Raw genomic sequence first — 230,686 nt, 5'->3', positions numbered from 1 at the left:
AATACATTGCAAATTTATTTTTTGTTAAAGACAGCCATAATAAATTACAAATCAGAAAGAATCTGTTGAAATATGTAGAACATAATACCAGTGCTACTGATAATCGCTTTATTTACGCACTAAGCTACTTTATCTTTACACTCTATGATGGAGATTCAAAAGACAATAGCTATAAAATCTTCGACGAAGATCCTTCTAAAAAATTTACTCCTGTAGAAAAAGCCGAAATAGTAGCCAACATTGCCAATATCGAAAACCCTGCTAGAGAAAAATATAAATCTCCAGAATCATCAGATGTATGGAACATTCCTGGTTCTTCATTATACAATCTTTCTGTTTCACACCCTGAGGTAATCAAAATAATAGAAGAACACAATTATTTTGGTTTACCAAAAATGAAAGAGATTATTGCAAAACTACAGGAAGAAGCACCGCCTACAGGTGCCGACCCGGAATAGGTAAATTATTAACTAGAGTAAATCCATATGCGTGTTATGAGTTTACTATTTAAGCTTCTTAATTACACTAATGGTGTATACCAGTAAATAGGAATACACCATTTATCGTTTCAGTTAGCTAACCAGCAACTTATATTATCGCACCCTCGGTTTATACTACCAAAACCATATTTATCCGCAGCCAAAACCCATACTAAATGCATTATTTTGGCTGTTGATATTTATTTATCCGCAGCCAAAATTGTATATTTTAAGTATATTCTGGCTAAGGATAATTTTATTAATAGGGCGGGTTATATGGCCAAGAACCACAAGCCACTCACCAATAAACCCGGTAGCAGCGGAAATCCTTTTTATTGCATAAGTGCACCCCTCCTATTCTTGCTGCTGGTTGCGTAAAATTTGCAATAAAAAGATTGGAGTGCATAACGGGGCTACAGCGCCCACGGAGACATGAATGTTCGTTTTCAAATAAAAATGCACAACTAATTGCAGCCTAGCCCAAACCTGCCGATGAAAATCGGAACATGTAATAGAAGGTATTTTTAATAGTCGAAACAAAAAACATTTGTCCTTCGACAAGCTCAGGATGACAACGTTTTTTGTTCTTCTAATTTGCAAAATAGCCCCCAACCCCTACAAAATTATGAGGGAGTTGGAGGCTACAAATAAGGTCTTCGACAGGCTCAGACTGACATTTTTAAAAAAAAATCAACTAAAAGCCGAAACCCTCTGATACAACTTCCTGTACCTTACTTTTACGGAACTCTTTCATTGATTGTGGCTCTTTGGCCTCAAGCGTGGCAAAATCTACCACACCCGTTCTTTTTGCCCAGTCGAAATAGGCTACCGATAACCTGCTCACCACATCGTGGTTTTGCCTGGCTACGTTGGTGATTTCGCCACGGTCGGTTTCTAAATTATACAGTTCCCAATTGTAGCCTGGCCAGGTAGATACCAGTTTCCATTTGCCAGCACGCACTGCACGATTGCCTGCACGTTCCCAAAATAGCGGTTCATCGCGTTTCAGTTCGTTATCTTTACCAAACAATACCGGCAACAAACTTTTACCGGCCAATGCATTGGGTGTAATGCCCTGATAGCTTTTAGGATAGGTAGCCCCGGCCAGATCGTAAAATGTTGGGGCAATATCGATAATATGCCCGGTGCCTTTTTTAATACTGCCCGCTTTAATTTTAGCGGGGTACCAGGCAATAAACGGCGAGCTGATGCCACCTTCGTACATGTAATCTTTAAAGGCTTTTAATGGCGAATTTGAAGCATAAGACCAGTTTTTACTCTGCGACTCGTACGAACCAATGGTACCTACAGGGCCCGAATTGCGCACCGCACCTTTATACCATTTTACCAGATCTTCTGCAGGGGCACCATTATCAGAAATAAACAGGATGATGGTATTTTTATCGGCGCCGGTTGCTTTTAACTTATTTAATACCTGGCCAATGCCCTGATCTAAACGATCGACCATGGCGGCAAAAATCTCCATCTTTTTGGCCCACTGGCTACGCTGATCGAACGATAGTTTGTTCCAGTTGTAGATATCGGCATCTTTTTCAGAGACCGTAGAATTACCATCAATAATACCCAGTTCTTTTTGCTTTTTAATTCTTTCGGCACGGAGCACATCCCAACCTTTATCGTAGCGGCCTTTGTATTTGGCAATATCTTCTGGCAGTGCATGCAGCGGCCAGTGCGGCGCGGTATAGGCTAAATACAGGAAGAAGGGTTTGTCTTTAGCGCTTTGATCTAAAAAGTTTACTGCATTCTCGGTAATTACATCGGTTTGGTAAAATTTACCCGCTTCTAAAGGATAGGGTTTCCCGTCAATGGTGTAGGCACGCTTTTTACCCCCTTCGTAATCGCCCTGATCGAAATAACTTCCATTTTCGGACATCATTACGTGATCGAAACCACGCTGCCAGGGAAAACTCACTTCTTTACCGGCAACATGCCATTTACCCGACATTAAAGTATTGTAACCCTGGGTTTTTAAAACCTCTGCCAGGGTAAGCGATTCTTTATTAAGATAACCCTGATAGGCCGGAAGCCCAAGATCGTTGGCGAAATACCCCACTCCTGCTTTATGCTGGTACTGCCCTGTTAATAAGGAAGCACGGGTTGGCGCACAAATGGAATTGTTATAAAATTCTTTTAACCGAAGGCCCTCGTTGGCGAGACGATCTAAATTGGGTGTTTTAATTTCTGAGCCATAGGCGCCAAGATCTGAATAACCCAAGTCATCGGCCAGGATAAGGATAATATTAGGCTTTGACGGCCTGGCATTTTGTGCAAAACCCTGTATGGCCAATAATGCGCCTACACAGGTTAATATAACTTTGTTCATCTTTTTCTTTATTTAATGCTAAAAATTCTGATTGCCTCTATTATTTCCTTGTGCAGGCCGGGCGGGTGCGGTTTTAAGCAATTCGTAATCTACTACCCCATTTTCTGCAGCCCACTTTACATAAGCGGCTTTTAACTGTGCTACTATTTCGGGGTGTTGAGCGGCTACATCGGCATTTTCGGCCCTATCTTTTTCGATATCGAAAAGCTCATATTTTTCGGTTAAACCTGCCGGAGAAACGAGTTTCCATTTGCCCCACCGTACGGCTTTGTTGCCACCACGTTCCCAAAACAAAGGTGCAGCGCGCTGAACGGTATCGGTTGATCCGCTAAGTAATGGCAACAAACTTTTACCAGCGAGGGCATTGCTGGTTATGCCGTTTAACTGTTTTGGATAATTGATACCCGCCAGTTCGTAAAAAGTTGGGGCAAGATCGATCAGGTGACCTGTGCCTTTGGCAATTGTTCCGGCTTTGATTTTATTCGGAAACCAGGCAATAAAGGGTGCACTAATGCCACCTTCGTACGGAGCACCTTTATAATTACGGAGTGGCGAGTTACCCGTTTGCGACCAATTGCTGTTCTGCGTTTCGTAAGATCCGGCTGTACCAACGGGCCCAGTGGTGCGTTGGGTATAAGGTCTGGTACCATTGCCGCCCTGAGCACCATTATCTGAAATAAAAATGATGAGGGTATTTTCGTCCTGCTTAAGTTCCTTTAATTTAGCCAGCAAACGGCCAACACCCTGATCTACATGATCGATCATAGCGGCGTAAACTTCCTGGCGGGTTTGCCAATATTCCTGTTCATCATAAGTTAATTTGTTCCAGGGTTTTACCTGGTCATCATGCACGGCAATTTTCTGATCACTACCGATAAGGCCTTTTTTAATGGCATTGCGGTAACGTTGTACGCGTAGCGAATCCCAACCTAATTTATATTTGCCTTTATATTTGGCAATATCGGCAGGAAGTGCCTGAAGTGGCCAGTGCGGTGCATTGTAGGCCAGGTATAAAAAGAAAGGCTTTTTAGCTTTTTGCTGATCGTCTAAGAAACCCAGGGCGTTATTGGTAATCTCTTCAGTTAAATATTTTCCTGGTTCAAGAAAATACGGTTCGTTATCTTTAACCAAGGGTACGGTTTCAGTTCCTTTTTCTCCGATTTCGTAATAATTGCTGGCGCCACCGATAAAGCCAAAGAAATGATCGAAACCGCGTTGGTTTGGCCATTGGTTCCGATCGTCGCCCACGTGCCATTTACCCGCCATAAGTGTGGTGTAACCGCCTGATTTAAGTACCTCGGCCAGGGTAAGCGATTCGCGGTTCAGAAAACCCTGATAGGCTGCCAGCCCAAGGTTATTGTTAAAAAAGCCAACACCAGCTTTATGCTGGTACTGCCCGGTGAGCAACGATGCCCTGGTTGGTGCACAGATCGAATTGTTGTAAAATTCTTTCAGCCTTAAACCACCTGCAGCGAGTTTATCTAAATTGGGGGTTTCTATTTCAGTTGCCCCGTAAGGGCCAATATCTGAAAAGCCAAGATCATCAACCAGTACCAGTACGATATTGGGTTTTTGCTTTTTCTGGGCCGAAGCAACCTGTACAGCCAATAAGCCAAAAGCCAACAGGCATGCTTTCGCTATGGGCAAAGTGGAATATTTTTGTTTAAAATTCATGTGATTAAATTTTATTATCCGAAATAAGACGATTAATAGTTTACCCAATCTGGGTTCTGTTTTAATTTAGGGTTGAGGTTAAGCTCGCGTTGCGGAATAGGGAAATGGATGTGGCGCTTGGCCGCTAAAGTTTTTCCGGCTGCTTTGAGTGTGGCTACGTAATAATCGGCTCCTCTTCTGGCCAGATCGAACCAGCGCTGGTATTCGAAAACCAATTCCTTTCTGCGCTCCTGAAAAACAGCATCTCTAAACTGATCTACAGTTAATGCCGGAGAAATATCGGCCAGTTTAGCAATACCTGCACGCTGGCGTACTTCATCTATTGCGGCATAGGCTGCTGCATTTGGCCCATTATTTACTTCATTTAAGGCTTCAGCATAAATTAAAAGTACTTCTGCATAGCGGATAATGGGTAAATTTTTAGAAGACTGCGATTGATTCCCTACCACTGCCGGATCGTAATATTTATTAAACTGCGGCGAAAAAGTGTATAACTGACCATTTGTAGGGCTTACCATCTGCGTAACAAAGGTTATGGCCTTTCGGGTATCGTTATCGGCAAAACTGGTATACAAACCGCCAGCGGTGTGCAGGGCATCGGCATAATCGCCATTAATACCGGGCACATCTGCCGGGGCCGAACGGCTGGCCAAACTGTTGCCCTGAAAACCTGCGTTACCTACAAACTGTGCCGAGAAGATATGCTCTTTACCATTTTTGGTGGCTACATTAAACACATCGGCAAAATTTGCAAACAGTGAATAGTATTTACTATCGATTACCTCTTTACTTTTTTGTAAGGCATTTGCCCACTCTTTATGGGTAAGGTATACTTTTGCCAACAGACTTTTGGCTGCGCCTGAAGTTGCCCTTCCTAAATCTTTGCTGCTATATTCTGCCGGTGCAGGTAGCGATTCTGCATCTTTTAAATCCTGAATTATCTGTGCATATACCGCAGCCTCGGGCGCATTGGGTACATATAAATCTTCGGGTGCTAAAGAAGTATTTTCGTGCAGTACAATGGGTACATCGCCAAACCAACGCACCAGGTTAAAATAATGTAAAGCCCTTAAAAACTTCGATTCGTTAATTAAGCGTTTTCTAACAGTTGAGCTAATTTTCGCCTCATCAATCAAAGCAATTTTATCGATGGCAATATTTGAAGCATTAATGGCATCGTAACTTTGTTTCCACAGCTGCTCCATCCTATCGTTCGATGAATCGTGAGTTAAGCCAGATATGGCCCTAACGTGTGCATTTCTGGCCCTTGGGCCTGCTTCATAATCGTCGGTAGCCATTTCTACCCCAATCTGCATTAAACTGTTGTAAAGCGATTGGCCACTTTCGTAAAGTTTACGGTAATTGGCCGTAACAGCAGAAACCGCCTGACCTTCGTTTTGGTAAAACTGTGCAGTAACAAGCACAGCATCGGGATCTTCTTCTAGCTTGGAGCAGGCCGAAAGTGCTACTGCTAAAATGGATGCATATATTAAGTTTATCTTTTTCATTGCGATATAGATTAAAATGTTAATCTTAAGCCAGCCCTAACCGATCTGGCGATGGGGTAAATCCCGGCATCAGTTCCTGGCGATACATTACTTCCAGAGGTAATTTCGGGATCGAAGCCTGAATAGTTTGTCCAGGTAAGGAGGTTCTGCCCGGCTACATAGAAATATACATTTGATAACTTTGCCTTAGCAGCGATCTTTTTTGGCAAGGTATAACCCAGTGATACATCTTTTAACCTTAAGAAAGAACCGCTTTCGATAAAACGATCGGAAAACACAGGTGCAGGATCTAATTTGGCCCTTGGAATGGTTTGACTTGGATTACTTGGTGTCCACCGGTTTAAAGCGGTAGCTGAGGCATTTTGCTGCCCGGTAAACAGCTCCAGGGTTTGCATATTCGAGTTTAAAATACTGTTGCCATACGAGCCTTGTATAAATATTAACAGATCGAAACCTTTATATTCAAAATTATTGGTTACGCCAAAAATGAAATCGGGTTGTGCATTGCCAATAATGGCTTTATCTGCAGCGGTTGTAAACAAACCATCGCCATTAATATCTTTGTACAATCTATCGCCAGGTTTTGGCACGGCGCTACCCGTATATTTACCTTTAGTAACTTCTTCACCAGTTTGCAGGATTCCATCGGTTACATTACCATAAAAGCTGCCTAAGGGTTCGCCAACTTTTACAATGTAGTTCCCGCTGATGTACGACTGTGCGCCATTACCAATACTCAGCACTTCATTCCGGTTAACAGAAAAGTTTAAATTGGTATTCCAGATAAATGCGCCGGTAAGGTTGCGGGTATTCAGGCCAATTTCAAATCCTTTATTCAATACCGATCCATAATTCTGTAGCGATGTACCATAACCAGTTGTCCAGGGGATCTCTACATTTAATAATAAATCTTTGGTTTTCTTGTAATAACCATCTAACGTTAATTGGACGCGGTTGTTAAAAAAGCCGATATCCAGGCCAGCATCGTATTGATGGGTAGTTTCCCAGCCCAGTTTATCGTTCGCAATGCGGTTAGGTGCAAAACCCATGGCGGTGGTGCCACCAAAAACATAGTTGAGACTGTATAAAGTTGCCAAAGACTGGTATTGACCAATCTCCAGGTTTCCTGTTGTACCGAAACTGGCACGGACCTTAAGCTCACTGATTGTTTTTTGTAAGGACTCGAAAAATTTCTCATTACTGATTTTCCATGAAGCTGCTGCCGAAGGGAAGTAACCCCATTTGTTTCCTTTCCCAAAACGGGAAGAACCATCGGCACGGATGCTCGAGGTTAAGAAATAACGGTTATCGAAACTGTAATTTACCCTGGCCAGGTAAGAATGTAATACCCATCTCGTGGCATCAGAATAAGGCGCTACCAAGGTTGCACCACTTTGTAAGCTGTTAAAGGTTAAATCGTCGGTTACAAACTTCTGGGCATTTGCCCTGGTGGTTTCACTGGAAAATTCCTGTTGCGTAAAACCGATTACAGCATCTAAAGCATGTTTACCAAAAGCTTTATTGTATGAAAGGGTATTCTCATTTAACCAGGAATAGGAATTATAAGTTCCCTTTCCGGCAGAACCACCAATGGTACTTCCTTCATAAATGGTTGATGGGATATAATTCTTCTCATTTACACTATTTACATCAGCACCAAGCAATACTTTTAAATTCAGTCCTTCAATAATAGTGTATTCTCCAAATGCTGTTCCCAAAAATTTATTGGTGGTTGATTTATTAATTTGCTCTTTTAATGAGGCAATAGGGTTGGCAAATATATTTTCGAAAGGATTACGGAGGGTGTAAGCACCAGAAGCATCGTAAATGGAAGCAGTAGCAGGCATAATCAACAGGCCATTGATGATCCCCGAGGGAGATACATTGGCATCGGCCTTACTTCCGGTAATACTTGCACTTACTTTAAATTTTTCGAAAGGCTGGGCATCTACATTGGCCCTGATACTGATCCTCGAATAATCGGTGTTCTTTAAAATACCGTCCTGATCAAAGTAATTCCCCGAAATGAGATAACGTGTTTTTGGGTTACCGCCACTGATGGTGAGTTGATTGTTTTGTGTTGGTGCACGTTCGAATGCTTCAGCCTGCCAGTCTGTTCCCGCTCCTAACTGATCAATCTGCGCCTGACTCAAATACTGGAAACGGCCTTTGGTTGGGTCGGTATCGTACAAAGCATCGTTCCGGAGCAAAGCAAAATCGTGTGCATTTAAGAGGTCTAACTTCTTTCTTAACGATTGCGTACCATAACTTCCTTCATAGGTAACCGCACTACGATCTGCTTTTCCTTTTTTGGTGGTGATGATCACGACACCATTAGCTCCCCTCGAACCATAAATAGCCGTTGCAGAAGCGTCTTTTAGAATATCAACCGTTTCAATGTCAGAAGGATTAATACTGGCCAAGGGATTAAGTGGCGTACCACTCAACGTGCCTGCCGAAGCCGAACTATTGTACAAAGGAAATCCATCAACTACATATAAAGGTTCATTTCCGCCTTGTACAGAACTTCCGCCCCTTACACGGATACTTACGCCACCACCCGGCTGACCGGATGTTTGGGTAACCTGCACACCGGCAGCAGCACCCTTTAACAATTGATCTACCGAACTTAAGGGTTGTTTCAATGCCGACTTAGAAATGGAAGAAACGGAACCTGTAATGTCGCTTCGCTTCTGCGTGCCATAACCCACTACCACCACATTATCAAGTTGGTTGGCAGCTTCTTCTAGTTTAATTTCAATCGGACTTCCATTTGCTATGATTTCGATGGTTTTATAACCAATGTAACTTACTGTTAGGGTATAAGGAAACTTCTGTCCGGTTACGAACCTAAATTTGCCTTCATTATCGGTTGCTGCAGAGTGGGTAGTTCCGTTAATGCGGATCACTACACCTGGGATTGGCTCTTTAGTTTTCGAATCGGTAACCAAACCGCTGAGGGTAGAGTTAATGAGCGGTACGGTTTGTGCTTTAACCGCAATTGAAAAAATAAATTGAGCGATAATCAACATTCCTAAATGGCGCAAGGTGCGTAAGGAACGGACTGATAATCTGGATCGAACAGGCTTTTCCTGCCCGAAAACTGGTAACGAGACTTGCGAAGCCGACCCATAGGGCCACCTGACTTCTTCAAATTTTTGCATACTTTTGTTTAGGGTTAAGTGGTAAATTGATTCAGGTGCCAACGCCAATTGAAGACCTGTTTCGATGATTTAATCCAGGGGAGATACATTTGTGTTTCCCCGTTTTTATATAGTTTAGTTTATAAAATTCTTATATGCTATCCTCCTATTGTTTAATGGTTTGTTTTTCCTTTATCAATACCATGCCTGCTCATTTCTTTCCAAATGAATTTTGTTCTGCGTATCTGTTAAGTAATATCGGATCTGGCTTGAAAAAACCAGACAAAGGAATGATTACAAGAGATGTCCTGTAAAATAAGGCAAGGTTCATAATAAGGGTGTAAATTTGGTTTTTGACTAGTTAAGTCAAAGCATTATTGTTGAGCGTTTGGCCATTTAGAAAGCCATTTTACTATAAATTTATGCGCAACAACAACGCATTCGCATTGATTCGTGGTAATTCGAACAGTAGATAGCGTAGGTAGAAAATGAAAGAAAGTAAAATTTATTCATATCGTTATTTGCAGGTGGCAGGCAAATATAATATTTAATTCTATAAATCCTATAGAATTTATAGATTAATAAAATTTTATTTACTCTAGATTGTTCAGTATAAGGATTTAACGTCTTAAAACATTCCTCTAATTAAGGTTAAACAAAAAATGTCGAGAAAACACGATATGCATCTCGACAATCCAAAATAGAAGCTAAAATACCTCTACTTACCTACTTCTATAATTTTAAAGCTTCCAGGAATACGATGTGGACGTTGGTTGGCATCCGTACTTTTTTCGAAGGCTGCCGTTGGCAGAAAAAGGTGATGACTAGTCAAATCAATGGCAATGGTTCTTGCTCCTACTTCTGTTTTTACAGTTTCCTGTACAATAAACTTATTAGCTGAAACCTCTTTTACCACTGTTATGTTGCCTTCTCCATTAGCACTGTAAGCTAATTTAGTAGCCGGATCGAAGACTACACCATCACAATTATTACCAATCGGTAACGAGGCAATCTGTTTGCCTGTTTTGGCATCCAGAATAAGCATCACTTTGTTGGCACAAACCGTAAACAGTCTTGATGTTACACGATCGATAGCTAAGCCAGATGGCTCTTCTCCACCCTTTAGCTTGTACCTGGATAAAACTTTATTGGTATTTGTATCAAAACAAACAATTTCTCCGGTATCTTCAATATTTACATATACTTTTCCTTTCCCATCTGAAACCCCAGCTTCGGGTTTGCCACCTAAGGGAATCGTTGCGATAACCCGATCAGTTTGTGGATCGATAATGCTGGCATCACTACTTTTGCCGTTGAATACGATTACTTTTTTGCTATAATCATCAAAGAAAGTAGCATCAGGATTCTGCCCTACTTTAATTTGCGTCGATACAATGAAGTTATTCAAATCGAAAACGGTACAAGTGCCTGCTTTGCCATTAGTGGTGTACCCTTTGCCGAACGGGCCTGCAATTGCAATTCCATGTACACCAAGTGTATTGTGGATCACACCTACCGAATCGCCATTGTTCTTATTTAATATATTTACCTGATTGCCATGAGAAACAAAAAGATTGTTGTGCTGCTGATCGATGCTCACATAATCCCAACCCCCATCGCTTTGTATTTTATGGACTGCCAATACATGCAGGCTACTTTTTTGTTGGGCATTTGCAGCAATTGACATTGCAAAAAGAACCACAATGCTTAATAATTTCTTTTTCATTTTTTTAGTTTTAATATTCTGAGGATATGGATTTAAAATCTATTACGCTTCAACTGGATCTCCTTCAGGTTTGGCCGATTTGTAGAATCGCCTGATCAAGCTTGGTAAAGCAATGAGCAATAAAGGCATGGCTGCTATAAAACCGCCAATTACGGCTATAGCCAACGGTTGATGCAATTGTGCACCAGCTCCAATACCTAAAGCCAAAGGCATTAAGGCGATAATTGCCCCAAGTGCAGTCATTAATTTTGGTCTTAACCTGGTAGAGATGGCAAAGGTTATGGCATCATCAACACTTTGCTTGGCAAGGGATTCTTTAAACTGTAAAAAGGTAAATATGGCATTCTCGCCGATAATACCCACAATCATAATCAACCCTGTATAACTGCCTACATTGAGTGGTGTATGGGTTAAAAACAAGGCTAAATAACTCCCTGAAATGCCCAGTACCGAGATCAATAAAATGAGAAAGGCAATTTTAAAATCTTTAAATAGAAATAAAATTACGCTAAACACCAACAAACTCGATGCGATAAGAATGGTGAGCAGTTCGGAGAACGATTGTTGCTGTTCTTTATATGCACCACCATATTCGATGTGGTAACCCGAAGGCAGGTTTACATTGGTATTTACAGCTTTCTGAAGATCTTTCATTACACTTCCCAGATCGCGGTTATCGAGCCTTGCGGTAACTACCCCAATGGTTTGCAGGTTTTCCCTAGCCACTTCGGCAATTCCTGCTTTAAGATCAACCCTGGCCATTTGCTGAATGGACACCGCTGTTCCATCAGGCAAGAAAATTTTAAGCTTGTTGATATCGGCCACGCTAAAAGTCCTGCTTCCGGGGTACACCATGCGGATGGGTGAAAGCTGTTGTTTATCGTATAAATCGCCTATTAAAGTCCCCTGCATTGCGGTTTGGAGCTGCGATTGAAAAGATACTGGACTAACACCATATTGTGCCAGCATAGTAAAATTCGGTTGAATATTTACCGTTGGCCCTGAGCGCACAATACCATCAAACACATCTGCTGTACCACTTACGTGCGAAACCAGATCAGCTACCTTTTTAGATAAAGCCTGCAGTTTTTCCTGATCATTGCCAAAAATTTTCACCTCGATGGGTTGTGTGGAACTCATTAGATCGCCTAACATATCACCAATTACCTGCCCGAAATCGATTACCAATGCAGGTTGTGTATTTTCGATATGCGTGCGGATCTCCGAGATCACTTCTTCTGTGCTTTTTGTCCTGTTATGCTTCAGCTGGATCAGGTAATCGCCAGTATTTGGTTCGGTAATAAAAAAGCCCATCTGTGTTCCCGTTCTTCGCGAATACGCCTGAACATCTGGAATTTTAACAATCTCCTTTTCTACCTGTTTAAGCATCCTGTCGGTTTCTTCAAGCGAAGTACCTGGAGGTGAAGCATAATCCAATACAATGCTACCCTCATCCATTTCGGGGAGAAATCCGGTTTCTAAACGCGGGAAAACGAGCACAATCGATGCGATCAGCACGAGCATAAATATGATCGAGATATAAGGTCGTTGTATAAAATAACGCACCCAGTTTTGCGATTTAACCTCATGTACCACTACTTTTTTGCCAGTTGCTGCGTGACTACCCCCTTTACGGGTAAGCAAAAGATAAATCACAGGTAAACCAATCCAGGTAACAAAGAAGGAACAGACCAGGGTAATGATCATGGTATTGGTCATCACCTGAAAATAAGAACCTGCAACACCCGTCATCAGTACAAAGGGAACGAATATCACAATCGTACTGATAGAAGACCCCAACATGGCCGGGAAAAGATAACTCACCGCCTTGCTCAACAACCTCATTGTAAGCTCTTCGGGGTGTTCTTCATGTGTGCGATGAATCTGCTCTACCACCACTATAGCATCATCTATAATTAAACCTATGGCTGCTGCAATGGCGCCAAGGGTCATGATATTGAGCGAATACCCAACAAAATAGAGTACAATTACAGTTAAACAAAGCGTAACCGGGATGGTGATTAAAATGGTAACGCTTGCCTTGAACGATCTCAAAAAAATAATAGCCACCAAAATGGCCAATGCCAAACCAATTAATAAACTATCGCGTACACTTTTTACCGATTCGTTTACAAAATCGGCCTGTACGTAATAAGGTTTAATGCTTACGCCGGCCGGCAGAATATGTTTCAGTTGTTCTACTTTGGTAAACATCTCATTGGAGAGATCGACCAGGTTGGCATTAGGTTGTTTGATTACTGCAATCAGGATTCCATCTTTCCCGTTGGCATTGATGCGGGTATATTCTACACTTTGCTGAATATTTACCTTAGCAATATCCATTACTTTAATAATCCGGTTACCTTTTCTGCTCAACACCAGATTTTCCAGATCGCTTTTGTTTTTTACAGTAGCATCGGTTACAGATAGGTACAGGTAATTGTGATCGGCGAGGTAGCCGTTAGATTTTATAAAATTGGTTTGGCTGAGTGCATTGCTGATCTGATCTGGGGCGATACCCAGCGTCTGCATTTTCTGTACATCAAGCTCCAGCCAGTATTCTTTACTCTTACCGCCAATTACACGGATCTCGGAAACGCCATCAACCTGCGAAAGAAAGGGTTTCACGGTATAGGTGGCAATTTTTTTAAGTTCAGCAGACGAATAATTGTGACTTTCTAAGCTGTATCCACTTACCGGAAGAATCGATGGATTCATCTTCTCTACCGAAATGTTAACCCCAGCCGGCAACGAAGCACTGATTTTCGCAATCTGCGATTCTATGCGCTGCTGACTCAGATCGATATCGGCACCGGGGTTCATAAATGCAGAAAGCTCACAACTGCCCCTACTGGTGGTACTCCTAACCAATTGAAGATCGGGCACTTGTTTTACCGCATTTTCTAAAGGCCTTGTTACAGTAACCACCATCTTATCAACCGGCTGCAATTCTGCATCGGCAATAATCTTGATCTTTGGAAAGGTAATTTCTGGAAAAAGTCCTGTTTTTAGCTGACTGAAAGCATATACTCCGCCAACCAGTATAATGAGCAATACTGCCAGGATTGGGTTTTTATGGGAAATAAAAAACTTGTTCATGGCTACTTCTGGATTTTAACTTTGGCAGTATCTGCTATTCCATAATTCCCAGATGTAATGATCCGGTCGGTTTTCGAAAATTTAGGGCCGATCACTTCAATTGTATTTTGGCTTTCGATGCCTTTTTTCACGTTTATCTTTACCGCTGTTGAATCATTGATCAGTTTCATTACCCAAAACTCATCTTCAGTTTCATTAGCCAATACCGCCGATTTTGGCAATACCTGGGCCTGTGCATGATTTACTTTCGTTAACCACACTTTCGCAATCAAGCCTTCGGGAATATCTTTACCAGCCCCCACTTTAAGAATATAACGTTGGGTCTGCGCTGATGAATCGACAGCAAGCATGGTTCCTGAAACCGTTCCGGTCATTTTAGTTCCATCCGGTAAGCGGATAACCAGACTTTTATTCTGACTGATCAGCTGATTATATTCGTAAGGCAGATCGAGCAAAAAAACCAGACTATTGCGGTTACTGATGGTGGCCAAAGCTTCTCCATCCTGCACATAATCTCCTTTTTGATGATTTACCTGAATAATTGTTCCAGCCTGATCGGCTCTGATATTGGAAATACCAGAAAACTTAAACCCGGCATCGAGCTTATTTACGCTATTGCCAATCGATTTTGCTTCTTTGGTAATTAAACTAAACAACAGTTGATGGCTCCCCACCTGCTTGCCTAATACGACTCGGGTACTTTCTACATAACCGTTAATATTTGCCTTTACAAAACTTTTCTCCAGATACGCCGAAACTGCCGAAAGCTCCACAAATTCTGAAAGAGAACTATCTCGAACCGTAGTCACCTGAACTGGGGTAATTGGCGAGGGCTCATCTACAGTTTCTGCAGGGGCAGAATGATGACATCCCGAAAAAACAAACAGCGTGGCAATACCACTACACATTAATTTTAGATAGCTATTCATGGTTATCGGTTCCAGTAATTAAATTGGTTGATCAGTTTTAAACGGTTAATATTGGTTTGGCGCAACAAATTTTGAGCAGCCATATAGTTGTTGATCGCAATAACAAAATCGGCCACTTTTAAATCGCCAGTATGCATCAATTTACTGTCTACCTCGATCAACCCTCTGCTAAAACGGATCTGTTCGTTAATTTTTGGAAAGAGTAAATCGGTCTGGTTAATCTGCTGACGGATCAGGTTTAGCTGTTGTTGTTGCTGGCGGGCAAAAAAATCGCGGTAACTGGATATGGTTTTAGCAGAAAGACTGAGTTTATTATACTGCATTTTCTTCTGATGGCCATCGTAAATAGGAACGGAAAAAGTAAAACCAATACTTGCCCCCAAATTTTTATAAGGCTGTAAAACAAATGAAGAATTATAGCCCCCATTTGCATATATCCCAAGTTTGGGTTTATAGTTAAAGTTAATCGCTTTTTTTTGATTGCTGTTTTTTAAACTGTCGATATCAAAACGTTTATTAAAAAAGCCTCGATCCATTGAGGTGCTGGAGGTCTGCAATTGGGGATCAGCTAACTTAACCTGTGTGGTGTCGGCAATGCCTGCTAAATAATTTAACGTGGCGTAATCATTTTTAAACTGCAATTCGGCCTGTTTTACTACCAGTTGCTGTTGCTGTAAAGTAACCAGAAAAGTTAAATACTCGGATTGTTTGTAAATATTGCTTCTGGTTAATTTTTTAAGCAGTGCTTCTTCTTGTTCGAGCAGTATAACCACTTCCCGATTAAAATCTACCTGCTCTTGACTGGCATAGGCTAGAATATATTGATCGGCAATAGATCTTTGCAAATCATATAGCGACAATTGCCTGGCATATTTAATGGAATCGCTTTGGATTTTAATACCCTCGAGCTGGTTATTGATGCGTTTCTTGTTCAGCAGATCATAATTCACATTAAGTAGTACTTCTAGTGCCTGTCCGTTGGTAAGCACTTCATCGTAACCATAACCATGTACAATTGGCGCATACATCCCTGCAGAACTGGCCGTAACCTGTGGTCCCCCGGTTGCACGAACAATCAAACTATCTACCCCAGCAGAACGCTGTTGATTTTGAAAATCTTTAAGTACAGGGCTTGTAAATTCAGCCTGTTTTAAATAATAACCGAGACTTTTTGAAGGGACTTGAGCCACCGCTCCCATTACCCAAAAAGTAACCACGCATAAAATCAGGTACTTCAACTTTATATTCATTTTTGGATGATTTCAACTCAAAAAATATTGAACAATATTAAAATCTGCCCGAAAGCATTAAACCCGTGCTACCTTGTTGGTGGAAGGGCATAAATGTAAAATTCCCATCTTTTTTTGTAGTGAAAAGGCTTTTGATATATGGATAAACAAGATAAGATATCTTTGTAGAAGCAATCCCGAATCCGGCACCTGCCACCACATCACTAAACCAGTGTTTGTTATTATACATCCGCAGTGTTCCAGTGGCAGTGGCGACAAAATAACCTGCATAACCAATCCAAGGGTTAACATCTTTATACTCCTGATGCAGAAATTCTGCCGCCATAAATGCAGATGCGGTATGCCCTGAGGGAAAAGAATTTTCTCCATTTTCATTTGGTCGCTCTCTACCAACGCCCTGTTTTACAAAATGAGTAGAAACACCCATAATTGCAGCGGAGGTTACATATAACATCGAAGCATCAAACAGGTTATGCTTGCCTTTTATACCCGACAAATTAAGTGCGTATACTGCAGCCGCTGGTGCAAATTGGAGATAGTCATCAACATGAGCGGCAAATAAAGGATGGTCTTCCTGTAATTCTGCCTTGGTACTTACATCCAGTTGTTTTAATGCGCCATGATCGTAAACAGCGGCAAAACCATAACCCGCAAGTAAAACAGGCGCAATAAATGCCGTTGCCTGAAACTTTCTTTTTTGCATCGACTGGTCAGTGTACCATCGTCCTAGAGAATCTGCAGGAACATTTTTAACCGAATCTATATTTTGAGTGTACCCAATAACGGCAGCAGCATAAGTATGACTTCTATAACTTACCATAATCAACAACACCCCTAAAAACCTTTTCATAGTTTAAATTTTAATCAAAACTATAATCGAATTATGGAGAAATTCTGAAGTTATGAATGAGTGAAACTTTTTAAATTAGATGTTCGAAATGGATAATTCGATAGTGACAGGTGGCAACACCTATCACCACATCAGCAAGGGGTAATCGATAGTGACAGGTGGTAACACACAATCACACCTAAAAAATCTGCGGGCAATAAAAAATATGACAAATGCTTCATCTTAAGCCTCCCGCAGATGTCGCTGATCTACGCAGAATGTGTTTATTATTTATAATGACGGTGGCAACACCCACCACTCTTGCAATTCAACCACATAAATAACTAAAAAGATCCTGACCAAGAAGTAACTATTAGACCTTCAGCGCCATAAACACAACTAATAAAACAAGTTCGGCATGAAGAAGCGTAAAAAAATGGGCAGATTAATCACCAAAATAAACAGTAAAAACATGTTCACCACTTTCTTCGTGATAATCAATACGAAAGCCATAAAGGTTACAGATCTGTTTGGTTATGGCTAACCCAAGCCCTATGCCTTCAGACTCCACAGATTTTGAAAAACGATCGAATATTTTGGTTTGCAGATGACCGGGGTTTCCTGAATTGGAAATGGTTAGCGCCTGTTGATCAAGTTGGATATGAATGTGTCCACCACTTACATTATGCCGCACTGCATTGCTAAAAAGATTGTTTAGCAAAATATCAGCAAGATACCTGCTCATTTTGATTTCCACAGGTACAAGCTTTTCAGTTAACAGCAGTCCGTCCTTTTCTAATAGCTCCTGAAACTGACGGCTCTTAGCTTCTGTCATTTCTTTGAGTTCGATGTTCTGAAAATCGGGAATCAGGTTATTTTCAATTTTGGCCAACAATAATAGTGATTGATGCAATCTCGATAATCTGCCTGTAGCATGATAAATATCTTCCAATAATGCGCCCTGCTGCTCGGTAAACGACTCTGTTTGCAGCAAAGAATCTAATTTAGAATTAATTACGGCTAATGGAGTCATCATTTCGTGCGAGGCATTATCGGTAAAACTTTTAAGTTCCTTATAGTCTTGCCGCACTCTTTCGGCCATGGCATTTACAGACTTGTTAAGCTCGTTAAACTCATCAATTTTAGTTGGCTCTTGTTCAATAGTATCCATTCGGGTTACTTCGAAAGCTTTCATCTGGTTCAAAATAGAATAAAAGGGACGCCAAAGCCTGCTCAGTACAAATCTGTTGATCAGCAATAAGGATAAAAGCAAAACAACCGTAATTCCGAGTGTTATTAAAAGAATTATTCTAATAAGGTCTTCTGATTCTACCCTCGATTTGGTTATGGTTACCTCAATGGTTTTACCATCTAAGTGTAGAACCGTAATCAGACTTCTCCCAGGTTCGTTTTCACGTTCTTTTGGGTTAAAATAAATTGTATTTAGAAATTCTCTTTCAGAAATAATCCCACTTAGTGTTTTATAAGATATCTGTTGATCGAGGTAACTTGCAGGCAGTGGGAGTTTATGAAAAGTGTTTACATACTGGTTAATTTCATTTTCTTCAACGGCTAAATCGCGATCTAATTTTTCGGTTAAAATAAAATGGATTACAACATAGTAAATAATCCCCGTAATGATTAATACAACGATAGAGGTTAAAATATTTGCTTTGTTATAACGGTTGGAGAGTTTCATAGATCACCAAATTTATAACCAATCCCATAAACAGAGCGAAGATAATCAGCCGCTCCTGCCTCAAGCAATTTTTTACGGAGATTCTTGACATGGGTATAAATAAAATCAAAATCATCCGACAGGTCCATTTCATCGCCCCAAAGATGCTCGGCCATGGCATTTTTAGTGACTACTTTATTGCGGTTAGAAAGAAAATACACCAGCAGATCGAACTCTTTTTTGGTAAGTATTATCTGATTGCCTTTAACAGCAATTTTCATTGCCGAAACATCCACCGTTATCTCGTTGAAAAGAATAACATTGTCGCCATCAAAATTCTTTCTGCGGATAATAGCACTTACACGCGCTTTAAGTTCTGACAAATGAAAAGGTTTGACTAAATAATCGTCGGCGCCAAGATCGAGCCCCATCAGTTTATCATCCAAAGAATGGCGCGCAGAAATAATCAGCACCCCATCTTTTTTTTTCAATTGTTTAAGCTTGGTTAATAATTCCAGTCCTTCCCCACCGGGCAGCCCTAAATCTAAAAGAATACAATCATAATTATAAAGCGATATTTTCTCATTGGCAGCGGCAAAATCCGAAGCGTGCTCACAAACATTCCCTTCACCGGTAAAATAGGCAAGTATACTCTCTAATAAAGCCTGTTCATCTTCAATGACTAAAATTTTCATCGGTTAATCATTTTGTTATTTAATTGGATATAAAGTAGTCATTAAAACCAGAAAATCAAACCTGTTATGTAAAACCTTTAGGTAAATCGCTGTATCAATTTTTCGAGGTTCAGATTCTTTTTTTTCTGCAATATTTGTTTACCAAAGGCGGTAAAGTATTCGTGCCCCGTAAGCATTTTGATGTTGATGGCATCCCATTCCCGATCTGTGTATACTAAACGAAGGTTTTCTTCCCACTCTCTTTTCAGCCGCGCGGCAAAATCAGTATAACTTTGAAGTGAAAAATGATAAAAATCAGCATCACATATTATTTTTTCTAAATCGGTATCTGGCAATTGAGGGTATTTTGTAGCAAGAATGCAGTTGCTTACCACTTCTATCTGATCGCGTTTAAGACCATTTTCCAGTAAAAATTCATATGCAATTTTGACACTGGCTAGCTCATGGCCAATATATTGTTTAATATAGCCCACATCGTGTAAAAAGGCTGCTAAAATAAGTGTCAGCAATTCATTTTCACTTACACTATTTTGCTTACCAATAATTTTAACGCCCTCTACAACTAACAAAGTATGCTCAAAACTATGAAAGTACATGTTTTTTGGTAGCTCCTTTTCAAAAAGTTCTTTAACAAAAGTTTCAACCTTTTTTAGCAATATTCCCTGCTCTTTTTCCATTTATCAATCTTCAATAAATAGTACAATATTATTGGCCAATTCTGAAGAAAAACTGTAGCGATGATACTTATGGGCAGTTGTCGAACCAGAAATCGTTTTTCAACAAATTCATATTCTATTCAGAATTTCATTCAGATTGGATTATACCTATAGGCTTTAAATACGAGTTAAGGAGATAAAAAGGGGGTTGACTGGTACATCTTCAGAATTACTACAGAATTCGAATATATATTAATACCGCATAAACAATCTTTTTATTCCTTAAACCAAATATGATGAAAAAATTTTACAACATTATTTTTGCAACACTATTAGCAGTGCTATTTACCAATTGTACAAAAAAAGAGGTAGCAGCTGATACCAAATTAAGTTACAGCTTTAGTGCAGGTAATTTAAGCGCATCGTTAAGCAGTAATGCAGCGGCAAGTGGAGCAGTTGTAGCGCCAGGCACTAACGGAAGTATAAACTGGACTACGGCGAGTATTAATATCGCAAAAATAGAGTTTAGTGCTACAAAGGCAGGTACACCCGTATCTTTAGAATCTAAAAATCTATATCTCGTTAACGCATTAAAACCCGATTCATTATCAGGAACAATTGCGTTAATAGCAGGTGTTTATGAGCACAACCAGTTTAACTTAACCATGAGCAGTTCGCTTACCAACCCACCATTATTATTGACGGGAACTTATATTGAAGCTTCTGGAACCAAAATCCCGGTTAGATTTGAAATGAACCAAACGCAATCGATCAAATTAGAAGCCGCCAGAGTAGAAGTTACTTCCGGAACATACTTAGCGAAAGTAGCCATTCAACTTAACGCATTGGTAACTGGGTTAACAGCAAGCGATTTCGGCCAAACTACACGTACAGGCACAAATAACACAATTATAATTTCGAACACAATAAATAAAGCCTTATACGAGAAACTCATTGCTCGATTTACGTCAACACTGAGCGTTAACTTTTCGAAACAATAACAAATCGAATATAATACTTTATTAAGTACAATACTTTAATGTTACCTTTAAACCCTAACCAAACCTTCAGGATTCCTTCAGAATTGAAAACTAACTTCGCCATTTATTATACAAAGTGTGGCGAGAAAAGTTCAAGCTTTGGATTCACCTTTAACTATGAGCATTAAAGAAAAAACAAATAAATTACTCCATCATAGATTTGGACCAGTTTTTTTAGCCACAGCGCTATTGTGCAGCATATCGTTGATTACGAGACTTGCCTTATTAATTTACAGTGCATCTGGTGTTGATTGGTCGATACTGAATCTCCTTAAAATCCTGGTTATTGGTCTGTTTTACGATCTTGCTGCCGCATCTTTTGCAGTAATTCCGATTATAATTTACTTATGGCTGCTCCCTTCTAAATGGTATGCCAGTAAATTCAACAAGGTATTATTGTTCATTTATTTTTTCTTTGTTGTTTTCACGCTCATTTTCAATGCCATTTCAGAATGGTTCTTCTGGGAAGAATTTTCTGTCCGTTATAACTTTATAGCGGTCGATTATCTGGTATATACCACAGAAGTTATTGGAAATATCCGCCAATCGTACCCCATTAACAGTATTATGGTAGGTTTGGTTATCGTTACCTTGTTAATCGTTTATTTCTTAAGAAAGTTCATCACCTCCTCTACAACCAATAAAACCAGTTTCGGCAAACGCACCATAATTGCCCTGATTCTTTTGAGCCTGCCAGTGCTTACTTATTTTGGTGTAAGCCATAAATGGAAGTATCACAGCAAAAATCAATATGTAAACGAGCTTTCAGGCAATGGCATGTACGATTTTGGATTTGCATTTTGGAACAATCAGCTGGATTATAATACTTTTTATAAAACACTCCCGATCAAAAATGCAGAAGCTATTCTGAGTCACTTACTGCAACAAGATTCTACTGCAAAGGGAGAATTTAAAAATACCTCCAGAACCATCAATAATTCGGGTACCGAGAATAAGATGAATGTGGTGCTGATCAGTGTAGAAAGTTTAAGCGCCGAGTTTTTAGGTACTTTTGGCAATACCCAGCACATTACCCCACAGCTCGATACGCTGGCAAAAGAAGGTTTGCTCTTTAACAATTTATACGCTTCGGGAACGCGTACGGTGCGTGGTCTGGAAGCACTTTCACTTTGCATCCCGCCTACCCCTGGACAATCGATCGTTAAACGGCCAGATAATAAAAACCTGTTTACCTTAGGTAGCATATTCCGTTCAAAAGGTTACAACAGCAGATTTATTTATGGTGGTTATGGGTATTTTGATAATATGAACGAGTTCTTTTCCAACAATGGTTATCAGGTAACGGATAGAAGTGCACTTCAGGATTCAGAGATCCATTATTCAAATATCTGGGGGGTTGCCGATGAAGATTTATTTACGCTTTCGTTACGCGAACTGGATAAAGACTATAAAGACAAGAAACCCTTCTTTGCGCAAATTATGACGGTTTCGAACCACCGCCCCTATACCTATCCAGAAGGAAGGATTGATATTCCATCGCACACGGGAAGAGAAGGCGCGGTTAAATACACCGATTACGCTATCGGTAAATTTATACGTGAAGCAAAGCAAAAACCCTGGTTTTCGAACACCTTATTCATAATTGTAGCCGATCACTGTGCTTCTAGTGCTGGTAAAGTAGAATTACCAGTAGATAAATACCACATCCCAATGATTTTTTACAGCCCAGGGCACATTGCACCAGGCAAATTCGAGAAACTCACCGCACAGATTGATATCGGCCCAACCATTTTGGGTTACCTCAATTTCAGTTACGACAGTAAGTTTTTTGGTCAGGATGTATTTAAAATGAAAGATAGCGAAGAAAGGGCATTTATAAGCACCTACCAGAGCTTAGGCTACATTAAAAACAATAAGCTGGTTATTCTCGATCCGAATAAAAAAGCAACTACTTACAAACCCGATTTTACTAACGGAAATGCTATAGCCATACCAGCAGATCAGAAATTGATTAATGAGGCTATATCCAATTACCAAATGGCATCGTACCTCTACCAAAATGGCTTGTACGGTTTTGAGACTAAAAAGAAACCCTAGTAAATTTAATCATGGGCATAAATATTGGCTTATTGGTCTGGAAAGAGATGAAGGCAAAATCGATGAGTAGAGATCAACTTGCCGAGAAAATAAGTGTTAGCAAACACCGGGTAGATACTTTACTTAAATCGGCCTCGGTAGATACCAATTTATTAACAAGGATCTCTATTGCGCTTGGTATTAATTTTTTCGAATACTACCGTAAAGATGAAGACCTGGCTCAATTTGAAATCGATATCCTTGCCCAAAGTGATGAGGAGCTTAATGAGCTTAAAAATTTAATCAAAGAAAAAAATAAATTGCTCGAACTTTACGAAGAAACCATTAAAAGCCAAAAGAAGATTATTGGCACACTAGAAAATCTTCGGAAACACTAACAATAAATTTAATTTAGCTTTTAACTGCAGTAAGTTCAGTTTTAATGAACTTGCTGCAGATATTTAACCCTAGTTCGATTAATATTTACTCGTTGTGATCAATTTTAGTCTCTTTTTCCTAACGCGATCGTCATGCTGAACTTGTTTCAGCATCTTTCCTGCTAGATAGACCCTGAAATAAATTCAGGGTGACGATGGTGAGTTGAAAATATCTATAGAGGATCTTTAAAAGCATGTTATTAATCGAGTTCAGGTTATCAGGCTTCCAGTTTCCACTTTTTTGCCAATTCAGTATTAAAACCATCAGTTTCTTTTGGATTTGGCTCTCCCTTTCCTGTGGTAATCAACTTATACAAGCTTTCTTTTATATAGTTAGTCCAGGCTTCCCTGCAAATTTCATAACATTCGTACTGCGGCACCAAGCCCTCGTGCGTAAAAGTTACAGCGGTTTGTTCGCCTTTTTTAGTAATATCAAAAACCAACTTCGTACCAATCCATTCGCTTTTATCGGTTGTAAACTTAAAATAGTTATCCAATATCAGCCATACTACTTTTTGATTTGGAATCATTTCTACCAATTTCATTTTACAGTAATGAATATCTCTATAATGATAAACGGATTCGGCGTTAATGATATCGGTAGCTCCTTCAATGGCTTCCGACCACCATCCGCTAACATTGGTAATTGCATTAAATACTTCATTCGGGCTTTGATCTACCAAAATGGTGGCTGTAAAATCTTGTTTTTCCATGGTTATGCTGTTGTTTAATTTAAGATTGATTAGAACAAAACAAAGTTAACCGCAATATGCGATACAAGCAGGGTGTAAAATAGACATTGTAGCGGGTTGATTTGGACAGCTTTAAGTTTTATCTTTACTATATAAAATTAGCAGATTGATGCTAAACCAACATGATGTAAAACCATTAAGATGAAACACATTACCATTCTTGTGCCCGACGGACCGAACAACTTAAGTAGTATTGTTGGTTCTTACAAAATACTAAGCAGGGCTAATGCCTATTGGCAGGAAAACGGCAAAACACAGTTATTCAAAATTGAGTTGGCAGGTATTTCCAAAGCCGTCGATTTTTATGATGGTTTGTTTTCGGTGAAACCGCACAGGCATATTTCAACTATCACCAAAACCGACCTTGTGATTATCCCTTCTTTAAATCACAACTACCAACAGGCAATGGAAGGGAACAAAGAACTAATCGAATGGATTGCCGCGCAATATAAAAATGGCGCCGAAATAGCGAGTGTTTGCACTGGTGCATATTTACTGGCATCAACTGGTTTATTAGATGGCAAAACCTGTTCTACACACTGGATTGTGGCTGATAATTTCAGTAAAATGTTCCCAAAAGTAAATTTACAACCCGATAAACTGATTACAGACGAAAATGGCATTTATACCAATGGAGGGGCGTATTCATTCTTAAATCTCCTGCTGTATCTGGTTGAAAAATACTTCGACAGGCAAACCGCCATTTTCTGTTCAAAGGTTTTCCAGATTGAAATGGACAGGCAAAGCCAATCGACCTTTATTATTTTTAAAGGACAAAAACTGCATGGCGACGATATGGTAAAGGAAGCTCAATTGTATATCGAAAACCACCTCCAGCAAAAAATATCTGTAGAAGATTTATCAACCAGGTTTGCAGTTGGCAGGAGAAGTTTTGACAGAAGATTTATCAAGGCAACGGGAAATACGCCAATAGAATACTTACAACGCGCTAAAATTGAATCGGCCAAGAAAGCCCTGGAAACCAGCAGAAAAACCGTTAACGAAGTAATGTATGAGGTTGGTTATACAGATGTAAAGGCTTTTAGAGAGGTATTTCGCAAAATTACAGGAGTATCTCCACTGGAATATCGAAATCGGTACAACAAGGAAATGGTAATGTAAAATCATCAGGTAATACGCTCCTGCTGCCTGATGATTAATCTGTATTTTACTAATCCTTGAAAAATTATGCCTGAACAGTCCGTTGATATAGGTAAACTTTTGGATATTGGTCCATAATCGGTAACCTTCTAGTTTTTCAGTTTTAGAAAGTTACGAATAAAAGTGTTATTGATAATGGTACAAATGCAAAAAGCCTCACATTTCTATGAGGCTTTTCGTGAACCTCACTGACATTTTCTCGAACCACTTTGTGTCAGATTTAAAACGTATAATTAATTTGGCTGATGAATTAGATGACAAGTAATGAAAGTTCTCTAGTAGAGTTTTTTGTGATTTCACTACTATGGTATATTACAAAGCATGTTTCAAAAATTAGACGCCTTGGTTTTCACCCCAAACAAAATAGCCATACTATATTTAAATGATGTTTTACGATTTTAATGCGTTTGCCCTTGTAAGGTTTGAAGAAACCTTTTTTATATCTAATGTTTATTATAACTTGTTTCCTGCTAAAATATAAACTGGATAAAATAGGCTGAATCGTTCTTCAATTTGTGTAACGGCTATTCCTAATTGATCTTTTTCCACATCTCCCATAATCATATGCTTAAGAGCGTTTTCGTTCGTAGGAAAAGACGCGTGAAGTTGTTGTTCCAAGTCTATTTCCATTTTGTAATTATCTCCACGTATATTTTTTAGTCCGCTTGTCTCAAAGAGTTCCTTAAACTGAGGAATGGAAAGCACCGCTACATGTGAAGGATCTCTTAATTTTTCCATTTGGTCGTACTTCAAAGTGCAAGCTTCAGGAACTGCAACATCTGTAACCATAACAGCGCCACCAGGTCTACAAACTCGGATCATTTCTCTTAATACTGCTTCAGGATCAATAAAGTGATGAAAACTAAACCGTGTAACGACAACTGAAAAAGTGTTATCAGGAAATGGCAGCGCATCCGCTTCACCTATCACCCATTCAACATTGACGATCTCTTGCTGCTGTTGGCATTTCTTGGCTTCCCTAAGCATTTCCTCAGTGATATCAACTCCTGTTACATGAAGAGCCTGTTTTGCAAATGCGAGAGAAACAATCCCGGAGCCACAGGCAACATCCAAAACGCTTTCTTCTGTTTTTGGTGATACAATTTTGATTAACTTATCTAAAGCATCACTGTGAGATGCAATAGCCGTATAACCGGCAGCTTGATTTGTAAACTGAGCTATAATCTGTTTTTTATGATCTTCCTTATTCATAATTATTTTTTTTGTAAATCTCAATCATTTCATTGTGTCATAATATCTATATTTAGACAATGAATAATAATTATCGGACAGTTATTGATATTGACCTTGGTTTTGAGGTAAACCCCAACAGGCCATTTTCCATATACTGGGAAAAGGTTTCTAATGCAAGATGTATGGCGGCTCATAGCCACCCGAGAGCGCAGCTGATTTATTGTGACACAGGAATAATGGAAATAACTGCTGGTAAACAGATGTGGATGGTAAATCCACTACAGGGTATCTGGATTCCGGGGAATGTTGAACATCAGGTTTTTTTTTCCGAAAATGCGAACATTAACACCATTTTTATTGATCCTTCACTTACAGAAAATTTACCAGATAGTAGTTTTGCGTTTGATATGAGCCCATTTTTCAAAAACTTAGTATTGAAAATCATGTCTGTCAAAGATCAGACTAACCTTTCTATCCAGCAGCAGAGGATTACAGCGGTATTATTAGACGAGCTTATGGTTATTGGGCCAAGTTTAACGTTTTTACCACTGAGCACTGAACCAAGGTTACGAGCCATACTTGAAGAAATTCAGAAGGATTTGAGTTATAGGCTCCCTATTGAGTATTTTGCCAATAACGCGGGTATGAGTAGCCGCACCTTATCCAGGTTGTTTCTAAAAGAACTTGGTATAACTTTTAGTGATTGGCGAACAAGAACCAGGCTGCTGGAAGCGATTAAGAGACTTGAAAACAAACAAGCAGTGAAAGAGATCGCCTTTGAAACTGGTTATGAAAACGCCAGTTCATTTATCTATACTTTTAAAAAATATTTCGGCAAGACACCAGGAAATTATTGGAGTTTGGGATTAATTTAGCATATATATAATGGCTGATACAATATTGGCCCACCAGATGAATTCCGAAGATGAAACAACGGTTAAGCGCAGCCCTGAAACTATGCAGCGCATATTAAGGAGTTTCTGAAAATATATGGTAATTTTTCTTTTGAAGTTACGGAGTTAATGGCAGAGAATGATAAAAATAGATCGGCTTGGTTTTGAAAAGCAGCTACAATCTAAATAGAGGTGAGCATAACATTGTTTAGATAACTATTGAAAAAATGAAAATCATTAACAATTCCAGCCTGCCGATATCTGTGCAAATAATTAATTGTGAAAATTGCCTTTTGTAGGTAATAAAGATTGGCGACACCAGTTTGTCGAAATCAAAGTCCCAGAACAGAACCTTAGGAAGGTCTGTATAGTTTCATTTTTATGATCCCATAGGGTTGACCTTACATACATCGAACACAAAATCTGCGTTTATAGCATTTCAGGCGACACTGCAAATTATTATAAAAACAGAAAACCATCTTTAAGATAAATAAAGATGGTTTTTGAATTTCTGTGATCCCGCTGGGATTCGAACCTAATTCAAAGATCAGCGTTTCTGGACTTTCGTCTTATCAGGATTTTTAATGTTTGATCTTCCATTTATCTGCTAACTCGGCATTAAAACCATCAGCATCTTTAGGGTTAGGTTTTCCCTTGCCGGTAGTAATTAAACTGTATAAGCTATTGTTAATATAGTTCCCCCAGGCATCGTGGCAAACTTTGTAACATTCATATTCTGGCACTAAGCCTTGATGAGTGAATTTTACCTTTGTTTTCGCTCCTTCTGTAGAAATATCGAAGATGAGTTTAGTACCGATCCATTCCGTTTTATCCTTTGTAAAACTGAACTGATTGTCCAGAACCTCATAAACCAATTTTTTATACTGGACCATTTCTATGAGTTTAATTTTGCATATATGGACGTCCTTATAGTGATAGACGAATACTTCACCCAGCTTATCTGTCTGGCCTTCTATTTCTTCAGACCACCAGCTGCGAAAGTTGCTGATAGCCTCGAAAGCTACTTTTGGGTTCTGCTCCACTAAAATGGAGGCTGTGTAATCTTGCTTTTCCATATCTTTCTGTTTTAAATGGGTTACTTTAACCTGATACTTTGTTTCGGTCATTTGCTTTGAGCAATTGTTCCAGTTTGAGAGCAATAGTGTCGTCAAAAGGACGGCTGTCAAATTTGATGCAATCATTTATTGTCTTTAGTTAGGTAATTTATTATTTAATAAGGTTTCCAATTTTTTCAGTTTCGATGTCCAGAACTCATCAAAGTAGTTCAGCCAGGCCTGCAATTCTTCAAAACCGTCCTTTTTCAGCGTGCAATAGCGTTCCCGGCCCAGGTCCTGAATAGAAATAAATCCGGCAGTTTCCAATATCTTGACATGCTTGGATACCGCTGGGCGGCTCATATCGAAATTATCGGCCAGGCTGTTGATGGTCAAACTATTCTCCGAAAGGAGCATCAGCATTTTCCGCCGGCTCGGGTCTCCGATCACCTGGAAGGTATCAAGCGTTGGTATGGCCATGTGGTTCTGTATTTAAAAGTTTTTCGATTTTTTGGAATTTCTCCAGCCAGCCATGCAGCAGGCCATGGTACATATCCAGATTTTCTGCCTTATCGAAGCCACGGTGGTCCAGAAATACTTCGGTGCCGTTGTTCCTGGGTTCGAGCCTCCAGGTCACAACAGATTCAAGCGTGATTGTGCCCTCACCAGGGCCGCAATTCCAGGAATAGCTTAGTGTTTTTAGAGGTTGAATATCCAGCACCTTGCAATAAAAAATGCCGTCAAAATTCAGGCTGGCTATGCTGCCGGTCCGGAACTGAAATTCATGGCCTAAAACAGGCTGAAAATCATTTTTCATGAGCCATTGTGCCATGAGATCGGAATTGGTTAAATACTCCCAAACCGTTTCAAGGGGATGGGCGAAGAAATACTGGTGTTTAATAACTTTTGCCATAATGAGTAACTTAAGAGTTACTCAAATATATAGGTAACTTCTGAGTTACGCAAATTTAATTTCTATTTTTTTTAGATCGGAATCGTCAGGCAGTCTATTTTCCCACAAGACAATAGCAAAAACACCATTAACAAACAGCTAGAGGAGACAGCCGCCTTCCTGGTTTCTGAAAATAGGGTAGCTTTCAATAGCCATGTTGTCGATTTAGATTGTGGAAAACTAAATTTATTATAATACATTTATTGGGCGGAATCCGGTAAAGCAGGACTATCCACAATACTGCCATTCTTTTTTAGTAAATGATGAAAGAAAATTTAATTCAGTTTATTCAGCAGGTATTGCCCATGAGCACCTCCAGGGCTGAGTTGGTCGTGGCGAAATTTAAACCTGTGAAAATTGAAAAGAACGGATATTTTTTGAAAGCAGATTCGGTTTGCAACGCATCTCATTTTATGGAAAAAGGCATTGCCCGGTCTTATACCTACGATCTCGAAGGCAACCAGGTTACAACCGCGTTCTATCCGGCAAACACTTATGCAAGTGACCTGCTGTCCTTTTTTAAAAGAACGCCTGCCAAAGAATATATCCAGGCCATCACCGATTGTGAAACCTGGTCCATTACTTACGAAGATATGCAGGCCAGTTTCCATGCCATCCCGGAATTTCGTGAATTCGGACGGTTGAATATTGTCAACCAATACAGCCTGCTTAAAGAAAGAATGTTATCGAATTTGCAGGAAACAGCCGACCAACGCTACAGCGATCTGATTCATTCTCATCCGGAAATCCTTCAACATGTCCCCTTAAAATATATTGCCTCTTACCTGGGGATTGCCGATACTTCCTTAAGCAGAATAAGAAAAGAGGCGGTAAAAAAATAGCCTGTTTCATTTCCTGTCCTATGTCAAGTGGAATTTAAGTTAATTGCCCTTTCTTTGCTTTCATATTAATCGGCAACTCAAATGGCAAATTTCATTTCAGGCGCGCCCATTTTGGTGATCGTGCTATTCATCGCAAGTTTTCTTTATTCCATTGCATTCCTCACAAAACGGGTAAAACAGGCAGCTTTAGATGCTGGATTGACGCTGCCTAAATCCAGGAATATACAGTTCTGTATTTTTGGTTTTTATATGCTTTATCTGGCTTATGTTTCCGTACTTGCTTTAAAGGGTATACTTGATGTTAATTCTTTACCGCCTAAAGTGATGGTTTGGGCGGGTATGCCCCTATTGTTCATTTTATTCGGATTCATTGGAAATACTGGCTTAGTCAAGACATTACTTCACTCAATTAAACTGGAGTCCCTGATCGCGATCCATATATTCAGGCTGGTCGGAGTATTTTTTATCATCCTTTATGGCAATCATTTACTTCCTGCCGAATTTGCTTTTTCAGCCGGGCTGGGAGACATCATTACCGCGCTTTTGACCCTACCGGTGGCAAGGATGGCCTCCAAACAAAAACCAGGGTGGAAAACCGCCGTTTATGCCTGGAATATCTTCGGCATGCTGGACATTATCAACCTGCTGGTGATCGCGGTGATCACCGGTGCGAATGGGAATCTCCGGGAAATGGCGATATTTCCGTTCGTTTGGTTCCCCGCATTTGCGCCAGCTACCATTTTGTTCTTACACACCTTAGTCTTCAGAAAATTACAACAGCCCAAAGGTGATATTCATGGGAATTAGTTGGTGATTTTTATTGATTTTCCTGATATGCTTTTTGTAGAAAACCCGTTTAAAGGATATTTTTAACAGAAAAGGCGCAATCTCTTGCGCCTTTGGTGATCCCGCTGGGATTCGAACCCAGGACCACTACATTAAAAGTGTAATGCTCTACCAGCTGAGCTACGGAATCATTTTGTCCCTTTCGAGGCTGCGAAGTTAGAAATTAAATTCATTCCCGCAAAGAACAAAGTCAATCTATTTAATAAAAACTTAACATTAACTAAATAAAAAACAGTTAAACATTTAGGGTTCACAGGGTTAAGCACCTTAAAAAAATATCTTTTTTCTTTCTTTTCATCTGCTTTGTTGTAAAAGCCGACAAATAAGTTAAAATAGCCTTCGTGTAGTTATCCAAATATTATTTCACGCTGCTATAAACGCAGTGATGCAGCAAACGTTTGCGCAACAATTTAGAATTAAAGTCTACCAAAAAAATCTATTTTTATTGTAGATTCTAGCCAAACAAATACTTCCATGAAAAAATCTGCATTCATCATCATCTTGTTAAATATTAACTTTTTTGCATTCGCTCAAAAAACAACCACACCGGCACGCCCAAATATTATTGTTTTCCTGGTGGATGACATGGGTATCATGGATACTTCGTTACCGTTTTGCGACAGCATTATGCCATTGAACAAACGTTACCATACACCAAATATGGAGCGCATGGCAAAAGACGGGATGAAGTTTGTTAATGCTTATGCCCAACCTGTATGTACTCCTACAAGAGTAAGCCTAATGACAGGTATGAATGCCGCTCGTACACATGTTACCAATTGGACTTCGCCTCAAAAAAACAACAATACCGATGAAAAAGATGAGCAATTCTCACCTTTAAGTTGGAATATCAATGGTTTTAGTCCCGATTCGGATATAGAAAAGGCTGTTAAAGCGACTCCTTTCCCAAAACTGCTAAGGGATGCTGGTTATTATACTATACATGTAGGGAAAGCGCATTGGGGCTCGATGGGAACGCCTGGAGCCAACCCTTATAACCTTGGCTTTATGGTTAACATTGCCGGGCATGCGGCAGGCCATCCGCAAAGCTATCTTGCTGAACAACGTTATGGCAACATGCCTGGGAAAGCGCAGGCACAGGCAGTACCCGATTTAGAGGAATATTACGATTCTGACACTTTTTTAACAGAAGCACTAACCATTGAAGCAAAAAAAGCCCTTACCATTCCAATAGCCAGAAAAGAACCCTTCTATCTTAATATGGCCCACTATGCTGTTCATGCACCCATTATGGCCGATAAAAGATTTGTGCAAAAATATTACGATGCAGGTTTAGACAGTACTGAAGCCAAATATGCCAGTTTAGTAGAAGGAATGGATAAAAGTTTGGGTGATATCATGGATTTCCTGAAAGCAAAAGGTATGGATAAAAACACGATGATCATTTTCATGAGCGATAACGGCGGTTTAGATGCACACCAAAGAGGAGGTCCTGTAAACACACACAATTATCCTTTCAAATCGGGTAAGGGCTCTGTTTACGAAGGTGGTGTACGCGAGCCAATGATTGTAAAATGGCCCCTTGCCGTTCCTGCTAACTCGGTGAATCGAAACCCGGTAATTATTGATGATTTTTTTCCGACCATATTGGAAATAGCTGGAATTAAAGCGCCAAAAATCATCCAAAAATTGGATGGATTAAGTCTGTTCGCCACATTAAAACGCCCAGAAGTTAAACTTCAGGATAGGCCCTTAGTTTTTCATTTCCCCAATAAATGGACTACTGTTAAAGATGAAGCAGTACTTGGAATAAATTATTACAGCGCCATTCGCTTTGGCAACTGGAAATTGATTTACCAGATGCGCACACAAAAATTTGAACTCTACGATTTAAGCAAAGATATTGGTGAGCAGCATAGTCTTTCATCAACTAATCCCACTGAAATGAAAAAGCTGGCTATACTTTTAGGCAAAACCTTAAAAGAACGTGGGGCACAAATGCCTGTAGAAAAAGCGACCGGAAAAGCAGTACCATTTCCTGATGAGATTTTTGGCAATTAAGTATGTTTATCGTGATAAAGCAAAAGAGATTGTATCATAAAGGCGATGTCACCTCAGATGCTGTCATGTTGAGCTTGTCGAAACAACTTAAAGGGTATTTAAGCAAATCCTTCGACAAGCTCAGGATGACAAATCTATATTTATGATACAATCTCTTTTCCTTAAATCTTATTATAAACCCCAGCCATATCTAATACGGGTTAATCCCGATTGATTGGTAGTTGTTAATGTAATATTTGTTCCGCTTCCGCCGCGGTTCTGAATACTATAACTGTCGTTATCTCTAAGCCCTGGCCAGTACACACTGGCAACCTTATCGTTTCTAAATACATTGGTAGAACCAACTATATAGGCAATTTCATTATCGCTACCAACAGAACCGGTATAATTTTTACCCGTAGTCATGGCTGCACCGTATTCGGTAACCACGGTACGGCTTGCATAATTACCAAAACGGTTTCGCCAGTCAGCTTCCCAGGCCGATTGTGTTCTGGTAGCCCAAAATGCATAGTTATGCAGGGATAAGAGGCAGCTCGAAAATCGGCTATCAGCGCCAACGGCTGTTACATTTTCCGAGTAGCCAGTACCACCTAGAAGAATCCGGCCTTTGCTTACATTGGGGTAACGGGAAAGCCATTCGGCATAAATAGTGGTTAATTGGGCCAATGTATAACCATAGGGTTCATTCATGGGTTCGAAATACACGTTTGCATTACTTCCATATTTATTAACTACGGTTTGCCACATGGCCCAAAACTGAGTAGTGTCATCGATAGTACCATTATGGGAAGATGCACTCTCCCAACAAGCAAGTATAACCTTCATGTTTTTACTTAAAGCGCGATCTATTGCCCCGGTATATGCGCCCCACCACGAATCGGATACACTTGGCGGGTTAATTGGTAACCTTACCGTATTTACACCCGGCATGTTATTTTGGAAACCCGTTAATATTGCATTTGCTTTTGCTGATACCGTGGTGTAATCATCACCAGCGGTTAACCCTGAGGGGATTACCCAGCCATCAACAAAATTGTCGCGGCCATCTGCCCAATTTACACCTGCAATTCCTGCAGCACCAACCGATTCTGCGTCTGCTTTTTGAGCATCCGTGACCTCCGTTTTTTCAATTTCGAGCGGAGTTTCTGTTAATTCTTTTTTTTCACAGCCCATTAAGCACGCGCTTAACATAACGGCCATTGTTGCAATTGACGTTTTAATTTTCATAGGTAATGATTTAATATTTGGTTAGTGAGGCGTTAACCAGAAGAAAATCAAAATGTTATTTATTTTTTAACTCATTTAAAATAGCTTTATCTAAACTGGTTAATGTATGCTGTGTAGGTTTAAGCAGTTCGAAAACTACAATTTCATTCTTTCCTTTTTTTAACCATTCTGCTGGCAAATAAATGGTTTGTTGAGGTCCAATGCTCCAATATTTCCCCAAATTATGTCCATTAACCCAAACCACGCCTTTGCCCCATTTGCGCATATCTAAATAAGTATCTGCTACTTTTGTTAAATTAAAAGAAGCAGTTTTAAGTACAGCGGCCGATTGGCTAATTACCTTAGGCAATAATTTTTGAGTGTTTACAGTATCAAATGGCAGTGGGTACATTTTCCACGATTTAATCTCAGTACCGTTGAAGGTTACGCTTTTGCTTATCCCCTTATTATTTTTAAGCAGGTAAGGCCCAAAATTAATCCTACCCATGTTTTCTACTAAAATATCCAGTTGTACATTGCCAGCGGGAAGATTAACTGTTAAACTATCCTGGTAAAGCCTTCTATCTAAAACACCAACAAGTTTTTTATTGATATATACCAGGCCATAATCGCGCAGCTCGTTGATTTTAATTATGCCTTTGCGTCCACCTTTTATTGTGCTGCTGTACAATACAAAACCATAAGGTTGGTTAAGGGCTTCGAAGGTTAATGGTTTTTCACTTAATTGTGGTTTCCCAATCAGGTTAAAGATGTCTGTTGATTTGGTAAAGGTAATTACAGGCAATGCAGCTGCCGGCTTGGCGGCAGGTACAACAGGAAGTATTTGGTTTGCGGGCAAATTCTTTTTAATCGCTTCGCGGAAAAGCATAAATTTCGGTGTCGCGTTACCTGCCTCATCTAAAGGTGCATCATAATCATAACTACTAATCTGCGGTTCGTAAGCTGTAGAATCGTTATAATTTGCCCCATTCATAAAAGCTCTGGTTGTACCGCCATGAAACATATACATGTTAATAGAAATCCCTCCTTTAAGTACAGTATCTAATTTATTGGCATACGTTTTTGGATCTACCTGATGATGTTTTGTACCCCACCAATCGAACCAGGCCGGATACCATTCTGGCACAAAGTAAGGTCCGGCACCATTGTTATATTTATTGATCAGCGTTCTGATCTGCGCAGGACTATCGATGCCATTTACGCCTGGAAGCAAACCCGCTAAATGACCACCTTCTAATGCAGGAACAGGATCGCAGGTAGAAAGCACGCCGTCAAAACCAGCATCTTTAAAGAGCTGAGCATTGATCTTCAGATATTCCTTGTCATTTCCGTAAGAGCCATACTCGTTTTCTACCTGTACCATTAAGATGTTGCCACCATGGTTAATTTGCAATGGCGCTAACCGTTTACCAATCTCTGTAAGGTATTCTTTATATTCTTTTAAATATTGTGCTTCTTTACTCCTTACCTGTAAACCTTTAATGTTCTGCAACCAAAATGGATAACCACCAAATTCCCATTCGGCACATACATACGGACTAGGGCGAAGCAATACCCATAATCCTTCTTCTTTTGCAATACGTACAAATTCGGCAATATCATTATTGCCCGAGAAATCGAATTTATCTTTCTGTGGTTCATGTACATTCCAAAATACATAGGTACCAATGGTGTTTAAGCCCATCGCTTTAGCCATTTTCATTCTATCGCGCCAGGCTTCTCTTGGTATGCGGGGGTAATGCATTTCGCCAGATATTATTTGAAAAGGCTTATTATCAAGCAGAAAAACAGAGTCTGCAAGTTTAAAAGTGTGCTGAGCCTGTGCAAAAGCACCTAAGCTGGCAAAACAAGTAATTAAAATTACCTTAAAAATGAGGTATTTGAAGGTATGTTTCATGAAGATGTGTATTTATGTTTTATAAAATTATATGCACAGTTTTCCTTTCCCTACATAGATAAGGTGCTTTGTTCCAGAGAACAAAATTGGAAAAGGATTAAATTTTGGATATTCAAGCATCCCCAAACTGGGTTTACTTACTTACTATTGTGGTAATAGATTTAGCCGGAACCCTAATACCCTGGTTAGTTTTATATTGCTTATATGGTGATAAATTATATTCTGCAGATGTAACATAGGTTTGCACCACATTTGGTTTACTTCCTTTTATTTCCATATCCAGGTCGATATCTTGTTCACTAGTATTAACCGCTACAGTAACCAGATTGCTATTATCCAGATATGCTGATATGTAAATCTGTTTTTCTTTTCCGTTTGTTATACTAACCCCAACACGTTTACTACCAGCTTTAATAAAACGGCTATAATTGCCTAAAGCCCATAACATTTTACTATCATAAACCTGCCCGTCTGTTTTATTTTTATCAATATATACCAGCCCATCTTTATAATCGCCAGCCGATACGGCCAACCACCACTGCCATGATGTAGCATTGGATATCACTAAATCATGATGGATGAGCTTTGCAATAAACAGTGCGGTTACCATACCCAAATCACGCTTTTCACCCTTTAGCACATCATCACCAAGAACACAATATTCAGACATCCAATACCTTAAACCTTTTATCTGAGCTACTGCTTCAGCTGTTTTTTTACGGATATTAATAAATTTTTGTTCAGGACTTGTTGTAAAATAGCTATGAGCAGAAATAGATTGATCAATATTGGATAAGTTGCCAACATAATTCGGAGATGAAGCATTAAAGAACTGATATACCTGATTTCCCTTTGCGGTGTTTCCATTATCGTATAAATAATCGAGCTGGCCGGCCTCTCCTATCTGTATTTTGGTTTTGATCTGATTTTTCGCAAACGCATCATTTACGCCTTTATAAAGCTGAGCAAGTTCAGTATTGTTATAAGGACAACCTTCCTGATTGTGCTCATTCCATTTCCACTGTGGCTCATTTGCCGGACTAAGGTAATCCAATTCGATCCCTGTATTTTTTTTCAACCCTTTAATTGTGGCTACCATATCGGCTGAAAAATCGGGAAGTTTATCAAAATTCAGGTTGCAGTTACCATCAGTAGAATAAGCTTTTCCGTTTTTGGTAAAAAGCACATGCGGACTGTTTACAAAGCCGATAAACTGTTTTACGCCACGGGTTTTAGCGGCCTTTAAAAACCAGGTTTGCCCTGGCATCGCGTTCCAATCATAACTGCCATCTGGTTGCAGAAAAGCGTATTGGCGACGCCATTCGTCGCCAATATCGCTTGCCTTACCTTGGGCGGCACTGCCACCACCAATACTGAAACGCCACATATTAAGGCCAATACCAAGGGGCTGACCCGTTTTTGCAATTTGGGTACTAAAAAGCAAATCGGCCATCTTATCCTTTTTCTCTGCAGGCCATAATCCGGCAAATTGACAAGTCCATGCATCAGATGCCCCGAAACCTTCTATTGTTTGAAATTGAACCAATGGGTGAATTTCAATCTTTACAGTTTGCTGGGCCGCAGCATTACCATAGCAAAACAAAGAAATGCAAGTAAGAAAGTAGCCGATTTGTTTATAATACTTTATCATTGATGGTTAAATTGTTTTTTAATAACCAGTGTTTTGCTGCAATTTACCACCTGAAGCTAAAATTTCGGCCCTAGGTATTGGTAACCAATAATGTTTAGTTTCAAACTTACGCCCGTCTAAAGCAACTTTAGGTGTATAAGTAAATCCCGTTCCTGTTTTGGTAATAATCATTCCAGCAGCAGGTTTATTTTCAGTTACATCTGCAATTTTCCATCTTCTTACATCGTAAAAACGATGTTCTTCGAAAGCAAGCTCTACCCTACGCTCATAACGAACCGCATCGCGCATTTGTGTTTGGGTAAGCCCAACGGCCAATTCAGGCATATTCACACCTGGCCTTGCTCTTACCATATTAATAGCTTGCCTTGCCGACATTGTTGATCCGGAAGGAACGGCATCAGGGCCATAAGCTTCGTTTGCAGCTTCTGCATAATTAAGCAAAATTTCTGCATATCTAAAATAAATCCAAGGCTGAAACCCTGCATTACCCCAAGGATTTTGCAATGGATAAGCATCATTCATGAATTTTTTAAGGTAATAACCTGTTTTGGTTGTATTCCAGTTATCATTTCCATCTTTACTATCTTTTCCTCCCGGGATAAAGGTTTCTACATTACGCTCACGATAAGCTGCACCATTGTATAAAATAGTGGCTGCAAAACGAGGATCACGACCTTTATATGGTTCGTTGTTATCGTAACCAGATGTAGGATCGGTAATGGCTTTGCCGTTGGCCATTTCATAATCATCTACCAGGTTTTGCAAAGGTGTATTACCAGCCCAGCCGCCATAACCGTTCGGTCCGTTGGCAATTTCTAAATGGGTATGGTTTGCATTTTTTGTAAACAACCTCGCGAAAATAATTTCATTGCTTTGGTCGGTTAAGAATAAATTTCCATAACCGCCCGTGTAAATTCCATATTTATTTAAAGAAATAACTGCCTGAGCTGCCGTAACAGCTGCCTGCCAGGTACCAGCATTATACAACGGACTAGCAGCATATAAAAGTAAACGGGATTTTAGCGCAAGTGCTGCGCCTTTTGTTGCCCTTCCTACCATCCAGCTACTACTATTATCCAAAGGTAAATCTGCTGCAGCCTGGTCTAGCTGTGCCGTTACATAATCTATAGATTCTTTAATCGAGGCGCGCTGAAACAATGCCGGATCCTGCAGATTATCGGTCAGGTTCGTTACCTTATCGCCCATCAAAACTACGCCACCATAATTCCGGATCAGATCCTGATAACGGAAAGCCCTAACAAATTTAAGTTCGGCCACTAACTGTTTTTTATGTGCTGCACTCATTCCAATTTTACCAAGCACTTCGAGTGCATAATTACATTCTCTGATGCTTTTGTAGCTCCTTCCCCAATATACACCAGCACTGCCTAAATTTTCAGGTGCCAGTTGTCCTCTTTGGATCAACCAGGTGGCATCATCATTATTATAAATAGATTCATCGGTAAATGAGCTCCACATGCTATATTCAAAACCTCTGCCAAAACCCGGTGAAGAACCGTCGCCCTCCTTATCCTGCAATCTACTGGCGATATAACGGTTGGTTACATAGGCTTCAAAAACAGCTGTATCTGTTTCTATAGCAGATGTAGAGATCCGATCTGTTGGTTCTACATTTAAAAAATCTTTTTTACAGCCTACAATACTCGTTGAGATAAGAGACAGGCCTAAAAGTGATATATATATTGATTTGTTCTTCATGATGTTTAAAATTTAATATTGGCGCCCAAATTAATAATGCGTTGCTGTGGATAAAACTGCCCACTACCACTGGTTCCTTCAGGATCGTAATCTTTTACTTTAGAAATGGTGAACAAGTTAAATGCACTCGCATAAAGCCTTAATCCCGAAACATTGATCCGATTTAAGAAACTGGCCTTAATGTTATAGGCAATTTCTACATTTTTAAGCCTTAAAAATGAGGCATCATTAAGCCAAAAAGTATTGTTAAACTGCCCACCGCTAATCGCATTCGATGCACGGTCAGTTACCCTTGGGTAAGTTCCAGTCGGATTAGATGCACTAAATCTGTTATCGGCCCAACTGCTATAAAAGTTACCTACGCTACCCGATTCTGGCAAAACATATTGGCTTACCTTGGTTTGTCCGGCTAATACCATTGATACATCAAAGTTTTTATAAGATGCACCAAGTGTAAAACCATAAGTGATTTGAGGAATATTGCTATATGGCGTTCTGGTTTGGTCATCGGCGGTTATTTTGCCATCATTATTATAATCGAGGTATTTAAGATCGCCAATTTTAGCGCCACTTACATGTGGGTAAGCATCTAACTCCTGTTGCGTTCTAAATATGCCAATGCTATTGTAAAGCAGATTAGCATTTAATGGTCTGCCGGTTTGGCGTTGATAATCTAGTGTACCACTGGCTTCATCTATAAAAATTACTTTGCTTTTTGCGTAAGTGATATTGCCTGATGCATTCCATTTAAAGTTTTCGCCATTATGGTTATAACCTAAAGTAGCTTCAAAACCAGTATTATTAACTTTACCAATATTTTCTGAAGGTACCAGCGGATCAGAACCGAAAGGGTTTACAATTCCTGAAGAACCTGGCAATGATGCATTACGGGTGGCCAAGATATCAGATCTTTTTTGTTGAAAATAGATGGCTTCGATACTGAAGTTTTTAAATATAACGGCATTGAAACCGATATCGAGTTTTTTGGCTACTTCCCAGGTAATATTCGGGTTTGCAAGTTTAACTAAATTTACGCCCGGCTGTATGGTTGATGATGTTGCACCTGGGCTTTGGGCTACAAATCCATTTCCAACAAGAACATAATTATCAAAGTACTGGAAACCATTTACGTTATCGTTACCAAGCGCTCCGTATGAAGCACGGATTTTTAAATTATCAACAAATTTAACGTTTTCGTTAAACCACTTTTCTCTTGAGATTACCCACCCTGCAGAAACTGAAGGAAAATAACCATACTGTTTACCCTGAGGAAAAATTGATGATCCATCTACGCGCAACTGCCCTTCAAAAAGGTATTTATCATCGTAACTGTAAGCCAAACGACTAATTATACTTCGGCGGTTATAATTTGTGCTATAGCCTGAGTTTAAGAAATCCGTAGCAGCAGTACCTCCCTGAGAAAGTTCAGGCAACGAAGTAGAGAGAAAGTTAAAGCGTTGTGCATCGAAATATTCTAAATGATTTTCACTCTGCTCATACCCCACAAAGGCATTGATGTCGTGCAGGTTAAAACGACGAGCGTAGTTTAGTTTAATATTAGAAGTAAGCAACGATTCATTTCTATGACTTTCGGTCAACGTAGCTTTTTGGTTATTGCCACCAACAATAACACTATTATAGTTTTTAGATGTAGGATCATATTGATACAGCAGATATGGTTTGCTGAAACTTTTGGTAAATACATTGGATTTATCAGCAGAAAAGAAACCATCAACAGAAAGACCCTGTACTCCGGGAATAATAAAACTAGCTCTTAGAATGCCATTTAAAACCTGCGTTGGCGATTTATTTGTTCCGCCTATATCTGTAACCTGTACGGCTGGATTTGCATTTTCGATACCGGTTGTTGGTAAACCATTTGGATAATAGGCCGATACAATAGGTTTTGCCCTATAAATGGATCTGAAAACATCGCCAGCCCCTACCTGAGGAAACAGACGGTTTTCTTGCCTGCCTGATACCGACAAGCCAACTTTAAGGTATTTAGAAACGTTGGCATCTATATTTGTGCGGAAATTATACTGATTGTATTTGGTTACCCCATTTTTATACAAACCATCTTGAGAAACAGTACCTAACGACATGTAGTATTTTACATCCTCGCTGCCCCCGTTAACAGAAAGACTGTGTTGGCTTTGCAGCGCAGTTTTTTCCAAGGTTTGGTCAATCCAATCAGTATTGGGATATAACAATGGGTCGGAACCATTACGAAATTTTTCGATCTGATCTGCCGTGTACGACTGATTAAGACCACCTGCAGGATTCGAATCAAAACCAATTTCATTCATAATCTGTGCATAGGTTGCCGCATCAGCCATTTTAGGCAATCTTGTTGGCGAGCTAAAACCCTGGTTAAAACTATAGTTGATGGTTGGTTTACCAGTTTTTCCCTTTTTTGTAGTCACTAAAATTACCCCGTTGGCAGCTCTATTACCGTAAATAGCAGCAGAAGCATCTTTTAATACCGAAACACTTTCAATATCGTTGGGATCTAGTCGTTCTAGACCACCAATTTGTCCGGGGATTCCATCTACAACAACTAATACACTGTTGCTCCCGGTTGTAGCCAAACCCCTGATGGTGATGTTCGAACCATCAAAACCCGGCTCACCGCTCCTATTGTTAATTACCACCCCAGAAAACCGGCCGGCTAATGAATTGGATAAATTCGGTTGCGGACTCTTAACCAGGTCGGCTCCTTTTACCTGCGAGATTGATCCGGTTAATGTTGCTTTTTTCTGTGTTCCATAGCCAACCACTACCAATTCGTTTAGTGTTTTGGTATCAGAACTAAGCTGAACATTAATGGTTGTTCTATCACCAACCGTTTGCTCCTGATTGGTATAGCCCACATAAGAAAAAACAAGTACATCTGTTGTGGCTGCAACACTGATACTAAATTTACCTTTTGCATCAGTTTGCACTGCTTTTTCGGTTCCCTTAATCTTAACCGCCACACCTGGAAATGTAGCGCCAGTTTCGTTTGTTACCGTACCTGTTATCACAATTTCTTTAAGCTGACTCTTTATCCCTGTTTTAACAGAAACTAAAGATGCCATTGCCGGTAAACTGATGGATACGATAAATAGAAATGCCAGTGTTTTAATTGTAAAGAATTTTGGCAAAAATCCTTTCAGAACTTTTCTTCTCATATTGGTTTGCAAGTTTAATATTTGGTTAGCAGATCAATTTTACAACCTACCCAACAGAACCCTCTATCGGAATCGCGATTATAACACTGCTTTATGGAAGGCTAAATTAGCGCCAACAAACAACTCCCAAGGGGTACAAACAGTCCAAATTAGAGGGGTAAACAAACCGAAAAAGCCCCAAAACAATGCTTTGGGGCAGATTATTAAAAATAATAGATGAATGGCTACTTGCTATTTACCTTTTTTAACTGTGGTATTAATGTTATTGGAAAACGGCTTGCGGAATTTTTTAATGTACTGCGATGGGTTCATGTTAAAGAGCTTATAAAACTGCTCTCTAAAATATTTCGGATCGTTAATGCCCACCATGTAAGAAGTTTCCTGAATGGTTTTATCGGTATTGATAAAAATTTCCGCAGCTTTCCTCAACCTGATGAAACGAATAAAGCCATTCGCTGACTGACCAGAAATGGATTTTATTTTGCGGTAAAGATTAGATCTCGACATACCGATAGCTGCAGTCAGTATATCGATATTAAAATCGGGATCGATCAGGTGTTCTTCTACAATACGGATACAGTTATCCAAAAACTCTTTGTATTCTGCAGATATTTTGGTGTTATTAGAATTAAGGGTAATCTCGTTATAAAAGTATTTTTGCAGCGCATTTTTACTCTTTAGTATACTGGCTACCCTCGCTTTTAAAAAATCTTTATCAAAAGGTTTGCTGATGTAATCATCGGCCCCGCCTTCTATTCCTTTAAGTTTAACCTCTGGCGCAGAAATAGCGGTCAGCAGGATAATAGGAATATGAGAAACGGCTACATCTTCTTTTATTTTACTACAAAGTTCTATCCCGGTTATACCATCCATCATTACGTCACATATCACAATATCGGGCAATAGTTCTTTTACCATATCGTACCCGTCTTCTCCGTTGCTCGCTTCATAAAGGTGGTAATCCATTCTGAAAACCTGTTTCAGGTATTCTCTGATCTCAACGTTATCATCAATAATCAAAAGTGTTTTTAAATCCACAGCGAGCTGACTATCAATCAATGGTTCTTCTGCTGCTTTTACAATATTATTTGCCGTTATTTCATCCTCTATTAACTCTTTAAATAACGATGAATCAGTATCAACCAGTTCCTCCTGCAAAATTACCGCATCTTTAAAATGGCTTATTCCTTTTAATAAAGCAATATTAAATGCCGTGCCTTTATTTTCAACGCTGGTATAACTTATCGTTCCACCATGCATTTCTATAAAATTCTTAGCCAGGTACAAACCAATACCAAAACCTCCTTTTGCTGATTTATTTCCTGGATCCTGATAAAATTTTTCATAGAGTTTTTCTCCTGCAAAGCTGGTAATACCACAGCCTGTATCTTCTATAAGCACATTTATATTTTCCTGATTACTTTTTACAATCATTTTAACCGTACCGCCTTCGGGCGTAAATTTTATGGCATTTGCCAGGAGATTAAAAAACACAATCTCTATTTTTTCCCTATCAGCATAAAATGGGATCAATTCATCGGCGCATATAAACTCAAATACAATTTTTTTAGACCTGGCCTGGTGCACAAAGCAAAGAAATACTTCTTTACACAAACTCATCAGATTTACGGGAGCTACTTTTAATTTTCCGCCATAGGTATCTGCTTTTCTGAACAATAACAATTGATCTACCAAACTTAAAAGCCGTTTTGCATTCCTGTAAACAATATTTAAATCAGTGGTATCAACATTTTTATCATTCTTGTATAAAAGCTCTTTAACCGGATTGATAATTAGTGTAAGTGGCGTACGAAACTCGTGCGATACATTGGTAAAAAAAGAAAGTTTCTTCTCGCTGAGTTCTTTCTCTTTTTCACTTTCTACATGGGCCAGCTTCACCTGGAATTCGAGGTTTGCTCGATGCTCACGGTATTTAAGATAGGCATAAATTATCCCAAAGAAAGCCAGTCCATAAATACAAAAAGCCCACCAGGTACGGTACCATGGCGGTGTAATGGTAATTACGATAGAATTGCCCTCCATATTCCAGATGCCATCGTTATTTGATGCCCTTACCTTTAACACATACTTACCGGGATTTAAATTGGTATAGGTGACTTTATGCTCACTGCCACTGTAATTCCATTTCTTATCAAAACCTTCGAGAAAATAAGCATACTTGTTTTTTTCGGAAAGTGTATAATTGAGTGCTATAAAACCAAAAGAAAGCACACTCTGGCTGTAGGGCAAAGTGATCTCCTTGGTCATATACACCGGTAGTTTTAATGGAGAATCATCACCAGGCAGAATTAATTTATTGAAAATAGAAAAATCGGAAAAATAAACCGCCGGAGCCGTTTTATTATATTTTAGCTGTTGTGGATTAAAGTAAACGATACCTTTACTTCCCGCCAGGTAAATTTCTCCTTTCGCATTTTTACAGATAGCGGCATTGGCATAAACACCGTCTTTCTCATCGTAATTTTTTACCATTTTGTTTACCGGATCAAAGAGTGAGATTCCCTGTTCGGTTGTTACCCATAACCTGCCATTGTTATCTTCTACCAGATCGGTAAAAACATTGCTGGCAAAACCGTTTTGCTTTGAATATATTTCGAAAGTATCTGTTTTAACTACATATTTATTCAATCCATCGCGGGTGCAGATCCAAACATTTTGGTGCGAATCCAGATAAAGGCTATTTACAATGTTATTGCTAATGCCACCTTTTCTTGAATTATCGATCATGTAATTGCTAAACTTTCTGGTTTTAGGGTTAAAGCGGCTGAGCCCACTTCCGTATGTCCCGATCCAAACATTGCCCTGCGCATCTTTTAAAAGGCAGTACAAATGGTTATTACTCAATGAAGCCTGGTTTTTAGGGTCGTTAAAGTAATGTGTATAACTGCCGTTTTTTTCGTTATACACTTTCAAACCAGCATCGGTAGCCAAATAATATTCGTTATTGTTTACCTCAATTAAATCTCTAAAAACATCTTCGTTAAAAAAACTACCAAGTGCCGAACGGTGATGATGGTGAACAAATTTATTCTCTTTCTCCTCGTAACGGTCGAAACCATTTTCGCCCATTACCCATAGCCTGCCATTTAAATCGGTAGATAGGTTAATAATATCAGAGCTTGATAAACTATTTGCATTACTGGTATGCAGCAGTTTAATTACTGAACGATTATCGGGATTATATTTAAACAAACCTTTGTTTGTGCCTACCCAAAAATCCTTACCATAACTGATGATGGATTTGATGTCGGCCTGCCCAAAAGGAAGGGAAATAAAATTAAACTTATATTGGTTAAAGTCTATTTTACTGAGACCATTTTTACCACAAACCCATATCATTCCTGTTTTATCGCTGTATAGACCTCCGTTGGCAAAAAATTCGAGTTCTTCTATTTTCTCCCATTTATTTATTTCGGTGTTTACCCAAAATAATCCGGAGTTTCCGCCAACCAGCATTTTTTTTGCGCCTAAATTTAATATACTAAATACTGAAGCGTTACCAGTGCCTTTACTACTGTAGGTATTGAATTTCCCTGTTTTCGGATCGAATCTGAACAGATCACCTTTCCAATAGCAACCAACCCATATCATGCCATCGCCATCTATACTAAGTGTCCAGATATCGTTCGGGTTTTTTTCGCCCGCTATTTCCTTTTGTGTATAATTGGTAAAGCGACGTGTCTTTTTATCAAATTTATTTAGTCCTTTGCTCCAATTGCCTAACCATAAATTCCCTTCTTTATCTTCTGCAATGGCATTAACCGATTTTCCTTTAATGGCATTTGGATTTTTAATGTCGGGCTGATAAACTGTAAAAGATGCTGAGTTTTTGTTAAAAAGGTTAAAACCATCGTCGGTACCTACCCAGAGCTTATTTGTTTTATCAATGAGTAGCGACCATATTTTATTATTGCTCAACGATGTTCTTTTGTTTTCTTTATGATAAAAACGCTCAAACTTCTCTGTTACAGGGTCGAATTTATTTAAACCGTTCATGGTAGCCACCCAGAACACACCATTCTGATCTTCTACAACAGCATTGATATAGTTATTGGTTAGTGATGTTGTATCGCCGGGGATATTTACATAAATTTTAAAAGAATAACCATCAAACTTACACAAACCGTTTTCGGTACCAACCCATATAAATCCCCTTTTATCTTTTAAAGCAGCTGTTGTATTTTTTGAAGGCAGTCCTTCATTTATGCCGTATGTTTTAATTACATAATGGCCTGCTATTACAGGCTGGTTATCGACATGGGATACCTGCGCTTTAACATGAGTAAAGAGGAAAAAAAATTGTAGAAGAAAACAAGTTAGACTAATTAATCTCATAGTTGAACAACAAAATTTGATGGGAGAATGCCTTAGCTAAACCCTGCCTCTTTTGAAATAGACGAGTTGTAAAGATACACTTTGCAAACTTATTACCGAATCTATTCTTGTGTTCAAGTTAGTGCCAATAAAAAAGAGGCCGATTAAAAACCGACCTCTTCGCACTAATCACTACTAACTAAAATTTAACTGAATTGAGATTCTTATCTACTAAAATGCCTTCACTAATCTTAAGCCCGAACTGTAGTTTGCGTTTTGCCTTTAATTTCAGGATAAACAGATCGGAAGTTTCGTTTAAAGCATCTTTGTTGCCAATGTTTAAAAAGGTTGGATACAAAACCTTAGCGCCATTGGTGTGCAGGCGGTCGTTGGTCAGGTTATCCATCTGTTTGATATTTAAAGGCTGAACGCTTACAAAATCATAATCCTGTGCATTGTATGGTAGGGCAAAACTTAAAGCATTTACTGATTTCAGGTTTATTCCTTTTACTTTGATTTCGATGATTTCGTCTTTGTTGTAAGCTTGTTTAGCCGTACTGATTTCCAGTTTACCTGCAACTTTATCAATTTTAGCATTTTTTATACCTCCTTCAAGTTGTGTAGCCACAACTGAAATATCGTAGGCATCAATCAAATTGTTTTTATTGATATCGCCATTGCTGATATAACCTTCAAAATCAGCATCACCTTTTCTTAAACCAGTATAATTGATGTAAGAAGTTAAATCGTTCTTATCAATTAAACGGTCGTTATTGATATCGCCGGGAAGATAACTTTCGGTACCAGGAACTTTAAATACATATAGCTCTCTACCTGAACCAAAACCACCTACACCATCAGCAACAGCAATTTTGAGGTAACGTGCAGCAGGATGTGCAGTAAAATTGAATATTTTAATTTCGTCGTTATTGGCCCATTCAAATGCACCAGCTTCTGTCCAGCTTTCTTTATTATTGCTATAAAACACTTTACCTTTTAATAAAATCCCGTTCCCTCTTCCTGTGCGTGGCAGGTAGTGGAATTTATCCAGTTGGTTGATCGATTTCAGATCAATGATCATATCAAAAGGAACTGCCTTAACACCCCATTTGGTATGCCAGGTATTACCTTCATCATAATCGAACAATTTATTGATACCAGAACCTCCTTGATTTTCCACCGTAGTTTCGGCAACAATACCCTGAATAGCAAACTCTAAAGGATTGGTTTTAGTAGTTGCTTTAATTTCGGTCCAATCAGAATAACCATCTTTATTTACTGCACGCAGTTTAAAACTGTAAGCTGTTTCGGCTAATAAACCATCAAACAACAAAGCAGTATCTCGGATAGTAGTATAATGCATATCGTTAAAATCAATTTCATAAAAATCTGCATTGCTCACTTTACTCCAGCTAGGGCTAAGCGTATAGGCTTCTCTGTTTTTATCACTTACCCTTGCATTAGCAGGAGCAGTTAATTTACCTGTTGATACACGTTGTTTATCTACGGGCTCGAATTTAAAACCGTCTATACTAAGTATTACCGGATTGATGGTAATATCGGTAGATTGAAGTTTAACCAACAATTGCGGGTTTTTAACCATTGCCACTTTTTCAAACTCACTTCCTTTTGTAGCAAAACGGTTTAAGTTCGGGGCTGCATCGTAGAAATAAACATTAGACTGTTTTAAAAACTCGTCTTTTGAGTTTACTTCTGATAATTTTATTTTACTGTTCCCAACTTTTGCCGTTAACCTTTTTGGTTTTTCGGTAACGTTAATGACGAATTCAGTTGTTTTCTCTTTCACAAAGCCATCGAAATCGCCCTTTGCAGGATGAATGGTAACCAGGGCATTGTTTTTCTGATCTAGTGCTGATTCGATTAAAGTAGAAGCACCTTTTCCTAATTTATAGGCTTCTGTTGCACCGTCATCATCATATTCGGTAAATGAAGTTTTTCCAAAAGGATATAATTCATAAATACGGTTTGCTTTATTGATTTCAGCAACATTGTTATTCGGATTCGTCATCGGAATAATGGCGCCATTTTTCACAAAAACAGGCAATTTCCATAATGGGGCATCAAAACTGTTGAGAATGCTGTTTCCAGTATATTTTTCTCCAGTGAAATAATCAATCCATGTTCCCTCTGGTAAATAAATACCATTGCGGATATCGTTACCTTTTTCGTCTGATTGGGTAGCCTGATAAATTGGCGCCACTAAGAAAGAAGGTCCATAGAGGTATTGATATTGTGTTGAAGTCCCTTTGGTATAGGCATTTGGATATTCCAGAAACATTGCCCTGATGATCGGCAATCCGGTAACCGCTTCTCTAGCAACGCTATAAGTATACGGCATTAACTCCGATTTCAGTTTTAAATAGTTGCGGTTAATCGAAGTTACAGGCTCACCCAATGCATGTGGATATTTTTCATTAGCTCCCCAACCGTCCATATTTAATTCCATTGGCGTAAAGGTTTTCCATTGGAAATCGCGGGTATTGATGGTTAGATTTTTACCGCCAAAAATACCATCCATATCGGAAGTAATATTCGGTTGGCCAGATAAACCGGAACCTAAATAGGTAGGGATGTGGAAACGGATATATTCCCAAACGCCACCAGTTTGATCACCCGACCAAATACCGGCATAACGTTGTGTACCCGCCCAGCCATCTAACGAAATGATAAACGGGCGGCTACTATTACCATAATAAGGCATAATCTGGGCTACATCGGCAACACCATTCAACCCGAATGAATAACCGGCTCCAACCCATGCTACATCGGTTTTTAATACACGAACGCCTGCATCTCTGGCTTCCTTAATAATATCGCGCTGCAATAACGGACTTACTTCTGCTTTAGGGTGAAGATCAGATTGTGTCCAAAGACCGATTTCCACGCCGTTTTTACGGGCATAATCGCCAAAACTCTTTAGGTTCTGAATGTTGCCATCCAATGTTTCGGTTTGGCCATAACCTGCGCCATAACCATCATTTGGAAGTACCCAGCCCAAAGGCATATCGTGTTTTTTATAACGGTCGATCACCGCACGTGCTGAAAACTGATAATTGTTTTTTTCACCGTTAAGCGATTCTTTTATACCGCCGTTATCTTTCTGACTTTCTTTGTAACGTTTTCCATCTTCAAATAAAGTTCCCTTTTCGTCTTCTTTCCAAAAATCTCGGTTGTAAGCGTTTAAATGTCCCTGATAGAAACCAAATTTCGGTAACAAAATAGGATTTCCGGTAAGTTGATAAAAATCGTTCAATAAGGGTACCGCACCATCGTTAATCATAAAAAAAGCATCCAGGTAATCGGTTTCATGTGCCAATTTCACCAATCCTTTTTCTTTAGCACCAAAATTGTAATTTCCTTTACTGAAGGTATACCACATTACAGCATAACCGTTGGTAGACCAATAATAAGGTGTTGGTGAAGCTACTCCCCCATCCGTCCAGCTGTTTTGGTTTTCGATAGAAATGGCTCTTCCCTTGTGAGAGAAACGGCCGTTCTGTACGCCACCACCATAAAAATACTCCTGTGGATTTTCTTTCAAACTAAGGGTTACTTTCCCTTTTTCGAACTGAATCGGAGCTAATTCTTCCACAGCAACAGCTTGTGTAGCAAGGTTGATAATTTTGATCAGCGAAGTATTTTTATCGAAAAGAACCGTAATCTTACCAGTAGATATGAACAGTTGATTGTTCTCATCTTTAATATCCAGTTTTGAAACTGGCCTGCGTGGGTTTTCGACTAAAATTTTGGCTTCTGGTTTTGCTTCCGGATCGCGTATGAAACCTCCTGTAGGGTCTTCGAAAAGACGGAAAATATTATCGCCGTAAAAATCTAATGTTAAACGTTGATTATCAGAAAGCAATAATTCTACTGTGGTGGTATTGATCTTTTTTGCACCAAGCACTTTGGTAACCTTTTCGGCTACCTGATTGGTTTTCTGAGCAGCTGGTTGAGCAGAAACAAAAAACGGAGCGGTAATTAAAAAAAACGCACATGCCAAAACAACGCGCTTAGGTTGGTTTTGGGGATTGGTTATTTTAAAATGTTTAAAAAAATAATGCGGGGTCATTAAATTTTGATTTGGTTATGTGTTTAAGTTAAGCAAGCTGATAATTTAGTTGCTATGGGATAAAGTTAACAAACACATTAAAGGAAATGGTGCGTTTTTAGGCACAAAAACCGCGCAATCGTTTGCCTATCTAATTTTTTACCAGAGATAGCGTGATGTTTTCTATCATTAAGAAATTAAGGGCATTAAGGTTGTAGAAGATCGATTTTATAGAACAGATTCAGCGATCGTCCTCCTGAACTTGTTTCAGGATCTAAAATTGCATCATTCTAATCCGATAGCTATCGGATTATTTCAGAATCTTTATAAATAGTTTTTTGCTACGGAAATGCAGATTTACACGGAATTTAATTTTGCTTTCAGCTTTTGCCTTTTCTACGAGTAGTGAAGTATTTTAGCCATCGCCTTATAAATCCTGATTTTACCTATACTATCAAAAAAAATACAAAGCACACAAATAGTTTATTTTTAGCACTATTTGACCATAAAACATTGATTAGTTATATTTTAAACAAAGCGTTTTTGTATTACAAACTTAAAAAATAATCGAATGGCAGGCATTTTGTAAGTATTTGTAAAATTGCTTATTACAAATGAATTTCCCTCTATCACAATCCTATAGCTGTGTAATTATAGATGACAGCCAAATGAGTATAAAAACACTTGAACACTTTATTTCCAAAATAGACAAACTCCAGCTAAAGAGAAGTTTTACGGATGCAATAGATGCCATGGCCGCCTTTTGGAAATACGGAAAAATTGATTTCCTATTTCTGGATGTCCAAATGGAAATATCAGGAATTGATATAGCCAGAATGCTTCGAAACAGCGTAAAATTTGTTGTATTTGTAAGTGCCGATGACAATAAGGCCATTGATGCCTTTGATAAAGGCAATTGTTTTTTATTTAAACCACTCGATTTTGTAAAATTTGAAGAAACGGTGAATCAGTTGATTCTGACTGAACGTAAGAACAAAGAAATACTTTTGTAAATAGCTCGCTAAAAATATCCATCTTTTTTTTCTATCATTAAGTAATTAAGAACATTAAGATTTCATAGTTCGGTCCCGCAGCCGTCTCCATGAACTTGTTTCAGGACCTAAAATTACGTGATTCTGAACTTCTGAATCTTTCTGGTTAGTTTTTCTGCCACGGAAGCGCAGATTTATACGGAATTTTACTTTGCTTTGAGCTTTAGCCTTTCAGCTTTTACCTTTCTTACCATTAAGCAGTTAAGAACATTAAGATTTCATGGCTCAGATCCTGCGGTCGCCCTCCTGAACTTGTTTCAGGATCTATCTGGATTGGATTATTTTTTTGCCACGGAAGCACAGATTTACACGAAATTTAATTGCTTTGAGCTTTAGTCTTTCAGCTTTTACCTTTCTTACCATTAAGCAGTTAAGAACATTAAGATTTCATGGCTCAGATCCTGCGGTCGTACTCCTGAACTTGTTTCATGATCTGTCCAGCTTGGGTTATATTTGCCACGGAAGCAAGGGTTTAATTTAATTTGCCTTTTGCTTTCAGCTTTAGTCTTTTAGCTTTAGTCTTTCAGCTTTTACCTTTCTTAAAAATCTGAATAGTCTGTCGGGTAAACAAATTTAGTGTCGTTTTTAGAAACATTGTGCTGATACTCTGGCATTGCAGAAAGCTTTTTCCAATATTCATCTGCCGAGAAAGACTTCCAGTGTGCATCTCTATCTACCTTATTTTCGAAAGTAGTTAAATACATTAGATTAGGCATTCGGCTACCAGCGACTACTTCTCCATAAAATACTGCATTGAAATTAAGTCTTTTAAACAACCCGATTTCACCGCCCTTATTAAACATTTCAACTTTATTCTGAAAATACTTCTCCGTAGGTGCCTCGTAACTTCTTAATTCGTACACCCTTTCTTTCATCGGCGATTTTAGATTAGGCAGCATAAAATGAGGAGCATCCTCAAAAGCCTTTAAAACAATAGATTCTAATCGCTCGTAAGGAGTCTCGGTATAAGTTGCATCAAGGTAGGTTTTACCATCAATAGCATATTGTTTATCTTTTGCTAACTTTTCATCCAGTTCCAGAACGCCATTGAACGATTTCAAAGGAATAAATACATAAATAAGCTTTTCTACAACCACAGCCTGATCGCCTATAATGGGTTTAAACACGCCTACTTTTGTAATTCCATTACGGTGTAATGCGGGTAAATATGCATTTTGAAGATAATCATCCACTGTTTTTTCTTGTGCATCGGTTTTCAAGTGGTAAATTTTGATCTGATAGAAATCCATCTTCGATGCATTGCCCGCAAACGCACTGAACAGTAGAACAAGTAAAAACAGACTGGATATTTTAATTTTTTGCAACATGTTTAAAGGATGATTAGATAATGTAGCAAAATAACAATTATTTTTAATGATCGAATGAGAGAAAGATTGTGTTATTAAATTTTGAATGAGCAAATGGCCAACAAAAAAGTAGCTAATCACTTATCAACCAACGACTATTGAACCAAAAAATTCGGGTTTGGTGGTTCGGCATGCAATAAATGTTTTACAAAGAAGTCGCGTTTACGCCTCCGTCCGTAAATACCACCATCGCTATGGCCCATACCCGGAATGCTTAATATATCAAAGTCTTTATTTGCTTTGATCAATGCATCAGCAAGTCGGTAGGTAGATTCTGGGGGTACATTTTCATCCGCTTCACCAACAATTAAAAATAAATTACCCTGTAATTTTGGTGCATTGGTAATGTTAGATTGTTCTCCATAGTGCGGCCCTACGGGATAGCCCATCCATTGTTCGTTCCACCATTGTTTATCGATGCGGTTATCGTGACAACCACAGGCAGAAACCGCAGCTTTATAAAACTCGGGATGAAATAACAGTGCACCAGTTGAGCTTTGCCCACCCGCCGAAGTGCCATAAATCCCCACTCTTGAAATATCAGCATTTGGATATTTCACCGCCATGGCTTTCATCCACAATATCCGGTCAGGGAAACCTGCATCTGCTATATTTTTCCAGCATACATCATGAAAAGCCTTAGACCGGTTGGCGGTACCCATTCCATCAATCTGTACTACGATAAAGCCTAATTCGGCAATGCTCTGCATTTCACTGGCAGGTAAGAAACTTTTGGGCACAAAACTATCATGAGGACCTGCGTAAATATTTTCGATAACAGGATAAGTTTTGTTCGGATCCATTTTTGAAGGGAAGCAAACAATGCCCCAAATATCGGTTATGCCATCTCTTCCTTTAGTCACAAAAACTTCGGGCAGTTTAACTCCTGTAGCTAAATAAATAGCCGTTTGGCCATGTTCTATTTCGCTTATTTTTTTGGTACTCGCAGCTAACCTTAACTCGCTAACAGGCGGTACATTTACCTGAGAGTAAGTATCGATATAATATTTGCGGTCAGGAGAAAAACTGAGGATATGATTACCTTTTTCGGGCGTAAGATTCACCAGTCCCTTTCCATCGAACCCAATCCTATAATAATGGATAAAATAAGGATCTTCACCAGCATCCATTCCATTTGCCCGGAACCAAATCTGGCGTTTAACCACATCTACACTATCGATATCCCTAACTACCCAATTGCCTTTGGTAACCAGCGTCTGTTTTCCTGTTATGCCATTAACCAGATAAAGGTGTTGCCATCCATCCTGCTCACTGGTCCACAATATTTCATTTGTTTTAGGTAAGTAATGGGTATAAATTCGCCGCTCATAAATGAAGGTTTTTGTTTTTTCGTCGATAATGTTTTTGGTTTTTCCGGTTAAGACATCTACTTCAATTACCCTAAAACGTTGATGACCGCGATCTACTTTCTCATAGGTATAATACCTGCTGTTATTATTGCGCCAATGCAATTCTGGTGCACCAAAGAAATCTATCGGTTCTGCATCTACTTTAATGGCAGTTTTAGCTGTTACATTAAAAACATAGGGCTGATAAGCGGTAAAATCGTCACCAGGCTGTGCATACTCTCTCGATTTTAATTCACCACGGGTAGTGCCAGGAACCGAACTTAATACATAATGTACTTTTTTAGTCTCTTTCGGATCGATTTTATAGGCAACAATATTTTTTCCATCGGGCGACCATGCAAATTCGCCATATGGTTTATCGGCACTACCATCGGTACTCAATTGGCTTTCTGCTTTGGTAGCTAGATCAAGCACGAATAAGTTGCCACCACGGATCAGGATTTCGCTTTTGCCGTCAGGCGATTTTCTGGATTCACGGTTCCGTTGCCAGCGCGATCTGCTTTGCTGCAAAGGTCTTTTGGCATTGTAACGATAAATTGTTGTGTCTTTCGTGTCCGCTAAACTGTAATCGCTCAAGTTTAATTCATACCATTTATCCTGTATTTTTAGTTTTGCTGTATTACCCTGATCGGCGAAATACAATTCAGCAAACTGAAGTTTTAATGGATTCTGCTTTTTACCCGTTATCTTTTCTATATTTTCAGCCAGTTTATTGTTATCAAATGCCGCGCTACGTTTACCTGTTGCAGCATCTACATAATAATATTCCCATGTTCTGTTAGGAAGGTTCTTTTTATACCAAAATGCACTTCCGTCTTTTTTCCAAAAGGGAATAAGATCATTATTGGTTGGGATATTGCGTAATGCGGTATCCAGCTTAGTAGATAATTGGTAAGCATTTGCCATTTCAGCAGCACTTGGTGCATAAGGATGCAAACCCGCTTGCTGTGCCAGTAGCTGAGAGGAAACAAAACTTAATAAGATGATCGCTATTGCTTTTTTAGCGCTTGGATAAGTGGTCATTACAGATTTTTTGTGGTAAATATAATGCTACGGTTTTTCTGATTTCCTTTAGATTTTGATGAATAACATCAATATTTTAACCGTTCACATCAACCGCTTCTTTTGCTTTCGAATCCTGGCGGGCAATACTTCCTTTAATCAGGTAATAAACCGGTATACCAATTAAAGTGATGATTAATCCAGGCCAGGTAAATTTAGGTTTAAAAATAATCAGCAATACACAAAAAGCCAGCCCCATTATCATATAGATGATTGGCAGCACAGGGTAGCCAAAAGCTTTGTATGGCCGCTCGGCATCAGGTCGCTTTTTACGGAGGATAAAAATTCCGAAAATGGTGAGCATATAAAACATCACCACTACAAACGAAATCATATCCAACAGATCGCCATATTTTCCGCTGATACACCATAAACAAGCAAAAATACACTGAATCCATAGCCCAAAACCAGGAACTGCATTTTTGTTGAGTGTACCTACTTTTTTAAAGAAAAGCCCGTCTTTGGCCATTGAGTAATATACCCTGGCACCAGCCATAATTAAACCGTTATTGCAACCGAAAGTTGAAACCATAATCATTAATGCAATAATGATGGTACCGGCTGTACCGAAGATATGATTGGCAGCAGAAACTGCAACCCGATCTTTATCAGCATAGGCGATATCATGTAATGAAAGTACCCCGGTATACATCACATTCGTAAGGATATAGAGTACTGTTACGATAATCGTACCTAAAGCTAAACTCAAGCCAATATTACGTGCAGGGTTTTTAATTTCACCCGCAATAAAGGTAACGTTGTGCCAGGAGTCGCTACTAAATATAGAACCCACCATCGCCGCCGCAATGGCACCGAAAGCCGCCAAAGTGGTGTAAGAGCCGATATTTCCATCGGCAGATAGCGGTCCTAAAACCCACATATTTTCCCAGTTGGTTTTCCAGATTCCTTTATCTAAAAAGAAAAGTCCAAATGCGATAAGACCAAACAGACTTAGCAATTTAGCCACTGTAAAGGTGGTTTGGATCACTTTACCGCCATTTACCCCCCTATTGTTAATATAGGTGAGTAATATAATCACCCCAATGGCCAATAGTTGAGCGGGCGAGATGGTAAAGAAACCTAAATCGATGGCTACTAAATCTTCACTTAGTGCAGGCACGAGATATGCGGTAAACTTGGCAAATGCCACGCCTACTGCGGCAATAGTTGCCGTTTGGATTACCGTAAAAAAACTCCAGCCATATAAAAAACTGATCAGCGGATTATATGCTTCCTTCAAATAAATATATTGTCCGCCCGCCTTTGGGAACATGGCACTTAATTCGCCATAACTCAAAGCAGCGGTAAGTGTCATAAAGCCTGTAATTAACCAAACCACTAACAACCAACCAGAACTGCCTACATTCCGGGTAATATCGGCACTTACAATAAAAATACCTGAGCCGATCATACTTCCGGCTACAAGCATTGTTGCATCCATCAATTTAAGTGAGGGTTTAAATTGTGTGGTTTCTTTTTCAATCATGTTTTTTGTTGCTTGGTGGTTCAAATGGTTTGGTGAGTTTATTTATTTAAGCTGGCCGTAAAAATGCCATGAGGTAGTGAAATCGCGGGTTAGGGGCTGATTGGTTAAAGTAGCCCTGATCATTTCTACAGGAATTAAGTTCTCTTTAATCACCGCATCGTGAAAAGCTTTAAAGCTCATCTTACCACTATCAACCAGTTCTTTTTTCAGGGCAAAAAGCTGAAGACCGCCGGTAAGGTAAGCCACCTGGTATAAAGGACTATAATCGCCTTTGAAAGATCTTCGTACTTCGCCTTCTGCATTGGCGCGTTCGTGCCCTACACGATCGACCAGAAAATCGACACACTGTTGAGGAGTCCATTTACCCAGGTGAAAGTTTAGCGAAAAAAGAATCCTGGCACAACGGTGCATGCGCCAGAAAAGCATGCCCATTTTTTCTTCGGGAGTTTTGGCAAAACCTTTATCGTAGAGTAAAAGCTCCCAGTATAATGGCCAGCCTTCTACACTAAAAGGGGTTTTAAAAGGATCGCGATAGCTTTTATAACGGTTATTGATAAAATACTGATAATGATGACCAGGCAAGAGTTCGTGCTGTACCGTTCCCCTTGAAAAATAAGGATTGTTACCACGCATACTCATTAACTTATCATCTTCTTCCATCGAATTTGTTGGATAAGAAATACTGATTTCGCGCCCACCAGTAAAAAATGGATTTACCAATTGGCGTTCTGCCGACATCATGACCATACCCCAGGTTTCTTCAGCAAGCGCCGGAATATTGATCAGATCGTTGGCTTTTATAAAGCTTAAGGCATCATCCTGTAGTTTTACAATCAACTCTGGCTGTTTACCTAAGGGTACGTAGCTATTCTTGATTTTTTCCTGAGCTTTTTTCCAGTCTTTACCGAAGCCCATTGCTGCTGATGCTTTTAAAAGTTCTTCGTCGCAAAACTTAAATTCTTTTTCGGCAAGCTGAATCAGTTCTTCTGGTGTATAAGGAATAAGCTCTGCATTTAATTGCCTGATCAGTTCTTCCCTTCCGATGGGATTTCCCTTAATTTCTGGTTTGTTTGATTTTGCCCCAGCTACAGGATCTCCTTTATCGTTAAAAAACTTAGCGTAATTGGTCAAAGCAAGATCTAACCTTTCGTAAGGTTTAGGTGCCCACCAGGTAAAACCAGGTTCATAATCCATATAAAACTGATAAAAACCTTTTAAACGGTGTTTTAAACTCAAGGTTATGGCCGTTGCCATTTTAAGCTGATCGGGTTTGAGGCTTGCTTGCTTTGTGAAATTTTGGCTCAGGGTATCAATCTGCTTCGCGATTTCGGTCATCTGGACAGCCAGTAAAGATCCTTCTTTATAAGTGCCCCTTCTTCTTAGTTTTTCGAGTGCATAAATCGCATCGGCGAAGGTGAAATATTTAGACAGGGCATTATATTCTGTTTCCTCTTTGCCCAAGAGCCAAACAGAAGATTCTATCTGTTTTTTAAGGAGGATATAATCTACTTTGCCATAAATACTAAAGCCTTCAAATTTGGCTGATTTTAACTTACTTAAATAATCTTTATTGATGTCTTGCAGGCGTTTTCTTTGTTCCGGGCTTTTAAAAGTAGTCATCGGAAAAGAATAAGTACCTCCTGCAGAATAAGGATAGTAGAAATCGTTAATGGCATCCATATCCCTTTGGTAGCCTACTATCAGCGTACCCATTTCGCTGGTTTGTTCGTACAAACTTTCGTTTGAAGTTTGGGCTAATACAAAAGTACCTGATAACAGGCTTACCATTAACAAAAGGGCAAAAAACTTCAATTTGTTTTGCATTTAGAGTTGGTTAAATTTAACGAATAGCATTTGCCTCCATTTGAAAAAATGGCTAGCTTTTTTTAAAAAAATAAAAGTGTTTTTTGTTTAAGCGCCTACGTAGCTCACCCTGCTCACATTATTATAAGTATCGATGTATGCTCTTGGCGACTGGCCAATAATACTTTTAAATACCCGGTTAAAATTGGTAATACTATTGAAACCAGCTTTATAGGCTACACCTGAAATGCAATCGGCTTTCTCACCCGAAATAAGGCTTTTACAGGCATCGTTAATTCTAACTTCGTTTAAAAAGGACACGAAAGTATGTCCGGTATGTTTCTTAAAATACCTGCAGAAGGCCTGAGGAGTCATAAACGCGGCATTGGCTACATCTTCTAAAGAAATTTGATTGTTGTAGTTTTCGGTAATGAAGTTAATGATCTTGCTCAATCGCATCCCTTCATTTTCGGTTACGTTAGAAGAATACATATCCGAACATAACGATTCTACATTCTCATTTAAATCCTGAAGACTGTTAACCAATTTCAAGAAGTTAAACAGCACATCAACTCCTGATGCCTGGTGAACATTGAACATTTTGGTYACCATGTTTTTAGTAAAAGCAGCAGGAATTTTGAAACCATGTTTGTGTTTAGCTAAAAAACCACTTGCCATCTTCATTTCGGGAAGATTGAACAAAGCAGCTAAAATACCGTTAGGATTAAAGTAAATAGAACATGCTTTGATTGTTTTATTGTTATCAGCAGAGAAATATTCAGGGTTGCTTTTAAAAAGATGTGGAAGTTTTGCCCCAATTACAAAAATATCACCCGATCGGAAAGCATGCATGTCATTCCCCGCAATTAACGTCCCCTCTCCCTTTTCTATGTAAGTAATCTGCCACTCATCATGTCGGTGCAGATACTGGTAAAAATATGGAAGTTCAATATGTTCCGATATCACACTCTTGTCATCAGGAACAAGCATGGTAAATGGTAATACTTTCATAATTTCGGTTTAGTTGGTTGAGTTTGATTACGAAATGAATGTATAAATATTAACTCAAATAAACCAATAAAACTTAAATAAGGTTAAAATACTGCTATACTTTGATAATATATGACGGATTTGATGATGAATTCTGCAGCTTGTAAATCACTATATATTTAGTTAACCTGCTGTAAAGCAAGATCTAAAACGATTAATTTAGACGGGCGAAGTTTGCTATTTTTAGATTAGCGATGCATTTCGGCGTTTTTTGGGGGAATTGTGAAGTTAAGTCAAGGAAGTCAAGTTTTAAAAACTTGACTTCCTTAGTATATTATCGAACTACTGCAAATGGCTCCATTTTTAGATCAGTAGCCATGCCCGAAGCAATCTGGCTAACCAACAAACCCGTTGCGGGACCTAAACTTAACCCCATCATACCGTGGCCCGTAGCGATAATTAGATTTTCTCTTTTTTCGCTTCTGCCAATGTAAGGCAAACCATCAGGTGATGACGGACGGAAACCATACCAGATATCTTTTTCTGCCGGAAGTGCGGGGTTTAAATCTGGAAAATATACTGGAACCGATTCTACAATCCCTTTAACCCTTTGCATATTAATGCGGGTATTAATTTTATCTAACTCCATTGTGCCGCCGTACCTAATCTGCCCGTTCATTGGTGTTATGGCCACCCTGGCTTCACATAACAATGCCGGAATAGTTAGCCGTTGCTGAGGTTCCGGTTCCATAAAAGAATAACCTTTACCTGGCATTAAAGATATTTTAACATCGGCCATTTTAGCCACAGCAGGCGACCATGAACCAGTTGCCAAAACGTACTGATCGGCTTCCCAGGCAGTATTGCCTGTAAAAACCTTCATAATGCGATTGCCTGCCGTTTCAATTTTATCAACCTCTCTGCCACGTTCTATCTTAACACCATTGTTTAGTAAATATTGAAGCAAAGCATTCATCAACTTTGTTGGGTAAAGATGTGCATCGCAACGATAATGTACTGCGCCTAAAACATCTAATTTTAAATCGGGTTGTAATGCGCGGCATTCTTCGGCTGTTAATACAGCCATATCCAAACCCAGTTCAATTGCCCTTGCAGCTAAATGCGCTTCTTCTTCTCCTGCTTTTTCTGTTTTATAAAATGCCAGAATGCCGTTGTTGGTTAATTCGAAATCGAAATCAGGCTCTTTTGCCAAGCCTTCATATAGTTTTTTGCTCAGTAACGATAAATCGCGTAAAGGTGCTGCCGATTGGCTTACGTGTTTTGCCGTGGCATGCTTCATAAATTTCAAACCCCAGTTAATGAGGTTCCCATTTAAAGATGGGCGAACATAAAAAGGGCTTTTGCTGTCAAACATCCATCGGATACCCTGTTTTATCATGCCCGGTGCAGCCAAGGGTACAAAATGGCTTGGTACAATCATCCCGGCATTACCAAAAGAGCAGTTGTCGGTAATATCTCCTTTATCTAAAACTGTAACTTCGTAGCCTTTTTTCTGCAGATAATACGCTGAAGTTAAACCTACTATTCCACCACCTATAATTAATACTTTCGACATTCTTTTAATTTATACTGCTGATATTCTTTTAAAAACTCACTAAATCACCTGAAATCCATATGCATATGGATCATCTTCGGCATCTATTTTAATGGTATTGTAACCATAAACTTTTGCCCAGCCCTCTACACTTGGTATAATAGCTTTAATTCCGTTTAAGTCTACAACTTCTTCTACTCTTCCGATAAATTTGCTGCCGATAAAACTTTCGTGGATAAAATCTTCTCCTTGTTTTAATTTTCCTTTAGCAAACCATTGTGCTAAACGGGCTGAGGTGCCTGTTCCACATGGCGACCGATCGATGGCTTTATCGCCATAAAAAACTGCATTCCTGGCGGTTGATGTAGGGTCGATTGTTTTACCGGTCCACAACACATGGCTACAGCCATTTATCGTCGGGTCTAAAGGATGTACAAAAGTATATTGTTCGTTGATGCGTTTTCTGATGGTCTGGCTCCAGGTAATCAGTTGTGAAGCGGTGTAGTTTTCCAGTCCCGGAAAATTTTCCTGTGGGTCTACAATGGCATAAAAGTTACCCCCATAAGCTACATCAAAAGTAAGTGTACCTAAATCCGGGCATTCTACTTCTAAATTTTCTGCCGCCAAGTAAGAAGCTACGTTTTTCAGCTTAACCGATTTAACCTTTTTACCTTCTTGCTTATATTCAATTAAGACTAATCCGGCCGGGGCCTCCATTCTGATCACACCTGGTATTTTGGGCTGAATCAATCCTTCCTCTATGGCAATAGTAATGGTACCGATAGTACCATGGCCGCACATTGGAAGGCAGCCACTGGTTTCGATAAAAAGCACAGCTACATCATTGGCTGGATCGTGAGGCGGATAAAGAATACTGCCCGACATCATATCATGGCCGCGTGGTTCGAACATTAAACCTGTTCTGATCCAATCGAATTCTTTCAAAAAATGCTGACGCTTTTCGCTCATATTTGAGCCAATAAGCTGAGGGCCGCCGCCTGCAACTAACCTAACCGGATTTCCGCAAGTATGTGCATCTACACAAAAAAAAGTTTTACTCATGAGATTTCGTTAATATCTGGTTAACCGTTCTGAAAATACCTAAAGGATTTCCGTCTTTCAATTCATCAGGCAACAATTCCTGTTCCCAATCCTGATAGGCCAATGGCCTTGCAAAACGGTTGATTGCTGTTGAACCAACTGAAGTAAAACGACTATCGTTGGTAGCAGGAAACGGTCCACCATGTTGCATAGCTGCACAAACTTCTACGCCTGTAGGCACACCATTTAAAATAATCCTTCCGGTTTTATCAGTCAGCTTATTTACCAAAGTTTGATAGTGCTGAAGCTCCTGTTTTTCGGCCATTAGGGTTACGGTAAGTTGTCCTTCCAGAACATCAATGGCTTTTTCAAGTTCAGCAATATCCTGAGCAACAACCAACAACGAATATGGGCCAAAAATTTCTTCACGAAGTTTTGGATTTTTGATAAAATCAGCAGCACTTACCTGAGCAACTTTCGCCTCCGATTGATTTTGAAGTTCACTATTTTTTACTGTTGATGCCGATAAAAGCGCAACGCCACCTTCATTTACTACCTCAGCTGAAAGTTTACCATAATTATTGGCAATACCCTCGGTAAGCATAGTTGCAGATGGAATAGTTGAAATTGCCTCTTTTAAAACGGCTTTAAAATTTTCGAGTGCCGGCGATTGAACCGCTAACAATAGACCCGGGTTGGTACAAAACTGACCAGCGCCCAAAGTAATTGATGCAGCATATTTTTTACCCAGTTCTTCTGCCTGGTTTTCTATTGCCTTGGGAAGAAAAATTACCGGATTAATGCTTCCCATTTCGGCAAAAACCGGAATAGGTTGTTCGCGCTGTTGAGCAAGATTAATCAAGGCCATTCCTCCTTTAAACGAACCTGTAAACGTTACTGCTTTAGTTAATGGGTGCTGAACCAAGCTTGCTCCAATGTTATAACCATCATCATACAACAAAGAGAAAACACCTTTAGGCATTCCCGTTTTTTCGGCAGCTTTGATAATGGCACCGCCTACCATCGCACTGGTTCCGTAATGTGCGGGATGTGCTTTAACTACTACTGGGCAACCAGAAGCTAGTGCTGATGCTGTATCGCCGCCTGCAACTGAAAAAGCAAGTGGAAAATTACTTGCACCAAAAATCACTACCGGCCCGATTGGGATCAGCATTCGTCTAATATCAGGCCGTGGCAAAGGCTGTCTTTCAGGCAGTGCAGTATCGATAATTGCATCAACCCAAGAGCCTTCGGCAACCAGATTGGCAAATAACCTTAACTGGCCTGTTGTTCTGCCCAGTTCGCCCTGTAAACGACCTAAAGGCAAACCGCTTTCTGCCGAAGCCCTGTCTACCAACTCTCCGCCAAGATTAGCGATTTCATCGGCAATAGCATTTAAAAAAGCGGCTTTAAGATCTTTATTTAGGCTTCTATAGCTTTGGAAAGCCGATGTTGCTGATGTTAAGGCATCATTAACAAGGCTATCGTTCGCTTTAAAAAATTCACCGTCAAGCGTTAATCCCGTTGCGGGATTAATAGCTTTAAGGCTTCTTTCATTAACTTCTACATAGGTGCTTGCTACAATATTTTTTCCGTTCATATTTGGTTTTTAAACTATTTTCCCCAGCTACCTGCAGGTAGTTCCGGACGAACAGCTAATGCATCGTTAATAATTTTCAATACTTTTTCTCTCTCTGCGCCACTTATTGGTAAACGGGGTGCACGAACTGCTTCTGTTCCTAATCCGGTTGCTACCTCAGCTAATTTAATGTACTGTACCAATTTTGCATGAATATCCAGCTCAAGTACAGGCAAAAACCAGCGGTAAATGGTTAGCGCCTCAGCAATGCGGTTTTCTTTAATCAGTCTGAAAATGGCAACTGTTTCTCTCGGGAAAGCATCTACTAAACCTGCAACCCATCCGTGAGCCCCCATCACAATACTTTCCATCGCCAGTGGATCTACCCCTGTAAATATTTTGAAACGGTCGCCAAAGCGGTTGATCAATCGGGTTACGTTCGATACATCTCTTGTTGATTCTTTGATCGCCTGAATGTTATCATATTTTGTCAAAACCTCGAACATATCTAAGGTTACTTCGATTTTATAATCAACAGGATTGTTATAAATCATGATCGGCAGGCTTGTGCTTTCTGCAATGGCACCAAAAAAGGCCAAAGTTTCATCTGGAGCAGCATTATAACGCATTGGCGGCAACAACATTAAACCCTGTGCACCAAGCGATTCTGCTTTTTTAGCTACTTCGATTGCTTTTTTTGTAGTCGACTCTGCAATGTTCAATAAAACCGGCACTCGGCCATTTACAACAGTTAAGGTATGCGATAACAGACCGAACTTTTCTTCATCGGTTAATACACTGGCTTCGCCAAGCGATCCGCCTAAGATAATCCCTTCAGCACCTGCTTCTAACTGCGCTTCGATATTTAAATCGAAAGCCGGAAAATCTAACTCATCATTTGCCGTAAATTTTGTTGTTACAGCAGGGAAAACCCCAGTCCATTTGATACTCATTGTAATGTTATGTTTTTAATAATTATGATTCAAAAAATTAATCTAGCCCGTTTTAACCCAAAAGCCGGGTAATTGGCAAATCATCATTTAATTAAATATCGGTAATAAATCCGTTAAACGACATTCAAAGTTAGGTGATTGCTAAACAGTAATATTATTGGATTTTAACCGATATTGGTTATAAATGCGCCATTTGAATCAGACACAATTGATTTGGAAAAGCTGAGGCTCTTGTAGGAGAAATGAGATATAACAAAAAAAGGTATCCTCACGAAAAAGAATAGCTTAATAAAATCTGTCGGATGGTAACATCCAACAGCACTGTAATAAAAGCAATTTCTCCTTAGATTATGTCATGTTGAGCCTGTCGAAACACCTTAAGAGGTATTTAAACAAGTCCTTCGACAAGCTCTTGATGACAAATCTATAATTATGATACAGCCTCTTTAATACCCTACTACGCAACCTATTTGATCAATTATTTTGTGTTTTTCACCTCTAGGTAGTACATAAATTCGATACCCGATTTTGTAAAAAGCGCATCCTGACCTTTAGCCAACGCAACCTGTTGCCAGTTTTGCGATGGGATAATTTTAAGCGCTTTAATGCCTTCTTTTTTCAGGCTTAAAGGCAGATTGAACCCTTTAACACAATTGCTGTATCGGTAAAAAGCTTTGCCACCTTTGAGGTAATATTCGAATGTAGGAACTTGCACCGTACGCAGGTACTGATCAAAAACTTTTGAAAAATTGTAACCCGCTTTTTTTGAAACATAATTTTCGATCTGAGTGGTGGTTACCGTTTTATGATAAAAGGTTTGGTTGAGCCCACGCAATATGGATCTAAAAAGTTCGTCGTTATTTAAACTATGCCTTATGGCGTGTAACATGTTCCCTCCCTTTGGATACATATCGCCACTGCCCTGTGCATTTACGCCATAAGGGGGAATAATAGGGCTATCATTCCGGATGCCTTTTCTGATCCCAAAATTGTATTCATTCCCAGCTTTATTGCCAAAAATGTAATCTACAAAAAGTGTTTCACTATAGTTGGTAAAACCTTCGTGCACCCACATATCGGCCAGATCATTAGTGGTAATGTTATTGCCGAACCATTCGTGCCCGCTTTCGTGGATAATGATGAAATCCCACTTTAAGCCCCAACCATCGCCCGACATGTCTCTACCTCTATAGCCAAACTTATAACCATTGCCATAAGATACTGCCGATTGATGCTCCATTCCTGTATGCGAAGCATCGATAAGTTGATAACCATCTTCATAAAAAGGATATGGCCCAAACCAATGCTCCAGACTTTTCATCATTTTATGCACCTGGTCGGGCATATAAGTTTTCGCTTTTGGATAATTGTAATCGAGTACCCAATAATTCACATCTAATGCACCTTTTTCACCAGCATATTTCTCCTTAAAATTTACATATTTGCCTATGTAAGGAATGATGCAATAATTACTGATCGGATTTTTAACATTGTACTGGTAAGTCACGGTACCATCGTGATTATCCTTCTTGAATACCAGGCGCCCATTCCCTACCGCTACCAATGTATCGGGAACAGTCATCGTTAAAGAAGCGCCCAGATTAGGCTCGTCGCTTTGATGATCTTTATTCGGATACCATACTGAAGCGCCTAGGCCCTGACAGGCCACCGTCATCCATGGGCGCGAAAGCGAATCGGTGGTGAAGATAAAACCACCATCCCAGGGCGCTCTTTTAGCCTGATGAACCTTTCCATGGTAAAAAATATGAACATTATTCAGTGCAGATAACTTTTGCGCTGGGACATGCACATACCAAACACTGCCAACATGTTCGAATTTCACCTTCGAACTTCCGTTGTATAAAACACTATCAATAATTAATGGCTCCTGCAAATCGATCTGCATGCGCATATTACCACTATTATGCTGCACTACTTTGTATACGATTTTATTCGAGCCCGCTATACTTTTATCATTATAATCGGGTTTAACAGAAAGTTCGTAACGCTGCACATCCCACCAGGTACGTTCGGCATTTAAGCTTCCCCTTAAGGTATCGGCCAAAGTGTAAACCTTTTTTGGGCTTTGCGCAAAAAGCATGGTACTAAACGTTAAGAAAAGTACGGTTAGGGAGGTTAGTTTTTTCATATGTTTTTGCTGGTTATTATGTTGAATAGGTTATTATTAATTTGAAAAGCAATTGCAGTACTTATCGGTTAGCTCAATCCTGTTATCCCTCCTGCTCCGATGAAACCTGTGAAACAAGCAAGCACACAATAAAAGATAAAATATACCGTGCTTAAATCGGGAGCATCCGTTCTATCAGGTTTATTTAACCCTGGTTCTGTGCTTCTGTCCAAGGTATCTAGCCCTGACAGAAGCGGGCATCCCGTTTTTTATCGGGATAAAGCGGATGGCAGGACTATCCTTTAAAAAAAACGAAAAGCCCTGCGCTCCAAAACAAAAAACAACAGTTATTTTAAAAGATCTATGTTCCTTTTAATAGCTCTTTATTAATTGTGATGTTGTTATTTTAGCAAAATATTAATTTAAAAAGCAGTTTCAGTCTTTCATCGGTTATGGCAGTCCTGCTATCCCTCCTGCTCCGATAAAGGATCGGGAGCATCCGTTCTATCAGGTTTATTTAACCCTGGTTCTGTGCGTCTGTTCAAGGTCTCCACCCTTTAAAAAAACCGAAAAGCCCTGCGCTCCAAAAAAAAGCAGTTATTCCAAATAACCGCCCTAGCTAATAAGCTTCACTTCTAATCGATTCGATTTCATCTGTGGTTAAGGCCAAATGTTTACCCAACATCCTGCTTCCGCTTTCGGTAACCAGAAAATCGTCTTCAACCCTAATGCCACTAAAGTTTCTGAACTGTTCCAATTTATCGTAGTTAATAAATTCGGCAAACTGGTTGGTGGCTTTCCAACGGTCTATTAATTCGGGAATAATATAAACACCTGGCTCTACCGTTAACACATAACCTGCTTCGAGTGCTTTACCCAACCTTAACGATTTCAATCCAAACTGGGCAGTGTTTTTAGTCAGTTCATCGGTATAACCTACATATTGCTCACCTAAATCTTCCATATCGTGCACATCTAAACCCATCATATGGCCTGTTCCGCATTGAAAAAACATGGCATGCGCACCGGCTTGCACCGCATTGTCTATATTACCCTTCATCAGGCCAATATCTTTTAAACCCTGTGCCAGCATTTTACACGAGGCCAAATGCACATCTAAGTATCTTACACCCGGCGCCAACATGTTTTTGCCATGCGTGTAAGCATTCAATACAATATCATACACATCTTTTTGCTCGGCACTAAACTTTTTGCCTACCGGAAAAGTACGTGTAAGATCGCCTGCATAACCTAAAGCTGTTTCTACACCAGAGTCGTTCAAAACCAGCTGACCTTCCTTTAGCTGATTGCCATGATAGTGGTTGTGCAAAATTTCGCCACGAACGGTCAAAATAACCGGATAAGCCAGATTACCGCCCGAAGCCAATGCAGCACCCTGAATTTTTGCCGCAAGTTCGCGTTCGTACATGCCAGGTTTTGCCTGTTGCATTACCATTAAATGGATATCGGCCGATATTGCTGCTGCACGGTCTAATTCTTCAATTTCTTCAACAGATTTAATCGATCGTTGTGCCACAACGGCTTTAATAAAACTAAGTGATGCTTTTTCTTTAAGCTGATCGACAGGCAAATTAAGCCAGCTGGCCAATTTAATTTTATTCTCTGAGCGGTAAGGAGGTAAGAAATGAACCTGACGCTTTTTGTCTTGGTATTGCTTAAGATAAGTATCCAGTTGCGCTAAAGGTAGAACTTTGGTTAAGCCGGCATCCAAACTTTTTTCTTCCAATGTTTTCTGTCTGCCCATCCACACGATATCGTCAATTCCCATTTCATCACCGAAAAGGATTACCTGATCTTCATCAAGGTCGATGATAGCGCCCAAAGATGGCTCACTTATCCCAAAATAGTATAAAAAGGTACTATCCTGCCTAAAATGGTAGGTATTGTCTTTATAATTCATCGGACTTTCTTCATTACCCAAAAAGAGTAATATTCCCGAATTTATCTTTGATTTTAGTGCTGCTCTTCTTTGGAGGTAAACTTTCTTTTCAAACATATTATTTTGTGTTAGGCAAATATCCCAAAAGCTATTTTTATTCAATAACAATTAAATATAATGGCTAAAATATGGGAGGTATCTGCAAATTATAAGCTATGGTTATGGCACAAAAATCACAATAAATTTCAGGTTAGCGAAAAATAAGGGTAAAATCTGCACATTGATAGGATGATTAAAGAAAGTTTATAGATAGCGTTAACAATTTTTAGCTACGGGAGATATAGATGGCACGGAGTATTTATAAGTCGTTCCATCATTCCAACTTGATTGGAAATCGTGCTTAAGCTTTAACATCAGCTTCGCTGAGCACATCATGGTTCCCGCCTGCGCGTATCGTGTGGACACATCTCTCTTTATTTACATTTGTTTTTAGCGTCGTTGCCTAGGTCGATCGTCATGCTGAATTTATTTCAGCATCTTTCCTGTAATTAACAGCGCTATGTTCCGAAAAAAATCGTCACGTGGAAACAAATATTGATTTTTCCGCTCTTTGCCGCAGGGCATGGTACTTTGGAGCGCCAAAGTACCCAAAGCGCTTTGTCAATCCAACAAGGCGGCTCAGCACAATCCAAGCACATCAAAAAAATAGCGGCACTTCGTTTTGTGTTCAATTTTCGTAACATTTTGAAGCAGCGTTTATGAACACAAAACCACTACGTTTAAGGTTTGGTAGTGCTATTTTTTCTTTTGTGTAACTATTTTTTTGATTTCTCCGCCACTTGGGATTGACGGCGTTCTTCGGTAAAACCTTTGCTTTATTAAAGTTGGTTAGCAAAACGCATAAAAACCCAAACCAAAAGATATGTCTACACGATAGGCCTGCGCGAGAATGACGTCAGTTGGGTTTACAAATAAGCACGTTTTTATTGGCGATAAAATCGCCTTTCTCATGCATCCTCGTTATAACGAGGACGATCTACTAAATTTAAATGGATTATATTATTATTAAATTATATATTTTTTTGAAATACAAAAATATAAACTGATTAACATGAAGTAATTATGTAGCTATAAATAGAACAAATTCAATGGTTTTCAATCTATAAAACATTCCTATTAAGTTAAATATTTAAGTTTAATAATTTGATATACAATTAATATGAATAACTTATATCAATTTATAATACTGATAAGACATACATATAATTGATTATCAATATAAATCAACAAAAAAAAAGCCCCGTAAATTTTAGTTTACGGGGCGGAGACGATAGAAAAATTGATATTATCTTTGAAGAATGATTTCAGTTGTATGCTCTTTTGCAAGCGGTAACTCGTATCCTCCCCTTTTCTTAATGCCATTGCCTTTTACAGCATAAGAACCGACGCCATTAATTTTTGCAGGCTGTAACAACCTCAACATGGCATTAGGTGTATATTCATTTGCTTTGCTCAGTTTTAAGCGAATTTCGCCATTTACAGTATTATAATTTACCTCATCAATGGTACCCGCATCAAGGCTGATCCAAAGCCCTACAGCAGCAATGTAAACCGATGATTTTGCTGCCGTAGTTAATTTAACATTGATGTTATTGCCTGTTTTGTTCAAATTGCCACCGAAAGCCAACCAACCAAATTCAGGATGCTGTAAGATATACGATGATGTATTAACCGCGTAGCCAAAAAAACCGGATCCGTAATCGCCGGTAATGCCGTCATTTTTTAAGGTTGATGGATAAGCATGAAATGCTGCAGGCGCAAAACCTTCTTGGGTAATATTGGAAATCGAACCCAAAAGTCCACCGTAACCAGCACGCAAAAGATAGAAATCGCCGGGATTTTTACGGTAATCCATTAATACAGGAATGGCATTGAGTGCTGAACCATAATGATGGATCATCCGTTCGATACGCGAAAGTTTGCCTCCATAAAGAAAATCCCAGTACCGACGGGCATTACCATTATAGGCCCAATGCGGCACCACAGGCATATAGGCCAATATCGCATCAAGCGTTACATTTGCTTTGTCTTGATAGCCAAAATAGCTCGACCATACATAAACTTCTTCTTGACCTGTAGAGTCCCAAGGCATTTCACTTCCAAAGGGATATTGTAGCGAACGCCAGTGGTTGGCCCGCTTCTTCATTTCATTTTCTAACCTGGCTGCTTCTTCTGTTAGTCCTTCGTTTTTAAGGTCATTTAGGATGAGATAGAAAACTGTGCCTTCCATTTGGCCGAACTGTGCGTAATAAGGGGCAATATTAACCATGGCCATGCCTGTTTCAGCAGCATCTATAAGGTGTTGTTTCCAGCTCTGCTCCTCCACAAGGCCGCTATAATTACGCGCCAACCGATACATCACCCAATGGGCTGCTGCAACATGCGGGTAGTTATAAGACCGGCCCAGGTTATCAGCTTCTTTTTTGGGCCATGCAGACCATGTTTTAAAATTTATATTTGCGGCATAAGTATCTTTAGGGAGCGAATCTGGTGCATAGTAGAACAAGCTCTTTTTTACCCCATATTTCTGAGGACCGTTTTTAAGTTGTATCCGCCCAAACATTACACTATCTACAAATTGTTTCAGTTTATCAACTTCTTCTTTCTTGGGTTGTACCAATTGCTTCATTATTGCCCCCAACCACGAACCTGCACCACCTTCATCGCTTAAACCTGCAATCCATGCCCTATTGTCTTGTGTTACCTGCTGTTGCTTTTCATTATCGTACGTAATAGCTGATGGACTTCTTTTAAAAATAGGGTCGGCCTGGTTAAACCATTGCTTGGTTGTTAAAAAATTGCCATAACTAGCAATCACATCACTTTCGGCTTCAATTACCTTATAATTTATACTTTGCTCCAAGCCATCTTCGTAGGTGATGGACAACCTTGCTCTTCCCCAGGTATTTCCCTTTACAGTATAACTTTTCCAGCCATTTTTGGTTGAGGCCAATGCACTTACTTGTAGGGCATTTTCAGGCTGAACTTGAATAGTTTTAATCTTTTTAGGGTAGTTAACAAATAATTTCCCTTCCACATCTTTAGGCAGTACATAACCCGGAACTGAGATTGCTACTGGTCGTTTATTTTCGATCAGTTTGCTTTCGATATCTTTTGCTGCTCCAGAAAGGATAAACTGAAGGGCATAACTTCTGGTTTCACCAGGTTTTAAAGTGGTTGAAGTCGGTGTATTCCATTGCTCGGCATTTTTCCATTCGTTTTCTGCATAGGCTTTACTGTATACCATCCACTCATAAAAACCTTCAAACGCGATTCCTCTTGGTGTTCGATCATCATTAAGCGGGTTATAAGCCTCAAATGGCGTATGTCCCAGTGGCGCAACGAGCAAAGAAGGTGCATGACCGCTTAACCGCGTAACTTGCAGATAACCGGCGTCTTTACCGATATAAGGATCGTAAAAAACATTTTTTGCATGGGTTTGCTCCAATGTCCTGCCTTCGAGAATATTATCGAAAATCATCGGAATACCCAGTGCCCCGATTTCTACGTTTTTATTGGTCTTATTTTTCAGTTCGAAGCGGAGCACAAGCTTTCCGTTAAACATTTCCCACATCCGTTTAACCTGCAGCGGCATATCAGCCGGAAGTGTTGCAGCAAGATCGGCAGCAGCGAGTACGTTTTTACCCATAGAAATATTTTTCACAGGGCTTCTTTTGGCGGCTGTGCTGTAGCTTTTCCAGGCTTCTTCGCCAATGTAGCGTAACTTCAAATTGATATCGCCCAAGTGATATAAACCATCTGAACTACGCACTTTTAAACTGTCGCTGGGTGCAAAATCGAAATCTTTAACCATTTTAGGCTGTAGGCCCGCTACCGTTTGTGATGACTTAACAAGCTTTAGATTAAATGCTCCGGCATTGTAAGTCGAAAATCCATTTTCCAGGCCCAAAGTAGATGTTTTTTTGCCTAAAGCAATCCAAGGCGATTGGGCTAGAACTACCTCAATATTTAGGAAAGATAAAATACAGCAAAATATTGCTTTAAAAGTTATTATGGATAAGGTTCTCTTCTTTTTTAGTTCGATAATCATGATCATAAAGGAAATTTAGAAATGTGGTTAAATCAAAATTAAAATTTAAAAGATAAAGCAGGCATCGAACTTAAAAATAGCGCAAAATCGGTAAAGAATTGGTGTATTTACTGGAAGTTGGGCGCGAGGCGGTAAACGGATGGCGGATCGATGGTGAATAGCAGGAAGCATGATGAAAAAAATAGGTTCGCAGATTACGCAAAGCACGCAGATTAATAACACATGAGGGGAAACCTAACCCATTAGCACTATATCGGGTACCTAAACGTGATTGCAGCGGCAGCTCCCGAAGTAAGTCGGGACTACAGCGGAAAGCGCGACTGACGTGGATTGAAATGCAGGAATTGCTTTCCTATATCAAATTATTAATCATATAAGAGATATAAGATCATTTAAACGATTATTTTACTAATACAACATAGGGGTCTTCGACAAGCTCAGACTGACAACTATTATATTAAAGACCCACCTATTTATTTTCCTTCAGATTACGCAAAGCGCTAAGATTGTTCGCATTAAGATTAGCTGCTGAGCACTTCGTGGTTCCCGCCTGTGCGGGAATGACGACCGTTCTTTAGAATCATTGGTAGACAATGATTAAACAGGCTGACATTTCACTTTCAACCATTCAGCTTCTTCATCAGATAAAAGGGGTTGAAGCTTCCCAAACACCATTTGATTGTATTGATTTAACCACTCAATCTGATCTGGTGCCAAAAGTGTTTTATTGATAATCGCGGTATCGATAAAACATAAGGTTAAGGTTTCGAAAGTGAGAAAATCGCCAAATTCGCTTTTTCCCTTAGGGATACATAAAACAAGGTTTTCGATGCGTACACCATGTTTTCCCGGACGATAAATACCTGGTTCGATGGAGGTTACCATTCCTGGCTTAAAGGCAATATCTACGTTGGCTGGACTAATATTCTGAGGTCCTTCGTGTACATTTAGGAAAAAGCCAATACCGTGACCCGTTCCATGACCAAAATTTATGGCATGTTCCCAGAGTGGTTTTCTACAGATGGAATCGATTTGATAACCTTTGGTACCTTCTGGAAAAATCAGTTTAGAACCTTCAATCAGGCCTTTTAGCACCAAGGTATAATCATCGGCCTGGGTTGATGAGCAATTACCAATAGGCATTACCCTGGTAATATCAGTTGTACCATACAAATACTGGCCTCCTGAATCGACAAGAAACAAACCATCGGCTAAAATTTCCTGATTGCTTTCTGCTGTTACACTATAATGCGGCAAAGCTCCGTTGGCATTGTAACCAGCTATGGTATTAAAACTTAAACCTACGAAAGATGTTTGTTCAGCCCTAAATGCACCCAGTTTCTCTGCTGCAGACCATTCTGTAATTTTTTCTTTCCCTAAATGATCTTCCATCCATTTAAAGAACCTGGTTAAAGCCACTCCATCATTTAGCATTGCCTTGCGGATGTGATTAATCTCAGTATTATTCTTTAAACTTTTTAGATGTGTGCTTGGATTAATGCCTGAAACGATTTTGGCACTAGAAGGCAAGCACTGATACAAGCCAAAACAGGTACGTTTAGGGTCGATAAAAACCTGCGCGCCTTTTGGTAGATTTTTTAATGCCTCAGCCACCTCAGCATAAGGATGCAAAGTTACGCCCTGCTCATTTAAAGTATCAATATCTGTTTGCGACAATTTTTGTTCGTCGATAAAGAGTTTTACCGCTGCAGGAGTAATTAAAGCAAAACTTAAGGTAACAGGATTATAATCTACATCTTTTCCCCTTAGGTTAAAAAGCCAGGCAATGTCATCAAGCGATGAAATAAAATGATAATCTGCTCCATTTATTTTTAAAGCAGCTTTTACCTCGTTTATTTTAGCCGAAATGGTAAGACCCGCAGCTTCCTCGCCTATTAAAAAGGCATTTTCTACAGGTAGTCCTACCCTATCGAGCCAAATCGTGCTGATAAAATCAACGTCAATTATTTCTATTCCACGCTGGGTCAAACTGTTCTGTATCTCGAGGGCCAAACCTACCGTAATAAGCTGATGGTTAAAACCTACTTTTGCATCCTTTGGCAAAACCTGGCACAACCAATCGATGTATTCGGGCGTATGTGGCACTTTCAACTTTACCAATTCGTAACCAGTATTGTTTAATTGTGTTTCTGCCTGCGTAAAATATCTCGAATCAGTCCACAGACCAGCAAAATTCTGAGTGATGACCAGCGTGCCAGCCGACCCTGTAAATCCACAAGCAAAAGGAATAGCTTTATAATGTGCTGGTAAATATTCACTGATGTGAGGATCTGCCGCGGTAATAATATAAGCATCTACTTTTTGAGCAGCCATTAACTGGCGTAAGGCCTGCAGTTTTTCTACAAAGGTCATGTTGAGGAAGAGTTTTGTAGGGCCAAATTTAAATATTACATTGACATCAGCGCTTAAAACAAACAAGAATTAATATAAATTTTGAAAACGCAGCAGATTCCGCTTGCGTTGGAACCTGTGTTTACCTTTAAAAATATTCAGGACAAACATTAAACGTACCGATCAATTGCAGGCGCTTTAAGCACCTCATAACAATCTGATTTCTGAAAGCACCGTACTTTAAAAACAAGCGCAGATTCTCTCTGTGCAAGCGCATGGATACCCAGTGTAAAACGTTGTTTAAAACGTTTGAGACAAGCCTCTTTATGGCAGATTATTTCGTAACGGTCTGCATTTTCTACGACCACATCAAGCACATACTTTGGCCACTGTTTTTTGATCAGATTCGGCAACCAGCTAAACTGTTGCATGTTAATAAAATTCCCCATCCCTTCAATTGCTTTTGGTGGAATATCTCCACCTATAATCTGGCTCCAGTTCCCTTCAACTTCATCAATAATCCCCAGCACTTTACATCCAGACAGCACCAACCATGGGTCTTCCATGCTTGACTGTATTAACTGATAGGATACATCTTCTAAAAATTCCTGTTCAAAAAGGTAATTAAGTTCGATCATAAGCTATTTTCATTTTTAATCGGCAGATTATTAAGTCGTATCAGTTTATCAATGGTGCCAGTAAAACGTTTCATTGAGATCGGTTTGCCAAGATAACATTCAAAGCTAGAATCTATTTTTCTTACCTCATTTTCGAGGTGGGCGGATGCGTAGATCACAAACCTGGCTTTCGAGCGGAGATGCTGTGATAGTTCAGTTCCCTTCATTCCATCCATATCTATATCTAGAAAAAGAAAATCGATTTTATCGCCGGCACTAATTGTTTTTAAGGCATCAAATGGATTATTAAAGGCGCTAAACAGTTTTAAAAAACGGATATCTTCAATATAATCGTGGAGTACATCAATCGCGTGCTGTTCATCATCAACAATTGCACAACTGTAATACATAGGCAAATTAAGATAGGCTGTACAAAGCTTAACAATGTAAACCTCAATTCCTATAGCCATGCAAAAAAAGGGTAAAAGTACGGTAGTAATGAGCATACTAATGAGACAGTATATCAACTTGCATCTTATTTCATGGTATAAATAGCCATGAGTCAATTGACACATGGCTAAATGCTTTAAAGTTTAATTTTAACAAAGTATAAACGGTTTCTATCAACCGAATTTGTTAAAGGCAATATTTTTTGTGCAAAGCCACTTGCCCCGTTATCCACCACACCAAAATCATCATCATTAGAAATCGCGAGGATGTTGCCAGGCAGTAAGGCCAAACCTTCTGCTTTATCGTGCGGATAAATGGAAGGTAGATCTTTCAGCAGGTCTAAAACGATGGTTTTGCTTACCGGGGTAATTCCCGCTGTGTTTAAACCTGCTGCGTTGTTCAGTTCTTCCACGGTTTTGCCGCCATAAAGTTTACCTGTTACACCATTGCCGGAATCAGAAATATCGGTAGCACCACTCAGGTCTATTTTAAAAACTTTTTTAAATGTTGCCGGGTTGCTTGCTGCACCGCCATACAATCCGTCACGCTCGATGGTTAGGAAAGTAGTGCTGTTAACGGCAACAATATCGCTCACACCTGTTAAAGTAGTGTTATCCATCAGGTAAGCGTATTGCTTGGTTGCTCCGCTTGCGATATCAAAAGTCAAAATTCTTAATACCACCGAATTGGCAACTGCAGCTTTAGACGGATTGTACATTGGCGACTGCATCATGCCTACCAGCGTTTTTCCATCTGGAGTAATGGCCAAGCCTTCCATGCCACGGTTTGCTCTTCTATTGGCAAATACAGCCGGAATAGTGCGTCCACCGGTTCCAGTTCCGAATGGATTAATGCGTTCTATTGTTTTACCAGTTGCATCGAAGTGTGCAATGTGTGGGCCATATTCATCGCTGATCCAAAATGATCCGTCAGCTGCCCTTACCAAACCTTCTGAGTCGATTCCATCGGCACTTGGCGCAATCACCCGTCCATTTAGGTCGTAAGCAGTTTCACCAGAAGCCCCCATTCCTGCAGGGTTTGGAAGTCCGTTTAATTTATTACCGGATGCATTTTTAAGTTCGATGGTTTGTTCGAGTACCAATTTCCCATCTTTCAGCCTGAATTTCCCAATCTGTGGATCAAAATCAGGTTTTCCTATGATAATTGAGTTTGCGAGCTGTCCGGCAACGTTCGAACCCCTATCGGTTAGCATATAAAAAACATCCGGCGAGTTGGGGTCGGCGGCAACAGCTGATCCAAAACCTCCGTTGTACACTTTTACACCAGCAGCAGTTGTGAAAAGCACCGAAGGATCGGAAACTTCTGCAACGGCAGGATAGCTAAATTCTAAAGGGGTTTCTTCGTGACTTTTCTTGCATGATACCATACCGATAGATATGGCTACTATTAGAGTGAGTAATTCTTTTTTCATTTAATTAGGAATATTTTTAGAACAAAGCAAGCATACAGGTATGAAGCCTGTGTTAAGGCAATAACAAGAATAGTTCTCCCATAAGGTTATGCAATCTTAAAAAGCAACTTTTATTTTAATTGCTTTCGACCATTAAGAAGCTAAGGACATTAAGCTTATTAGTAAATTCAAATGCCGGCGTCATTCCCAACTTGATTGGGAACCACGGAGTGCTCATGAATGCCTCTGAATAAAGGAAAACTGATGAATAATCGTAATGCCATGACCAGGCACTATTGCATTAAGATCCCCGTCTGCACGGGGATGACGAATCTTGAAAATTTATATCATCAATAATTCACATACTGCTCTTCAAAACTGCCATCAGCATGTAAATCGACCAGTCCATAGCCTGGGGCGGTTTCTCTCCTGTTGCCTTCCCACCAAGCGCCTGATACAGCACCGTTACAAAGATAGGTAACACCGTTGTAAACCACTTTATCACGCATGTGCAAGTGGCCACTTAAACACAGTTTTACATTAGGATGTTGATAAAAAAGATTAATAATTTTGCTCGTATCGGTATGCATATCACCACCCAACATGGTCCATTTGTTTACAATATCATCTTCTATCATTAAAAGCGCGGTAAGGATTGGAATGTGCGACATTACCATTACGGGCATTTCAGCACTTGTTGTTTCGAGTTCGTTTTTTAACCATGTTAACTGCTCATCGCCCAATTTTCCAATATACCAGGTATTGTCAATATCCAGGTGGGTACTATCCAGCACAATAATCTTCCATCCGTTCTGCATTAAACTATAATAAGGCTTAACCAGCTGCAATTTATCTATGGCATATTTCTTCCCGTAAAAAACATCGCCCCTGGTGTTTTCATTCCACCAGATATCGTGATTGCCCAAACAGTAATGCACAGGAAGGTTACATTCGTTCTTCATCGTCTCGTTTACCAGTTTCCATTGATCATTAATGGTATTGATGTTTTCTTTGTTCATATCAAAAACGACATCTCCTCCATTTAGAACCAGGTCTATCTTGGGCGATTGCGACTGTAAATGGTGCAGACATTTAACAAACCTGGCGGGCGCATTGAATTGATTTTTAAGATGCACATCAGTGATGTGTGCCACTCTTAGCACCGTTTTTTTATCGGCTGACGAAGAAAATGCAGGTAGGGTTGGCAGTAAAAACAGGCCACCTATATTCTTAAGTGCGGATCTTCTTTCCATAACATTCTTTTTATTGTTTCAAAATTAGCACTGCCACGTTGCTTTAACGTTAAGAAAAAAGCGGTGCTGTGGTATACAGACACCGCCTTGCAGATTTTTGGTATTTTAAAGATTTATCGAGTTTTCTTTAAACGATAAGCTTCGATGATTTTATAAAAAATCTGATGATTAGGATATACCCCGATAAAGGCATCCGAACCAGGACCGTAAGCAAATACAGGCACCATGATATTGGTATGGTCATCTGTACTGAAATTGCCACGAACGGTTCCTTTTCTATAAGAGGCATCCAGAAGCGACAGTCCTCCGGTTTCGTGATCGGCAGTTACGATTACCAACGTTTCGCCATCCTGGTCGGCAAACCTTAAGGCTTCACCCACCAAACGGTCAAAATCTTGTTGTTCGGTTACCGCGAAAGGCAAATCGTTTGCGTGTCCGCCATGATCAATCTGTGCCCCTTCTGCCATGATGAAAAATCCTTTTTTATTTTTCGAGAGCAGTTCAACCGTTTTTAAGAACGAAATCTTCAGCATTTCTCCCCGGCCATCCAATACTTTCCGCGTAGCAGAATCGTCTAAAAGTACCACTTGCTTATCTGCATTTGAGGCAGCAAAACTTTTTAGGTCTTTCTGTAGTGTATAACCCTTGGCCGAGATTTTATCCATCAATTTTTGATCTGGATTCTCGGTAAAACTTTTGCGTTTCGAACCAACCAGAACATCAACATGTCCGTTCTGAAAATCGGCGGCAATTTCCTTCGTCATAGATCGTTCAAGCTGATGAGCATAAAATGCTGCAGGAGTAGCATCGGTAATATCACCACTGCTGATGATCCCGCTTGTAAGACCGTAAGGGGCCAAAATATCAGGAATAGACTGAAGTGCTTTACCTGTAGAATCGACGCTGATGTAACGGTTATTGGTTTTATGTCCTGTAGCCATAGCCGTTGCACCTGCTGCAGAATCAGTAAAATCTGAATTGGAAGCTTCGGTGCGCGAAAGGCCAAGATGTTTAATCGTGATGATGTTGGATTGACCAAAATTAGCACTCAAACCTGCCTGAATCTGTGCCAGTCCCATTCCATCCCCTATTAAAAGAATTACATTTTTGGCTTTGGTTTTTAATCCGTCGCTTTTGTAAGTTGGCTGATAAGGTGTATAAGCCTTCGGGTTGCTGTACTCGAGCTTAGCCCTGTTCTGGTAAAAATCTTTTAGCAATGCGGGATGATCCGTTCCGATCCAATCAACCCCCATATGTTCCAGTTCTTTCCAGCTGTTCGGACTATCTTTAGTTGCCCAAAAACGGAAAGGTTTACCCAGTGCATGTACTTTGGCAATTACCGCTTTCATTTTTTCTAAATCGGTTGGTGTTGGGGTACCTTTTCCATTCCATACCGAATAATGAGAAATATCATCACTAATCATCCCAATGTGCTCTAACTGATCACTTGTGTATTGATTTGCGGGACGGCCATCGAAACTAATGAGTGACGGATAATTCTTAAACTTTTCGGCAGGCGGAACAGCCCCACTCATTACAATTTTAATGGCTGAAGGATTGATCTGTTGATCGAAAACAGATTCATTACCTTTTAAATCGGCCAATAATTTCGGGATCACGTGTTCATAATCCTCCTTTATATCGATAACCAGCTGAAGTTTTTGTTTCGGATCAGCATAAGGATGATTGGCATGATCTTTAAAAAACGCCACCAATGGATCGATATATAATTTTTTCAATGTTTTGCCTGAGGTGATTTCGCTGCTTTCGTGGGCAACAAACAATTCTCCGTTACGGTAAAACACATCTGCCTCTATAGATCCCATGCCAGCATAATAGGCCTCCAACAAAGGAATCTGCTGCTTATAATCATTATGGCTGTGTCCATTAGCGGCATTCAGTTTCTGCTGAGCAGAAACTGAATGTACACCTAAAGCCAATAATAAAAAGAGGATCAGTTTATTCGATTTTACCATCCTGGATTTTGTTTAATTACACCTGCACTGTTATCAATTTCTCTCTGTGGTACGGCCCAAACATCATGTACCTGTGGATTGAAAGTTCTTGCAGGCCAAATTACGCTCCCATCAAAATCGTGTAATGGTTTGGCATAAGTTACCTGAGCATCACCCCATCTTACTAAATCGCGGTGACGGTCGGCCCATTCTCCTGCAAGTTCGTTACGGCGTTCGCGTTTAAGGTCGTCGATAGTCATTCCTGTTTTGGTACCTAAACCTGCGCGTAGCCTGATTTTGTTCAGTTCGGTATCGCCTGCCCCTGCACCGCTAAGGTTAATTGCGGCTTCAGCTTTGATCAGTAACACTTCAGCATAACGCATTAAAGGCACATTTAAATCTGTTGTGCCATTATCTCCGTTCGGATTAACATGCGTTGGAATTGGATTAGCATATGAAAACGGCTCCATATATTTTTTAAACTGGTAGTTTGAAGTTGCTCCTCCATCTTTGGTAAAGCTGCGCTCAGCACCAAAGAACATAAATTTATCGCCAGGTTTTAAAATGGTGGCTTCACGGCGCTGATCGCCAGTTTCGTAAGAATCGTAAAGTTCTTTGGTTGGCAGGTAATAACCCCATCCGTTATAAATTCCCCAGGCTTTATTGGTTAACATTACGCCCGGAAGTTTACTTCCCCAGCCGGTGCCACCACCACTTGGCGTACACACCACCGACCAAATGTATTCTTTTGACCAGTTGTTGGCTGCTTTAAATACATCCGCAAAACCTGTATTTACTAAATCGTGTTGCCCTGAAGTGATGACCATATCAGCATACTTAGCGGCATTGGCATAATCTTTTTTGTACAGGTACACTTTAGAGAGGTATGCCCAGGCAGCTGTTTTATGTGCTTTACCGTAATCTGCTGGTTTCATTGCCGAAAACAGGGGAAGGTTATCAGCTGCTTTTAATAAAAGTGAAATGATATAATCGTAGTTTTCATTTACATTTTTTGCACGGGCAATAGGCTGAGCGGGATCGCTTTCCGGCGTTACGATCGGTACCCCTGCTTTATCGTTACCGTAATTGGCGGCCAACTGGAAGTAAACCAGTCCGGCATTAAAATAAGCATCACCAATAATCTGTTTTTTCAAGGTCTCATCCATTGCGATGGCCGGCACATTGTTAATAATATCGTTAGCCCGTTTGATAATGGCATAACGCATGCTCCATTGGGTTTCGGTATAACCTCCACCAACATAGGTACGGTTAAAATTTTTGATATTATCGGCCTCTGGCTTGTTACGTCCGGTAACCATATCATCGCTGGCATTGATAAACCAGAACATCCCACGACCATAAAAGTCTTCTGCATTGTAATTTTCATACATCCCAGCTTCTGCTTTTATGGCATCTTCTTTGGTTTTCCAGAAATTTTGAGCCGATGGAGATCCTTCAGGTACAATATCAAGCTCTTTTGTACATGAAGAGAAAAAAGCAAGGGCGGCAAATGCCATATATTTTAAATTCGTTTTCATTGTTGTTTTGTGATTATAGATTTACGCTTAAACCAAGAATAAAGCTTCTGGCCTGAGGATAACGGCCAACATCCACTCCATTGTTGTCCATTCCGATTTCGGGATCAAAGCCTGAGTATTTGGTAATGGTAAAAAGATTGTTTGCCGTAGCATAAACCCTTACCGCACCTGTTTTTAATTTATTGGCGATTGATTTTGGTAAACTGTAACCCAGGGTAACGTTACGGATGCGCAGGTAAGAACCATCTTCGATATAAAAATCGGAAGCATTAAAGTTCCCATTGGCATCACTTGTTGAAACAATCGGCACTTTACCACCGGGATTCTCTGGCGACCAGGCATCTAGGATACCCACCAGTTTGTTGTAAGATGGCCCACTAGCACTATAAGTAGTACGCTTTACCGCATTAAACAATTTATTCCCCTGTACGCCTTGCGCAAAAATATTGAAATCGAAATTTTTATAACTTGCATTAAAGCTCAATCCGTAAGAGAAATCAGGATAAGCGCTGCCAGCGAAATAACGGTCTTTACCATCAATAGATCCGTCGCCGTTGATATCAACAAATTTAAAATCACCTGCTTTCGCATTCGGTTGAATCTTAGTCCCCTTGGTATTTTTATAATTATCAGCTTCTGCCTGGCTCTGAAAAATGCCGTCGGTTTTTAACACGTAGTAACTGTACAAAGGTTGGCCAACCCGAATGGTAAGCGGCGCAAGTTCATTCCGGAAGTTGGTACCCACAGCAATGTTTTCCAATCCCGGTGCCAGTTCCTGTACTTTGTTGTTAATTTTGGTTAAAGTAGCGTTTACGGTATAAGTAAATGCTGCATTTTTATCGCTATTATAAGTTAAACCCAGTTCTATACCTTTATCTTTTACAATACCAGCATTTATGGTCTGCGTATTTAAACCTGCTGTCCCTGGTAGCGACCTGGTTAAGATCATCTTATTGGTTTCTTTGATAAAATAATCAGCATTAAGGCTTAATCTGTTGAGAACTGTCATATCAAGACCAAAGTTCGTTTGCTTTGATTCTGCCCATGTTAAATCTTTATTGGCTAAAACATTCTGTACATAACCATTCTGTAAAGTTGGTGTTTGCCCGAAATAACTTTGAGTAGCACTTAACAATGGATTTACAGCAGAGGCATTAAGCGATCCTAAATTACCCAATATGCCGTAACTGCCCCTTAGTTTCAGTTCATTTAACCAGGTTGCATCTTTAAGAAAATCTTCTTTGCTTACCACCCAACCGAGGGAAGCTGACCCGTAGTTTTTCGTCCTGTTATTTTTACTTAACAGCGATGATCCATCACGACGGCCGATTAGCGACAATAAATATTTCTCTTTGTAATTATAATTGGCCCTTAAAAATAATGAAGAAAGTGCCTGTTCATACATCGCGCTAACCGACGGCTGAATAACTGTTGCGTTAACCAGGTATCTGTATTGAGGCGATTCGTCGTCAAAACCTGCTCCTGAAGCTGACAAGCTATTGCTTTTAGTTTTCTGGAAAGAATAACCACCGGTAAGATCTAGTTGGTGATTACCAAAGGTTGCTTTATAACTTAAAACCTGCTCAGCAAGAAAATCATTGGCACGGCTGCTGCTTTCCTGTAAACCATTGCTCAATACTGGTTTTCCTACCTCTGGCCTTTTTGGCGTAAAGCTTTTAAATGCAGCATCGGTTTTAGTAATGCTTAAGTTAGATCTAAAGGTTAAACCTTTGGCCAGTTTAACGTTGGCATAAGGATTAACCACAAGCACATTTACAGGATTGTTTATATCAATACGTTGCAGATCGGCAACTGGATTAACAATATCACCATAATCGCCAGCATACTGTCCGCCTGGTAAACCGGCAAAACTGCCGTCGGCATTATATGGCGTTCCGTTGGTTGGATAATAGATAGCCGATAGTAAGGCACCAGTATAATCGCTGCTGGTATTTGCACCATTACCATTGGTACTGCTATACGAAAGGTTTTCGCCAACTTTTAACCAATTGGTTACTTCGTGCTCGGTATTGATCCTGAAGTTATAGCGCTTAGTTTTGGTATTTAACACAATGCCTTCTGCATTACGGTAATTGAAACTTAGGTAATAATTAGATTTTTCGCTACCACCGTTTATTGCGGCATTGTAATCCTGTAACAATCCATCTCTAAAAACCTCGTCCATCCAGTTGGTGCGTGTAATCTGTCCATCAGGATATTTCGAAATATCAAAAGCTGGTAATATGGTTGTACCACCGTTTTTGGCAGCAGTTGCGGCCACCTGCGCGCGTTGCTGAGCGTTTAATGGCTCCAATTTCTTCCATGCGCTTTGTTGCCCAAGTTTGGCATCGAAACTAATCTGCATTTTACCGCTCTTTCCTTTTTTAGTTGTGACCAATACCACACCGCCTGATGCCCTGGCGCCGTAAATTGCCGCAGATGCATCTTTTAATACCGAAATAGATTCGATATCGTTAGGATTAAGCTGTGGTGTACCTGAAAATATAGACCCATCGATCACATACAATACATTTTCTCCGTTAATCCCTCCCGCACCGCGGATATTAATGCGTGGAGCAGAAGTTGGATCACCACCCTCGTTAGTTACAATTACACCTGGCGATTTTCCAGCCAATACCTCTCCTACACTATTTAATGAGCGCGAAGAAAGTTTATCCAGCCCAACAATGCTGATTGCGCCTGTTAAGGTTTCTTTCTTCTGTGTTCCATAACCTACTACCACCACATCGGCAAGCATCGAACGTTCTTCGCTCAACACCATATTAATGATTTGGTTTTCACTCACTTTTACTTCTTTGGTACGGTAACCGATCATAGAGAACGATAACACCGCGTCAGCGCCTACTTCAACGCGGTAAGCACCGTTTCCATCGGTTACAGTGCCGCTTTGCGTGCCCAGTACCTTCACCGAAACACCGGGAAGCACTAAACCTGTTGAATCGCGCACAATCCCGGTGATAACCCGGTCTGGTTTATTCTGAACGGCGTTGTTTAAAATTACATATTCACCTTTTTCTAAAACCTGTAATCCAAGCTTATCCAATAGTGACCTTACAGGCTCTGTGGTAAAATCGCCACTTACAAACATGTTTTTTTGTTGCAGCTGATCTGGATTGTAAACAAAGCTAAGTCCGGTGCGCGACTCGATTTCTTTGATAATTTCGGTCATCTTACGGCCTTTATTAATCGTAATACTGACTGTAGTTTTCTCTAACTTTTGTGCCATACCAGCCGAGGCCAGGATTGAGCTGCAAAATATGCAGAGAATTGAAAATGTTAAACATGCGTATTTCATGATCTTATAAAGAGCTGATGTCCTCTTAGCGGAGGTTGGTTTCATTTGTTTGATTTGTTTTTTAAAGCTTTTAATTACCCTGGCCCTTTGGCCGGAAAGAAAGATTACGGTGGCCAGTCTAACTGGCACCGCTAAGTATTTCTATATTACCTGCTCATCTCATCTGTATATATTAAATGTTTTATGATTTTTTGATCCGTTGAATTTTAGGTGGTGCAGGCTGCAGATGATATCCAAAATCTCTTCAGGCGATTGTTTGCTACTGAAAGAAGCAGTGGTTTTAAGTTTGGCCAAAGCACTGTCATTCAGCAAAATTTTAATGCTGTAGGCATATTGGAGTTTGCTGATTACCTGTTCTAAACTTGCTCCGTCAAAAGCAAGTTCGATATAGGTCGCAGATTTATTTTTGCCAATGTCAGCTCGACCGGCAGTTTTATCATAGATTAAAAACTCATCTTTAATCAATGTGCCCAGATTTACTTTTTTGTTGCTTACGGCAACCTTTCCGGTAATTACGGCAACTTCGATGTGTTTGCTGGCCTGATACGACTTAACCTTGAAAGAGGTACCCAACACCCGAATGTCGACCCCAGATGCAGTATGTACCGTAAACGGTCTTTTTTCCTGATGGGTAATATCAAAAAAAGCTTCGCCCTCTTTTAATGCAATCTGGCGGTTGTTTGAAGCAAATGCTTTAGGATAACAGAGTTTTGCAGACGGACCTAACAAAACCACCGAACCATCTGATAAGGTAATGTGCTTCCGTTCTGTACTTCCGGTAACTACGGTAACCTGATTTTCGAGCTTCACTGGGATATTGAGTTTCCAAATGCTTATTCCCAGTGTAATGATGATGAGTACGGCGGCAGCAACCCTGATAAAAGGCTGTAATCTGAATACTTTGCCATGTTCTGGCTTTTGGTGCATAGCGGCCTGAAGATGAACAAACATTTGCTGCCCTATTGCTACTTTCCGGTCGGCTGCCAATTCAATATTTTCCTGATTGAGCGTGGCATACCACTCTTCAACTTTTTTTTGCTCTTGCGGACTTGCCTGCTTATTGAGATATTTCTGCAGCAGTTCCTTTGCCTGTTCTTCTGTCATTTAAATACATGTCAGTTGAAAAGCAGATCGGTACTAACCAAGAATGTTATCTATAAATTAACTTTATGTTAAGCCGATTAAAGCCGCAATGAGCAGGATATAGGAAAGGCTTTTTTTGAGCAATTTTAGTGCTGCAGAAATCTGGTTTTTTACTGTCTGAACCGAAACATCAAGTTCTAAAGCTATTTCTTTGATGGATTTTTCCTGTTTTCGGCTCATCGAGAATACCAATTGCATTTTTACGGGCAAAAGTGCAATGGCGGCATCAACTTCTAAATGAAGCTCTTTTAAAATCAGTTTATCATCAGCTGCTGCAATATGCTGCTCATTCATTAGTGTTTTAAGTGCAGTTTGGTGATATTCTTTAATGCTGCCTGACCTGAAATAATTAATCACCTTATATTTTACAGCACCATAAAGATAGGCACCGAGGCTTCCTGTTAGGCTAATCGCTGTTCGGTTCTCCCAGAGGGATATGAAAATATCCTGTGTAATATCCTGTGCCAATGCCTCATCACCCGTTTTTTTAAAGGCCGCATCAAAAACATTCTCCCAGTAGGTCTGGTAGATTTCGTCCATAGCCCGGTGGTCGCCAAGTTGTAAAGATGAAAATAATGAATTGTCCAAGGGATGCCGCTTTATAAAGCGCAAAGCTAAGGGGCCAATATTCCCTTAGTATTAACAAATCTTAAAGAGTAGATGATGTGGATAATAGAATTGGGGCTTTAATAATGGAAGATGAAAAGATTCTGCGCGCATCAACGATATCCGCGGGAATATTATTCGATTGATTTCCCGCAGATTTAAAAAGATTGCCGCTGATGATTTATAGTAGAGTCTTAATGCCCTTAACTGCTTAATGGTAGGAAAGACTAAAGCTGAAAGCAAAAAGAATAAGTTTAATTCCATGCAAATCTGTGCTTCCGTGGCAGAAATAACCCAAGTTGGATAGATCCTGAAACAAGTTCAGGAGGACGATCGCAGGATCTGAGCTACGAAAATCTTAATGTTCTTAACTGATTAATGGCAAATTGCAATAGGTTCTGCGTAAATCAGCTATCAACGGGAACATGATTGATTTGTACGCTACAATTACCCAAACAACCCGGCAAAAATTCTATTCGAATGCAATTTTGCCTGATGATCGTAAATATGCGAGGTGCTCATGATCTCGTTTACGCCATGTTTTGCAACAAAAGCTTCTAAATTCCCGCTAATGGTTTCGGCACTACCAATAAAAGAATAATACAACATTTGTTCTACAGCTTCTTTTTCCAACTGATCCCAATATTGATTGATATCATCAACTGCAGGCTTTAACAATTCTCTTTTACCTGTAATTACACCCAGGAACATCCGCTTTACCGAGCTTGATAAACGTTCAGCTTCTGCATCGGTATCGGCAGCAACCACATTTACGCAGGCCATTATATAAGGTTCCTGTAAAAATGGGGAGGGCTTAAAGTTATTTCTATAAATTGCGATGGCTTGTTCGAAATAAGCTGGTGCAAAATGACTGGCAAAAGCATAAGGGAGGCCTTTTTCTGCTGCTAAGCGTGCGCTATCTGTGCTCGAACCTAAAATCCAGATCGGGATATCCAATCCTTCTCCCGGAATGGCCCTTACACTCGCACGATTATTATTCGCAGAGAAAAACTGCTGTAGTTTCTCAATATCCCTGGGGAAACTATGAACAGCACTAAAATTTTCGCCACGGATGGCCATTGCCGTAACCTGGTCGGTTCCGGGTGCCCTGCCCAAGCCCAGATCGATACGGTTGGGATAAAGAGAGGCCAAAGTACCAAATTGTTCGGCAACAATTAAAGGTGCATGATTGGGTAGCATAATGCCTCCAGAGCCTACGCGGATGCTATCGGTGCCACCAGCAATATAACCAATAAGCACAGCTGTTGCCGAACTGGCAACACCAGCCATGTTATGGTGTTCAGCAAACCAGTAACGTGTATAACCTAAAGTTTCAGACTGTTTAGCTAAATCGAGGCTTGTTTTAAAGGTATCTGCAGCAGTAAAACCATCTAACACGGTTGCAAGATCGAGAACGGAATAACGTATATTTTTCAATAAGTGATCAGCCATAAATTAATAGGAATAAAATCTATGCTGCAAAAATATCCTTAATAAAACCAAGTCTGGTTTATCTGAATATATATGACGTTTAACCAACACTAATCTGCACAAGTGGGTATTATGCAAGGAATCTGTGCAAAGTGAAAACCCGATCAGACAGCAGAGACTACACGGATATAGAAGTATATATCTTATTGTAACAAAACGTACAAATCTGCGCTCTTAGCTTAATTAAAACTTGTAATTCGATTAGCAAAACCATTAAAGGAGGAGTATATTTCTTTACCGGTATTCTAGAATATTTTTATGGATTATAGCTATTGCCTGCATCTTTTAAACTTAATTGACACATTTTTGCGTTAAATTAGTAAATAAGAAAAGACTTTAAATTAATCCGTACAGATAGTACCCTTTTCGGTACGAAAAGGCGTAATTTCGTTATAAGAGAAACAGATTTTTGAAGATGATTAAGTGCATAGCCATAGACGACCAGTTCAGTTCCTTAGCGGGGCTACAAAAATATATTGAGGATACCCCGAACATGCGACTCGTCCAGCAATATACTGATCCAGTTACTGCTTTAAGGGAGCTAGCCAACTCAGACACAGTCGATGTAATTTTTATGGATGTGGAAATGCCCCAGATTTCCGGTCTGGAACTGGCTAAGGCCATCCGCTTTAGAACCAGAAAGCTCATCTTCACCACTTCACACCAGGAATACGCTTTTGATGCTTTTGAAGCAGCAGGAGATGCTTATTTGCTTAAACCATATAGTTACGCCAAATTTGCCACTACCATTACGCGTCTTTTTGGACAGGAAATGACCGGTGGTGCCAACGAAGATTACTTTCTGGTTAAAAACAAAGAAGAGGAACACCGTGCGGTAATGGTTAAATATGAAGATATTATTGCTTTTGAAAGTTTCCACAATTACATTAAAATACATACCGTAGAAAAAGTAATTATTGCTTATTTAAGCCTAAAAGATGTTCGGGAACAGCTTAGCCTTAAGAAAGGTTTTATACAGTTACACCGCGGTTATATTGTTGCTATTGATAAGATTTTATATGTGGATGGTAATCGGATTACGATGAATAACCACATAAATTTTACCGTTGGAGATATATATTATAATGAATTTAGAAACTTTATTTCTGAAAGGTTAATCATTAGCAGCCGTAAAAAATAACGGCTACTAATGAAATGCTTGCTGAATTTAAATTACACATATGCCTGTAGTGATTACAACGGTAGTTGGTTCGGAAGTACTTATTGGTTCATTTATTTTTCCATTATATTTTTTTTTAAATACAAAAAGTGTTCTTTTAGCTAATTTTTGAGTTTTCATATCTTTTTTTTCGAAAACTAGCCGCGATAGCACGCTATAACTTTAATCGTTACACAAATAGTAAATAAGTCTTTATGAATAGTTTAAAATGGAGCAACAGTATGTTGCGAAACTGGCTGTATACTTACCGGATACACATAATTGCTTGGACTGTATTTATCATTTGGGAAACGCTGATGGTGCTTTATTTTGCAGGTATCTTAGGAACGTTCGGCAACTACGCTATTCACTACTTGATTAATATGACCTTATTTTACACCTATCCTTTACTGATAGAAAAAGCCATAGAGTTCCCTAGCGGAGCGGTATGGAAGGTTCCTCTGGTAGTTATCCTCGCAATCTTGGCCTATTTGGGCATAGTTACCGTAGTTGATATTCTATTAAATACTTATACCAATATTTTACCGGGGAAATTGCCAAGTTTTAGGATCAGAATATCCAGGGTACTTTATAGGGGTTCGTTTTTCCTTCTTTTTTCTACAGGTTACTATTTCTTAAAGCGGTTCATCAAAGAAAAAGCAGAAAAATCACGTATCGAAAAACTGCGTTTTCAAATGCTTATTGATAAGGAAAAAATGGATAAGGAACTAGCTATGTCTAAGAATGCTTTCATGAAAGCACAGATTAATCCACATCTGCTCTTTAATACTTTTGAGTTTATACACCAGAAACTAAGCACCTACTCTCCAGAAGACGCCAAGGTAATGCTTTATCTTTCAGATATGATGCGTTTTGCTGCCAATACCCAACATAATGAAGGCTACGTATATTTAAGTGAAGAGATTGCACAATGCGAAAACCTGATTGGTTTGCACCGCATTACGCAAGGTGCAATTTATATTGAGCTTGCTAGCGGCCCTGATCTTGATGAAATCAAATTAATTCCGCTTGTTTTGCTTACTATTTTAGAAAACATGTTTAAACACGGCAATCTTAATAGCATAGAAGATAAGGCCACTATAGATGTTTATACCTTTGATGACAAACTGCGTATCGAAAGCCGAAATTTACCCAGATTAATACAAAGCAAGGTAGGCTTTGGTTCAGGAATGGACAATATCCGTAACCGATTAAAATACGCTTATCACCAAAATGCCGAAATAACTGCAGGAATAGACGAAGAAGGCTTCTATATTTTAAGCATAAGTATTTCCTTAAATGCATTAATAATAGAATCAGAAGATAAAAAAGCTGAACAAACTATCCCTCTTTAACAATTAAATTGACCCAATAAGAACCCCTTCTACATTCTCACCATCAATAAATATATCGATTTCCTCAACTCAATGTAACAAAATTATTACTATATTAAACCCTCCTAATTGACGTTCTAATATTTAAATAAATCTTCATTGAAGAATTAAGGGTAAATCTTAACAAAACAGATAAAAAATGAGAAAGGGTACAATATGCTATGTAGATCAAAATAGTGGACATGGCATTATTAAAGATGAAAATGAACAGAAAATTCAATTCTTTTTAATGGAACTCCAGGAAGAAATCAGGCTTAATGATGAAATTTCTTTTGAAATAGAGCTTACAGCAAGAGGTCTTGCTGCAACAAAAATACATTTAGTTAACACTGCAGAATTAACATCTTAATAGCACCTTAATTAAATTTTGACGCCATACTAAATCCAATAAAGGAAATTATATGTGATATTTTAAATAGTTGAAATTTAATATGAAGCAGAATCCCTGCTTCCAATATAAGATTACCATTTCTGAATAGGATGATAACTGGATTTTTCTTCCTTGCGGCTTAGTTTCTTTATAAAATCTTCGCCAAAATCGTGGTTGTAAACTTTGAAATTGATTGCCCACTCATCCTTTATCATGGCAGGTACAAATTTTTCAAACATTTTTTCAAATGATCTGAAATTTACAAAGGGCTTGCAGACCACAATATATTCAGTATCTGAATTCACTATAATTTCCTCAATAAGCTTTGGCCATCTCAATTTAATCTCGATAGGCAAATTTTGATATTGCTGCCGATCAATAAACAGTCCTATACTTTGTATAAGTTCTTCGGATAGGGAACTGCCTAGCAATGTTTTCCATTTCCCACCTTCTTTTATTATCCTTTCCAATACCTGTTTATGGTCAAGAACAGTCCACAGCTCACCTCTCGAAAGCCGGATAAGCTGAAAATGCATGATATCGCCATTAGGCAGATTAAAGAAAAAGTCGAGTTCGATCATCAATAATAAGGTAATACTATATATCGCGAAACCAAAAGTATAGAACTATTTCTTAAGCACAAAAAAGCACAGAATTAAAAACCTAATTGCGAATTCTTTTCCGTAAAAATCCAATCTGCTAAGCCAAAGAATTGCGTGTGTTTTTTAATTATTAAATACCTGTTAAATAAAAAATTGATTTTTATCATCAAAAAAAATCAAAAACACCTTAAAAACGTAATATTAAACATACAAAAAATTTAATTTTAGCAATTATACATATATCTTTGCGGCATGAAAAGTATCAAATCATCCGCTCTAGTATTCCTTGTAATCACTTCATTATCTTGCTTATCAATTCATGTTCTTGCTCAAAACAAGCCAACAAAACTAGCTGATATTTTCGAGAATGTAGATAGATTGAACGGAAACGATATGATTGAACGTTTAGCTGCTCAGCGCTGTGCATATAATAAAAACCGTTCGAAAAATAGTCTTCCAAAGGCAGAATACATCATCAACAGGAATAACTTAACCCTCATTAGCTTTAATGGCTTAGATTATTATATAAAAAACAATAGGGTAATAGGCATACAAGGACTAAATCTTTCGGACGAAGTATTGAACCAGATTACAGACAAATTGGTTCTTTTAGACAGCATCCAGTTTAATCAAAGTGAGCGGTCGAATACCGAACATTTTAATCCAAATGTTGATTTTCAGAAGATCAGGAATATCGACCGTCAATTTATGCTTACACTTAAAATGTTATCGAGCACAGTAAGAGACATAGCTGCACTTACTAAAAGTGAAAATCCATCTTTAACTGTCGAGGCCAACGTTGCAAAAATGCGTTTACCAAATATTGATAAGGCTGCAGAAAAATCAAATGTGCAATCGCTGGTATTATTGTCGAAATAACAGCATTTATATATCTTATTTCAGTAGAAAAGAACAATAATTAATCTGCTTTCTTTTCCGAATACACTTCTGCAATCTGAGCAGAAAGATATTTGAAAGCAAGCGGCATTTCTACAGCAGCATTTTTGATACTTCCTTCCATAAAGATGAAACCTTTATAGTTTATTTTGTGTAAGGCTCTTAAATAAGGCTTAAAATCGTCGCCCATAACACCTGGCAACGACCTGTTTTGTTTTTCGGCAACCTCAGAAAATGCAATTAATGTTCCGGCCTCAATAATTTCATTTGGGGACTCTCCTTCACGCATCATGTGAAATATATCAGCATTAAGCCTGAAATTTGGATGATCAATCTCCCTTACAATTTCTGCAGCTGACTTTAACGAGGTGATGAAGTTAGTTTCGGTGGTTTCGAGATTTTCTAGCAAAATTGTAACCTTATATTTCCCGGCAATTTGCGCTAGTTTTTTGCCCAGGCTAATAAAATCTGATTTTGCCTTAACGACATTATAATCAGCCGGAATACTCCTTGCCCCCGAGCTGCCCAAAACAATAAACTTGATCCCCGCTTGTTGAGCTCTTGAAAGAACAGTTTCGGTATAAGTTAAAACCTTCGCTTCATCTACCTCTGGGCCAGCTATTTTTATACTCGCCGGATAGAAAAGGTTACAGGTTAATACTTTACATTTTGCAGCTTTAATCTTTACCACGTTGGCAAGAAACTGATCATCTGTTAATGCAGGTGAAAGCATCTTCGGAACAGATTCGCCAATCATTTTAAAACCAGAGGCATAAGCTAAACTGTCCTGTGCTAATCCAGATACAATCCCTAAACGCGGATATGCCTGTTTATCAGAAATAAAACCACAAAAACCGGTATAAACCAGGCAGATAAAAAAAGCCAGATAGCTAAATTTTGTACTTCTCATATTGTTATTTAAACGATTTGGTCAAAAAATGAAGTCTCAAGCTCCCCTTCTCCTAATTAACTGAACAACTTCCTGGTGAGTGTCTAAAAATTCTCCCTTAAAGATAATATAAAATCTAATCATTAAGTTTTGTATCAGCAAAATCACAGATTCCGAAGAAAACGGAATAAATGGAAGCTCCTTTCAATCAAATACAAAAATAACTTCTGCCATTGGGCACTTTTTAAATCCAGTTCGTCGACAATTTAGCGGTGTTGGCATAATAGCGGCATTTCTACTGCAACGTTTTTGGGGTAAAAGCGTCTTACACATTAAGATTATTCATTTTTGCATATGTTTTTAAAGGCATTCATGAGCTCAATCGTTCGGTTATCTTCGTTCCTCGCAATTGACGACTTTCCTATAGGAATCTGTGAATGATAGCGTAAAACCCAATTCCTCACTTATTTAAAATCAGGTATAGGAAATAGATATCCGCCAAATAAAATATACGACCATAAGAGGGTCCAAAATATGTTAAATATTTGTGCTGTAACAAATGTAAATGCGGGTTTACCGCCCTGAAGTTTTACCAGTGATGAAAATTTAGCTTCCATACCGATTGAAATAAAAGCGATTGCAAACCACACTGTACGTAAGCCGTTTAAGGTTGGTCCAACACTTTTTGCAGTTGTGGGAGATAACAGAAAAGAAAACACCAAAGATGCTGCAACAAAACCCAATACAAATTTCGGAAATCGCTCCCACACAATTTTCAACCCCGGGCGCTCTGCTTTGAAGGGTATACCATCTTCACTTTTAGGTTTTTTATAGGCCCACCATATAGCTATAAAAAAAGCAGCAACACCAATAAAAACATTTTGCGAAAACTTGGCTATAACACCTGCTTTAACGGCTATTGGCCCAACCAAATCGCCTGCAGCGGTTACGGTTGCCGTTGTATCCAAGGTACCACCCAGCCATGCCCCACCAATCACCTCAGGTATATGAAAATACTTTACCGCCCAAGGCAGAATAATCATCATCGGGATAGCCATAATCAATACCAGCGTGGTTACATAAGATAATTTACGTTTATCACCATTAATAGCGCCTGCAGCAACAATTGCTGCAGAAACACCACAAATAGATACGGCTGAGGCCAATATTACGCCAAATTCATCATCTACTTTTAACTTGCGGCTTAACCACATCGAAAAAAACCAAACTACAGTAACAACAATAACGGCCTGTATTATACCGGGTAAACCAGCTTTGATCAGATCGGCCGATAAAATAGTGGTTCCTAATATCACCAAACCTGTTTTAATATAAAACTCAGACCGTACTGCTTCTTTTAGCCAAGATGGCAACCTGATCAGGTTGCCCAATGCGATACCGATAAGCAATGCAAATACCACATATTCTAACCCAAAATAGGATACACTTTTATTGCCTCCGATAATAAAAGAAACGATAGCTAAAAAATAGATGAGCGCAAAACCGCCAGCAAACCGCGCAACACTGCCTCCAGATAAACCTATCGCTACCGAAGCTAAGGCCAGAAAAACTGCCCCCATTTCAACAATTAACAATAAGTTGGATGCTGATAATATTTTACCCAAAAGGTCTTCACTGGTTGCCCATTTAAATGCAGGTAAACTTATTACAGTACCATTGTTGGTTAAATAAAGTACAGTGGCAATAATAATCGTTCCCAATATAACAGCCCACCAATCTTCGGTGAGTGATTGTAAAAATGTTTTCTTATCCGGGCTTATCCCAGCATCTGTTAAGGCTCCAGTAGTATCGGCTGCGTTGTTTCGATTCGACATAGTTGATTAATTATGGTGTTAATTTGATTTCATTTCTAAAAATATTGGCGGATACGATCAATAAACCGTAAACGAATACCCAATATCGAAACTAAAGTAAATATTCAGGAGGATTTTATCCGTAACAAATATCTGACTTTGATCTACACATTTATTAGTGGGCCTTTTAAGTTAAAAATGCATCACAAACTAATATTTAAAAACAAATTCATTCAATTGTCTAATTCAGGATTCAATTTGTCTGGTTCAGATCCATTCAACTGGTTTTTGGAATGTTTATGCAACATTTTTGGGCAACTTAAAAAAAATATTATGACACTTAAAACAACAAAAACCATTTATTGGATCGGTGCCTCACTAACTTCGTTATGGTTTGGCACCAGCGGAGTTTGTGAACTCACAAAAAACCCTATTGTTTGGGACATTACATTAAAACTGGGATATCCAGCGTACTTTATTTATGTACTTGGTGTTGCTAAATTAGCCGGAATCGTGGTTCTACTAATCCCCAACAGATGGTTAAGGTTAAAAGAATGGGTATTTGCAGGGATATTCTTTGATATCATTTTTGCATTCTGCTCAAAACTAATTGTGATCGGTCCGCTAGCCACTACTGATGCCATTATAGCCTTTGCTATCGTTACAATAACCTACCTGATGTTCCAAAAACTTTATCCTACCCACTATTCTAATCTAACTGCTATTTAAGGTTTGAATAATTCTAATTAAATCAGTTTTCACATAAAAAGGGCGCTAGTAGCGCCTTTTTTATTGGTGAGAAATTTTACCTGGTACAGCATCTGTAATCTATAAAACAGCTAAACATCCAAGGCTGTGAATGCGTCACTAATCTCTTTGTTTGATGCTAAAGCACAGCGCAAATTATTTTTAAATAGAAAAGTCGCCAAATATATGGCGACCTCCTAACTAATAAACGTTGCTTATAAATTAGCAACTAGATTTATGTTATACAACTGGCTCATTCTCCAGTCCTTTCTCTTTTTTCTTTCCGATGCTTTGCACCATTTCACATTGCTGTGGATTTTTTTCAAATGGGGGGCTAACCAGAAAAAGTGTCGACATTAAGCTTGCCAATCCAACTAATAAACTGTTGGTTGTGGTATTTTGATGATTTTCCATGATGATAAATGATTAAAATGTTGTTGATGCATTTACTGCTGAAATTGCGCCTGTTGTTTTATGCTGAACCATTCCGATTACTTCCCATTTTTCGGCACTACTATCTTTAGGGATATTCAATACCGCAGTTCCAGATTTTGCATCCTTTAGAGACAGTGTTAAGGTTTTCCGTACCATTTGGATGTGGGATAATTTAAGTCCTGCATTCTCCCCACGCTGTACATCGGTACTACCGCTCTTTTGTACCAGTGCAAAAAGGAGATCGTCGCTAGCCTGAGTACCTTTGGTTTCGTAATTTATTTTCAGTACATCCCCATCCCTTTTCGTATCGAAGGCTAAACTGGCTGTATACCTTTTATTCAGAAGCTGTTCATTAATGGCATTTCTTACGTCGTTTTCATTAGAGCCTATAAATTCCTGAGCGCCGTTAATAACCAATTGAGGGGTATAAACCTGTGCGTTTAACCAAGCACTATATTTTTTTTGCCTTTTTGTGTTTTCCTGACTTCCAAAAACATCCTTCCAACCTAAATTATCAAAATAATCAACATGATATCCAAGCACATACACTGGTTTCCCATTAGATTCTTTCTCTATTTTGGCCAACAGTTCTTCTGCTGGCGGACAGCTCGAACATCCTTCAGACGTAAATAATTCCAAAACGGCAAAGCCTCTCCCATTAACGGGCTGCTCCACTTTTTTTTCTTGTGCAGATCCTACCCAAATAAATGCGCTAAGTGCTATTACCGCCACAATGACTGCATTTACGATCGCTATTCTTTTTAGTGTTTTCATAATTTCTATTCTTTTTTTATCAAAAATAAGCGGATAGTATGCCTGAAATTAGGTGGAAAATAGCTGAACCGGACAAATTGGTGGAAGAGCTAGACAGGAAGCCGATAAATAAGACAAATTAGTTACGAGCACGCCTTAAAGCAAAAAAGGCCAGAAACGGATATCCGTTTCTGGCCAAGCTTGTTACCTAATAGCAGATAAATATTGATTTTTCTTACCTATCTTCCATCCAGGAAAGAAAAGCAGGTGTTTTTTCCTTATTAATCAGCAACTTATCTGGAGTTTCAATCACCAGTTTAACAAACAATTTTCTTAAGAAATAATGTTCTATTTCTTTAATGGCTTTAAAGTTAACTAAATATTGGCGGTTAACCCTGAAGAACTGTTTAGATGACACCAATGCTGTAATCTGATCAAGAGATTGATTTAATGCAAACTCTTGTTTATCGAAGCACATAATGGTTGAAGCATCATTTCTGATGTAAAAGAAAGCAATATTCTCGGTTTGAACAGTGGTATATTTTTGGTTTTTAAACACTAAAAAGCTCTCTTTTCCGGCAGGACTGCTCAATTTCGCCAATAAATTGCTTAAATCGGGGATTACTTTTTGCTGAAAAAAATTCTGAAGGCCGTCTACCTTTTGAAAGGCCTCCTGGATATCTGTTTTGGAAAAGGGTTTTAACACATAATCTACTCCATTACGCTTAAAAGCTTCTAACGAGTACTCATCGAAAGCAGTGCAGAACACAATAGGACTGTTTACTTTAACCTGTTTAAATATTTCAAAACATAATCCATCTGCCAATTGAATATCCATAAATATCAAATCGGGCTGTGGCTGTTCTGATAACGCTTTTACCGATCCTTCGATGCTCTGGTACTGCCCTACTATTTTCACGTCGGGCCTCAGGCTCAAAATTATATTTTCGAGTGATTTAGCTGTTTTCAGCTCATCCTCAATGATGATGATGTTCATGAATTAATGGGAGTTTAATTTTAAAAATTTGGCCATCGTTAATAATTTCGATTGGTTTTTCAAGAAGATGCTGGTAGCGCAACATGATATTTTTTAGTCCAACCCCCAATGAGTTGTTATCTGCAGTTTTTAAACGTATAGGGTTTTCCAAAACAATTTGCCCATCTTCGGCATACAAGCTGATGTGCAAAGGTTTATCCAACGAAACTACATTATGTTTGAGACAGTTTTCGATTAACAGTTGCAGCGTAAAGGGAGGAATTAAAGTGTGCAATATTTCTTCGTTTAAAGTAGAAGTAAAACTAAAACCACCATCAAATCTTGCCTGTTGTAAAAATAAATAGGCATTGAGTATTTCCATTTCTTCCGCAACGTGAATCAGGTCTAATTTACGGCTTTCGAGGGTATATCGATAAAAATTAGAAAGTTTAAGGATAAAATCGACAGCCGCTTCATCGCCGATTTCTACCATAGCCTTTAGTGTGTTGAGGCTATTAAAAAGAAAATGAGGATTAACCTGCTGCTTTAGCAATTCGTACTGCGCGCCCAAACTATCACTTTTGATTTTCTCCAATTCCATATTCACCTGTTGATTTTCGTAATTTTGTTGCAACAGATGAAGGAACATATAAAAAATTAAATTGATCAATATTCCCCTTACTTCAACCATCAACATCACCGGACCGAAATTAATGTGCGAAAGGATCAATTGCTGAATCCACGCCAGGCAAAGCATAATACCAATACCAATTAAAAGGCTTTTAAATAACCTGGAATAGGAAATCCCCTGTTTGTTTGGCCTACTGCTCTTTCGCGACAGCATGTAAATATTCAAATACCACATCAGCAAAGCAAATACCGAGGTAATACCAGCATTAACTGCCGCTTCGGCTGCATTAAAATGATGTTCTGCTATTTGTGGAACAGAAGATAAAACTCCAAGAAAAATGGAACTTACCCAGATAATGGCAGGCGAAATCTTTAAAGGGTTTTTGGTCATATCAGTTTTTAGCCAGGCTAATTAGGTGGGTTGGGATAATCAAAAATAATATTTTTTTAAATATGATGGCTGCACCACATATATCTCTTCTTTTTTCACCTAAAGTAACCACGCAAATCTTATAGTTAAACATTTTTAAGCCTGAACCAGACAGATTCGGCGCTTAAGCAGACAATGCCAGGTTTAAATCAGCACAAGAATTGTGTTTTTATTTCGGTAAGATCCCTGTTTCGTTAAAATAGTTAACAAACGCATAAAAAGGCTAACAATAGAAAATGTATCAACACGATAGCCGGCACAAAATGATACCCATTCCTTTGAGTTCAATTATAGTCTTACTCAGGGCTAACAATGTATAAGTCAAAACCTAATTTGTCTATTTCATCCCGAAAACACTAATCTCCCCTTTCCATCCGCATTAATTTTGACATACCTAACGGAGTAAAACATTAATTATCAACAAATTTTAGCAAATGGAAAATCAAAATAATTATAGCCGCCGGCGCTTTTTAAGTTTAGCAGCATTAACCGTGGCCGCTGCAGAACTTGGTGGATTAAACCTTTTGAACGCCAAAGGAATTACAAAAAATAAATCCAGCAATAATAAAATCAATGGCAATATATCCTTCGATAGGATAAAACAGATTAATGCCGGTGTATTAAACATGGGTTATGCAGAAAGCGGCCCAGCAGATGGCGAACCAGTTATACTGTTACATGGATGGCCTTATACAATTCACAGTTATACCGATGTGGCCGCCCTGCTTTCTGCAGAAGGATACCGGGTAATCGTTCCGCACCTCCGCGGCCATGGCAGTACGCAGTTTCTTTCGGCAAAAACACCGAGAAATGGACAGCAATCGGCCATTGCTGCAGATATTATTGCTTTGATGGATGCCTTAAAAATAGATAAAGCAGTAATTGGTGGCTTTGATTGGGGAGCAAGAACGGCCAATATTATGGCTGCCTTGTGGCCAGAACGTTGTAAAGCAATGGTTTCGGTAAGTGGATACCTCATTGGAAACCAGGAGCTAAACCAAAAACCATTATCGCCAAAAGCTGAGTTATCATGGTGGTATCAGTTCTACTTTGCAACTGAACGTGGCCGTTTAGGATATGAAGCTAACCGAAAAGATTTTGCTAAACTGATCTGGCAAACCGCTTCTCCAGAATGGAAATTTACTGATGCTGTTTTCGAAAAGTCGGGAGTTGAATTGGATAATCCAGATCATGTGGCCATTGTAATTCATAACTACAGGTGGAGATTGGGGCTGGCAGGTGGGGAAGCACAATATGAAAAATATGAAAAAATACTAGCCACATTTCCGGCAATAACGATTCCAAGCATTACACTCGAAGGTGATGCAAATGGTGCACCGCATGGCAACCCTGATAATTATGCAGCTAAGTTTAAAGGTAAATATGTGCACCATAATCTTAGTGGAGGCATTGGACACAATCTTCCTCAGGAAGCACCTAAGGCATTTGCGGATGCCATTATCCAGGCAGCAATGATGGCGTAAAAAAAAGCTAAAATACTCTTCTAATAATTTTAACAATCATAATAAATTTTAAAAAAATGGAAAATCAAAATGTAATCGAATCAGCAAATACGTTAAATGTAGTGATCAACAAAGTGCTTTACACAGGAAAAGTACATGTAAATGGCGGTCGTGAGGGCTTCGCAAAAAGTAGCGATGGAGCGCTTGACACCGCACTATCATCTCCTGGCAGTGCAGGAAAAGGAACTAACCCTGAGCAATTATTTGCTGCAGGCTGGGCTGCATGTTTTATTGGTGCAATGAAACACAATGCTCCCCAACTTAAAATTGTACTTCCTGCTGATACTGCAATTGATGCAGAAGTTGATCTGGCTTTGGCCGATAGTGGTTTTAATCTTCAGGCAAGATTAAATGTGGTTTTACCCGGGCTTACCTACGAAGAAGCAAAAATAGTGGTTGAAGCTGCTCACCAAACCTGTCCATACTCTAAAGCTACCCGTGGTAATATCAATGTCCAGATCAATGTAGCGATATAAGCTACCATAAACCAAAAAAGCACTCCAGGTTAAAATTGGGGTGCTTTTTTGATTTATTAATTTAATGATCATGCTATACAGGAAAAGCAGTTTCGCGTTTAGCCTGCTTAATTACAAGCGAACTATTAAGGGTACCTATATTATCCAAACGGCCGAATTTATTAATTAAAAAATCGTTATAAGCAATCATATTCCTTGCAACAACTTTTAACATAAAATCAAAACCTCCTGTTGTATGGTAACATTCCAGTACTTCATCAAGTTTGCTTACCTCCTGCTGAAATAACCGGAAGGCATTAACAGAATGATTGGTAAGCTGAACCTGTAAATAGGATATCATACAGTTCTCAAATTTATTAGGATCGATTAATGCTACTATCGAAGAGATAAATCCTAAACGTTCTAAGCGTTTTACACGTTCCTGAATGGGCGATTTTGACAAATGTAGCATAGCAGCCAGTTCCTTATAGGTTAGCCTTGCATCTTTTTGTAATAGTGTTAAAATATCTCTGTCTGTTTGGTCAGGGCTGTATAATTCCATTATAGTGATTAGTCTATTTATTTCTTTTCTAGGCTTAGTTTATAATGAATACCCAAATATATAAATACTCTCCGTTAAACCCTTAAGCGGAACACAAAAAAAGAACAAAATTTTGGCGAAAAGTATAATTAAAACTACCAACAGAATTAAATTCCGAAAAAGCCTATTCAACAGGACATTTTCCGTATTTATCAGCCACCTTCGTTTTAATTGTCAATGCGACAGATATTTGTTTAACGAATGAAACAACCGCTAACAGCAGTGCGTTGATTTAGTTTAGTTAATGATAACAAGAGCGCCAGCGCGATGCTGGCTCTTTTGCTTTTTAAATTATACTATAATTCGATGCAAAGCCAAGGTAAATAATCGCCCTTTTCGCATTTTTAAGCCTGGCGGATCTCCAATTTCTAAGCCCAAAACAAGAGCCGAAAATATCCACTCGCAAAAATCATCAATATTTTTTTGGAATATTCAGTTTTTAGCTTTTACTTTGAAATACAAAGCACTTTACAAAACATAGAAATATGACGCAATTTAACCCATCAGGCTTACTAGCTCTGCAATACTTTAGCATAAAGTTTCGTCCTTGGATTTTATTGTATTATCAGCAGGCTTACTATCACTTGCAGCTCACCACTATTTAACCAGCAAGCTATGAATACGGAAGAGAAAAAATTAAGGCTACATTCCAAAATATACGTCTGTACAATCATTGCCGGATTGACAATAAGCGGATTAACCGCTTTTCCGTTAGAAACTGAAATGGCTTATCTGGTGAAACACAGTACAATTTTACCAAGTTGTCTTCAAAACTGGATTGAAGCGGTTTATCAGGCCCTTAAAGCTACCAACTTACGTTATTCATTTTTAAGTTATGGCACCGATTGGCTGGCTTTTGCACATATCATGCTGGCCGTGCTTTTTATCGGCCCATTAAAAGATCCTATCAAAAACAAATGGGTAATCGAATTTGGTATCATCTGTTGTATCTCGATTATTCCATTGGCCTTAATTGCCGGAAACATCCGCCACATTCCAGTATTCTGGCAAATGATAGACTGTTCTTTTGGCATCATCGGCGTTATCCCGCTGATACTATGCCGCATCAACATCAAAAAAATTGAAATATTAGAAGAGCATTATGGATTATGGACTTTGTAGATAAACATTCTATCGTAAGGAAAATATGGGGCAACACAGATGTTGTGCTTTTTATTTTTGCCGGCGCCGCAGCAGAATTTAGCCTGAATAAAGCTGTTGATTGGTTGTATTTTACAGGCAAACTACCTAAAGATCCGCTGGGAAGATTGTTTTCTACTGTTGCCTATGCGCAAAAAATCGTGTTTTCCACTTTAACTGAAGCTAATGCAGCGATAGATCAGATTACCATGATCCATCAGCATGTTGAAGCTGGAAGAAATGCTAAAATTCCAGATTGGGCCTATAGAGATGTATTATTTATGCTGATTGACTATTCAATCCGTGCTTTCGACGTACTGGAAAGAAAACTCACTTTAACAGAAAAGGAGGAAATATTTACTACTTTCTATCAAGTTGGATGCCGCATGAAAATAAATGGACTTCCTGGTAATTTTGCGGCCTGGCAGATGATGCATGAACAACAGTTACAGGAAAATTTAATTTATAGCTGCTTTTCTCATGATCTTTATGATCAGTACAAAAAACACCTGGGTGCGCTGAGGTATTTATTAATGCGAAAAATACAAGCACTCATCGTCCCACTTAAAGTGAATGAATTGCTTAAACTGGGGGAAGGAAAACCCATTAAATCAATACTTACTTTATACAAAATAAGCAGGAAACTGAAGGTGAACAAACCGTTAAGAAACTTAATTCTTCCTGCAGCGTACAAGACACAGATTTTGAGCCTCGAAGCTTTTTAAGCATAATAAAGCTGTATCATAAATTTAATTTCGATTCGTATGTCACATTGAGCTCGTCGAAACGCTCTGCCAAGGTTATTTAATCTAGTCTTTCGACAGGCTTCCATAAAAAGGTCGTCATTGCGAGGAACGAAGCAATCTTAATGCGCACGCTGGTAGCGATCGTTGTAAGATTGCTTCGTCGGCTGGAAAAGCCTTCTCGCAATGACGATAATCTGAGGAGATTTAATCTCTTAAACTCACCTGTAATTAATATTGATTTTTGTACCATAAATTACCCTCAGGTACAACACAGCTTTATTACAACCTTCTATTTCCAATCAAACGGTAAATACCAGTTGGCTGGATCCATTAATTTTTGTCTGGCAAGGCTTGCATTAGGGTTGCCTGCTTTTAACAGCTTTTGGTAAATGCGATCTGCTAAAAAGGCCGGGTTGTTCTGTCTGCGGGCAATACGGACCAAATCAGGCCAGCGGTTACCTTCAAAAGCAAGTTCCAATGCGGCTTCATCAATTAATTTGCCTTCTAAGCCTATCATATCCGTTTGGTAACTTATATCAATAGCGTTTACTACTGCCCTACCTCTAATGCCACAGTTACGGTACCAGGTACCCGAAACATCGTTATTTTTTCTGGCATCGAAATAATATGGTGAAGTTTGTGGATAAGGCGTTATCATGGTATTTAACTCGGCTACCGAAACTGGTGCCTGGGCGCCAGCTGTAAACGTACCTACATAATAAGTATTTCTGATCCCCGTGTTTAACAATGCCCAGCCTAACTTGGTCTGCCCATCTCTATTGGCAGCTTCCGAAAAACGCAGGTGTAATAGTGACGCACGATAAATGCCCCATTTCCCACCGTTATCGGTTAATTTGGTGATTTCTTCGCCCATGGCCGAAGCATTGAACGATAATTTGCTCCTCGGATCGAAAGGAACACCACTAGTGGTAACCTGGCTATTCCACAAGTCTTTTATAGCCTGCGAAGGTTTTATCTGATAGCTTTTAAGCGGCGAACACAAATCAATCATTGGGTTTACAGGTTTAAAGGCGGTATTATAAGGCATGGCCCATAACCACTCGGTGCTCCATGGGCTCGAGGTGGTTGGCAAGGCAAAAATAGCACGCCAGCCTGCATCTAAACTGTTTATCAAACTACTGGCATCTTGCCCGCTTCTGCTAAACAGAACAGCTAAATTAGCATAAGCCACATCACCAGAGTTATTGATTTTGTAAAAGTTAAACCTAAAATTATCATTCGCATTGCCATTTTCGGCGTTCATCAGCTTGGCATAATTTTCGGCTGCTTTAATATAATTGCCTTTCCATAAGTAAAGATCGCCTAACAGAAAGGCTTTGGAAGCAAACAATTTTTGGGTACTATTGGCATCAATGGTAACCAGTAAGGATGTTCCTGTTGGATAAGCATAAGCTTCCTTATATGGCAGGCTCTCGTTAAAGGCAATTAATTTATCCAAGAGCTGATCAAACGGTGTTTTTGGGTAATTGGCCAGGTTTTTCAAATCATCTACCGTTTCTATCGCATCGGTAATATATGGTACACTACCATATTGAATACCTAAATGCAGATAAATCCAGCTCCTTAACGTGGCAATATCTGAATAGCGTTTGTTGTAATCATCAACACTCATCCGGCGATCATCGACCATCATTTTAAAGTTTTTGAGCACATCGTTACAATTCACAATCACCTGATAATATGGTCTTGGATCAACATATTGATTGTTTTTTGTTTCGGTATGTGATGATAACTCCTGCAGATCGGTACTTGATCTGGAGGTAACATCCATTAAATCTCCACGTAGTTCGTTCTGCAGGATGTATAGTTTTTCCAAGCCCAAAAATTGGCCGTAAATACCGATAACCGCCGCATCTGCATCAGATACTGTTTTAAAAGCATTTACACTATCCAATTTATCTTCGGTTGGTACGTCAAGCATTTTTTTGCAAGACCACGAACCTGCCGATAAAATACCCAACAGCAAAAGGGATGCAATTTTTTTATTTAAGTTCATTTTCATGAGTATATCTTTCTTAATTATAATCCAACTCTAACACCTAGCTGAAACGACCTGAACTGGGGCTCAAGGGTGGTATCTACGCCCTGGCTAAATAAACTTCCGGAGTTACTAAATTCCGGATCATAGCCTAAATAATTGGTTACAGTAAACAGGTTATTAGCCGTAGCATAAATTTTTGCGTACTTAATGGCTTTCAGTTTTAAGGGTACATTATAGGTTACATTAATGGTTCGCAAACGTAAATAAGAGCCATCTTCTATCCAGCGGTCAGAAAAACGGGCGTTCCCTACCGGATCGCCATAAGTAGCTTTTGGTACCGACGTAACTTGTCCATCACCTTTCCACCTGTTGCCAATATTTGGTGTTTGGTTGTAATAAGTACTTCCAGATTCTAGCTGTGCCCTCGTATAATTGTAAACGTCGTTACCGCTAACAAAAGTGATTAAAGCATCTAAACTCCAGTTTTTGTAAGTGAAGGTGTTGTTAAAGCTTCCAAATAAATTCGGATTAGGATTACCAATAACAGTGCGGTCGGCATCGTCAATAATCTTATCGCCATTGCTATCAGTAAACTTTACATCGCCCCCTGTAAATGGTACAAGTGCTCCCAAACTGTTGCGGCTAGATAAACCTGAGGCAGCGGCCTCCGCATTGGTCGCAAAAACACCATTGGTTTTATAACCGTAAAACTGATTGGCCGACTGACCAACCTGGCTGATGTAAGCACCACCTGCATAACTGGTTATAACTGAATTTCCATCAGGTAAACTGGTAATTTTATTGGTTGATGTACCGATGGTTAAACCCGCATCCCATTTTAATTTTTCATTTAGAATCCGACCGTTTAAGGCTAAATCTAAACCATTTGTCTGCATGCCACCATTATTGTTGATAAAAGAAGCACTACCCGTAACAACACTCAGCAATTGATAGCTTAACATATTTTTAGTGCTGTTTCTCCAATAATCTAAGCTGATGCTTAGACGCTCACTAAAAAAGGAGCCATCTATACCAGTATTAAACTTGCGTACGGTTTCCCATTGTAGATTGGGGTTAGCAAAATTTCCGGTTACGATACCCCTGATGCCCAATACATTTTGAGAGGTATAATATTTTCTGGCGGTATAATTCCCAACATCATCATTTCCAACTAAACCATAGCTCATTCTTAATTTCAAAAGGTCAACACGGTGTAAATTGCGCATAAATTTCTCTGAAGAGATTACCCAGGCAGCACCAACAGCGGGTAAAACGGCATAACGGCTTCCATTAATCCTCAAACCATCATCGAAGTTTAAGAAACCCTGATCGGCCTTTGCACCAAAGCGCGAAGATCCATCAACAGCCATTGAGAAATTAACCAGGTATTTATCGGCATAGCTATAATTGGCAGACAGGTAATTGTTCAGCGTACGCCATTTCCCAATATCACCGCCAAATGTTCTAAAAGCGGCATTACTGTTACCAATGCTGATCAATTCATCTGTTGCAGAGTTAAAACCCAAAGCATAGTCCTGCTCGCTTTCGCTCTGCGAATAGCGTGTACCTACAATTGCATGTAATTTACTATATGAGCCGAAAGATTGATCGTAAGTTAAACGCAGATCGTTAAACACATTAAAAAACCTTCCTACCTGCGTACCCAAACGGCTATCGCCTACATAATTGGAAAGCGTATCGTTGGTTACCCCTTTTCTTGGAATAAAAAGCGTTTCCTGTGTTTTATCGTAAGTTACACCACTTAGGTTAGATAGTTTAAAGTTTTTGTTGAAAGTAAAATCGAAATTGATGTTTCCATAAAATCGATAAGCCTTTTTTAAATTTTGTCCTTTCTCGATTAAAGCTCTTGGATTACTCACCTGTAAGGTATCGTAATCCGCTAAATTTGGTGAAACTGCCCCAGTCGAATTTATTTCATTTCTGGCCATAAAAGGCGATTTAACCAAAGCTAAAAACAGTGGGTTGGTTACAGGAGCAATTCCCTGGTCTTTTAAACGCTGCTCTGTATAGGTAAATGATAAACTGGTGCTTCCCTGCAGTTTTTTAGTCAGGTTTAAATCACTATTAAAGCGCGTACTGTATTTTAAATTATCAGTGCTATCAATTACGCCCCGATCTCTGGCATAAGCAGCAGAAAGTGCATACTTCGCAATATTATCGCCACCGGTTACCTTTAAAAAATAGTTCTGATCGAAACTGCTTTTTAATACTTCATTCTGCCAATTCGTTTCATTGTGGTATTTAAAATAATCGGGATTGGTTGGACTGTCGTTCATATAAGGTTTTGCGGCAATGGCACTATTGCTTAAGCCCTGACTTTTTAAAATATCAGAAAGATATAACCTATAATCAGAAGCCCCCATTACAGGTAAGTTTTTAGGCTTGAAATTGAAACCTGCGTAACCAGAAAAATCGATATTGGTGGCCAGATCGTGTGCACGGTTGGTGGTAATTAACACCACCCCATTTGCCGCTTTCACCCCATAAGTCGCTGCCAAAGCCGCATCTTTAATGATGCTGATATTTTCAATATCCCGAACATCGATAAATTGAAGCGGGTTGTTAACATGACCTTTAATTAGCGAAGTACCGTAATTATTGGCATCGAAAATCATTCCATCAACCACATATAAAGGCTGATTTGTAGCATACAGAGAGTTAAATCCTCTGATGAGCACATCGGCACCTACACCAGGCGTTCCTGAGCGCCTGGTAACTTTAACCCCTGCTGCCCTGCCCTGAACGTAACTCATTACACTTTCAGAATTACTGGCCCAGTTGCCTTGCAAACTCACATTACTGATGGCGGGTATTGCCCGCGCCTGAGAAACCGTACCTATCGGCGTAACTACCTCGTTGTAAACCGAGGCAAATGATAACGGGTAAAGTTTGGTTCTGATTTCTTTGTCTTTATAAACCGGTAGCACCTTGGTTTGGAAACCATTACCCGAAATAATAATGCTGGCCTTATAATCGGGTACGACTACAGTAAACCTTCCTTTTTCGTCGGTAATGGCGGCATTAAAACCAGTAACCGTGATATTAATGCCCACTAAAGGCTTATTGGTATTCCCATCGAGCACAACTCCCCTTATTTTTTCACCCTTAACTGCGCGGGCCTTTACTTTTACGGTAGTGGTATCTGTTTCGGTTTTCATCGAATCTACTTCCTGTGCCTGTGCAGCTAAGCCAAACACCAGTAAGCAAAGTAGCATGCCCCAAACTTTTTTTATCGTTGTAAAATTATACATAGTATTTTTTTTGAAAGCAAGATTCATAATTAAGGTAAAACTGGTTCGAAGCGTAGATAATCCAATATGAGTGTACTCACATTTACATTCGTACTGTTTGCAGCGGTTAACCTCACCTGAAAATTGCCAAACTGTGCTGGCGTGTATTCTCCTAAGTAGGTTTCGTTATAGGTTAAGGGATTTACCAGATGGGTATAAAACAAAGTATAACTTACTGTGGCGGGGTTAAAAAAGAAGTAACGCTGTGTAAATGCCGCCACCTGTGGGTCGCCAGGCAAACCAGAAATGGCCCTTGCGTAAACTTTATATTTTACCACAGGTAAATTGGCTTTAGTATAAAACACACCAAATTCGGCATATTTATGGTCATAAACCTCGATATCATTAAAGGTTTTCCCTAAATTATCGAGTTTTGTGCGGTATAAAAGTGTACGTGCAGCACTAACGAATTGTGGTTTTTCACCTTCGATTTTAAATTCTGGTATTTTATCTTTTAAACGGAAAGGCAGTGCATTTACAACATGCACCATCCCGTTACTGGCCCGGTAGGAACGGATAATATTAGCCTTATTGACTGGCACTTTTACGCCTTGTAAAGAAATCAGTGTATCTGGCAACTTTTCAATCGGGTAAACGCCTTTAACGGTTAAATCTTTTACCAAGAAGTAGGAAGCATTCAAATTCGGATCTACACTTGGATAATAGGTTGAAAGTTTTGCCGATTCGGCTGTAAAAGCAGCATCCTGTAATATAAAATAAGTGTATTGCTGGCTTTCGTCTCTCAAATCGGCTACATTTACCCAGTAAGTATTTCTGGATATCATTGGTGGATTGGGGGCAAAAATTGGATTTCCCAATGCATTATAACCAATAACAGTAGCGTTTGCGGTATCGATAACGGTAATCGACAGGTTATTAATGTAGTTTTTTTGCAAAGCACCATCAGTACTATTGAGCATATAATCCCAAATATTCTGTTTGGTTGGAACAGCCTGATCTACGGTATACAATACTCCATTTTTTACGAACTGGCCAGCAACAGAAACATTGCCTTCTTCAAATTTAGTGCTGGTAAAAACACCAAACTTATTATTAAGCAGTTTCAACCTTGTGGTATCGCCCTCTTTGTTTAATGGGAAAGTAGATAGTGCAATATGGTTGGCAACAAAATCTTTTAATTTTGCTGGATCAGAAACAATTGCTGCATCTAAACTGGCTAAAGCCTGATTGGTTGGTGCCCAAACCGTATAATTTTGCGCAGCTGCAAGCACCTTATCATAACCCGTAGTTTTAACATAACCGTTAAAAACACTTAAGTTAGACTGGGCATCGAGCTTTTGTGCAAGATCTAAACTGTTATCTACATTGGTAAGCTCGTTATGAAGTTCCAGGTTATCTTTACAGGAATATAAAACTGCACTGATACTGAGCAGGGCAACATATATTATATATTTTCTAGTCATTATTTATATTATTAGTTCTATAGCTCAATTAGTTATGGGCGTTTATAAATCAGGCCCGACGGACTAAATCTTGGATAGTTCTGATCATCATCAATTGGAATAAAGTGAATCATATCCATATTCATAATTCCACTTCCATTACCACGCAGGGTAGTAAACCTAACCCAGTGTTTATCAGTTGTTTTAATATCTACTACCCCGGCCAATTTCCCGACCATAACCGACCATAAATTATTCTGTGAGATGGGCTGTAAACCATTTACACCGTTACTTACATCGGCAGTTGTGGCCATATAGCGTTTAAAACCGTTGGTTAACATCAATCCATCTGCAGAAGGCAAGGCTGCATTGGCAGTAGGTACCCCAGAACTGGTTAATGTTTGCGCAAAATCGACCAGATTTGGCAATAACTGCTCTTGTGTTGTACCCACATCTACCCCAACCTGCGTAAGTGGTCCGGAGCCATTGTAGGTATAACAGATCCACACTTTGTATTTACCTTTAACCAGCATAGGAGTTCTGATTTCCATCCAGATAGAGCGTAAAGTATTACTGGTGGTTGGGTTAAACTGAATTACATCCCTGTTGGCGTAACTCCGACCATCAGATGCACCGATTGGTGTTGACGACACGGCATAAACAGGGCCAATTGTTCCCGACCGGTAAGCATCGAGCCTGATGCCTGCTGTAATCAATTTTCCGTTTTGTAAAAGCTGAATGGTTTGTCCGGGGGCCCGCCAGGCCGCTAATAATTTTAATTCTGGCTGATCGCCTATATCGAAGAAAACACCCGTAGGTACCCTTGGTTTAATTTTGTAAAAACCTTTCGATTCGTGTAAAACCCCATTCGAAGTAGTAACATTACTAAAAGTTCTGTTTACTTCTACTCCGGGCTCAATCACCCCATTAAATTCATCGTCATTTAATAAGATTTTGGTTCCCACTAATTTTGTGGTTACAATTTCACTAGGCACCAAAGTAGATAACGAAGGTGAAGAAACAATATCAGGCGTATAACTTGCACCTGTTGAAATATGGTAAGCTACATACATCCACAAACTATCAGTATGGCTTTTCGGATTACCTGTTTTTGAAAGTTTGGCTTTTAAGGCCGCGTAATTACTAAAACCTGCAGCTTGTAATGCAGAATCGGATTCGAGAATTACCGTTTGAAAACGACGGGTAGTATCAGGAATAGCCGATTGCACATAATTCAACGAATCATAAAATCCAGTTTCTTTTAAGGCTTGCGTAAAAATACTATACCTGTTGTTCGTTTCTATACTTGCTGCCAATGTTTTGGTTGATGGTATTAACACATGATCGATAACGTGGATAATACCGTTACCTACCCTTACATTAGATTGTGTAATGAGCGCCTGTTTGTTGATGATAAAACTACTTACACCATCTTTAAAAGTAACACCAGTTTGCAAATACTGACCATAAAGGGTGATCTGGGTTAGCTTCCCATCGGTAAATTTGCCTGTAGCAACGGTATCTGGCAAAACGTGGAAACGAACAACGTCTTTCAGTTCTGCAGCTGATAATTGATCGACTGCTGTTTTATTTAAACTTTTCAACCAATCGTTAACTGCATTATTATCAGGAGTAAACATGGTGTATTTGCCATATGCTGCCAAATAACCTTTTGTACCCGATCTTTCTAAGATTTGGGTAAACAAAGAAAATTTTTCTGGATTTTTCTCCAAAAATCCGGTAATGTTTACATCATCAGTAGTACTTAATGTTAAACTTTCTCTTTTACAGGCATTAATCACGAAGATTATAAATGCACTGAGTATAACCAAATAGGTAATGTTGCGGATGTCTAATTTCACTTTCATATCACTTATTCTATTTAGTGTAAAATGGATTTTGTACGAGATTAGGATCTGTAAATAACTCACTTTGATAAATCGGCAAGTAATGGCTATTGGGATCTCTAAATTTGGTAATGGCCGATTGTTGAAGCGTAGGCGATACTGTTTTGGCTGCAAGATCTAACAAAATATCAATACGGCTATAGTTATTGCGTTTGGCGTGGCGTAAAAGATCGAACCATCTTTTGCCTTCAAAAGCAAATTCTCTGGCACGTTCGGCCAAAATATAATCGCACAAAGCTTCAGTTTCTGAAGGGTCTACAGTAACTTTCGTAGCATTTACAGCATTACGTCTTAATCTCAGTTCATCAACTAATGCCAAAGCTTCTACACCACCTCCGGTTAAGGCCAAAGCTTCGGCTTTAATCATCATGATATCTGAATAACGGTATGCTTGCCATTTTACGTAAGAAGGATTTTCCGTGCCGTATTTTTGAATGGTAAAAGCCGCATTATAATAAGAGCCAGGTCTGATATCATAGTTATTATCCGGATCAACGTCGTCTGGAATAAAGATTTCGGTACTCAAAAACGGGGAACCGATAAAACGTCGTCTGGTATTTACCAGTAAAGTATAAAACGGGTTTTCAATCGCCTGGTCAAATTCAAATATGGTTTCGATGGATGAACCTTTAAAAAACACATTATTATACCAGCCAGAACCTGCACCAACCAGGGCAAATCTTTGCGAACTGATGATTTTATTACATTCGGTAATACAGTTCGGATAATCTTCCATCCATAGGTACACATCTGCCAGCAAAGCATTTACAGTAAATTTGGTTACCCTACCCTTATCAAATCTTGTGCTACCATAAGTGGTAACCGCTCCTTGCTCTGCTTTTTTTAAGTCGGCAACAATCTGTTTTAAAATATCGGCCTGTTTGGTTTTCGGCAGATCCTGTAAATCGGTATCTTTTACAGTAGCGGTTAATTTTAAGGGTACATCTCTAAAGGTACGCAACAGGTAAAAATACATAAGACTTCTTAGCGTAAGCGCTTCTGCCACATAACCGTTCAATGCTGCATCGGTAAAAGTGGGATCGGTAGCTTTAACGCCAGGCGCAAAATCGAGCACCGTATTGCAGTAGTTAATGGTACGGTAAAATGCTGCCCATCTTGCTGTTGTATTATCCTGGGTAATATTTACATTAATAATATCCGTTTCTTCTGTTGTAATACTAGGCCCGCCTGCAATCATATCGGCCCTAAGCTCACCATACATAAACATGTACTCCAATAAAGATTTATCACCAATACCCGGAGGAGGCGCCAGTAATGAGGTATAACAACCAGAAACTGCTGCTAAAACATCTTCTTTCGTTTTCCAGAACTCTTGTCTGGTAATTCCATCTCTAGGTTTAAGATCGAGCCATTTGTTGCAAGAGCTGCTCATCACCAGCATCATTACCAAACAAGTGCTATATAAAATATTTTTCATCAGTTTTGAATTAAAAGTTAGCAGTTAAACCGAAAGTAATAGTCTTAATTGGCGGCGTGGTAGAATTATCTATCACTGTGTTCGACCCGTTTAACTTAATCGGCACCTCTGGGTCCTGACCAGTATATTTAGTAAATGTTAAGATATTCTGAACGGTAAGATTGGTGGTAAGCGATTTCATGCCCAATCTCTTCATAAAGGTTTTGCCAAAATCGTACTTTAAAACCACCGAGCTCAATCTTAAAAATGATCCGTCTTCAATATAGCGGTCGGAGCCTAAAAAGTTATAACCTGTACCGTACATGGCTCTCGGCATATCGGTAACATCGCCCTCTTTTTTCCACCTGCGCAATACCGCTGTACTTTGGTTATTAAAACCATACATATTGGTGGTGTTAATTTTAGTACCATTGATAATATCGTATCCGGTACGGAAAGTGAAATTAAAACCTAAACGAAGGTTTCCGTTGATGGTTAGGTTAGATCCAAATCCCCCTGTTAGTTTCGGGTTACCATTACCCAGGTACACAATATCTTTATAATCGATGTTCCCGTCGTGGTTAATATCTTCATACATGGCATCGCCCGGTTGGAAAACATAATCAATAGATGGATAAGCAAAACGCATGTAAATTTTATCGCCGTTCGGTCCAACAATCTGGTTTCCGTTCTCATCCAATGCAACTGTTGCGTTTTTATCAGGATATACACCTTTAAACTTGAAACCGTAAAACGATCCGAAAGGATTATTTTCCTGCACAAATACTTTGTACACATTGTTGCTGGTTACCCTACCTTTATTTTCTCGAGGGTATAGCGGAGAAACCTCGCGGATTACGTTTTCGTTGTGTGCAATATTGAAAGCAAGATCTAGTCTTATCTTTTTCTTTTTGATGACGGTAGCATTCAGGTTTACTTCCCAGCCTTGGTTATCCATTGTACCCACATTCATATCAACACCGCCATATCCGTTATAACTCGGTACTTGTAAACCTGGATAAAACAGATCGGTAGTACGTTTACGGTATAAATCGAAGTCGATATTTAAATTTTTAAAGAGGTTTAAGGTAATACCGAGATTGGATTGGGTAACCGTTTCCCACCTTAAATCGGTTAATTCCATATTGGTAGAATACACACCGGCATTATCCAGGTAACTAAAACCGTAATTCTGATAAATATTGAAGTAAGAATAATCGTTACGCGGAACGTTACCACTTTTACCGTAGCTGGCCCTTAAACTAAAATCATCTACATATTTGGCCTTTTTCATAAAAGGTTCTCCAGATATCCGCCAACGGCCAGAAACTGAAGGAAAAATACCATATCGGTTAGCAGCACCAAACCTGGAGTTACCATCGCCCCTAATGCTACCATTAATGATATAACGGTCTAAAAATTTGTATTGAACGTTAGCCAATAAACCAACTGACCTGGTTTGTCCTAAAGATGAGGTTGCAGAACCTGTGTAATTGGTACGGCTATCAACAGAAGGATCGGATAAATACGATGATGCGGTATTGGTTGAAAACAGGTATTGACCAGTTCTGCGGCTATCTTCACTATCGAAGCGTAAAAAGCCAATAATATCATGTTTATCATTCAGTTTTGGGGTATAAGCCAAAGTCATACTAGTGTTCATGGTGAATGAATCGCCATCAGCATCTGAAGCAGTATTGACCACCGATTCGGTATAAGGCCGCCCTGTTGCAATTTGAGGAAGGAAGGTTTTTACTTTGGTGTTGTTAATGTTTACCATAAAACTTCCATTCAGGCGTAACACACTCGGTAAAATTTCGTACTGTAAACTAAATTTTGGTGTAATACGTTCGCCCAATTGGTGGTTACTACCTGCTGATGCCATTGCCAATGGATTAAAAGTACTGGCATAAGCGCCCTGGGCAGTTGCGGCAGGACTAAAAAAGTTTGATGTTAAATTTCCATACTCATCATACTCATAAATACTTTGGTTAGGCATTTTGGTATAAGCAACGTCTCTAACCCGGGTATTAAAAAGTCCGTTCTGATCGATATGTGTATAAGAAATATCAGAACTGAACCTGATTTTGTTCGACACCATATAATCTAAATTCACCCTTGCCGAAACACGGTTTAAATCGGTGCCAATGGTAGTACCTGTTTGGTTAAAATAATTTACCGAAGCACGGTATCTGGCTTTTTCACCACCCCCCGAAATAGACAGGTTATGATCTTGAAGGTAACCTACCCTCGTAATGGCTGATAACCAATCGGTATTGTTGCTGTAATTATAGTAATTATAAGGATCGTTCGGATCATATTGAAATTGCTTTGCAAATTCTGAAGTAGAAAACTGACGGCCCGCATTATAATATTCTTCCAAAACGAGTGATGAATATTGGTTACCATCCAACATCGGGATCGGACTTGGCTGTTTAGAATACGAACCTTTAAAATTATAGGAAATAGCTGGCGGACCAATTGAACCTCTTTTTGTGGTAATGATCAATACACCGTTTGCTGCTCTCGATCCCCAAACGGCTGTAGCCGCAGCATCTTTTAGCACACTAATTTCTTTAATATCAGATGGGGCAATATTTAATAACTGACCATAATTGTTCTCATCAGAGGTGGCAAAGTTAAAATCAGAAGGGATGGTAATATCGTAAGGCATACCATCCAATACAATTAACGGATCGGTTGCGCCATTAATGGAAGATGTACCGCGGATACGGATCTGCATCGGCGCGCCCGGATCACCCGTACTGGCGGTAATGTCAACCCCTGCCATGCGGCCTTGCAAAGCCTGATCGATTGATGCCGATTGGAGGTCTTCGAGTTCTTTGGCATCAATGGTAACCGTAGCCGAAGTCTGATCGCGTTTATCGATCGTCATTCCACTTCCATTGTTCGTTTTGGCTTTCGAAACAATCTGAACCTCATCCATCTGATTTTCAGAAGGTTCCAACTGGAAATTGATTACTGCTTTATCGATATTAACAGGTGCTGAAGACCTATAACCAATATATGAAACCGATATCCGATAAGTTTTATCTGCTACCGGTAAAGAATAGTTTCCATCAATATCTGTCGAAACGCCTTTAATTACCCTTTTGTCTTTATCAACAATTACAACAGATGCACCAATAATGGGCTGCTTATCTTTTTTATCAATTACCTTACCCTTTACATAGTTAATTTGTTGTGCATAGGTTAGGGACGATACCAACAAACAGCATAGTAAAATAAAAAAACTATAATTATATCTTTTAGTCATCTCGGTTTAGAATTGATATTTTAAATAAGAATTGATTTGGTGAATCACCGTTCTGTTAGATAACACGTTGCTCCTATCGGTTGTACCCAGCAAAACATTCACAGAAGTATTGGTTACATCTCTTAGCGTGAGCGTATTGGTGGTATTGGTAAATACAGTAACCTTGGCTGCATCTCCCGAATCGTTTTTAAGCAAACTTTCAAAAGAACCTGTTTTCTGTCCGTCGCTTGCTACTGTGCTTTTAATAATATGGTATTGGATAAATTTGGCCACCTTGCTAATATCTCCGGCGTCTGTTGGCGCATAATTTGGCGTTCCGTTGGCTAGTTTTGGTAATAATCCAGCGGTTACCGCAGCTTGTATAGCCGCATTTGTAGGAATGAAAACGGTGTAAGGGCTTCCATCGGTAACCCCTTGAATTGCGCCTGTAGCAGCTGTATAAAGCGTAACGTTATTTTTAAGGTATTGAAAGAAGGAATAATAAGGATCGGTTGTTAGCGTACCATATTTTTCGATATGCTTGCTTACCGGAAGTACAGTATACATCAGTACTTTGGCAGCATAGGCATCAGCTCCATTAACAGCTGTGGCAACCGAATCGATCTTAATACTTTTATCGGCAACTGCGGGTAAATCTTCTGTGCCAGCTGAAGAGAAAAACCCGTTGTTGTACTTAATGTATTCACCACCAGAAGTTTCTAAAATACCAGCTGTTGTAGCAAAATTTGGTACAGCACGGTCACCCAGTGGGATAATATGCGTTTGCAAGAGTCGTCTTAAAATATTGAGGTCGCCCCTAATTGGCGACGAAGGATAAAAGGGATCGTATGAAAATCCTAAACTTACCAGGGTGGCATCAGGGATGGGAATAACAATGTATTTTAAAGAGGCTGTTTTAATCGGAATAGCATAACCCAATACATCAAGCGCCTGTTTCATAATGTAATAGGTAGGATCTAAATTTACCTTCCCATATACGGTTGAAAATACATTGGCATTTTGGGCAGTGTTTACGCCGTAAAACAATCCATTACTTAAAAACTGCTTGTCTACAACGTTTGCAGGCGTAAGTTTAGTGGCTTCGCCCAAAAAGCTGTTAACCGTATTAAACTTGCTTGGCCATACTGTAGTTCTATATAAATGTGAGTTGATAAAATCCCTGATGATATCGGATCTTAAAGAAAACAGTTCGTTCAGCTGTGCTTTATAGTTTCCGGGCTGCAACCTGTTTTTTGCATAATATTTTAACAGCACTTTTGCATAGGCCTCAACCGCGTCATCGGTTGGTGCAAAAATGGTATACATGCCAATCTGTGCATCGTTGGCATCATCTTTCAGGTAATTTTCGTTATTAGGCGAAAAACCAAGCAATATGCTATAGTTTTTAACGTAAACATTATCACTTTTACCCGTTAACACCTGATAACGATGGGTAATATCAGTATTCACATTATAGCTTACATATTTATCCAAAAGGGATTTGAAAGCACCATACTGTGATTTAGTGTCAATATACTGATCAATACTTTGTGGCGGGGTAAGCACTTTATCTACGATGTGGATTACGCCATTTTCGGCTACAATATCTTGTTCGATAATTTTTCCAGGGCCAACATTTTTTCCGGTATACTCGGTATTGGGATAAAAATAATTATAATCTAAAGCACTAATGCCTGCAAAAGAGATGAAGGGGGCAAGAAAATAGGGTAGGTTTTTATTGTTAAAGTCGGTTGGTAAATAAGTTCCGTTTCGGTTACCCGCAATTACCTTTATCGCTTTACCATCATTGTCTACGCCATCGTAAACAAAATCGTAATAAACGGTACGTCGCCTAAAACCAACATTTTTAACGAAACCTTTTGCCGTTAAATTATCGCTTAAACGTTCTACTTTCTCTCCATCATAGGTCATTGAATAACGTACAATTGCCGAAGCCAGCGTTGCATTTATCTCGGTTAAGTTGTTTTCGGACATGTAAGTGGCAAAAGCCGCATCTGTTGGTGCAAAAACCGTCCACGAACCTGCTTTGCTTAAGGTTTCTTTATAGCCCGATTTATCTATACAATCTAAAAATCTGGTAAAATTCCCTTTGGCCTGAAGTTGTTGATAAATCGGATCGGCTAATGTTTCAGGACGGCCATAGAACTCATCAAATTCTTTTTTCCGGCAAGCGCTGAGAATGAATATAACCGCCAAATTAACGATTAAAAATTTCTGTAAAATTTTACTCATAGCAATTTCATTGGATAAACGGCCATTAAAATACTGGGCAATAAAAAGCTATGGATCTAAATCAATTAGAAATTAAAAAATGCAAAAACTGACTTAAAGGGTGAGTAGATTTTTACTGCATAGAATCGTATTAACGTTCGTTAATTAAATAGTTGGTTAAAAAGTTATTTGGTTAGTGAATTATTTCTTAAATATATAAAGGCAGAACAAAATTCCCATCCTGTACTATCCTGTCTTCTTACTATAAAATATTATCATAAAAAGATAATATCGATCTTCAGCATACCTAAATCGTTTTAAGCAAGCCTTAATGCCTTTAAAAAAAATTAAACAACAGCGTTAATGATCAAAAAAAACATTAACAGTACAACAAATAATACAAAATATGAGGACTATCCTGCAATTCGCAGTAGCATGTAATGTTGTTTAGTTTAAAGTTATTTGATATTCATCCATCCTTCCGGGATAGCAATCACACAGATATTCATGGATCGGTTGTCTTCAGATAACATCGCTGACTGGATTTCGATTTTTTTACCATCAGGGCTCATGGTAGGATGCGGATGATCTGCCGCTGTTTGCTTATGCCCTGCCGAGAGCAGTTTCATTTCATGTGTTTTCCTATTAATCAGATAAATGCTTCTCGAAAAATCGTCGCCTACGGCCCACTTTCCGTCTGGAGAACCGCTTACATGCCAAAGCCCGCTGCCCGTTGGCGTTTGTCCTTCAATTCTCATTTCCCTTGTTCTTAAATTTACAATGGCCAGCCCGGTAGGTTTTTCGCGGGTGCCTGATGGTCCCCAGGCATTTTCTTGCCCGGGATTGGCACCGTTCACTTCAGTTTGGGGGGCAGATACAGCACCGGTTCCAGGTATAGGCCTGTGCCCCATAATGGCCATGGCTACCTCATCACGCGAAATTATGGCTTCATGGGTAACCCATTCATAATCGGCTTCTGGATATAGTGGCCGTAAGCCTGTTCCATCAGCCAATACGGTCCAGGTTCGCTGTGGGGATTTACCTCCGGTTTCCCAGCAAAAAACAATTTCGCCGGCAAGCCAAGGATTGGTCTGTATATGCCCTATCTGAAAAGGAACCGAAATTACATATTTGATTTCGCCGGTATGGATATTCATCCCTGCTATACCCGATGGGCCAGCGCCCATTTTCCGCGGCCCAAAGTTTGGTTCCAGTTTAATTCCTGCTGCAAGATGTTTAGCCGCTTCTTCTTTACCCACCCTGAAATAGGCCCAGTTTTCGTCGCCATCAAGCGCCATATCGCCACCAGCACCAATTTCTTCGGGGGTGGTTCCACAAACACGCTCATAAGTTGATACAGGTTTCATTTTACCAGATTTACTATCTGCAAATACCTTAGCCAGATCCACCTCTATAATTTTTACTGCGCCTCCTATGCGTTTGCCCGAATCAATATTCCGCATAAAATATAGTTTCATCGATTTTCTGGCCACATTCAACATTCCGGTATAGCCACCTTCGGTAACCTGAACAAGATCTCCCGTCTGCTCATTTACCGCCATTGCTTCTCCTTTAACCCTGCCCGATCGGAATATCAGCCATCGTCCATCAGCAGTCCATTGGTTATGTGTCTGATAAATTTTCGAATCTCCTGCGGGCCTACTGGTTAAAAAAGTAAGTACAACACCCGTAACGGGATCTTTAACAACTTTTCTTTCCGAAGGAAAACGTTTACCTATCTGTGCGTAGCCAGCGTGATGGTTAAATACTAAAATGCAGGTAAAAACGGCAATAATAAATGAACAGGGTATATATTTCATCTTTATTTTGGTTAAATGCGGTGTTGATTATTTATACATCTGTACCGAACTATCGTTTATTACGAAAGGATGCTCTTGTAACAAACGATAAGTTTCTGCTCCTGCTAAAAGCACCGGACCATAGCTATGTGCAGCAAAAACATTTACAGGCCTGTAATAGTAAAACGCAGGATCGAAACCCATGCCCGTACCCACACATGTACCTTCTACCTGACCGTTTGCATTTATTTTAGTACTCACGGCATTCCAGGCCAACAGCGCCATAGGACCATAAGCTTTGGCATCAAGCCAGCCTTTGTTTACTGCGCGGGCAATGCAATAACTATAAATAGCGGTAGCTGATGTTTCCAAATAAGAATCGTTACGATCCAAAAGCTGATGCCAAAAACCTGTTCCATCCTGTAAAGCTGCCAAACCTTTTACATGTGCTTTTAACATTTGCAAGATATAGGATCTACCTGGATGGTTTACAGGCAAGGCATCCAGCAGTTCTATTTTGGTCATAAGTGCCCAGCCATTTGCCCTCGCCCAATGAAACTGCGGATGAGGATCCATATCCTGGACCCAACCATGCATATACAATCCTTTTTCTGGATTAAACATCCGTTCGGCAAACAATCTGTATTGTTTCACCGCTTCGTCAAAATATTTCGTATCACCAGTTAGTACGCCCATCTGGGCAATTGCCGGCAGGCTCATGTAGAGATCATCAAGCCATAACGTATTGGGTTGCGGCCTGTTCCTGGCCAATGTACCGTCTTTCAAACGGAACTCTTTGGTCATGATGTAATTTAAATAATGATCAATAACCGGGCGGAGATCGGCTTTCACTTCTCCTGTTCGCTGCGCCTTAATCATTGCAGCAGCAATAGAACCTGCATCATCCAGTGCATGTGGATCTATTACCGAACGAACCGGTGTTACTGCCCCTTTATTTGTTTTTAAATATTTTTGATATGCAGAAACAACATTTGCCAAAAAACTAACCCGCTTAACGGTATAATCTTTAAATTTTTGATCTCCTGTTGCAGTAGCAACCTCCAGCATGCCAGTATAAGTAACACCCCATTCGTAACTCGTTAAACGATAGTCTCCAGGTTTAAATACCGAACTGGAATCTGCTTTTTTTAAATCCGAAATCACTTTTCCCGAAACCTTATCTATCAGTTCGAAAGGAGTGGTTTTATCAAGGTAGTTAAAAACGCGATCCAGCGATACTTTAATATCTGCCATTTTTGTTTCACCATAAGGTGTAACATAGGCCGGTTTTAACAGATGTAGCGGCGCGGTAACATCATTCCCTTTATGTTCTACATATTGAGCAAAAGCAGGCACACCGGCGCATATCGTAATACAAAAGAATAATATTTTAGATCCCGAAGTTTTAATCGGATTGGTAAAAACAAACATAATAGATGGCTTAAACTATATCATTGCTCCCAAATGGGGACAAAACATATAGGGGTTTATAAATGGTTAATCAAGCCAATCTATCACATTTAAAAAAAAGAAGCGACCTGCTCTGTCCTGCTTCTTCCGTAAAGAAATTATTACAGTATTATAGCGCATGTAATTAAATAGGATTTACAACTCTAAACTTGGCGTGTATTAAACAGGCTGTACAGCTACGAGCTGCATTTCTTTTTCCTTTCCGCGAAGCTTAATTGCACCTAACATTTGCGTGGTATAACAATCTGTTAACTGTAGTTCTTCAATTAGCGCTATCGATACCAGCATCTCCTGGTTAAACTCCTTGCACATATTCTGAATTCTTGAAGTGGTATTCAGTACATCTCCAGAATAGGTAATATCGCGTTTTATAATCCCCACTTCGCCTGCTATAATCTTTCCGCAATGAATACCTGCTTTAAAAGCAGGTATTAAACCATACTTTCCAATGTACTTATCCCTCAGAAGTAACAGATGCGCTTTGATATCAAAAAAACAATTGATGCATTTATTGTTTCTTAATCCTTCATCATAACGCCAGGCAATTACCACTTCATCACCTACATATTGGTATATTTCTCCCCTATTTTCTAAAATAGGATTGGTAATATCGATAAAGATGTCTTTTAATAATTCGTGGTATTTTTTATCTCCGAGGCTTTCGGCGATGGAGGTTGATGAATTTAAGTCGAGAAACATAAATATCCTTGATTCTTCTTTAGGTGTATTGTATTTTCCACTGATAATATCCCAGAAAATACCTTGCCCAAACTTACTGTTTATCTGCAGCAGCAACTGCGTTATGGAAACCACAAAGGCCCACACCAATCCGTTTTTTAAAAATCTTTTCGAATCGCCCAGTTCATAGAGGCTCAGTATCTCGTTTACAATCAAAATAACGCCTAAAAACGATCCGGCAACAATTAAGAGGGTATAACCATAAGGCTTATCGTTATATTTTACATTTACAAAAAATACGAGCAAACTTCCTCCTAACAGTGCCCCAAACAAGCCAATAACTGCATTTAGTACAATTGAAGAAAATAAGGTATAGCCTGGTGCTGGCCCTAAAGAATTTCGGGTATGCAGCACAAGGTCCTCAAAAATGGCAATTACCATCCCAGCTGTCGTCCAAGCCAGGATAATGACCAATAACTGCTGAAGTTTCTGCTGTGTTTGCCGATTAATTTTTACTGACATCGTGATTTCTATTCAAAACGACTGATTCAATATACTTTAACTTTTACTAAAATAATGAATATAATCTTACATGTGCCCTAATAAACAATTGAAATAGCAATTACCTGCTAATACACAAAAACTGTTCGCTGCCGCACAACTACTGTTCGGAAATGAACATACCTAAACGAATAATAAGCAAAAACAACCCTTACAAAGCGATTGAGGTGACATTTGCTTTTTGGCACCCGCTTAGTTAACCACGAAACTGAATAATGTTGGTACAAGCTGATTTTAAATAGTGCACCATCATAAACTTAATAAATTTTAACATTTAAATAAAAAACACAATGAAAACTTCAATTAAAACGCTAATCGTTATTGCATTAGCAGTAATTACTTTAACGGCCGCCCTTCCAAACAACTTAAGGGCTACAGAAAAAAACACGACGATGCTTTACAAGATTCAAAACTTTAGAAGGATTGTGATAAAGGGAAATGTAGAAGTGATGTTGGTACAGCGGCCCGCAATTGGAATATCTTTTGCAGATGATAACACTGGAAATGTGAAAGTTACCCAGCAGGGCGAGGTACTACGCATTACCAGCCTCGATAAAGAGAAGTGTAAACTTGTTATTTATGTAAACGATATCTACCGCATTGAGGCTGATCAAAATGCTGTTGTAAAAACAGAAGCAAAGCTCAGCACTAAATTTCTCCAGATCATTCTTAAGGGGAATGCCTTTGCCGACATCAATACCAGTAGCGAAGGTTTATATACTGAAATTCTCGACAATAGTACATTAAAACTCAAAGGCAATACCAATCGCCATACGCTGATTATGGGCAAAGCACCAAATTTGACTATCGATCGTTTTGCTGCCACCCAAACAGATGTTAGCCAGATAGAAACCGCAACAGAAGAAATTGTTGCCCTTGTTCCATCCTCAGTTCAATAAATGGTAGGAGATTGGGGTTTAAAAGTAAATCATTCTGCCCAATAATTTTGCTTATTACACAAACAACCAATAGAGACAGTTATTTTTTCTATTTTGCATTCAAAACAAAGTTTACCTCTAGACTAAATAACATCATTAGCAAATGAAACTCTCTGAAAACTTACAAAAGTTATTGCCGTATGGTTACCTGTTCCTTGTGGTGATGGGGATATTAAAAGAAAGCATTTTTTACTATCAGATTGGTATAAACATTTTAAAGTACACCACGATTATGGATGTATTAATCAGTCCGGTGGCAACACTAACAGCTCATCCGGCGGTATTAATCGTTACGACAGGTTTTATTATCCTCGCTTATGCTTACCCGACCTATCTGGCAAAGCGAAGGGATAAAAAGTGGGCACAAAATCTTTCTGGCCTAAAAAATCCTGAAACACTTAGTGAAGAGGAAGTAGGAAATCATTTTTCGAAACTTTTCACTATTGTTTTTGCCATTGGGCTCCTATCACTGTTTTTGGGAATCGGACTTGGACAAGGGAAAAACTTATCAAAACACATCCGCAATAACGAACTCCAATACGACCGCAAGCTGAATTATTCGAACGGTGAATCTGAAGACATTTATTTGATCGCCACAAATAGTATTTATTATTTCTACCTATCCAAAGGAAACAGATCAATTAAGGTTGCTCCAATTGGTGCTATAAAAAATTTAGAAATCCCACTAAAAGCTTCGATTAGTGCTAAATAGTAATCTTATTTCTGAATAAAGTGTTCAAGTGTTTTAATTAAAAAATACGCATGAAGAAATTATTGATTCCAAATGTGCCATTTACTTAAAAATGATAAAAAAGGGAAAAGTTTTTAAGAGGACTAGGCTTCGAAGAATCGTCATTGCGAGAAGGCTTTTTCAGCCGACGAAGCAATCTTACAACGATCGCTACCAGCGTGCGCATTAAGATTATTCATTTTTGCAGTTGTTTTTAAAGGCATTCATGAGCTCGCTTCGTTCGGTTATCTTCGTTCCTCGCAATGACGATTTTTCTACTGGGGTCTGTCAATGGTAGCGTAGTCGAAGGGCATTTATTTGCGATTTATCAATCTTAAGAAGTCTTCGACTACGCTCTCCACAGGAGTCCTTTGGACAGACTGACGACCGCGGTGCTTATTTAACTTTGCTCAATTTCCTTCAGGCTATTCATTTTCTTATAAGCTAAGAATCCTTTTATATCTTCAAAGTGTTCACGAACGCGTTTGTTGCCAAATTCAAACACTTTTTGTGCTAATCCATCTAAGAAATCCCGGTCATGCGATACCAAAATCAAAGTACCATCAAAATCTTTCAACGCGTCTTTAATAATATCTTTGGTCTTCATATCCAAATGGTTGGTCGGCTCATCCAGGATCAATACATTTACGGGTTCTAACAACAATTTAATCATGGCCAAACGGGTTTTCTCGCCACCAGAAAGTACCTTAACCTTTTTTGTGGTATCATCGCCACTGAACATAAAGGCGCCTAAAAGGTCTTTGATTTTTATTGAGCCGTCGCTTAACGGAATTTGATCAATGGTTTCGAATACCGTTAGGTTTTCATCCAATAATGCGGCCTGATTTTGCGCAAAATAGCCAATCTTAGCATTGTGCCCTACTTTTAAACTGCCTTCGAAATCAATCTCACCCATAATGGCTTTAATCATTGTCGATTTACCTTCGCCGTTTTTACCGACAAAAGCTACTTTTTCTCCTCGTTCGATCACCATAGATGCTTTTTCAAATACAACATGATTGCCATAAGTTTTGGTAAGCTCTTCTACCATTACCGGATACTGACCTGAACGTGGTGATGGAGGAAACTTCAATCTTAATGCCGAAGTATCCACTTCATCGATTTCGATTACTTCGAGTTTCTCGAGCATTTTTACACGCGATTGCACCTGTAAGGTTTTAGAATAGGTTCCTCTAAAGCGGTCGATAAATTCCTGGTTGTCGGCAATAAAACGTTGTTGTTCTTCGTAAGCTTTCAACTGGTGTACACGACGCTCAGCACGCAGTTGAAGATAATGGGTGTATTTGGCCTTATAATCGTATATCCTGCCCATCGTTACCTCAATGGTGCGATTGGTAATGTTATCTACAAAGGTACGATCGTGCGAGATTACCATCACGGCTTTTGCCGAATTGATCAGAAAATCTTCCAACCATTGAATACTTTCGATATCCATGTGGTTGGTAGGCTCATCCAGTAAGATGAGATCAGGTTTCTTTAATAAAATTTTGGCCAACTCGATACGCATACGCCATCCACCCGAAAACTCAGAAGTTTGGCGGGTAAAGTCTTTACGCTCGAAACCCAAACCTTTTAACACTTTCTCTACCTCTGCATCATAATTGGTTTCTTCAATAGAATAAAATTGCTCACTTAATTCAGATACCCGCTCGATAAGCTTCATATAGTCATCGCTTTCGTAATCGGTACGGATAGTAAGTTGTTCATTCAGCTCATCAAGCTCTTTTTGCATCTGGTTTACCTCGGCAAAAGCTTTCATGGTCTCCTCAAAAACAGTAACATTATCATGAGTGAGCAAATGTTGTGGCAAATATGCAATCACAGCTTCTTTCGGACCTGTTACGCTACCAGAAGTAGGTTTAGCTACATCGGCAATGATTTTTAGAATGGTCGACTTGCCTGCACCATTTTTACCCATTAAGGCGATTTTATCGTTCTCGTTTATCGAAAAGGTTACATCGCTAAAAAGGGTGGTTCCGCCAAATGAAACGGAGATATTATTTACATTAATCACGATTGGGAATATTAAATTCGCGGCAAAGATAAAGGAAAGCGCGTAAATTATCGTGAGAATTTTAAGACATAAAAAAGGTTTCAGTTTTATACTAAGATCTTTAAAAATTCTTGATCTATCACCATACTAAACCTAACCAATTTATGGATGAATTAATTGGACTAAGATTCCGTTTACAAATAAAATTCAGGGTAAATAATGATCAATCGATAATGCCATTTTTTGAGATGATGTTCCCAGAAATTTCTTCACCGTTCAATTCCTTCAAAGTGGTTTCGATCGTCAGGCACATTGCATTTAGGGCGAGGTCGTTCGATGCTGTGCCGAAAGGCTGTTCTATCTCATCTGCAATGGCCTCAAAGGCTACAAAAGTATAGGCAATAAAGGCTACAATAAACGGGGTAAGCCATTGGAGGCTATCAACCAGCCCGAAGGGCAACAAAAAACAGTACAAATAGACAGTACGGTGCAACAACACCCGATAACTATAAGGAATGGGGGTGGAAATAATACGTTCACACCCACCAACAATCTCGGCCAGTTTATCAAGGTTTTCATCGAATCTCATCTGCTGTATAGTGTCAATGCGGCCAGTCTGGTGTGCATTAGCTACCCATTCGCCCATCAGTTTCGTAATCATAACAGGTTTGTACTTTACGGAGAGGATAAAACCATACTGTGTTTCGCTAAGCCGTGCTTTAAGGTCCGGTTGTGGGTCTGTATCCCTTAGCTGATGTTTGAGGGCATAGGTAAAAGAGACGAGAAGATCAATAAATTGATGCGAAAGTGATCTGTCGACTGGGGGCTCTGGAAGCGTAAGTGCTTGCCGGGCCAATGAACGTGTGCAATTTAATAGGGCTCCCCAGAGTTTCCGCGCTTCCCAAAACCTATCGTAACTAACATTGTTACGGAAACCGAGGAACAATGCGAGTACAAATCCAAATAAGGTTAAAGGTGTTGGATTTAAAGGGATTTTGAAGGAAAAGATTCTACCATTGAAGAATACAACACCAACTGACAAAACAAAAAGTAACGCGAGTCTGGGAAGGAGCTTTGGAAGAACAGAACCATGCCAAACAAACAGCATTTTAAACCAGTTTTCCTTATTTCTAATGATCATACTATATTTTGGCTTTAAGCATCTTTATTTATAACGTGGTCGTTCCTGTCTATTTTCAGATTATAACTGAACAGCCTGTTCCAGTTTTTTCACCCTTTCATATATCCCGGGGTCATGTTTTTTAATCCTGATCTTTACATATTTCGATGCAGGCATATTGCTTTCTTTCACTACATTGTTGATCCCTACCAGGACATTTGTTTCCGGGAAATAGGTAACGGCATTTTTTTCAGGAATCTGATAGGAAACAATAATAAACAGTGGTGCTATCCGCTCTATTCCATCATCATAGTTGAATAAGTCTACCTTATCTCCTGCTTTGAACCCTGCACCATCAATGTCGTTCTGGTTCATAAATACTACTCTACGTTCATTCTTTATGCCCCGGTACCGGTCATCAAGCCCATAAATGGTGGTATTAAACTGATCGTGTGTACGAGTGGTAGCCATCATATATTCCCCATCTTCCAAGTTGTTTTCAGGCAGACTGGTTAATGTAAATGGTGCTTTTTCTCCAAAATCCTTTGTAATAAATTTCCCGTCCCTTGCGAGATTAGGCAGATAAAATCCTTCCTTACGCCTAACCTTTTCATTGTAGTTTTCAAAACCTGGGATACATTTTTCAATGTCATCTCTTACGGCATCATAACTTTCTGCGTAACGTTTCCAGTCGATGACCGATTTATCGCCCAAAGTTGCAATCGCCATACGGCATACAATCTGTGTTTCATTGATGAGATTGTCTGATACCGGTTTCAGCATTCCCTTTGATGACTGCACTACTCCCATCGAGTTTTCTGTAGTGATAAACTGATGCACACCATTTACCATATCAATATCGCTCCGGGACAGTGTTGGCAATATCATGGATTCCTTTCCATGAACCAGGTGGCTACGGTTCAGTTTTGTAGATACGGAAACGATTAAATTAAGTTTTCGTACCGCATTGGCGGTGTAGTTTGTATCTGGTGTTGCAGATAGAAAGTTCCCTCCCAAGCAGAATAAGACTTTGAGTTTCCCTTCATGCATGGCTTTAATTGCCCTCACCACATCATACCCATGTTTACGGGGAGGATTAAAGCCATAAAAATTCTGAAGACGGTCTAGTTGGGCATCCGTAGGTTTTTCATCAATCATCATGGTCCTGTTTCCCTGAACATTACTGTGCCCACGAACAGGACAAACACCTGCCCCGGGTTTACCAATACTGCCTTTTAACAACAGGATGTTGAGCATTTCCTTAATCATATCTACACCATTGGGCTGTTGGGTGATTCCCATTCCCCAGCAGATAATAATTCTTTTTTTAAACGCCAGCATTTGTGCAGCATCATAAATCAACGCAGTAGAAACCCCAGATTCCTTTGCAAGTTCTGCTAATTTATAGGTTTCGAACTGCTCGATAAAAGCACCATAGCCAACTGTTTTTTCGGCAATAAAATCATGATCGAATACCGCTCCTGGAGATTTTCTTTCAAATTCAAGCAGAAGCAGTTCAATCGCTTTCAAAAGGGCCATATCGCCATTTATTTTTACAGGCAGATAAATATCAGCGAGTTTTCCGCCAGTACCCAGCACACCACTTACCTCCTGAGGATTACGGAATCCCATTAATCCTGCTTCAGGCAAGGGGTTTATGGCAATGATCTTACCTCCGTTCTTTTTACATTTTTCGAGGGCACTCATCATCCTTGGTGCATTGGTTCCCGGATTCTGGCCTACGATCACAACTACGTCGGTATCGTAGAAATCTTCGAGCTTTACGGTTCCCTTTCCAATACCAATCGTGGGGCGTAGTGCAGTACCTGATGTTTCATGGCACATATTGGAGCAATCGGGCATATTGTTGGTCCCATATTCTTTGGCAAATAACTGGTAAAGAAATGATGCTTCATTACTCGTTCTTCCCGAGGTATAAAATGTTGCCTCATCTGGTGTTTCCAACGCATTCAGATGGGCTGCAATTTTCGAGAATGCATCTTCCCAGGAGATAGGTTGATAGTGGGTGCCTCCCTGTGGCAGGTACATTGGTTCGGTTAACCGCCCCATTTTCCCTATGGTAAAGTCATCCAGCTTTGCCAGGTCAAAAACAGAATTTTCCTTAAAAAATTCGGCAGTAACCCTTTTGGTTGTAGCCTCTTCGGCAAGTGCCTTTGCGCCATTTTCACAATATTCTCCCAATGGAGAACGCTCATCATCCGGATCCGGCCAGGCACAGCTCGGGCAGTCGAAACCACCTGCCTGATTCATTTTAAACAATGCCCTCGTCCCTCTTAAAAGTGTTTTTTCTTCAATTAGATCTCCGAATGCGGCCACCACTGCGGGTATGCCAGCAGCCCATGTTTTTACAGGTGTTAGTTTAAGGCCTAACAATTTATAGGGATTTTCTGCAGCAGGTTCTTTTTTATCGTTCTCCATACCTTAACTATTTAAATGGGGATTGGGGTAATTGTCGCTTTGGTCCTCTTCTACATTATCCAGGCAGGTAAAGTCCTTTTCTATCAACAAGCTAACAGGCCCGCTCAGGTTACTAAATCCTACCTTATCTGTATTGACCAGTTCTTTTACCATTTTCTTGGGCATGTACAGCACGATGCGGTTATCAATAAAATCGGCACTTAGGTTGTCATCACTTGTAGTTGTTATGGCGTATTCCAATGTTTTGCTCATGAAATGGGAACTTTCGGAGAGAAACCCAACAGTACCCAGGGCCTCCACTTCTGATTTGGTTAATCTATATCTTAATGAATTGCCTTTAATTCTAATTTTCATGCGATGTCGGGGTTAGTATCTTATCGTTAATGGTATATATGTTAAATCTGTCGTTTCTAAGAAAACCAAGCAATGTAATATCGAACTCATTGGCCAATTCTACGGCGAGGGTTGATGGAGCACCAATTGCAGCCACAATAGAAATTCCGGCCATGGCTGCTTTCTGGATGAGTTCAAAGCTGGCCCTTCCACTCAAAAGCAATATAAATTGACTTAAAGGAAGCATATTCTTATTTAGCGCAGTACCGATTAGCTTGTCCAATGCATTATGACGCCCCACATCTTCACAGAGTAATAACAATTCGCCTTCTATGGTAAAGAGACCTGAAGCATGGATACCACCAGTTGCTGCAAAATTGCTTTGGGCCAGCCTCAATTTTTCGGGCAAGCTGTAAAATACATCTGGAGATAAACGCATTTCCTGTTGATGGGCTAAATTTGAATAAGGGCTTACTGTTCTAATGGATTGTATAGAACCCTTGCCACAAACTCCACAGCTTGAGGTGGTATAAAAATTCCTGTCAGATTGCAAAAGATTGGGCATAAACCCTTCAGTCAATTCTACACAAACAATATTTTCTTTTTGCAGTTCACAGGGCATGGATATATGGCTGATGGCTTTAACATTTCCATATGAAGAGATTATGCCCTCTGTAAACAAAAACCCAAGCGCAAGTTCCAGGTCATTTCCGGGTGTGCGCATCGTGATGGAAATATTCTTTTCAATCCGGTTCCCTGCCGGTCCATATACTATTCTAATTTCGAGTGGCTCTTCCACTGATAATATATCCAATGAAGGCGAAGCGATGAAACCTGAAACTTTATTGACAGGTAGGTGCTTAATCGAAACTGATGGAACATCCCTCATAACAATGATTGGTAAAGTCAGAAATTAACACTAAATATAGTTATTTTGAATACAAAGCAATTGTTATTTCATGATATAATTATTGAGCCAGCAGCGTGCCCAAGCCTACTAAGCTTGCAGCTATGGCATATGATTTTACACTGATAAAGCCTCTTATTTTGTGAGGCCTTGCCATTCCGAACCAATTATAATTTAATTATATTTAACTTCAAAAGAAGGAATATTAGTCAGACTAAACGCTTAAAAAATATAACTGTGAATCAATCTCAAAACGTAACAGACTATCCGAATAACAATACCATTTTTACGGTTTGGAAATTTAAAGATGGAGCAGCCATCAGGCCGGCCTTCAAAAGGCTTTGTGCACTGGTAGAGAATATGAACCGTTCTTATGCCGTTAGGGTGGTAAAAGGAAGAACGAGCTGTGTACTGGGCGTGGGCTTTTCGGCCTGGCCAAAACTGGGATTACCCTTGCCTCCTCCTAAGGAACTTTGTAATTTCGAGCCAATTATCGGCGCAAAACATATCGCAGTATCCACTCCGGGAGATATCCATATCCATCTTCGGGCGCTTGACATGGCAATATGTTTTGATATGGCGAGTGACATTGCGAGCATCATGCTGCCAGTTGCCGATTGCCTGGAGGAGATACATGGATTCAGGTACTGGGATGGCCGTTCGATCCTGGGTTTTGTTGATGGAACGGAAAATCCAATTGGTGATGAAAGGCCTTTTTTCGCTCTTGTTGGAGAGGAGGACCCAGCATATAAAAACGGGAGTTACCTTTTTGTGCAAAAATATTTACATGAAATGAAAAACTGGGAAGCGCTTTCAACGGAGGATCAGGAGAAAGTAATCGGTCGGTATAAAATGAGCGATATCGAAATGACCGATGATGTAAAACCCAGCAACTCCCATAGTGCCCTTGCAGGAATTGAGGATAAAGCAGGAAATGACCTTAAAATAATTAGAGACAATATGCCTTTCGGACATCCTTCAAAAGGTGAAGTTGGAACCTACTTTATTGCTTATTCTAAAAATTTCAGTACCGTTAAAGAAATGTTAACACGAATGTTCATTGGTTACCCGCCTGGCAATTCAGATCGGATCCTTGATTTTAGCACTCCGCACACAGGCACCTTATATTTTGCACCAAGCCTTACCATGCTACAGGCTTATGCTGAAGAAGGCATGTAGCTAATTCTTGTGATGATTGATGCGAGGTAATACGAGACCGGGCTTGAACCAAAAATCACCGTTCCTTACCGATAATGTGCATCAGCTAATCGTTGATGGTTTGGAAATTCCCAAAAGCATCTTTGCACATTTCTCACTCTTTAAATTTTGAATATTGTCCTCTTTCCATTTTTATATTTAATCGTTGGTAAAATTCAACAGGATTAAATGCTATTCGCTTATATTCTGTTTGTACGGTTGTTTTCCCTTGATTTAGTTTATCCTGGTTTTCCCAAACGGCAATTGTTATAATGATCAAATTGCCCGCATTGTCTTTTTGTTCGAAAACCTGATCACTTATAAAGCCTGGCAAAGTTTTTATAAACACCCTGTTATAATTCATTCTCTCTACAAACTCTTCAACTGATACTTTGGGAACTGAAAACTTATCGACGAAGTATATCTCATCACGATTTTCTTTTTTATTGGATAAATTTGTGAGGTCGATGGGTAAGACACCCAATTGTTGTAAAAAGCCTAAGCGGTCCGTTTGTATCTGACTTCCAGTTATTTTGCCATTTTTAAATTCATAGGTTGCTATCCCGTCAACAGAAACAGTTTTATTGGTTGGCGGAATATTCTGAAATTGATTTTTATGAGTTCCACTAAATTTTTGTTTTACTACTACTTTATTTCCATCAGCAATTATCTCTTTTACTTCCCATTGAGCATCTGGAAATGCTTTTGTTAACTCAAATATTGTTTCTTGAAAGCCAGTGGCGCCCTTGGCTCCAAACTGATTTATATAATCCGGTGAAATTATCTCTGATAACTTCTCATACCGTTTTTTTAAAAATACCGTATCGTAGAGGGAATAAATGAGCTCCTTTTGTTTATTGTTATCCATCTTGTTTGATTTTTCTAATGACCTGTTAGTAACTTGGGAAAAGCTATTTTGCTTGCACATCATTACGGTGCATAATGCGAAGGTTATTCTGAGTATTGAAGTCATCGGTTATATTTTTTATACTTCAAATTTCAGAACAACTCAAGCCAAATCATTGTAAAAAATCATTGAATTACCAAAAGTTAGGCGATTTATAGAACGCTGATGGTGTTTGCCCCGTAAACAGTTTAAAGTCTTTATTGAAATGAGGTTGGTCGTAATATCCTGCGTTAAAAGCTATGCCTGCCAGGCTTTCTGCTTGTTGTTTCTGCCTCACAATTGCCTCCATCCTTATAATAGAGGAGAATTGTTTTGGCGATGTGCCAACTGTTTTCCTAAACCTCTTTTCAAAAGCGTCATTGCTGATACAAAGCGTGTCTGCTAATTCTTTTATTCTGATTGCACCTTTTGTTGAATGAATTATTTCTACCGCTGCTGAGATTAATCTGTCAGGTGTATGGCTGTCTAATCGTGATAATAAAAACTGCTCAATGATGGCAATCCTTTGAATATTGTTTTGAGCTTCGGCTAATTGTTCTTCAATAATTTCAATTGTATTTCTCTTAATGAAAGCATCAAGAGAAATACTTTCTTCAAAGAGTTCATAGAGCGGTTCGTTAAAAAATGCTTTAGCCCCTGTCTCTTTAAACTGAACAACTATGGTCGCGGAATCTTGTAAATAGTGGACGAGTCTTACCGATTTTCTTAAACCAGAAATAGTTGAAACAGGCAAAAGTTCTTCTCTATCGTCTGATAGGTAACTAACCTGTCCCTTGTAACGAAAAGCAACAACAAGCGAAGTGCCTGGCAAAATCCTATTTGTCATTTCCACTTCACTTTCAACAATTCTGTATGCCTTGATGAAAGGTCTCAGTAATTCGGTCGGTATATACTCTTCAATTTTCATTTTTGCTGTTGGTACTGATAAAAATACAGCTTCTATTTATGCTGTACAAAATTTTTCTCGGATATATATCCCTCCAATAATTTGGGAGGATACCAAGATAAAGTAAAATACTTTGGAGAGTCAGCAGATATTGATTTTATGAACTTCATCATCATCGAAAAACTTCAGTAAACAATAAGTATTAATCCCTCCTATTTATCGTAAATCCTACACGTAACTGGAACGGTTTTGTTGTAAAGCAAGAACCACATTATGTTGACTTCCCAAATGGTCAGCCCTACAATGTGACCTATACAGGTTACAGGTTTTATAAATATTACAACCAACAGGTACAGGATGCGCAGGGACAGGACATAAGCGATTGCCCACTGTTCAGAATGGGCGAGATATTGGCAAACCACGCTGAGGCTATGTATGAACTGGGAACTTTTACGCAGTCAACGGCAGATGCGACCATCAATAAACTCAGGGCAAGAGGTGCGGTTGCACCATTAAATTTAAGCTCGATCACCAACGATCCAAACAGAGACCAGAGCATCAATCCCATTCTCTGGGAGATAAGGAGAGAAAGAGCGATCGAATTAATTGGTGAAGGATTCAGGTTTGATGATCTGCGCAGATGGAAGAAAATGGATTATGCGCTTAAAGAAAAACTCGGACGGTACATTACAAAGGGAACAGACGTACCTGCAAATAGTATCATTCCGATTCAGAACGGAGCAACTGCCGGTTATATTTCGTATCTGGGAATACCTCCCAGCCCCTTTCCAGAATATTATTACCTGTACCCGGTTCCATCGAACCAAATTGTACTCAATCCAAAAATCGTGCAAAATCCCGGATGGAAATAATTCAACGATCAGTAATTACCGCCCCGTCAAAATTTAGGGCGGTAATTTTCTTCATATATCATTTATTGTTTTTTTTATTTTCGTTCCTTTATTTTTAAATATGAAAAACCGTAAAAACAAAACGCTGATCCTTAGTTTCCTCATTATTTCTTTTTTCTCATTCAATGTTAATGTATATGCTCAGCAAAAACCAAACATCATTTACATTTTAGTGGATGACCTTGGTTATGGCGATCTTGGTATTCTGTTTCAGAATCAAAGGAGTAAAAGCCTTCCTGCTTTAATGTCCCCTCATTTAGATGAAATGGCAAAATCAGGAGCCATATTAACCCAGCATTATGCCAATGCCCCTGTATGTGCGCCATCAAGGGCATCTCTAATGACCGGAGTAAACCAGGGAAATGCCATCATACGGGATAATCAGTTCGATAAAGCATTGGAAAATAACCACACCATAGCCACGGTATTAAAAAATGCAGGCTATACCACTGTTGCCATCGGGAAATGGGGTTTACAGGGAACCGATGAAAAACAAAAACCAAACTGGCCCGCCCATCCTTTAAAAAGAGGTTTTGATAATTATTTTGGCTATATGCGCCATGCAGATGGACATGAGCACTATCCTGTGGAGGGTGTATATAGGGGCAAAAAAGAAATTTGGGCCAACTATAAAGAAGTTTCCGAAGGATTACAAAAGTGTTATACCACTGATTTATGGACTGCAAAAGCAAAGGATTTCATTATAAATTTTGAGCAGAAGAACCAGGACAAAAAACCTTTTTTTATGTATCTGGCTTACGATGCACCACATGCAGTACTCGAGCTGCCAACACAAGCGTACCCAACAGGCGGTGGGCTAAAGGGAGGGCTGCAATGGACCGGTCAAAAGGAAAAAATGATCAATACCGCCTCTGGAGATGTTGATAGTTATGTCCATCCTGATTATGCAGAGGCTACTTACGATGATGATAAAGACCCAAATACCCCGAAGGTTCCATGGCCAGATACCTATAAAAGATATGCAACAGCGGTAAGGCGTCTGGATGATGCCGTTGGCGATATCAGAGAGCTACTATCAGATTTAAAAATCGATGACAATACACTTGTTGTTTTCACCTCTGACAACGGTCCATCGATAGAATCTTATCTACCCAAGTCTTTTGTACCTGTTAAACCAACTTTTTTCAGTAGCTATGGTCCCTTTGATGGAATAAAACGTGATTGTTGGGAAGGTGGCGTACGTATGCCCGCCTTAGTGGTTTGGCCAAAGCGCATTCCTGCTGGCCAAGTTGTAAACACTCCTTCAATGCTCTCGGACTGGTTGCCAACTTTTGCAGGAGCCGCTAAAACCTTTGCACCCGTAAGAACAACTGGTGTGTCTCTACTCCCTTCATTGACCAATATCGGAAAGCAGGATAAAGCTTTAGTATACAGTGAATATTTTGAGGCTGGTAATACACCGAGCTTCGATCAATTCGAACCTGGGCACGCAGGCAGAAAACGTAATCAGATGCAGCTCATCAGAATGGGAGATTTTGTAGGGGTACGGTATGACATCAAATCGGCTGATGATAAGTTTGAAATTTATAATGTAGTAAAAGATCCAAAGGAAAAAAATAACCTTGCTGGTAAGAAGGGCTTCGAAAAACTGCAAGCAACCATGAAAGCTAAGGTATTACAGTTAAGAATTTCAGATTCAGATGCATCCCGTCCCTATGATGATACACCGGTACCTGGTATAGATATTCCTAAAAATGCAGAAAAAGGTCTGAAATGGTCATTTTTTAAAGGAGATTTTCAATTTATACCATCTTTAAATCCTCAAAGCGCTGATCAATCGGGCCGCACCAAATCACCTCTTCCAATTAAAACGGCCAAAGGGATGATTATGTATAAAACCTTTATCAAAATTCCAAAAAGAGGATTATATACTTTTAAACTTATTTCAGATAACAGTGCATTTGTCAAGCTTCATGAATTTAATTTGCTCGATGCTGATTTTGATTATAAAACCGGGGAAGTTGTTCAAAGGGCTGTCACACTTGACGAGGGATATCATCCCCTCACAATTTATTGTTTAAAAGATCAAAATGTTAAAAAAGGTTTCAAATTGCAAATTAAAGCTGCATCTGGTAAATGGGAAGATCTAGGGGAGAAAAATTGCTTTTATTAGTGCGGGTTATCCACCACAATGGGGCGTTAATCTGCATTTTGGAATATATCAAAATTAGCAGAATAACTGTCGAACTATTACAATAACATAAAGATATAAATATTAGATATTTGAAAATACCTGAGTTTAAAAAAGTTAAACCCCAATGGTACATCGAACACCAGAAATCAGCCTCAAAACACGGATTGAGAGGAATTATCAAAAAATATAAATTTTAATAAAAAAAGAAAGTGCCATAGGAGATTCCTAAGGCACCTTTCTTAAGACGGGTTGCACATTGTATTGTTGTCGACCGATTTTATAGCTCAAATGAGTGCAATCGCTGAATTATCTGATAGAATTGAAGATAATCAAAATCACCAACCCTCAATTTAATTAATAAACCACATTGTTCCGAATAATCAAAACCTTTTTCAACTTCAACATAATTACCAAAGAGCTCATCTCCTGGCTGATGAAATTTGATGGTGGGCTGAATGCAAGCTGCATCACCCTTTATAAAGTACTAGCGTTAAAAATTATGCCTGTCGGAGAAAACAATTTCGCATCCGGATTAAGAATTAACAATATCTCAGGGGTTAATGATAAATATCTACCGAAAAACCAAAGATGACGATGATGAAAAAGCATTATTATAGGTGATCAAAATCCCGGTTGGCATGACATAATTCCAATGAATGATAAATCATGCTAACGATAGTTGGATCGGGCAATCAGTTTTTCAATGTTCTTAATCCAGATTTTCCTGCCATCTGTATAAAGGATATCTTCCGACTTTAACTCTTTAAGGAGCCGGATCACATTCTCCTTCGCCAGCCCGGCAAGGTTAGCCAGGTCATGTCTTGAGATATTGATCAGAATCTCTCCATCGGTGTTAAGGTCGTGTTTATACTTTTCTCTGAGAAAAATGAGCGCTATGGCAAGCCGTTCTATGGCCGAACGCTGCGAAAAAACAGAAATACTGTTCGCCAATACTGTATATTCATGGCTTAGTGCCTTTAACATACGTGAGGTAAGTAAGGGCGAATTGTTCAGCACCTGAAGAAAATCTTCTTTAGGTATAAAGCTAAGAACGCTCTCTTCTATAGTAGCAGCCGAATCCGGATACCGCTCTTCGGAGAGCACGGCATGGTAACCGATGAACTCTCCCTGGTTAGCAACGTATATGATCTGCTCTCTCCCACTATGGTCCACTTTATATTTTTTCACCTTACCCTTATGGATAAAGTAGATCCCCGAAGGCACAACTCCTTCCCTGAAAACCACCTCTCCTTTTCCATATTTCTGTTCAGCCTGTCCTGAAATCAGGAACCGATACTCCTCTTCGGTCAGTACATTTAATATCGAGTGCGTACTGAAGTTCCATTTATCAATGGGAAAAATTCCTGATAAGCTCATATATAAAGGTACGACTTATATTATTCATTACATGGAGTTTCCCTCCCAGGGGACTATCTCTGGGCACAATCCCAAATCAACTTTTATTTTAAGGCTTTCCTTTGGATTTCCTTTTTTAACCAGGCCACCGTAATGTTTTTCAGACATATCTTCGCAAAGGGAGCGCATCAAAGTCAAAATTATCCTTTGATATACATTTTGAGCTCAGGATGATGGCACTGGGCAATGGCCTTATAGGAAGGAGGGATTTGCCCTGTTACGGTATGATAAGTAACCAATCTGCATCCTTGTGGCTGTGCCTCGAGTTTCTTATAAAGCAGCTGGCTATAAAAACGGTAAAGATCATAATTCCTGTTAACGGTAGAGTCAATCCCACCTTCGGTATTGATGTTCTCATAAAAGGAATTGAAAAAGTAAAGGCTCCTGTATTCCTTAAGGTCTACATCGGTTATGTTACCATGAATGAAATCAACGTTAGAAAGATTAAGATTTTCCTTCGTTTCATTTGCATATCTGATAAGGTCCCTTCTCTGGTCTATACCATAAAAAAATGTGCCGGGATTAAAAAACGCTGCGGTCAGACAGAATTTGCCAACACCGCAGCCAATGTCCATCACCTTATGGGCAGGATATGAAAGAAATTCAGATGCCTTTCTTGCAATGTCAAGCGGTGTCCAGTGAACCTTGGAAAGTTGTTGGATATGATCGGGATATAGATAATCGAAATGAATATCATGATCAAAGTAGGTATTTATCATTTATTTATTGATTCGATAATAAAAAGCACAAAATGGAATGGGCAATCAGTGGCTTTTGACATACATATTTAAAAGACCGTTAAAAGTACTCTTGACTAAAGTAAAATTTTCAGGCACTTCCTTGCCAGACCCCTGAAAGCTAACCAACCGGGTCCCTTGCGGCATCCTATCCAGATTTGCGCTTAGGTACTGTGTATAATACTTATATAAAGCCAGTGAGGTTTCTACAGAATCGTCGATCCTACCAATAAAATCCACATTTTCGAAAAAAGAATTATAAAAATAAAAATGGTCGAAGGCCTTAAAGTTTACCTGGGTCATATTGGCATGGATAAATTCCAGATTATCCAGTCTGAGAAATTCCATGGCAACATTTGCATGATGCACCAATTCCTGCCGCTGTTCTACTCCGAAAAACATGGTTGCAGGATGCTGCCTTGCTGCTATGAGACAGAATTTTCCGATGCCACTACCGATATCGAGCACTTTTGAACCTGGAAGGGCAAGAAATTCAGCAGACTGTTGCACTATACCTATCGGGGTCCATTGTTTTTTGGATATCAGTTGAAAATGCTCGGGATAGAGCCAATCGAATGTTTGATCGTCCTCGAAAATTTTATTTATCATGTTCACGCCTTAATCTTAATTGGTTCCGACAGATAGCGATACAAGGCTATTGCCAAATCTACATTTCAAGCTCCTGGGTTAAGTATAAGCTAAAACGCCCTCACCATCTATCTTGATTGTTTTAATTTTCCGAGCCATCGGGATTCTATGATCTGCGTTAGCCGGCCTAACAGGCCAGGCTCAATCTGCATACATCCCTCAACAACCTGCTGCCTCCATACACGCTCCTGATCAAGGATCAGTTTATGGTTCTTTCCTTCAAGAAGTATATCAACCGAAATCTCCTTTTCCAGCAACAACGAAGTCACATATGAAATAACATATAATGTATAGACTTTGTGACCATAGGATACCGGTAATGGAATTCCAATCATTTGCTTAATTCTTTTTATCTGGAAGACCACCACATATCTCAATACGATAAACTGTCCATACAGTTGCGCAGGTACCCCTAGGTATTTCTTCCAAATAGCTGTTTAAAAACAGTACTTCTTTTATTGATGTTCTCCTCCTTTAAAACGCACTGTTGACCGACCGATAAGACAACAATGGGAAGAAGGTTATTTATCGAACCCGCCCAGAGATACTTCCATTCATGGCCATACAGGTCCTTTAACAAAACCGAAAACAAAATTATAGGGTAATAAGCTATTTTTTCCGACAAAATATCATGGAGAAAAATGATAATTATCAGTTTGACTGTGCAATGTAAATTCAATATATTTTTGCCCAGTCGCCTCCAGCTGTGTTGGCAGTTAATCTAGGGATGTGGTCCGATCTTCCTTTTCACCGCGCTTGCGGTCCTGTTATAATACCTTTTGGCCCTGACCCTGAATACATCATAAAGCAATACGGAAACAAGAATTGCAAGCGGGGCAAAAAAAGAAGGGAATCCAAAATGTTTGAAAAGATAAGCTCCTGCAATTGCCCCTGCCATGAAGAAAAAAATAATAGCAAGCCGAAGCCTGATCTTCGATTTTACAGTCTTGCATTCCAGACCTTCATTACGCAGTACCTGTGCCAGTTCTATCCCCAGATCCGTAAAAGTACCCGTCAGATGGGTAGTCCTTACGACAGAGCCGGACACCATGGACACCAGTGAATTCTGCATCCCCATGGCAAAAAGAAGACTTCCGGCAAACAACTCCTTTGAGAGAAGCGTTCCATTGTAGCTTCCCCCGAAAAATGCTGAAAACAGCAATACACCGATCTCGATGAGAATGGGAATTGAGTAAGAGTAACGTTGGTTATGACCTGTAAAGGACAAGATCAGACCTGAAATAAATGCACCACCAAGAAAAAGCATCATCCATAGGGCGATAACCCGCGCTGTGTCCCAATCCTGAAAGGCTATCCTTTCAGCAAAAAGTGCAGCATGTCCTGTTACGTTTGTGGTAAGAATGCTAAATCCAAGATAGCCTTCAGCATTGACAAAACCAGCAGTCATGCCTAACAGGCTTGCCAATCTGAGATTATGCCCATATGTCCTTTTTGGTCCTAAGTGTCTAAGCATTATAATGAAATCTGATCGCGCCCAAATAAATTACGCTCCATGATATGCCCCTAAAGAGAAGTGATATGGCCGGTTTAAAATCATAAATGGCAAAACCTTCTAGGACAGGAAAGCAATTTAAAGCAAGGCCATAAAACTGTCGCCCAAAGTTCCAAATAAATCCAGTCGAATGAATCTGATAAATATCAGTATTCAAGATGATTTCTTACCATGAAGGGGAGCATACATTTCCGATAGCTTTGCAAAGATTGAAAACCGTCTGCTACTGATCAAATTTTCTGAACAGCAATTAACTCCTGGAAAGCGACAAATTACTTTGCCGCTTTTTTTTGCGCAAAACAATTCCTTTTACCTTAATTGCCCTCCAGCCCGTAGCATCTTTGGTAATTCAGCATCGAATTACGGAAGATCTGCATGGCATTCCCCTTTATCTCCTGATTATCAAAAGCCCCATAGACAGTATCGAACTCAAGGTCTGCCGTCCTTTCAAAGAAGACATGGAATTCATCCCTGCCAAGAAGGATCTGATTGGGATAGCTATACATCACGCCGAGATGCTTTCTACTTCGGGATACATAAAGGCTATCACCGCACAAAACACTACCACCAGCAAATGCCATAACCACTATATCAGATGAAAAAACTAAGCAAAAAAGAGCTGCGTATCCATGCGTTTTGCTGGAGCATTTACATTTTCATGGAAGTTGTCCTTGCCTGGGCGATGACTGGAAAATTCAGCAATCCGCTGCACTATTTCTTTTTCTATGTACTTAATATCGGTATGTTCTATTTTCACTCCTTATGGATCATGCCGATATTGTACAGCAGCACCAGTTATCGAAAAGTGAGGTTCAGCCATGGGTTGTTATCTGAAATCCTGCTCTATCTTGGGGCAGCATCACTGATCAATCTGCTGCTGACAGGCCTGGGACAAAGAGCGACAGCACTCGTATTCAACATACGCTATATCGGTGTCACCATCTGGAGGGCAACATTTTTTATCATGTACGGTACCGGCTTTTTCTTCCTTAAAAACTACCTGAAGAAAAAAGATATGGAGATGCAGAAAGCGCTCGAGATCGAACGGCTCAGGCTCCAGCTGATTACAGCCGAAAAAGACTTTCTGCGTTCCCAGATCAATCCGCACCTGCTCTTTAACACCCTTAACTTTATCAAGAATGCTACCCGGCAAAATCCTGGAAATGCACGCAAGGCCATAACAGGCCTCAGCGACCTAATGGAATATGCACTGGAAGACAGTAAAAACGATGTTGTATCCCTAGCCAGAGAGCTTGAACAGGTCGAAAATATGATCCAGCTCAACCAGCTTCGTTTTGAACAACAGCTTAACATGAGCTACATTAAAGAAATCAGTGACGGACAGGCTGAAATTATCCCGATCGTCCTGTTGACCCTCGTAGAAAACATATTCAAACACGGCATATTCAACGATCCAGATTACCCAGCCATTATTGAGGTTCGCAGCTCAAACGGGGAAATCTATTTTGCCACCAGCAATCTGACCAAATATTCAGGAGAGAAAAGGGGCAGCTGTACCGGCCTGAGCAATATCAGCGCCAGACTAGCACCGGCATATCCGGGCAGATACAGTTTTGAATATGGAATGAACGGGGCTAATTTTGAAACCGAACTAAAGATTTCGCTTCAGTCGATGGCATAAAAGTTCCATGCGATTGTTTTCCATAACAATTATTTTAACTAGATGTATGGATCAAATGTATCGGATTACCGGCAGGCAGACTAGGGGAAATTTCCCGTATTTGTAGTGTAAGTTTTCCCGTTTTTTTCTGGAACTGGCTTACTGATCATAAGAAGACAAGAAAATTTCCGGTGAATTTTTGGCCTCAGAAAACTGATGTATTACCATATGCCATTATAAAACGCCATTGCTGAAACTTTGAGATATTTTATTTATCATTGAGGCTTAAATTTTGTAAATTTAAGAGTGATAATTATTACGAATGGCATCTAATTCCCTTCCCGATGAAAGTGAAATATTGACTAAAATGGCCGAGGGGGATCAATATGCTTTTACTACACTTTACAATTCCTATAGCAAGCAGTTGTTTGCCAAGATTAATCATATGGTCAATGATGAAGAAACTGCAAAGGAACTGCTTCAAGATGCTTTCTTCAAAATTTGGATTCAGCGAAAAAATGTTGATGTTAAAAAACCATTCAGATCATTTTTATTTACCATTGCGGTAAACCTTGTTTACGACCATTTTCGGAAGCTGGCAAAGGATCGAAAATATGCTCAGACTGTTTTGCAGAATGCAGTTGATTACTATACACATGCCGAAGAGGCAATTCACAGTAAGGAGAGTATGAAGTTAATCCAGCAGGCAATTGATCTGTTGCCGCCTCAGCGAAAGCAAATCTTTATGCTCTGTAAGCTAGAAGGGAAAAGCTATGATCAGGTGGCCAGTCTCCTTTCCATTTCTACCTCAACAGTCAAGGATCACATTGTAAAAGGCAATAAGGTGGTGAGAGATTATTTGCTTAAGAACCCAGACTTAGTGGTCCTTTCTTTCATTACTGCCACTTTATTAAAATAATTATAAAATATTTCATTTTCGAGCAGACCTATTTCTTTTCTTCAGCGTATTGATTAAAAAGGACAGGATTGAAAACTCAAGAAGATATAGAACAATTATTTCGCAAGTACCTCAATCAGGAGTGTACACTTTCTGAAATAAATGAATTACTCGACTACTTTGAAATCGATAAAAATGAGGCGTTGCTGAAACAGTCAATTGCCAGTTATTTTAATTCAGATAAGAAGACTGGAGAAACTAACCAACATCTTGATGCTGTTGCTGAAGTAAGAGATAAACTAATTCATCGAATCCGGGAGTACAACGAGCCTAAAAAGTCAATTAAACTTTGGCCCCGTATCGCTATTGTAGCTGCTGTTTTTATCATAATTTTTAGCATTGGATTATTATATGTGTTAAATCAACAAACTAAACCAAAAAATCCTACTGCGCATGTTAACGATGTTGCCCCGGGCAAAGAAGGCGCCACACTTACATTGGCAAACGGAAAAAAAATTCTAATTAATGATGCGCTATCAGGAAATATAGCTAATCAATCTGGTGTAAAAATATCTAAAACCAAAGACGGCCAAATTGTATATGAAGTATTAGACCAAAAATCTGATGGGATACACTACAATACACTTACAACGACTAGAGGTGAACAGATTAGTGTTCGCCTGCCTGATGGCACACTTGTATTTTTAAATGCAGCTACTATGCTTAAATACCCTACCAGCTTTGCGAAAATGAACAAAAGAGAAGTTTCTATTACTGGTGAAGGATATTTTGAAGTTTTTAAAGATAAAACCCATCCCTTTATTGTAACTACTGCCAACCAGCAAATTGAAGTACTAGGTACCCATTTTAATGTTAATGCCTATACTGATGAACCTTCTGTTAAAACAACTTTGTTAGAAGGGAGCGTAAAAGTAAATAGCAACTCCCATTCAGAAATACTTCAACCAAATCAACAATCTACCTTAACAGGCAATAAAATAACCATAAAAGAAGTGGATACAGAAGAAATTGTTGCATGGAAAAACAATGAATTTCTTTTTAAAGACGATGATTTCAAGACCAATATGCGAAAAATTGCCAGATGGTACAATGTGGATGTGATTTATGAAGATGATGCGCCCAATAGCTTTAAACTCGGTGGATTTTCTTCAAGGTCAAGAAGTCTTGCAACAATCTTAAAGCTAATGGAACAAACAGGTAAAGTTCATTTTAGAATTGATGGGAAAAAAGTATACGTAAGTAAGTAAATATATTTTTATTAAAAATCAACGAACCACTAACCTAAACATTAAAAGATGGAAAAAAAAATACGACAGAAAAGCTGAGGCTGTAAAAACCAAATCCCGATGGTGATCGGGAGATGGTCGATGTTTGGCATCGTTAATAATTAAATCAACTATTGAATCGTAGTAGCCCAAAGTTTCGAAGCAGCAGGCTCGCTACCTAACCAAACGAACAAATGTATAAAAAATATACTAATGAAATTGGTATGCCCAGATGGCATACCGCTAAAATATGGCTCATGATGCGATTAACCACCGTTATATTAATTGCTAGCTTAATGCAGGTCAGTGCCGCAAGTCTTGCACAACGCATTACCTTAAATCAAAAAAAATCAACACTCGAAAAAATTTTCCGGGACATTCATAAGCAAACTGGTTACGATTTTATTTATGATAAGGAGCTTTTAGATCAAACAAAGCTGATCAGTATTGTCGTTAAAAATGAACCACTGGAAACGGTTTTGAAAAAGTGTCTTGAAAACCAATCTTTAGACTATTTAATCGAAGATAAGTTAATTGTGATTAGAGAAAAGCTAAAATCGATAAAAAAGGATGAGGGTCAAATACAAAAAACAGATATTAAAGGGAAAATTACTGATCTTATCGGTAAGGGTATCCCTAGTGTAAATATTTCAATAAAAGGGACCAGTAAAGGTACTTCTAGTGATAGCAACGGAAATTTTTCACTCTCCCTTGCAGCAGGTGAAAATGAAATCATCATTTCTGCGGTTGGATTTGAAAGCCAAACTATTGCTGTAAATAATCAAACCAATTTTAATATTGTACTTAAAGAAAGTTTATCCAAACTGAGTGAAGTTGTAGTGGTGGGTTATGGTACGCAAAAAAAATCAAACCTAACGGGGTCGGTCGTTACAGTAGATGCTAAACAGATCAAAGACCGCGGTGTTGCTAATATTTCGAATATTCTTGCTGGCCAGGCACCTGGTGTTACCGTTCTGCAACGTGGTGGCCCTCCGGGTAGAGACATGGGTACCATTAACATTAGAGGTATAGGTACTTTAGGAAACGCCAATGCGTTGCTTATTGTTGATGGTATACAAACTACAGATTTATCTCAGGTTAACCCAAATGATATAGAAAGTGTTTCGGTGTTAAAAGACGCAGCCTCATCGGCTATTTATGGTATTAATGCCGCTAACGGTGTCATTATAGTAACGACAAAACGGGGCATAGCAGGTAAACTAAAGGTAAATTACGAAATGCAAGGCGGATTCTCCGACCTCGGTAAAGTACCCCAAACTGTAAGTTCTGCCGATCTGGCCACCATGTATAACGAGGCACAAACCAATGACGGCATACCAACTTCAGGTTTGAAATTTACTGCACAGGATATTCAAAAATTTAGAGATGGCTCAAGCCCGTTAACCCATGCCAATACCAATTGGGTGGATGCGGTTTTCCCGAAGTCTGGAAATTGGCTTTCACATAACTTAACCTTTAATGGTGGCAATGAAGATACCAAGTACAACGTATCATTAGGTTATTTGGATCAGGATGGACTGATGAACAATACAGGTTATCAGCGTTATAATTTTAGAACTAATTTTGACCAAAAAATTTCAAGCTGGTTAAGTACAGGCTTTAATCTGGCTTTAAGCCTGAGAAATGTAAACGATCCGCCTACGGTTTCAGGTGTTGGTGGAGAAAGCTGGTACCTGCATCAAGCTTTTCAACAATGGCCAAACGACCCTGTAAGCTATCCAGATGGTCGATATGCTTACCCAACGTGGTCTAGCTTAAATTCAAACCCTGTGGCCTATAGCTCAACCATTAACGGTTATTCAAAAAATGCCGATACACGTTTAATAGGTTCTGCTTTTGCTGAGATTAAAATTATAGATGGTTTAAAGCTAAAGGGCGTTGCCTCAAATACTAGAGACTACAATTATGCTTCAAATTTGGGTTTGGGGGTAGATTTGTACCGGATAAATAAAACAACAGGAGAAATTAGTGCAACACCAGAAAATGCAGCTTCTATCCCTGCTTTAACCACGACCAGAAACGTGTCAAGAGGATTTGATCGTTATAGTGACCTTAACCTTCAGCTGCTTTTGAATTATGATAAGACATTTGACAAACACGGTATAAAGGTTTTGGCCGGATATGAGCAGCGTAAAATTACATCAGAAAGCGAGGGAATTACCCGTATAAATTTATCAGACCCATCCTTAACACAAATTAACGCTGCCGATCCTTTAAACCAATCTACTTATGGCAACACGATAGATTTTAGATCAAGGTCTGCCTTTGGTAGGTTGAATTATATCTATGATGAAAAATATCTTTTCGAAGCTAATTTTAGATATGATGCAAGTAGCAGGTTTCCTGCCGGAAAAAGGGCAAAACTATTTCCTGCTTTTTCTGCCGGATGGGTTTTGTCAAAAGAAAACTTCCTGAATTTGCCAAAAGCAATCTCAATGTTAAAGGTTCGTGCGTCTTGGGGTCAACTGGGTAATCAGGAAATTGATAATTATAGGTTTTTATCAACCTATGAGTTTAACGGACAGTATATTTTTGATGGAAACAAAGTTGTTGGTATTAGAGAAGGTGCACTTGCCAACAACAACATAACCTGGGAAACCACAACCTCAAAAAATTTAGGTCTTGATTTAGGTTTGTTTAATAATAAACTAACCTTAACTGGTGAGATTTTTAAAAGGGATACAAAAGATATTTTACTCCCGTTGCCACAAGCCTCTATTCTAGGTGCGGCGCCACCAACATCCAATGCGGGTGCTGTAAGTAATAATGGTTTTGAAATTATAGCAACTTATAAAGACCGTGTAGGAGAAGTAGGTTATTACCTTAATGCAAATATTGCTCAAGTAACCAATAAAATAACGGATCTAAAGGGTACAGATGTTCCCGGAAAAAGGGTTGGCGATCCGATATACAACTTATTTGGCTACCAAGCAGACGGATTGTTTCAAAATCAAGCCGAAATTAATGCAAGTGCTAATCAGTCGGGTGTTGGTAGTACACCAAAACCTGGAGATATAAAGTATAAGGACATCAATGGCGATGGATTTGTCAATGCACAGGACCAGGTAAATCTGGGTACATTTTTTCCAAAAATAAATTATGGTTTCTCTTTCGGGGCAGATTATAAGGGATTCGATTTTTCTACCGTATGGCAAGGTGTGGCTCAAGTAAAAGGAATTTTAAACGGTAGGCTTGCACAGCCATTCGGGTCTTTCGGGTCAGCACCAATTGTACAACAATTAGATCATTGGACAACAGATGGAACCAATGCAAATGCCGCTTATCCCCGCTTAAGCTTTACCGCAGCGGCTAATAATGTCCTAAGTTCTTATTGGTTACGGAATACTGCTTTCCTTAAGCTAAGGAATGTACAATTGGGTTATAGTTTGCCTACTGCGCTGGTTAATAAGATCAAGCTTTCTAGGGTACGCTTTTATTTAAGCGGAGAAAACTTATTAACCATTTCACCATTTAAAATAATGGATCCGGAAAGTATTACCGGTTCAGATCCGTTTTTTGCTTACGGTGGCTCTGGTGCCTATCCTGTTACCAAACGTTTTTTGGCTGGTCTTTCTATAACCTATTAAATTAAAACATCATGAAAAAGATATTAACTATAATATTTACAATTATCTTTTTTACATCTTGTAAGAAAGACTTTTTAAACGTTGCACCTGGCGATAGGTTGTCTAATACCACATTTTGGCGTAATGCTGATGATGCTGTACAGGCGACAACTGGCGTTTACAGTAGCTGGTCCTCATCGCATATCTATCAGCAATATTTTGCCGATGATTGGTCTGATGATGCTATACCTTCAGGCTTTTGGCAGGGCTTTTATTATTTTACTTGGGGCAAGGGTAATATTTCTCCCTCCAATGGGGATATAAGTGGTTATTGGTCAGCATTATATTCTGTTATTCGAACTAGCAATGTGTTTTTAGCCAATGTAGATAAATGTGTGATGGACGATAACCTTAAAGCAAGGTTAAAAGGAGAAGTTCAGTTTGTAAGAGCATATGAATATTATTTACTTTATAACAATTGGGGTGAAGTGCCATTGGTAGACAAACCTTTGAGCCCAGGCGAGGTAAATATTGGCCGGGGTGCTTTGGGTTCAACTGTTGCCTTTATATTGGCCGATCTAAATGCTGCAATCCCAAATTTGCCTACCGTTGCCTCGCAGGCTGGTAGAATTACAAAAGGAGCAGCGCTAACTTTAAAAGCTCGAATTCTACTTACCACTGGCCAGTATGCTGAAGCTGCTACAACAGCCAAAATGGTTATGGATCAAGGAAATTACGAATTGCTAAGAACTACTGCAGGTGATGGCTATAAACAATTGACAAATACCAAACAAGCCAACAACAAAGAAGAAATTTTGGCTTGGCAGTTTGATGGCTCAAACGTAAACAATGATTTTATCAGTAATGTTAATGGATTGTCAGGCTCATTGGTTTCGCCCACAAAGGCACTAGTTGATGCTTATGACGGTTATAATAAAACCACAGATATGGTTGTACCCGTTAATGAAACTACAACAACAAGTAGGTTTGCAAATCGCGATCCAAGGCTCGATTTTACCGTTGGCCACACAGGCTCAGTAGTAAAAGGCATAACCCTCAATTCAGAGAGCGGAGAACTGGCAGCACACGCTACTGGTTATGGCGTAATTAAATATATTACTAACGAAGTAATAAACAATACACCCAAATATTCTACAGATTATATGCTGATGAGGTATGCTGAAGTATTGTTAATTTATGCAGAGGCCAAAATAGAGGCAGGCCAAATAGATCCATCGGTGATAAACGCTATTAACGATGTAAGATCAAGAGCTTATGGTACTGTGCCAACGGATATTACCCATTACCCGGAAGTTATATTGGGTACACAAGCTGCTTTAAGAAATATTGTACGCAATGAGCGTAGAGTAGAATTGGCCTTTGAAGGCTTGAGATGGTTTGATATTAAACGTTGGAGCATCGCTGCGGGTACAAACGGCACGATGAATGGAACTGTTTTAGGAGCCTATTTGAGCAGTGGTACATATAAAGTAGCTGGTGCCAGACAAATGGATAATCCAAACCGCGATTATTTAAGGCCCATACCTCAAGACCAAATTAATTTGATGGGTAAAAATTTATTACCTCAAAATCCAGGTTACAATTAAAATTAGCTATGCTAAGCATACAGAAAGGTCGGTTAATTTTGATCTCCTGTATGCTTGTTTAATGGTTTTTCTTTAGATTTTATGATAGCTTCATTACTGCTAAAAACAAATTAAATTCAATGAAAAAAAAGATAAAACTTACCAGCCAAATTTTGGCTGTACTGCTACTGCTTTGCAATAATTTTTTATTTGCAAGCGAGGTAGATGAAGTTGGAGAATTTAAAAAATTGCTTGCAAGGGTGGTACCTAACCGCACACAATATTTTGAAGTAGAAAAGCTAGCCAGTAATAATGATGTATTTGAGTTGGAGAGTAAATACGGAAAAATAATTTTAAGGGGGAATAATAATATCGCCCTATCTGTTGCCCTAAACCACTATCTCAAATATTATTGTAAAACATCGGTTTCTTGGTATGCAAATGATCCTATAATACTTCCAAAAGTGCTACCACAGGTAACCCAAAAAGTAAAAAGGGATGCACGTGTTTCAAAACGGTTCTTTCTTAATTATTGCACTTTTGGTTACACCATGCCTTGGTGGCAATGGAAAGACTGGGAACGATTGATTGATTGGATGGCATTGAACGGAATTAATACTCCTTTAGCGATAACAGGGCAAGAAGCCGTTTGGTATAACGTTTGGAAAAAATTTGGACTAAGCGATGAAGAGATAAGAGGCTACTTTACAGGCCCGGCACATCTGCCTTGGCACCGGATGTCTAACCTTGATCATTGGCAAGGACCATTACCTATGTCGTGGATTAAAAATCAAGAACAGCTTCAAAAAAAGATACTTGCAAGAGAAAGACAGCTGGGCATGAAACCAGTTCTTCCAGCCTTTGCAGGTCATGTGCCTCAAGCTTTACAAAATAAATATCCAACGGCAAAAATTACAAAATTGAGCGAATGGGGTGGTTTTGAAGATAAATACAGAAGTTCGTTTCTAGATCCTTTTGACCCCTTGTTTACCGAAATTCAGCAAGCTTTTTTAAAAGAACAAACCGCAATTTTTGGTACAGATCATATTTATGGAGCTGACCCTTTTAACGAAGTAAAGCCACCTAGTTGGGAGCCTGATTATTTAGCCAAAGTTTCTAAAAATATCTATGAAGGAATCAATTCTATTGATAAGGATGCCACTTGGCTAATGATGACCTGGGTATATTATTTTGAGAGAGAACATTGGACAAACCCACGCATCGAATCGTTTTTAAAAGCAGTGCCACAAGATAAAATTATGCTATTGGATTACTACTGTGAAAAAACTGAAGTATGGAAAATGACTAATTCATTCTTTAATCAGCCCTTTATTTGGTGCTACCTCGGTAATTTTGGTGGTAATACCATGCTTGCTGGTAATGTTGACGAAGTGGAAAAAAGAATGGAAAATGCATTGGCTAACAATAAAAATTTATGGGGCATAGGTTCTACTTTAGAAGGTTTTGACGTAAACCCAATGATGTATGAATATGTTTTTGAAAAAGCTTGGAATACTAATTTGGCAGACACCAAGGATTGGATTAAAAATTGGGCAAATAGAAGAACTGGATCGGCAGACACAAATGTAGAAAGAGCTTGGGAAATATTGCATCAAAAAATATATAACCAACCTGCAGAATTAGGTCAAGGAACATTAACAAATGCCCGGCCTACATTAACTGGAAATGGAAACTGGACTACTGTTAACAAAATTGATTATAGTAATAAAGCTCTTTTTACCGCATGGGAACTTCTATTAAAAAGCAAAACAATCAATAGCAGTGCCTATAAATATGATTTAGCGAATATAGGACGACAGGTTTTGGGCAATTATTTTACCCAATTGAGGGATGAATTTAACGAGAATTATAAAGCTAAGAATATAGCCGGTTTAAAATTAACAGGCCGAAGCATGAAAGCTGTATTGGATGACATTGATTTGCTGTTAAATACACAATCTTCCTTTCTGCTAGGCAAATGGTTAAATGATGCAAAAAAAATGGCCGCCTCAGAAAGCGAACGCAAATACTACGAAGAAAATGCCCGTAATATTATTACTACCTGGGGTACAAAAGCACAAAGCTTAAATGATTATGGTAACCGCACTTGGGCAGGTTTAACCAAAACATATTACCGTAAAAGGTGGGAGATGTTTATTAATGATGTCATCTCATCAGTAGCCAAAAACAAAGATTTTGATGAAAAATTATTTCTTGAAAAGGTTACCCAATTTGAACTTGACTGGACTAAACAAAGCCAGGTTTTTATAGACAAACCACTAGGAGATAGTTATAGAATTAGCAAAGTATTGGCATTAAAGTATAAAAACAAAATTCTCACAAATTAATATGAGTAATAATCAAGAATATATAGAAAAACCAAAAGCAAACTATACCTCTGCAATGCTATCTATAGGTATATTATTTTTTATTTTTGGCTTTATCACTTGGATAAATGGAGTTTTAATTCCATTTCTACGAATCGCTTGCGAGCTTACCGAGACAGAGGCTTACTTTGTAACCTTTGCTTTTTATATTGCCTATACCGTAATGGCCATACCATCTGGCAAGATGTTAAAAAGAACAGGTATGGTTAGTGGTATGCGCATAGGTTTATACTGTATGGCAGTAGGTTCAGTTGTATTTATTCCTGCTGCTATTAACAGATCATTTATACTTTTTCTAGCCGGACTATTTATTACGGGTACTGGATTAACTATTTTGCAGATTGCTGTAAATCCTTATGTAACCATCTTAGGCCCTGCCGAAAGTGCAGCCAAAAGAATTAGTATTATGGGTCTGTGCAATAAGTTCGCAGGAATATTGGCTCCCTTGATATTAGGTAGTATTTTATTAGGTAAATCGAATACAATTGTGGCTAATATAGCTACAGTGTCTGCTTCGCATAAAATACAAATGTTAGATGATTTGGGCAGATCTATAATAATACCTTATGTTATTATAACGGTTGCATTATTGTTACTGGGGTATTTATTGAAATACGTAAGTCTACCACAAATAGATGAAGAAGAGACTAACCGGTCATCGGCAATAATTGCGAAAAAATATACTGGACAGATAACTGCGGGTTTTGTAGCCGTATTTTGCGCAGTTGGTGTAGAAGTAATGGCTGGGGACACCATTAGTAACTATGGCTTATATCATGGTTTTTCCCTAAGTATGGCTAAAAACCTTACCTCATATACCTTAAGTGGTATGCTTATTGGTTATTTGCTTGGGATCATATTAATACCAAAGTATTTAAAACAAGAACTTTCCTTTTTGATTTCTGCTGTATCTGGAGCCCTCATTACTGTTTTAATTATTATCCTGCCTAAAGAAATATCTGTATTTTTATTAGCAGCCTTAGGTGTTGTCAATGCCTTACTCTGGCCTGCTATTTGGCCTACTGCTTTAAGAGGGTTAAGTGTTTTACAGATAAAAAGAGCGTCGGCTATATTAATTATGGGCATTGCTGGTGGTGCTATAATACCACTTGCCTATGGTTATTTGCTGCATTTTTCCAACAACCAGTTATCCTATATCATTCTTTTACCTTGTTACCTGTATCTAATTGCATATAGCGTTAACAACCATTTTATTAAACCAAATAACTAATAATATGAAATCAGTATTAGTAACCATTATTTTGATAGCATTATATTCTTGTGCAAAATCAACCTATAAAACTACCGGTTCGTCATCCCAACTTTTGGTAATTAAATTTGAAAACTGTTTAACAGATAAGGGCAGTTATGAAATTGGCGAAAGCGTTAAACTTTCCTGTACAATCAATAATTCTGGCGAAAAGCCAATTAATCTGAAAACAGTTAAGGTTAAAATTAGAAACATATCAAAAGATAAATCTTTTTTTACAGAGACCAGTTTGCCGAGCGGTATAACAATTAATACTGCAAAACAATATGCCGTAACCAACCTGCCGATATGGACTGTGCCAAACGATGCCAGTACCGATGCCTATGGCGTATACCTGGTTTATCACGATGAAAACGGAAAGGAAAAAGTGCTTTATCAAACATTTTTTAGGGTAGTTAACTCTAAAATTTTAACCGTTTATAATATTACAGAAAATAGCTATAAAGGTTTAAATATGTACGCTTTGGATGGCGGAATGAGTGCTGAATATGTTGTAGAAAAATCAATAGAAAACCTAAGTGGCGGAATTTCGCATTCTTGGCTAGTAAACGGCCCAGGTTCTGGCCCTAATCCTGTTTATGCAACTCCTCAGTTTTTACAAAACTCGGTAATCAAAACGGTTGATTCCTATAACAAGTTTTTAGGAGAAAATACTACTTTCGAAACGGTAATTCTGTCAACAGGTTTTCCGGCAATACCAAATATAAGTAATGTATTAAAAGCTCCTGTTTTGCCCCTTCATTTTTTGGTAACAACCAATAATATCAAAGAGATAGAAACCATATTAAGTTATTCAAATAATAATGGTTATCCATCTTACAGTACGCTGGGCTACGATCATTCGGTACCTGATGCCGTTGCGTGGGTTAAATTGTTAGATCTGCCTAAAGAGTACATCACTTTTTTGCAACAACACCATGTAAAGAATATAGTTATAATGGGTTCTACTGGAGTAACTGGTGGCGAAACAAAGGCAAAACAAGTTCTGGATAATGTAAATGGAAAATACAAACCAGGTAGTATTTATATCTTGTATCCGGGCAACAGCGCAGATGATGTAAAAACTTTACAGCAAAAAATTAGAGATTATAATGATTTTACCTTACAGACTGACTATACCTATATTTCTGATTGGGAAAGCGGTGTAATAGAAGATCAGATAAAAAACATTACCAGCAACAAGAATATAATAGGTATTTCAAGTTACGCCATAACATCTCCAGACTTATTGGATATGTATAATTTGGGCACAACATCTACCTTAGCCTATTTCAAAAAGAATAATTTAACACCAACTGGTGTGGCAATAAATCCTTATTTGATTGCACACCCAGCTTACGAAGTTTATAAAGGCTACATTCCTTTGCACTATTGGCAACTGGTGCCACCACAAAGTACAGTTGATAGGATTAAAACTATTGTAAATAAGGCAGTGTCTGATTATTATCCAGAACTCAAATTTAGTCAGTTTAATATGTGGGTAAATTCGAGTAATAATTTTGGGGCAGCTGCCGCAGCTGGTAACCTTATCACTAGCCTCAAGGCAAATGGCTTTAACAATATCAAAGAAAATGATTACAGTAAAGATGAAATTTGGGATCCAAGTGATGGCTTGTATGCACCTAATGAGGTAATTGTTAATGAATTGGTTAATAACGGTACCTTAAGCCAGTTTCAAGCAGCAGTAAAAGCCTTAAAACCACTTTCTTTAAATGAGCTTGCACAAGTAGCTCAAAAATTTCCACAAATATCTATTTCTAAACTAAATTAAGAACTTGTAAATCAATGAAATTAATTGCCGATAGTGGTTCTACAAAAACGAATTGGTGCCTTATTACCAATAACAGTCATAAGTTTTATTTTGATACAGAAGGTTACAATCCATTTTATGTAAACAGTGAATATATAATAAATTCAATCAATGAGAATTTACCTGATACAATTTTGCGGGATGAAGTAATGGAAATTAGTTTCTATGGCGCTGGCTGCGAAATTCACAAAATAGAGTTGATAAAAAATGCAATGCAACAGGTTTTTAATAATGCTATGATAACTGTAGACACAGATTTATTGGCTACAGCCAGAGCACTACTTGGCAATGAACCAGGCTTTGCAGCCATATTGGGAACAGGAACAAATACATGCTTATACGATGGAAAATCGATAACCACCAATATAGATTCTCTCGGTTTTCTATTGGGGGATGAAGGTAGCGGCGGTGTTATTGGAAAGAAAATAATCACAGATTATATAAGAGGAGAAATGGACGAACAAACCAACTATTTATTTTATAGCACCTATAAAATAACACCTGAAAAACTTTTAGAAAACCTCTATTCAGAACCACTTTATAACAGGTTCTGTGCTAGCTATTGTAAATTTTTAAGCCTTGAGACCATAAACCCAGATTATAGGCGTCATGTTGTACTCCAGGTTTTTAATGCCTTTTTTAAAAATCTAGTAAGTAGGTATAAGAATTATAATGCTTATACATTCAATTGCGCAGGTTCGGTTGGTTTTCAGTTTAAAGATATTCTGATAGAGGTTGCTGAAACGTTTGGTATGGAAGTTAAATTAATCACAAAATCAGTAATTACTAATCTTGCTGATTATCACCTTCATAAACAAATTAAATAGCAGGGAATACTTCTATCATGGCAAGATTAAATTTATTAAAAGAAACGCGGTTTGAAAAGCTTCCGGTTACAGTTTTTAATAACCCTAAAGAAGCATCATTAAATGTAGCAAACCGGATTGCTCAAATTATTAAAGGAAAACAAGCTGCTGGCAAAAAAGCGGTACTAGGTTTGGCCACAGGTGCCACTCCTGTAGCAGTGAGATAACATAAATTATTAATCAATATCGTAAAAGGTGGAGATGATAAAAAAGAAGTTGTAATATTTTTTTTTAGGGAGGGAGGCGCTAAAAGTGAATGTACACGATGGAGTGTACATCTTTTTTCTTTATAAACACGGAACATTTCGGTATACATCAGGCCAACCCCATAATCATCAGCTTGGCAACGCAGACTCGGGTCCGCTTCAAGTTTTTGTGTCCAAAGCTGACCAATAACAAAATTTAAATCCTGCTAATTCAGTGCATCTGCCCCCATCTTTGCAAATGCTGTACAAAGGTCAAAAGCCGTTTGGTTGTACTTCAGACCAGCGCCGTAAATAATGGAATTGTAGCAGGTCTTCAAAATCATTACATCGAAACGGGCTTATACGCGGCGTTATGATTTTGCATATGGGACCAAAGGGAACCACTTTGAGATGCAATTGGCAATCACCTTGAATTAAAACAACCAAATGGCTCCCGACCGTTTAAGAACGTGGCGGAATAAAGAGGATCCGTCCAGGCTCCAAAAACAGTTGGGCTGAAGAGCAAGAAGGAAACTCGCCGCGCTCAGCGTAAAAACAGAATAGCCTATCGGAGATTCAATGCCAAATGAGAGGGCCATACAAAGCGCAAAGCATAAGCTCAACAGTCCGCTCCCCATCGCAGCAGCCCGAGTAAACAAACCGGCCAGTAAGAGCAGTCCGAATAATCCTTCCAAAATGGTGGCAATTACCGCAAGTACCGGCACAAGGTGATGCGGAAGCATCGACATCACCTCCCCTGCGTACTTCATAAAATGATCCCAATCGACGGCTCTTCGGGATCATCGGGTGGTGGCGGAGGAAACACCTACACATCATCTCCCCCTGCCCCATCGAACCTTCCGGGAGAGGACAAAAACCCTGTCAATCCCAGAGAGATGATGGAATGTTTTTCAAAGATCCCAAGTACAAATGCAGCATTTGTAGTAAGGGTGTATGTTGTTGAACCGCAGCCTGGAACCTCTTTTAATGTCGGCGCTAACAGTTTCGGCCATGTGGCTATTTCTTTGAGCAAAACAAGTGGAGCCACAACCATCACACAAGCTGTCGGATTTTACCCTACCGGAACAGGAATGGATAAACTGTCCTCTAAATCGCAAATTCTTGACAACGGTGGTCCATACCTTTTTTTTCAAATAAAGTAACTGGCCAACAATATCAAATCGAGAGAAATGTTTTTGTGTATCCGTTAAAGGTTCTAAAATCCCTACAATGAGATTTGATAAAATCAATGGCACTTTTTTGTCAATAAATAAATTTAATAATTCCATTGGTTTATCGAGAATTTGAGCCCATGACCCAAAGCCAAAATAATTTAAAGTAAGAAATAGAAAATAAAGTTTGATATTATTCATCACAATCTAACTTATCGGTAAAATCAGTCAAGTTGAGGAAAGTGACTAGGCATTCTTGAGCAATTCGGATGACTGCTGCACCCAATGGATAAGTGAAATCTAAATGAATAGGATCAGAAAGATAAATACGCCGAGTTTTTTTATTGCTGCTTGCTTTACTATATATACTTACTTAGCGGATTGATCAAACCCGTCGCTAAAGAACTCAGCAAGGGTAATATCCAATGCTGAAAGCACTTTCAACAAAGATGAGAAATACAGATCTTCACCATTTTCATAGCGCCAGAGCTGCGTACGGTTAAGGTCATGTTTAAAGGCAAATTTTTCATAGTTCCGTTCCCCTTTCGCTTCTCTAAGGGAACGAATCCGTGCTCCGACCAATTTCAAAACTTCCTTTATGTGCTCGCTCTCCTCTTCGTTTTTGGCTCTACTCATAACGTAAAGTAAACCAAAATGATGCGAGAGAGGTACTTCTAAAAAGAAACATCACAATAGATACATCTTATTAGAAACAAATTTATTATCTTTATAAAGCTGCAGATATTAAAAAATATATGGAAAAGGAGGAATTATTACAGACCCCTATTGACAGGCTTGGTTTTAGTGCTGAATTCTGTAAAGCTTGTCGTTCAATGCATTTCAGCACATTGAACGACATCACATCTCTTTTGCCTGAACGACTGATAAATAAAGAAGGGTTTAGCTATAACTGGCTGGGTGAACTCAGCACATACTTAGATAAGAGAGGACTGTTGCATTTATTGCAACGGCCATAGGAAAAAAATTACGGTTGATCCGCAGCACCATGCGCTGTAATAGATCCCGCACACGTGCGGCAGTATGCTGGTCAATACTGTAAAATTCTTTACTGAGGCTTCCAGGAGAAATAACAGCTTGTCTTTTACTTTGACAGTGACCAGCGAAACATTTAAAAATGAACTGAAGGTTTTGAGTGGCGAAGACACTTTCTTCGTACAGTAAACGAATCAGGCAGGACAGGTGTGCAACTGACATTTCCAGTGGTATTTTTGGAACAGCAATTTCGCTCCCCTTGCTCAAAGACTTTTTTGTTACCAGAATTTCTTCCTGGAGCCAGTCTCCCAACATAGTTTTTAGAGATGGCCATGAAATATTATAAGCTATATGTTTCACTTCAGGAACAGATGCCACCGTAGCCTTTTGATTATGTAGATAGTTGATTTTGTCGTCTAAACAAATAAAAGCTTCCAATTCTTGACGGATCTTCCGTTGTCGGTAAACAAAAAAAGAAAGATGATTAAAATTCACACCAGAAAGATAAAAGATGAGATTGTTTTCTGTCTCGTCGGGGAGTGTATCAACCAAAATCATTTGCTTGATAACATACTTATAATAGTCTAGTGTACCAAAAGAATACCGCCTTGCGTTGTTGTCTGCTGACATCTCATCTACCCAGTTTAAGATCAAAATTTTCAACCCCGAGTTTATTTTCGCGTTTTTAAGATTTGTTTTCACCAGGTGAATATCTGCGCCTGATTGATTAACTAAACGTTTATGAAAAGCGGCAGGTGCCACAGCATCTCGATTGAAATAGTTCGAAAAGTATTGCTTTAAATGATCAAGCAGGAATAGAAGATAATCATGTAGTTTATTAGAAATTTCAATCTCCGGCATTTTACAAAGGGTATCCGAAATTTTCAGGATACCCTCAAGCTGATAATAAAAATAACGCCTTAAGCTTTTATCAGAAATCTCCGAGAAAGCCATCATTTTCCATCCTTCAAAAAGTTGTTGAGATTTTGATTGGAAAGTCGATTCTACTGCAATATCGTTACTTGAATTTCCCCAGGCAGACAGCAGTTCCTCGATATCATGTAGTTCATTTTTAAGCATCAGGTGTAATCAATCCAATACCTTTGTAACTAATTTTTTAACAAATGGGTACTGGTTATGCTGGTGGTAATACTGGTCGTATCAGTTTCAGGATTTTTGAACTTACCAACAATTGATTTAAAATTGCTCACTGCGATAGTTTTTTTCTCGGGAAGTTTAATTGAAATTTTCATGATTTTATATTTTTTATGGTAAATTAAGGCTTTGTGAAGTTGCAAAAATCTTTATTACAGATTCATACAGTTTGGGAGTAAAAAAAGCGTTCATAGCACAGAATATGTTAAACCTAGAAGTAACAAAATTTTCAAAAAAATATTTTCTAATACATATTATCTGCTGGACATTGTTTATCACCTATGAACTGACAATGGTCTATATTGCCTTAGGAACCCTAGAAAAACTTTACATTTATTTAGTTTTTTACGCTATCAATATTTCATTCTTTTATCTTTTTGCAACATTATTGGATTATGTTTTCGAAGAAAGGAAACGTCGATATTTCAAAGGCATTGCAGGTTACCTATTATTGCTCAGCCTATACATGATAACTAAATCTGTTGCTGACTATTTGGTTAGTAGTTCGCCTGCTAACCCATCCAATTCCATCATTTATATAGAAGGTTTCTTGCAGCGAAATATCATGAGAGCATTATACTTCTCTATTTTGGCCATGTTTTATTGGGCTGCAGGTCATATATCCTATTTTCGTCGGCAGGCTGCGGAAGCTGAAAAGCGACAGTTAATTATTGAAAAAGAAAAGGCAGAGCTGGAAACCCAGCTTACCAAGTCCCGTAATGCCTATCTTCAACAACAGATTAACCCTCATATGCTCTTCAATGCGCTAAACTTTGTTTACAACAGCACACAAAAATATTCCGATGATGCCGCTAATTGCATTTGGCTCCTATCGGAGATTATGCGTTTCAGCCTGGAAGAAGCTGGTCCGGATGGAAAAATCAAACTGGATAGAGAAGTTGAGCAGATTGAAAACCTCATCGCGATCAACCGCTACAGGTTTAAAGAACCTCTATATCTTAAGCCGGAACTGCATGGTGATTTCAGTCGTTATAAAATAATTCCGCTGATCCTGCTTACGTTGACTGAAAATATATTTAAACATGGAAATTTAGCCGAATCCGATTCGCCAGCTTTGCTCAAACTGTTTACGGATGAAAACGGTCAGTTAACTTTTCACAGCAGAAACTTAAAAAAATCAAAGAACGGACATCTCCGTCAGCGAAAAGCACTGGGTCTGCAGAACATCCGGCTCCGCATGGATTCATTTTATAAAGACAACTATAAGCTGGAAATCAACGAGCCTGGCGAATTTTACGAACTCACTTTAACCCTTAAATTATGAGTTTAACCTGCTATATTATTGATGATGAATATCATTCAATTGAAGTACTCGATAAGTACATCAATCAAACCCCAGGCCTGGAACTGGTTGGCAGCTCCACCAACCCGCTTTTAGCGCTGGAAGAATTATGTACTATCCCAACACCCGATATTGTTCTTTTAGATGTCGATATGCCACAGCTCAATGGCCTTGATGTGGCAGACCTTATAGGTTCAGCGAGCAACATTATTTTCACAACCTCCTACCGGGAGTACGCACCGGAAGCGTTTGAAAAAGATGCAGTAGATTACCTGTTAAAGCCCATCAATTACGCCAGGTTTTTAAAGGCAGTTACCAGGGTGCGTTCAAATCTCACCAGTCAGACCAACCAAATCACAGCTAGCCCATTTTTTTTCATCAAAAGCAACATTAAAGGAAAATTTAACCGGATCACTATCGCAGAGATCCGTTATATCGAAAATATAGGCAACTATATCATTATCCATATGAATGATGAAAAAGTAACTACTTACCTCACTTTAGCGGAAGTCCTTTCCAAGTTACCTGTTGAAGGTTTTTCCAGGATCCATCAGTCTTATATCGTCAACCATGCAGCTATTCATTCGTTAGAATACGCCCAGGTAAGACTAAGCGGAGAGGTGAGTATTCCGATTGGAGGGACTTACCGTACCGCGTTCCGGGAAAAAATCCAGCCGGCTCTACTCGTCAGTAAAAGAGACAAAAGTGATCACTAGACTGAAGTCTTTTCGCGGGCCAAACGTGAGCCGGCATATTTTTGCAGGCAATAGTAAACGAGCAACTCCTGTTGCCTTTGTCTAACGGAGAACGTCCGGTTCAGTTGCATATGCACCAGGTCAGCCAAAAGCTCCATTCTATTATCATTTGAATAGCTTCTTGTAAGCCCATCCAAAACAGACATCTGCTTTAACAGTGGCGAAAGATGCTTTGATAATGCTTTACTTTCCAGCAAGTCCGCTATCATTAATTTCTTCTGCCGGTATTTCTCATCCATTGCGACTTTAAGCGTTTTATCTGCCCTGAACTCTGCCATAAACTGATCCGTCACCTTACCAAGGTAATCCAGGGAATCAATCAGAGATGGAAAAAAGCAACTGATCATGCGATGGGCAGTTAGCAAGGCCAGTTCAAACTCGCTAGGTTCGAAAAAATTGTTCCCCTTTAAAGTTAACGCAAGGACAGTAAGATGGCTTCCCGCGCAAAAAAGTTCTTCAACATGTGAAATGAGATCGGGCCCATATCGTTCGATTTCTCTCCGGTAAGTATCTCCCTGGAAATCCCGGATGAGTTTATCATGTCCGGATGATTCAATTTTTTTACGCAAGGCGACGAGTATCGCGCCAAGATCATCTTCCTCCGCCTGTATGCGCAGACGCAGATGATAGCCTTTATCGCTGTAACGGATGAAAAACCAGTTTTTGATCCGCTTCTTCTGTCCTTTGATGAATGGGAAAATCACCCTACTAAGGATTTCATCCGAAGCGCGTGGAATGCAGAAAATTTTAAGGTAAAGCCAGTTACTCCCCATTAAAAAGTCGCGTTGCTTTTCACCGTAAACAGTGATATTTTCCTTTTTTGAAGGTTTATAAATATTATTCCCGTGGGCAAGAAAAGCAATCATCTGCCCCGCAAGTGGCTTTTTACCGGACAGAACGGAACGATCAGGCAATAAATATTCCTGAATGGTTATCCGCTTTAAACCGTCAATGCACTGCAGAAAAAACCTTGCCTCGGTGGAATTGGCCAGATCAAAAACCAACTGCTGGTCTGTTGCCCCTATGGTGATGTACCGGGGCAGGTGGTGCTTTCTGCGAAAACCATCCAGGGTTTTGATGGGATCAGTATTGTCCCCTACGGATAAATGCTTTATGTCTGACTCCTTAAAATTCCATTTCGCCAGACAGAGGATCACCCTTCCGCAACAGACCCGTGGATAAAAAGTAAGGCCCGGAAAAAAGTTTTCCAGGCTAAATGAAAGTCCTGCCTGTACACCCTGAAATTGCAGGTCACACAACAACCGGAAAACCGGCGAGTGGTTATTCCGAAAGTTATAGGCGGTCGCCAGACGGGGAATTACTCTTTTGTTCAACTTAGACGACTCTAATATCAATTCACCGCCTTTAAGAGAAAGCATGAGTTCGCCTGGCAGAACCAGTTTTTCAACTGGCTGCGAAGGAGATACGTTCAGGGGTATCTCGTGTGAATAAATGGGCTTACGGCGATTGATATTATCCACATGGCTATCAGACTGCTGTGCAATGTCGGCAAAAACAACTTCCGGGTTTGCTGTAGTTTCCTTTGCGGCAAGCTCGCGGCAAAACTGGTGTACCGGGTCACTAAAGCAAGAGAACCTTCCGATCAGCGAAGCGGCAGTTACACCGCCCGAACTTTCGATGATCAGGTGTTCGCCCGTCGAGCGGTACATGAGCGCCTGCGTCTGGGGCATAGGCAATACTACCTTTTTATGATTTTCCAGTTTAATCAAATCATCTTCGCTGATCTGAAGGGGCGCCCAGGGATCGCGAAGGGTGTCCCCTATCCAGAGTTTGAAGATAAACTGCTGTGAGGCATGCCATCCAAGTGTTCTATTTTCATCTTCCGGCACGGGGAAAGGAATATTCTCCAGGATATCGTGATCAGGCATGGATGGCTCCATCTCGCCATAATGCAATCCCCCGTCGGGATCTAAGGCTAGCAGTAAAGGCACCCTTTCCTGATCAAAGCGGGCACGGAAGTCACGGATAAAACGCGACAGATCAGCAGGCTGCTCAGCATTTGCCAATAACTGCAGCACATGGACAGCTTTGGACAGTTCTTCCTGTTCAGTGCTATTTGGTCCCCCAGTTTTGTTCGGCCTTTCCAGGGCTGCATAAAATGGCTGTCCAAAAGGTTTATTTTCCTTTGCAATTTTTCCGATTTCCCCGGCCAAAGCCGATAGGGATGCTTCACCCGATATAGGAATCATCGTATAATTTTTCCAGAAACCGTTCCAGCTAGGTAATCCAAAGAAGTTCTCAATGATCTCATTACTGATTACTTTGCCCTGAGTGCCATTGAAAACCGCTCCGGCGTCAAGCAGAAATTGGATGTATTCTTCCGCTTCTGCATCTGAGCACTCACTGTGCTCCATAATCCACGTCAAGAGGATGTTTTTGGAAGTCTTCTTTGAAGATAAAAATGAAAACAGCTGTACATTGAATTTTACGGCTGCAATCCCTTCCAAGGAAAAGCTAAACCTCCCCTTATCATCTAAAGATGATTTGGTGTAGCGGAAAACGTCATTAAACCGGTACAGCGCGGGGTTGACCATCAATCCGTCTGACAGATCAGCCTCCGCCCTGTTCTTCAGTTTCCTTAAAAATTCCTGATCAGGCAACAAATGAAGGATCGACTCATCGCTTCCGGCAAGCCTGATCTGACCACCGATTCCCCAATGAAGTAAAGTAAAGGAGGAGAAGCTTCCAAAAGGGGTTGGCCTGAAGCACATCCGGTTATAATATTTATAAAGGGTATGTTTTTCCTTGTCTGCTAATTTATCGAAATCAAATTCCTTTTTTTCAAGTAAGGCATAAAACGCTGCGCTCGCCAAAAAAACTGCATTGCGGAAAGCCTGTTCCTGCAACACTTCAGGCAACCGCGAGAGATCATAGCCGGTAAAGCTATAGTACGGTGCCCGTAAAAACAACTGCGGTAAAAACCGGTAGACCATTGACCTGCTTTCTTTCATCAATTTATCACTTTAAAGGGTATAATACCCATCTCATACTGTTTTGGCTTTTCTATTCACCGTTAATTCGTTTCATAATTCTTTTACCATGAAGGCAATTTTAAAATCAACCGTTCCACCGTTGCTCGTACTGCTATTTGTTTATGCTGCTTTGAGTAAGCTGCTAACTTTTTCAGACTTTGACCAGCAGCTTCACAACCAATCTTTTCCCAGCTGGCTTGCTGATTTCCTACTGTATTTTTTGATCCCTGCCGAAATCATCACTGCGCTGCTGCTGTGTTTCAAGCGGACCATCATATCTGGTCTGTTGTTCTCATCTGCACTGCTACTGGCCTTCACATCCTACATCGCCATGGTCATGCTTCATTTCTGGGACAGGGTTCCCTGTTCATGTGGGGGCATTCTGAACCAAATGGGCTGGACCACACATCTAATATTCAACAGTTTCTTTCTGATCCTCAACCTTCTCGCTTTGTACCTCTATACCGCTGAAAGGAAAGGATTGAATACGTTCAACATCATCACCAACGACCAAACAGGGCCAGCTGAAAACCTGCGAAAAGAGTAAGCATCATTTTTTCACTAAAGTTTTTCTGAATGTTTTTTGATGTAATAAAGCATTCGTTTCCTATGAAAAGGATCAAATTAAACTTTGCTGCTATCGCCTTCCTACTTGGAACAGGCGTAGCAGTAGCATCTACTGCTCAAAAAGCCAATGTTAAATGGGGTTTCAATGGCACCTCTTATGAAGAGGTAACTGGCGACTACAGCTGCGAATCCTCCGACAACACTTGTACCCGCACCTATCCAGCAGGTCAAAATCCCAATGTCAATCCAATCGGCTACATCGAGCAGGAACTTGGCAATTTTTCACAGTAGTATCTGATTAACCTTTTGAACCAGCAACCGGCATCGCGCCGGTTGCTTTTTTATTTACCGCTCATTCTGCGGAATCCCGCTGGCGGATATTTCTTCAGCCGGAATGGGCAGCACATAACGTTTATCACCAGCGATTAATGTGAATACCTGCCCTGAAACCGTGCGGATTATACTTTTTGCAAAGCGCGGATCTTTATTGAGCCGCCTGAGGTCTCCCCAGCGGAGTCCCCTGAAGGCGAGTTCCTTACGTCTTTCTTTAAGTATAATCTTCAGGGCCTCTTCTGCGTCGTTCGCACTCAGGAGCTGGTAGGTCCCTTTGGCCCAGCGCGTAACCAGCAGGGTGTTCAGTTCTTGCATCGCCTCGGCAAAACTGCCCATCCTTGCCAATGATTCGGCGCGGATGAGGTACATCTCATCCACACACAATCCCCCAAAAAGCTGCAGGCGGAAGCCTGTATACCGCCCCTTGAAATAAAAAGGCGCGGGGCCTGCAAAGAATATGCTTTTTCTCAAATCCTTGTCTGCATAAAGCTGGTATAACTCATCTGCTACCGTGGTCCTGGTAGAGGAGCTAAATCCATAAGGTATGAGTTTATCATAAAAGATTACCTCGGGATTATCTGCTGCCGGAGAAGAGGGAAATGGATTGGTTGCGGTCTGGCTGATGGTATTGTAATCCAGCAGAGAATGGTTAAGCGCAAGAGATGCTGCCGCATATTTACCAGCCAGTTCATAATTTTCCATATTCAGGTATACCCGAGCTAATAGTGCATTCGCTGCAGCCTTTGAGGGACGGCTTTTGAACTGCGTCAGCTGGGGCAATAACTTTTCTGCCTCTACGAGGTCACTGATGAGTTGGTCATATACCTGCTGCACGGAAGCCCTTCCCCCCTTCGCATTCACATCTGGAGTGAGGCGCAGGGGTATTCCCAGATCTAAGCCGGCCGTGTTCTTGTCATAGGTCTTGGAAAACAACTGCATCAGGTTATAAAAAGCAAATGCCCGGTGGAAAAGTGCGCTTCCTTTAGTGGTGTTCCAGTTGGTCTTCGAACCTTCTGCCCCTTCCAGATCCTTCAGACCATCTAATATGATATTGGCATAAAAGATCTGTTGATAAGGAAGGTTCCAGTCTGCACAAGTCTGGTTCTGATAGAGATCTTCAGCCCACAGGTAGCTATTTTTTTGGACCATCGTGGTGAACCCAGCCACGCCGGCATCATTGGCGTAATAGTCATCAGCTGAAATTTCCTGCAGCGAGGGGCTGGTGTTGAATATGGTCAGGTTATCCATTAAGGCATTAAAATCGTCCAGGGTTGTGGGAATGAGTAGTGCCTTATCAGGCTTTTTATCCAGGAATTCCTTTTGGCAGGAACTAAAAAGCAGGCCGGAGAGCAAAAGACCCATCAGTAAAAATATTGTTTTCATAATAGTCAGTTTCGTTATCATCATTTTAAAAATCAGCTTTAATGCCTACAGCAACCGTGCGGGCGGGCGGGTAATCAGCAGTGGGATAATCTGGGTCAAAATGGGTTTTGGTTGACTTCCAGATGATCCCGATGTTATTGGCATAGAGATAGACCTGCAGTTTACTGAGTGCAAGCCGCTGCAATACGTTTTTACCAAACTCGTAAGCAAGGCTAATGTCCTGCAGGCGGATATTATCTGCCTTTTGTACCGTTGTGGTAGAAAAATTATAGAAACTGTCCCTTGCCGCATTAATGCCGGCAGGCATCGAAGGGATGGTGGTGATCAGTTCATCTCCAGGCTTCTGCCAGCGCTCGCTATACCTGCCCTGAAAGTAACCCTGTCCGGAAAGAATGCTGGCGTAAAAAATGCCCGGCTGCCTGAAATAGTAGCCCAGGCGATAGCTGATATTTGCAGAAAAGGAAAATTGCCTGTAGCTGAATGTGTTCCGCAGGGCGCCGTAGCTTACCGGCCGGGCAGGGCCACTGTAAATCAAGTTATCTGCGGTCGCTGAAGACAACAACTGCCCATAATCTTTGCTTATTTTGTCGCCGAGATAACCCTGAGGGTCGCCGTTCTGTGGATCGAGGCCTGCGAAGGCATAACTGTATACGGCATAAAAGGGTTTCCCCTGTAAAGGATAAACTTCACTGTCGGAAAACTGTGCATATCTAACTGCCGGTTGCTGGAGCGCGTAATCCACAACCTTATCCTTTACATAGCTAAAAAAGAAACTGGTCTGCCATTTGAACTCACCGGCCAGATTCTGGCTGTTTAAACTAAGGTCGATGCCTGCGCCACGTGTATTTGCCGTATTGCCCCGAAAGGTAGTGATGCCCGAGGAGGGTGCAAAGGCAATATCCCCGATCAGATCGATACCCCGCTTGAGGTAAGGCTCTATGGTGCCGCTGATGCGGTTGTTCCTCCCCGCAAAATCGATCCCGATGTTGATCAGTCGTACACGTTCCCACCTCAGCTCGGGGTTTGGCGGATTGATGACCTGCGCATATACGGTATTGATGGCATTGCCTGTGCCGTATAGCGCTGTTGTGAAGGCAGAAAGGCTTTTATTCACATTGCCATTGTAGCCGTAGGTCAGCCTCATTTTTAAATAGGGTAGCCACTCGAGGCCGTAAAAAGGTTCTTGATCAATATTCCAGGCGAGTCCCGCGGAATAAAGGGGCACCCCCTGTTGATTGGTTTTTACCCCGAACAGGTTACTCCGGTCGAGCCTTGCACTGGCAGACAGGGTATAGCGGTCAAGGTAGGTATAGGCCGCATTCGAGTAATAAGAAATATTGCGGTCGGTCAGATCGGTCATGCTGTTATAAAACGGGATAGCTGCCAGCGAACCGGGGATTGCATACTGGGGAAACTGGCTGAGGTAATCGACCCCTAAAGCAGTTGCATGGCTGTCGTCATAACCATAGGAGCGGTTGCTGTTCCCCACCGTATGGAAATCACGAAGTTCATATCCTGCAATGGCCGTGAGACTATGTTTATCATTCCATTGACGGTTAAAATTCAGCTGGCCCCTAATGCTTTGACTGGTGGCGGTGAGGTCATTCAGATCGAGTATTGCGCCGCGGGGAATGGAGTTAGTGAGTTTTCCGTTAGCATCAACTGCCGAAAAATTGTTGATCAGGTTCCGGGTAAAATAGGTTTTTTCGCTCCGCAGGTTCCGCCCGTTAGCGATACTCTGTCCATACTGATAAAGTAAGGACAGCGAAAGATAAGGCTTGATTTTATAACTGGCGCCAAAATTCAACCGGTAATCGATCAGTTTGCGGGTTTTATCCGCCAGGAAGATTTCTTCCAGGGGCTTATAGCTCCAGTCGAGCAATCCCTGTTGCTGCGCGGACTGAACGAAACGCTGCCGGTAGTCGTGCGTGATTGCAATGGGATTTCCCGCGGCATCGACAAGCCTGGCATAGGGATATAGCGAAGGGCCGTTACCGGTGTTGAGTCCGATCAGGCTTGTCCCGGGATTGTTGGTAACAGTATTGCTCTGGGTATAATAAAATCCAGTCGTTATTTCCAGTTTTTTACTAAGTAAGTTGATGGACTGTCCGCCGTTAAAGGTATAGCGGTCAAAACCGTTTCCTACCAGGTTATCCTGGTTATGGTCATATCCTCCCGACAGGTTAAAGCGCTGGATTTCGCTGCCACCACTAAAATTCAGGGCATACTGCTGGTTAATACTTTTACGGTAAAAATAGTTGTCAAAGTCATTCCGCACATCATTTGAAGCTAAAGCACTAATCTGCGCATCAGCCTGATCCKCTGAGATTTTACCATCCCTGCGGGCAATCAGCAGTTCCACTACCGGCGTTATCGCGGGATTATTAAAGCCAGTTTCGGCATTAAGGTAAAAGCCTTTGTCAAAAAGTGCTTTTTCGACGCCTATGAAATCTGCAGCAGACATCCTGGGCTGATAAAAAATATCTGGTTTATCACCCATTGTCGCATTGGCATTAAAGCCGACTTTCAGGGGCTGGCTATAACGTCCTTTTTTGGTTGTAATCACAATCACACCGTTTCCGGCACGGGAACCCCAGATGGAAGCCGCAGCAGCATCCTTGAGCACTGAAATGCTCTCTACATCATTGGGATTAATATTATTGATATCCCCATCATATGGAAAATTATCCAGTACAATCAATGGACTGGAATTGCCATATATGGTATTTTGTCCCCGCACACTAATCAGGCCCGCCCCTGCCGACCTGCCTTTGTTGAAAAGCAGGCCAGGAGTGACATCTTCCAGCCGTTCCAGCACGCCTGTGCTCACCCTGCGGTTGAGCAGTTTGTTATCCACCTGAACAAAAGATCCTGTGGCCCTGCCGGCAGGCAGAGTCTGATAACCGGTAGAAACGACCACTTCATTTAATTGTGCTGTTGCAGCAGCCAGTATAATCAAGACCGGCTTATCGTTAGCGGATACCTTCAGGCTCACCTGCTGATAGCCAAGATAGGTTACCTGTAGGTTGACGCCGGAAAGTGTGGTCTTTAAAGCGAAACTTCCCGTCTGGTCAGTCAGGACCGCCTCACCGGATTCTTCCATTTTAACGGTGGCTCCAATCAGGGGAATCCGCCCGTCAGCCGCCACAACTTTGCCCTTTATTTCTTTTATGGGCTGTTGGGCATTGAGCGGTAAACTGTAAAGCAGAAACAGCGTAGCGAGATATAGTATAATAATTTTCTTCATAATTAAAATTTGTGCGTTAGCGTTTACGGATAATGAGCATTTCGATCTCTGCAGGCTTTTCAACAAAGCGCAGGTCATAGCGGGCGAGCGCTTTATTGATCTGCTCAATACTGCCCGTATTGGCCGTGAACTCCAGGTCAACCATGCCTGTATATCCGGTCTGGTCAATCATCGGAAGTGGATTCCCTTGTAACGGAACCTGTAACCTTTCAATGAAAACAGAGAGGAAGCAACTCGTTAATTTGCATCCAAAGCCGTCTACGTAAACCGAGGGCTGCCCACCCGAGGTACGGAGTTTATCTGTTGAAGAGGTGCGCACCAATGCCAGCGCCTTTACTTTCCTTTTTTCCAGTCCTACCCGGTAATCCGAGAAAAATCCCTTGAGCTCATCCTGCATCAAGGCATATGTCCGAGCGCTGGATTGCTGGTTAATCATGAGCTCATAACAATATCCCCTGCCCTGCTTCAACCAGTCCAGAAAATCTGCGCTGACTAGCTTTTTGGGCTCAAATTCTTCCACCAGTCCATCTTCGAGCACCGTTTCTTTTTTTTCTTTTTTATAGGCTATCCGGAACAGTTCGGGAATGGTCAGGTTACGCCCGGTAATGCGTCTCACAGGTCCTCCTGATTGTACGTCTACGTCTTTATAGATCCCGCGGCCGATATTGGTGATATAACCTGAAAGCTGAGATCGAAAAATACCGTTATCGAGATCCTCTCCCTCAAAAAACAAAGGCTTACTGGTATCATAAAGCATTTTCTCATCCTTTTTAACTTTCAGTTCTAACGATCCTGCGGCTAATAAGGCTTTTATATTTTCAGCAGAGATCGCCTGCCGGTCGGTTATGGCCTTTACAACACCATCCCCGCCTATCCATACATAATGCGGGAGGGTCTGATGGGGAAAAAGCCGGACCAGTGTCGTATCTGCTGTAACCATCGGCAGCGACACAGATTTACCGGTCTGCTGCTGCAGCTTTTTATAAAAGGCATCGACCTCTTTAAAGGACTGATAAGCTACCGGGAGGAACTGCACACGGCCGTTAAATTCTTCCTGTAAGGCCTCCATTTTAGGAATCATGGCAATACAGGGCGCACACCATGTTGCCCAGAAATCCACGATGAGCAGTTTGCCCTTAAAGGCTGAAAGCGGCAGGGCTACCGGCGTTTTATCTGATCCATTGAGGCCTGAAATATTCTGTATAAGTACATCCGGCGCCTGCTGCCCTATAGCTAATCCTCGATTATTTGCAGCCCCTGGGGTAACTGATAAGTTTTTATCCTGGGCATGCACCCAAAAAACTGGGCATAGCAGTAGCAGGAAGCATAATTTAAGCTTCATTTTGATTGATTTAAGACGTAAAAAAATTAGAAATTGAACTGTAAAGTCCGTCTATGCCCCTATTCCTTCAATCTTGCCTTGTTCCATCAGCGTCCGCACGGCCGTGACCAAATCGATCAGGCCATCGAAAACATCACTAACTTCCTGTTCACTGATATTAAGTTCCAGAAAACCCTTCTTATCATTCAAGGCGTAACCCTGAAACGACTCGAGCAACGTCAGCTTTATTTTATGATCACTATAGTGTCGATAAAATAATTCCAACACCTGTTGAGCTGTTTTCAAAGAAGGGCTTCCAGAATTATAATCAGATAAAGTCATGAATTGATGGTTAGGAAAAAGTGTTAGTTGATTAAAGCAAGCGCAAAGTTTGACTACTTTACAGTAATATATGGCAACCGGATTTCAGCAGTGATCGAAAAAACCCCGGCTGCCAAGGTGGGTTTATTCCGGACCTTTAATAATATTTTTGATAGGATTTTGGAGCGAAGGTGAAATAAAATCAATGTAAGAATATATAACCAAGCTCACATTGCCATAAATACAACAGAAACATGTCAAATCATCCGGACCCGACTTCACCCCGCCTATATTCCGCGGTACCTGCCCGGACTCATACTTATTTTTATTAATCAGTCCCTGCCTGCTACGACCTATAGGCCAAATGCTCCATACCGCCAATGAGCTATATAAAAAAGCCCAACAGAGAAAAAAAAACGGCAAATAACTACTAGTGGTCTTCATATAACAGGATTAAAAATGCTAAACTAAAAATTGATCAAAGGCAGTCGCCCAAAGTACCCAATTGTGGAAGAGGCTAAGTGGCAGAAAAACTCCCACCCTGGCCCAAAATCCGGACATACCAATCCCACTACGGCAAATCCGTTTATTCTTTAAAACACAAAAAATAGAGGAAAGATGGGCAAAAAACATCCCAATAAACCAGGTCCAAGCTCCAAGCAACAAAAAATGAGGCAGGCCATCATTATTAAGAACCTATTTTATTTTCGACCATAAAGGTCAACCTGCCCCATCCAAAAAAACTACTCAGGATTCTTTGGCTTCAAGGCATAAAGCCGATCAAACGGACAAGTTAATAGGGACTGATATAAAAATACTTGAAAATGATGAACAATTAAAATAACATATTGGAGCATACTCACCTCAGTAAGTACCAACCAGTTAATCCAACTTATTTTTTGTCTGCTCATAATCCTATGTTATGAGTCTTGGCGGAGAGAGGAAAAAGTGGGCTTCCCAAACCATAACCTCATAATGTTTCTCACGCCTTACGTTGAAATGGAATTACAGCAGAAGCCCACTCTTATTTTGGAAAGCTAAAGATAGCAATTCCGCTATAAGAAATGGGATAAAATCTGCTGTCCTGCTCCAACGGCGTGAGATTTGAGGTTGCAAGACTCTTAATTTTACCTTACTGGTTTTATTTTTTTATTACGTAAATGTAAATAAAAAAAAGCTTAATGTCAAGTAATTGCATGACGATTTTAAATAAAATATAAAAGACATTGCCAATTATATTTTTATTAGCAATAAAATGATTAGTGAGAAAGAAAAAATAATCCTGAAAAGATTCGGTCAGCATTTAAAATCTTTAAAAGAGAAACAGGAACTTTCTTATCGCGAATTTTACAAGAGAAGCGGGGTTAATACCGGAGATATTATTAAATATGAAAATGGAGAAACCAGTCCAAGTTTTATTACATTATTGAGATTGGCAATAGGTTTAAAAATCCATCCAACAGAACTTCTGGATTTTAATTTTGGAATCGACTTTAGCGCCGGGCTGGAATAACATAAGCTGTTATGATTAAGTGGCAAATCTGAAGATCATAAGCAACTAAAGAAAGAAGCGGCAAATAATGAAATGCTGATCATTATATCACCTAATGCACATTTAAAAAATCTTTACCACAAAATAGGATAGTTTGTGGCCCCATTCCCATTCTTTTTTCATCACTATCCATCATTTAGACCAAAAATTTTTGTGGTTAATTATGTATTTCAGTTTTTACCGGACACTAATGATTTTGTTTATAAAAATTCCAGTGTTGAAGGGAAAAGATACTTAGTTAGCTGCCTTTTTCCTGAAAAAAGGTAACAATGGAGACCGATATCGAACACTTTTGGTCAACCAAATTACCGAACATATCTACCTGAAAAACAAAAAATTAAGAGAAAAAAAATGGGGCAAAAATCTTCGAAAAAATCTTTGCCCCACTGGGGTCGGCAAAAGTTCGGATAAGCAATAAATTCATAGCCGATTTAAAGAGAATCGCAGAATTAGACACTAAAATAACAGAGTACGATGAGCTGGGAAGGCTCTTAAAAATTAGGAAGGAACAAGAAACACTAATCCCGAAAGTCATTGACAAAAAGAAAAAAAATTAGAGCTAAAAGAAAATCTAGAAAGGTCTTACTTAAAAAGTGGATCATTAATATTTCGGATGACTAATAAGTAACTTCTCGAAGAGTCACTCTACGCCTCGATTCAACTGACATAAGTAGGTTACACTTTTTGTCCCGAAAACCTACGGTACTTAGTACCACGCTTCGCTGGGAGCAGGTCCAGTTCATTGCCCGATTGCTTGAACCTGTTGTAATACTTCAAAAAACTCTGCGCATCAGTATCATGCGCAGAGTAGAAGTCTTTTACAAGTTTTAAATTGGCGTGCAAACCAGCTTTTACCTGTTCATATTCTGTGATCAGGAAACGGTATTTGCTCAGGTAATTACGCTTTAAGGTAAGATCATTCGTGTTTATTCGCATAAATCAATCACTAGCTAATACAAAACTAATTCTGTTACCGAATTACTAAACCCTTACAGCAATGACGATTTGCTATTACAATAACCTATAAAGCAATCATTTTATCAAAATAATAATCGAACTCTGGTTGATAATAAAATCAGGTGTTTTCTCTTAAATAGTTTTACTTATAAGTCGCCGCTAGTTTTAAAGCGTTATAAGCATTCACAATACCACCCGTTACACAAATTTCTGAGAAAGGTACACTAACTGGCGCTCCGTCTTTTAAAGAAGTTACATTATGGTTAATTTTTACAACCGATTTTAAAATGATTTCCTTTACCTGAGCTGCTGTTAATTTAGGATAATAAGAACGAATTAAAGCTGCCAAACCTACTACCACTGGTGCTGCCATACTAGTTCCGCTTTCCGGTTTATAAGTGTTTTCGGGAGTTGTTGAATTAATAAGTACCCCTGGGGCAAAAACATCGACACTTGTTTTTCCAAAATTAGAGAACCCAGCTTTTAAAGTTTCGTTATCTTTAAAAGCAGATGCTCCTACTGTAATATATGAACTTGCAATTTCTCCATTTAAGTATTTTCTTGAAGGAAAATTACTTTCAACATCTATATCTTTATTTTCATTCCCAGCAGCTTGAACCAATAATACATCTTTACTTACAGCATATTTAATTGCTTCATCTACTGCTTCTTTATCCGATGAATATGCTTTACCAAAACTCATGTTAATTACTTTAGCCCCATTATCTGCTGCGTACCTAATAGCGTTTGCAACATCTTTATCGCGTTCATCGCCATTTGGTGTAGTACGAACTCCCATAATTAACACATTATTCGCCACCCCCATAATGCCTAAATTATTGCTACGATCTGCACCAATTATACCCGAAACATGGGATCCATGCGAAGCATCAGGACCTTTTACATCATTATTACCATAAAATCTTTCCTTGCTGTTATTAGGATCATCACCTACAATACTACGAGGGTTATAATCAACATTGTAGTCATAATTAATTTGATCATCAAGATGCTTCATGTCTTTAGCTAGTCGGTCATTATAAAAAGTCTTGAAGTCCGTATCTTTTAAAACATTTAATAGAGTTGCTTTTATTCTACTTTCTCTCTCACTCTCTGGTTGAAAAGCTTCAATATCATTAGGCGTTGGATTTTCCTTCCCAATTTTCTTAATTAAAAGATCTAATGCGCTTTTAAATCCAGAAATCCCAGCAAAATTACTTTTTGCTGTAGTTAACTCTTGATCAAGCAGTGATCGATTCTTCATAAAATCTTCGTAACTTGCTTTATCCTTTTCGGCTACTGTTTCGGCTGTAAGGTTAGCAAAACGAGCTTTATCACGACGAACCAAACGAGTTAGCTCTAAGTTTTCATGGTCAATTGAACCCGTTGCTCCGCCTAAAAAATTCCAACCATGAATATCGTCCTTGTACCCATTCTTATCATCGTCTACTCCATTGCCTTCGATTTCCTTTTTATTGGTCCAAATTACTCTTTTAAGGTCTTCATGATTTAAATCAACCCCACCATCTAGTACTGCAACCACTACTGGCTTCGATTTTTTACCTTTTAGCAGCTCTTTATAAGCTTTTTCTGTACTGATACCAAAAACGGAGTCAGTTTTAAGATCCAAATTTTGCCAATTCGCCTTTTGAGCAAGTGAAAGTAAAGGAAGCACACTAAAACATGATAATGCGATTATTTTTTTTAAAGAATGGTTATTATTCATACAGTTTTTAATAAATTATTATTGACTAGTTTCAAAGAATGGCTTTAATGCCGTTTTATTATTAACCTTAGTTCGATTAATTTTTACCCGTTGTGATCAATTTTTAGTCTCTTTTTCCTAACGCGATCGTCATGCTGAACTTGTTTCAGCATCTTTCCTGCTAGATAGACCCTGAAATAAATTCAGGGTGACGACGGTGAGTCGAAAATATCTACAGAAGATCTTTAAAGACATGTTATTAATCGAGTTCAGGTTATTAAGTTAATTATCGATTAAAATAATGTTATAAGTGGTTAATAGCCCAGTAGTGGAGAATTTAGCTTTTCGAAGTAAATTTCGTTCTGGATCGATGGTAAAGTTTACATTAATGGTTTAATTGCATGTTAGGATTAAATAATTTGACACGAGTAGGGATTTCAAAAGTATAATTAGGGCTTTTCGGTGCTAATGTTCCTTCTACTGCTAATGTCTTTGTATTAATCCTTTTCACCTCTGGCATTCTGCCTTCCTGATCCAAACGCTTCATATCAAACCAGCGAAGACCACTATAAGCTCCTTCTCTTCTTCGTTCTGCCAGTACTTTAACTAAAGCTTCTTCGCCTGTGGCCGCACTTTGATCAACATAAGCCGCAGTTTTAACCCTATTTTTACGTAACAAGTTCACAATGGCCATGGCTTCATTAAATTGGCCTTGCCTTGCCAACAATTCAGCTTTAGTTAAGTACATTTCTGGGAAGGTTATACCGAAATTATATTCTCCTGGTAGCGGTGCCCGTACCAAACCATCATTGTTTATTATGGTTAAGAACTGGTAACGAAGATCGTTGTTGTCAAAATAATTTTTTAAGTCGGTAGAGTAGAGCATAAAACTAGGAGAGCCGCTAACTGATGCGCGTTGCCAAAGTACTTCAGAACTTAATTCGGAAATGGGAAGAGCAGTAGGTATGGGGGGGTAAGAATTATAATTTAACAAGGTGTGTGGCGCAGTTAAGGCTAAATCGTTATACTTTTTAGCATTGGCAAAATCTGCCATATACAAATAAATCCTGGTTAATAAGCCATAGGCTACATATTTGGTTACCCGATACCGGTTTACATTACTGTTGGGTAAAGCCGGAATTGCCATAGTTACATCGCCTATAATCTGATCTAATGTAGCTTTGAGTGATGATCTGGCAGGAGCCTTATCATTTACATTGGTACTGGTTACCAAGGGAAGGCCGGGATCTGTGCCTGCCGTTGCAGGATTATAGGCTTTGGCAAATACTGTTAATAGTTCGAGATAACAATTGGCCCTGATTACTAATGCTTCACCTGTAATGCTTTGTTTCTGTACATCGGTACCTTCGGTAGCAGTTGGTATTCCATTGATAATCACATTCGCAGAATAGATACAACGGTAAGATGGTCCCCAAACATCGGGACTGACCAGTTCATTCTCCGTTAAAATTGGTCTCCAGAAATAACCATTGGCAGCTGGTGAGGTAGTGGTTGCTGTAAATGAATTTAAATTATCGTCAGTAAAATCGAGTAGATTTATTGAAAATGTTTTGGTTAGCGAAGGAGAATTTAAGATTGCTTCGTAATCTGTAACTTTTTCTGGTAAGATGATTCCTTTAGGTTTTACATCAAGAAATTTTTTGCATGAAGAACATGCCAGCACGGTAAGAATTAACAATATGATATGTTTATGTTTCATGGTTTCTAAAAGTTGGTAGATAAAGTTAAACTGTATAAAGGTTGAATTTCCAGCTTGCGGACACCTGAAGTTCGATCGATTGCATCTGGATCGATATCGTTTCCACTAAAGGTGTAGCGGAAAGGATTTTGCGCCTGAAAGCGTAGTTGGGTGTTTCTTAATCCTGCTTTTTCCAAGAATTGGGCTTTAGCACGGTAAGTAACCACTACATCCCTTAGGCGAATATAATCGGCCTTGCGCACAAACTCAGAGGCATATTGATAACCATAAAGTGCACTAATCTGATAGTAGCCTGGAGCCGAAGGCGAAGAGCCAGTATATCCAGGAATACGAGTCGTGGTTTCATCGCCTGGCGTTTTCCAGAAATTAGCGGCACCTTGTAATGGAGTAGGACTCAAGAATCCAATATTATTAGGATTTGGCTGTTCCACCCGCATTACATGTCCACCATAATACATCAATAAAAACGAGATATCGAAAGCACCCAAGCTAAATTGATTATTCAAGCCCAATACATATTTCGGTGTTGTTGTACCACTATAAATCAGGTCATTTTTGGTTACATCGATTACGCCAGCACCCATATCTGAATAGGTCATTACTTTTTGGTTGCCAAATCTATCTAACACATAAGGCTGTCCATTACTGTTTAAACCTCCATAATTATAGCTGTACAATGCACCTATTGGAAGACCTTTAACAGGCGTGGCTGAACTCGTAATCTGCTGTGAGGTAGTAAATTCGGTAGCTTTAACTTCCAATACCTTATTTTGGTTAAATGAAGCGGTTAATTGTGTTCTCCACTCAAATTTGTGCTGTCTTATATTAATGCTGTTTACTAAAATCTCTAGCCCTTTGTTCTCAATTGCTGCTGTATTTGCATTATACTGGTTAAAACCTGTTGTAGGATCTGAGCCATATTGTCCGAATACATCTTTGGTTTGTTTAATATAATAGTCTACAGACCCCGAAATCTTGCTCTTTAAAAAACTATAGTCCAAACCAAAATTATAGTTCTGTGTGGTTTCCCATCTCAATGATTGATTTTCCGGGCTGAGCACATCATTATAAGTTAATGGTGTACTTAAAGCTGTATTTAATCTAGATTCGAGAATTAAAAATTTACCATTGTTACTTGATGGCACGTTTCCGTTAAAGCCCGTCGCAGCCCTTAATTGTAATTGGTCTATCCAGGTTTGCTTCTTAATAAATTCTTCTTGTCCCAAGCGCCAATTTAAACCAGCAGACCATAATGGTTTATTTCTATATTTTGGGTCTACACCAAACAGATTTGATTTATCAAACCTTAAACTGCCTGTAGCTACATATTTTGCCTTATAGATATAAGTTGCCTGGCCATAGTAAGACATGAATCTTCTATCATTAGAAGTTTCGTTAAAATACTGTGTGCTACTAAACGCTGATCCAATACCAACGCTATTTATTGGAAAGGCTGGTCTGGCTGTAGCATTTAAAGCACCCATATTAATGGGTTTTACAATCAGCGATTGCCCATCGTAGCCAAAAAATGAGGTCAAGTATCCTTCACCTACGGTCTTTTTTTGTTCTGCACCCATTATTCCAGACAAGTTATGATCAGTACCAAATGCATGACTGAAGTTTAATTGCCCCCGTAGGGTATAATTGGTAATTTTTTGAGTATTTCGCCTTAAAATATCCCCTTTAGGCATATTGGTGAAAAGTGCTTTTCCTGTAGCAGGATCTCTTAAGGCCATCGAATTGATTAAACTTTTAGCTAGAAATGCATCTTCGGTCTGTAATTGATCAAACCTCACATTCTGGTTTTCATAATTCCCTCCCAAATCAAGATTAAGCCAATTGGTGATCTTGCTATTTAGTCTACCTTGAAACTTGATTAAAGAATTTTTTTGTGTGTTCTCATTGCTAGTCAGTTCCTGATAGGGATAATAAAACTGGTTGTATAACCCGGCAGCTTGTAAGGCATTATTAGTAGCTGTAGTAACAGAAGAAGTAAGATAGTCCTTTCTTGGCCCTAAAGATACAGGCAACGGATTTCCATTATCGTCGGCATAACGCTCGTAAGGGAAAATATCGCCGTAAATAGGTGTATTTGCAGTAGTGTTAATTATATTAGTGTAAGTTCCTCTAAAGTCAAAATTGAATCGAGAAGAAAACTGAAAGGTGTTCGCCAGGTTCAAGTTAAACTGTTTATTTTGTGAGCCTTTATTTACTGGTGTTTCTCCAATATAGTTCAAGCCCATCATATACGTATTACTCGGACTGCCACCACTTACATCAAAATTTACATTCTTTGCCTGTCTTTGTTGATAGAACAAACGTTGGTACTCATTTAGGTTGTCGTAAGAGCCTAATGTAGCCAACTGCTGATCTACCTGAGCCTGAGTTAATGCTGGAGTAACCACACCCATTCTTGGTCCCTTAAAAAGAATTTCTTGTGCAGGATTCATTTTATAGATACCCAAATCATACAACATAGTGTTAGGCTTAGCGATATAAAAATTATCACGTTGTAACTGCACAAATTCACTTGAAGAAATATAGTTCATGTAACTAAAATCTGGCTTATCTTGAATAGCTAGTGAGCTGTTGATCGTAAATACGGGTTTACCTAACTTACCTCGTCTTGTTTCTACAACAATTACCCCATTTGATGCTCTAACCCCATAAATAGAAGCTGCAGCCGCATCACGCAAAACAGTAACAGAAGTAATGTCGTTTGGGTTAATTGTTCTCAGGTCTACTTCTGTAGGGAAACCATCGAGTACAATTAATGGTTGCTTTACGGCATCAAAAGTAGAAACACCGCGGATGGCGAGTTCTCCGGTTTGCCCGTTATAAACCAGACCTGGAATCTTTCCTTCTAAGCTCTCCAAAAAATTTCCTGTTATCGCTGTGCGCTGCTGATACTCCTTTTCATTAATACTAGATGCCGCTCCTGTTAATTGATCCTTTTTGATCTTTTGATAACCCGTATTGATAGAAACATTAACTTCTTCAAGTTTACTCGTGCTTCGCACCATTCTTATTGATCCCAAATTAGCGCTAGCTTTAACTTCTTTCAATTCATAACCTACATAGGAAATCTCTAGCATTGCATTTTCACCAACTTTAGAAAAATTGAATTCTCCTTTATAATTTGTAATCACAATGCGTGAAGTTCCTTTAATTTTAACGGAAGCACCCACTAGCACTTCTCCGTTTTCGCCCAATACTTTTCCACTGATATCGATTTCTATAAATCGCTCTACAAGCCGCTCAAAAAAAGGTTTTTCCTTTTGTTCAATAAATATGGTTTTGTCGTTTACCGTATATTCAAGCTCCGTTCCATTAATAATCTGATTAATTACATTATTAACTGGTGTATTATTAAACGCTACATCTATTTTTTTTGAAACATCTAGCTTTTTGCTCCTCAGTAAAACATCGTATCCGGTTTGTTTACGGATTTCAAAAAACACTTTTGCAATGGTGATATTCTTCTCTTTGAGCGTTAAATTTTGCCCAAAAGTTGATGCACTAACCTGCATAAGTGTAATGATTAGCAAGAAGGCAGTTAATTTAGCTCGCATGATCCATTTTCGTTTATCAATCTCACTCATCCGCTGAAAAAGCGAATCCTTACTTAATAGTATTTTAAACATGTAGCCATAGGGCTTCCATAAAAAATTAGTATAATTTTTATACATTTGACATTAGTCTGTTATGGCGTTGTGTCGATTTTTAGAAGGATTGAGCACTTCACCAGGTTTAAGAAATTTGTTTAATCAATATTTCTGAATGCAGCTAGAAAGGGCTTCGACCACGAATCGAGGCTCTTTTTTGCATCAAATCACCATACCCTTCAAGGTCCTTGTTTCTGATTTTTCATGTATTTTGGTTGTTTAGGTTTATCAATAGATTTTGCCTTTGTTTATAAGATTCAAACCGTTAGTTGTTAATCACTTTGAAAGGTTTTGTTAAACTGTTGATTAGTGAGTTATTTCTTTAAGCTAATCGTAACCACATCTTTATCAATTTTAAATGTTGCAAGGCCACTACGTTCTAATACATTAACAAGGCTTGATATTGTTTCATACTTGCTAATTGTACCAGAAATGATTTCGCTTTTTAATTTAGGATCTTCATATATTACTTTTACGTTATACCATCTCGCAACACGTTTCATGATACTTTCTAGATTCTCTTTGTTGAACATAAAAAATCCTTCCTTCCAATCCACAAAAAACTGAGCTTCTACATCCACTATTTCCATTTTAGTTGCAGAATTAATTGCTTGTTGGTTTGGCTTTAAAACTTTAATTATCTTATTTTTTCCAGTAATTTTTATCGAACCCTCCAGTAGAGTTGTACGTGTAAGGATTTCGCCAGCATAACTATTAATATTAAACTGTGTTCCTAAGACTTCAACTTCTTGGCGCTCTGTTTTTACAATAAATGGATGTAATTTATCTTTGTTTACATTAAAATACCCTTCACCAGAAAGTTCCACCATTCGTTTTTTCTTTTTTGTAAAAGAAGTTGGATACTTTAAGCTAGATGCTGAATTTAGATACACCACAGTTCCATCGGGTAACCTCACCTGAGTTTGTTCTCCATTTGAGGTTTGTAGGGTATTAAATCCACTGCTAAACGCACTTTCGCGATCATTAATGGTGTATATAATTTGTCCATCAGCAGTTTTAGAAATACTTATCCCTGGTTCATTTGCAAGCACACCTGTTTTCTTGTCTGAGATATAGATTTTTTTTCCATTGGCCAAAGTCAAGATTGCGCCATTTTTACCTGGGCCTTTATCTGCAATTTGTTCAATCCCATTAAAATGGGCTATATTTCTAAAATACCCTATTCCTGCACCAAATATCACCATTATAATAGCCGCAGCAGCAATTCGAGGCCATAATGAAACTCGTTTTGTTGGTTTGATTTTTAACAATATCGCTTCAAACATGCTTTTGTTTAAGCTGTTTAAATCTTTAGCAAATTGCTCGGGGATAAAAATCTCTTTATCCTGATCAGCATTATACCATGCTGCAAATTCCTTTGTTTCTTCTGATGTAATTGATCCATCCTTCCATCTGGAAGCCAAGTGTTTAAAGCGATCTGGCGTATTTAACTTCTCCATATATAAAGGTTTCTATATATAAGTCAGCTAAAAACAAGTTATCCCTTGCTTGTAAAAGGAAATAAATTAAAGAAGTGTTAATAGGAAGGTATTTAGACCTGTTTTGAGCGATTTTATTGCTTTTGTTAAATGGCCTTCAACCGTTTTCTCAGAGATCCCGAGTTTTTCGGCAATTTGCTTTTGGGAATGTCCACCGTCTCTACTCAAAACAAATACAAGTCGGCACTTTTCTGGCAATTCCGCAACGAGTTCGGCAAGTCTATCTTTCAATTCCATAAACGCTAACCATTGTCGAGTAGAATCGTCAATATCAGAAATACGAAGATTATCCAAATAAATTTGATGGTTATTTTTTTTGTCCAACACATTAATTACTCGATATTTTACAGAAACCGCAAGGTAACTGCTTAGTGCTCCCCTAATCTCCAATTGTGTTCTGCGGTTCCAAAGGCTGATAAATATATTTTGTACAATTTCTCGGGCTTCCTCAAGATCGCCGATTTTATTTGCAGCAACAGTAAAGAGCTTCTTCCAGTATCGGTTGTAAATTTCAGTAAAAGCAAGTTCATCGCCAGTTTTTAACAAGCTGATTAATTCTGGCTCTGAAAGTTTACTGTGTCTATTCATACGTTAAAATCCTGTCTCAGGATAATAGTAGACTGATCAAATCTAAAGAAATTATCTCATTATCCTATAGTTATGAGGCTCAAAAGCTTCTTTCCTGTACTAATCGATCAATTTATAACCTTGTCCCCTGATATTCAATATTTCTACATGAGTATCTTTAACAAAGTATTTGCGCAACCTGCTAATGTATACATCCATACTTCGGGCATTAAATATATTATCGTCGCCCCAAAGCTTTAATAATGCAATATTTCTATCTAGTATGCTATTTTTATGTTGTAACAACAGCGCCAATAAATCAGCTTCCCGTTGAGATAATGCAATTGTTGAATTTTCAAACATCAACTCCAACTTTTTGTGGTTAAACTCATAAGGTCCTATCTTATTTGACACTTCCAGTACTGGAGAGTTGGTTATTATGCCTGGAATTTTTCTGCGCATCATGCTTTTTAGCCTAAGTATTAGCTCTTCCATGCTAAATGGCTTTTTCATGTAGTCATCTGCCCCAGCCTCGAATCCCTTTAATACATCTTCTGTTTGAGACTTTGCCGTTAGAAAGATAGCAGGAATAAATTCATCTACTTTGCGGATATCTTGAAGCAAAGAGATGCCATCCTTTCTGGGCATCATAATATCAATGATGCAAATGTCTGGCTTTAGCTGATTGAACATGCTCCAACCCTCAACACCATTCTTAGCAATCTTGATTTCAAAGCCTCTTTTACCAAGTGTTTCAGCAATAATCATTGCCAGAACATCTTCATCCTCAACCAATAGTACTTTAATTTTATCCATAGATAGGGAATTTTAGGATAAAAGTTGTTCCGACACCTTTACTGCTCTTTACGTCGATCTTTCCATTCAAAGCAGCAACAAGCTCCTTAACATAGTTTAGCCCTAGTCCGTATCCCTTTACGTCATGAATATTGCCCGATGGCACCCTATAAAATTTATCAAAGATATAGGGCAAATACTGTTCATCGATCCCTTTTCCATCATCCTTTACTTCCAGTTTCCAATGATGATCTGTTAGTGCAGCAATTATATTAATCTTTACCTGTCCTTCTGTATACTTAATAGCATTGTCTGCCAGATTGGTTAGCACGGTGTGGATAATATACTTATCTGTATTAACATACGCATTAAGAGGCAGATTATATTGGATTGAAACATGATCATGGACAGAAAACTCGGCTATTGTTTTATTAATGAGTGCCAGAAGATCTACCTGTTCTATATTTACTTGTTTATCACCATGCTCATACCTGGTGATATCTAAAAGCCGATCAACATTACTATCTAATTTATCCAAAATAGCAGTATTGATCTCAAGATAGCGAGAAGTTATTTCTGGATCTGAAGATTCACCGAATTTATGAAGAGCCTCGTGGGTCGACTTCAGAATAGAGATCGGGGTACGCAGTTCATGGGCTATATTGCTAAAAAAATCATTCTTCATAGAATCCAATTTCATCTGTCTTCGAATAATGATCCACATATAATAAAGACTAGCAGCAGATAAAAAAATCAATAACAAAGAAATTAAAGCTGGGGCCAAGATTCGCAGCAATAAATATTGACCCTTATTGGTGATATTTACAACAATAACATCGCCATCATTAGAAAAGCTTACAAATACGGCAGCCTTATTAAGGGGTAGTGTTTTTTGTTTCTTGAGCAAAACAAGCTTGAACGAAACATCCAAGTTGTTCTTTTGGAGCTCTCGCTGTAAGAACGAACTTAACACTTCAATTTTCAACGGTTTGCCAAAATTTCGGGCTATTAGCGTAGTAGTTGCCAATTTCATTTGCGCGACATCTGGAGGGGTGTTTTGAGAATTTGGAAACCTAACTATAACTCCCTCTCCTGCTGGGGCTGTTTCGAGCCACCTGTCACGTTCAGCGGGAACTCTCACAACCCCATTGATTTTTGAAAGAGAAGGTGAATCTGTCTTAAAAACAATCTGAGGGCCAATCTCTTTTAACAAATAAGCGCCAATGCTTCGTTCCAATGAAAAAGTTACCGAACTATAAAAATTACGTTCTTCTGCCTTATAAGAATTATATACCCAGTATACCTGAAACACAATAATTCCTGTTATTGTTATAATAGCCAACAACCATACAAAATGCATTCTTTTCCTCATGTAAATTATATTTCTTTCTGTAATGCCGTATTCAGTAATGTAAAGATACCTAATTATAGGCAGCCGAACAGTAGAGTTAACACTAGTTAACACTAGTTAAGACAGGGTTAACATAAACTACAAGCACCACAAAGTAGTTTTGCTTATATCAAAATATAAAATAAATTTAAATTTAAATTCACATGAAAAATTATTTAATGTTAATAACCCTGTGTTTAATAGCTAGCCTTGCTAGCGCCCAGGGAGGAATGCGCAAAGAAGACATATTCCCAAAAAATGCAAAATACTTCGTTAAAGGAGGAGCAGAAATACCTTACGCAAAGATTGATAGTGTTATGCAGTCCTGGGGGGGGAGGTTTCAAATGGAGAAGCGTACAGAAGGCAATGAACAACGCATCTATTTGGTAAAAGTTGACACCTCGAAGATGAACCAACGACAAGAACAAATGGAGCAAAAAAATGAGATGATGGCAAAAGAGACTACGGGAAAAACTGCACCTCCCTTTGAACTAAGTGACATTAATGGAAAAAAATACGCGTTGCAAGATCTGAAAGGAAAAGTGGTTGTACTTAACTTTTGGTTTGCGGCTTGCGTACCATGTCAACATGAAATGCCTGAACTCAATAAATTAAAAGAAAAATACAAGGGCAAGGATGTTGTCTTTCTTGGCATAGGAAATGACAATGCTAAGGAGATTAAGGAATTCTTAAAAACAAATACCTTCAATTACACACTATTGAGTGATGGAAATAAAACAGCCCGTGATTATAAAGTTTCCTCATATCCAACTTCAATAGTAATTGACAAAAGTGGCGTAATCAAATATTCGCAAATTGGCGGAGAGAATATCGCTGAATCTTTAACAAAAGAAATTGATAAACAGCTCTAGTCTAATAAACTACCTTATATTCTACTTCATAAAAAAGGTGTATCATAATCAGAGAACACTAAAAAAGTCTTTTTAAATATTTGAAGTCCAAAAAGAGCAGAAAAAACTATGGTTATCTGCTCTTTTTTTATACCAAAAAAAGCATCCCTAAAGCCATTATTTTCAGAACAAAGACAAAACTCCATGTGGCCAAAACAGAAAATGGCGATCTGCAAACCCTTAATGGCACCATTCACATGCTTGATTATATGGCGCAGAAACCTATGATACTTCATGCGAAAGTCCATATCAAAAAATGTCCAGGCAGCAGCCAGATCATTGTCTTCTACAAGCTTTCCCCTAAACCATTCACAGCTGTGATATGGCTGAAGCTGAATGCACTATGGGCGGGTTTTAAATGTTCGGGATAGTTATTTCAGAAAAATGAAAAATATGGCAAAATGCTCATGGGCAGAACGGCATCCTTTTGATACAAAAGATATAGCGGATTGCACGGCCTTTAAAGCCTTAATCTACATATACGATTAGGACTAGTCCTGATTAGCATCAGCTTCTAAAATACATTGGATAAGATATCACATTGGATATATTCGTTGTCTTATTGTCATAGTAAAGAAAATTCGGTAAATTGTATTATTGAAATAGAGGGTTGAGTCTGATTGAAAATTAACTTACTAAACATTTAAAACAAAAAACATGAAAAAATTATTTTCTCTGGTAGTTCTTTTGGGGTTTTATATTAGTCTGTGTGTTGCCCAGACTACCGCACCTGCACAGTCAGGTTCAGCGAAAAGTAAAAAGGAAACCAAAGCTAAAACTAAAAAAGAAGCAACATCAACTGGTGCAGCGAAATTAAAGAAGGACGGTACGCCTGACAAGCGTTATGCTTCTAAAGCAGGATCAGCGCTTGCAACAAGTAAAACTGCACCAAGTTCCAGTGCCAGCGGTGCGAAACTAAAGAAAGATGGCACCCCTGACAAGCGTTATGCTTCTAAAGCAGAAGCAGCTCCTGCAACAAGTTCAAACGCCAGCGGGACGAAATTAAAGAAAGACGGCACGCCGGATAAACGTTATGCTTCTAAAGCAGAAGCAACTCCTGCAACAAGCAAAGCTGCACCAAGTGGAAATGCCAGCGGTGTGAAACTAAAGAAAGATGGCACCCCTGATAAGCGTTATGCTGGTAAAACAACAGCTCCAGTAGCAAATGAAGTTGCACCAGTTCCAAACACCACAGGTTTGAGACTGAAGAAAGATGGCACGCCGGATAAACGTTACAGTGCCAGCAAAGAAAAAGCAGCACCTGTAGCACAAGCTGAAACGCCAGCGGTTAAAAAGCAAAACGCTCCGAACACAGCTGCTACAAAGAGCTATACACCCACAGTAGACAGAACTTTAGCAGGCCCCAATGGAGAGGAAATAATAACAGGTCCCCGTGGTGGAAAATATTACATCAACAAAAATGGTAATAAAACCTATCTCAAAAAACAATAGTTTAATTTCATTAGCTGATTAATAAAAACTAAAGGCCCCTATCCAGATTGGACAGGGGCCTTTAGTTTGGGTATTCTATTGTTATTAAAGTTGAAGAAAAAGGAGTGCATACGACATGGAGCAGCTCGGATTGGTAGGTGAACAATACCATGCCTTTGGTCATGAGCGCGCTCTTCAGGCTTAAATTCACATACGATTTTCTCTTTAACATCTTCGTCTAATCGCCCCCAAGGTTTCCTGGTTGCAATTTTTGTCTTGTCTTTGCTTTTTGTTGCCATTTTTCTGTTTTTAATGAGAAGCTATAGCAGGACGAGACACATTTTTGCCGAAATACCCATTTTAGTAACTAACCTTGTAGTCTTTTGGAGTTTGTTTTCCAGACCAAGCTTTTTTCGATGTCCAATTTGCAGGAGCATCAGTCCAAAAAGTATTGTCAGCAGGTAATCCCAGTGGCAAAAATGCCAATGTTGCCATATACAGGCTTCCCGTCGACGTGTACAGATCGACAATATCAGGCTGAGCGCCACAAAATCCTAAAACCAGCCAACCCTTATTATCAAAATTATCACATTGATCATACATGCGGTGCATAACGGCCGTTAGACCACACCTTACCTGTGCGGGTGTAATGTTATTCAGTTTTTCCATTAGAGCAGTTTGAGCTAATGCCTGAAAAGCACCTGTACGATAAGTCATTGATCGGCCAAAAACAGGAAAAGTACCATCTGGCGCAATCATACGCTCCAAAAATTCAGAATAACGCGCCATACGTTTTACGGCTAAATCATAATCCTCTTGTGGATACATCTTTTTCACTGTAACTATACCTAATAAATCAACCATCATAGGATGCATCACAAAGGAATTGTAATAATCGACACATAGTTTTGATCCGTCACTGTACCAGCCATCACCGCTATACCATTCGGTTGTTTTTCGTATGGCATAGTCTATTCGCACCGGATCATAATCTGCTCCAACTTTCAATAAAAATCCTTCGGTTATTCCAGAAAATAGTAACCAATTATTAAAAGTTGCTTTCCGGTTGCGCAGGCTTTTAAATTCCTGGATAACTCTTTTCTTTGTTAAAGCATCCAATGGTTCCCACAATGCTTTGGGTGCACGAATAAAAGCATGTGCCATGTAAGCGGCATCTACAATAGGCTGTTGCTGTTTCGAAAAATTCAAATAATCCTTACTGTTAGGATCAACTCCATGGGCGATCCCCTGCAACAATTCTGTTCTTAATTGTTTGCGCATTACACCCTCTTTAGTATTGTCATCTGGTAAAGCAAGCCAAGGCGCAACTCCTGCCATTGTTCGCCCAACAGCTTCTAAATAAGAAACCTCACTGGCAACCATTCCGTATGCTTTACCGTAGTCGGGAAGCGTCTCAAGCGGCATATTCTTTTTTAAAGTTTCTTGAGCTAAATTATGAATCACCGGATAACTCATTTTATAGAGTAATTGACTCCAATATTCACGGTCACTCTTGCCATTACCGGCATCAGTTGTCTCAATCCGCATCTCATTCGTCTTTGTCTGTGCATCAACGCCTGTCGTAAATGCAAGAAAAAACGACATTAACAACGAAAAGCTGCTCAATTTTATTTTTATAGAATAAATCATAGTTTTTAACTTTTATTTGTTCTGTGGAATTATAGTCGATCCTGGTATAGTGAGGCAATTACAAATACCACTTTTTATATCTTAAAAGAGCCTCCAGGTAATAATAATCTGCATAGGTAAGCGGTACATCGATTTCCGTTTTATTTGGCATATGCCCAACGCTGTGTAAAAGTAAAAAACCACCATTTTCACCCAATTTTGCACGGTATTTATCAGATGCCAGTGATCTTAACATCGTTTCGGCAGTGTTGATATAGAGTTTCTTTTCTTTCGCTCCTGTATATTGCCCTAATTCCAAAAGAGCTGAAGCAATCAAAGCCCCTGCAGACGCATCTCTATATTGGGTAGGTGTATTTGGAGCATTATAGTCCCAATATGGGATTTTATCCGCCGGAAGATTTGGATGGTTGATCAAAAAAGCAGCAATTTTCCGGGCCTGGTCCAAATAGTTTTTGTCTTTTGTAAAACGGTACATCATGGTATAACCGTACAGCCCCCATCCCTGACCACGCGCCCAGGCAGAAGAATCTGCCAGTCCCTGCCAGGTTATTTTTTTAATAATCTGGCCTGTTTTCAAATCATAGTCTACCAGGTGATATGAACTATTATCGGCTCTAAAATGTGTTTTTAAAGTAGTATTCGCATGGCTTATTGCTATTTCTTTAAATCTCTTATCACCCCCATTGTCGCTTACCCAGCACAGCATTTCCAGGTTCATCATATTATCGATAATAACAGGGCATTTCAACAACTCATTACTGTCCCAGCTCTGAATCGATTTAATAGATGGGCGATAACGGGTCGCCAATGACATTGCCGAGGTATCGATGGTCGCTTTATCTTCTGCTTTATGAAAAAGGCGATAAGCATTCCCAAAACTGCAATACATCATAAAACCTAAATCATGATTTCCCAGATAATGTTTTTCTTTCTCTAGAATGGCCAGGCGTTTTTCGGCTTCTACCTTTATCTCCGGATTTTTGGTATACTCGTATATATAAAGGAGAGAACCCGGGTAAAAGCCACTGCACCACCACTTTGTATCGCTGGTTACAACCTTGCCAGTGATAGGGTTAAATGTTCTGGGCATCTCACCTGATGCAATATTATGCTTTAATACCCCATACTGCTCTACAGCAAAATGAAATTGCTGGTCGATAAGCACGCTCATTTTTTGCTTTTTTTGTGCAAAAAGCGAACCGCTTGCCATTAATAAAATAAAAATAATTTTTTTCATAGTCTTGGTTTAATCAATGATTTTTTGATATCTCGTCGTTTTAAGTTTCTTCAACAATCATTGTGCAACCACCTCTGGCCAGTAAATCCAGTTTTAACTTAGAAGCCGAAGTTACTTTCATCTTTTCTATCTTCACATGAGTCGGCGTTTTCACTTTTTCTCCTCCATCCGTGTAAATCGTTACCAGATATTTTTTTGATGGATCCAGGAAACCGAACGAAAAGTCGATAGTACGCCTATCATTATTGGTCATACAGCCTACAAACCATTTTGTGCCACTACGGCGTGCAATTGAAATAGATTCTCCTATGCTTCCGCTCAAAACCTTAGTGTCATCCCAAACCGTTGGCAGTTGGTCAAAAAACTCCAGTTCTGGAACATCCAATACATCAGACGGACTATCATACCAATACAAAAACTGTAACGGACTATAAAATACAACAGAAGTCGCCAACTGATGCCCTGGAGTATTTTTTAATAAACGATTTTCATTCATGGTGTTTGGCTTAAACTCCTTTCGGGCAAAATAACATACCGTACAATCTGCCGGACCGCAAAGAAAACGGGTAAAAGGAAGCGAAGTATTATTGTTTGCATCCGGAAATTCTTCATTTCCGCGCACGCCTTCCTGGGTTAGCAGATTAGGATATGTCCGGCTAAAGCCTGTTGGGCGGTATTCATCATGGATATCAACCATCATATTGTATCTGGCACATTTTACCACAGCCTCGTGCAACCAAGTTGTCCACCTGTAACTCCCAACACTAACAAATCCAAATTTAATTCCTGCAATACCCCACGATTTATAAAGCGGGAGGATTTCGTCAAGATGATCGGTAAGCGCCCTTTGGTTGACATATACCCAAACGCCAATACCTTTGGATTTTGCATATTTGGTTACCTCTTCCAGATTCAGATCATTCGCCAGGGAACGATCGGGATCTACATGTTTATAATCTAACGGATCTGAGCCCTTAAGTGTTTCGGCGCCATACCACCCCGCATCAAAATGGATATATTGCAATTTTCGCTTTTCGGCAAAATCAACGGCAGCTTTGGCATCCTTCGTGGTGAGTCCTACACGAATAATCTTTCCCGGTTTGATCCAAGCGGTATTTTTGATTTTTGACTCTGGATTTAAATTCAGGTAAATATCATTATTGGCTAATAAATCAGTAGGTTTTTCGGCAACCATAATTACTTTCCAGGGCATTTCAAGCGTCGCAAATTCCTCTACGGTATCATACATCGAACTGCGGATGATATTTTCTTCACCTTTGTCAACCCTGAATTTGGTCCGGGAAAAGTTCGTTAAAGCAGCTTCTCCCAATGCCCCATAAAGCCCATTGCTAAATTTTAAGGTCAAAGGCCGTTCTGCCTCCTCTTTCCAATCTTTAACTGGCATCAGTTCTACAACCCCTTGTGCCGAATAAGTAAGATAACAAAAAGTCTTTTCAGGAACCCGAAAGGTAGTTTGATCGGCGCTGATTTTCATAAAATCTCCACCTCTACCATATCCTGTTGCATTTTCACGCTCGGCAAACACATATCTAAAAGCGATTCCCTCATTATAGGCACGAACGATAACATGCAATTTGCTGCTTTTCCCTTCTTGCTTCACAAAGAATATGGTTTGATTATAATTATCGTGTATCTCCGAGCGTTCGCCATAAACCGGATTCCAAATCTCATTACTTGTCGTTTTTTCTTCCTTTTCTATAGTAAACCCATTATCCCAGCCGTTTACACCCATATTGGAGTTTAAGATAACCGGAGCTCCTTTATAGGAGATACTATAGATCAATTCACCTTTGGCGGTTGGAGAATCAGCTGTCCGAATACTCAGCTTCAATTTGCCGTTGGGCGAAACAACTGTATAAACATCTGCAGCAAGAGATTGATGTGCAAACAGCGCCATTAGGGCTATTATAAAAAACGTCGTTTTTTTCATTTTTTTTTATTTAAAAATTATTTTCCTTGTAAATCACTACCATTAATCTTATAGACATTTCAAAACAGTTCCGGATCATTAGGTATATAAATACCACTTCTTATACCGTAAGAGCGCTTCGAGATAATAATAATCAGCATGCAAGACTGCGTTTTTTATCCATTTTTAGTTTTTTTTATTATTGAATAAGTGCAGTTATTTTTCTGATAGGTCTGCCTGTGTTATGTCCGGATCTTTTATTTATCAACTCGTTACTACTGTCCTTTTCTTCAATTAAAATTTAAAATTTGCATTATCTCATTTTAACAGGTTATCTTCATTCTTCCTACCAAACTCTTATTTTCTGCTTTCCGGTCTGTAATATCTCAAACGGTCCGGGTGAAGGATTTAGCCTGTTGCGGGCATTCCCTAAATAATCAGCATCAATTTTCAGCGGAGTGCCATCCACATTTTCAAATGGAAGATTTGGAATAACTGCTTTACCCAGTGTCTCTGTTGAGGCCATTTTTCTTTTTTGCTGGAGCAGCCAATTTTTGTCCAGGGCAATTTCCAGGTACATTTTATTCCATTCGGGAATCAGCTTTGCCCCAGCGTCAAAATTTTCATTTACTATAAAATTCTTTTCCACAACGTCTTTAACCGGCATGTTTTTAATCTTTTCTAACACTTCGTCGCTTACATGACCATATTTTATTTCTTTATTACCCAAAATCGCCCTTACTGATCCTTTTGTATAGACATTACCATCGAAGATTACCGGTAGTATATTTTTCTTATAAAGGCTTGCGTCTGCTCCGCTCACAAATAAATTATTAATGAATCGAATATCGCCTGCCGGGTTATCATGCAATGCTTCAACATAAGTGGAATGTGGTTTGTGATAAGGAGTTAAGCGAGGGTCATAAGGTTTAACGTCGATATTACCTGCAAACAGGTTGTGTACAAATGCAACTCCGTTTGAGATCATGAGTAAATTTTCTTTGGAAAGAAAAATATTATTGCTTAGGAGCGTTGGTCCATGATTTACCTCTAAATAAATATCCAGGCCGTTGTCATGCAACAGATTATTTTTTACCTGCGCACCCTGCGCCATCCAGTCGAACCAGATCCCCATATTGGTTTTATAAATATGGTTGTTACGGATCTGCACATCCACTCCACCATGAAATTTAATAGCTCCCATTTCCGCACCACTAAACAATTTTCGTACATGGATATCATGGATCGTATTACCCTCCACAACGCTGAAGGCACAACCCATACTGCCAACAATGCCGGTTTGCTCGCAATAGGCGACCGTATTATTGCGCACCAGATGTCCGCCTACTGTGCCCTTGTTCCATCCAAAATTTAATGCCCTGTTGATCGTACCTACATATCCCTCTGCCGATTCGGTACCTTTATTGTCAAAAGCATCACCATACTTACCTAGCGATATACCCACAGATTTCGAATATTGGACCGTGTTATTTTCAATGATCCAGCCTTTACTCCAGTTGGTACCGATCAATCCCATTTGTTCTGCTGTTGGCGGTGCCCAATTGGTGGCAGCCTGTTCCATCGTAAAGCCACTAACAGTTATGAAATTGATAAACGGTCTGTCCGGGTAAAAAACCTTTTGGCGTACATTGATCTCGACCATTTCTTTATTGGGATTCACGTTTTTAAACTGTGCCCAAATAGTGGTGGTCGTGGAATCAACATCTGCCCACCAGAGCGCATTTTTTTCCTCGGCAGCTTTCATGACATTGTCTCTGGTTAATGCTTCCATCAACCAATCACCATTGAGATACACTGCTCCGGTACGGAACTTGCTCTCTTTGGGCGGCCAATACCAGTCACCATGGATTAAATCCTTGTATGGATTAAATTTTCCGAAGAAGCCATTCGGAATTTTTACCACCCAGGTATCATTCTCTGTTTTTTGCCAGCCCTTTATTACCTCGGATCCTTTGATCTCTACTTTCTCTCCCTTGGCTGCCCGATAGGTAATCCGTTCGGTTTCTGAATTACCACCGCGGGGCGGGGTAATCTGTTCGCGATAAATTCCTGTGTGAACGGTAATTACATCCCCGGGCATGGCTGTATTTGCGGCTGCAGAAATGGTTTTAAATGGCTTGACCAAACTCCCTCCATTTGTATCACTGCCACTTATTGATACGTGATATTCTTTATGGCGGGTTTTACCGGTTTGCCCGAACACACTATAACCCGCCAGGCAAAACAATACAATTTGAAATACTTTTCTCATACAAATAATTTAAATTGTGATTAATCTCAATTGATTTTTTTAAGTTTAATGGCAGATAAACTTGCTTTTTCTCTATCCCCACCTAATAATGATACTGACAAAGTATATTTTCCGGGATGCTCAAACTTCATCCAGCCCATGGGATACCAAGAATAAACTGGAGAAGAATTTTGTTGGTTTTGAACAATCGCCCCTCTGCTGCTTTCAATTTTCCAAACCAAGCGCCCTACTCCCGTATAATTTAATTCAGTTTGATAATAACCAGGCTTTAAAACTTCAACTTCCCACTCTAATTTGCTGTTGGTAGTCCATTTGATGACTTCATTGATATGTTTCCATTCACCAAATTTTTCCATCCATGATTTTCCATTTTTCTCACAGTTTATTGCTGTTCCAAAATCGGCATGAATTGTTGTTTCAATTTGGGGGTCTATACTTTGTATTGAATTTGCCTTTGGGTCGCCGTTGACCGTTATTTCTACCACTGATGCCAGCATTTCTGGGGCTTTTGCTGGCATAAGAATATCTATCCAGCCCTCTTTTTTAGTAAACACCAAAGGTTCATTTTTACCATTGTTTAATAATTTTACAGCAATCACTTCAGACAATAATCCAGGAAGATAAAGATGCCCTGTTACAGGCCAATCATAGACTAAAAGCGAAATTTTATTGCCCTGCACTGTTGCATCACCCCAAGGCAAAGCGTGTTTCCAAGGAGATGCCTTTGCTCCATATATAGTTTGGGGGTATTTTTTGATCCAGGTGCCCGAATTTCGCAATGCCATTGCCGCCTGCTCAGGTATTGTGCCATCCGGTTTAGGACCAACATTTAACATGTAAGTACCTCCTCTGGCTACGGTAGAAAGGGCTCGCATCAAAATTTCTTTGGCACTTTTCCAATTCTGATCATAACCTGCGTAACCCCATGAATCATTTGTAACATCTACAGACTCCCATAATCCTTCTATATTCTGTTTAGGGACTTCCATATCTCCCAGAGTGGTATAGTCACCCATATTATGCCCAACACGTCCGGAAACATAGGCTCCGGGTTGGTTTTTATGTACCAGTTCGACTAATTGCGCTGCATATTTTTTGTCCATATCTCCAGGGGTATCAAACCACACCAGTTCTATAGGACCATATTCAGAAGTGATTTGCTGCACTTGAGGATAACACTTCTCTTTGAAAAAGTCATCAAATGATTTTTTGTTTCCCTGTTCATCAACCTTGGGACCATCATTGCCACCGGGTGCTGTCCAATCCTGATTTTGGGAATAATAAAAACCAAAGCCTAGTCCGGCATTTTTACAAGCCTGGGCAAGTTCAATCATTGGATCCCGCTTAAAGGGAGTAGCATCAACGATATTAAATTTATTGTCTTTAGAATGAAACATCGCAAATCCATCATGGTGTTTACTGGTAACAACAATATATTTCATGCCCGCATCCTTAGCCAATTGCACGATGGCATTTGCATTAAAATTTATCGGATTAAAATCTTTGGCGACATTCCTGTATTCCTGAGGAGAAATGTTTGCCATATTACTGTTCATGATCCATTCAGCAATACCATAATAGGTTTTCCCTTTCCACTCATTGCTTATCTGTGAATATAATCCCCAATGTATAAACATGGCATATTTACCATCCCGAAAAAGCTTACCCCTTTTACTGTTTTTTTCATTGCTGGTGGTCGCTTTACCGTTCCACATTTCATCCATCTTTTTCTTTTCAGGTTCCTGAGCCAGAATCGCTTTTGAGAAAAAAAACAAGACAATCATAACCATTAATCTAAAAATATGGATGTTATTTATTCTTAATTGCTTCATTATCTGCGGTATAAAAAAATGATTTATATTGATTTTTATTTGGCTGTTTTAAAAATTAGAAGATTTAGGCAATACATGCATCTATTTTTTTTCCAATCTTTTATCTATCATTTTGTAGTCCCAGGTATTTTCAAAGATTTTGATTTCGACTTTCTCATATCCGTCTGCGCTTGCTACAAAAAAGCATTTGCCCGGGCGGGAATAATAATCTACTTCCTTAAAAATTGCCTCACCATCTTTAGCTATAGCCTGGTATTCTTTTATAAGGACACGATCTTCATTGTAAACTCTAAGCATAACCGCCCTTGAATTAATTGAATGTACAGTAACACCCTCATTAACAAATCTCACAAAAACATCTACTTTAGGCTTTAGCCAATCGACTACACCACCATTATTCAAAATGACCTCCTCTTGCGGGTTAGTAGTCATTTTTAGGTACCCAATTGTGATGGGCTGCTGACAAATATTTGATTTAATGCCTTTTGACTCTGCTACAACACTAATTAAATCAGCGCTTTTATCTGATTTGACCTCAAAATATCCCTCACCATTTTTAACATTTAATTTCTGGTTGAATTTACCACCCCCTTTGTTAATTATGATTTTTACATTTTGGTCTGAAGCTAACGGATTGTTATTTACATCTTTTAATTCAACCTTAAAACGACAAACACTTATGCCGTCAGCTAAGACGATTTTATTTAAGGATAAAACATCAATTTTACTAATACTACCTGATGATATCAATGTGTCGGAAATACAGCGAACAGTAGAATCTGCAATAATATAAGTGATACCAGTTTGCTTTTCGGAATAAACCGGAATCCTCAATGGAAGGTCAACAGCATTCAATTTAATAGTCTTAGCACCAGATTTGAAATGGCTTGGCCCACTTAGATTTAACGTTATATCATTTAAATTTTTAATTGGTCCGTCATTAAAGTGAATTTTTGATAATTCAAGATAGGTTCCTTCTTTGTTATTGGCCGGTAGGTTGACCTGCTCAAATTTAGCAGTAATGGTTGGGCGCGAATCTAACTTTACCAAAATATTTAAATTATCACCTCCAATATGATCTCTATTATAAGCTATGCTGTCTAGCTCATAATTCAATGAGTTGTTTCGCTCAAAACGGTCATTATTTTTTAATAGTTTCCAGGCTGCATCCTGCTTGATATATATTCTTTGTTCCGCTTTATCAAAGTACCAGCCAGAGACGTTATTATATAGTAATGCAGATTTATTGGCTACTTCATTTAACACCTTACCACTGGCTTCTACTTTAATTGGAGGTAATGATGAATGTACTTTTAATAAATAATATCTGTTTTTAATCATACCATTGTATGTTCCCTGCCTACCATTTGTTTTTATAACAATAAGATCCTGGGACTTATTTACCGTGAAGGTAGTGGCGGCGAATTCATTTTCTTCATATTTATAAGTTACGCCATCATCCTCGTGAAGTGTGTAAGATGTCTGACCATAAGGATAAATTTCTAATCCAACCAATACTAGCGGGTGCTCTCCGGCAAACTGGTTCACAAGTGCAGTTGGTATTATTGCGCCTGCCTTTACCAATAAGCCTCCTCCGGCATAAGATGGCCAGCTAATGCTTTTATTGTTTCCTGTCTCTGCTTGGTAAGTTTCGCCAGTCCAGTAATTGATCCATTGCCCCTTAGGCAAATATGCCTGCGTACTCAATTCCTTACCAACAAATTGTGCTCGATCGGACTCATCTATTACTGATGGCTTAGCGACTACTAACAACCAATCGCCTAGCATAAATTGATTTTGCATTTGATAGGTATTAGTATCTTGTGGGTATTCGAGTACCATTGCTCTCATCATAGGAATGGCATCCGTATGAGACTGCCATAAGGTAGCGTAAAGATATGGGCTAAGCTTTTGTCTCAAGCTGCTGTAAAACCTTTCGGATCTTTCCACTTCTTCCGGAAAACACCAAGGCTCGCGAAAATAAGCCCAAGCATCCATTACAGGAGCTGGCGTAAGAAAACTATAATGCAGCCCTTTTGGCGAAAAATCCCTCATATCTTCACTAACAACAGAATGTCCTGAGAGCCCTGCATTTAACATTCCAGTTCCAGACAAAAAGTCGCCTCCCCATTGATACGGCCACCTTTGTGAAGCTACCGATGCGTTATAGGCATGAAATTGTATGAATGTTCTCTTTCCCGTATATTTTCTATAATAATTAAACGCTGTATTTGAGAATATAGAATTAGCTATGTTGTTTAATTCGGGATGTTTATATACTCCGCTGGATAAATAATTATCACTGGAAACGGCCGGATCATAAGCTTGGCTTGTAATATCTCTTGGATAAGGATCATCTTGCTTAAAACTCTCCACTCCAAGATCCAGAAGCGAAAGACGTTTGGCATACCAATTGTCTAATACGTTTCGTTCAAGGATATTTTTTGTGGGAGCTGTGCCGCTTTCCCATAAATCAAAGTGGAATCCCGTTTTTTTCAAATCGGCAATCATTTTGGCGGGTTCCGGAAATCTTTCAGCACTCCATATCAATTTATTGCCATAAGGATCATTTTCCCATCCTGGCTCTAATCCGATGATATCAATCGGGATATGATGTTTACGAAATTCACTTGCGATTTGAATTACATTTTTTTGAGACTCCATATACCTGCATCTGTATTGCAATCCAATTGCCCAATTAGGTGCCATCATTGGAAATCCTGTGAGCGTAGCATATGTTTTGATTATCTGTTTAAAATTATCGCCGGCAAAGAGATAAAAATCAAGCGAGCCTCCAGAATTTTCCACAAAAAATGACGTCTTTGCATCCTTTCCGGTAAAGTCAAAATTATGGTCCCAAGTATTATTAGAAAAAAAGCCATAATTGTGGGTACTCATAAAAAATGGCACAGTTGCTTCACGCCATCTATAATTTTTTGTCCATTTCAACTTCAACCCACGTGCATCAAATCCTGCTCTCATAAAACCAAATCCGTAAAAATGTTCATCTTCTGCCATTTTAAACATAAGCTTATTGGCTTTTTCAAACTTTGGGTCCCCTTTAATTGTTTCTAGTGACGTCAGAAGATTGCCTTTTGAATCAAACAGTGCGATATTAAATGGTTTCTTATTTATTTTTAACACCATTTTTTTTGTTGAAATTGAGATCAAAGCACCATTATCCCGAAAAGAAAATTCCGAATTAGTGAAATCGTTTTTAACTAATCCTTGATTTATCATAATTGATGGGGCAAAAGCTCCATTAGTTCCGCATTGGAAACGAACTATATCATCTTGTTCAATCGTTATTTTCAATTGTCGGTTATTCGGGCAATGAAGAACAACGGTGTTGTCAATTTTTTTGGATGTAATTACCTTGTCCAAAAAAAATGGAGTTTGGGCATTAACTTGGAAGTGAAAAATATTTATCAGAATGAAAATCTGTATAATTTTTGGGTATTTCATTTTTGTTGCTTTTAGATATAAAAAATAGGCTGTGACATTAAGAGATACCTAAATGGTATCCGCTGGGTGTTGGTAGTAGACATCTTAATTTGTTTTTCGACAAAAAAATTGACGTTAGAAGATTTACTACCTTCTCCTATTTAATAATTTTTCCTTCTATCAGAATTTTACCTATGTAAAGGTTATTCGGTTTGTAGGCTTGAGGATCCTTTGTTATACTTTCTTTATTAGACAAGATTGCACTTTTGTCAAAAGGTTCGCACAAAGACCTCAACACTACCGTATGCTTTTTATTTTCAAGACCATCAATCAAAACATAGTTCATTCTTCTGTAGGTGCAATACCCATCAAAACGATTAACTGTATCTTTAACCGCACCATCTACCTCTACAACAACACGTCCTGCATCAGGTCCCATTATATCGAAGATACCAAAAGCCCGTCCTTTGAAACGGATTGTAATTGTTTCACCTGATTTCTCAGCCTTTCCTATAAACGGAAGAAAATTACTAAACTCAGAAAAAGAAGGATTCTCCTTCGGATCCATCAACTCCCAATTTGAGCTTAACTTTGCATTCTTTATGTCGATCATTTGAGTATCAACATAACAATCTGACATCATTGGCTTTGGAAGCTTGCTTTTGATTAATACACTTGCTTTTGTGGGAATCATTTTCTCAAACGAACGTTTCAGAACATTTTGATAAATAAGATGCCCTGTTTCAGGATAAGGATGAGTGCCATCAGGACTAAATACTTTTACACCGTTCTGTTCCTTTTCGTTAGCTTCCATAATAAGCTGATGATTGTTTATCATCTTTGCTATTTCAAAACCAAAGTTGATACTTGGAATACCGTAACGATTGGCCACCTTCTCCATCTGTAGTGCAGAATTAGGTAACATTCCTTTTTGTTCATCTTCCAATGTATATGTTGAAATAGTGTAAACAAAACAAATATCGGTGTATGGATTTGCCTGCTTAATTTGTCGCACAATTCCTTCCATAGAACGAATGATCCTCGATGATTCTGTTTTCTGATCATTTACTGCAAACTCAACAAATACCAAATCTGGTTTATACTTCAATACCTGTTCCTTGATACGAAATGCCCCAAAGTCAGAACGTGTTCCGTTAATGGCTGCGTTCACCTCTGAAAATGTGGCTTGAGGAAAACGCTCCTTAAACCAATTTAGCGAATGCACACGCCATCCTTCCTGTTTGGTGATACTTCCCCCTAAATAAGCCACTTTTACCGGTCCACCATGCAATGCCTTTGAAAAAAAGTTTGGCAGGCCCGCTCTGACTGAGAACTCATTCCATGTCCTCTTATCTTCTATCCCTTGTGCTCCAGCAAATTCGCTCACTTGCAATAAGCATAGGACTGTTAGTACAATAATTCTTTTCATCCGTATATAATTTGTTTTTTAATGATGATGAAGCCGTCATGAGCAATATTTTTCACAGTTTGTCTATTTTTTAATCGGTGTTCAAGAGCTCGCAAGCTCGGTTCATTTCGCTTCGCGAGTGTCAGCTCACGATGGTTTCATATTAATTTTTTTCTTTACTAATACCTTATATAATCACAGTTCAATTTGTACAACATCGACCAGACTGGTACGCATTGAAGCGGGAAGTTTAACTTGGACCTGCTCATCAGAATAACTGAACTTTAACGATTTGGCTGACCCCAATAACTTCACCTTCTTTGGTTTGCTTGCTGTTTTTAGCGTCAACACGATATCTTTGGCCGGAAGTCTGTCCTTCTCATACATACCATTATCTTTAAATTCGGGAATTGCAAAAAGGTAACGGAAATTGTTATTTGACGTTGCAGGTACCGAAGCTGTTTCACCTGCAGGCAACTGCTTTGTGTTTTTTACTGCTTTTCCATTCGCTTTCATCCAATGTGCTATAACTTTTAAATTCTCATATACAGCCTCCGGCATCGAACCATCAGCTTTAGGGCCAATACTTGGCAAATAATTAACTCCCCAGGCGCGCATGGCAACATATTGCCCCAAAATAAATGCATTGGAACGAAAAGGAAGAGTATTACTGTTATTCCAACTTTCTGTCCAAGTATTACAGAACTCTGCCCAGGTATCACCAGGGTCTTTTGTGGGAGGAGTTCGTTCAAAGGTTATAAAATCGCCTGTACCATGCATGCGGGGATTCATTACAATACCTGGTTGCAAACGTCTTATCTCTTCCTGAGTTAGCACCTTAGAAGGATTATCTATGGCTGCACGGCCGTCAAACCAGAGCAGGTCTATTTTGCCATAGTTCGTGAGCAGTTCCGTTAACTGGCCACGTACCATTGCAGCATAGGCTGCACGGTGTTTGGCAGTTTCTTCGACAGTTGGTTTTGAAGTTCGAGGACTCAGATTTGCGTCCAATTCAGGGAAAGTAGGATTGTGCACTCTTGACTCCTGGAAAAAAAAGTTCTCATAATCCTTGTTAAAATGCCAATCGGGTGGCGAGAAATAAAGCCCAACCTTTAAACCATATTTGCGGCAGGCATTTATAAAAAGTCCCACTAAATCCTTGCCTCCTATAAAGTTTTTAGTGCTAAAATCACCATAAGCACTTGGCCATAGGGCAAATCCCTCGTGGTGCTTGGTGGTCAATACGGCATAGGTAAAACCGGCTTCTTTCGCGGCCTTAATCCATTTTTCAGGATCATAATTTTGAGCATTGAATTCCTTTGCCATCGCCCAGTAGTCATTCGGGGTTATAAAGAAACTTCCACCATTTATTGCTTTGTAATCCCGTTCCTTTACTACCCTTTTAATTTCCAGTGTATCGATTGCCTTCGACCTTAGGCCCCAACCGACTACCATTGGCCAGGATGCACCAATATCTTTTACGGACGATAATCCCCAATGAATAAAAAGTCCTAACCCTGCATCCGGATACCATTGTGCATCAGGATTGCTGGTATGGGTATATGTAGCATTTTTATCTACTATATTTCCAATTTGATCATGCTCCAATTTAACTCGATCGCCCTCTTTTTCTTGTCCAAAAATTTGACATGAAACTATACCCAGTAATAAACAGGTAATAAGCTTTATTCTAATATGTTTATTCATAAATTATTGTTTAGCTGCAGTTATGATTTAATGGTTATAAAAGAGATGTATACCCTATTTGAAAATAACACCTCTTATTTTTAATTTATTTTTGTCATTGTTAAAGTTTTGCCATCGGCACTATTATCTTAACAAAATACATCCCTCAGCAAGTCGGGATACATCAAAATTGGCATCGCTACTTTCCATTTTTTATTCAATACCATTTGCTAAATAGATCAAAAACAAATGCTTCTGAAGTACCGTTATATCCAGTAATATTGATGTTTAATATATCTTTTATAGGAATCGGATAGACTTGTACAGTAACCTTTTCATCCGTATATAATTTGTTTTTAATGATGATGAAGCCGTCATGAGCAATATTTTTCACAGTTTGTCTATTTTTTAATCGGTGTTCAAGAGCTCGCAAGCTCGGTCCATTTCGCTTTATCAGTGTTTGCTCACGATGGTTTCATATTATTTTTTTCTTTACTAATACCTTATATATCACTGTTCAATTTGCACAAATCGACCAATTTGGTCGGCAGGATGCTGGAGGATCTTAACATATATAAGTAAGTTTCGTAATTAAGAAACCGTCCAATTCTTTTCATCAATGTCTCCTTTGTTAAGCATTGTATACAAAACAGGGTAACCTAAGGAACCAGTTTATGATTATCGTTAAAACAACTTTGCTGCTATAGTTGATTTTTTGCCGTTAACAGTTATCGTAATGTTTAAATTACCATTTTCATAATCGTTTGCGGCATTTTCCTCCATGCTTATATCCGGAGCGCTGTTTCCATTATATGGAAAAACCACCGAGATAAAACGCTGTGGCTGTTCAGTAATTTTTGGCTTTTCGTACACAAAAGCTGGCCTTGCCAGTTCTTTGCGGTAAGCATAAGATACTTTCCCTTCCTCCTCCTTTAGAGATACTTTGTCTCTGTTCAAATACTGAATCAGCAAATTGTTCCCATCAGGATAATTGGTATAAACTTTATATTTTCCTTTATCAAAAAAAGGGTTAGAATCTTCTTTTAGCTGGAAATGTATGCCTAGGTTACCCCTGGCTTTACCCATCGCCGCATCAATAATCAGAAAATATTTTTTATCGATAAATAATACGCTGCGACGGTGGTTTAAATCAGGATAGCTTGGGTTGGTATAGGTAAGGATATCAATATTTTTCCCGGTCGCCCATTTGTTAAGCTGTGCTTTGGTAATAACCATGTTTGCATTATCGAGGGTAAGAGTGCTGTGTACACGGGTTTGGCGGTAAGCATTTCTAAGTTTAAGGATCGCGGAATCGCCACCGTAGATATAACAACCGGCATCGGGTGTAAAGTTCCTGCCTTTTACCCAAAGCTCGAACGTACCATTATCAGGCTGCGCATGAAACTCTCCCGGCGGACTCGCCTTTAATACCATAACGGTAGATTTTTTGTCCCAGCCGTTTCTAAACGTATAAAACCCAGAAGTGCTTAATCCTTTGGACAAGTAAGAAGGAATCTTTCCCTCTTTTCCATCGGTTGCAAAATACTTTATCACATCATTCTGAGGAAAAATTTTCGACCAATTAGCAAATTGTTTTATCCTGAGATCTTTATCAACCGGAAACGAATCGCCAAACATTGGATTGTTATAATCCGGAAAAGTATAATTGACAGTGGCCATGATCATCCGTTCTATAATCTGGGTATAGCTTTCAGGAAATTCTTTTTCCAAACCTGCCATTTTTGCGGCCTTATAGGCGCTTAAAAATATCTCTATCGCTGCGACATGATAAACAGGAGAAAGTTCGAACTGAACACCATCTGGATAAATCTGTTTTTTGATTTGTGTATTCAATACCCCGATGCCGTCCCTTCTCCAGCCACCGGCGTTTTTTAACTCTGGGAAGAATGCCCCGGCAAATAGTACGCTTTGTGCCGCAAAAAGCAGATGATTGCCATGTTCAGTACTGTAGGGAAGAATATATCCTGCCTGTTGGTTGTAGCTGCTCAAAAACTCCATTAAAAATGCTGGAGAAAAATTGGGCGAGTTAACAAATAAATTAAATGAACTGGGAAGGCCTAAAACTCTTAGTGATACTTCTAATGGCCGCCAGGCAATCCTATCATTTTCTTTACTGTGGCCGAAAGGATTTTTTCTGACCCAATCCCGGAACTGGAACACCCATTCTTTGGCATATTTCTCATCTCCACTACTGCGGTAGGCCAGCCCCATAGATTGCCACCAGGTGACACGATGCAGTTGCCAGCGAATTTCGTCATCTTTTATTGGCCAATATTGCCAGTCAATATCTTTCCCATAATCAAAAAAACCATATCCGCCATGGGGTTTAAATTTGTGGATCAGGGCATTGTCTGCTTTTTCCTGTTCGGCCGCTTCGATAGGTTTTCCAACAAAAGCAGCTCTGTCGGCCACATTAAATTCGGGGTGTTTTACCGTTGATCTTTTCCGGTAATACTCCAGTAACTCTTTCGCGGCCTCATTATATTTTTTGTCCAATACCGCTTGGTGGACTTTTTCAAGCCCCGGATAATTGAGGTTGATTATATCAAAGCTTTCTTTCTCCAGCGGAGTTTCCTGTGCATTAGCAAACCAAAACACCAGCGACAGAAAGGCCATTATACTTATTTTCTTAAACTTCATTATTGTAGGGCATTAAGCGCTGTAACACCATTTTTTTTTAAAATTTGTCGCTTTAGAAACTTCCTTTGCAACATGAAACCCTTTATCCTTTTAAGTCTGAAATAGTTTATTTATAAATTATTTGTTCTTTATAACTTTGCTATAACAGATTGCGAAAAAATGCATTCTCTAGTGGATAAAGGGATTTCGGATATTATATTTAGAATCTACCTTTCACCCGTTCACGGAGGATAGTTTAAAAGCAACACCCGTTATAAATCGGGTGTTGCTACGCTTATTATTGAAAACCTAAATTCAGATCAGTTTCAACACTAGGTATGGCCCAAACAAAACTTTTATCAGTATAAGGCACGGGTGCGGAAATAACGGGAGCTCTATTTCCATTTCCTACATCCACTTTTAAACCTCTTAAATAATCTATCCTATCGCCCTCACAGAACATCTCAATCAGGCGTTCATCGCCAATCATAGCCTCGGTTATGTTTAGTATTGTTACATAGTTGGGAGACGATTCGTATGTCATGCCTGCAACTGTTGCATTCCAGGCACGTTTTCTAACTATATTCAGATCGCTTGCTGCACCAGCTTTATCCCCAGCCTTAAACCTGCAGATGGAACGAGTGAGATACATTTCGGCCAGCCTGATTATCGGATAGTTTGTATTCCAGGCCAAATTGCTACCTACAGGTGCTCCTCTGAAAGCTTTATTGGCAAAAATAGTACTGTATGTAATTTTGGAATCTGTATAAAACCTTTCGGGATATCGATTTGCAGCAGGAACAGAGGTCGGTTCTCTTACAGCCATCAGTTGAGTGAAGCGTTTGTCCCTCAATGCTTCCATTTTAAATGTTACGTTCACATCTATTTTGGGATTATCCTGCCAACCCAATCTCTTGATAACTGTTGGATCCAAGCTGGCCTCAGTCCAGCCATTCACAAAGGGTCCCCTTAAATTGTTGGATTCGCCCATCAAGTGCAATTGCGGAGCGGTTGTCACATCATAGAGAGGCAAGTACATAATCACCTCTTTGCCACGGCTCAGGGTGTTTTTATTAAAAGCCTCAATGGGATCTTCGCTCAAATTATAATCACCGCCATTTTGCTCAATAACAAAGTCGGTATATCCTTTTGCTTTTTCATATTCACCTTTAGCAAAGTGTGTACGGGCCAACATCGCTGCCGTTGCAAATTTATTTGCCCTGCCAGCCTGGTATGACGGATGCATTTTTCCAGAGATATAGCGCTCCGGCAAAAGTGAATATGCTTTTTCAAAATCCGACTGTATCTGCTCCCATATCTCCTTGGTCGTCCCTACCTTACTATTAATGGCCTCAGTGTAACTATGTGCTTTTTTTGTAAGCAATGGAATCCGTTTTGCATCATTGGCACCACCAGGCACATAAGCATCACAATAAACAGTGGCGAGCATATAATAGGCATATCCCCGCAAAAAATAAAGTTCGCCAGTAACCCGGTCCAAATTGTATTTTTTATCGTCCGCATTTATTGTTGGGTATGGATTTCCGCCATTTTTTTCTAAATATTCAAGCGCATCATTCACAGAACCAATTGTACGGTATGCTACAGTAAAAACATTAGGCAAAAATTGTTTTTGATTTTGTGCATCGCGGTAATAACCCCACCCAAAGCCAGAACTAATACAGGCCACATCATCCCCAACGTCATTTTTATACATATTCCATGCGTTGAAGCCGCTGTTATAGTCGCTTGTTAAAAAAAGAGTATTATACGATCCGATTGCAGCTCTGTCAAAATCAGCAAGCGTTGTCCAAGGACTTTCAACCGGTCTTTCTAATTCAAAAAATGCCTCATTTTTACACGCTGTAAACAGCATCAAAACGGCACATATAAGAAATAATATTTTTTTCATCTTTAAATAATTTATATTGACTTAGCGTCAAKGGATTTATAAATTTATTAATTGTTTAAAATTTAACCGAAACGCCAAAGCTTGCAGCAAACAATTGTGGTAAATCCCAAGAATTAACATAGCCTTGTCCTTCAGGATCCCATCCTGGGTATTTGGTCAGTGTATAAAGGTTTTCGAAACTGGCATAAAGCCTGATATTTTGAACAGATTCCTTCATTTTTGGTGACAGCGGAAGGGAATAACCCAAGGTTACCGATTTTAGTTTTACAAAATCGCCTTTGTAAAGGTATTGAGAGGTGAGGGCACGTGAGTCACCAAAAGCTTTGGTAACACCGTTTACGTCTTTGTAAGCATTACCTTTCCATAACACACGCATATACTTGGCATCATCCCCTGGATTTTTCCAGTAATTCTCATAAAAATCAACAGGTAACCCGATAGCGTTTCCACTCAAACCTGAGCCGGTTAAATTTCTATGATACAGATCATAAATATAATTGCCACCTGAGAAAGAAATTAAAAAGTTCAAATCGAATCCTTTGTAGTTAAACTGGTTAGAAAGACCTCCGTAGTATTTTGGGATTTCATTTTTGTTTTCCATATGGAAATAGTTAGCACCTACGTTAGGCACATTAGCGTCCAAGAGCACCTCATTCCCATTGGCATCTTTCAGCCTCCTTGTTTCACCTGTTTGGGCATAATAAGCCTTATCAAGAGCATATATTTTAGGTAATCCCGTTTGAGCGTCAAGTCCTGCATAATCAGCAAGGTAATAATCACGTATACCGGTACCTACTTTTGTGATATAAGCTGAACTCACCATTCCTGTCCCTTTTGAATCGATTTGCGGAGTTAGTTTCTTAACCTCGTTATGATTGAATCCTATATTGAATGTTGTTTGCCATCTAAAATCCTTGGTATTGAAATTAACAGAAGTTAAGGAAAGCTCAACCCCATCGTTTACCAAATCACCGATATTATTCCAAAGTATTCCTGAGCTTATTCCTGCTGAAGGCGGTAAAGCTACTGAAAGAAGCAGGTTTTTAACATATTTGTTGTAGTAAGCGAGCGATCCGTTTATACGGTTATTAAAGAAACCAAAATCAACTCCAAGATCAAAACTATTAGTTGTTTCCCAGGTTAGATTAGTTATCCCCAGGGTATTGAGGCGAGTTCCGTTAGTAGCTGTAATATCACTACCACCATACGCCAAAGCGGTGGTATATCCATTCCCATCCAATTTCGAAGGAATATTTGAATTACCCGTTTCACCGTAGCTTCCTCTTATTTTTAGGAAATTTTTTCTTCCAAAATCACCCATAAATGATTCGTCACTAAGAATCCATCCTGCAGAAAATGCCTTAAAAGTACCCCATCTATAATTAGGGGTAAATACTGAAGCTCCATCTCTTCTAAAACTAAATCCTAACAAATATTTGTCTTTGAATTTATAGTTGGCGCGCCCAAAATAACCCAGACGGTAATTTTCATTACCCAATGTGGATGACATAATTGTTTTTTGATTTGGCGTTCCCAATTCCTGATAGCTTCCCACTAAATCTTTTCCTTCCATAGTTCGATACCACCCGGTTGTTTTTTGATTTTCCACACCTCCAACAAGATTTAAATTATGGTCGCCAAATTGTTTATTATAAGTCAAGAAGAAATTAAAATTTGTGGTTTTAATTGTATTCGCATAATCCGACGCATAAGAATATCCATCAGGACGGATAAGGAGTGATTCCCAATGGTTTGAATTGGCCTGCTGAAAATCCAAAGATGCTTCTGTACGAGCTGATAGTCCTTTTACAAAGGGAATATGATATTCTCCATAAACCCCAACCAATGCACGATAAAGATTAAGGTCTGTCAGATTATTTGCCAGGTCGTTTGTTGCAGCCGGGTTACTTCCAGATTTTGGATTTAAATATAAGTTCGGATTGGTCAAACTATAAACAGGTAGCATCGGTGTTGCCATAATTTGACTGAACGATCCGCCACTGTTAGTCTTATTTGATACGCTCAGATTGAGTTTTACACCTGTCTCGAAATTGCTCATTGGCTTGAGATCTACATTCGTCCTTATTCCGTAACGTTCAAGCTGATCATTTTTCATCACCCCCTCATCCTTTCTGTAATTTCCGGATATAAAATATTTGGTATTTTTATCTCCTCCGACCACAGAGAGATTGGCATTACGAAATAATCCAGTTCTCATTAGTTCTTTCTTCCAATCTGTATTGGTAGCCAATACCTGATCTCTGGTAAGTTTCTCCGTGATGTTCGTCATTACTGGGTAGTAGTCCGTTTCCAGGTCATATGGTCCCAAACCATTCGCTGCTTTCGAATTATCCAGGATTTCAAAAAGTTGTTTGGTATTAACAGTTTCAACCTTTTGGAAAGGCAAATCGGAAATTCCTGTACTAGGATCAAAATTTATTGAAATCTTCCCTGCAACTCCAGACTTTGTCGTAATAATAACAACACCATTCGACCCTCTGGAACCATAAATAGAAGTTGCAGCGGCATCTTTTAACACCTCAACTGACTCGATATCTTGTTGATTAACAAGAGACATATCACCTATTACCGGAACACCATCGATGATGTAAAGAGGAGATGTACCAGCACTAATTGAACTTAATCCACGGATTAAGACATTTACAGGAGCACCTAACTTGCCTGATGTTGCTTGAACACTCACTCCTGAGGCCTGTCCCTGTAAAAGTGACAATACATTTGTAGAGTTACCTGTTGTTTTAAAAGCTTCTGCCTTTATCGTAGAAATACTACCAATCACATCTCTTTTTTTCTGTGTACCGTAGCCCACCACAACAACATCATTCAATTTAGCATCGGTTTGCTTTAAGGCAATATTTCCCAGATCCTTGCCGGCCTTTATTTCTGCACTCACATACCCTATAAAAGAAACCTCTAGCAATGCGTCCTCATCAACTCCTTTCAATTGAAAGTTCCCGCCATTATCGGTAATCACAGCCTTTGTAGTACCTTTTACTTTCACAGATGCACCGGGAAGCGGTTTCCCTTCAGCGTCTACAACCCTACCAGAAATGTCAATGACCATATTGACAGCCTGATCAGGCTCAATCAGGATCTTTTTGGATTTTCTGACAATGATTGTTTTATTTTCGATTTCATAAGTCAAAGACTGATTTTCGAAAGACTTTTTCAAAACATCATTTAAAGGTGCTTTGTTGAAATCGAGGTCAATTTTTTTGAAATTTCCGGCCTCAATACCAACCCAGAGCACATTATAGCCAGTTTGCTTGGTAATTACCTTAAAAAGCTGTTCCAGGGAAACATTTTTCTGCTTTATGGTTATTTTCTGTGCAAAACCTGTTGCACTTACCTGCATAATAGTCACTATTAATAAAACGCTCGTCAGTTTCATAGTCAACAGGATTTTTGGCAATAGCCGATTAGGCCAACATACATTATTGGTGTAATTTTTATACATTTGGATTTCTGTTTAGATTAAAAAAGGAATTCAACACTCATTTTCGGTTTAATCAGACATGCTAATCTGGGGCGCTTGCTACGCTCCAGATTTTTTTATATGATTACCGTTTTAGTTTCCGCTAAGGCACATTTCTGGGTTTTCTCATGGTTGGTTAGTTTGAGTTTATATTTGGTTAGTTAACAAGGCTCCTTATAGATAGCGCCTTGAGTTTATTTTTTATTACCGACAATTACCGTTCGGCCCTTAATTGTAAATTGTAGCCCCCCTGTTTTTTCGAATAAAGCCAAAACTTCTGAAACTTTATCGAACTTGGATATGCTTCCTCCTACAGGCAAGCGTTCAAGATTCTGGTCCTGATACTCTACCTCTACATCATACCACCTGGCTATTTTATTCAGGGCGGTCATCAACAGTTCATTTTCAAAAACAAAGCGGCCGTTTTTCCAGGCTACACTACTCTCGGTATCAACCGCATTAACTGTTAAAGTGCCTGTTTTGGCTGACACCCCCTCTTCGCCCGGTTTGAGTAAAACCCTGTGGTTGATCTTTACAGAACCTTCCAGCAAGGTCGTTTTTGTAACCTCTTCATCAGAATAGCTGTTGAGGTTAAAGTGTGTACCCAGTACCTCCACCTCTTGTCGATCCGTTTTCACGATAAAAGGGTGAATTTTATCCTTTGCCACCTCAAAATAAGCTTCTCCACTTAGTTCCACCATGCGTTCACCTGTCCCGCTAAAAGAACTGGGATATTTTAATGATGTAGCCGCATTTAGCCAAACCCTGGTGCCATCAGGTAAACTTACCTGATACTGTTCTCCTTTCGCAGTCGAAAGAGAATTCATTTGATGGCTATCCTGTCCATTTTGAGCTTTTACTTCATAAACCAGCATCCCATCTGCCGCTTTGGTAATTACAACTCCTGCTTCTTTGGCAAGCTCCCCGTTTGCTGCTGCCGACAAAACAATTTTTTTCCCGTTTGCCAGTGTTAAGGTAGCTTTATTGCTCCCAGGTTTAATTTCACTTCGTTTAGCTAAAGCTGAGGGTACCGATAAGGGTTTGGGATTTCTTAAGTGATATACTCCAATTGTAGTGATCAGCAGTATAATCGATGCAGCAGCAATGTATATCCAAAGTGGTCTGATCTTTTTATTTGTATTATTTCCAGGTCTTTCAACAAATTTCAACCGCTGTTTTGCCGAAATCAAAGCCAAGTCCACATCTACAGAATTATAGATCCGGCCTTGATTTTCCAGACTGGCCTCATCAAAAATACTTTCAAATATCTCCTTATGCTCTTGCGAGGCATTGATCCATTGCTCCAATTCCTCCAGCTCACCATCGTTGAGTTCATTAAAAAGATACCCACAGATTAGCGCTGCTATGCGGCTACTGAAATTTACATTTGGAAGTCCCATCGTTAATATATTTGGCTCAATTATCTCTATAACCGGATGCCTATTGAATTTGTCCAAAAGATTTTAATTTTTTTTTAGGAAGCCTGTCAAATGCATATTTCATATCACTTTTCAGATGTTTTTTTGGGTAAAAAACACGAGAGCAACCTTTGAGGAGGGCTTGTTATCCGCCAGGCCCGGCACGCTGGGTAGATTTACATATTATGAATATGGATTTGCTTTTTAGAATATTTGCCTGGCATGCTTAAAAGGAGCTTAATGCCGGACTCCTGTAAATAGAATAACCGCAATAAGCAGGTATTCGCTATTGGGCAATTTTTGCCTTAATAAATTAAGCCCCCTCATCTTTTGGCTGTTTACTGTACTGATGGTAATCCCTAGTTCTTCCGAAATTTCTTTTGGTTTTTTATCCTCCCTAAAGGTCATATAAATAACTTTACGGCATTGTTCTGGTAAAGTATCTACACATGCAAAAATCCGGCTGATCACCTCAGCATGAATGATATCCTTCAGGGCAGTTTGGTCTTCGATGAGCTCATTCGAACCTATTGAAGATTCATATTTGGCCTTTACCTTCTCTTTTTCTAATTGCTTGAAACATGCATTACGGACACAGGTATAAAGAAATGCTTTAATTTTGAAAATACTATCAAAATCGGCCCTGCGATTCCATGCCGTAACAAGGCTTTCCTGTGCAAAATCTTGTCCCATACCCGGCTGAGACAGGACGCGGCTGGCATAAACACACAATAAAGGATAATAGCAGGTAAAAATCTGATCAAAGGCTTGCTCACTCCCGTTCTGAAACTCATGTAATAGCACGGGATTGTCCTCAATATCCTTAGATTTGATTGATTTCCGTTTATTTGCAATATACCTCATAATTTGTATGCACATATATACATATTATCTCGATATGATCAAACTATTTTTAATAAATAACCTGCTGTTTATCATTTGCGGCAGATAAGACTTGTCTAAATACGAATTTCAGTCTGAACTTTCTCAATTAGTTTGTAATAGCAAACCACCGTCTATTCCTTATGCCAGTGCGTAAACTGCTTCCAAAAAAATTGTTCATAAATACTGCTCAGCAGCAAAATGAAATGAGCCTATTTTATACATTTCCAGGGCAACCTTATTTTCTAAACGTCTGTTTGTTTATATCCAGCTCCTTTATTTTATCGTAATATTTTTCCGATTCAATCTCATTCCCTAAGCCACTATAACCCAATGCCATTACATAATAGCAATGTACCTTGTTGCGATCATTTAGATCATCGTCCCAAATGGCCAAATCTGGAAGAGAAACAGCAAAATAGTCGATTTTAGATTCTTCAAAAAGATATTTTTCGCCGTGCGCAATAAGTCTGTTAAAACGGCTGCGGGCTTTTTCTTCATTGCCCAGTTCACGCCAGGCAAGTCCCTGATAGAAAATTTTATCAGGCTGTTGATCATTATAGAAAAAGGCCTGAGTGGGTTCCGAAGCCCCCAATGTAGCCTTTACGAAATGTATTTGGGCATTCTCTTGGTCACCAAGGCCTTTATAGGCCAAGCCTTTATAATAATCTATTTCATTCTCTTGGGCATTGGTTAATTTTCCTTCTCCCAGGTTATGTGGATATACATCTGTTTCTTTCAATAACCCTATCGCTTCATTAAAACGTTTTTCATTAATAGCCTTTTTTGCCAGTTCAACCCTGCAAAAAATGTACTGACCTGTAACTTTTCCTTCCCCACCTTCCCAGGGGTGGAATTTTCGCTGAGCAATCAGGTATTTAGCAATTTCATATTCGCCGACCTGGTTATGTAAAGTAATACGCTCAATGCACAGATCATCCCGTTCTTCAACCAAATCCAGATGTCTGATCAGCATCTCTAAACGTTTGGCGGGCGCAACAGCCATTTTTTTGTACAACTGATCCAATTCCATAAATATTCTGGAATCCGTTTTATCCAGTTCAAATGCTTTTTCAAGTAATTCCTTAGCCAAAACCTTATCCCCTCGTTTGTTAAAATATGCCAGTGCTAAATTTCTCAACAGGGTCGGAAACTGGTCATCGGTACTTCTAGAAATCTCCCAACATTCGATTGCTTCTTCATATTGGCGGAAAGCGTACCAAAAATTACCTAGATAATACGACGCCCTGCCGTCACGTGGATTCAGTGAAATGGCATCTTTAAGAATACTTACTTCCTCAATTCTGTTGGGGAAACATTTTTCCGGGGACAATTGAGCCGCTTTTTCATAACATTCAATCGCTTTTGATCGATTTCCACCCATAGACGCAAAATAGCCTAAAGTATAGCAGACCATCGGATAATTCTCTCTTCCGGCGTTGAGGCAGCCCTGCAATAATTCGCTTGCCTCTTGATATAATCCTGCTCCGGCAAAATCGAGTGCATATTCGATGTAACCGTGGGACCATCCACGCATGATGGTTTTCATTTCATCAAGGATGGCTTTGTCATTGGTCAATAAATATTTCTCAAAACGGCATCCCATATTAAAGCTGTCAATTTTAAGGGAATCCTCAATCCAGGCCAATGCTTCTGTGTCTCTTTCTAATTTTCTCAAAACAGAAGCCTTCAACTGACGGGCTTTATGATTGTGCCAGTTACGGATAAGGCAAGATTCGATCCGTTCCAAAGCTTCGCCCCATTCGCCCCTTATACTGTCTATTTGCGCCAGAAGGTAAAAAGAAGCATCCTGCCATGCCGCATTCCATGTTGCCTTAAAAAGTGTCGTATAAGCCTCCTCATTCTTGTTCTGCATCTTCAAACAAAGTCCCAGATTATAGTAGGGTTCCCCATCGTAGGGATTGGGATTGCGTTCGGTCAATGTTTCTAGTGCAGTTCTGAAATAGCCTTCCGCTTTTTCAAACTGTCCTCTTCTCATCATCAGTACACCAACAGCATTATTGCACCGCACATCTTTCGGCGCTCTTTTTAAGGCTTCAAAATAATAATCCAATGGGTTATAAGTGGCATGACGGTATTGTTCCAAATGCAGTCCGGTGAGAAACAACTGCTCAATTGATGTAATATCCGCAGGATCCAAAGCTGCTTTTGCAGGATCCGGAATGGGTTTTATTTCGGCTTTTTCTTCCTGATATTGTACTAAAACAGCCCCTTTAGCCGAATAAACGGTAAAAATTAATTCTTCGGATCTTGATTTTTCAACAGAAATACTTTTTTTGTATGGATTTGATGGAGAACAGGAAATAACTTCTTCATATAGAATCCCGTTTTTGTCTTTTAATTCCACTTTTAAATCTTCAAAAAGACTTGTCGTATAGAGAATCAGAACAGCCTTATCCCCCTCCAATTCAACATTGATAATGGCATCTTTGGTGGCATTCTTTACATAACCCACTTCAGAATAGGGCATAAAATACTGCGTCCATGATTTTTCTTCATAAGCTTGCAACCAGGAGAAATCGGGTTGATTATCCGTAAAAACTCCGGTCATCAATTCAATGTACGGACCGTCCACATCAGTCAGGTTCCTGTCCCAGGCTCGTCCAAAATCGCCGTGCCCCCATGTCCACTGTTTTTTCCCGGGGGAAACATGGTGGTTTGCAACATGCAATAAACCAGCCTGAACGCCATCTTCATAACCTCCGACAAAATTGTATTTAGACTGCACCGCCATATAAGATGTTGGGACCGGAATGTTTTTGTATTTTGAAATATCGACACCCGCCGAATAATCCTGCTTATAATACTCACCGGTTGCGATCGGAAATTTGGAGACATCTCTCTTTCCGTGGTCAAAAACGGCATGCACATCCGGTGGAAAAACCGATTTGTAACCATCATTTACAACTACCGCAGGATTCGCCCACCATAGGAAGGTTTGCGGGAGAGCGGTTCTGTTGTAAACTTTCACTTTGATTTCAAGAAAAGCCTTGTCAGGATGCAACGTAAACCCCTGCATTCCCTTTGTTCTGAACATTCTTTCTACTTCGTTGCACCAAACTGTTTTGCTCCCATCGTTGTTTTCTTCGATAAGAAAATCCACAGGGAGAAAAGTACTTGGCCGGTGGTGCTGAGGCCAATTAAACTCTATCCCACCTGAAATCCAAGGCCCCGTAAGTCCTACAAGTGCTGGTTTGACCACCTGGTTGTAATACACAAAATGGCGTTGTTTCACCTTGTCGTATGCCATATGAACCCTTCCTCCAAGCTCTGGCAAAATCATTATTTTAATGTATTTATTCTCTAAAAATACAGTATGGTATGATTTGTCTATTTTTTCATCCGAAATCTTCTCTACAACCGGATAAGGATATACCGCGCCCGAACTTCCTTGATAAATGCGTTTCTCCAGAAAAATAGGGTTTTTCTCTTCTTCACCTATTTGGTAAGTTGGCAATAATATATCTTCTTCCCAAACACGTACTACTCCATTTTCACTAACAGTAGATTGTATCAGGTAAGCGGTAATTTTTTCGTCTTGAAAAGTTTCAGCGGTATTCAATTCTGTCGAGTTAGAATTTATCATCTTCAATACTATTATTTGTTAATTCGTTTCAATTTTTTCTGAGATTCCTTTGGTTTCAACCATTCTTCTGTCGAAAATATAGCGGTACCCAACTGATCAAAATCCCAATAGCGTATTTTTCTAAAAAAAAGTCTGATCTCATCTGCCTGTCGCATTTTATCGGTAAGATTATGATCTTTTTGGCCTAACCTTTTATAGATGTATTTTTTCTGGGATTGCGATTATCAATGTGGCATAAAATTATTCTCCAGTTGTTCAAGGGTCTTTCCCTTGGTCTCCCTTACCTTAAGTTTTACAAACAGCCAACCAGCAAAACAGATGGCAGAATAAAAGTAAAACGGGCCATAAGTACCGATGAGTTTTGCCAGTATAGGAAAAGTAAAGACCAGTATAAAATAGGCCGTCCAGAGGCTTACTATCGATATCGAAGAAGCAATTCCCCTAATATTGTTGGGGAATATTTCGGATATAAGCACCCAGGTAACCGGAGCAAGGGATGTTGCATAAAGTGCGATGGCCAAAAGCACAAATATAGATATGAGATTGGGATCGGCTTTGATATTGAGAAAATAAGCAATGGCCAGATAAGCAAAAGCAAGTCCCATAGAACCAATAAGCATCAGCGGCCTTCTTCCTAATCTATCTACCTGCCACATCGCCAGCAAGGTAAAGCAGAGATTGACTATGCCAATTGCAACAGTTTCAAAAAGCTGCCTATCCAGATTTGCGCCGACCGCTTCAAAAATTGTAGAGGTATAATTGAATACAACATTTATTCCACACAACTGCTGAAATACAGCTAGGGTTATTCCGATCAAAAGCGCAGGACGAACACTTTTATTAAATACAGCCTTTAGACCTGTGGGCCTTGAATTTTCAATTGATTTATTGACTTCATTGATCGTATTCGCCGCAAACCCATCCTTGCCTATTTTAATAAGTGTTGCACGCGCTTTTTCAATATATCCTTTTTGAATCTGCCACCTTGGGCTTTCTGGTAAAAAAGTCACGCCAATAAAAAACAATGTGGAGGGCAATACCCCCAGACCGAACATCCAGCGCCAAGCCTCAGGCCCGGTATCGGCCAGAAAATAGTTGACTAGGTTGGTGAGCAGAATACCTAGCACGATCGTAAACTGGTTAATTGCGACATTTCTTCCCCGTATCGCAGCTGGGGAAATTTCTGCAATATATAAAGGGCTTAAAATGGAAGCCATGCCAACCCCGATACCTGCACAGAACCTCATCAGTATGAAAGCTGACAGCGAACTGCTCAAGGCCATACCTACAGAAGAGGCAGCAAAAATCAATGCAGATAACATCAGTCCGGGTTTCCTGCCAAAAACATCTGCACCTTTGCCTGCAACCAGGCAGCCTACGATACAGCCAAGGGCAAGAGAGCCGGTCAAAAACCCTTCCCACCACTCGTTAAGCCCAAATTCGTTTCTTAAAAAAGGCAATGCACCTGAAATAACTGCGAAATCAAAGCCAAACAGATAACCTCCAAGGGCAGATATGAATGAGATAAACAGGATATACCTTGTATTGAAGGAAATGTTTTGGTTTTCCATTTTATTAGTATTATTTGGTTAGAATAAGATATGGTACAATTTTATAGAATATTACTCCGCAAGCGGATGGACATTCAACCGAATATGATGGATAAAATTATGATGCAGTGAAAATAGATCCCGCGCTTAGAGTATCTAGACACAGACATTTGCTAACGTAATTACATTTTCTTACTATTGCCGAATGAAATCTCTTGGGGAAAATTTTAAAAAGGATGGTTTTGAAGGTCAGCGTGCTATCGTCATCCCAAGAACCATTCTACAAAAATTCTGTGTAGCCAATAAACTCATCAACAAATGTTTTATAACCGATATCGGCTATTATCCTAAGGCCAGATTGCATTTTCGGGAAAGAACTCACGGTGCTGAACAGAATATACTGATATATTGCATTGACGGAAAAGGAACCATTAAAATCAACAAAACCTTTTATGAAATCAGCAGCGGAGATTTTCTTTTTATCCCACGGGGACAGGCCCATTCTTACAAAACCGATCCTGAGAATCCCTGGACCATTTATTGGTGTCACTTTAAAGGCGAGCAGGCGGATGAGATCATTGAACTTGCAGCCAGAAAATATGGTTCCCCAAAAAGTTATGTTTCTTTCTCCGATGATCGCATAAACCTATTTGATTCCCTATATCAAACCCTTGAGAGTGGATATGGTTTCGATAACCTAAGCTATGTAAATTTGAGGTTCCCTCAATTTTTGTCCTCATTTTTATTCGTTGATAAGTTCGAACAGTCTCCGAAAACGGCAAGCGAGGACCTCATCGAACTCTCGTTCCGATATATGCAGGACAACCTGGATAGAATATTAACGCTGGAGATGATAGCAGAAAACGTAAATATCTCTGCAAGTCACTTCTCAGCAATCTTTAAAAAACGCACGGGCTTTCCTCCGATAGAATATCTGAATCATCTAAAAATCCAAAAGGCCTGTCAGTTCTTACAGTTTACAGACCTAAGGATCAAAGAGATCGCCTTTAAAATCGGATTAGAAGATCAATATTACTTTTCCCGTTTGTTCAACAAGGTTATGGGAATTTCTCCCACCCAATATCGTGAGCAGCGTGGGGCACCTAAATAAGATAGGGAAGATATTTTAGCCGATTAAATAATAAACGGCGAGGGCAATCGGTAGTTCATAAAAAAATTGTCACAAATACGTTCAAAGCACTTACACACGGCCAGGAACCGGTAAGGCTATAGCGAAAACATGTAGATATGTTGAGTACATCGAAAACTTCCGACAAATCATTATTATGATAAAAAAAGAAGGAACAGAAAAGTTATTGACACCTGAAGAAGTCATCAGACAGGCTGATCTTGAGGAGCGCATTGAAATCATCGAGGAAGTAAAATACGCCGATGATCGCAAAAACGGATCAAGCGAAAAGTTGGGGGGAAGTGATTTTTAAGCATATATTTTTGACAGCCTGAATAGGAAGAATTTGATATCCCTGGTAAAACCTTAGTGTGTTGCCCCCATCTCGCCTAAAATAATTTCAGTATAATACCTTAATTTCCAGTTAAATCACAAAGGAGATAAAAATGTTGGAATGGGGTCAAATAAATTGGTTTGTACAGACTATCCTTATAATTCTTTTTTAGCTACAACACCTTCAAGATTACTTTTAACTGATACAACTGTAGAAAGATGTTTTGAAACAATATCCTGAATTTGAGTAACAATTTCAGATTTCTCATCAATAATATTGTTAATTTCAGATGCATCAATTGCAAGATTGAACAATTGTAGCTTTTCTAATTTTTCAAGTTTTTCAGGATATCCAATAGGGTTATTTTTGTAATAATACAGCTTGTAATCGCCTACTCTAGCAGCAAACAGCTTAGTACCATGATAGAAAAACATTTCATTTCTTGGATTACTGTTTTCTCCTTTTAATACTGGAGATAAATCATATCCATCTGTTTTTAGATTTTCAGGAAGTTGAATGTGGGCAAGGCTGCTAATTGTAGGCAATAAATCTAAAGTGCTGCCAATCTTAACTTCTACTTTTGGTTTCAAGTTATTTGGAGACCATATGATAAAAGGCACACGAGTTCCTCCATCATAACTTGTTCCTTTTGCTCCATATAATATCCCTGATGATCCTCCGTGATCTTTATATAGTTTCCAAGGCCCATTGTCAGACGTAAAGATCACATAAGTGTTTTCATCTAAATGTTGCTCCTTAAGCGTTTTTATAATTTGACCTACACTCCAATCTAATTCCTCAATTACATCTCCATACTTCCCACCTTTACTTTTACCCACAAATTCCTTTGATGTAAAAAGAGGAATATGTGGCATTGAATGAGCTAAATACAAAAAGAAAGGTTTGTCTTTATTTTTCTTTATAAATGCAATTGATTCTTCAGTATATCGCTTTGTAATTGTTTCCTGATTAGCAGGCCGTTCAATGATTTCTTTGTTTCTAATCAGCGGAACATTGAAATCTTTAAAATCCGGATTAAAATAATTTTCGAATTCATAATTTTTTATACGATCCATATCATTTGAGTATGGAATTCCAAAATAATAATCGAATCCATTGTCAAGAGGTGTATAAGGCGCTAAATGTCCCAAATGCCATTTACCAATTGCCGCCGTTTGATAAGATGCAGTCTTTAACAATTCGGCTATTGTGGTTTCAGACTCAGGTAACCCTCCCGATGAATTAGGGAATAAAACACGGCGGGTATCGCTTTCCATCCCAATTCTTACGGGAAGCCTTCCCGTTAATAGTGCTGCTCTTGAAGGTGTACAAACATTGGCCGCAACATAATAATTTGTCCATTTTTGGCCTTCAGTGGCTAATCTGTCTAAATTGGGTGTTAAAATTGAAGGGTTTCCAAATGTTCCCAAATCTCCATACCCTAAATCATCGGTAAGAATGATTATAAAATTAGGCTTACTGCTACTTTTTTTCTGGCTGTGTACTAAATTTATTGTCAGTAAAAATGCGCCTATAAAAATTACCATTTTTTTCATAAAATCTTCTATTTATTATCTTGTATCCGGAGGTTTTTCTTCCCTTAATTTATTTTTTGTATTTTAATTCACTAATGTCCGATAAAAAAAAGAAAATTAGTACAAAAAGGAAAGCGCGAAAAGTGTTGCTTAAAAAGTGGATCATTAATATTTCGGATGGTTAATAAATAAATTCGCGAAGAGTCACTCTACGCCACGATCCAACTGGCATAAGTAGTTTACACTTTTTGTCCCGAAACCTATTTTTTCTTTGCCTATCAATTTAGCCAATTCTGGCACATCTTGTTGAATATTACATTTCAAAATAGTAGCTAATTGTTCCAAACGGTAGCATGGTTTGATCAGCCTTTATTTCTGCACCACGCTTTTCATTCGCCAAGCATGAATACAGTTTTTTAGGTCTACCATTGGTCCATTTCAAATCAACACCTTCGGGTTTATCCGACACAGAACGAAGTCTCAAGATCATCCCCTTTCCATCATCACCTTGTTTTAACATCGTAACAAATACTTTCGGATTTCCAATATTAACCCAGCTTTTCGCCACTTGCTTTCCTTCAACCGGCACTGCAAGTAAGGGACGGTTTTGTTCCATCCCAAAGCGATTTGCAGCCACAGCATCATATGGCCCGTGCGGAAAAACCCCATAATGCATATCAATAATCCCCCCTTGCTCGAGCGGGAAGTTGGTATACCAATGGTTATTTAAAGCCCAAGAAAAAAGCGTTTGTGTTTTAGGAATTGTTTTTAACCATTTACTTTTTAAGGCATCGCCCAAAATATTTGCGGTTAAATCTCCAAACTCAATCAGAGGAGCTTCAATAGCCGTCCAGGTAATGCCAGTTTGATCATTTGAAATGTCAACCCAATGCTGAAATGCCAACCAATTACGGTTTGCCCCCGGAATTTGATCAAATTCTGGTGTCATAATCCCCCAAGGTATATCCATACGTGTGGTACCATTAGGAACATTAAAAGCAAATCCAAAATGAATCCCCTCCTTCACACGCGTACTTATTTTGTCGAATGAATTCGTTAGATCTATCCACGGTTGTCCCTTAACGACTCTAATTTCTCTTGTAAGCCATTTGCAACCCTGTGCATTTGATTCTACGATGATTGATACCACCAGGGGACCTTTTTCCTTAACCTTAAGTACAATATTGTAAGGCTGTAGTGCTCTATTAGAAGCATCTTCACCCAATAAATAACGATAACTGTTTAAACCATATCTCGACCTTTTATCCACGTACTCCTGTTTAGTAGCAAGATTAATTAAGCTCGAAATATCCCCAGTTTTTGGATCAATTGCAACAGAAAACGTACCATTTGAAAGTGTATCTCCTACTATGCGACACTCGCCAGGCTGTTGGCCAGGTTTCCCCTGTTCAATGGTAAAAAGCGCTGAACCAAGTGCTGGAATTCTATCAGCAGAAAAAACAAGTTCGCCAGTTGAAAGTCTTTGTGACGGCACCTCTTGCCCCTTTTCATTTAGTACCCGATCACCACTTTTACTCTGATCTTTCGAGAGTGTAACCAGCCCCCCTCTTTCCCAAGAAAGCGTGTTAAAAATAGCAAACTTATTACTTTCAGGCTTTTTTATTTCTTTGAATGTTTCTGCTAAAAGTTCATTGCTTGTTTTGAGTGCATTTTCAAAATAGGAAGCTTTGGTTTGCTCAATTTGTTTGGCCATAGGCGCTGCAGGGTCTGAATATCCCCATGTATGTTCTGATCCCAACAGCACATTTTCCCATGATTCGTTAATTTCCTTTTTCGGAGAAGGCTTTTTATAGTCTAGTATAGACCATGCGGTCTCCATTTGCACCAAATTTTCAGTGGCACGACGTTTCATGCCCACACGTAGTGCGTCCGAACCCAATCCATCTGTCCAGTATTCGGTGTAATCTCCTTTTACTTCTGGGATTATTGTACTGTAGCGGCTTTCAAAGTCATTTAAAATTCTTTGTGCACCTGATATTACTAATTTAGGATAGGCATATTTTTCATTCCATGCGCGAACAGCATCTGGCAAATCTGCATCAATTAGTGTATTATCTGCCAATGACCAGGTCATTACATACATATTATAAGGCGATTGATCAGCCTCTAACTTGGCAGTTTCATCAAAAATAAATGGATCGACAAAATTAGCCGTAGGGTCTTTACTCGTAAAACGATCAGGTCCATCACCAGGGCTATGTCCTTGTATTAAGGCAAGGTTCTCTTTCGAGCCTTTTAAGTTATAACCATAGCCATAGGGATATGCCTGATAGAATAGAATTTTAGATTTTCCATCTGGCGAAACCCAATAAAATGGCTTATGCTCCCATGCCTGCCTAATCGTCCCTATTCGACCAACGTGATTAGGAAAACTAAAAAAACCTCGAATACCATTTTGAAACGCTGCCTGAGTTATACCCCAGCCAGCTCCGGGAACATCCATTTGCACCATTGTCTTTATCGGAACACCAGTAATGTTTTGAATTTCATTGGAAGTATGAAATAATCGAAGTAATTCCTCATCAGAGCACGTACTCGTATTTGTATTGCCATAACTGCCATCCAAACACACCCAACCCTTTCTAACCGCGTCAATAAAAGCTTTTCTTTTCTCTGATGTAGCCTTTTTCAAGTATCCCTCTGTTACCCAACTTGCTTCAGGGTTCCACACAAAACGAGCCCCTTCTGGGTAATTTTGGGTCTTTTTTGCAATGTCGATACCAACATCTAAGTTACGGATATGTAGTTTTTGAACAAATTCCTGCGTTCCCGTATACCCTATATCAACATGAGAATGGGGATATATATAAACCGTCCATTGGCGTTTTGCAGGAACCAATACTGATTGGCTTAATTGGTTTGTTGAAGTAATTACCGAAATTCGGGCCTGGCACATCTTGTTTACACCAGCACCATCGGGTAATAGTACCGACAAGGAATCGACACTCTCCATAGAATTAATGGGGGTTTCTTCGATAACCGAATTACATTCTACCTTTATTTTAGCAGAACCCGACCGTTTTAACCCTTTAAAAACGAGGGTAATTGCACGCCCTGGTTTGCCGTCTTTACGGTGTTTATAATAGGGCTGAACCTTACATTCAAAAGATTGAGGAACAGATTGAGCTAAAGTTGCATTAATACTAATAGTGCTTAAAAACAGTAATGTTAGTGCAAAGCCCAACATACTCATATAATTTTTAAGCGTTAAATTCTTTTTGATGTATCTCATTACCTAAGTGTTTTTTATAGCATGTAATTTTTACTGAAGTATAAAACTTGCGGGTGTATAAGCATTCAGTAAAAAAGTTAGTTTATTGTTAACTATAGTAAATTGTTTCCCTGTTAATCACCTCGGAGGTTTACTGGTGTTGTTTTAAGAATTATGTGTTAGCTTCATCAATTTATTCCAGTATAAAACTTACCGGAACGTTTGCATTAAGAGAAAAGATAAGTTTTACCTCTCACCTTGCAGAGTTACTCTAGTGGCTTTAGTAATAAATGCAGTTTATTACCTTTATCGGAACAAGGCGGTGTCTACTTCATATGCAACATTGAAAAGCAAATACAATCTATTTAATTATTGATTATCATAGAGTTCCATATAATCAACTTTGGGAATGTTTTTCCCTAAAGCTTCCAATTCTTTATCCCCATCAAACAAAAGAGGGAAAAATTTGCTATCTAGTACCTGATCCTGTTCCATAGGCGGAAAACTTTTTAAGGCTTCTAACCTGCTGTAGCCCGCTGTGTTTCCTAATGTATTATAGTTCATCGCATTAAGAACAATAGCTCTTCTGGAACGATCTGAAGTATTTGCATAAGATCCGTGCATGGTAAGGGGATGATGAAAGCTAGCATAACCTTTCGGTAATTCATTAGCTATTCTATTATCAAATTGCACTAATTGTTCTTTATTTAAAATTTCCCTTACCGCATCCATATCACCGGTTAATCCGGTAATAGGAAGCAAGCCCCATTTATAACTTCCGGGAACAAAATAGAGACAGCCATTTTCTACATTTGCATCATCTAAACCTATCCAGCAAGTGAGATGATGCATTGGTTTTGTAAATGTCCAATACGAAAAATCCTGATGCCATGCCACTACTCCCCCATGCTTAGCCGGTTTACAAAACAATTGATCATGAAAAAGTCTAAAGGATTGCCCCAGTAATTGATAGGCTGCCATGCGGTACGCTGGTGCCCAGAATAAATCATGAAAACCAGGAGTTACACGCCAGCCACCAATAGCGTGAAAGAGCACCTTGCTGGGATCTTCGGATTCATTACTTTCATAGTGGTAAAATAATTTTTTCTCCTCCTGACTTATGGACTGTAATTTTACAAGTTCCTCATTGAGTATATCTACTTGTTCTTCTGTCAGGACTTTAATTCCCTTGAGATATCCATTTTCCTTAAAAAAAGAAACCTGTTCTTCCGACAACATGTATTGTTCCCATTCCTTTGCAGTCTTCGGTTGCACAAACATACTGCTTATTGGATGGCTATAATCTGCCAAATCCTTAGATAAATTTATATTTTCCATAATCTTTTTTTTCTATAACAAGCATTTTTTACCATTTACCGATACATGGTATTCTTTATGACCGGATTTACTGATGTCTATAAAACTGTTTTAAGCATATACACTATAACCAACCAGGCAAAACAATAAAGCCTAAAATATACTTTTCATACAAGCCGTTTATTCATCTGAGTGATGACAATACTAATAAACATAATAGCATTGTATTAAGTATCCCGGCAATGCCGGGAATACTTATCAACCAAACCTCAGGATACCACCCCTGAAATATATTTTTGCGCTATTTCCTTTTTATTTCCACTCCTACCAAGAAAGACCATACCAAAATCAGATTCATAATTTACTGTTGTCAGCTTTGGTCTTCCCGGGGTTTAATTACTTCAGTACAAAACTTGCCGGTGCATATTGCCCCAGGAAAAACTTCAGTGTCCCTTTGACAACCGGCAGCCGCTTACCGATTATTTCACCGCGCAGATTTACAGGGCTTGCCTTGGTGTAATTTGAGCCTTTGGGCAATGTAACGGTAACAGTACCGGAATTTCCTGCCTGTTCCCACAACCGTAACAGTGTACCCTTGTTTCCATCAGGATCGTCACCAAAAGCGGTTACAAGTATACCTTTACGTCCTTTACGT

General features: G+C 39.3%; 157 protein-coding genes, 1 tRNA gene and 1 pseudogene (1 of these 159 cut by a window edge). 45 read left to right on the top strand and 114 right to left on the bottom strand.

Features of this window, described 5'->3' with window-relative positions:
- Positions 1 to 458, top strand: partial view of a hypothetical protein gene (locus tag AC1DNH_RS00795; protein WP_477625072.1) — the 3' portion only. 766 nt of this gene lie to the left of the window's left edge; the window shows 458 of its 1,224 coding nt (coding positions 767-1,224); its start codon lies off the left edge, out of view; the stop codon is at positions 456 to 458.
- 715 nt (positions 459 to 1,173) lie between these two features.
- Here the strand turns inward: AC1DNH_RS00795 and AC1DNH_RS00790 are convergent.
- From AC1DNH_RS00790 to AC1DNH_RS00735, 12 genes are all read right to left on the bottom strand, one after another.
- Positions 1,174 to 2,823 (bottom strand): arylsulfatase, encoded by a 1,650-nt coding sequence (locus AC1DNH_RS00790; protein ID WP_477581044.1) that lies wholly within the window; start codon positions 2,821 to 2,823, stop codon positions 1,174 to 1,176.
- Positions 2,824 to 2,841: 18 nt separating this feature from the next.
- Entirely contained in the window at positions 2,842 to 4,497 is a 1,656-nt protein-coding gene (locus AC1DNH_RS00785) for an arylsulfatase (protein ID WP_477581046.1), read from the bottom strand.
- 32 nt (positions 4,498 to 4,529) lie between these two features.
- Entirely contained in the window at positions 4,530 to 6,005 is a 1,476-nt protein-coding gene (locus AC1DNH_RS00780) for a RagB/SusD family nutrient uptake outer membrane protein (RefSeq protein WP_477581048.1), read from the bottom strand.
- Between the two features lie 11 nt (positions 6,006 to 6,016).
- Positions 6,017 to 9,169 carry a SusC/RagA family TonB-linked outer membrane protein gene (locus AC1DNH_RS00775; protein ID WP_477581050.1) on the bottom strand — a complete coding sequence of 1,051 codons (3,153 nt, stop codon included), beginning with the start codon at positions 9,167 to 9,169 and terminating at the stop codon, positions 6,017 to 6,019.
- Between the two features lie 697 nt (positions 9,170 to 9,866).
- Positions 9,867 to 10,874, bottom strand: a complete 1,008-nt coding sequence (locus AC1DNH_RS00770; RefSeq protein WP_477625071.1) for a YncE family protein — start codon at positions 10,872 to 10,874, stop codon at positions 9,867 to 9,869.
- A gap of 42 nt (positions 10,875 to 10,916) precedes the next feature.
- Complete coding sequence (locus AC1DNH_RS00765; RefSeq protein WP_477625070.1) at positions 10,917 to 13,973, bottom strand: efflux RND transporter permease subunit; 3,057 nt, start codon at positions 13,971 to 13,973, stop codon at positions 10,917 to 10,919.
- A gap of 2 nt (positions 13,974 to 13,975) precedes the next feature.
- Positions 13,976 to 14,902, bottom strand: a complete 927-nt coding sequence (locus tag AC1DNH_RS00760) for an efflux RND transporter periplasmic adaptor subunit (protein WP_477583797.1) — start codon at positions 14,900 to 14,902, stop codon at positions 13,976 to 13,978.
- A 2-nt stretch (positions 14,903 to 14,904) separates the two neighbouring features.
- Positions 14,905 to 16,152 carry a TolC family protein gene (locus tag AC1DNH_RS00755; RefSeq protein WP_477583795.1) on the bottom strand — a complete coding sequence of 416 codons (1,248 nt, stop codon included), beginning with the start codon at positions 16,150 to 16,152 and terminating at the stop codon, positions 14,905 to 14,907.
- Between the two features lie 37 nt (positions 16,153 to 16,189).
- Positions 16,190 to 17,002 carry a phosphatase PAP2 family protein gene (locus tag AC1DNH_RS00750; protein ID WP_477583793.1) on the bottom strand — a complete coding sequence of 271 codons (813 nt, stop codon included), beginning with the start codon at positions 17,000 to 17,002 and terminating at the stop codon, positions 16,190 to 16,192.
- Between the two features lie 424 nt (positions 17,003 to 17,426).
- Complete coding sequence (locus AC1DNH_RS00745; protein ID WP_477609961.1) at positions 17,427 to 18,680, bottom strand: sensor histidine kinase; 1,254 nt, start codon at positions 18,678 to 18,680, stop codon at positions 17,427 to 17,429.
- Complete coding sequence (locus AC1DNH_RS00740; protein WP_477585800.1) at positions 18,677 to 19,354, bottom strand: response regulator transcription factor; 678 nt, start codon at positions 19,352 to 19,354, stop codon at positions 18,677 to 18,679. The genes AC1DNH_RS00745 and AC1DNH_RS00740 overlap by 4 nt, the downstream gene beginning before the upstream one ends.
- A 77-nt stretch (positions 19,355 to 19,431) precedes the next feature.
- Positions 19,432 to 20,031 carry an HD domain-containing protein gene (locus tag AC1DNH_RS00735; protein WP_477585798.1) on the bottom strand — a complete coding sequence of 200 codons (600 nt, stop codon included), beginning with the start codon at positions 20,029 to 20,031 and terminating at the stop codon, positions 19,432 to 19,434.
- A 275-nt stretch (positions 20,032 to 20,306) separates the two neighbouring features.
- Between AC1DNH_RS00735 and AC1DNH_RS00730 the strand changes: the two genes are divergently transcribed.
- The 3 genes from AC1DNH_RS00730 to AC1DNH_RS00720 all read left to right on the top strand — a co-directional run bounded on the left by AC1DNH_RS00730 (position 20,307) and on the right by AC1DNH_RS00720 (position 23,485).
- The gene (locus tag AC1DNH_RS00730) at positions 20,307 to 21,011 is read left to right on the top strand and encodes a hypothetical protein (protein WP_477585454.1); all 705 of its coding nucleotides are present in this window, start codon (positions 20,307 to 20,309) and stop codon (positions 21,009 to 21,011) included.
- Positions 21,012 to 21,167: 156 nt separating this feature from the next.
- Positions 21,168 to 23,108, top strand: a complete 1,941-nt coding sequence (locus AC1DNH_RS00725; RefSeq protein ID WP_477625069.1) for an LTA synthase family protein — start codon at positions 21,168 to 21,170, stop codon at positions 23,106 to 23,108.
- Between the two features lie 11 nt (positions 23,109 to 23,119).
- Positions 23,120 to 23,485 (top strand): helix-turn-helix domain-containing protein, encoded by a 366-nt coding sequence (locus AC1DNH_RS00720; RefSeq protein ID WP_477584477.1) that lies wholly within the window; start codon positions 23,120 to 23,122, stop codon positions 23,483 to 23,485.
- A 257-nt stretch (positions 23,486 to 23,742) separates the two neighbouring features.
- On the opposite strand, the gene AC1DNH_RS00715 is transcribed toward AC1DNH_RS00720, so the two are convergent.
- Positions 23,743 to 24,237 carry an SRPBCC family protein gene (locus tag AC1DNH_RS00715; RefSeq protein ID WP_477584475.1) on the bottom strand — a complete coding sequence of 165 codons (495 nt, stop codon included), beginning with the start codon at positions 24,235 to 24,237 and terminating at the stop codon, positions 23,743 to 23,745.
- Positions 24,238 to 24,417: 180 nt separating this feature from the next.
- On the opposite strand from AC1DNH_RS00715, the gene AC1DNH_RS00710 reads away from it, so the two are divergent.
- On the top strand, positions 24,418 to 25,398 hold the full coding sequence (locus AC1DNH_RS00710) for a GlxA family transcriptional regulator (protein ID WP_477584473.1): 981 nt from the start codon (positions 24,418 to 24,420) through the stop codon (positions 25,396 to 25,398).
- Positions 25,399 to 25,890: 492 nt separating this feature from the next.
- On the opposite strand, the gene AC1DNH_RS00705 is transcribed toward AC1DNH_RS00710, so the two are convergent.
- Complete coding sequence (locus tag AC1DNH_RS00705) at positions 25,891 to 26,649, bottom strand: class I SAM-dependent methyltransferase (RefSeq protein ID WP_477584471.1); 759 nt, start codon at positions 26,647 to 26,649, stop codon at positions 25,891 to 25,893.
- Between the two features lie 59 nt (positions 26,650 to 26,708).
- Between AC1DNH_RS00705 and AC1DNH_RS00700 the strand changes: the two genes are divergently transcribed.
- A complete protein-coding gene (locus AC1DNH_RS00700; RefSeq protein WP_477608684.1) occupies positions 26,709 to 27,506 on the top strand; it encodes an AraC family transcriptional regulator in 798 nt (265 codons plus the stop codon).
- Between the two features lie 599 nt (positions 27,507 to 28,105).
- Here the strand turns inward: AC1DNH_RS00700 and AC1DNH_RS00695 are convergent.
- The 3 genes from AC1DNH_RS00695 to AC1DNH_RS00685 form a co-directional block, all read right to left on the bottom strand.
- Positions 28,106 to 28,651 (bottom strand): SRPBCC family protein, encoded by a 546-nt coding sequence (locus tag AC1DNH_RS00695; RefSeq protein ID WP_477585461.1) that lies wholly within the window; start codon positions 28,649 to 28,651, stop codon positions 28,106 to 28,108.
- A gap of 84 nt (positions 28,652 to 28,735) precedes the next feature.
- Positions 28,736 to 29,059 (bottom strand): ArsR/SmtB family transcription factor, encoded by a 324-nt coding sequence (locus tag AC1DNH_RS00690; protein WP_133777490.1) that lies wholly within the window; start codon positions 29,057 to 29,059, stop codon positions 28,736 to 28,738.
- Positions 29,040 to 29,492 carry an SRPBCC family protein gene (locus tag AC1DNH_RS00685; protein ID WP_477585463.1) on the bottom strand — a complete coding sequence of 151 codons (453 nt, stop codon included), beginning with the start codon at positions 29,490 to 29,492 and terminating at the stop codon, positions 29,040 to 29,042. The genes AC1DNH_RS00690 and AC1DNH_RS00685 overlap by 20 nt, the downstream gene beginning before the upstream one ends.
- A gap of 302 nt (positions 29,493 to 29,794) precedes the next feature.
- On the opposite strand from AC1DNH_RS00685, the gene AC1DNH_RS00680 reads away from it, so the two are divergent.
- Positions 29,795 to 30,373 (top strand): Crp/Fnr family transcriptional regulator, encoded by a 579-nt coding sequence (locus AC1DNH_RS00680; protein ID WP_477608686.1) that lies wholly within the window; start codon positions 29,795 to 29,797, stop codon positions 30,371 to 30,373.
- A gap of 81 nt (positions 30,374 to 30,454) precedes the next feature.
- On the top strand, positions 30,455 to 31,180 hold the full coding sequence (locus AC1DNH_RS00675) for a hypothetical protein (RefSeq protein WP_477585467.1): 726 nt from the start codon (positions 30,455 to 30,457) through the stop codon (positions 31,178 to 31,180).
- A 93-nt stretch (positions 31,181 to 31,273) separates the two neighbouring features.
- On the opposite strand, the gene AC1DNH_RS00670 is transcribed toward AC1DNH_RS00675, so the two are convergent.
- Positions 31,274 to 31,349, bottom strand: a tRNA-Lys gene (locus tag AC1DNH_RS00670).
- 344 nt (positions 31,350 to 31,693) lie between these two features.
- Here AC1DNH_RS00670 and AC1DNH_RS00665 point away from each other — a divergent pair.
- The gene (locus tag AC1DNH_RS00665; protein ID WP_477625068.1) at positions 31,694 to 33,241 is read left to right on the top strand and encodes a sulfatase; all 1,548 of its coding nucleotides are present in this window, start codon (positions 31,694 to 31,696) and stop codon (positions 33,239 to 33,241) included.
- Between the two features lie 171 nt (positions 33,242 to 33,412).
- Here the strand turns inward: AC1DNH_RS00665 and AC1DNH_RS00660 are convergent, their stop codons facing one another.
- The 7 genes from AC1DNH_RS00660 to AC1DNH_RS00630 form a co-directional block, all read right to left on the bottom strand.
- Positions 33,413 to 34,468, bottom strand: a complete 1,056-nt coding sequence (locus tag AC1DNH_RS00660; protein WP_215126105.1) for a cellulase family glycosylhydrolase — start codon at positions 34,466 to 34,468, stop codon at positions 33,413 to 33,415.
- 55 nt (positions 34,469 to 34,523) lie between these two features.
- Entirely contained in the window at positions 34,524 to 36,365 is a 1,842-nt protein-coding gene (locus tag AC1DNH_RS00655; RefSeq protein ID WP_477610278.1) for a glycoside hydrolase family 35 protein, read from the bottom strand.
- 133 nt (positions 36,366 to 36,498) lie between these two features.
- Complete coding sequence (locus AC1DNH_RS00650; RefSeq protein WP_477610279.1) at positions 36,499 to 38,016, bottom strand: glycoside hydrolase; 1,518 nt, start codon at positions 38,014 to 38,016, stop codon at positions 36,499 to 36,501.
- Between the two features lie 18 nt (positions 38,017 to 38,034).
- Positions 38,035 to 39,735 (bottom strand): RagB/SusD family nutrient uptake outer membrane protein, encoded by a 1,701-nt coding sequence (locus tag AC1DNH_RS00645; RefSeq protein ID WP_477625067.1) that lies wholly within the window; start codon positions 39,733 to 39,735, stop codon positions 38,035 to 38,037.
- A 5-nt stretch (positions 39,736 to 39,740) separates the two neighbouring features.
- Positions 39,741 to 42,908: a SusC/RagA family TonB-linked outer membrane protein gene (locus tag AC1DNH_RS00640; protein ID WP_477625066.1), complete on the bottom strand. Its 3,168-nt coding sequence runs from the start codon at positions 42,906 to 42,908 to the stop codon at positions 39,741 to 39,743.
- A gap of 231 nt (positions 42,909 to 43,139) precedes the next feature.
- Positions 43,140 to 47,264 (bottom strand): hybrid sensor histidine kinase/response regulator transcription factor, encoded by a 4,125-nt coding sequence (locus AC1DNH_RS00635; protein WP_477610103.1) that lies wholly within the window; start codon positions 47,262 to 47,264, stop codon positions 43,140 to 43,142.
- Positions 47,265 to 47,442: 178 nt separating this feature from the next.
- Entirely contained in the window at positions 47,443 to 51,333 is a 3,891-nt protein-coding gene (locus AC1DNH_RS00630; protein ID WP_477625065.1) for a TIM-barrel domain-containing protein, read from the bottom strand.
- Between the two features lie 593 nt (positions 51,334 to 51,926).
- Here AC1DNH_RS00630 and AC1DNH_RS00625 point away from each other — a divergent pair.
- Positions 51,927 to 52,325, top strand: a complete 399-nt coding sequence (locus tag AC1DNH_RS00625) for a LytR/AlgR family response regulator transcription factor (RefSeq protein WP_477583097.1) — start codon at positions 51,927 to 51,929, stop codon at positions 52,323 to 52,325.
- A 578-nt stretch (positions 52,326 to 52,903) separates the two neighbouring features.
- Here the strand turns inward: AC1DNH_RS00625 and AC1DNH_RS00620 are convergent.
- From AC1DNH_RS00620 to AC1DNH_RS00510, 23 genes are all read right to left on the bottom strand, one after another.
- A complete protein-coding gene (locus tag AC1DNH_RS00620) occupies positions 52,904 to 53,692 on the bottom strand; it encodes an NIPSNAP family protein (protein WP_477584157.1) in 789 nt (262 codons plus the stop codon).
- Between the two features lie 134 nt (positions 53,693 to 53,826).
- Positions 53,827 to 56,124 carry a S9 family peptidase gene (locus AC1DNH_RS00615; protein WP_477610359.1) on the bottom strand — a complete coding sequence of 766 codons (2,298 nt, stop codon included), beginning with the start codon at positions 56,122 to 56,124 and terminating at the stop codon, positions 53,827 to 53,829.
- Between the two features lie 76 nt (positions 56,125 to 56,200).
- A complete protein-coding gene (locus AC1DNH_RS00610; protein ID WP_477584153.1) occupies positions 56,201 to 57,649 on the bottom strand; it encodes an APC family permease in 1,449 nt (482 codons plus the stop codon).
- 42 nt (positions 57,650 to 57,691) lie between these two features.
- A complete protein-coding gene (locus AC1DNH_RS00605; RefSeq protein ID WP_477625064.1) occupies positions 57,692 to 59,473 on the bottom strand; it encodes a DUF885 family protein in 1,782 nt (593 codons plus the stop codon).
- Between the two features lie 87 nt (positions 59,474 to 59,560).
- Complete coding sequence (locus AC1DNH_RS00600; protein WP_215126077.1) at positions 59,561 to 60,463, bottom strand: AraC family transcriptional regulator; 903 nt, start codon at positions 60,461 to 60,463, stop codon at positions 59,561 to 59,563.
- Positions 60,464 to 60,776: 313 nt separating this feature from the next.
- Complete coding sequence (locus AC1DNH_RS00595) at positions 60,777 to 62,018, bottom strand: NAD(P)/FAD-dependent oxidoreductase (RefSeq protein WP_477625063.1); 1,242 nt, start codon at positions 62,016 to 62,018, stop codon at positions 60,777 to 60,779.
- A gap of 39 nt (positions 62,019 to 62,057) precedes the next feature.
- Complete coding sequence (locus AC1DNH_RS00590) at positions 62,058 to 63,059, bottom strand: 4-hydroxyproline epimerase (RefSeq protein ID WP_477584754.1); 1,002 nt, start codon at positions 63,057 to 63,059, stop codon at positions 62,058 to 62,060.
- Positions 63,052 to 64,638, bottom strand: coding sequence for an aldehyde dehydrogenase (NADP(+)) (locus AC1DNH_RS00585; protein ID WP_477584753.1), 1,587 nt, complete (start codon positions 64,636 to 64,638; stop codon positions 63,052 to 63,054). The genes AC1DNH_RS00590 and AC1DNH_RS00585 overlap by 8 nt, the downstream gene beginning before the upstream one ends.
- A gap of 14 nt (positions 64,639 to 64,652) precedes the next feature.
- Positions 64,653 to 65,570, bottom strand: a complete 918-nt coding sequence (locus AC1DNH_RS00580; protein WP_029276121.1) for a dihydrodipicolinate synthase family protein — start codon at positions 65,568 to 65,570, stop codon at positions 64,653 to 64,655.
- A 478-nt stretch (positions 65,571 to 66,048) separates the two neighbouring features.
- Complete coding sequence (locus AC1DNH_RS00575) at positions 66,049 to 67,719, bottom strand: M1 family metallopeptidase (RefSeq protein WP_477609356.1); 1,671 nt, start codon at positions 67,717 to 67,719, stop codon at positions 66,049 to 66,051.
- A gap of 598 nt (positions 67,720 to 68,317) precedes the next feature.
- Positions 68,318 to 69,715 (bottom strand): aminopeptidase P family protein, encoded by a 1,398-nt coding sequence (locus AC1DNH_RS00570; RefSeq protein WP_477625062.1) that lies wholly within the window; start codon positions 69,713 to 69,715, stop codon positions 68,318 to 68,320.
- A 1,228-nt stretch (positions 69,716 to 70,943) separates the two neighbouring features.
- Positions 70,944 to 73,709 carry a DUF5695 domain-containing protein gene (locus AC1DNH_RS00565; RefSeq protein WP_477581430.1) on the bottom strand — a complete coding sequence of 922 codons (2,766 nt, stop codon included), beginning with the start codon at positions 73,707 to 73,709 and terminating at the stop codon, positions 70,944 to 70,946.
- Positions 73,710 to 74,306: 597 nt separating this feature from the next.
- Complete coding sequence (locus tag AC1DNH_RS00560; RefSeq protein WP_477581432.1) at positions 74,307 to 76,082, bottom strand: aminopeptidase P family protein; 1,776 nt, start codon at positions 76,080 to 76,082, stop codon at positions 74,307 to 74,309.
- Between the two features lie 149 nt (positions 76,083 to 76,231).
- Positions 76,232 to 76,699 (bottom strand): hypothetical protein, encoded by a 468-nt coding sequence (locus AC1DNH_RS00555; RefSeq protein ID WP_477581434.1) that lies wholly within the window; start codon positions 76,697 to 76,699, stop codon positions 76,232 to 76,234.
- Positions 76,696 to 77,148 carry a LytR/AlgR family response regulator transcription factor gene (locus tag AC1DNH_RS00550; protein WP_477581435.1) on the bottom strand — a complete coding sequence of 151 codons (453 nt, stop codon included), beginning with the start codon at positions 77,146 to 77,148 and terminating at the stop codon, positions 76,696 to 76,698. The genes AC1DNH_RS00555 and AC1DNH_RS00550 overlap by 4 nt, the downstream gene beginning before the upstream one ends.
- Positions 77,149 to 77,264: 116 nt before the next feature.
- Positions 77,265 to 78,560, bottom strand: a complete 1,296-nt coding sequence (locus AC1DNH_RS00545) for an esterase-like activity of phytase family protein (protein ID WP_477581437.1) — start codon at positions 78,558 to 78,560, stop codon at positions 77,265 to 77,267.
- 329 nt (positions 78,561 to 78,889) lie between these two features.
- Positions 78,890 to 79,792, bottom strand: coding sequence for a metallophosphoesterase family protein (locus AC1DNH_RS00540; protein ID WP_477609176.1), 903 nt, complete (start codon positions 79,790 to 79,792; stop codon positions 78,890 to 78,892).
- Positions 79,793 to 79,905: 113 nt separating this feature from the next.
- The gene (locus AC1DNH_RS00535) at positions 79,906 to 81,768 is read right to left on the bottom strand and encodes an alkaline phosphatase (RefSeq protein WP_477625061.1); all 1,863 of its coding nucleotides are present in this window, start codon (positions 81,766 to 81,768) and stop codon (positions 79,906 to 79,908) included.
- Complete coding sequence (locus AC1DNH_RS00530) at positions 81,762 to 83,285, bottom strand: RagB/SusD family nutrient uptake outer membrane protein (RefSeq protein WP_477584559.1); 1,524 nt, start codon at positions 83,283 to 83,285, stop codon at positions 81,762 to 81,764. The genes AC1DNH_RS00535 and AC1DNH_RS00530 overlap by 7 nt, the downstream gene beginning before the upstream one ends.
- A 13-nt stretch (positions 83,286 to 83,298) precedes the next feature.
- The gene (locus tag AC1DNH_RS00525) at positions 83,299 to 86,532 is read right to left on the bottom strand and encodes a SusC/RagA family TonB-linked outer membrane protein (protein ID WP_477609180.1); all 3,234 of its coding nucleotides are present in this window, start codon (positions 86,530 to 86,532) and stop codon (positions 83,299 to 83,301) included.
- A gap of 228 nt (positions 86,533 to 86,760) precedes the next feature.
- On the bottom strand, positions 86,761 to 87,705 hold the full coding sequence (locus tag AC1DNH_RS00520; RefSeq protein WP_477625060.1) for a FecR family protein: 945 nt from the start codon (positions 87,703 to 87,705) through the stop codon (positions 86,761 to 86,763).
- Positions 87,706 to 87,768: 63 nt separating this feature from the next.
- The gene (locus AC1DNH_RS00515; protein ID WP_477584835.1) at positions 87,769 to 88,332 is read right to left on the bottom strand and encodes an RNA polymerase sigma factor; all 564 of its coding nucleotides are present in this window, start codon (positions 88,330 to 88,332) and stop codon (positions 87,769 to 87,771) included.
- Between the two features lie 465 nt (positions 88,333 to 88,797).
- Positions 88,798 to 89,802: an LLM class flavin-dependent oxidoreductase gene (locus tag AC1DNH_RS00510; RefSeq protein ID WP_477584834.1), complete on the bottom strand. Its 1,005-nt coding sequence runs from the start codon at positions 89,800 to 89,802 to the stop codon at positions 88,798 to 88,800.
- A 454-nt stretch (positions 89,803 to 90,256) separates the two neighbouring features.
- Here AC1DNH_RS00510 and AC1DNH_RS00505 point away from each other — a divergent pair, with 454 nt between their 5' ends.
- The 3 genes from AC1DNH_RS00505 to AC1DNH_RS00495 all read left to right on the top strand — a co-directional run bounded on the left by AC1DNH_RS00505 (position 90,257) and on the right by AC1DNH_RS00495 (position 92,743).
- Entirely contained in the window at positions 90,257 to 90,982 is a 726-nt protein-coding gene (locus tag AC1DNH_RS00505; protein ID WP_477610167.1) for a LytR/AlgR family response regulator transcription factor, read from the top strand.
- A gap of 233 nt (positions 90,983 to 91,215) precedes the next feature.
- Positions 91,216 to 92,355, top strand: a complete 1,140-nt coding sequence (locus AC1DNH_RS00500) for a sensor histidine kinase (protein ID WP_477583749.1) — start codon at positions 91,216 to 91,218, stop codon at positions 92,353 to 92,355.
- A gap of 178 nt (positions 92,356 to 92,533) precedes the next feature.
- Positions 92,534 to 92,743, top strand: coding sequence for a cold shock domain-containing protein (locus AC1DNH_RS00495; protein WP_215126053.1), 210 nt, complete (start codon positions 92,534 to 92,536; stop codon positions 92,741 to 92,743).
- A gap of 113 nt (positions 92,744 to 92,856) precedes the next feature.
- Here AC1DNH_RS00495 and AC1DNH_RS00490 read toward each other — a convergent pair whose 3' ends face one another.
- On the bottom strand, positions 92,857 to 93,345 hold the full coding sequence (locus AC1DNH_RS00490; protein WP_477583751.1) for a hypothetical protein: 489 nt from the start codon (positions 93,343 to 93,345) through the stop codon (positions 92,857 to 92,859).
- A gap of 273 nt (positions 93,346 to 93,618) precedes the next feature.
- Between AC1DNH_RS00490 and AC1DNH_RS00485 the strand changes: the two genes are divergently transcribed.
- Positions 93,619 to 94,245: a hypothetical protein gene (locus tag AC1DNH_RS00485; protein ID WP_477583753.1), complete on the top strand. Its 627-nt coding sequence runs from the start codon at positions 93,619 to 93,621 to the stop codon at positions 94,243 to 94,245.
- A gap of 40 nt (positions 94,246 to 94,285) precedes the next feature.
- Here the strand turns inward: AC1DNH_RS00485 and AC1DNH_RS00480 are convergent, their stop codons facing one another.
- Complete coding sequence (locus tag AC1DNH_RS00480; protein WP_477583755.1) at positions 94,286 to 95,173, bottom strand: sugar phosphate isomerase/epimerase family protein; 888 nt, start codon at positions 95,171 to 95,173, stop codon at positions 94,286 to 94,288.
- Between the two features lie 443 nt (positions 95,174 to 95,616).
- Positions 95,617 to 96,987, bottom strand: a complete 1,371-nt coding sequence (locus tag AC1DNH_RS00475) for a YeiH family protein (RefSeq protein WP_477625059.1) — start codon at positions 96,985 to 96,987, stop codon at positions 95,617 to 95,619.
- A 312-nt stretch (positions 96,988 to 97,299) separates the two neighbouring features.
- Here AC1DNH_RS00475 and AC1DNH_RS00470 point away from each other — a divergent pair, with 312 nt between their 5' ends.
- Positions 97,300 to 97,695 (top strand): DoxX family protein, encoded by a 396-nt coding sequence (locus AC1DNH_RS00470; protein ID WP_477583822.1) that lies wholly within the window; start codon positions 97,300 to 97,302, stop codon positions 97,693 to 97,695.
- Between the two features lie 258 nt (positions 97,696 to 97,953).
- Here AC1DNH_RS00470 and AC1DNH_RS00465 read toward each other — a convergent pair whose 3' ends face one another.
- The 4 genes from AC1DNH_RS00465 to AC1DNH_RS00450 all read right to left on the bottom strand — a co-directional run bounded on the left by AC1DNH_RS00465 (position 97,954) and on the right by AC1DNH_RS00450 (position 100,898).
- A complete protein-coding gene (locus tag AC1DNH_RS00465) occupies positions 97,954 to 98,127 on the bottom strand; it encodes a hypothetical protein (protein ID WP_477583824.1) in 174 nt (57 codons plus the stop codon).
- 12 nt (positions 98,128 to 98,139) lie between these two features.
- On the bottom strand, positions 98,140 to 98,922 hold the full coding sequence (locus tag AC1DNH_RS00460; RefSeq protein ID WP_477583826.1) for a DUF1223 domain-containing protein: 783 nt from the start codon (positions 98,920 to 98,922) through the stop codon (positions 98,140 to 98,142).
- Positions 98,923 to 99,136: 214 nt separating this feature from the next.
- The gene (locus tag AC1DNH_RS00455) at positions 99,137 to 99,898 is read right to left on the bottom strand and encodes a LytR/AlgR family response regulator transcription factor (RefSeq protein WP_477583828.1); all 762 of its coding nucleotides are present in this window, start codon (positions 99,896 to 99,898) and stop codon (positions 99,137 to 99,139) included.
- Positions 99,879 to 100,898 (bottom strand): sensor histidine kinase, encoded by a 1,020-nt coding sequence (locus AC1DNH_RS00450; RefSeq protein WP_477583829.1) that lies wholly within the window; start codon positions 100,896 to 100,898, stop codon positions 99,879 to 99,881. The genes AC1DNH_RS00455 and AC1DNH_RS00450 overlap by 20 nt, the downstream gene beginning before the upstream one ends.
- A gap of 473 nt (positions 100,899 to 101,371) precedes the next feature.
- On the opposite strand from AC1DNH_RS00450, the gene AC1DNH_RS00445 reads away from it, so the two are divergent.
- Together AC1DNH_RS00445 and AC1DNH_RS00440 are read left to right on the top strand one after the other, a co-directional pair.
- The gene (locus tag AC1DNH_RS00445) at positions 101,372 to 102,421 is read left to right on the top strand and encodes an alpha/beta fold hydrolase (protein ID WP_477610723.1); all 1,050 of its coding nucleotides are present in this window, start codon (positions 101,372 to 101,374) and stop codon (positions 102,419 to 102,421) included.
- A 56-nt stretch (positions 102,422 to 102,477) separates the two neighbouring features.
- Positions 102,478 to 102,936: an organic hydroperoxide resistance protein gene (locus AC1DNH_RS00440; RefSeq protein ID WP_477583164.1), complete on the top strand. Its 459-nt coding sequence runs from the start codon at positions 102,478 to 102,480 to the stop codon at positions 102,934 to 102,936.
- A 73-nt stretch (positions 102,937 to 103,009) separates the two neighbouring features.
- On the opposite strand, the gene AC1DNH_RS00435 is transcribed toward AC1DNH_RS00440, so the two are convergent.
- On the bottom strand, positions 103,010 to 103,477 hold the full coding sequence (locus AC1DNH_RS00435; RefSeq protein ID WP_477583166.1) for an Lrp/AsnC family transcriptional regulator: 468 nt from the start codon (positions 103,475 to 103,477) through the stop codon (positions 103,010 to 103,012).
- A gap of 654 nt (positions 103,478 to 104,131) precedes the next feature.
- On the opposite strand from AC1DNH_RS00435, the gene AC1DNH_RS00430 reads away from it, so the two are divergent.
- Together AC1DNH_RS00430 and AC1DNH_RS00425 are read left to right on the top strand one after the other, a co-directional pair.
- Positions 104,132 to 104,638, top strand: a complete 507-nt coding sequence (locus AC1DNH_RS00430; RefSeq protein WP_477583168.1) for a hypothetical protein — start codon at positions 104,132 to 104,134, stop codon at positions 104,636 to 104,638.
- On the top strand, positions 104,626 to 105,381 hold the full coding sequence (locus AC1DNH_RS00425; protein WP_477610490.1) for an oxygenase MpaB family protein: 756 nt from the start codon (positions 104,626 to 104,628) through the stop codon (positions 105,379 to 105,381). The genes AC1DNH_RS00430 and AC1DNH_RS00425 overlap by 13 nt, the downstream gene beginning before the upstream one ends.
- Before the next feature lie 310 nt (positions 105,382 to 105,691).
- On the opposite strand, the gene AC1DNH_RS00420 is transcribed toward AC1DNH_RS00425, so the two are convergent.
- From AC1DNH_RS00420 to AC1DNH_RS00375, 10 genes are all read right to left on the bottom strand, one after another.
- A complete protein-coding gene (locus AC1DNH_RS00420; protein ID WP_477625058.1) occupies positions 105,692 to 107,425 on the bottom strand; it encodes a RagB/SusD family nutrient uptake outer membrane protein in 1,734 nt (577 codons plus the stop codon).
- 17 nt (positions 107,426 to 107,442) lie between these two features.
- Positions 107,443 to 110,676, bottom strand: a complete 3,234-nt coding sequence (locus AC1DNH_RS00415) for a SusC/RagA family TonB-linked outer membrane protein (RefSeq protein WP_477625057.1) — start codon at positions 110,674 to 110,676, stop codon at positions 107,443 to 107,445.
- A gap of 29 nt (positions 110,677 to 110,705) precedes the next feature.
- Positions 110,706 to 112,139 (bottom strand): fasciclin domain-containing protein, encoded by a 1,434-nt coding sequence (locus AC1DNH_RS00410; protein WP_477607618.1) that lies wholly within the window; start codon positions 112,137 to 112,139, stop codon positions 110,706 to 110,708.
- A 32-nt stretch (positions 112,140 to 112,171) separates the two neighbouring features.
- The gene (locus AC1DNH_RS00405; protein ID WP_477584616.1) at positions 112,172 to 113,986 is read right to left on the bottom strand and encodes a fasciclin domain-containing protein; all 1,815 of its coding nucleotides are present in this window, start codon (positions 113,984 to 113,986) and stop codon (positions 112,172 to 112,174) included.
- Between the two features lie 10 nt (positions 113,987 to 113,996).
- Positions 113,997 to 115,463, bottom strand: a complete 1,467-nt coding sequence (locus AC1DNH_RS00400; RefSeq protein WP_477625056.1) for a RagB/SusD family nutrient uptake outer membrane protein — start codon at positions 115,461 to 115,463, stop codon at positions 113,997 to 113,999.
- Positions 115,464 to 115,473: 10 nt separating this feature from the next.
- The gene (locus AC1DNH_RS00395) at positions 115,474 to 118,719 is read right to left on the bottom strand and encodes a SusC/RagA family TonB-linked outer membrane protein (RefSeq protein WP_477607614.1); all 3,246 of its coding nucleotides are present in this window, start codon (positions 118,717 to 118,719) and stop codon (positions 115,474 to 115,476) included.
- A 6-nt stretch (positions 118,720 to 118,725) separates the two neighbouring features.
- Positions 118,726 to 120,951, bottom strand: a complete 2,226-nt coding sequence (locus tag AC1DNH_RS00390) for a fasciclin domain-containing protein (protein ID WP_477607612.1) — start codon at positions 120,949 to 120,951, stop codon at positions 118,726 to 118,728.
- Positions 120,952 to 121,388: 437 nt separating this feature from the next.
- A complete protein-coding gene (locus AC1DNH_RS00385) occupies positions 121,389 to 122,750 on the bottom strand; it encodes a hypothetical protein (RefSeq protein WP_477584135.1) in 1,362 nt (453 codons plus the stop codon).
- 27 nt (positions 122,751 to 122,777) lie between these two features.
- Positions 122,778 to 124,160, bottom strand: a complete 1,383-nt coding sequence (locus AC1DNH_RS00380; protein ID WP_477607610.1) for a glycoside hydrolase family 88/105 protein — start codon at positions 124,158 to 124,160, stop codon at positions 122,778 to 122,780.
- A gap of 198 nt (positions 124,161 to 124,358) precedes the next feature.
- Positions 124,359 to 125,399 (bottom strand): adenylate/guanylate cyclase domain-containing protein, encoded by a 1,041-nt coding sequence (locus tag AC1DNH_RS00375; protein ID WP_477584131.1) that lies wholly within the window; start codon positions 125,397 to 125,399, stop codon positions 124,359 to 124,361.
- Positions 125,400 to 125,728: 329 nt separating this feature from the next.
- Between AC1DNH_RS00375 and AC1DNH_RS00370 the strand changes: the two genes are divergently transcribed.
- Together AC1DNH_RS00370 and AC1DNH_RS00365 are read left to right on the top strand one after the other, a co-directional pair.
- Positions 125,729 to 126,337, top strand: a complete 609-nt coding sequence (locus tag AC1DNH_RS00370) for a GIN domain-containing protein (protein WP_477607606.1) — start codon at positions 125,729 to 125,731, stop codon at positions 126,335 to 126,337.
- Between the two features lie 142 nt (positions 126,338 to 126,479).
- Complete coding sequence (locus AC1DNH_RS00365; protein ID WP_477607604.1) at positions 126,480 to 127,088, top strand: hypothetical protein; 609 nt, start codon at positions 126,480 to 126,482, stop codon at positions 127,086 to 127,088.
- A 418-nt stretch (positions 127,089 to 127,506) separates the two neighbouring features.
- Here the strand turns inward: AC1DNH_RS00365 and AC1DNH_RS00360 are convergent, their stop codons facing one another.
- The 5 genes from AC1DNH_RS00360 to fdhD all read right to left on the bottom strand — a co-directional run bounded on the left by AC1DNH_RS00360 (position 127,507) and on the right by fdhD (position 133,901).
- A complete protein-coding gene (locus AC1DNH_RS00360) occupies positions 127,507 to 129,141 on the bottom strand; it encodes an ABC-F family ATP-binding cassette domain-containing protein (RefSeq protein ID WP_477625055.1) in 1,635 nt (544 codons plus the stop codon).
- A gap of 202 nt (positions 129,142 to 129,343) precedes the next feature.
- Complete coding sequence (locus tag AC1DNH_RS00355; RefSeq protein ID WP_477581299.1) at positions 129,344 to 130,261, bottom strand: bestrophin family protein; 918 nt, start codon at positions 130,259 to 130,261, stop codon at positions 129,344 to 129,346.
- Positions 130,262 to 130,321: 60 nt separating this feature from the next.
- On the bottom strand, positions 130,322 to 132,679 hold the full coding sequence (locus AC1DNH_RS00350; RefSeq protein ID WP_477581297.1) for an FdhF/YdeP family oxidoreductase: 2,358 nt from the start codon (positions 132,677 to 132,679) through the stop codon (positions 130,322 to 130,324).
- A 3-nt stretch (positions 132,680 to 132,682) separates the two neighbouring features.
- The gene (locus AC1DNH_RS00345; RefSeq protein ID WP_477581295.1) at positions 132,683 to 133,033 is read right to left on the bottom strand and encodes a DUF7009 family protein; all 351 of its coding nucleotides are present in this window, start codon (positions 133,031 to 133,033) and stop codon (positions 132,683 to 132,685) included.
- Positions 133,023 to 133,901 (bottom strand): formate dehydrogenase accessory sulfurtransferase FdhD, encoded by an 879-nt coding sequence (gene fdhD / locus AC1DNH_RS00340; RefSeq protein WP_477581293.1) that lies wholly within the window; start codon positions 133,899 to 133,901, stop codon positions 133,023 to 133,025. Before fdhD ends, AC1DNH_RS00345 begins: the two co-directional genes overlap by 11 nt.
- 255 nt (positions 133,902 to 134,156) lie before the next feature.
- Between fdhD and AC1DNH_RS00335 the strand changes: the two genes are divergently transcribed.
- On the top strand, positions 134,157 to 135,098 hold the full coding sequence (locus AC1DNH_RS00335) for a Dyp-type peroxidase (protein WP_477581291.1): 942 nt from the start codon (positions 134,157 to 134,159) through the stop codon (positions 135,096 to 135,098).
- A 133-nt stretch (positions 135,099 to 135,231) separates the two neighbouring features.
- Here AC1DNH_RS00335 and AC1DNH_RS00330 read toward each other — a convergent pair whose 3' ends face one another.
- Together AC1DNH_RS00330 and AC1DNH_RS00325 are read right to left on the bottom strand one after the other, a co-directional pair.
- Entirely contained in the window at positions 135,232 to 135,984 is a 753-nt protein-coding gene (locus tag AC1DNH_RS00330) for an ester cyclase (RefSeq protein ID WP_477581289.1), read from the bottom strand.
- A 172-nt stretch (positions 135,985 to 136,156) separates the two neighbouring features.
- Entirely contained in the window at positions 136,157 to 136,930 is a 774-nt protein-coding gene (locus tag AC1DNH_RS00325) for a helix-turn-helix domain-containing protein (protein WP_477581287.1), read from the bottom strand.
- 284 nt (positions 136,931 to 137,214) lie between these two features.
- On the opposite strand from AC1DNH_RS00325, the gene AC1DNH_RS00320 reads away from it, so the two are divergent.
- Complete coding sequence (locus AC1DNH_RS00320) at positions 137,215 to 137,781, top strand: RagB/SusD family nutrient uptake outer membrane protein (RefSeq protein WP_477610086.1); 567 nt, start codon at positions 137,215 to 137,217, stop codon at positions 137,779 to 137,781.
- A 100-nt stretch (positions 137,782 to 137,881) separates the two neighbouring features.
- Positions 137,882 to 139,954 carry an arylsulfatase gene (locus AC1DNH_RS00315; RefSeq protein ID WP_477625054.1) on the top strand — a complete coding sequence of 691 codons (2,073 nt, stop codon included), beginning with the start codon at positions 137,882 to 137,884 and terminating at the stop codon, positions 139,952 to 139,954.
- Positions 139,955 to 140,644: 690 nt separating this feature from the next.
- Here AC1DNH_RS00315 and AC1DNH_RS00310 read toward each other — a convergent pair.
- The 5 genes from AC1DNH_RS00310 to AC1DNH_RS00290 all read right to left on the bottom strand — a co-directional run bounded on the left by AC1DNH_RS00310 (position 140,645) and on the right by AC1DNH_RS00290 (position 144,870).
- Positions 140,645 to 141,352 carry a Crp/Fnr family transcriptional regulator gene (locus tag AC1DNH_RS00310; protein WP_230144177.1) on the bottom strand — a complete coding sequence of 236 codons (708 nt, stop codon included), beginning with the start codon at positions 141,350 to 141,352 and terminating at the stop codon, positions 140,645 to 140,647.
- Between the two features lie 179 nt (positions 141,353 to 141,531).
- On the bottom strand, positions 141,532 to 142,110 hold the full coding sequence (locus AC1DNH_RS00305) for a methyltransferase domain-containing protein (RefSeq protein ID WP_477586156.1): 579 nt from the start codon (positions 142,108 to 142,110) through the stop codon (positions 141,532 to 141,534).
- Positions 142,111 to 142,155: 45 nt separating this feature from the next.
- Complete coding sequence (locus AC1DNH_RS00300; RefSeq protein ID WP_477625053.1) at positions 142,156 to 142,737, bottom strand: class I SAM-dependent methyltransferase; 582 nt, start codon at positions 142,735 to 142,737, stop codon at positions 142,156 to 142,158.
- A 760-nt stretch (positions 142,738 to 143,497) separates the two neighbouring features.
- Positions 143,498 to 144,250: a YoaK family protein gene (locus tag AC1DNH_RS00295; RefSeq protein ID WP_476767446.1), complete on the bottom strand. Its 753-nt coding sequence runs from the start codon at positions 144,248 to 144,250 to the stop codon at positions 143,498 to 143,500.
- Positions 144,251 to 144,603: 353 nt separating this feature from the next.
- Positions 144,604 to 144,870 (bottom strand): hypothetical protein, encoded by a 267-nt coding sequence (locus AC1DNH_RS00290; RefSeq protein WP_477585155.1) that lies wholly within the window; start codon positions 144,868 to 144,870, stop codon positions 144,604 to 144,606.
- Positions 144,871 to 144,884: 14 nt separating this feature from the next.
- On the opposite strand from AC1DNH_RS00290, the gene AC1DNH_RS00285 reads away from it, so the two are divergent.
- The 10 genes and pseudogenes from AC1DNH_RS00285 to AC1DNH_RS00240 form a co-directional block, all read left to right on the top strand.
- A complete protein-coding gene (locus tag AC1DNH_RS00285) occupies positions 144,885 to 145,931 on the top strand; it encodes a sensor histidine kinase (RefSeq protein ID WP_477625052.1) in 1,047 nt (348 codons plus the stop codon).
- Positions 145,932 to 146,232: 301 nt separating this feature from the next.
- Entirely contained in the window at positions 146,233 to 146,829 is a 597-nt protein-coding gene (locus tag AC1DNH_RS00280; RefSeq protein ID WP_477585157.1) for an RNA polymerase sigma factor, read from the top strand.
- Between the two features lie 68 nt (positions 146,830 to 146,897).
- The gene (locus tag AC1DNH_RS00275) at positions 146,898 to 148,076 is read left to right on the top strand and encodes a FecR family protein (protein ID WP_477585158.1); all 1,179 of its coding nucleotides are present in this window, start codon (positions 146,898 to 146,900) and stop codon (positions 148,074 to 148,076) included.
- Positions 148,077 to 148,288: 212 nt separating this feature from the next.
- Positions 148,289 to 151,702, top strand: a complete 3,414-nt coding sequence (locus AC1DNH_RS00270; protein WP_477625051.1) for a TonB-dependent receptor — start codon at positions 148,289 to 148,291, stop codon at positions 151,700 to 151,702.
- Positions 151,703 to 151,713: 11 nt separating this feature from the next.
- On the top strand, positions 151,714 to 153,288 hold the full coding sequence (locus AC1DNH_RS00265) for a RagB/SusD family nutrient uptake outer membrane protein (RefSeq protein WP_477608140.1): 1,575 nt from the start codon (positions 151,714 to 151,716) through the stop codon (positions 153,286 to 153,288).
- 119 nt (positions 153,289 to 153,407) lie between these two features.
- Complete coding sequence (locus AC1DNH_RS00260) at positions 153,408 to 155,615, top strand: alpha-N-acetylglucosaminidase (protein ID WP_477585153.1); 2,208 nt, start codon at positions 153,408 to 153,410, stop codon at positions 155,613 to 155,615.
- Between the two features lies 1 nt (position 155,616).
- Positions 155,617 to 156,885 (top strand): glucose/galactose MFS transporter, encoded by a 1,269-nt coding sequence (gene gluP / locus AC1DNH_RS00255; protein WP_477610484.1) that lies wholly within the window; start codon positions 155,617 to 155,619, stop codon positions 156,883 to 156,885.
- A gap of 4 nt (positions 156,886 to 156,889) precedes the next feature.
- Positions 156,890 to 158,695 (top strand): hypothetical protein, encoded by a 1,806-nt coding sequence (locus tag AC1DNH_RS00250; RefSeq protein WP_477610483.1) that lies wholly within the window; start codon positions 156,890 to 156,892, stop codon positions 158,693 to 158,695.
- 14 nt (positions 158,696 to 158,709) lie between these two features.
- Positions 158,710 to 159,561 carry an N-acetylglucosamine kinase gene (locus AC1DNH_RS00245; RefSeq protein WP_477585082.1) on the top strand — a complete coding sequence of 284 codons (852 nt, stop codon included), beginning with the start codon at positions 158,710 to 158,712 and terminating at the stop codon, positions 159,559 to 159,561.
- A 17-nt stretch (positions 159,562 to 159,578) separates the two neighbouring features.
- Positions 159,579 to 159,761, top strand: a pseudogene (locus tag AC1DNH_RS00240) (glucosamine-6-phosphate deaminase); the annotation flags it as partial.
- Positions 159,762 to 160,219: 458 nt separating this feature from the next.
- Here the strand turns inward: AC1DNH_RS00240 and AC1DNH_RS00235 are convergent.
- Entirely contained in the window at positions 160,220 to 160,555 is a 336-nt protein-coding gene (locus AC1DNH_RS00235; RefSeq protein ID WP_477585081.1) for a DoxX family membrane protein, read from the bottom strand.
- A 3-nt stretch (positions 160,556 to 160,558) separates the two neighbouring features.
- Between AC1DNH_RS00235 and AC1DNH_RS00230 the strand changes: the two genes are divergently transcribed.
- The gene (locus AC1DNH_RS00230; RefSeq protein ID WP_477585080.1) at positions 160,559 to 160,948 is read left to right on the top strand and encodes a hypothetical protein; all 390 of its coding nucleotides are present in this window, start codon (positions 160,559 to 160,561) and stop codon (positions 160,946 to 160,948) included.
- 378 nt (positions 160,949 to 161,326) lie between these two features.
- On the opposite strand, the gene AC1DNH_RS00225 is transcribed toward AC1DNH_RS00230, so the two are convergent.
- The 3 genes from AC1DNH_RS00225 to AC1DNH_RS00215 form a co-directional block, all read right to left on the bottom strand.
- Entirely contained in the window at positions 161,327 to 161,593 is a 267-nt protein-coding gene (locus AC1DNH_RS00225; protein WP_477581790.1) for a helix-turn-helix domain-containing protein, read from the bottom strand.
- 288 nt (positions 161,594 to 161,881) lie between these two features.
- Positions 161,882 to 163,030 carry a hypothetical protein gene (locus AC1DNH_RS00220; RefSeq protein WP_477607672.1) on the bottom strand — a complete coding sequence of 383 codons (1,149 nt, stop codon included), beginning with the start codon at positions 163,028 to 163,030 and terminating at the stop codon, positions 161,882 to 161,884.
- A gap of 29 nt (positions 163,031 to 163,059) precedes the next feature.
- A complete protein-coding gene (locus AC1DNH_RS00215; protein WP_477586129.1) occupies positions 163,060 to 163,203 on the bottom strand; it encodes a hypothetical protein in 144 nt (47 codons plus the stop codon).
- Positions 163,204 to 163,571: 368 nt separating this feature from the next.
- Between AC1DNH_RS00215 and AC1DNH_RS00210 the strand changes: the two genes are divergently transcribed.
- Together AC1DNH_RS00210 and AC1DNH_RS00205 are read left to right on the top strand one after the other, a co-directional pair.
- Entirely contained in the window at positions 163,572 to 164,390 is an 819-nt protein-coding gene (locus AC1DNH_RS00210) for a sensor histidine kinase (RefSeq protein WP_477625050.1), read from the top strand.
- Entirely contained in the window at positions 164,387 to 165,124 is a 738-nt protein-coding gene (locus tag AC1DNH_RS00205) for a LytR/AlgR family response regulator transcription factor (protein WP_477582606.1), read from the top strand. The genes AC1DNH_RS00210 and AC1DNH_RS00205 overlap by 4 nt, the downstream gene beginning before the upstream one ends.
- Here the strand turns inward: AC1DNH_RS00205 and AC1DNH_RS00200 are convergent.
- Positions 165,121 to 168,135 carry a lantibiotic dehydratase gene (locus tag AC1DNH_RS00200; RefSeq protein ID WP_477607676.1) on the bottom strand — a complete coding sequence of 1,005 codons (3,015 nt, stop codon included), beginning with the start codon at positions 168,133 to 168,135 and terminating at the stop codon, positions 165,121 to 165,123. The two genes, AC1DNH_RS00205 and AC1DNH_RS00200, sit on opposite strands and share 4 nt — an antisense overlap.
- Positions 168,136 to 168,223: 88 nt before the next feature.
- On the opposite strand from AC1DNH_RS00200, the gene AC1DNH_RS00195 reads away from it, so the two are divergent.
- Entirely contained in the window at positions 168,224 to 168,703 is a 480-nt protein-coding gene (locus AC1DNH_RS00195) for a MauE/DoxX family redox-associated membrane protein (protein ID WP_477582611.1), read from the top strand.
- A 62-nt stretch (positions 168,704 to 168,765) separates the two neighbouring features.
- Positions 168,766 to 169,014, top strand: a complete 249-nt coding sequence (locus AC1DNH_RS00190; protein ID WP_477582613.1) for a DUF6520 family protein — start codon at positions 168,766 to 168,768, stop codon at positions 169,012 to 169,014.
- 54 nt (positions 169,015 to 169,068) lie between these two features.
- Here AC1DNH_RS00190 and AC1DNH_RS00185 read toward each other — a convergent pair whose 3' ends face one another.
- The 4 genes from AC1DNH_RS00185 to AC1DNH_RS00170 are packed head-to-tail and all read right to left on the bottom strand — an operon-like array spanning position 169,069 to position 175,349.
- On the bottom strand, positions 169,069 to 170,439 hold the full coding sequence (locus AC1DNH_RS00185) for a RagB/SusD family nutrient uptake outer membrane protein (protein ID WP_477582615.1): 1,371 nt from the start codon (positions 170,437 to 170,439) through the stop codon (positions 169,069 to 169,071).
- Between the two features lie 25 nt (positions 170,440 to 170,464).
- The gene (locus AC1DNH_RS00180) at positions 170,465 to 173,686 is read right to left on the bottom strand and encodes a SusC/RagA family TonB-linked outer membrane protein (RefSeq protein ID WP_477625049.1); all 3,222 of its coding nucleotides are present in this window, start codon (positions 173,684 to 173,686) and stop codon (positions 170,465 to 170,467) included.
- A gap of 16 nt (positions 173,687 to 173,702) precedes the next feature.
- Positions 173,703 to 175,028, bottom strand: a complete 1,326-nt coding sequence (locus tag AC1DNH_RS00175; RefSeq protein ID WP_477585252.1) for a TlpA family protein disulfide reductase — start codon at positions 175,026 to 175,028, stop codon at positions 173,703 to 173,705.
- Positions 175,029 to 175,079: 51 nt separating this feature from the next.
- Positions 175,080 to 175,349 (bottom strand): hypothetical protein, encoded by a 270-nt coding sequence (locus AC1DNH_RS00170; protein WP_477607680.1) that lies wholly within the window; start codon positions 175,347 to 175,349, stop codon positions 175,080 to 175,082.
- Positions 175,350 to 176,583: 1,234 nt separating this feature from the next.
- On the opposite strand from AC1DNH_RS00170, the gene AC1DNH_RS00165 reads away from it, so the two are divergent.
- Positions 176,584 to 176,841 carry a helix-turn-helix domain-containing protein gene (locus tag AC1DNH_RS00165; protein ID WP_215126009.1) on the top strand — a complete coding sequence of 86 codons (258 nt, stop codon included), beginning with the start codon at positions 176,584 to 176,586 and terminating at the stop codon, positions 176,839 to 176,841.
- Positions 176,842 to 177,555: 714 nt separating this feature from the next.
- Here the strand turns inward: AC1DNH_RS00165 and AC1DNH_RS00160 are convergent.
- The 8 genes from AC1DNH_RS00160 to AC1DNH_RS00125 all read right to left on the bottom strand — a co-directional run bounded on the left by AC1DNH_RS00160 (position 177,556) and on the right by AC1DNH_RS00125 (position 189,160).
- Entirely contained in the window at positions 177,556 to 177,816 is a 261-nt protein-coding gene (locus tag AC1DNH_RS00160) for a hypothetical protein (protein ID WP_477585048.1), read from the bottom strand.
- A gap of 163 nt (positions 177,817 to 177,979) precedes the next feature.
- Complete coding sequence (locus tag AC1DNH_RS00155) at positions 177,980 to 179,563, bottom strand: S8 family peptidase (protein WP_477625048.1); 1,584 nt, start codon at positions 179,561 to 179,563, stop codon at positions 177,980 to 177,982.
- 364 nt (positions 179,564 to 179,927) lie between these two features.
- A complete protein-coding gene (locus AC1DNH_RS00150; protein ID WP_477625047.1) occupies positions 179,928 to 181,262 on the bottom strand; it encodes a RagB/SusD family nutrient uptake outer membrane protein in 1,335 nt (444 codons plus the stop codon).
- Positions 181,263 to 181,267: 5 nt separating this feature from the next.
- Positions 181,268 to 184,834 (bottom strand): SusC/RagA family TonB-linked outer membrane protein, encoded by a 3,567-nt coding sequence (locus AC1DNH_RS00145; RefSeq protein ID WP_477625046.1) that lies wholly within the window; start codon positions 184,832 to 184,834, stop codon positions 181,268 to 181,270.
- Between the two features lie 407 nt (positions 184,835 to 185,241).
- Positions 185,242 to 186,387: a FecR family protein gene (locus AC1DNH_RS00140; protein ID WP_477608620.1), complete on the bottom strand. Its 1,146-nt coding sequence runs from the start codon at positions 186,385 to 186,387 to the stop codon at positions 185,242 to 185,244.
- Between the two features lie 66 nt (positions 186,388 to 186,453).
- Positions 186,454 to 187,014, bottom strand: a complete 561-nt coding sequence (locus AC1DNH_RS00135; protein WP_477625045.1) for an RNA polymerase sigma-70 factor — start codon at positions 187,012 to 187,014, stop codon at positions 186,454 to 186,456.
- Positions 187,015 to 187,113: 99 nt separating this feature from the next.
- Positions 187,114 to 187,809, bottom strand: coding sequence for a response regulator transcription factor (locus AC1DNH_RS00130; protein WP_477581207.1), 696 nt, complete (start codon positions 187,807 to 187,809; stop codon positions 187,114 to 187,116).
- Complete coding sequence (locus tag AC1DNH_RS00125; protein WP_477625044.1) at positions 187,802 to 189,160, bottom strand: sensor histidine kinase; 1,359 nt, start codon at positions 189,158 to 189,160, stop codon at positions 187,802 to 187,804. The genes AC1DNH_RS00130 and AC1DNH_RS00125 overlap by 8 nt, the downstream gene beginning before the upstream one ends.
- A gap of 182 nt (positions 189,161 to 189,342) precedes the next feature.
- On the opposite strand from AC1DNH_RS00125, the gene AC1DNH_RS00120 reads away from it, so the two are divergent.
- The 3 genes from AC1DNH_RS00120 to AC1DNH_RS00110 all read left to right on the top strand — a co-directional run bounded on the left by AC1DNH_RS00120 (position 189,343) and on the right by AC1DNH_RS00110 (position 191,541).
- Positions 189,343 to 190,050, top strand: a complete 708-nt coding sequence (locus tag AC1DNH_RS00120; RefSeq protein ID WP_477581203.1) for a peroxiredoxin family protein — start codon at positions 189,343 to 189,345, stop codon at positions 190,048 to 190,050.
- Positions 190,051 to 190,130: 80 nt separating this feature from the next.
- Positions 190,131 to 190,460, top strand: coding sequence for a hypothetical protein (locus AC1DNH_RS00115; RefSeq protein ID WP_477608614.1), 330 nt, complete (start codon positions 190,131 to 190,133; stop codon positions 190,458 to 190,460).
- 286 nt (positions 190,461 to 190,746) lie between these two features.
- The gene (locus tag AC1DNH_RS00110; protein ID WP_477581200.1) at positions 190,747 to 191,541 is read left to right on the top strand and encodes a hypothetical protein; all 795 of its coding nucleotides are present in this window, start codon (positions 190,747 to 190,749) and stop codon (positions 191,539 to 191,541) included.
- Positions 191,542 to 191,880: 339 nt separating this feature from the next.
- Here the strand turns inward: AC1DNH_RS00110 and AC1DNH_RS00105 are convergent, their stop codons facing one another.
- The 15 genes from AC1DNH_RS00105 to AC1DNH_RS00035 form a co-directional block, all read right to left on the bottom strand.
- A complete protein-coding gene (locus AC1DNH_RS00105) occupies positions 191,881 to 193,170 on the bottom strand; it encodes a DUF2264 domain-containing protein (protein WP_477581198.1) in 1,290 nt (429 codons plus the stop codon).
- Positions 193,171 to 193,228: 58 nt separating this feature from the next.
- A complete protein-coding gene (locus tag AC1DNH_RS00100; protein WP_477581197.1) occupies positions 193,229 to 194,407 on the bottom strand; it encodes a glycoside hydrolase family 88 protein in 1,179 nt (392 codons plus the stop codon).
- 40 nt (positions 194,408 to 194,447) lie between these two features.
- Entirely contained in the window at positions 194,448 to 196,358 is a 1,911-nt protein-coding gene (locus AC1DNH_RS00095) for a glycoside hydrolase family 97 protein (RefSeq protein ID WP_477625043.1), read from the bottom strand.
- A 325-nt stretch (positions 196,359 to 196,683) separates the two neighbouring features.
- A complete protein-coding gene (locus tag AC1DNH_RS00090) occupies positions 196,684 to 198,609 on the bottom strand; it encodes a right-handed parallel beta-helix repeat-containing protein (protein WP_477610289.1) in 1,926 nt (641 codons plus the stop codon).
- Between the two features lie 26 nt (positions 198,610 to 198,635).
- Positions 198,636 to 200,441, bottom strand: coding sequence for an alpha-L-fucosidase (locus AC1DNH_RS00085; protein WP_477625042.1), 1,806 nt, complete (start codon positions 200,439 to 200,441; stop codon positions 198,636 to 198,638).
- 81 nt (positions 200,442 to 200,522) lie between these two features.
- Entirely contained in the window at positions 200,523 to 203,906 is a 3,384-nt protein-coding gene (locus tag AC1DNH_RS00080; protein WP_477625041.1) for a glycoside hydrolase family 31 protein, read from the bottom strand.
- A gap of 136 nt (positions 203,907 to 204,042) precedes the next feature.
- Complete coding sequence (locus AC1DNH_RS00075) at positions 204,043 to 205,314, bottom strand: SGNH/GDSL hydrolase family protein (protein ID WP_477581425.1); 1,272 nt, start codon at positions 205,312 to 205,314, stop codon at positions 204,043 to 204,045.
- A 174-nt stretch (positions 205,315 to 205,488) separates the two neighbouring features.
- A complete protein-coding gene (locus AC1DNH_RS00070) occupies positions 205,489 to 207,000 on the bottom strand; it encodes an alpha-L-fucosidase (RefSeq protein WP_477581423.1) in 1,512 nt (503 codons plus the stop codon).
- Between the two features lie 663 nt (positions 207,001 to 207,663).
- Entirely contained in the window at positions 207,664 to 209,640 is a 1,977-nt protein-coding gene (gene hepC / locus AC1DNH_RS00065; RefSeq protein ID WP_477581421.1) for a heparin-sulfate lyase HepC, read from the bottom strand.
- Positions 209,641 to 209,917: 277 nt separating this feature from the next.
- Positions 209,918 to 211,531 carry a RagB/SusD family nutrient uptake outer membrane protein gene (locus AC1DNH_RS00060; RefSeq protein ID WP_477581419.1) on the bottom strand — a complete coding sequence of 538 codons (1,614 nt, stop codon included), beginning with the start codon at positions 211,529 to 211,531 and terminating at the stop codon, positions 209,918 to 209,920.
- A gap of 55 nt (positions 211,532 to 211,586) precedes the next feature.
- Positions 211,587 to 214,943, bottom strand: coding sequence for a TonB-dependent receptor (locus tag AC1DNH_RS00055; protein WP_477581418.1), 3,357 nt, complete (start codon positions 214,941 to 214,943; stop codon positions 211,587 to 211,589).
- A gap of 278 nt (positions 214,944 to 215,221) precedes the next feature.
- Positions 215,222 to 216,484, bottom strand: a complete 1,263-nt coding sequence (locus tag AC1DNH_RS00050; protein WP_477581416.1) for a FecR family protein — start codon at positions 216,482 to 216,484, stop codon at positions 215,222 to 215,224.
- A 198-nt stretch (positions 216,485 to 216,682) separates the two neighbouring features.
- On the bottom strand, positions 216,683 to 217,309 hold the full coding sequence (locus tag AC1DNH_RS00045) for an RNA polymerase sigma factor (RefSeq protein ID WP_477625040.1): 627 nt from the start codon (positions 217,307 to 217,309) through the stop codon (positions 216,683 to 216,685).
- A 256-nt stretch (positions 217,310 to 217,565) separates the two neighbouring features.
- On the bottom strand, positions 217,566 to 220,934 hold the full coding sequence (locus AC1DNH_RS00040) for a DUF5107 domain-containing protein (protein WP_477625039.1): 3,369 nt from the start codon (positions 220,932 to 220,934) through the stop codon (positions 217,566 to 217,568).
- Between the two features lie 224 nt (positions 220,935 to 221,158).
- Complete coding sequence (locus AC1DNH_RS00035; protein ID WP_477625038.1) at positions 221,159 to 222,505, bottom strand: sugar porter family MFS transporter; 1,347 nt, start codon at positions 222,503 to 222,505, stop codon at positions 221,159 to 221,161.
- Between the two features lie 184 nt (positions 222,506 to 222,689).
- On the opposite strand from AC1DNH_RS00035, the gene AC1DNH_RS00030 reads away from it, so the two are divergent.
- Both AC1DNH_RS00030 and AC1DNH_RS00025 read left to right on the top strand, forming a co-directional pair.
- Entirely contained in the window at positions 222,690 to 223,595 is a 906-nt protein-coding gene (locus tag AC1DNH_RS00030; RefSeq protein ID WP_477583804.1) for an AraC family transcriptional regulator, read from the top strand.
- Between the two features lie 175 nt (positions 223,596 to 223,770).
- A complete protein-coding gene (locus AC1DNH_RS00025) occupies positions 223,771 to 223,926 on the top strand; it encodes a hypothetical protein (protein ID WP_477583802.1) in 156 nt (51 codons plus the stop codon).
- Positions 223,927 to 224,102: 176 nt separating this feature from the next.
- Here the strand turns inward: AC1DNH_RS00025 and AC1DNH_RS00020 are convergent, their stop codons facing one another.
- The 4 genes from AC1DNH_RS00020 to AC1DNH_RS00005 form a co-directional block, all read right to left on the bottom strand.
- A complete protein-coding gene (locus tag AC1DNH_RS00020; RefSeq protein ID WP_477608516.1) occupies positions 224,103 to 225,503 on the bottom strand; it encodes a sulfatase family protein in 1,401 nt (466 codons plus the stop codon).
- A gap of 292 nt (positions 225,504 to 225,795) precedes the next feature.
- Positions 225,796 to 228,735 carry a glycoside hydrolase family 38 N-terminal domain-containing protein gene (locus AC1DNH_RS00015; RefSeq protein WP_477584535.1) on the bottom strand — a complete coding sequence of 980 codons (2,940 nt, stop codon included), beginning with the start codon at positions 228,733 to 228,735 and terminating at the stop codon, positions 225,796 to 225,798.
- 348 nt (positions 228,736 to 229,083) lie between these two features.
- Positions 229,084 to 230,052 (bottom strand): phytanoyl-CoA dioxygenase family protein, encoded by a 969-nt coding sequence (locus tag AC1DNH_RS00010; RefSeq protein ID WP_477608513.1) that lies wholly within the window; start codon positions 230,050 to 230,052, stop codon positions 229,084 to 229,086.
- A 375-nt stretch (positions 230,053 to 230,427) separates the two neighbouring features.
- Positions 230,428 to 230,686 (bottom strand): glycosyl hydrolase-related protein (locus AC1DNH_RS00005; RefSeq protein ID WP_477625037.1); only part of this gene is annotated, 259 nt, incomplete at its 5' end.

This window comes from Pedobacter sp. 01N310 (assembly GCF_056399805.1).
Note: the sequence above shows the minus strand (reverse complement) of the source record. Positions and strands in the feature narration are given on the sequence as shown.

Coding starts and splice junctions, on each gene's coding strand:
- AC1DNH_RS00790 (WP_477581044.1), bottom strand. CDS start 2,823: ATGAACAAAGTTATATTAACCTGTGTAGGCGCATTATTGGCCATACAG.
- AC1DNH_RS00785 (WP_477581046.1), bottom strand. CDS start 4,497: ATGAATTTTAAACAAAAATATTCCACTTTGCCCATAGCGAAAGCATGC.
- AC1DNH_RS00780 (WP_477581048.1), bottom strand. CDS start 6,005: ATGAAAAAGATAAACTTAATATATGCATCCATTTTAGCAGTAGCACTT.
- AC1DNH_RS00775 (WP_477581050.1), bottom strand. CDS start 9,169: ATGCAAAAATTTGAAGAAGTCAGGTGGCCCTATGGGTCGGCTTCGCAA.
- AC1DNH_RS00770 (WP_477625071.1), bottom strand. CDS start 10,874: ATGAAAAAGAAATTATTAAGCATTGTGGTTCTTTTTGCAATGTCAATT.
- AC1DNH_RS00765 (WP_477625070.1), bottom strand. CDS start 13,973: ATGAACAAGTTTTTTATTTCCCATAAAAACCCAATCCTGGCAGTATTG.
- AC1DNH_RS00760 (WP_477583797.1), bottom strand. CDS start 14,902: ATGAATAGCTATCTAAAATTAATGTGTAGTGGTATTGCCACGCTGTTT.
- AC1DNH_RS00755 (WP_477583795.1), bottom strand. CDS start 16,152: ATGAATATAAAGTTGAAGTACCTGATTTTATGCGTGGTTACTTTTTGG.
- AC1DNH_RS00750 (WP_477583793.1), bottom strand. CDS start 17,002: ATGAAAAGGTTTTTAGGGGTGTTGTTGATTATGGTAAGTTATAGAAGT.
- AC1DNH_RS00745 (WP_477609961.1), bottom strand. CDS start 18,680: ATGAAACTCTCCAACCGTTATAACAAAGCAAATATTTTAACCTCTATC.
- AC1DNH_RS00740 (WP_477585800.1), bottom strand. CDS start 19,354: ATGAAAATTTTAGTCATTGAAGATGAACAGGCTTTATTAGAGAGTATA.
- AC1DNH_RS00735 (WP_477585798.1), bottom strand. CDS start 20,031: ATGGAAAAAGAGCAGGGAATATTGCTAAAAAAGGTTGAAACTTTTGTT.
- AC1DNH_RS00730 (WP_477585454.1), top strand. CDS start 20,307: ATGAAAAAATTTTACAACATTATTTTTGCAACACTATTAGCAGTGCTA.
- AC1DNH_RS00725 (WP_477625069.1), top strand. CDS start 21,168: ATGAGCATTAAAGAAAAAACAAATAAATTACTCCATCATAGATTTGGA.
- AC1DNH_RS00720 (WP_477584477.1), top strand. CDS start 23,120: ATGGGCATAAATATTGGCTTATTGGTCTGGAAAGAGATGAAGGCAAAA.
- AC1DNH_RS00715 (WP_477584475.1), bottom strand. CDS start 24,237: ATGGAAAAACAAGATTTTACAGCCACCATTTTGGTAGATCAAAGCCCG.
- AC1DNH_RS00710 (WP_477584473.1), top strand. CDS start 24,418: ATGAAACACATTACCATTCTTGTGCCCGACGGACCGAACAACTTAAGT.
- AC1DNH_RS00705 (WP_477584471.1), bottom strand. CDS start 26,649: ATGAATAAGGAAGATCATAAAAAACAGATTATAGCTCAGTTTACAAAT.
- AC1DNH_RS00700 (WP_477608684.1), top strand. CDS start 26,709: ATGAATAATAATTATCGGACAGTTATTGATATTGACCTTGGTTTTGAG.
- AC1DNH_RS00695 (WP_477585461.1), bottom strand. CDS start 28,651: ATGACCGAAACAAAGTATCAGGTTAAAGTAACCCATTTAAAACAGAAA.
- AC1DNH_RS00690 (WP_133777490.1), bottom strand. CDS start 29,059: ATGGCCATACCAACGCTTGATACCTTCCAGGTGATCGGAGACCCGAGC.
- AC1DNH_RS00685 (WP_477585463.1), bottom strand. CDS start 29,492: ATGGCAAAAGTTATTAAACACCAGTATTTCTTCGCCCATCCCCTTGAA.
- AC1DNH_RS00680 (WP_477608686.1), top strand. CDS start 29,795: ATGAAAGAAAATTTAATTCAGTTTATTCAGCAGGTATTGCCCATGAGC.
- AC1DNH_RS00675 (WP_477585467.1), top strand. CDS start 30,455: ATGGCAAATTTCATTTCAGGCGCGCCCATTTTGGTGATCGTGCTATTC.
- AC1DNH_RS00665 (WP_477625068.1), top strand. CDS start 31,694: ATGAAAAAATCTGCATTCATCATCATCTTGTTAAATATTAACTTTTTT.
- AC1DNH_RS00660 (WP_215126105.1), bottom strand. CDS start 34,468: ATGAAAATTAAAACGTCAATTGCAACAATGGCCGTTATGTTAAGCGCG.
- AC1DNH_RS00655 (WP_477610278.1), bottom strand. CDS start 36,365: ATGAAACATACCTTCAAATACCTCATTTTTAAGGTAATTTTAATTACT.
- AC1DNH_RS00650 (WP_477610279.1), bottom strand. CDS start 38,016: ATGATAAAGTATTATAAACAAATCGGCTACTTTCTTACTTGCATTTCT.
- AC1DNH_RS00645 (WP_477625067.1), bottom strand. CDS start 39,735: ATGAAGAACAAATCAATATATATATCACTTTTAGGCCTGTCTCTTATC.
- AC1DNH_RS00640 (WP_477625066.1), bottom strand. CDS start 42,908: ATGAGAAGAAAAGTTCTGAAAGGATTTTTGCCAAAATTCTTTACAATT.
- AC1DNH_RS00635 (WP_477610103.1), bottom strand. CDS start 47,264: ATGAGATTAATTAGTCTAACTTGTTTTCTTCTACAATTTTTTTTCCTC.
- AC1DNH_RS00630 (WP_477625065.1), bottom strand. CDS start 51,333: ATGACCCCGCATTATTTTTTTAAACATTTTAAAATAACCAATCCCCAA.
- AC1DNH_RS00625 (WP_477583097.1), top strand. CDS start 51,927: ATGAATTTCCCTCTATCACAATCCTATAGCTGTGTAATTATAGATGAC.
- AC1DNH_RS00620 (WP_477584157.1), bottom strand. CDS start 53,692: ATGTTGCAAAAAATTAAAATATCCAGTCTGTTTTTACTTGTTCTACTG.
- AC1DNH_RS00615 (WP_477610359.1), bottom strand. CDS start 56,124: ATGACCACTTATCCAAGCGCTAAAAAAGCAATAGCGATCATCTTATTA.
- AC1DNH_RS00610 (WP_477584153.1), bottom strand. CDS start 57,649: ATGATTGAAAAAGAAACCACACAATTTAAACCCTCACTTAAATTGATG.
- AC1DNH_RS00605 (WP_477625064.1), bottom strand. CDS start 59,473: ATGCAAAACAAATTGAAGTTTTTTGCCCTTTTGTTAATGGTAAGCCTG.
- AC1DNH_RS00595 (WP_477625063.1), bottom strand. CDS start 62,018: ATGTCGAAAGTATTAATTATAGGTGGTGGAATAGTAGGTTTAACTTCA.
- AC1DNH_RS00590 (WP_477584754.1), bottom strand. CDS start 63,059: ATGAGTAAAACTTTTTTTTGTGTAGATGCACATACTTGCGGAAATCCG.
- AC1DNH_RS00585 (WP_477584753.1), bottom strand. CDS start 64,638: ATGAACGGAAAAAATATTGTAGCAAGCACCTATGTAGAAGTTAATGAA.
- AC1DNH_RS00580 (WP_029276121.1), bottom strand. CDS start 65,570: ATGAGTATCAAATGGACTGGGGTTTTCCCTGCTGTAACAACAAAATTT.
- AC1DNH_RS00575 (WP_477609356.1), bottom strand. CDS start 67,719: ATGAAAAAACTAACCTCCCTAACCGTACTTTTCTTAACGTTTAGTACC.
- AC1DNH_RS00570 (WP_477625062.1), bottom strand. CDS start 69,715: ATGTTTGAAAAGAAAGTTTACCTCCAAAGAAGAGCAGCACTAAAATCA.
- AC1DNH_RS00565 (WP_477581430.1), bottom strand. CDS start 73,709: ATGATTATCGAACTAAAAAAGAAGAGAACCTTATCCATAATAACTTTT.
- AC1DNH_RS00560 (WP_477581432.1), bottom strand. CDS start 76,082: ATGACCTTTGTAGAAAAACTGCAGGCCTTACGCCAGTTAATGGCTGCT.
- AC1DNH_RS00555 (WP_477581434.1), bottom strand. CDS start 76,699: ATGATCGAACTTAATTACCTTTTTGAACAGGAATTTTTAGAAGATGTA.
- AC1DNH_RS00550 (WP_477581435.1), bottom strand. CDS start 77,148: ATGGCTATAGGAATTGAGGTTTACATTGTTAAGCTTTGTACAGCCTAT.
- AC1DNH_RS00545 (WP_477581437.1), bottom strand. CDS start 78,560: ATGAAAAAAGAATTACTCACTCTAATAGTAGCCATATCTATCGGTATG.
- AC1DNH_RS00540 (WP_477609176.1), bottom strand. CDS start 79,792: ATGGAAAGAAGATCCGCACTTAAGAATATAGGTGGCCTGTTTTTACTG.
- AC1DNH_RS00535 (WP_477625061.1), bottom strand. CDS start 81,768: ATGGTAAAATCGAATAAACTGATCCTCTTTTTATTATTGGCTTTAGGT.
- AC1DNH_RS00530 (WP_477584559.1), bottom strand. CDS start 83,285: ATGAAAACGAATTTAAAATATATGGCATTTGCCGCCCTTGCTTTTTTC.
- AC1DNH_RS00525 (WP_477609180.1), bottom strand. CDS start 86,532: ATGGCACAAAAGTTAGAGAAAACTACAGTCAGTATTACGATTAATAAA.
- AC1DNH_RS00520 (WP_477625060.1), bottom strand. CDS start 87,705: ATGACAGAAGAACAGGCAAAGGAACTGCTGCAGAAATATCTCAATAAG.
- AC1DNH_RS00510 (WP_477584834.1), bottom strand. CDS start 89,802: ATGGCTGATCACTTATTGAAAAATATACGTTATTCCGTTCTCGATCTT.
- AC1DNH_RS00505 (WP_477610167.1), top strand. CDS start 90,257: ATGATTAAGTGCATAGCCATAGACGACCAGTTCAGTTCCTTAGCGGGG.
- AC1DNH_RS00500 (WP_477583749.1), top strand. CDS start 91,216: ATGAATAGTTTAAAATGGAGCAACAGTATGTTGCGAAACTGGCTGTAT.
- AC1DNH_RS00495 (WP_215126053.1), top strand. CDS start 92,534: ATGAGAAAGGGTACAATATGCTATGTAGATCAAAATAGTGGACATGGC.
- AC1DNH_RS00490 (WP_477583751.1), bottom strand. CDS start 93,345: ATGATCGAACTCGACTTTTTCTTTAATCTGCCTAATGGCGATATCATG.
- AC1DNH_RS00485 (WP_477583753.1), top strand. CDS start 93,619: ATGAAAAGTATCAAATCATCCGCTCTAGTATTCCTTGTAATCACTTCA.
- AC1DNH_RS00480 (WP_477583755.1), bottom strand. CDS start 95,173: ATGAGAAGTACAAAATTTAGCTATCTGGCTTTTTTTATCTGCCTGGTT.
- AC1DNH_RS00475 (WP_477625059.1), bottom strand. CDS start 96,987: ATGTCGAATCGAAACAACGCAGCCGATACTACTGGAGCCTTAACAGAT.
- AC1DNH_RS00470 (WP_477583822.1), top strand. CDS start 97,300: ATGACACTTAAAACAACAAAAACCATTTATTGGATCGGTGCCTCACTA.
- AC1DNH_RS00465 (WP_477583824.1), bottom strand. CDS start 98,127: ATGGAAAATCATCAAAATACCACAACCAACAGTTTATTAGTTGGATTG.
- AC1DNH_RS00460 (WP_477583826.1), bottom strand. CDS start 98,922: ATGAAAACACTAAAAAGAATAGCGATCGTAAATGCAGTCATTGTGGCG.
- AC1DNH_RS00455 (WP_477583828.1), bottom strand. CDS start 99,898: ATGAACATCATCATCATTGAGGATGAGCTGAAAACAGCTAAATCACTC.
- AC1DNH_RS00450 (WP_477583829.1), bottom strand. CDS start 100,898: ATGACCAAAAACCCTTTAAAGATTTCGCCTGCCATTATCTGGGTAAGT.
- AC1DNH_RS00445 (WP_477610723.1), top strand. CDS start 101,372: ATGGAAAATCAAAATAATTATAGCCGCCGGCGCTTTTTAAGTTTAGCA.
- AC1DNH_RS00440 (WP_477583164.1), top strand. CDS start 102,478: ATGGAAAATCAAAATGTAATCGAATCAGCAAATACGTTAAATGTAGTG.
- AC1DNH_RS00435 (WP_477583166.1), bottom strand. CDS start 103,477: ATGGAATTATACAGCCCTGACCAAACAGACAGAGATATTTTAACACTA.
- AC1DNH_RS00430 (WP_477583168.1), top strand. CDS start 104,132: ATGAATACGGAAGAGAAAAAATTAAGGCTACATTCCAAAATATACGTC.
- AC1DNH_RS00425 (WP_477610490.1), top strand. CDS start 104,626: ATGGACTTTGTAGATAAACATTCTATCGTAAGGAAAATATGGGGCAAC.
- AC1DNH_RS00420 (WP_477625058.1), bottom strand. CDS start 107,425: ATGAAAATGAACTTAAATAAAAAAATTGCATCCCTTTTGCTGTTGGGT.
- AC1DNH_RS00415 (WP_477625057.1), bottom strand. CDS start 110,676: ATGTATAATTTTACAACGATAAAAAAAGTTTGGGGCATGCTACTTTGC.
- AC1DNH_RS00410 (WP_477607618.1), bottom strand. CDS start 112,139: ATGACTAGAAAATATATAATATATGTTGCCCTGCTCAGTATCAGTGCA.
- AC1DNH_RS00405 (WP_477584616.1), bottom strand. CDS start 113,986: ATGAAAGTGAAATTAGACATCCGCAACATTACCTATTTGGTTATACTC.
- AC1DNH_RS00400 (WP_477625056.1), bottom strand. CDS start 115,463: ATGAAAAATATTTTATATAGCACTTGTTTGGTAATGATGCTGGTGATG.
- AC1DNH_RS00395 (WP_477607614.1), bottom strand. CDS start 118,719: ATGACTAAAAGATATAATTATAGTTTTTTTATTTTACTATGCTGTTTG.
- AC1DNH_RS00390 (WP_477607612.1), bottom strand. CDS start 120,951: ATGAGTAAAATTTTACAGAAATTTTTAATCGTTAATTTGGCGGTTATA.
- AC1DNH_RS00385 (WP_477584135.1), bottom strand. CDS start 122,750: ATGAAATATATACCCTGTTCATTTATTATTGCCGTTTTTACCTGCATT.
- AC1DNH_RS00380 (WP_477607610.1), bottom strand. CDS start 124,160: ATGTTTGTTTTTACCAATCCGATTAAAACTTCGGGATCTAAAATATTA.
- AC1DNH_RS00375 (WP_477584131.1), bottom strand. CDS start 125,399: ATGTCAGTAAAAATTAATCGGCAAACACAGCAGAAACTTCAGCAGTTA.
- AC1DNH_RS00370 (WP_477607606.1), top strand. CDS start 125,729: ATGAAAACTTCAATTAAAACGCTAATCGTTATTGCATTAGCAGTAATT.
- AC1DNH_RS00365 (WP_477607604.1), top strand. CDS start 126,480: ATGAAACTCTCTGAAAACTTACAAAAGTTATTGCCGTATGGTTACCTG.
- AC1DNH_RS00355 (WP_477581299.1), bottom strand. CDS start 130,261: ATGATCATTAGAAATAAGGAAAACTGGTTTAAAATGCTGTTTGTTTGG.
- AC1DNH_RS00350 (WP_477581297.1), bottom strand. CDS start 132,679: ATGGAGAACGATAAAAAAGAACCTGCTGCAGAAAATCCCTATAAATTG.
- AC1DNH_RS00345 (WP_477581295.1), bottom strand. CDS start 133,033: ATGAAAATTAGAATTAAAGGCAATTCATTAAGATATAGATTAACCAAA.
- fdhD (WP_477581293.1), bottom strand. CDS start 133,901: ATGAGGGATGTTCCATCAGTTTCGATTAAGCACCTACCTGTCAATAAA.
- AC1DNH_RS00330 (WP_477581289.1), bottom strand. CDS start 135,984: ATGGATAACAATAAACAAAAGGAGCTCATTTATTCCCTCTACGATACG.
- AC1DNH_RS00325 (WP_477581287.1), bottom strand. CDS start 136,930: ATGAAAATTGAAGAGTATATACCGACCGAATTACTGAGACCTTTCATC.
- AC1DNH_RS00315 (WP_477625054.1), top strand. CDS start 137,882: ATGAAAAACCGTAAAAACAAAACGCTGATCCTTAGTTTCCTCATTATT.
- AC1DNH_RS00310 (WP_230144177.1), bottom strand. CDS start 141,352: ATGAGCTTATCAGGAATTTTTCCCATTGATAAATGGAACTTCAGTACG.
- AC1DNH_RS00305 (WP_477586156.1), bottom strand. CDS start 142,110: ATGATAAATACCTACTTTGATCATGATATTCATTTCGATTATCTATAT.
- AC1DNH_RS00300 (WP_477625053.1), bottom strand. CDS start 142,737: ATGATAAATAAAATTTTCGAGGACGATCAAACATTCGATTGGCTCTAT.
- AC1DNH_RS00295 (WP_476767446.1), bottom strand. CDS start 144,250: ATGCTTAGACACTTAGGACCAAAAAGGACATATGGGCATAATCTCAGA.
- AC1DNH_RS00290 (WP_477585155.1), bottom strand. CDS start 144,870: ATGGCATTTGCTGGTGGTAGTGTTTTGTGCGGTGATAGCCTTTATGTA.
- AC1DNH_RS00285 (WP_477625052.1), top strand. CDS start 144,885: ATGAAAAAACTAAGCAAAAAAGAGCTGCGTATCCATGCGTTTTGCTGG.
- AC1DNH_RS00280 (WP_477585157.1), top strand. CDS start 146,233: ATGGCATCTAATTCCCTTCCCGATGAAAGTGAAATATTGACTAAAATG.
- AC1DNH_RS00270 (WP_477625051.1), top strand. CDS start 148,289: ATGTATAAAAAATATACTAATGAAATTGGTATGCCCAGATGGCATACC.
- AC1DNH_RS00265 (WP_477608140.1), top strand. CDS start 151,714: ATGAAAAAGATATTAACTATAATATTTACAATTATCTTTTTTACATCT.
- AC1DNH_RS00260 (WP_477585153.1), top strand. CDS start 153,408: ATGAAAAAAAAGATAAAACTTACCAGCCAAATTTTGGCTGTACTGCTA.
- gluP (WP_477610484.1), top strand. CDS start 155,617: ATGAGTAATAATCAAGAATATATAGAAAAACCAAAAGCAAACTATACC.
- AC1DNH_RS00250 (WP_477610483.1), top strand. CDS start 156,890: ATGAAATCAGTATTAGTAACCATTATTTTGATAGCATTATATTCTTGT.
- AC1DNH_RS00245 (WP_477585082.1), top strand. CDS start 158,710: ATGAAATTAATTGCCGATAGTGGTTCTACAAAAACGAATTGGTGCCTT.
- AC1DNH_RS00235 (WP_477585081.1), bottom strand. CDS start 160,555: ATGAAGTACGCAGGGGAGGTGATGTCGATGCTTCCGCATCACCTTGTG.
- AC1DNH_RS00230 (WP_477585080.1), top strand. CDS start 160,559: ATGATCCCAATCGACGGCTCTTCGGGATCATCGGGTGGTGGCGGAGGA.
- AC1DNH_RS00225 (WP_477581790.1), bottom strand. CDS start 161,593: ATGAGTAGAGCCAAAAACGAAGAGGAGAGCGAGCACATAAAGGAAGTT.
- AC1DNH_RS00220 (WP_477607672.1), bottom strand. CDS start 163,030: ATGCTTAAAAATGAACTACATGATATCGAGGAACTGCTGTCTGCCTGG.
- AC1DNH_RS00215 (WP_477586129.1), bottom strand. CDS start 163,203: ATGAAAATTTCAATTAAACTTCCCGAGAAAAAAACTATCGCAGTGAGC.
- AC1DNH_RS00210 (WP_477625050.1), top strand. CDS start 163,572: ATGATAACTAAATCTGTTGCTGACTATTTGGTTAGTAGTTCGCCTGCT.
- AC1DNH_RS00205 (WP_477582606.1), top strand. CDS start 164,387: ATGAGTTTAACCTGCTATATTATTGATGATGAATATCATTCAATTGAA.
- AC1DNH_RS00200 (WP_477607676.1), bottom strand. CDS start 168,135: ATGAAAGAAAGCAGGTCAATGGTCTACCGGTTTTTACCGCAGTTGTTT.
- AC1DNH_RS00195 (WP_477582611.1), top strand. CDS start 168,224: ATGAAGGCAATTTTAAAATCAACCGTTCCACCGTTGCTCGTACTGCTA.
- AC1DNH_RS00190 (WP_477582613.1), top strand. CDS start 168,766: ATGAAAAGGATCAAATTAAACTTTGCTGCTATCGCCTTCCTACTTGGA.
- AC1DNH_RS00185 (WP_477582615.1), bottom strand. CDS start 170,439: ATGAAAACAATATTTTTACTGATGGGTCTTTTGCTCTCCGGCCTGCTT.
- AC1DNH_RS00175 (WP_477585252.1), bottom strand. CDS start 175,028: ATGAAGCTTAAATTATGCTTCCTGCTACTGCTATGCCCAGTTTTTTGG.
- AC1DNH_RS00170 (WP_477607680.1), bottom strand. CDS start 175,349: ATGACTTTATCTGATTATAATTCTGGAAGCCCTTCTTTGAAAACAGCT.
- AC1DNH_RS00165 (WP_215126009.1), top strand. CDS start 176,584: ATGATTAGTGAGAAAGAAAAAATAATCCTGAAAAGATTCGGTCAGCAT.
- AC1DNH_RS00160 (WP_477585048.1), bottom strand. CDS start 177,816: ATGCGAATAAACACGAATGATCTTACCTTAAAGCGTAATTACCTGAGC.
- AC1DNH_RS00155 (WP_477625048.1), bottom strand. CDS start 179,563: ATGAATAATAACCATTCTTTAAAAAAAATAATCGCATTATCATGTTTT.
- AC1DNH_RS00150 (WP_477625047.1), bottom strand. CDS start 181,262: ATGAAACATAAACATATCATATTGTTAATTCTTACCGTGCTGGCATGT.
- AC1DNH_RS00145 (WP_477625046.1), bottom strand. CDS start 184,834: ATGCGAGCTAAATTAACTGCCTTCTTGCTAATCATTACACTTATGCAG.
- AC1DNH_RS00140 (WP_477608620.1), bottom strand. CDS start 186,387: ATGGAGAAGTTAAATACGCCAGATCGCTTTAAACACTTGGCTTCCAGA.
- AC1DNH_RS00135 (WP_477625045.1), bottom strand. CDS start 187,014: ATGAATAGACACAGTAAACTTTCAGAGCCAGAATTAATCAGCTTGTTA.
- AC1DNH_RS00130 (WP_477581207.1), bottom strand. CDS start 187,809: ATGGATAAAATTAAAGTACTATTGGTTGAGGATGAAGATGTTCTGGCA.
- AC1DNH_RS00125 (WP_477625044.1), bottom strand. CDS start 189,160: ATGAGGAAAAGAATGCATTTTGTATGGTTGTTGGCTATTATAACAATA.
- AC1DNH_RS00120 (WP_477581203.1), top strand. CDS start 189,343: ATGAAAAATTATTTAATGTTAATAACCCTGTGTTTAATAGCTAGCCTT.
- AC1DNH_RS00110 (WP_477581200.1), top strand. CDS start 190,747: ATGAAAAAATTATTTTCTCTGGTAGTTCTTTTGGGGTTTTATATTAGT.
- AC1DNH_RS00105 (WP_477581198.1), bottom strand. CDS start 193,170: ATGATTTATTCTATAAAAATAAAATTGAGCAGCTTTTCGTTGTTAATG.
- AC1DNH_RS00100 (WP_477581197.1), bottom strand. CDS start 194,407: ATGAAAAAAATTATTTTTATTTTATTAATGGCAAGCGGTTCGCTTTTT.
- AC1DNH_RS00095 (WP_477625043.1), bottom strand. CDS start 196,358: ATGAAAAAAACGACGTTTTTTATAATAGCCCTAATGGCGCTGTTTGCA.
- AC1DNH_RS00090 (WP_477610289.1), bottom strand. CDS start 198,609: ATGAGAAAAGTATTTCAAATTGTATTGTTTTGCCTGGCGGGTTATAGT.
- AC1DNH_RS00085 (WP_477625042.1), bottom strand. CDS start 200,441: ATGAAGCAATTAAGAATAAATAACATCCATATTTTTAGATTAATGGTT.
- AC1DNH_RS00080 (WP_477625041.1), bottom strand. CDS start 203,906: ATGAAATACCCAAAAATTATACAGATTTTCATTCTGATAAATATTTTT.
- AC1DNH_RS00075 (WP_477581425.1), bottom strand. CDS start 205,314: ATGAAAAGAATTATTGTACTAACAGTCCTATGCTTATTGCAAGTGAGC.
- AC1DNH_RS00070 (WP_477581423.1), bottom strand. CDS start 207,000: ATGAATAAACATATTAGAATAAAGCTTATTACCTGTTTATTACTGGGT.
- hepC (WP_477581421.1), bottom strand. CDS start 209,640: ATGAAGTTTAAGAAAATAAGTATAATGGCCTTTCTGTCGCTGGTGTTT.
- AC1DNH_RS00060 (WP_477581419.1), bottom strand. CDS start 211,531: ATGAAAAAAATATTATTTCTTATATGTGCCGTTTTGATGCTGTTTACA.
- AC1DNH_RS00055 (WP_477581418.1), bottom strand. CDS start 214,943: ATGAAACTGACGAGCGTTTTATTAATAGTGACTATTATGCAGGTAAGT.
- AC1DNH_RS00045 (WP_477625040.1), bottom strand. CDS start 217,309: ATGAGGTATATTGCAAATAAACGGAAATCAATCAAATCTAAGGATATT.
- AC1DNH_RS00040 (WP_477625039.1), bottom strand. CDS start 220,934: ATGATAAATTCTAACTCGACAGAATTGAATACCGCTGAAACTTTTCAA.
- AC1DNH_RS00035 (WP_477625038.1), bottom strand. CDS start 222,505: ATGGAAAACCAAAACATTTCCTTCAATACAAGGTATATCCTGTTTATC.
- AC1DNH_RS00030 (WP_477583804.1), top strand. CDS start 222,690: ATGAAATCTCTTGGGGAAAATTTTAAAAAGGATGGTTTTGAAGGTCAG.
- AC1DNH_RS00025 (WP_477583802.1), top strand. CDS start 223,771: ATGATAAAAAAAGAAGGAACAGAAAAGTTATTGACACCTGAAGAAGTC.
- AC1DNH_RS00020 (WP_477608516.1), bottom strand. CDS start 225,503: ATGAAAAAAATGGTAATTTTTATAGGCGCATTTTTACTGACAATAAAT.
- AC1DNH_RS00015 (WP_477584535.1), bottom strand. CDS start 228,735: ATGAGATACATCAAAAAGAATTTAACGCTTAAAAATTATATGAGTATG.
- AC1DNH_RS00010 (WP_477608513.1), bottom strand. CDS start 230,052: ATGGAAAATATAAATTTATCTAAGGATTTGGCAGATTATAGCCATCCA.